This is a genomic window from Nocardioides sp. Root190 (genome assembly GCF_001428565.1).
In the GTDB taxonomy this organism is placed as follows: Bacteria; Actinomycetota; Actinomycetes; order Propionibacteriales; family Nocardioidaceae; genus Nocardioides.
In genome coordinates this window covers 167,731-397,224 of sequence record NZ_LMIA01000001.1, presented here as the reverse complement: position 1 = coordinate 397,224, position 229,494 = coordinate 167,731, and the positions used below count along the sequence as shown (strand labels likewise).

Below are 229,494 nucleotides of genomic sequence, written 5' to 3'. Positions count from 1 at the left end.
GCGACCTGCCGGGCGTGACTCTCGTCGGGCTCGCCGAGCTGGCCGAGGTGCTGCAGGACAGCGCCACCGGCCAGGAAGTGCTCGAGGTCCGCCGGATCCTCGGCGAGGAGGTCACCGCCTTCCTCGCTGCCCGTCGCCAGGCCAGTGTCACGCCGACCGTGGTCGCCCTGCGCTCGATGGCCACCGCCGTGGTGGACGCCGAGATGGAGCGTCTCGAGAGCCGCCTGCCCGACCTCGACGCCTTCAGCCGCGCCGAGATCCGTCACGCCGTGCGCCGCGTCGCCGACAAGCTGCTCCACGAGCCGACCGTCCGGGTCAAGGAGCTCGCCAACGAGCAGGGCGCCGTGTCCTACGCCGCTGCGCTCGCCGAGCTCTTCGCGCTCGACCCCGAGGCCGTGGACGCCGTCACGCGTCCGATCGGCGTCGAGGAGGCGGGAGCATGACCACCTCGCCCGCAGTCCGCCAGATCCGCGTCGGTACCCGTCGCAGCGCCCTGGCCACGACCCAGTCGGGTCACGTCGCCGATGCGCTGAGCGCGGCCACCGGCGTCAGCACCATGCTGGTCGAGATCACGACCGACGGCGACCGCAGCCAGGCCGCCGGCACCTCCCTCGTCGGGGCTCCGTCGACCGGTGTCTTCGTCAGCGCCCTGCGTGACGCGCTGGTCGCCGGCGAGGTCGACGTGGCCGTGCACTCGCTCAAGGACCTCCCGACCTACCCGACCCCGGGGATCACCCTCGCCGCCGTACCCCTGCGTGAGGACCCGCGCGACGTGGTCGTGGCACGCGACGGTCTCACCCTCGGCGAGCTGCCGCCGGGCAGCCGGCTCGGCACCGGCTCCCCCCGTCGCGTCGCGCAGATCGAGGCGCTCGGTCTCGGCGTCGAGGTCAGCGGGGTCCGCGGCAACGTCGACACCCGCATCGGCAAGGTCCGCGACGGGGAGTACGACGCCGTCGTCCTCGCCCGCGCCGGACTGGCCCGCCTCGGTCGACTGGACGAGGTCACCGAGGTGCTCGACCCGCTCCAGATGCTGCCGGCCCCCGGCCAGGGCGCACTGGCGGTGGAGTGCCGCAGCGACGACACCGAGATGCTCACCCTGCTGGCCAGCCTGGACGACGCCGGCACCCGTGCCGCCGTGGTCGCCGAGCGCACCGCGATGGCCGTGCTCGAGGGCGGCTGCGCGGCTCCGGTCGGTGCGCTGGCCGAGCTCGCGGAGGGCGAGGACGGCCCCGAGATCTGGCTGCGCGCGGTGGTCCTGTCCACCGACGGAGTGCTGTCGGTGCGCCGGTCCGCCTCCGCCCCACTGGGCGAGGACCCGGCCACCTGGCCCGCCGCGGCCGAGTCACTGGGAGGCGCCCTCGCCGCCGAGATGCTCGATGACGGCGCTGCCGACCTGATGCGAGAACCACCTGTTTCCCCGTCGTCCCCGCCACCAGCTCCCGGCGGTACGACCTCCCACCCATCCGCACGATCTGCAGAGGTGCACAACGCATGACGCGAGCCACGACGGTCAAGAAGACCGCACCGACTCCCGCCACCCCGGCCGCCACGCATGGCGGTGGTGTCGCCTTCGTCGGCACCGGGCCCGGTGACCCCGACCTCCTGACAGTTCGCGCCGTGAGACTGATCGAGGACGCCGACGTCGTGATCACCGAGGACCCCGGTCACGCCGACCTGGTCCTGGCGGTCCGCTCCCGCGCAGTCGTCACCGGCGAGGAGACCTCCGCCGAGGTGGAGTTCATCGACGGCGGCTTCGGCGAGGACGGCCAGCCGCTGACCCACGCCGCCCGCGCGAAGGTCGTCGTCAAGCAGGCCAAGCGCGGCCTGCGGATCGTTCGGCTGCTCGGCGGGGACCCGTTCCTCTACGCCTCCGGACCCGAGGAGGCCCAGGCGGTCGCCAAGGCCGGTCTGGCCTTCGAGGTCGTCCCCGGCGTCTCCTCCGTGGGCGCGGTCCCGGCGTACGCCGGCATCCCGCTGACCACCAAGGACCACCGTGAGGTGGCCGTGGTGACCTGCGGCGAGAAGGTCGACTGGACCCGTTACCGCGACACCCCGACCCTGGTGCTGCTCTCGGCCGTCGGCCAGATCGGCGAGGTCGCCAAGCAGCTCATCGCACTCGGCCGCTCGCCGCAGACCCCGGTCGCGATGACCCGGGTCGGCACGACGACCGAGCAGCAGACGATCACCTCCACGCTCGAGCGGATCGCCGCCGACGCCCGGGCCGCGCGGATGTCTCCGCCGGCCATCACGGTCATCGGTGCCGTCGTCGACCTGCGCGAGAAGCTGTCGTGGTTCGAGACCAAGCCGCTGTTCGGCTGGCGCGTGCTGGTGCCCCGCACCAAGGAGCAGTCGGCGTCGCTGTCCAACCGCCTGCGCGAGTTCGGAGGCGTGCCCGAGGAGGTCCCGACCATCTCGGTCGAGCCGCCGCGCAACCCGCAGCAGATGGACAAGGCCGTCCGCGGTCTCGTCGAGGGTCGCTACGAGTGGATCGCGTTCACCTCGGTCAACGCCGTCAAGGCAGTGCGCGAGAAGTTCGAGGAGTACGGCCTCGACGCCCGTGCCTTCTCCGGTCTCAAGATCGCTGCGGTCGGCGACAAGACCGCTCAGGCGATCGGCGCCTGGGGCCTGCGCGCCGACCTGGTGCCCTCCGGCGAGCAGTCCGCTGCCGGTCTCCTGGCCGACTGGCCCGAGTACGACGAGCAGCTCGACCCGATCAACCGGGTCTTCCTGCCGCGTGCCGACATCGCGACCGAGAACCTCGTCGCGGGCCTGATCGACCTCGGCTGGGAGTGCGACGACGTCACGGCGTACCGCACCGTCCGGGCCGCCCCGCCGCCGGCGCCGACCCGCGACGCGATCAAGACGGGCAAGTTCGACGCGGTGGTCTTCACCTCGTCCTCGACCGTGCGCAACCTGGTCGGCATCGCCGGCAAGCCGCACCCGTCGACGATCATCGCGGTGATCGGTCCCGCCACGGCCAAGACCGCCGAGGAGCACGGGCTGCGCGTCGACGTGCTCGCGCCGCAGCCCGATGTGGACCTGCTGGTCGAGGCGCTCGCCGGCTTCGGTGCCGCCCGACGTGCCGAGATGCTCGAGAACGGCGACCCGGTCACCAAGCCGAGCGACCGCAAGCCCTCCGCGAGGCGCCGCAAGGCCTGAGCCGCACCTGCTCGTGGTCGTGTGCCTGAGACCCCCGTGTCACGGGGTGTCAGGCACACGACTGTTTTTCCAGGAGTCCATCGTGCAACCTGTTGGTGTGGTCGATGCGTTCTCCGGGGCATGGAGCGAGTGAGCGATGCGTGACGAGGAGGAGTTCGTCGCGTTCGCGCAGGGTGCCCGTGCCCGGCTGCGTCGTACGGCCTATCTGATGTGCGGCGACTGGGAGCGGGCCTCGGACCACGTCCAGGAGGCGCTGATCCGGGTGTACGTCGCGTGGCCGCGCCTCGAGCGGGCCGGACGCGAGCATGCGTACGCCCGCCGGGCCGTGGTGAGCGTCGTGCTGGACCACGCCCGGCGCCGGTCGAGCAGCGAGGTGGTCCGTGAAGCGGACGCCGAGCGGCCCGCACCCGGTGACTTCGCCGAGCTGGTGACGGCCCGGGCGGCGCTGATGGAGGCGTTGGCCGACCTGCCGCCGAGGCAGCGTGCCTGCGTGGTGCTGAGGTACTTCGAGGACCTCAGCGTCGCCGACACGGCCGCGGCCCTCGGGTGCAGCCAGGGCACGGTCAAGAGCCAGACCGCGCGAGCCCTCGACACTCTCCGCTCCACATTCGACCACTCGCCGCTCGGCGAGCTGAGCCCCGGAGGCGGATCATGGTGAACGACGTACGCGAGCTGATGCACCAGGCGGTGGCCACACCGCCGGACGACCACACCGACCTCGGTGCCGTCCTGGCGGGAGGACGGCGAGCGGTGCGCCGCCGCCGACGCACGGTCGCTGTCGGGCTCGCCGCGGCGGTCGTCGTGACCGCGACCGCCGGCGCCCTCAGCCTGGGTGGGGGCGCCGATCCCGACCGCGTGGCGAGCACCGTCGTACCCCGCCCGGACGGACCCGTGGTGCGCCTGGGAGACGCCTCGACAGGAGTGGCCGGCACGGACTACGACGTCGTGTCGTCGTACGTCAACGAGGACCTCGACGCTGCCAACGGGCAGTACTACGACGGCGTCACCGAGGACGGCCTGATCCTGTTCCGCGACGGTCCCCAGGGGCCCGAGAACACCGTCCGCTACGCGCTGCTCGACCCCGAGACCGGGGACAAGGACTGGCTGCCCGCGATCGGCGCCACCGAGCAGGTCTGGCCGGTCGTCCTCGACGAGGACCGGCTGGCGCTGGCCTCCGTCGTGCCCGGCGCCAGCGCCGAGGACTTCGCCGGCCGGCTGCAGGTGCACGTCTTCGACCGCGCTGCCCGCACCTGGTCGACCCGCACCTGGTCGGCGCTGCCGGACGTCGACAACCCGTGGTCCGTGGAGCGGGGACCCGACGGTCGTCTGTACGTCGGCGTGCCCGGCACCCGCGGTGGCGCGGTCGCTGACGCCCGCCCGACCGGTCCCGACGGCGAGGTCGACGACGCCGGCGCCGAGGGGGACACCCACGACCTGTGGTCGGTCTCCCTGGACGACCCGTCCGACGTGCGCGACGAGCGGCTGCGCTTCGGCGAGGTGGCCTTCACCGACGACCTGATGGTCTGGAGCGCTGCCGCCAACGGCACCAACGAACGGATCCACGTCCGCGACCTCGCGACCGGCGCCGAGCGCGACTTCGACCCGCGCTCGGGGGAGCGGTGCAACCTGCTCGGCTTCGACGTGAGCGGTGAGCGGATCGTGCTGAGCCAGTACTGCGGCACCTACGACGACGGTCGTGACGACCGGATCCAGGTCCTCACCACCGACGGTGAGCCGGTCACCACGATCCAGGGTGACGGGATCGGTGGATCCGTCTCCGGCGACCTGGTGCAGGTCACGTCCTACGCCCGGGACCTGGCGGGCACCTTCGTCTACGAGCTCGGGACGGGTCGGTTCGTGCGGGTCACCGAGGCGACCTCCTCGTGGTCGCTCGGTGGACCGGTGCCGGACGGGATGCTGCTCTGGGACACCCCGGTCGGCACGGCGTCCGGACCCGAGGAGCCGATCCCGGGCGCGACCCAGTGGCTGGTGCGCTGGCGCTGAACCTGTGGTCTGACGGCGTGCGGGATGATGTCTCCATGAGCGAGATCCTCCGGCCCGTCGTCCGACCCCGTCGCCTGCGCACCAGTGCGGCGATACGGGACCTGGTCGCCGAGACGACGCTGCGGCCGCGCCAGCTGGTGCTCCCGGCGTTCGTGCGTGAGGGCGCCACCGAGCCCACCCCGATCAGCACCATGCCGGGCGTGGTCCAGCACAGCCGCGACTCCCTGCGCCGCGCCGCCACCGAGGCGGCCGAGGCCGGGGTGCGCGGGATCATGCTGTTCGGAGTGCCGGTGACCAAGGACCCGCTGGGCACCGGAGCCACCGACCCCGAGGGCATCTTGAACCTCGCGATCGCCGACGTGGTCGCCGAGGTCGGGGACGCGCTCGTGGTGATGGGCGACCTGTGCCTCGACGAGTTCACCGATCACGGGCACTGTGGCGTCCTGGACGAGCAGGGCCGGGTCGACAACGACGCCACCCTGCAGAGGTACGCCGACATGGCGGTCGTGCAGGCCGAGGCCGGCGTCCACCTGGTCGGCCCCAGCGGCATGATGGACGGCCAGGTCGCCGTCGTCCGGGACGCGCTCGACGAGGCCGGACACCTCGACGTCGGCATCCTTGCCTACTCCGCGAAGTACGCCTCGGCGTTCTACGGCCCGTTCCGCGAGGCCGTCGACTCCGCGCTCACCGGTGACCGCCGCACCTACCAGCAGGACGGGCGCAACGCGCGCGAGAGCGTGCGCGAGGTCCTGCTCGACATCGACGAGGGCGCCGACATCGTGATGGTGAAGCCCGCGCTCGCCTACCTCGACGTGCTGCGGCGCATCGCCGACGTCGCGGGCGAGGCTGGGGTCCCGGTCGCGGCGTACAACATCTCGGGGGAGTACGCCATGGTGGAGGCGGCGGCCGCCAACGGCTGGATCGACCGCGAGGCGGCGATCCTGGAGACCCTCACCTCCATCCACCGCGCCGGTGCCGACGTGATCCTGACCTACTGGGCCACCGAGGCCGCGGGGCTGCTGGACTGATCGGGCGCCGAGCCCGGCGCAGCCACGACCGCGGGGCGAAATGACGAGAGCCCCGGGGTCCTTGGGGGGAAGGATCCGGGGCTCTCGCGGTCGTGCTGGGTCACTTGTAGGAAGCGACGCACTCCTTGTTCGCGGTGAAGGCGTTGGGCTGGGTCAGCGACCACAGCGCGCACTTCAGCGTGACCTCGATCGGCTTGATCGCTCCGGCGAGGCCCTTGACGAGGGTGTCGACGGGGGCGATGCCGGTGATCGGCTCGTCGCTGTCCGGGTCGAGCGCGCCGCCGCCGGTCGTCAGACCACCGCCGGCCTTGCCCGGGGGCTTGGGCGTGGTGGGCGTGTCGCCACCACCGGTGCCGCCGTCGCCACCACCAGTGCCGCCGTCACCGCCACCGGTGCCGCCGCCGGTCGAGCCGCCGCCGTCGGTCGTGCCGCCGTCGGTGGAGCCACCGCCGCCGGAGCCGGGGCCCTTGGTGCCCTTCGGGCCCTTGACGTTGAAGCTCGGGGGCTCGGGAACGACGTAGCCCGCCGCGGTCGAGTTGTTCGGGACCGAGGTGAAGTCACCCTCGAGGTAGGCGTTCATGACCTTCAGGACCAGGTCGACGTAGGCGTCGCTGTGATTGTAGCGGAAGATCGCGCTGCGCTGGCCGGCCACCGCGGAGAGGTCGCCGTCGCCGGAGCAGAGGTAGACGGCCGCGGCGAGCGCGGCGTCGTCGATGTCCTGCGGGTTGCGGGCGGCGTCGTCGTCAGCGTCCACGCCGACGACCTGCCAGGTCGAGGGGATGAACTGCATCGGGCCGACCGCGCGGTCCCACTGGGTGTCGTTGTCGTAGACGCCGGCGTCGGTGTCGGAGATCGCCTTGGTGTTGTTGGTGCCGTCCAGCGCGATGCCGTAGATGCCGGGGGTCGCCACACCGTCGTCGTTGAGGACGTTGCCTCCGAAGCGACCGTGGTTGGACTCCACACGGCCGATCGCGGCGATGAGCTGCCAGGTGATGTTGCACGACTTGTCAGCGGAGTTGATGACCGTCTCGGCCCGCTGGTACGCCGCGAGGGCGGCCGCCGGGATCGCGTTGGTCGTGGCAGCGTTGACGATCGCCGCGTCGTTGCCGTCGGACAGGCCCTGCACGGTGGCGGGGTCCGACAGGCTGGCCGGGTCCTCGATGGACTCCTCGGGCACGCTCGTGCCGTCACTGACCTGCCCGGGGCCCTCGGCCGCGAGGACCGGAGCGGTGACGCCGCCGATGCCGGCGACCGATGCCGTCCAGGCAGCGGACAGCAGTGCGAGCGGAATGATGGTGGCGACGCGTTGCAGTCGCCCCAGACGCTTCCTCGACATGTCCTGTCTCTCTCCCCTGACCATCGCTGGCCGTATCACGTGGGCCGCTCCCTCTAAGCCCCCACAACCTGTTTGCCGAGCGCATTCGACCGACACAGGGAGTGCGGTCACTGAATGGCGCGACACCTGGTGAACGAATCGTGACACACCGACGTTACGGGTGTCACATGTTCCCGCTCACAATGCGGGCGCCGTGATATGTGCACTCGAGCCATTCCGCGGACCGGGCCGCACGCTCCGCGCCGGGGTCGACGGCCACCGCGATGCGGACCGCTCAGGGGGGATCGGTGACAATGGCGCGGTGCCTGAACTCGTGACCAATGGCCCGACCAGCGGATCCGACACGCTGTTCGCCCGGGCTCGTGCCGTGACGCCGGGCGGGGTCAACTCCCCGGTCCGGGCCTTCAACGCCGTCGGCGGGACGCCGCGGTTCATCCGCTCCGCCTCCGGGCCGTGGCTCACCGACGTCGACGGCAACTCCTACGTCGACCTGATCTGCTCCTGGGGCCCGATGCTGCTCGGCCACGGGCACCCGGCCGTGGTCGAGGCGATCACCGAGGCCGTGTCGCGCGGGACGTCGTACGGCACGCCCACGGAGGGGGAGGTCGCGCTCGTCGAGGCGATCGTGGCCCGCACGCCCGTCGAGCGCCTCCGCCTGGTCTCCTCGGGCACCGAGGCGACCATGTCGGCGATCCGGCTCGCGCGCGGCTTCACCGGCCGCGACGTGGTCGTGAAGTTCGCCGGGTGCTACCACGGCCACGTCGACTCGCTGCTCGCTGCGGCGGGCTCGGGGCTGACCACCTTCTCCATCCCGGGCACGCCGGGCGTCCCCGCCAGCTCGACCGAGCTCACGGTGGTCCTCCCCTACAACGACCGGGCCGCCGTCACCGCTGCCTTCGCCGAGTACGGCGACCGGATCGCCTGCCTGATCACGGAGGCTGCGCCCGGCAACATGGGCGTGGTCCCGCCGGCGCCGGGGTTCAACCAGTTCCTCTCCGAGACCTGCACCGCCAACGGCGCCCTGTTCATCAGTGACGAGGTGATGACCGGCTTCCGGGTCTCGGCCTCCGGCCAGTGGGGCACCGACGGCGCCGTCGAGGGCTGGGTGCCCGACCTGGTCACCTTCGGCAAGGTCATGGGCGGCGGCCTGCCCGCAGCCGCGTTCGGCGGTCGCGCCGACGTGATGGCCCACCTCGCTCCCGAGGGCCCCGTCTACCAGGCCGGCACCCTGTCGGGGAACCCGGTCGCGACGGCCGCCGGCCTCGCCACGCTCACCGCGGCGACCGACGAGGTCTACGCGCGCCTGGACGTCGTCGCCGACGCGCTGCGCGCCGGGGTGAACGAGACGTTCACCGCCGCGGGCGTCCCGTTCGTCATCCAGTCCACCGGCTCGATGTTCTCGGTGTTCCTCACCGAGGACCCCGTGAGCAACTACGCCGAGGCGCAGCGGACCGACGTGGCGGCGTACGCCGCGTTCTTCCACTCGATGCTCGACCAGGGCGTCCACCTGCCGCCGTCGGCGTACGAGTCGTGGTTCGTCTCGTCCTCGCACGACGACCGTGCGGTCCAGCACGTCCTCGACGCCCTTCCCGCCGCCGCGGCTGCCGCCGCGGCCGTCCCCGGAGCCACGTCATGACCACCCCTGACACGATCGTCCACCTGGTTCGCCACGGCGAGGTCCACAACCCCGGTGGTGTCCTCTACGGCCGCCGCGACGGCTTCCACCTCTCCGTGCGCGGTCGCGCGATGGCCGACCGCATCGGCGAGGCCCTCGGCGGCAACGACATCACCCTGATCCGCTCCTCGCCCCTCGAGCGCGCCCAGGAGACGGCGGCCCCGCTCGCCGCCGCGCTCGGCCTCGAGGTCGGCGTGGAGCCGCGGGTGCTCGAGTCGGAGAACCGGTTCGAGGGCTTCACCTTCGGCAAGGGCAACAACGCGCTGCGCAACCCGCTGCTGTGGCGCCACCTCTACAACCCCTTCCGGCCGTCCTGGGGTGAGCCGTACAAGGTGATCGTCGAGCGGATGATGGCGGCGGTGCACGACGCCCGTCGCGACGCCGCCGGCCACGAGGCGGTGCTGGTCTCCCACCAGCTGCCGATCTGGACCACGCGGCTGGCCGCGGAGAAGCGCTCGTTCCTCCACGACCCGCGCAAGCGCCAGTGCACGCTCTGCTCGATCACGTCGTTCGGCTTCTCCGGCGAGGACCTCGTCGAGATCTCCTACGCGGAGCCGGCGATCGACCTGATCCCGACCGGCGACATCGCCGCACCGTTCTCGGCGGGCGACGCCCCCGAGGAGAACAAGCCGGAGGGGACACCTCCGGCATGATCCGTGGTGCTCGCGCGGGCGCCGTGGCGCTCGTCCTCCTGCTGATGACGGCCTGCTCCGACATCGGCGGGACCGGAGACCTCGAGTACGTCTCCGGCGACGGCCAGGTCCTCGAGATCGCCCTCGACAAGCGCGAGTCGGCCGTCGACGTCAGCGGCGACACGGTGCAGGGCGAGCCGCTCGACGTCGCCGACCTGCGCGGCCAGGTCGTGGTGATCAACGTCTGGTGGTCCGGGTGCGGACCCTGTCGCACCGAGATGCCGATGCTGGTCGAGGCCGAGGCGTCGTACGACGGCCAGGACGTCGCCTTCGTCGGCATCAACATCCGCGACCTCGCCCCGGAGAACGCCGCCGCCTTCGAGAAGGACCGCGGCGTCGACTACCCCTCGCTCTACGACCCGGGCAGCGAGACGCTGCTCGGCATGGGCAGCTACGCGCCGTACTCCCCGCCCGCCACGCTGGTGCTCGACAGGAAGGGCCGGGTCGCTGCGCTGATCAACGGCCCGATCCCGTCGAAGAGCACGCTGACCACGCTCGTCGACGACACCCTGGCCGAGGACGGCTGATGGGCGAGTGGTTCCAGGAGCAGGCCGCGGCCGGCTCGCTCGGACTGGCAGTGCCCGTCGCGGCGATCGCCGGGCTGGTGTCCTTCTTCTCGCCGTGCGTGCTGCCGCTGCTGCCCGGCTACCTCTCCTACGCGACCGGGCTCTCCGGGGCCGACCTCGCGGCCGGTGAGGCGAGCAACCGCCGCGGCCGGATGCTGCTCGGCTCCGTGCTGTTCGTGCTCGGCTTCGCGGTGGTGTTCGTCTTCTACGGCACCGCCTTCGGCTCGATCGGGCAGCCGCTGCGCCGCTGGCAGGACGAGCTGCAGCTCGTCCTCGGCGGACTCCTCATCGTGCTCGGCCTGGTCTTCGCCGGCGTGCTGGGCCTGTTCCAGCGCGACCTGCGCATCCACAAGGTGCCCGCGGTGGGACTGGGGGCGGCGCCCTTCATCGGTGCGCTGTTCGCGATCGGCTGGACCCCGTGCGTCGGTCCGACCTTCGGCGTGATCCTCAATCTGACCTTCGCGGACGGCGCCACCGCGGCGCGGGGCGGCCTGCTCGCGCTCTGCTACGCCCTCGGGCTCGGCATCCCGTTCATCATCGTGGCGCTCGCCTACAACCGCCTGTCCCACGCGCTGGGCTGGGTACGCCGTCACCAGCTCGCCGTCATGCGGGTCGGGGGTGCCTTCATGGTCGTCCTCGGGGTGCTGATGTTCACCGGCTACTGGGACCACGTCGTGCAGTGGGCCCAGCTGCGCACCGCCGACTTCGGGGAGACGATCCTGTGAGCAGGCCCCGGGACCCCGACGATGCCGGTCGGGCACGCCGCTCCGGCGAGCTGAACGCCCGCGAGCTCGGCCGGTGGACCTGGCGCCAGATCACCTCGATGCGCACGGCCCTGATGCTGCTCCTCCTGCTGGCCCTCGCCGCGATCCCCGGCTCGGTCATCCCACAGGCCGACGTCGACTCCCTCGCCGTCACGCGGTGGAAGAACGAGCACCCCAAGCTGACGCCGTACTACGAGAAGCTCGACCTCTTCTCCGTCTACAGCTCGCCGTGGTTCTCCGCGATCTACCTGCTCCTGGTCATCTCGCTCGTCGGCTGCATCATCCCGCGCCTCTTCGTCTACTACCGCGCTCTGCGGGCACAACCGCCCGTGGCCCCGCGTCACCTCACGCGGATGCCCGTCCACGCGTCGTACGACAGCGACCTGGGCCAGCAGCAGCTGCTGGAGCACGCCCGCGCGGTGCTCGGCCGTCGGCACCGCCTGCGTCCGGCGGCGGAGGGCGACGACTTCGTCAGCGCCGAACGCGGCTACATCCGCGAGGCCGGCAACCTGGTGTTCCACCTGTCGGTGCTGATCGTGCTGGCCGGTTTCGCCGTCGGCGGGCTCTGGGGCTATCAGGGCGGCGTGATCCTGGTGGAGGGCTCGACCTTCAGCAACAACCTGACGCAGTACGACGACTTCAACCCGGGCGGCCTGTTCCGTCAGCAGCAGATGCAGGACTTCCGGTTCACGGTCAACGAGTTCGACGCGGAATGGCTCGACGAGGGCCCGCGCGCCGGCCAGGCACGCAAGTTCGAGGCGCAGCTGAGCTATCAGCAGGGCAAGGACGGGAAGCGCAAGGACTACGACCTGCGGGTCAACCACCCGCTCGAGATCGACGGGACCGACGTCTTCCTGATCGGGCACGGCTATGCCCCTGTCGTCACCGTGCGCGACGGCACCGGCGACATCGTCTACACGGGACCGACGGTCTTCCTGCCCCAGGACGCGAGCTTCCTGTCCTTCGGTGTGATCAAGGCGCCGACCGCGAAGCCCGGACAGATCGCCCTCGAGGGCCTGTTCTACCCGACCTTCGACTTCGTCGACGGCAACCCCGTGACCGTCTTCGGCGACGACCGGCTGCCGACGCTGTCGATGCTCGCCTGGACCGGTGACCTGGGGCTCGACACGGGCCGCTCGCAGTCGGTCTACGTGCTCGACAAGACCAACGCGGAGCCGATCGAGGACGAGGACGGCAAGCCGCAGCGCGTCGACCTCCAGCTCGGCGACAAGGTGGAGCTGGAGAACGGGCTGGGCTCGGTCACCTTCGACCGGGTCGACCCGTGGATCCGGGTCCAGATCAGCCAGACCCCGGGCAAGGAGGTGGCCCTGATCGGCGTGGTCCTCGCGTTGATCGGACTGTGCGCCTCCCTGTTCATCCGTCCCCGCCGGGTGTGGGTGCGCGTGGTGCCCGGCACAATGGACGACGGCGGTGGTGGCAGCCGGGTCGAGGTCGCGGTCCTCGACCGGTCCGGCAACGGCGAGACCGACGAGGTCCTCGCCACCCTGCTCGACAAGCTCAAGGAGACAGCACAGTGACCGACGCCAATTGGGAGAGCCTCAGCAACCAGACGGTTGCGGTCGCCGGGCTCGTCTACTTCCTCGCACTGCTCGTCCACCTGGCCGAGTGGGCGTCCCTGCGCCAGCCGAAGGTGGACCGGGAGCTGGTGGCTGCGGGAGCCGCGTCCGCCCAGGATCCGTCGGCCGAGGAGCGGGTCTCGGAGCGAGGGGCGGAGCGGATCGCCTTCCTGGGTCGCCTCGGCATCCTGCTCACGCTCATCGCCGGCGCTGCGCACTTCGTCTCGCTCGTCGGGCGCGGCATGGCCGCGGACCCCAACCGGGTGCCCTGGGGCAACATGTACGAGTTCACGCTCTCCGGCACCTTCGTGGTCACGCTGCTCTACGTCGCGCTGTACCGGAAGTTCAACCTCAGCTGGATGGGTCCGATCGTCGTCGGGTTCGTCGTCACCGTCCTGATGGTCGCCGTGATCTGGCTGCACGACGAGGTCGCCCCGCTCTCGGAGTCGCTGAACTCGCCGTGGCTGGTCATCCACGTGGTCTCCGCCGTGATCGCCACCGGCACCTTCACCCTCGGTGGCATCGCCTCGGTCATGTACCTCGTCCGCGAGCGCTCCGAGCGCCGTGCCGCCGCCGCTGACCGTGACCTGGGCGGCTGGATCGCCCGCGTCCCGTCCCTGCCCGCCCTGGACCGGCTGGCCTACCGGGTCCACGCCTTCGCCTTCCCCGTGTGGACCTTCGCGGTACTCATCACCGGTCCGATCTGGGCGCACGAGGCCTGGTCGCGCTACTGGAACTGGGACCCCAAGGAGGTGTGGGCGTTCATCACCTGGGTCGTCTATGCCTGCTACCTCCACGCCCGCGCCACGGCCGGCTGGAAGGGCCGCCGGGCCGCGATGCTCGCGCTGGTCGGTGTGGCCACGCTGTGGTTCAACTTCATCGGGATCAACTACTTCTCGACGTCGAGCCAGCACTCGTACGCCGTCGAGCGGGTCGTCGACGGAGCGGTCGTCCACATCCGGATCTGACGCCCGTCGTACGACGGGCGGAGCGTCAGGACTCGGAGGACTCGGTCGGCTCGGTGGGATCCGACGGCTCGGTCGGTTCCTTCGGCTCGCGCCGCTCGGACTGGCGCCGCTTCCACTCCAGGTCGCGCAGGAAGCCCTCGTCGTCGTCGGGGGCGACCGGCCGGCTCGGCGGCTTCGGTCGCGACGGGCGCCGCTGGGCAGGCGCGCCGCCGTTCCCGCGGTCCTGCATCCAGCGGATCGCCAGATAGGTCAGGGCCGCGAAGATGATCACGACGAGCAACAACTTCACGCCGCAAGCCTAGGTCCGGGGTGGTCACCGCCCCGACGGCGGTCCCCGATGGTCAGCCCGGGCCCGCTCCGGCCTAGGCTGGAGCGGTGAAGGAGTTCTGGATCTACACCGCCATGCGCCTGGGTCTCTTCGTGGGCGCGTTCCTGATCGTGTTCGGGGTGTGGTTCCTCATCGCCGACGACGTCAACGTCGTGATCGCGATCATCATCGCCTTCGTCGTGAGCGGCGCAGCGTCGTACGTCCTGCTCGAGCGCCAGCGCGCCGCCTTCGGCGTCAAGGTCGAGGGTCGTGCCGGCCGGATCACCGAGCGGTACGACGAGATGCGCGCCAAGGAAGACGACGACTGATCCTCGAACGGGGGTCAGGCCAGGACCAGGCCGAGGCCTGCGAGCACGGCCAGCACGAGCTCGGCGATGCCGGTCTGCTGGAGCACCGGGATCAGCGCGGGGCCGCGGGCGCCGCTGAGCACGACCCGGGTGGCGGCAGCGGCGGGGAGCAGGAAGCCCAGGCCCAGCAGCGCCCACGTCGACGTCAGGGCGGCGAGGACGAGGACGGCGCCGGCTGCGAGCGCCACGAGGGCGGCGTAGAAGAAGCGGGTACGGCGATCGCCGAGCCGCACTGCGAGGGTGATCTTGCCGGCGACCTCGTCGGTGGGGATGTCGCGCAGGTTGTTGGCGACCAGGATCGCGCAGGCGAGTGCGCCCACGCCGGTGCCGGCCGCGACGGAGGCCCAGCCCGGGTCGCCCCACTCCTGGGTCTGCACCCACGTGGTGCCGACGGTGGCGACCAGCCCGAAGAACACGAACACCATCACCTCGCCGAGCCCGAGGTAGCCGTAGGGCTTCGAGCCGCCGGTGTAGTACCAGGCGGCGAGCACGCTCACCGCGCCGACGAGGACGAGCCACGGTGACGTGGTCGCGGCGAGGACCAGGCCCGCGACGGCGGCAACGCCGAAGGCGGTGAAGGCGGCGCGCTTGACCGCGGCGGGCGTGGCCAGGCCCGAGCCGACCAGGCGCAGCGGGCCGACCCGCTCGTCGTCGGTGCCCCGGATCCCGTCGGAGTAGTCGTTGGCGTAGTTGACGCCGACCTGCAGGGCGAGGCTGACCACGAGGGCCAGCAGCGCCTTCCACAGGACCCCCTCGTCGGCGTGCACGGCGACAGCGGAGCCGATCAGGACCGGAGCGACGGCCGCGGGCAGCGTGCGCAGGCGTGCGCCGGCGATCCAGTGCTGCGCGGTCGCGGAGGTGGTGGCCATAGCCGTCGATTCAAGCAGGCCCGGAGCTGTCGATGCCCAGCCGGGTCAGGTGTCGCTCCGCGGCCCGCGCCGAGGGATGGATCAGGACGGCGGCTACCAGGACGATCGCCGCGATCACCAGCCAGCCCTGGGCGCCCCACTCCATGGCCAGGAAGGTGTACGCCGCCGGCGCCCACACCGTGCCGAGGGTGTAGCCGAGCTGGGAGACGCCCTGGTACTCGCCACGTCGGGCGGGGTCGGAGAGCTCGGCCTGCAACCCCCACTCGCCGGCGGACTGGAAGAGCTCGGCACCGGTCACCGTGACGTGTCCGACCCAGACCAGCACGATGGTGATCCAGCCGATCGTGTCGTGGGTGATCAGCACGATGCCGCAGGACGCCATGAAGAACACCGCGCCCCGGCGCTGTGCGCGCAGCGAGTCGGCGACCGTCGTGATGCCGCGGGCAGCGGCGACCTGGAGCAGCACCGCCATCAGGGTGTTGGTGCCGAAGAGCCAGGCGAGCAGGACCCGCGGCGCATCGGTCTCCTCGACCAACCAGAGCGGGATGACGACGTTGAGCAGCACCTGGTGGGTGCCGAGGATGCCACCGAAGACCGACATGGCGATGTAGCCGCGGTTGCGCAGGGCGGCGCGCCGATCGACCCCGGAGCCGTCGCCCGAGTCGAGCACCGTGTCCAGCACCGTGTCGAGCACCGCCTCCAGGGGCGCCTCCTCGGTGTGGTGGAGCACGGACGGCAACCGCGACACGAGGTGGGCGTTGAGCACGAGGAGGGCGGCGGTGATCAGCGGGACTGCCCGGATGACGTCGTCGTCGTTGGTGGCCAGGGCGATGCCTGCGAGCAGCGCGCCGAAGGTGTAGCCGACGTTGCGTGCGGCGCGGAAGTAGGCGTTGGAGGCGACCCGCTCCTCGCGGGGGAAGACGTCGAAGCGGTAGGCGTTGCGGGCGGCCCGGCTCGCGGTGGCGACCAGCTCGAGCACGATCAGCATCGCCACGAAGGTCCCGAAGCCGCCCACCGCCAGCCACGCGAGGTAGAGCAGTGCCTCGACGAGGGAGGCGAGCGCCCAGATCCGCTTCGCCCCGAACCGGTCGCTGAGCTTGCCCAGCGGCACGGCGAACACGAAGGTGACGGCGCCCGCGATGGACAGGCCGAGGCCGACCTGGGCGGCGGAGAGGTCGACGATCTGGGTGAAGAACACCGCACTACCGGTGAGGAAGACCCCGTCGCCGAAGGCCGAGAGCACCGACTGTGCCGACAGCCGGCGGACGAGGGGGGTGGGCCCCGCGAGCCGGGTGACGCGTTCCGAGAAGTGTCTTGACATCAAGACAATTCTACGCGCTCACCACGTCCCGTGTCGAACGATTTTCCGCCATCTGCGCGAGCCAGGTGAAGATCGCCGGACCGGTGGGGTCGTGGGGCCACGTGTTCCAGGCGAGCTCGGGGTGCCACTGGACGCCGAGTGCCACCCTGCCCGCATCCCGGGGCTCGATCGCCTCGACCACGCCGTCGGCTGCCCACGCGGTGGCGACCCATTCCGCTCCGGGATCGACCACGGCCTGCCGGTGCAGCGCGCTGGTCGTCGGTTCCGGTCCGAGCAGCCTGCGCACCAGTGAGCCCGGCGCGGTCGTGACCGGGTGCCCGTCGGCGGGATGGACGTGCCCGATGTCGCCACGCAGCCGTCCTCCGGCCGCCACGGCCAGGACCTGGAGGCCCCGGCACACGCCGAGCAGCGGGACGCCTGCGGCGAGGGCTGCGTGGACCAGCGCGATCTCGTCCGCGTCCCGCTGGGGTACGACGCCGCGCGCACCCGCCACGTCGGTCGCATCGCCGCCGTAGCGAGCCGGGTCCACGTCGCCGCCGCCGGTGAGGACGATCCCGTCCACCAGGTCGAGCAGGTCCGGTGCGGCCCCGGGCGGCAGGACCACCGGCCGGCCCCCGCTCGCGGCGACGGCGTCGACGTAGGACCGCGGCGTGCCGTGGACCGGCAGCGAGCCGAAGTCCCGCGCGACGTCGTACCCGTGCCCGGCGATGCCGATGACCGGCCGGGGGTCGGCGCTCACATCGCGACCAGGGCCGTCACGCCGAGTGCGGCGCCCGCGAGGTAGGTGAACATCGCGCCGGAGTCGCGGACCGGGCCGTGTGCCGCGAGTGTCGCCGAGGAGAGCATCCCGTAGGCGTGCGTCAGCCGGGCGGCCGCGGCGACGACCGCGAGGGCGTCGAGCCACCATCCGTCGGTGAGCGTCGAGCAGACGATCAGCAGGACGACGAGCGTCGGGACGTACTCCGCGGCGTTGCCGTGGGCGCGCTGGGCGATGAGCAGACGGTCCGCGGGATCGGTCGGCATCTGCGAACCCGTGTCGCCGCGGACGGCGCGGAGGCGGGTCACGTTGGCACCGAGGAGGAACAACATGATGCCCATCAGGGCGATGGAGGTGATGACGATCGTGCTCATGGCTGGGCCATCTCTTTCTGTTGGGAGGGGTGGTGCACAGCGACGCCGAGGAGGCGCCGCAGGTAGGTGCCGGACAGGTCGGTACCGAGCAGCGCATCGGTCTTGCTCATCCCGCCGGGACAGGTCAGGTTGACCTCGATCAGCCGGCCGCCGATCACGTCGAGTCCGGCCATCGCGATGCCGTGCCGGGCGAGCAGGGGAGCGAGCGCGGCAACGATCCTGCGGTCGTCCTCGTCGACCCGGGCGACCGCGCAGGGTGCCCCGATCCGGAAGTCGCGGTCGTCGGGTCGCCGCAGGACTGCGCCGATGACCTCGCCGTCGAGCAGGAAGAGGCGCTTGTTGCCGGCGGTGACGGCGGGGAGGTACTCCTGGGCGATCACGTGGCGGGCGCCTCCACCGGTGGCCGACGCCACGAGCGAGGTGGCGGCTTCGTCGTCGCGCAGGAGCCAGACGTCGAGGCCGCCGAACCCGTCGACCGGTTTGATGACTGCGGCGCCCGTCCTGGCGACGAAGCGCCGCACCTCGTCGGGGTCCGCGCTCACCAGGGTCTCCGGGCACAGGTCGGGGAACAGCAGTGCGGTGACCTTCTCGTGCAGCGCTCGCACGCCCTCGGGCCGGTTGACGACCCGGGTGCCCGCGGCCTCGACGAGGTCCAGCAGGTAGGTCGTGTGCAGGTAGCGGCCGTCCACCGGGGGATCGATCCGCAGCAGCACGAGGTCGGTGTCGGCGGCGACGTCGAGGCGGCGGGACGGGGAGGTCCGGAACCACGGCGTCCCGACGACCCACCGGTGGTCGTTCCCGCGAGCCCGCGGGCCGAGCTCGACCTGCGTGGCCCGGGCCCGGACCCGACCGCCCGTGACCGACAGGTCCGCGGGGGTGCAGAGGAGGACGGGCACGCCGAGGTCCTGGGCGGCCGCGACCAGGCCGACGGTGGCATCGATCCTCGGGTCCAGCCCGTCCCACGGGTCGGCGACGACCAGGATGCTCATGCCGCCACCGGCCGGGCGGCGGGCCACGCGCCCGGGCGGGTGCCGAGCAACGACCATCCGCGCTCCGCGTCGCCGATCCCGGCGGCGGCCGCCTCCCAGTGCTCGGCGAGCCGGTCCTGCTCGCCGGCGAGGGATGCCAGTGCGCGCCGGCGTCGCTCGTCGTCGTACAGGAGTCCGGCCAGGCCGTGCAGCAGGGCGCCCGCGCGCTCGGCCTGCTGGCAGTCCGGGAAGCGGACCTCGAGGTAGCGCCCGCGCGGCCGCACCGGCGGGAAGAGCGTGGAGAGGTGCCCCTCGATGCCGTCGACGAAGGCAGTGGCGCCTGCGGCGAAGGCGGCGTACGCCGTGACCGGGTCCGGTCCGCGCAGCAGCCGGTCGTCGAAGGCGGTGCGCTCCGGGTCGACGGCGAGCCAGGTGCTGAGCCGTCCCTGCGGTCCGGAGCTGCGGGCGGTGGCCGCCGCGATGAACGGGCCGGCCAGCAGCAGCAGGCGCCACTGCTCGATCCCGGCCCGGCCGGGCCACCAGTCCAGGCACACCTGGGTCGAGGCGGTGGCGCGCATCATCCGGCGTCCGGCGGGCCCGATCGTGTCGAAGTGGCGTTCCATGGCGTCGTACCGAGGTGTGCGCAGGTGGCGCGGGGTGTTCGGGTCGCAGGTGCGCACCGGGCGCGCATCGAGCACGATCCCGCAACGCAGCAGGTCCCGGGCGAGGTCGCGGGTGGCGCCGGCGAGCAGGTGCCAGGCGTCGGCGGCGGACGGCGAGCAGGGGAGGCTGAGCTCGACCTGGCCGCCCGGCTCGAAGGCGACCCACGGCTCGTGGGGCCGGCCGGCGATGGCGCGACGGACGCGGGCCGGGTCGACGCTGCTGCCGTTGAACAGGTCCATCGCGAAGAGCTCCTGCTCGACCGCCACGGCGGAGGTGCGTCCCGTGCCCGGGAGGCGGGGCCGGAACAGTCGGGCGACGGCGTTCTCGAGCGGTCCTCGGGAGTTCGGACGAGCGGTCATGGCATCTCCTGATAAAGTAAGGTTACCTGTCGAATATTGGAAGGTAACCTGTCAAATGTCAAGAGACCCGGTGCGCCCGGACTTCGAGCCGTTCATCGCCCTCGCCGAGAAGGCGGGCCGGGCGTTGCGGTCCGACATGCTCGACCACGCGCACCGCGCCGGCTTCACCGAGGTCGCGCCGTCCCACAACGCGGTGTTCGGGACCCTGCCGCCCGAGGGATCGCGGGCCGCGGACATGGCGATCCGCTCCGGGATCACCCGTCAGTCGATGGGCGAGGCGGTCCGCGACATGGTCGGCCTCGGGATCCTCGAGATGGTCCCGGACCCGACGGACCGCCGGGCGAAGATCGTGCGCTACACCGACTACGGCAAGCGGATCGCGCAGGTCGGCTTCGACCACATCGTCGCCGTCGAGGAGCTCCTCCGCGAGGAGTTCGGTGCCGAGGACCTCGCCACCACGCGCCGGGTGCTGGCCCGCGTGCGGGAGCTGCTCGCGGCAGGACCCGAGGGCCCGGTCCCCCTCGCGGTCAGCCCGGGAGGCCCGGACTGACCTCGGCCGCCTCCGGCTCGGCCGGGAAGTGGCGGTCCGCGAAGCCGTGGGCGAGCCGGACCGAGGGACCCATGCAGATCGTCGCCGCCACGATCACCCCCGCGATCACCAGCCAGCCCTCCGCGCCCCACTCCAGTGCGAGGAAGGTGTAGAGCGCCGGGGCCCAGCGGGACCCGAGGGCGCTGAACAGCTCCTGGACGCCCTGGTACTCACCCCGTCGGGCCGGGTCCATCAGCTCGGCCTGGAACGACCACGTGGCCCCGGAGACTGCCAGCTCGGCGCCGGTCACCGTCACGTGGCCGAGCCAGACCAGCAGCACCGTGATCAGCCCGACCGTGGAGTGCGTGATCATCGTGATGACGCACGAGACGACGAAGAACGCCGACGAGATCCAGACGTAGCGCAGGGCGTCGGTCAGGGTCCGCACCCCTCTCGAGGTGTACGCCGGCAGGAAGATGCACAGCACCGTGTTGGTGCCGAACAGCCAGGCCAGCAGCACGTGTGGCGCGTCGGTCGCCTCCACCAGCCACAGCGGGATCACGATGTTGAGCAGCACCTGGTTGGTCCACAGCGTGCCCATGAAGAAGGTCGTCAGCATCCACCCGGGGTTGCGCATCGGCCCGGGGCCGACCGGCTTGACCCTGCGTTCCCCGCTCGCGACGCGCAGGTCGTGCGGGGCAGCGGGCAGCCGCGTGATCCAGTAGGCGTTGGCGAGCAGCAGCGCCGCAGCAAACAGTGGCGTCCAGCGGATCACCGTCAGGCTGTCGAAGGCCAGCGCGATGCCGCCGATGATCGCGCCGAGGGTGAAGCCGACGTTGAGCGAGGAGTACATGTAGGCCTGCGTCTCGACCCGCTCCTTGGTCGGGAGCACGTCGAGGACGTAGGCGTGGTGGGCCGATCCGCCGGCGGAGTCGAAGGCCGCGAACACGACCGCCACGGCGACGTACTCCCAGAAGGAGCCGACGAACGGCAGCGCGCAGAAGCAGCCGACCCGGAACAGCGTGGACACCGCCCACACCCGCTTCGGGCCGAGCTTGTCGACGATCCGGCCGGCGGGGTAGGCGAAGAAGAACTCCGCGACCCCGGCGATGGTGATCGCCAGTCCGACCTTGCCGGCGGACATCCCGACCACCTGCGTCAGGAACACCGCGCTGCCGGTGGTGAAGGCGCCGTCGCCGGTCGAGAACAGCATCGACTGCACGGCGAGCTTGCGCGACAGGGGCGTGGGCGGGACCAGTCGTCGCAGCGTTCCGGACAGGCCCGAGCCGACCGGTGGGAGTGTGCTCATCGGCGCCATCCTCACCCCAACGGCTAGCGTCTGTCAGGTGGATTTCTGGACGGTGCGTGGTGAGGCCCCCGAGGTCGTCGACGGCGTGCGGGCCGTGCTCGCCGGTGCCGGGCCGGGCGGGCTCGTCGTGGAGACCTCCGGATCGACCGGCGCACCGAAGCGGGTGCTGCTCTCCCGCAACGCGCTCCTCGCATCGGTGCGGGCCTCGGCGGCCCGCCTCGGCGCCAGCGGGCCGTGGGTGCTGGCCCTCCCGCCGACGTACGTCGCGGGCGTCCAGGTCATCGCCCGCTCCCTCGTGGCCGGGCACGAGCCGGTCCTGCTCGAACGTGACGGATGGCCCGAGGGCGAGGGCTGGTTCACCTCGCTCGTGCCGACCCAGCTGACCCGGATGCTCGGCTCCGCCGACTCCGCCGACGACTCCGCCGACGACCTGGCGGCGCTGCAGCGGGCGCACACCGTGCTGCTCGGCGGCGGTCCGATCGGTCCGTCCCTGCGGACCCGCGCGGCCGATGCGGGGGTGCGGGTCGTGGCGACCTACGGTTCCGCCGAGACCGCTGGCGGGTGCGTGTACGACGGCGTCCCGCTCGACGGCGTGGCCGTGGCGCTCGGCGCAGGCGGCCGGATCCGGATCGGCGGGCCCACCCTCTTCGCCGGGTACGACGACCAGCCGGACCTGACCCGTGAGGTGCTCGCCGACGGCTGGTTCCTCACCTCGGACGCGGGGCGTCTCGACGAGGACGGTCACCTCGCGGTGATCGGCCGTCTCGACGACGTCATCGTCAGCGGCGGCCTGAACGTCCCCGGCCCCGCCGTGGCGGAGCGGCTGCGCGCACACCCGGGGATCGAGGCGGCTGAGGTCCTGGGGGTGCCGGACGCCGAGTGGGGCAACCGGGTGGTGGCCTTCGTCGCCGCTCCGGCGGGCGAGCTCGCGATCGAGGTCGAGGACCTGCGCGCCTGGGTGGCCGACGTGCACCCACGCACCTGGGCACCCCGCCAGGTCGTCGTCCTCGACCAGATCCCGCTCCTGGCCAACGGCAAGCCGGACCGCCAGGCGCTCCGCGCGCTCGCCGAGGAGGCGTCGTGAGGGTCGTGTCGATCCCGATGCGGACCCGCTTCCGCGGCATCACCGTGCGCGAGGTGGCGCTGCTGCAGGGCCCTGGCGGCTGGGGCGAGTGGAGCCCGTTCCTGGAGTACCCGCCCGAGGTCGCCGAGCCGTGGCTGCGGTGCGCCGAGGAGGCGATGGCCGGCGACTGGCCCGCTCCACTGCGCGACCATGTGCCCGTCAACGTGACCGTCCCCGCCGTCGGCCCCGACCGTGCGCGGGAGATCGTGCTCGCCGGCGGCTGTCGCACGGCCAAGGTCAAGGTCGCCGAGCCCGGGCAGGGGATCGGCGAGGACCTCGACCGGGTCGCTGCCGTGCGCGAGGCCCTCGGGCCTCACGGCCGGATCCGTGTCGACGCCAACGGTGGCTGGTCCGTCGAGGACGCCGTGGACGCGATCGCCCGGCTGGACCGCGCGGCCGGTGGTCTGGAGTACGCCGAGCAGCCCGTGGCCAGCGTCGAGGACCTCGCCCGGGTGCGGCGCCTGGTCGACGTCCCGATCGCGGCCGACGAGTCCATCCGGCGCGCCGAGGACCCCTACCGGGTGCGCGACCTCGAGGCGGCCGACATCGCCGTGCTCAAGGTCCAGCCCCTCGGCGGGGTCCGCGCCTGTCTCGAGATCGCCGAGCGGATCGGCCTGCCCGTGGTCGTGTCCTCGGCGCTGGAGACCTCGGTCGGCATCGCCGCCGGCGTCGCGCTCGCCGCCGCACTGCCCGAGCTGCCCCACGCCTGCGGGCTGGCCACCGTCCAGCTGCTCACCGCGGACGTCGCCGGGGAGCCGCTGCTCCCCGTCGGTGGAGCCCTGCCGGTACGACGGCCCGTCGTCGACGTACGACAGGTCGAGGAGCTCGCGGCCGCTCCCGACCGGATCGCGCACTGGGAGGCCCGGCTCGCGGCGGTCCGTGCGTTGCGGGAGGATCGTCGGTCATGACCACCAGTGCCGCCGAGCTCGGCGAGGCCCTCGTCGGCTGGCTGGCTCGCGCCGGCGTCACCGACGTCGTGGTCGCCCCCGGTTCACGCAACGCGCCGCTGTCGATGGCGCTCTGGTCCGCCGAGCAGGGCGGCGGGGCCCGCCTCCATGTCCGGATCGACGAGCGGAGCGCCGGGTTCCTCGCGCTGGGCCTGTCCAAGGCGCGGGGCAGGGGCTCGCGCGCGGCCGTCGTGACGACCTCCGGGACCGCCGTCGCCAATGTGCACCCGGCCGTCCTCGAAGCCGTGCACTCCGGGGTCGGACTGGTCGTCGTCTCCGCCGACCGCCCCGCCCGGCTCCGCGGCCGCACGACCAACCAGACCACCGACCAGGTGGGCATCTTCGGGGCCCTCGTGCCGTCGTACGACGTCGCCACGCTCGCCGACCTCGACGCGGTGCCGAGCGCCCCGGGCTCCGTCGTCCACCTCAACGTCCAGCTCGACGTCCCCCTGGTCCCCGACACCCCACTCGCGGTCCCGTCTGCGGTAGTCCCGGGTCAAAAGCACCCCGGCACGCCGTTCTCAGGTGCTTTTGACCCGGGACTACCGCGCACGGAGCTGGAGAAGGGGCCCCGGACGGTCGTCGTGGCCGGGGACGACGCGGGGCCGCAGGCGCGCCAGCTGGCCGAGGCCGCGGGCTGGCCGCTCCTCGCCGAGCCGACCAGCGGGTCACGCACCGGCGACCTCGCGCTGCGGACCTACCGCCTCCTGCTCGGCACCGACCTGGGTGCCCGGATCGAGCGGGTGGTCGTGTTCGGTCGGCCCACCATCTCCCGACCGGTCGCCTCGCTGCTCGAGAACCCCGACGTCGAGGTCCTCGTCGTCCCGGCAGCAGGCATCTGGCCGGTCCGCCCGCCCCACTCGAGCGTGGTCGAGGCGCCGTGGTGGGCAGGGGACCAGCCGGACGACCCCGCCTGGCTCGGCGCCTGGCGCGACGCCGACCAGGCCCTCGGCCGACGCATCGACCGACTCCTCTCGAACGAGCCCGTCCTCACGGCGTACGACGTCGCCGCGGTCGTCCACGCCGCGCTGCCTGCTGACGGGCTGCTGTTCGTGGGCGCCTCCAGCCCGGTGCGCGACCTCGACCTGATGGCCCGGCCGACGCCTGTGGGAAGCCATCGCAAGGTGATCGCCAACCGCGGGCTGGCCGGCATCGACGGCACCCTCAGCACCGCCATCGGTGCGGCGCTGGGACGTTCCCGGTCGGCGCGCAACCTCCTGCTCGTGGGCGACCTGACCTTCCTGCACGACCAGGGAGCCCTGGTCATCGGCCCCGACGAACCGCGCCCGGACCTGACGATCGTGGTCGCCAACGACGACGGCGGCGCCATCTTCGCGGGACTGGAGCAGGGCGCTCCGGCTCACGCGGCGTCCTTCGAGCGACTCTTCGGCACGCCCCACCGCACCGACCTCGCGAGCCTCTGCGCGGCGTCGCGGATCCCGCACCTCCGGGTCGGCTCCCGACCCGAGCTGGAGCAGGCGCTCGGCTCGCCCAACGGGGGGATCGAGGTCGTGGAGGCCACGATCAGCCGGGCGGGCCGCCGCGACCTGGACGCCCGGATCCGGGATCTCGCGACCGACCCGGGACAATGAACGGGTGGAGATCGCCCTCGCACTCGTCGCCATCGCGGTCGTGGTGCTCACCGTCACGGCTGTCTCGGAACGATTCGAGATCCCCGCACCGCTGACCCTCGTGGTCGTGGGTGTCGCGGCGTCGTACGTCCCGGGTGTCCCGGAACTCCGGCTCGAGCCCGAGGTGGTGCTGCTCGGCCTGCTCCCACCGCTGCTCTACTCCGCCGCGGTCAACACCTCGCTGGTCGACTTCAACGCCAACCGCAAACCGATCCTGCTGCTCTCGGTGGGCCTCGTGGCCTTCACGACGGTGGGTGTCGCGGTCGTGGTCCGCGCGATCATCCCCGAGATCGACTGGCCGCTGGCCCTCGCGATCGGCGCCGTCGTCGCTCCGCCCGACGCCGTGGCCGCCACCGCGATCGGGCGCCGGATCGGGCTGCCCCGCCGGGTCGTCACGATCCTCGAGGGCGAGTCGCTGCTCAACGACGCCACCGCGCTGGTCGCCCTGCGGATGGCCGTCGTCGCGATCGGCTCGACCGTCACGGCGTGGGAGGTCGCCCAGGACTTCCTGGTCGCTGCCGGTGGTGGCGTGGCGATCGGTGCCCTCGCGTTCGGGATCGTCGGCTTCCTGCGCAAGCGGGTGACCGACCCGCTGCTCGACACGGCGATCTCCCTGGTGATCCCGTTCGCGTCGTACATCCTCGCCGAGGAGATCCACGCCTCCGGCGTCGTCGCCGTCGTGGTCGCCGGACTCCTGCTCGGACACGTCGCCCCGATCCTGCAGTCGGCGCCGTCCCGGATCGCCGAGCGCACCAACTGGCGCACCATCGCCTTCGTCCTCGAGAACACCGTCTTCCTGCTGATCGGCCTGCAGGCCGACTGGTTGCTCGCCGAGGTCGGCGACAGCGAGTTCGGTGTCGGTAAGGTGGTCGCCGCCTCCGCCGCGGCCTTCGTCGCCGTCGTGGTGCTCCGCCTGGTGTGGGCCTTCGCCGCGCGCTACCTCCTGCTCAACTCCGGCCCCGACCCGGTGTCGGGGGAGCCGGCGGGCTGGCAGTACTCCTTCCTCATCGGCTGGGCCGGCATGCGGGGCGTCGTCACGCTCGCCGCCGCGTTCACCGTCCCGGAGGAGACCGAGCACCGCGAGGTGCTGCTGATCATCGCCTTCACCGTCGTGGCCGGCACGCTCCTCGGCCAGGGCATGACCCTGCCGGTGTTCGCCCGGTTGCTGCGGGTGCCCGGGCCGGATCCGCACGACGACGCCCTGGCCCGGGCGACGTTGCTCCAGCAGGCGGCGAAGGCCGGCATCCACCGCCTCGACGAACTCGCCGCCGACTGCAACGACCCCCACCAGGTGCGGGAGCTGATCGTCCAGCGCATCGAGCAGCGCAACTTCGCGGCCTGGGAGCGACTGGGTACGACGGAGGGCGAGACCAGTCCGAGCGACCTGTACGCGCAGTGGCGGGGCGAGATGATCGAGGCGGAGCGCAAGCGGGTGCTGGAGATCCGCTCCAGTGGTGCCGTCGCGTCCGAGATCGTGAGCGAGGTGCTCGCCATGCTCGACGTGGAGGAGTCCATGCTCGACGCCGCCGAGGCCGAGCGTGCCGAGCTGCGCAGCGCGCCACGTCCGACGAGCTCGGCCGGTTGCGAGCACCTCGTCTCCGCCCCGGTGCGCGACGCCCCGGACGAGCTCTTCTGCGCGGACTGCCTGACCGACGGCACCCGGTGGGTGGCCCTGCGGATGTGCGTGTCCTGTGGTGAGGTCGGCTGCTGTGACTCCTCGCCCGGACGTCACGCCACGGCACACTTCCGCGATTCCCAGCACCCGGTGATGCGCTCGGTGGAGCCCGGCGAGGAGTGGCGGTGGTGCTACGTGCACCACCAGACCGGCTGATCCGGGCGATCCGGCTGACCTGCTGGTCAGGTGCCCGGCTACCTTTTCCCCATGCGCCTGACGAAGTTCGGCCACGCCGCCGTCCGCATCGAGCACGAGGGCACCACCCTGGTGCTGGACCCCGGCATGTGGAGCCAGCGCGAGTGCGTGGATGGCGTCGACGCGATCCTGGTCACGCACGAGCACCCCGACCACTACGACGCCGAGCACCTGCGGGCCAGTGATGCCCCGATCTTCACGATCGCCGCGGTGGCCGCGCAGATCCGCGAGTCCGCCCCGGACGTGGCCGAGCGGGTCACCGTCGTCGCCCCCGACCACCAGTGGTCGATCGGCGGCATCGGTGTCCGCGCCATCGGCGAGCTGCACGCCGTGATCCACCCGGACCTGCCGCGCTTCCACAACTCGGGCTACGTGATGACGGTGGGCGACCGGTCGGTGTTCCACCCGGGGGACGCCCTGACCCTGCCGGGTGTCCCGGTCGACGTACTCCTCGCGCCGGTGTGCGCTCCCTGGATGCGGGCCAGCGAGGGCGTCGACTTCGCCCGCTCCGTGGGTGCCGCGCGCAACGTGGCGATCCACGACCGGGTCTACTCCGCCGAGGGACTCGGCATCGTCGACGGCCAGTTCGGCCGCCTCCTGGGGGCACGCGGGCAGGACTACGTCCGACTGCCCGACGGCTCCGACCTCTGAGCGTTCCACGCTGAGCTGCGGGCCCGTCTCGCCCCCGAGCCCCGCTCCGGAGGCTCTCAGGGTGAGGCGGCATGATGGTCCGATGCCGATCGCACGCTCCTCCCTGACCGGTGCCGCCGCCGGTGTCGTCCTGCTCGCCGGTGCCGTCGGGTTCGGTGTCGGCCTGCCGGAGATCGTCGAGGACTCCGACGCCAGTGCCAGCGCGGACCTGCCGACCCTGCCCGACAAGCTCGACGACCGCTTCGTCGCGTTGTCCGCGGTGACGCCCGAGCTCGGTGGCGCCAAGACGGCCGAGGAGATCTCGCAGATGGAGGCCTTCGCGGACCAGGCCACCAAGAGCGAGGCGGAGGCAACCGAGCGTCTCCGTGGCCTGTACGGCGACGTGGCGCTCCGCAGCTACCTCGACGTCCCCGCGACGACTGCCACCGACCAGCAGACCCGTCCGGCCCAGTTCGCGGTGACCGTCGTTGCCGGCGATGCCGGCCTGGTCATCCCGAGCGGTCCGTTCCAGATCGACCAGCAGGGCACCCACTACGAGCTCAAGGAGATCGGCGGCCACAACTGCTCGCTGATCTGGTCCGACCCGGTCGACCCGACCACCGGTGCCCCGACCGGAGCCGAGCCGACCGGCGCGAGCTACCAGGTCGAGTGCCGCGCCGAGCGCGACGGCCTGACCTACGACCTCTACAGCAGCGGGTTGACGCCGGACGAGGCGACGTACTACCTCGACCTCGTGCTCGATTCCACCGCTGGCTGAGCGCCCCGGTCAGCTCCAGTAGACGACCACCCGGTCGCCCACTGCGACCTGGTCGTAGAGCCACGCCACGGCCGCGCGGTCACGCACGTTCACGCACCCGTGCGAGGCGCCGTTGTAGCCGTTCGCCGCGAAGTCGGGGGAGTAGTGCACCGCCTGCCCGCCCGAGAAGAACATCGCGAACGGCATGGGCGTGTGATAGAGGCTCGACACGTGGTCGCGGTTCTTGCGCTCGATCGAGAAGACGCCTTCGCGGGTCGGCAGCTCGGCTGATCCGAAGCGGACGTCGACCGTCTTGCGCACCTTGCCGTCGACCACCCAGCGCAGGGTCCGGCTCGACTTGTCCACGCACAGCACGCGACCCGTGGTGCAGCGTGCGTCCAGCGGTCCGGCGGCGTTGCCACCAGCGCCCGGCGGGGGCTGGTTGGTGAGCTCGGCCCTGGTCGGCACGCGGGTCATCGCGTGCAACCGGTCGCGGGTACGGCGGTCCACCTCGCCGGTCGGCTCGAAGCCACGCTTGGTCTGGAAGCCGCGCACCGCCTCGGTGGTCAGCTCGCCGTAGGTGTCGGTGACGTCGCCGGTGAACCAGTCGATCTGCTTCAGCCGCGCCTGCAGGTCGCGGACCTCGGCACCGGTGTCGCCGGGGGAGAGGAGGGCCGGACCGGCGGGCGGCGGGCCCGGGTCCTCGGTGGGAGCCGGGTCCGCCGTCTCCGACGGCTCCTCGCTCGGCTGCTGGCTCGGCTGCTGGCTCGGCTCGTCGCTCGGCTCGGGGTCCTCGGCGGGAGCGGGGTCCGCCCCGCCCTGCGGCATCGCGTCCGACCCGTCGTCCAGGGGTGCACCCGCCGCTCGCGGTGAGTCCTCCCAGGGGAGGCTGTCGCCGCGAACGGCCCAGCCCACGCCGTACGACAGCACGGAGCAGACAGCGGCAACGACGGTGATGAGGGTGAGTCGACGGGCAACCCGAGCCTTGGTGTTCATACTCAGGTAGACGCCACAGGACGCCAGTTGGTTGCGAACGATTTTGCGCCGATAGGCTGCGACGGTGGCCCGCGCAGAGCTCGACAAGCAGCCCGCCGAGGTACGACGGATGTTCGACACCGTCGCCCGGCGGTACGACCTGACCAACGACATCCTCTCGTTCGGGCAGGACCGGCGCTGGCGCAAGGAGGTGCTGGACTCCGTCGACCCGTCGTACGGCGACATGGTGCTCGACCTCGCGGCCGGCACGGGCACCTCCAGCCAGCCGTTCCGCCACGCCGGGGCCACGGTCGTTCCGTGCGACTTCTCGATCGGGATGCTCCGCGTGGGCAAGCAGCAGCTGCCGCACCTGCCGTTCACCGCGGGCGACGGCACACAGCTTCCGTTCCGGGACGACACCTTCGACGCGGTGACGATCTCCTTCGGCCTGCGCAACATCGTCGACCCCGTGGCCGGGCTGGCCGAGATGCGCCGGGTCACCAAGCCCGGTGGTCGCCTGGTCGTGTGCGAGTTCAGCCACCCGACCTGGGCGCCGTGGCGCACCGTCTACCTCGAGTACCTCATGAAGGCCCTGCCGCCGGTCGCCACGGCCGTCTCCTCGGCTCCGGACGCCTACGTCTACCTCGCCGAGTCGATCCGCGCCTGGCCCGATCAGGCCGGTCTGGCCGCGATGATCGGCGACGCCGGCTGGACGGGCGCCGAGTGGCGCAACCTGTCCGGCGGGATCGTCGCGCTGCACCGCGCCACCGCCTGATCCCCGTGGCCTCGCCTCGGGCGGGGTGGCGGGCGGCAGTTTCACCGCCTAGGTGGTGAAACTGCCCCTGGGCGCATGAAACTCCGTGTGCCCAGGGGCAGTTTCGTGAGTTAGGCGGTGAAACTGCCAGCCCCGCGAACCCTGTCTGATCGTGGGCGTCGTCTCGTGGGTCACGGCCCGGCGCTCCGTGCGCCGGATGATCGGCGCGTCGTTTCCGGTTGACGGAACCGCCTCGGCCGAGGCGAGGCCAGAGATGTACGTCATGCGTACCGTTTCGGGCGCCATGGAGTTGCCTTGGGATCGAATCGGGCGCCATCACGTGGGGCCGGTGCTGCTGGTGGCGAAGGACCGCGTCAGCCGCCAGACGATGTTCTTCCCACGAGTGCTCGTCCCGGACGCCTGGTTGGCGCACCTCACCCGGGCGGCCTGACCACTTATTTTCGCAACCCTCTCATGCGCTAAATGCGCAGGTCAGGCGGGGTTTCACTGTTTTCCGGGTGTTTTGCCACCCCCCTGTCGGGGGGCCTCCTGGCGGTGGCAAGATGTGCTCCACGCCACTAGTGATTCTGTTCACAAGGTCACGAGAGGGAGGCTCGATGGAGCTCTACACGCCGGTCCTGGTGCTGGCCGCTCTCGCCGCGTTGTTCGCGGTCGGATCGGTCGCGATGAGCACGATGGTGGGGCCCAAGCGCTACAACCGCGCGAAGATGGACTCCTACGAGTGCGGCATCGAGCCCACTCCGCAGGCGCTCAGCGGTCGCTTCCCGGTGAAGTACTACATCACCGCGATGCTCTTCATCGTCTTCGACATCGAGATCATCTTCCTCTACCCGTGGGCCATGCAGCTGGACAACATGGCCTGGTTCGGGTTGATCGAGATGGTCCTGTTCATCGCCACTGTCTTCGTCGCCTACGCCTACGTCTGGCGCCGCGGCGGATTGGATTGGGACTGACCCATGGGTATCGAGGAAAAACTCCCTGAGGGAGTCCTGCTCAGCACCGTCGAGGGCCTGGCGGGCTACATGCGCAAGGCCAGCTTCTGGCCTGCGACCTTCGGCCTCGCCTGCTGCGCCATCGAGATGATGACCTCGGGCGGCCCGAAGTACGACCTCGCGCGCTTCGGCATGGAGGTCTTCCGGGCCAGCCCGCGCCAGGCGGACCTGATGATCGTCGCCGGCCGGGTCAGCCAGAAGATGGCTCCCGTCCTGCGCCAGATCTACGACCAGATGGCCGAGCCCAAGTGGGTGCTCGCCATGGGCGTGTGCGCCAGCAGCGGCGGCATGTTCAACAACTACGCGGTCGTCCAGGGTGTGGACCACGTCGTTCCCGTCGACATGTACCTCCCGGGCTGCCCCCCGCGGCCGGAGATGCTGATCGACGCGATCCTCAAGCTGCACGACAAGGTGCAGAACACCCCGCTCGGTGCCAACCGCCTCGCGCAGATCCGCGAGATGGAGGCCGAGGGTCTGGTCGCCCTGCCGACCGGTGACATGAAGGGGATGCTCCGGTGAGCGACGCGACGTCGGACAAGCCCGAGGGGCCCGCCAAGGCCGTCGAGCAGCCCGCGACCGAGAAGTCGCCCGAGAACGCCCCCGAGGCACTCGGCGAGCCCGCCCTCGAGCTGCGTGCCGTCGGCGAGCGCCGCGGCATGTTCGGTGTCGCGGGCAGTGGCGACACGAGCGGGTACGGCGGTCTCGTCGCCCCCGTCGTCCTGCCCGGCATCGCGCAGCGTCCCTACGGTGGCTGGTTCGACACGGTCGCCGACAAGCTGGACGCCCTCATCGAGCGCGTGGTCATCCACCGCGGTGAGATCACCTTCCACGTCCACCGCGACCACCTCCTCGCCGCGGCGTCGCTGCTGCGCGACGACCCGGCCCTGCGCTTCGAGTTCCTCTCCGGCGTCAACGGCGTGCACTACCCCGGCGACGCCGGTCGTGAGCTGCACGCGGTCTACCACCTGGCGTCGTACACGTGGAACCGCCGCATCCGGGTGGAGACCAGCGTCCCCGACGCCGACCCGCACCTGCCGTCCCTGGTGCGGACCTACCCCGCCGCCGACTGGCACGAGCGGGAGGCGTGGGACATGTTCGGGATCGTCTTCGACGGCCACCCCGCCCTCACCCGGATCCTGATGCCCGACGACTGGCCGGGACACCCACAGCGCAAGGACTACCCCCTCGGGGGCATCCCGGTGGAGTACAAGGGTGCCTCCGTCCCACCGCCCGACCAGCGGAGGAGCTACAACTGATGGCCACCGACTTCTACGCCGACCCGTCCGAGACCTCGGAGGGCAAGGTCTTCACCGTCTCGGGCCAGGACTGGAGCGAGATCGGCGCCGGCCTCGAGGGCGACGCCGCCGAGCGGGTCGTGGTCAACATGGGACCGCAGCACCCCTCGACGCACGGCGTGCTCCGCCTGATCCTCGAGATCGAGGGCGAGACGGTCACCGAGGCCCGCTGCGGCATCGGCTACCTCCACACCGGCATCGAGAAGAACATGGAGTACCGCTCCTGGGTTCAGGGCGTCACGTTCTGCACCCGGATGGACTACCTCTCGCCGTTCTACAACGAGATGACCTACGTCCTGGGCGTCGAGCGGCTCCTGGGCATCGAGGACGGCACCGACAACGCTGTCCCCGAGAAGGCCCAGGTCATGCGGGTCCTGCTGATGGAGCTCAACCGCATCTCCTCGCACCTGGTCTGCATCGCCACCGGTGGCATGGAGATCGGCGCCCTCACCGTGATGACCATCGGCTTCCGGGAGCGCGAGCTGGTCCTGGACCTGTTCGAGCTGATCACGGGCCTGCGGATGAACCACGCGTTCATCCGGCCCGGCGGCGTCGCCCAGGACCTGCCCCCGGGCGCCCTGGACGACATCCGCTCCTTCGTCGCGCTGATGAAGAAGCGGCTGCCGGAGTACGCCGCCCTCTGCAACGCCAACCCGATCTTCAAGGCCCGCCTGGAGAACGTCGGTCACCTCGACCTCGAGGGATGCATGGCGCTCGGCCTCACCGGCCCGGTCCTGCGCAGCACCGGCTACGGCTTCGACCTGCGCAAGGCCCAGCCCTACAGCGGCTACGAGACCTACGACTTCGACGTACAGACCTGGGACACCGCCGACTCCTACGGCCGCTTCCGGGTGCGCCTCAACGAGATGTGGGAATCGCTGCGCATCATCGAGCAGGCCGCCGACCGCCTGGCCAAGCTCGAGGGCGCGCCGGTCATGGTCGCCGACAAGAAGATCGCCTGGCCCAGCCAGCTCTCCATCGGCAGTGACGGCATGGGCAACAGCCTCGATCACATCCGCCACATCATGGGTGAGTCGATGGAAGCGCTGATCCACCACTTCAAGCTCGTCACCGAGGGTTTCCGGGTGCCGGCCGGCCAGGCCTACGTGCCGGTCGAGTCGCCGCGCGGCGAGCTGGGGGCGCACGTCGTCTCCGACGGCGGGACCCGGCCGTTCCGGGCGCACTTCCGCGATCCCTCGTTCAACAACCTCCAGGCCATGGCCGTGATGAGCGAGGGCGGCCAGATCGCCGACGTCATCGTGGCGATTGCCAGCATCGATCCCGTCATGGGAGGAGTCGACCGATGAACCACCCCACTCGATTCTCCGTTCCCCCGCTTCGCTCCTCCACGAACAACCGATCGGTGACCCCGGCATGAGCACCCCCCCGATCCTCGACAAGACACTCGACGAGCTGCGCGAGATCGCCGCCCGCTACCCCGAGCCCCGCTCGGGCCTGCTGCCGATGCTGCACCTCGTGCAGTCGGTCCAGGGCCGGATCACGCCGGAGGGGATCGAGGCCTGTGCCGCGATCCTCGACATCAGCCCGGCCGAGGTCAGCGGTGTCGCGACGTTCTACACGATGTACAAGCGCCACGGCGTCGGCGACTACCACGTCGGCGTGTGCACCAACACGCTGTGCGCCGTGATGGGTGGCGACGCCATCTTCGAGCGGCTCAAGGACCACCTCGACATCGGCAACGACGAGGTCGCGGTCCAGCGCCAGGGCGACTCGAAGACGGTCAGCCTCGAGCACATCGAGTGCAACGCGGCGTGCGACTTCGCCCCGGTGATGATGGTCAACTGGGAGTTCATGGACAACCAGACCCCGGACTCCGCCGTCCAGGTGGTCGAGGCGCTGCGCTCGGGTCACGAGGTCAGCTCGACCCGTGGCCCCAAGCTCTGCACCTGGCGCGAGGCCGAGCGTGTGCTCGCCGGCTTCCCCGACGGCCGCGCCGACGAGGGCCCGACGGCCGGCGAGGCAAGCCTGGCCGGCCTCCGGATCGCGCGCGAGCGCGGCTGGACTGCCCCCGATCCGTCCGAGGCTCCCGCGAAGGAGACTGGCCAGTGACCGATCAGCTGACTCCGGTCCTCACCGAGACCTGGGACGTCGAGCAGGGCTGGAAGCTCGCGCCCTACGCCGCCCTGGGCGGGTACGCCGCCCTCGACACCGCCTTCGCCATGAGCCCCGACGACGTCATCACCGCCGTCAAGGACAGTGGCCTGCGCGGACGCGGCGGCGCCGGGTTCCCGACCGGCATGAAGTGGTCCTTCATCCCGCAGGACAACCCCAAGCCGAAGTACCTCGTCGTCAACGCCGACGAGTCGGAGCCCGGGACCTGCAAGGACATCCCGCTGATGATGGGCAACCCGCACGTGCTCGTCGAGGGCGTGATCCTCAGCTCCTACGCCATCCGTGCCAACAAGGCGTTCATCTACATCCGCGGCGAGGTCGTCCACGTCATCCGCCGGGTGCAGGCAGCCGTCGAGGAGGCCTACGCCGCCGGTCACCTCGGCACCGACATCCACGGCTCTGGCTACGACCTCGACGTCGTCGTCCACGCCGGCGCCGGCGCCTACATCTGTGGTGAGGAGACGGCCCTCCTGGAGGGCCTCGAGGGCCGCCGCGGCCAGCCACGCCTGCGCCCGCCGTTCCCCGCCGTCGCCGGTCTCTACGCCAGCCCGACGGTCATCAACAACGTCGAGTCCATCGCCTCGGTGCCGGCCATCGTGCGCCACGGCGCGGCCTGGTTCGCGTCGATGGGCACCGAGAAGTCCAAGGGCCACGGGATCTTCTCGCTGTCCGGGCACGTCGTGACGCCCGGCCAGTACGAAGCACCGCTGGGCATCACCCTACGCGAGCTGCTCGAGCTCGCCGGCGGCATCCGCAAGGGTCACCAGCTGAAGTTCTGGACCCCCGGTGGCTCCAGCACGCCGCTGCTGACGGCCGAGCACCTCGACGTACCCCTCGACTTCGAGGGCGTCGGCGCCGTGGGCTCCATGCTCGGGACCCGCGCCCTGCAAATCTTCGACGAGACGGTCTGCGTCGTGCGTGCCGTCCTGCGCTGGACCGAGTTCTACAAGCACGAGTCCTGCGGCAAGTGCACGCCGTGCCGTGAGGGCACGTGGTGGCTGGTGCAGGCGCTGACCCGCCTCGAGAACGGCCAGGGCACCGAGGCCGACCTCGACCAGCTGCTCGACCAGTGCGACAACATCCTGGGCCGCTCCTTCTGCGCGCTCGGCGACGGTGCGACCAGCCCGATCTCCAGCTCGATCGCGCACTTCCGCGACGAGTACCTCGCCCACCTCAGCCATGGCGGGTGCCCCTTCGATGCCACCCGGTCGACCGCGTGGTCCGGACAGGAGGTCACGGCATGAGCGTGCAGCAGGCCAGCGCCGGTCAGGTCGAGAAGTCCGATCTCGTCACGGTCACCATCGACGGTGTCCAGGTCAGTGTCCCGAAGGACACCCTCGTGATCCGGGCCGCCGAGCAGATCGGCGTCCAGGTCCCACGCTTCTGCGACCACCCGCTGCTCGCACCTGTCGGTGCCTGCCGCCAGTGCCTGGTCGACGTCCCCGACGCCGGCAACGGCCGCGGCTTCCCGAAGCCGCAGGCGTCGTGCACGCTCCCGGTCGCCGAGGGCATGGTCGTCAGCACCCAGGTCACCAGCCAGGTCGCCGACAAGGCCCAGCAGGGCGTCATGGAGCTGCTGCTGATCAACCACCCGCTCGACTGCCCGGTCTGCGACAAGGGCGGCGAGTGCCCCCTGCAGAACCAGGCCATGTCGAACGGCCAGGGCGCCTCGCGCTTCTCCGACGACCGCAACCGCGGTGTGAAGCGCACCTTCCCCAAGCCGATCAACCTCTCGCCGACCGTCCTGCTGGACCGCGAGCGCTGCATCGTGTGCCAGCGCTGCACGCGGTTCGCCGACGAGATCGCCGGTGACCCGTTCATCGAGCTCCTCGAGCGTGGCGCGCACCAGCAGATCGGCATCGCCCAGGACGCGCCCTTCCTCTCCTACTTCTCCGGCAACGTCATCCAGATCTGCCCGGTGGGTGCGCTGACCTCCGAGCAGTACCGGTTCCGCTCCCGGCCCTTCGACCTCGTCTCCACGCCGGGTGTCGCCGAGCACGACGCCTGCGGTTCGGCCATCCGCGTCGACCACCGCCGCGGCGCGGTGATGCGTCGCCAGTCCGGCAACGACCCGCTGGTCAACGAGGAGTGGATCACCGACAAGGACCGGTTCGCCTTCTCCTACGCGCAGGGCGACGACCGGCTCACCTACCCGCAGGTCCGCGACGACGACGGCTCGCTCCGCCCGGCGTCGTGGCCCGAGGCCTTCACCGTCGCGGCCCGCGGCCTCGCGGCCGCCCGCGCCGCCGGTGGTGTCGGCGTCCTGACCGGTGGCCGGGTGAGCGTCGAGGACGCCTACGCCTACGCCAAGTTCGCCCGGGTCGCGCTCGGCACCAACGACATCGACTTCCGTGCCCGTCCCCTCTCGGAGGAGGAGACCGGCTTCCTCGGCGCCCACGTGGTCCTCACCGGACCCGAGGGCGGTGGCGTGACGTACGCCGACCTGGAGTCGGCGACGAAGGTCGTCCTCGTGGGCCTGGAGCCGGAGGACGAGGCGGGCGCCGTCTTCCTGCGCCTGCGCAAGTCGTTCCTCGCCGGTGGCACCGAGGTCATCGCCCTCGCGCCGTTCACCACACGGGGCCTGGCCAAGATGTCGGGGCGCCTGGTCCCGACGGCTCCGGGCGAGGAGCCGGCTGCCCTGGCTGCCCTGGCCGGCGAGCTCGATGCCACGAGCGTCCTGCTCGTCGGTGAGCGGCTCGCGACGGTGCCCGGTGCGCTGAGTGCCGCCGCAGCCGCGGCCTCCTCCTCGGGTGCCCGGCTCGCATGGATCCCGCGTCGCGCTGGCGACCGCGGAGCGCTCGAGGCCGGCTGCCTGCCGACCCTGCTCCCCGGCGGCCGTCCGGTCGCCGATGCCGGCGCCCGCGTCGACGTCGCCACGGCCTGGGGCGTCCCCGCGCTTCCCGAGACGCCCGGCCGTGACGCCGACGCGATCGTGGCCGCGCTGGGCGCCGGTGAGCTCGGTGGTCTGGTGGTCGGCGGGATCGACCCCGACGACACCTCCGACCCGGCAGCCACCCGTGCCGCCCTCGCCGCCGCGTCCTTCGTGGTGGCCTTCGACGTCCGCCGTACCGAGGTCACCGACCTCGCCGACGTCGTCTTCCCCGTCGCCCCGACCAGCGACAAGTCCGGCACCTTCGTCAACTGGGAGGGGCGGGTGCGGCCCTGGGAGGCCGCGCTGCGCAACCCCGCCTCGTTGCCCGAGCTGCGCGCTCTCTCCGGTATCGCCGCCGAGCTCGCCGGCCTCGGCCAGGGCAGCCCGCTCGGCTTCCGCACCGTCGAGGAGGCCCGCACCGAGATGGCGCAGCTGGGTCCGTGGGACGGCGCCCGGACCCCGCTGGTCGAGGTGCGAGCGCAAGTGGGCCCCGCGACCGAGGGGAGCGCGTTGCGACTGGCCACCTGGAAGCAGCTCCTCGACAACGGCTCGATGCAGGACGGCGACAAGTACCTCAAGGCCACCGCGCGTACGCCGGTCGCGCTCGTCACCCCCGCGCTGTACGACGCGCACGGCCCGACGATCACCCTCACCGGTGATCGCGGCTCGGTGACCCTGCCGGCCGAGATCGCCGACGACCTCGTCGAGGGCGTCGTGTGGGTCCCCTCGAACTCCGTGGGCAACGGCGTCCTGGCCGATCTCGCCTCGGCGGGGACAACGGTCACCATCAGCGGTGCGGAAGGGGTGCACGGATGATGCACCCCACTCGATTCCTCGCTCCCCCGCTTCGCTCCTCCGCGACCAATCGATCGGGGACCCCGCAGTGAACACCACACTTTCGGCGTTCGGGAACGACGTCTGGTGGATCGTCCTGGTGAAGACCCTGCTGGTCTTCCTGGTGCTGGTCCTGCTGACGTTGTTCAACATCTGGTTCGAGCGTCGCGTCGTCGCCCGGATGCAGCACCGCATCGGCCCCAACGTGAACGGCCCGTTTGGGCTCCTCCAGTCACTGGCCGACGGCGTCAAGCTGGCCTTCAAGGAGGACCTGATCCCGAAGGCCGCCGACAAGGTGGTCTTCGTCCTGGCGCCGGTCATCTGCGTGGTCCCGGCGTTCGTGACGTTCAGCGTCATCCCGTTCGGCCCCGAGGTCACCCTCTTCGGCGAGCGGACCCCGCTGCAGCTGACCGACATGCCCGTCGCGGTTCTCTTCGCGATGGCGATCGCCTCGATCGGGATCTACGGCATCGTCCTCGGTGGCTGGTCCAGCGGCTCGACGTACTCCCTGCTCGGCGGCCTGCGCTCGAGCGCGCAGATGATCTCCTACGAGGTCGCCATGGGCCTGGCCCTGGTGGCGGTCTTCATGTACGCCGGCTCGATGTCCACCAGCGAGATCGTCGCTGCACAGGACGACCTCTGGTTCGGCCTGATCCTCCTGCCGTCGTTCGTCATCTACGCGATCGCGATGGTCGGCGAGACCAACCGCGCCCCCTTCGACCTCCCCGAGGCCGAGGGTGAGCTGGTCGGCGGCTTCCACACGGAGTACTCCAGCCTCAAGTTCGCGCTGTTCTTCCTCGCCGAGTACATCAACATGGCGACCGTCTCGGCCCTGGCCACCACGCTCTTCCTCGGGGGCTGGCACGCACCCTTCTGGATCGACGAGGTCTGGGCGGGCGCCAACGAGGGCTACTGGCCGGTGCTGTGGTTCTTCGGCAAGGTCTTCTTCTTCATCTTCATCTTCATCTGGCTGCGTGGATCGCTGCCCCGCCTGCGCTACGACCAGTTCATGGCGTTCGGCTGGAAGCGGCTCATCCCGATCGCCCTGGTCTGGATCGTCGCGGTCGCCACGATGCGGGTCGCCCGCAACGAGGGTGCCTTCGACGACGGCTTCACCGGCAACCCGCAGTTCTGGATGATCGCGATCGGCGTCGTGCTGGTCGTGCTGCTGCTGACGTTCCTGGTGCCCGAGAAGCAGCAGGACGCTCCCGCAGTCGTCCACGCACCGCGGCCGGGTGGCTACCCGGTTCCACAGATGCCGACCGGGGGCGCGGTCCGCGGCGCAGCCGAGCCGCTGACCTTCCGCACCGATCACACCGCGGTCCCCACCGAACCGGTGGACGCCGTCCGCACCGACACAGGGGTGAGCAATGGCTGAACAGCCACGTGACGCGGGGGCCAAGGGCCCTTCGCTCAAGGAGCAGCTCTGGGACCCCGTCGCAGGGTTCGGAGTGACCTTCCGGACGATGTTCCGCAAGGTCGTCACTGAGCAGTACCCGAAGGAGAAGCTGCCGACCGCGCCCCGCTTCCATGGACGTCACCAGCTCAACCGCTGGCCCGACGGCCTGGAGAAGTGCGTCGGTTGCGAGCTGTGCGCCTGGGCCTGCCCGGCGGACGCGATCTACGTCGAGGGTTCGCAGAACGACGACACCGTCGGTCCTGACGGTCAGTCCGGCCGCTTCTCCGCGGGCGAGCGCTACGGCAGCGTCTACCAGATCAACTACCTGCGCTGCATCCTGTGCGGGCTCTGCATCGAGGCCTGCCCGACCCGGGCGCTGACGATGACCAACGAGTACGAGCTGGCCGACGACAACCGCGCCAGCCTGATCTACGAGAAGTCCGACCTGCTCGCTCCGCTGCTGCCCGGCATGGAGCAGCCGCCGCACGCGCAGCTGCTCGGCAGCGACGAGGACTACTACCGCGGAGAGTTCAAGGAGACGCAGTCGTGACCGCCTTCTGGGTCCTCGCGCCGATCATGGTGCTGGCCGCGCTGGGCATCCTGTTCGTCCGCAAGGCCGTCCACGCCGCGCTGCTGCTCGCCGTGGTCATGATCAGCCTCGCGGTCCTGTACGCCGTCCTCGAGGCGCCCTTCCTCTTCGTGGTCCAGATCATCGTCTACACCGGCGCGATCCTGATGTTGTTCCTCTTCGTGCTGATGCTCGTCGGCGTCGACGCCTCCGACTCGGTGGTCGAGACCATCAAGGGACAGCGTGCGCTGGCCTGGTTCACCGGCGTGGCCTTCGCGGTCGTGATCATCGTGGGCCTGACCCAGCTGAGCTTCGGCAGTGCCGTCGGTCTGGACGGTGACGGGGGAGCCAACCAGGGCGGCAACGTCCAGGCACTCGCCAACCTGCTCTTCTCCCGCTACGTCTTCATCTTCGAGGCCACCAGCGCCCTGCTGATCACCGCTGCGGTCGGCGCGATGGTGCTGGCCCACCGCGAGCGGCTCACTCCGCGCCAGACCCAGGCCGACCTCGCCGCCGAGCGGGTCCGCGCCTACGGCGAGACGGGCGCGCACCTCGGCCCGCTGCCCGCCCCCGGCGTCTACGCCCGGCACAACGCCGTGGACACCCCGGCGCTCCTGCCCGACGGCAGTCCGGCCCCTGCATCGGTCTCCCGCGTCCTCGCGGCCAGGGGCACCATGCGATCGACCGGCCTGAGCGACATCGACGCGATCACGGCCCAGCTCGGCGTCGAGCCGACCAGGCGCCCCGAGGTCGCCGGCACGTCCGACGCTGCGGCCTCGACCGAGTCGACCGACGCCGGCAGCTCGACCGACACCGACGTGGAGGCCACCGATGACTGAGTACGTCGTCCTGTCAGCCATCCTCTTCACGATCGGTTCGATCGGTGTGCTCACGCGGCGCAACGCGATCGTCGTGTTCATGTGCGTCGAGCTGATGCTCAACGCCTGCAACCTCGCCTTCGTGGCCTTCGCCCACCAGCACGGCAACCTCGACGGTCAGGTCGCCGCCTTCTTCGTGATGGTGGTGGCCGCGGCCGAGGTCGTGGTCGGACTCGCGATCATCATGACCATCTTCCGGACCCGTCGCTCGGCCTCGGTCGATGACGCCAGCCTGCTGAAGTTCTGAGGACGGCGATGAATCTTCTCTCCACGCTCGCGCTCTCGTCGAGCGAGACCCACATCCCCGTGGTCGCCCCGACCGAGGCCGACGGTGTCTTCAGCCTGCTCTGGCTGATCATCGCGCTGCCGCTGCTCGGTGCCGCCGTGCTCCTGCTCGTCGGCAACCGCCGCAGCCACGCCTGGGGCCACTGGCTCGGCCTGGCCACGATCACGGGCTCGTTCGTGCTCAGCCTGATCTCGTTCCTCACCCTGCTGGGGCGTGAGGAGGGCGAGCGCCAGGTCGCGCGGCACCTGTGGACCTGGATCGAGGCCGGTCGGCTCGACGTCGGGCTCGACCTGCTCTACGACCCGCTCTCGGCGCTCTTCCTGCTGCTGATCACCGGTGTCGGTGCGCTCATCCACCTGTACTCCGTGGGCTACATGGCCCACGACGTGCGCCGCTCGCGGTTCTTCGCCTACCTCAACCTGTTCGTCGCGGCGATGCTGATGCTGATCCTGTCCGAGAACTACGTCGGACTCTTCCTCGGCTGGGAGGGCGTCGGCCTCGCGTCGTACCTCCTCATCGGCTTCTGGCAGCACAAGCCGTCGGCCGCGGCCGCCGCCAAGAAGGCGTTCGTCATCAACCGGGTCGGCGACATGGGCCTGGGCCTGGCGATCTTCCTGCTCTTCGTCACCTTCGGTACGACCAGCTTCAGCGGCATCAGCGCCCTGAGCTCCGGCGCCTCGGAGACGACGCTCAACTGGATCGGTGTCCTCCTGCTGGTGGGCGCCTGCGGCAAGTCCGCCCAGGTGCCGCTGCAGGCCTGGCTGCTCGACGCCATGGAGGGGCCGACCCCCGTCTCCGCACTCATCCACGCCGCGACCATGGTCACGGCCGGCGTCTACCTCGTCGTGCGCTCCAACTTCATCTTCGAGCTCGCGCCGACCGCGCAGACCGCTGTGGTCATCGTGGCGACCGTGACGCTCCTGTGGGGCGCGATCATCGGTTGCGCCAAGGACGACATCAAGAAGGGCCTGGCCGGCTCGACGATGAGCCAGATCGGCTACATGATGCTCGGCGCCGGTCTCGGCGTCGCGGGCTACGCCTTCGCGATCTTCCACCTGCTGGCGCACGGCTTCTTCAAGGCCAACATGTTCCTCGGTGCCGGATCGGTCATGCACGCCATGGACGACGACGTCGACATGCGCCACTACGGCGCGCTCAACAAGGCGCTGCCCATCACCTTCCTGACCTTCGCGATCGGCTTCCTCGCGATCATCGGCTTCCCGCCGTTCTCGGGATTCTGGTCGAAGGACAAGATCATCGAGACCGCGCTGATCGAGAACCCCGTCGTCGGTGTCTGCGCACTGCTCGGTGCCGGCATCACGGGCTTCTACATGACGCGGATGATGCTGATGACCTGGTTCACCCAGAAGCGGTGGGCCAAGGACGTGCACCCGCACGAGAGCCCCAAGGTCATGACCATCCCGCTCATCGTGCTGGCCGCACTCTCCGCACTCGGTGGCCTGATGCTCGCCGGCGACTGGATCGTCGAGTGGCTCAGCCCGGTGGTCGGTCACGCCGAGCACCACGAGCCGCCCGTCCCGGTCATCGTGATCACCCTCATCACGATCGCGGTGGTCGCTGTCGGTGTCGCACTCGCCTGGTTCCTCGTGGGCAAGCAGGACGTGCCCCGTGAGGCGCCCTCCGACGTGAGCTTCGCGACGAAGGCGGCCCGTGCCGACCTGTACGGCGACACGATCAACGACACCCTCGTGGTCGCGCCGGGCAAGGCGACCGTGACGGCGCTGACCTCGGCCGACCGCACGCTCGTCGACGGACTGTTCACGGGTGGCTCGACGGTCGTCGCCGGCACCGGCGAGCTGCTGCGTCGCCTGCAGAACGGTTACGTCCGCTCCTACGCTCTCGGCATCCTCGGTGGCGCCGTGATCCTCGTCCTGACCCTGGTGGCGGTGAACCTGTGACTCTCTCAGTCCTGATCTGGCTCCCGATCGCCGGAGCCCTCGCGGTGGCCTTCCTGCCGCGCACGCTCAGCAAGAAGGTCGGTCTCGGTGTCGCGCTGGCGACCCTCGTCGTCGGCGTGGTCGCCGCGGCGTCGTACGACCTCGACGGTGGGCGCCAGCTCACCGAGGAGCACGTGTGGATCGAGGCGTTCGGGGTGCACTACGCCCTGGGCCTGGACGGTCTCGGCCTGCTGATGGTGCTGCTGACCGTGCTCCTGGTGCCGCTCGTGCTCGGAGCGGAGTGGTTCAAGTCCGACGACCCGGACGGCGCCGGCGCCAAGGCGTTCGTCGCCTGGACCCTGGCGCTGGAGGGCCTGTCGCTCGCGGTGTTCTGCGCGACCGACGTCTTCCTGTTCTACGTCGTCTTCGAGGCCACGCTGATCCCGGCCTACTTCCTCGTCGGTGGCTTCGGTCGGGAGGGCCGCAGCGCGGCTGCCCTGAAGTTCCTGATGTTCCAGCTCGCGGGCGGGTTGATCCTGCTCGCCTCCGTCATCGGTCTGTACGTCGTCTCGGCCCAGCAGGGTGCGCCGTCCTACCTCCTCTCGGACCTCGAGAAGCTCGACATCGGCACCGACGCCGGCCGCTGGCTGTTCGCCGGCTTCTTCATCGCGTTCGCGATCAAGGCGCCGCTGTTCCCCGTCCACACGTGGCTCGCGGACACCACCGAGAAGGCGACCCCGGGCACCGGGGTGCTGCTGGTCTGCATCCTCGACAAGATCGGCACGTTCGGGATGCTGCGGTTCTGCCTGGGCATCTTCCCCGAGGCCTCGCAGTGGGCGACCCCGCTGGTCGTCACCCTCGCGCTGATCTCGGTCGTCTACGGCGCGCTGATCGCGATCGGCCAGGACGACGTGTTCCGCCTGATCGGTCTGACCTCGCTCAGCCACTTCGGCCTGATCACGCTCGGCATCTTCACCATGAGCACCCAGGGCGCGACCGGCTCGATCCTCTACATGGTCAACCACGGACTCGGCACGGCGGCGTTGTTCCTCGTCGCCGGCTACCTCTACGACCGCCGCGGCACCTCGCTGATCAGCGAGATGGGCGGCGTCGAGAAGGTTGCACCTGTCCTGGCCGGGCTTTTCCTCGTTGCCGGACTCGCGACCCTCGGCCTGCCGGGACTCTCGCCCTTCGTGAGCGAGTTCCTCGTGCTGCTGGCTGCCTTCAACTACGCGTGGTACGTCGGAGCGATCGCGATCACCGCGGTGGTGCTGTCGGCGATCTACGTGCTGTGGATGTACCAGCGCACGATGACAGGACCGACGCCTCCCGAGGTCGAGTCGACCCCGGACCTGGGGCTGCGCGAGATCGCCGCCGTTGCTCCGCTCGTCGCGGCACTGGTGTTCTTCGGCTTCTACCCCGCCCCGCTGACCGATGTCAGCAACCCGATGGTCGGCGACCTGCTCGAGCAGGTCGGAGTCCAGGACGACGCGCCGACGGTCGACCCGGCTGACGTCGATCTGGAGCACGACGGAGAGGCGGCCCACTGATGAGCTTCATGAAGCCCGAGCTCGAGTACGTCGAGCTCCTGCCGCTCCTCATCGTCCTCGGCGGCGCCTGCCTCGGCGTCCTGGTCGAGGCCCTGCTCCCGCGCGGCCAGCGCCGCCTGCCGCAGATCGGCCTCTCCTTCGCCGTCCTGGTCGGCGCGCTCGTCTCGACCGTGGTCGTCGGCGTCAACCTCGACGAGCACGCCGGCGTCGCGGGATCCGACGGCCGCGGCCTGGTCGGCGCCGAGGGCAGCATCGTGGTGGACGGCCCGACGGTCTACCTCTGGGGCCTGGTGCTGGTCTTCGCCCTCGCCGGTGTCGCGCTCTTCGCCGAGCGCCAGCTGGAGGGAGGCGTGTCCGCGTTCACCGGACAGGCCGCCGCCCTGCCGGGCACCGACACCGAGCGTGATGCCTCGACCCGCGGTCTGGAGCACACCGAGGTCTACCCGCTGATGCTCTTCGCCGTCGGCGGCATGTTGATGTTCCCGGCCTCCGGCGACCTGCTCACCATGTTCGTCGCGCTCGAGGTGCTCTCGCTCCCGCTCTACCTGCTCTGCGGACTGGCGCGTCGTCGCCGCCTGCTCAGCCAGGAAGCGGCGATGAAGTACTTCCTGCTCGGGGCCTTCGCCTCCGGCTTCTTCCTGTACGGCGCCGCGCTGGTCTACGGCTACGCCGGCTCGGTCACCTTCGCGGGCATCAACGAGGCCGTGCGGGCCGGTGGCGCCAACCACGGCCTCCTCCTGGCCGGCATCGCGCTGCTCGCCGTCGGTCTGCTCTTCAAGGTCGGCGCCGCGCCCTTCCAGGCCTGGACGCCCGACGTCTACCAGGGTGCCCCCACCGCGGTCACTGCCTTCATGGCGGCCGGCACCAAGGTCGCCGCCTTCGGTGCACTGCTGCGCCTGCTCTACGTCGCCTTCGGCGGGGAGCGGTGGAGCTGGGTCCCGATGCTGTGGGTCGTCGCGATCGCGTCCATGGTGCTGGGTGCTGCGCTGGCCGTCGTACAGAGCGACGTCAAGCGGATGCTGGCCTACTCCTCGGTCGCCCACACCGGCTTCCTGCTGGTGGGCGTGCTGGGTGTGCAGGGTGCCGACGAACTGGCCTCGGGCCAGTACACCTCGCTCGAGGGCGTGCTGTTCTACCTGACGACCTACGGTTTCGCGATGATCGGAGCCTTCGCCATCGTCACGATGGTGCGCGACGGCGGAGGCGAGGCGACCAATTACGACCGCTGGGCCGGACTGGGTCGCCGCTCGCCGCTGGTCGCGGGAGCCTTTGCGTTCTTCCTGCTGTCGATGGCCGGCATCCCGCTGACCGCCGGGTTCATCGGCAAGTGGGCGGTGTTCACGTCTGCGATGTCGGCCGGTGCCTGGCCGATCGTGCTGGTCGCGATCGCCTGCAGCATCATCGCGATCACCTTCTACGTCCGCCACATCCGGTTGATGTTCTTCACCCCGGACCACGCGGACGGCTTCGCCTCGGTCACCAGGCCCTCGCTGCTCACCAGCGGCACGGTCGTCGTGTGCCTCGCCGCCACCCTGGTCCTGGGTGTCGTGCCGGGCCCGGTTCTCGATCTGGTGACCAGTACGGGAGACTTCATCAGGTGAGCCCAGCTGCAAGTCCGGCCGAACTGGCCCTCCCGATCCTCGACGAAGCCCTCGCGGAGCGTCTGCGCGCCCGGATGGCACTCGTGGAAGAGGCCCTGTTCACTCACGCATCCAGCCGGGCGCCGTACGTCACGGAGGCGGCGCGCCACCTGCTCGCCGCCGGTGGCAAGCGCTTCCGTCCGCTGCTCGTGCTGCTCGCCGCCGAGGCCGGTCCCCGTCCGGACGCCGACGAGGTGCTCACCGCGGCCAGCGTCGTGGAGATCACCCACGTGGGCTCGCTCTACCACGACGACGTCATGGACGAGGCCGCCCTGCGACGCGGCGAGGACTCCGCGAACGCGCGCTACGACAACCTGGTCGCGATCCTCACCGGCGACTGGCTCTTCGCGAAGTCCTCCGAGCTGACCTCGCAGCTGGGCCCGGACGCCGTACGCATCCAGGCGGAGACGTTCACCCGGCTCGTCGAGGGTCAGATCCTGGAGACCGTGACGCCTGGTCCCGGCGAGGACGCGCTGGCGCACCACCTCGAGGTCGTGGCCGGCAAGACGGGCTCGCTCATCGCGACCTCCGCCCGCTACGGCGCGCTGTTCTCCGGTGCCTCTGCGGAGATCGTCACCGCTCTGACCGAGTACGGCGAGCTCGTCGGCACGGCCTTCCAGCTCTCCGACGACATCCTCGACATCGCCTCCGAGAGCGACGAGTCCGGCAAGACCCCGGGCACCGACCTCAAGGAGGGCGTTCCGACGCTGCCGGTGCTCATCGCCCGGGCCTCCACTGACCCCGATGACGCCCGCCTGCAGGAGCTCCTGGACCCGGAGCGCTCCGACCTCGCGGGCGATGCCGAGCTGCACGCCGAGGCCCTCGACCTGCTGCGCAAGCACCCGGCGATGGGCGAGGCGAAGGCCTACGTCCTGGCGCGGGCGCAGGAGGCCAAGAAGCTCCTCGAGGTGCTGCCGCACAGCTCCGTGCGCACCGCCCTCGAGGCGTTCGCCGACATCGTCGCGGACCGCTCCACCTGAGGCAGAACGGCCCACGCCTCCTGTCCTGGGCTCGACCGGCCCGTCAGCACGTTGGTTGGCGGTGCCTTGCACGGGTTCGGCGGAACCGAGCCAGCCACCCCTCGTTTATGTCGACCAAGTCAGTTAACTTTGACGGCATGAGCACCATGACCACCAACCAGGACCTCGACCCTGTCGCGCTGCGACAGGCGTTCGGAGCGTTCCCGACCGGGGTGGTCGCGCTTGCCGCAGAGGTGGACGGCATCCAGGTCGGTCTGGCCGCCAGCTCGTTCACCTCGGTCAGCCTCGACCCGCCGCTCGTCTCCGTGTCCGTCGCGCACACCTCCAAGACCTGGCCGGACCTGCGCCGCGCCCGCCACTTCGGCGTGACGGTGCTGGCCGACCACCACGGCACGGTCTGTCGCCAGCTCTCCGGCCCGGTCGAGAGCCGCTTCGAGGGCGTCGAGGTGTCGGTCAGCGATGACGGCGCCGTCACCCTCGACGAGGGCCTGGTCCGCTTCGACTGCTCGCTCTACCGCGAGGTCGAGGCCGGCGACCACGTCATCGTGCTCCTGCAGGTCCACGCCGTCGAGCACGGCGCCGAGGAGGACGCCGGCAAGCCGCTGGTGTTCCACCGCAGCGTGTTCGGCCGGCTGGAACGCTCCGCCTGACCCGCGCCCCCACCCGCGGCCACCGTCGCGGCCCCCGTCGCCTCGTGCGGCAGCGACGAGCACCCCGTCGCTGCCGCGCGAGGCTCTGCCCGCCCGCGGCCGGGATGGCCCGCGAAGTGCGCCCCTTTCTCCGCCGAAGTGCGTGGTTTTCTCCTCCGAGGTGTCGAGGATGCTTCCCGCGGTGAGCTCGCGAGCGCCGTACGTCGTACGACGCCCGGCTGGCCATCGGGACTTTCCGCGCACCTCGGAGGAGAAAACCACGCACTTCGCGGGAGAGTACGACGCACTTCGTGGGTCACACGGCCGACGCCTCGGCCACCAGGGCGAGGCAGCGACGGCGGTGCCGGAGGGCCTCGAAGGTGAAGATCGCGAGCGCGAGCCAGACCAGCGTGAAGCCGACCCAGCGGCCGGGGGGCATGCTCTCGCCGAGCACGGTGATGCCGAGCAGGAACTGCAGGACGGGTGCGAGGTACTGGAGCAGTCCGAGGGTGGTCATCGAGACCCGCGTCGCCGCGGCCCCGAAGCACAGCAGGGGGATCGCGGTCACGATGCCGCTGGCCACGACCAGGGCGACGTGGCCGGTGCCCTCGGCGGTGAAGTGGCTGGTCTGGCTGACCAGGCCCAGCCAGACCAGGTAGCCCAGCGCCACTGGGGCGAGCACTGCGGTCTCGATGGTCAGGCTCTCGACGGCGCCGACGCCCGCGGACTTCTTCGCCAGGCCGTAGGTGCCGAAGGAGAACGCGAGGATGAGGGCGACCGCTGGCGGCCGGCCGTAGTCGATGCTGAGCACCACGACCGCCAGGAAGCCGATCGCCAGGGCCCACCACTGGGCCCGTCGCAGTCGCTCGCCGAGGACGAACACACCCATCAGCACCGTCACGAGCGGGTTGATGAAGTAGCCGAGAGAGGTCTCGACCACCCTGCCGTTGTTGACGCCGTAGATGTAGGCGCCCCAGTTGAAGGTGATCGTGACGGCCGCGACGACGAGGAGCATCGTGCGGCGACGGTCGGCCAGGACCTCGCGGATCGCGCCGAACCGGCGCAGCAGCACCACGAGAATGCCCATCACCACGACGGACCACACGATGCGGTGGGCCAGGATCTCGACCGGACCGCTGGGCTCGAGCAGCGGCCAGTAGAGCGGGAAGGCGCCCCACAGCGCGTAGGCAGTGACCCCCAGCAGGAAACCCCGTCGCGCCTCGGTCACGGCCCGACAGTAGTCGTCCGTGCCGAGGCGTCAGCAACCGCTGACGGGACGTCGCTTCAGTCGATGGTCCAGGTGTCGCCGGCGTTGATGAGGGCGGTGAGACGTTCGGTGGGGGTGCCGTTGGTGGACGCGGCCTCGACGGCGTGGTCGACCTGGTTGCGGGCGAGGTCGTCGTAGGTGGGTCGTTCGACCTGGCGGAAGATGCCGATGGGGCTGCGGGAGAGGTAGCCGAGGTCGGTGAGGCGGCTGATCGCGAAGGCGGTGGAGGCGTCGGGGTGGTGGGCGTCGTGGACGAGGACCTGCTCGATGTCGACGTCGGCGGTCGCGATGACCTCGACTCCGCCGCCGGTGGCGCGGACGATGGCCTTGTCTCCCAGTCCCGTCTCCTCGTCGCGGGGGCCGAAGGTGATGGGTTGGCCGTGGACCAGCGGGATGACGGCGTGTTCCTTGTTGCCCTTGTGCTCGCCCATGCCCTTGATGGCGTCGAAGGCGTTGTCGTTGAAGATCGGGCAGTTCTGGTAGATCTCGACGAAGGAGGTGCCGCGGTGGGCGGCGGCTGCGGCGAGGACCTCGGTGAGGTGCTTGCGGTCGGAGTCCACGGTGCGTGCCACGAAGCTGGCTTCGGCGCCGAGGGCGAGGGAGACCGGGTTGAAGGGGTGGTCCAGGGAGCCGAGGGGGCTGGTCTTGGTGACCTTGCCGACTTCGCTGGTGGGGGAGTACTGGCCCTTGGTGAGGCCGTAGATGCGGTTGTTGAAGAGCAGGATCGTCATGTTGACGTTGCGGCGCAGGGCGTGGATGAGGTGGTTGCCGCCGATGGAGAGTGCGTCGCCGTCGCCGGTGACGACCCAGACGGAGAGGTCTTCGCGGGCGGTGGCGATGCCGGTGGCGATGGAGGGCGCGCGTCCGTGGATGGAGTGCATGCCGTAGGTGTCGAGGTAGTACGGGAAGCGGCTGGAGCAGCCGATGCCGGAGACGAAGACGATGTTCTCGCGGCGCAGTCCGAGGTCGGGCAGGAAGGACTGGACGGCCTTGAGGACGGCGTAGTCGCCGCAGCCGGGGCACCAGCGGACCTCCTGGTCGGAGGTGAACTCCTTGGCGGTCTGGGTGGTGCCTTCGTCGATGGCGGGGACCAGTTCGGTTCCCGAGCGCATCGCGGGGGTGGTCAGGTCGATGGTGGTCACTTCGATGCCTCCACGGGGTTCTGTTCATGGTCGGCGGGGAGATTGAGTCCGTGCTCGCCGAGGTTGACCTCGCGGCCCTCGGTCTCGCCGACGAGCACGCCGATGGCTTCGGCGAGCTCGGCGGCCTTGAGGGGCAGGCCGTAGACGTGGTTGTAGCCCTGGGCGTCGACGAGGTACTCGGCGCGCAGCATCTTGGAGAGCTGGCCGAGGTTCATCTCGGGGACCAGGACCTTGTCGTAGCGGCGCAGGATGTCGCCGAGGTCCTTGGGGAACGGGTTGAGGTGGCGCAGGTGGACCTGCGCGACGTCGTACCCGGCGCGGCGTACGCGGCGGCACGCGGCACCGATCGGGCCGTAGGTCGAGCCCCAGCCGATGACCAGGACCTTCGCCGCCTCGGACGGGTCGTCGACCTGGAGCGGGGGCAGGGAGTCGGCGATCCGCTGGATCTTCTCGGCGCGGGTGCGGACCATCTTGTCGTGGTTGGCGGGCTCGTAGGAGATGTTGCCGTGGCCCTCGCCCTTCTCGAGCCCACCGATGCGGTGCTCGAGGCCTGCGGTGCCGGGGACGGCCCAGGGGCGGGCGAAGGTGTCGGCGTCGCGCAGGTAGGGCCAGTAGTCCTTGCCGGTGACCTCCCCGTCGGGGCCGACGAGCTCGTGGTTGGGCTCGGTGGCGAAGTTCGGGTCGATCAGGGGGAGGTCCTCGACGTCGGGGATCGCCCAGGGCTCGGAGCCGTTGGCGAGGTAGCCGTCGGAGAGCAGCATCACGGGGGTGCGGTAGGTGATCGCGATCCGCGCGGCTTCGACCGCCGCTGCGAAGCAGTCGCCGGGCGACTGGGGAGCGACGATCGGGACGGGTGCCTCGCCGTTGCGGCCGTACATCGCCTGGAGCAGGTCGGCCTGTTCGGTCTTGGTCGGCAGGCCCGTGGAGGGGCCGCCGCGCTGGACGTTGACGATCACGAGGGGGAGCTCGGTCATCACGGCCAGGCCGATGGACTCGGACTTCAGCGCGATGCCGGGCCCCGAGGTGGTGGTGATGCCGAGCGAGCCGGCGAACGCGGCGCCAATGGCGGCGCCGATGCCGGCGATCTCGTCCTCGGCCTGCAGCGTGGTGACACCGAATCCCTTGTGCTTGCTGAGCTCGTGGAGGATGTCGGTGGCCGGGGTGATCGGGTAGGACCCGAGGAAGACCGGCAGGCCGGAGCGTACGCCGGCGGCGACCAGGCCGTAGGACAGCGCGAGGTTGCCGGTGATGTTGCGGTAGGTGCCGGAGGCCATCTTGGCGGGCTTGATCTCGTACTGGACCACGAACGTCTCGGTGGTCTCGCCGTAGTTCCAGCCGGCCTTGAAGGCTGCGAGGTTGGCGCCGAGGATGTCGGGGACCTTCGCGAACTTCTTCGACAAGAACTCGACGGTGGGCTCGGTCGGGCGGCCGTACATCCACGACAGCAGGCCGAGGGCGAACATGTTCTTCGCGCGGGCGGCGTCCTTGCGGGACAGGCCGAACTCGGTGACGGCGGCGACGGTGATGCCGGTCAGGTCGACGGGCTGGACCTGGAAGCCGGCGAGGAGGTCGTCGACCTCGCCGAGCTTGTCGAGCGGGTTGGAGGAGTAGCCGGCCTTCTCGAGGTTGCGCTTGGAGAAGTCGTGGGTGTCCACGATGATCGTCGCGCCCTTGGGCAGGTCGCCCAGGTTGGCCTTCAACGCGGCCGGGTTCATCGCGACCAGCACGTCAGGGCGGTCGCCCGCGGTCAGGATGTCGTGGTCGGCGAAGTGGATCTGGAACGAGCTGACTCCCGGGATGGTGCCTTGAGGGGCACGGATCTCGGCGGGGAAGTTGGGCAGGGTCACCAGGTCGTTGCCGAAGACGGCGGACTCCTGGGTGAAGCGGTCACCTGTCAGCTGCATGCCGTCACCGGAGTCACCGGCGAACCGGATGATCACCCGGTCCAGCTGCTTGACCTGCTTGGTCTGGCTCACGTTCGGTCCACTTCTCTCATCGACAGGGGCGGCCGCAGTCGTGCGTCGTGGGAGCGGCAGGGTTGATTCTAGAGCCAAATCTAGAACGCGTTCCACTTTTGGTGGACACCTGTCCAGTTCTGCCGGTCCGAGTGCGCACAGGGCGACCTCTCCACGATAGACGCCCCTCTCGCGCGCACCCATCCGGTGCCGCCTGATGGGCGGGCTGGAGCGCTGTCGATGCCCTGTGACCTCGGTCTCGTTGCTCGTCGATTTGTCTCAATCCATTTCTAGTAACTCTCTAATGTGTATTATTCCAGTCGTATTAAGCCTCGGCGGGGTGCGCACGGGGTGGGACAGCAACGAAATGGGTGCATGACATGAAGCGTGTGATCAAGGCTGCCGCCCTGGCGATGACCGGAGCCCTGGCGTTGACCGCCTGCTCCAGCGCCGGCGGCAGTGACGACGACGGACAGACCATCGGGATCTACGGCTTCGCCGTTCCCGAGGCCGCCAACGACGCCATCGCGGCCGAGTTCGAGAAGACCGACGAGGGCAAGGACGTCAAGTTCTCCGGCTCGTACGGCGCCTCGGGCGAGCAGAGCCGCAAGGTCGCCGACACCAAGGGCAAGGACGTGGACTACGTCCACTTCTCCCTCGAGGGTGACGTGACCCGCCTGGTCGACGCCGGCCTGGTCGCCGAGGACTGGAACACCGGTCCCAACAAGGGCATCGTCTCCTCCTCGGTCGCCGTGATCGCAGTCGAGAAGGGCAACCCGCTCGGCATCAAGGGCTGGGAAGACCTGACCCGCGACGACGTCAAGGTCATCACCGCCGACCCCGCCAGCTCCGGCGCCGCGCGCTGGAACATCCTCGCGCTCTACACCCACGCCCTCTCGCTGGGTGACGACGACGCGAAGGCCGACGAGTACCTCAAGGACGTCTTCAGCAACGTGACCACGTGGGCCGCCAGCGGTCGCGAGGCGACGGAGTCGTTCAAGAAGGGCGTCGGCAACGTGCTCATCACCTACGAGAACGAGGCCATCCTGGCCAAGCAGAAGGGCGAGGAGCTCGACTACATCGTTCCCGACACCACGTTCCTGATCGAGAACCCCGGCGCCGTCCTGGAGGACGCCGACCCGGTCGCCTCCGACTGGCTGGAGTTCGTCCTCAGCGACAAGGGCCAGACCGAGTTCGTGGAGAAGGGCTTCCGTCCCGTGGGTGGCCTGGACATCTCGGGCATCGAGGTCGACGGGGCCAATGACCCCGCCGCGCCGTTCCCGGCGCCGTCGAAGAAGCTCTACACGATCGAGGAGCTGGGTGGCTGGAAGGCCGTCACCGCCGAGTGGTTCGGCAAGGACGGCGTCAAGCTCCGCTTCGACAACCTGTACGCCGAAGCAACCAAGCAGTGACACAGGCACTCGTCACACCCCCTGGGCCGGCTCGCACGACGAGTCGGCCCAGCGGGCTCTTCGGCCTCACCCCTGCCTCGCGCATCGGACTGGGACTGGCGCTGGTGTGGTTCAGCGTCCTGGTCCTGCTCCCGCTCGCGGCCGTGGTCGGGGCGGCAGCGGCCGGCGGATGGGGTGCCTTCTGGGGCACCCTGACCGACGCCCAGACCTTCGCAGCGCTTCGCCTGACCGTCATGGAGGCGGCCGGCGTGACGGTGATCAACGCGATCATCGGCACGATCGTGGCGTGGGTGCTGGTCCGCGACCAGTTCTTCGGCAAGCGGATCCTGGACGTCGTCATCGACATCCCGTTCGCACTGCCGACGATCGTCGCCGGCCTGGTGCTGCTCAGCCTGTACGGCCCCGAGAGCCCCGTGGGCATCAACATCGTCAACACGCGTCAGGGCATCTTCCTCGCGCTGTTGTTCGTGACCCTGCCGTTCGTGGTGCGGACCGTGCAGCCCGTGCTGCTCGAGCTGGATGCCGACGTGGAGGAGGCCGCCGCATCCCTGGGCGCCTCGCGGATGACGACCTTCCGACGGATCATCCTGCCGAGCCTCGTCCCGGCGATCGCGGCGGGTTCCTCCCTCGGCTTCGCCCGCGCGATCAGCGAGTTCGGCTCGCTGGTGCTGATCTCGGGCAACACGCCGTACCAGACCGAGGTCGCGTCGCTGAAGATCCTCAAGTTCATCGAGGGCGACAACCAGGCGGGCGCGGCTGCGGTCGCGGTCCTCCTGCTGCTCGTCGCGGTGTTCACCATCGTGCTGCTCGACCTGATCTCGCGAAGGGTGGCTCGCCGTGGCTGACACCCGACAGATCAGGGCCCGCAAGGGGCCGGTCACCTACGTCCTGCGGTTCTTCGTGATCACCTACCTCTCCGTGCTGGTCGTCTGGCCGTTGTGGGAGGTGACCTCGCGGACCTTCGCTCCCACCGAACGCGGTGCCGAGGGAGGCTTCAGCGCGTTCCTGGAGCGGCTGCAGGACCCGTCGGTGAGCTACGCCTTCGGGTTGACCTTCACCGTCGCCTTCTGGGCCGTCCTCATCAACACCGTCTTCGGTGTGGGCATCTCACTGCTGATCACCCGCTACCGCTTCCCCGGCCGCCGGATCCTCTCGGTGCTCATCGACCTCCCGATGTCGGTGTCGCCGGTCGTGGTCGGCCTTGCCCTCGTGCTGGCCTACAGCACCGGCCAGGGCTGGTTCGGTGGGGCGCTGGAGTCGGTGGGGATCTTCGTCATCGGTACGACGCCCGGCCTGATCATGGCCACGGCGTTCGTCAGCCTGCCGCTCGTGATCCGCGAGATCGCCCCCGTGCTGGAGGAGATCGGCATCGACGCCGAGATGGCCGCCAGCAGCCTCGGTGCCAGCGGCTGGCAGACCTTCCGCCGGATCACGCTGCCCAGCATCAAGTGGGCGGTCATCTACGGCGTCGTGCTCAGCATGGCGCGGTCGCTCGGTGAGTTCGGCGCGGTGAAGATCGTCAGCCCCGGCGCCGAGTTCCGTGGCGAGACCGCCACCATCCTCATCCAGAACCGGTACACCAACTACGAGGAGCCGACGGCGTACGCCGCCGCGTTCGTGCTCGTGCTCGCCTCTGTGCTCGCCCTCGTCGTCGTGTCCCTCATTCGCAAGGAAGAATCATGAGCATCGAAGTTCGTGGAGTCAGCAAGAGGTACGGCGACTTCGTGGCGCTGGACGACATCAACGTCTCGCTGCCCACCGGTCAGCTGACCGCCCTGCTCGGGCCCAGCGGCGGCGGCAAGTCCACGCTGCTGCGCATCATCGCCGGGCTGGAGTCCGCCGACGGTGGCTCGGTCGAGATCGAGGGAACGGACGCGACGAAGCTGCCGCCGCAGAAGCGCAACGTCGGGTTCGTGTTCCAGCACTATGCGGTGTTCAAGCACATGACGGTGGCCAAGAACGTCGCCTTCGGTCTCGAGATCCGCAAGCGGCCCAAGGCCGAGGTGAAGGCGAAGGTCGCCGAGCTGCTCGAGCTCGTGCACCTCTCGCAGTTCGCCCACCGGCTGCCCTCGCAGCTCTCCGGTGGCCAGCGACAGCGCCTCGCGCTGGCTCGTGCGCTGGCGGTGGAGCCGAAGGTGCTGCTGCTCGACGAGCCGTTCGGCGCGCTCGACGCGAAGGTCCGCAAGGAGCTGCGCGACTGGCTGCGCCGCCTGCACGACGAGGTCCACGTGACCACGGTCTTCGTGACCCACGACCAGGAGGAGGCCCTCGAGGTCGCCGACGAGATCGTGGTCATCAACGACGGCCGGATCGAGCAGATCGGCACGCCGGACCAGCTGTACGACGAGCCGGCCAACGACTTCGTCATGAGCTTCCTCGGCGACGTCACCCAGCTGGGCGGCATCCGTCTGCGGCCGCACGACATCGAGCTGTCGGTGACCCCCGGCGTGGCCGGCGCGCTCGCGGGCGTGGTCACGCGGGCGCTGCGGGTCGGCTTCGAGGTCCGGCTCACGGTGGACGTGGAGGGCCAGGAGGAGTCGTCGCTCGTCGTCGTGTCGCGCACCCACGCACGCTCGCTCGAGCTCGACGCTGGTACCCGCGTCTGGCTCACACCGGCGATCGGTGCCACCTCGGTGCCGCTGCTCGGGATGGCCTCGGCCTGATCGCCTCGCTCGTGACCCGGTGTTCGGCTCACCACCACGGTCTCCGGACCGGGGACAGCACGTGCCGGATGTCCGAGCGCCGGGTTGCAAGCAGGGGACCCGCCCGCGACTAGGGTGGGGACGTGAGCTTCCTCCGGGCAACGCGCTTCCTGTGCTGGCTGTTCGGCGCCGCGGTGCTGGTCTCGGTGGTCCACTACGTCGACAACTACGTCAACTACGACGACTACCCGGTCCCCGGACCCGATGCCACCGTCCCGGCGCCGTCGGCGGCCGTGGTGGGCCTCGCGTGGTTCGTGTTCACCGCGTTCGGTGCCGTCGGGATGCTGCTGTGGTTCCGCCGGCACATCACCTCGGCGGCGGTCGCGCTGACCGGCTACTCGCTCTCGGGCCTGATCGGGATCGCCCACTACACGGTGCCCGGTGCGGGTGACATGGTCTGGTGGCGCCAGGCCCACGTGATCACCGACATCGTCTGCGGCGCGGCGATCCTGGGGTTCGCCCTGTGGGCCGCGCGTCACTCCAGCGAGCTCATCCCTCCGGCAGCGAAGACGCCTCCGCCCGCCGCTTGAGGCCTTCCGCGTGGCGCCGGAAGCCGTCCGCCACCCGCCCCGGTCCGGCGAGCTTCACGAGCGGTCCGCGGAACTCCTCGACGGTCTCGTACGACGTCGGCCCGCCCGGCTGCTGCGTGAGGCGCTGGTGGCGCACCCCCCGCACCAGTCCGAGCTTCGCCGGCAACCCCTCGTAGACGTAGGACATCAACGCGGTCGTCGTACCCGTCGCGGGATCGGTCCGCGGACCGTCGAGCGCGGTGATCCGCTCGGGGGAGCGAGTCCTCGACCCGTTGGCCCACACGACGTGGAGCACGATCGGGTTGCCCACCTGTGCCGGCACTGCGGTCTCGGCCCGCTCGACGAACGGGTTCCACTCGGCGTACCTCTCCGTGTCGAGCATGATCGCCCAGACCTGCTCGAGGGGCGCGTCGATGTCGATGGCTGCCGATGGGTTCATGGCGTCATCGTGCCCGAGTCGTGGCCGGGCGGGGCTGTCACACGCTGTTCGCGTCGCTGGACGCGGTTGCCGTCTGCAACACGCTGTCCGCGTTGCTGGGCGGCGGTTGCCGTCTGCAACACGCCGTCCCAGCACGGGTCGCACGACGGCAGGTGTCAGGTAGTCGGGTGGACAGCGTGTTGCAGCGCAGTTGGGCCCGCCGACCAGCCAGCCGACGAGCCAGCCGACCAGCCGCCGCTCACCCCGCGCGCTGGGCGTAGGTGTTCGCCAGTGCAGCGATGTCCGCGACGTAGACGTCGGAGTGGTTGAAGCTGAAGATCGCTCGCCGCCATGTGTCGGGGACCCTGAGGTCTCCGCTGTGGCAGAGGTAGCGGCCGGCGGCGAGTGCCGCGTCGTCGATCTGGTTCGGGTCGGCGGCACCGTCGCCGTTGCCGTCGGCGGCCCACCGTTCCCAGGTGGACGGGATGAACTGGAGCGGCCCGACGGCGCGGTCCCAGGTGGTGTCGCCGTCGAGCGAGCCGCCGTCGGTGTCCCTGATCGCGCCGAACTTCCCGCCGTCCAGCGCCGGGCCGCGGATCGCGGGCTGCGGCCAGCCGTCCTCGCCCAGCACCGAGCCATGGATGGTCCCGTGGATCGACTCGACGCCACCGAGGGCCGCGATGGTGTTCCACGCGACCCTGCAGCCGGGCTGCTCGGCTGCGACCTGGAGGTGGGCGCGGGCGTAGGCCGCCAGCGCGCGCGCCGGGATCCCGGTCGCGGTGGCCGTGGTGCTGAGCCAGGCGGCGTCCGGGAGGTACGGGTCGGGAGTTGCGCGAGGGGCGGCGTCGGCATCAGCGCCGGCAGCGCCGTCAGCGGCGCCGACCGTGGCCGCCGTGGTCGGCACCACGTCCTGCGCGGGAGGTTGCTCGGCCCCGCCGGAGCGGTCCGCGCCGCCGTACGCCACCGTCACGGCGAGCCCGATCAGTCCCGCCGCGGTGAGGAGTACGACGACCACGGCCGTGCCGAGCGCACGGTCCAGCGTCATCACGGGGTCGGCGACGTCACGGTGGGTGGGGCGGAGGCGGTCAGCGGTAGTTCGTGAACTGGACCGCGAACTCGAACTCCTGCGACTTCACCAGCGCCTGCACGGCCTGGAGGTCGTCGCGCTTCTTGGAGGACACCCGCAGCTCGTCGCCCTGGATCTGCGCCTTCACGCCCTTGGGGCCCTCGTCGCGGATCAGCTTGGAGATCTTCTTGGCGTCCTCGGAGGTGATGCCCTCCTTGAGCGCGATGTCGATCTTGGACACCTGGCCGGACTGGCGCGGCTCGCCGGCGTCGAGGATCTTCAGCGACTGGTTGCGCTTGATCAGCTTCTCCTGGAAGACGCTGAGCACGGCGCTGGCGCGATCGTCGGCGGACGCGGTGATCTCGATCGCCTCGTCGCCCTTCCACTCGATGCTCGCGCCGGTGCCCTTGAAGTCGAACCGGTTGGAGATCTCGCGCGCCGTCTGCCCGAGGGCGTTGTCGACCTCCTGGCGGTCGAGCTTGCTGACGATGTCGAAGGAGGAATCGGCCATGGTGGTCACCTGCGCAGACTGTCGGGGAGGGTGGTGCTGGTTTCAGTGCAACGTACGTCTTGCGTTATTGTTTCGCCTCGTTGCTGACCGTCCAAGTCAGGGCCGTTCCGACAGGCGCGGAACGGGGTCGGTGACAACCTGGCACGTTGCCCGAGTGGCCAAAGGGAGCTGACTGTAAATCAGCCGGCAACGCCTACGTAGGTTCGAATCCTGCACGTGCCACAGGACAGAGAGTGTTCTGGTGCCGAACCCCCGCCGCAAGGTGGGGGTTCAGTGCGTTTTCTGCGCCGGACACGGGACCGAGCCCGCTCAGCGCAGGGCGTACGTCGCCAGCGACACCGCGACGTAGTGGGCGAGGAAGGCCACGATCGTGAAGGTGTGGAAGATCTCGTGGAAGCCGAACCACTCCGGCTTGGGGTTCGGCTTCTTCAGGCCGTAGATCACCGCGCCGGTCGTGTAGAGCACGCCACCCACGGCCACCAGGACGAGTGCGGCGATGGCGATCGGGGTGCCGAGCTTGTCGGAGCCTTCGATGAAGTCGGGGATGAAGAACACCGCGAACCAGCCGAGCCCGATGTAGATCGGCGTGTAGAGCCAGCGCGGTGCGCCGGTCCAGAAGACCCGGAACCCGACGCCGAGCAGTGCGCCGCCCCAGATCCCGCTGAGCAGCCAGGTGCGGGGGTTGCCGTCGAGCAGCAACAGGGCGAAGGCCGTGTAGGTGCCGGCGATGAGGACGAAGATGTTGGAGTGGTCGAGCCGTCGCAGGAGGGCCCAGATGGCCGGCTGCCAGGTGCCGCGGTGGTAGATCGCCGAGACGCCGAACAGCAGCAGCGCCGAGGCGATGAACACCGCCGAGCCGATCTTGGTGGTGGCGGTCGGGGACAGCACGATCAGGACGACACCGGCGGCGACCACGAACGGCAGGACGCCGGCATGCAGCCAGCCCCGCAGCCTGGGCTTGAGCTCGGCCATCTTGTCGGCCATCGTGACCAGGGCGGCTTCGTGATCGAGGAACTTCATCGTGGGCGCAGTCTTCCAGACTCCGGCGACTGCTCGGCGCGTCCGCTCAGGCGGGGAACGCCACGACCTCGCCGAGCACGGCGACCTGCACCCGGTCGCCCGGGAGGGGGACGCTGTCAGCGGGCGTGCGGGCAGCGACGTGCTCCCCGGTGTCCAGCCTGACCCGGATGGTGGCGTCGTGGCCGAAGAAGCTGACGTCGAGCACCTCGCCGGGCGTGCCCTCGCCCGCCCCGGGCCGGATCTGGAGCTGCTCGGAGCGCACCGCGAACTGGGCGGCCCCGGAGATCTTCACCCCGGACCGCACCTGCACCGCACCGAGCGCGCACTGGCCGCGACCGTCGGCGCCGACGCTCCCGGGCAGCATCGAGGCGTGGCCGATGAAGGCAGCGACGCGCGGGTCCGCGGGGCTGAGGTAGACCTCGGCCGGCGGCGCGACCTGGAGGAACTGTCCGGCGACCATGACGGCGACCTGGTCGGCGAGGGAGAGCGCTTCGCCCTGGTCGTGCGTCACGAGTACGGCGGCAGCGCCGGCCGCCTTCAGCGCCCGGACCACGGCGCGCCCGGTCTCCTCGCGGAGCCCGGCGTCGAGGGAGGAGAAGGGCTCGTCGAGCAGCACCAGGCTCGGTCGCGGTGCGAGGGCCCGGGCGAGTGCGACGCGTTGCTGCTGGCCGCCGGAGAGCTGGTGGGGGTGACGCTCGGCCACCGCGGCGTCGAGCTCGACCATCGCGAGCGCGTCCGCGACGACCTGCGAGGCCGTGCGGCGCTCGGAGCGGGGGAGACCGAAGGTGATGTTGCGGGCCACGGTGAGGTGCGGGAACAGTGCACCCTCCTGCGGCACGTAGCCGATGCCGCGCCGACGCGCGGGCACGGTGCGGCCCTCACCGACGACCTCGGTGCCGGCGACGGTGATGGATCCGCCGTCGGGCTCGACGAACCCGGCGACGGCGCGGAGCAGGGTGGTCTTGCCGCAGCCCGAGGAGCCGAGCACGGCGGTCACGCCGGACGGCACGGTCAGGTCCAGCCCGCGCAGCACGGGGGCCTTGCCGTAGCCGGCCTGCAGGTCGCGGATCTCCAGTGCAGCGGACACGTCAGCGGCTCCTGATGCTCAGACGGGCGAGGAGCCACGTGGACGGGACGGAGAGGAGGATCAGCGCGAGCGCGTAGGGCGCGGCGGCGCCGTAGGCGATCGAGGAGGCGTCGGACCAGAAGCGCGTCGCGAGGGTCTCGGTGCCGAGCGGCGCGAGGAGCAGGGTGGCGGTCAGCTCGGTCGACACGGCGAGCGCGACGAGTGCTGCGGCGGAGGCCAGGCCCGGCCCCACGAGCGGCAGGGTCACACGCCGGGCGACCTCGGTCCCGCTGCACCCCAGGCTCCGGGCCACGTCCTCGAGCCCGGGCGGGACGAGCTCGAAGGTGCCCCTCACGGCGACGACCGCACGCGGCAGGAAGAGGATGAGGTAGCCCGCGATCAGCAGGGCCAGGGTCTGGTAGAGGTCCGGTACCGCCCGGATCGAGACGGTCACCAGGGCCAGCGCGATCACGATGCCCGGCATGGCGCTGGCGGTGTAGACACTGCGCTCGATGGTGGTGGTCAGCAGGCCGCGGTGGCGCACGGCCAGCCACACGACGGGCACCGCCGCCGCGGTGGCGACGATCCCGCCGAGCACGGCGAGGGAGAGCGTCGTACCGACCGCGCCCATCAGCTCGCCGGTCTCCAGGCCGGCGGAGGTCCCGCGGATCAGCCAGCGGGTCAGGCTGGCGACCGGGACGCCGAGGGCCAGCACGGCGGTGGCGCCCAGTCCGAGGAGCACGACCGGACGACGTCGGGCCAGGGAGATCCGCACGACCTCGCGGCTCACCCCGGAGCCGACCCTCGAGCGGGGACGCCGTCCGCGCAGGAGCAGCTCTAGGCCCAGCAGGAGCAGGCAGAAGCTCACCAGCACGAGGGCGAGCAGGGTCGCCTCCGGGCCGTTGAAGACGGTGGCGTACTGCTGGAGGATCGCCGTGGTCAGGGTCGGGTAGTTGAGCAGCTGCAGGGCGCCGTACTCGGCGAGCAGGTGCAGGCCGACGAGCAGTGCCCCGCCCAGCACGGCCGGGCTGATCGCGGGGAGGGTCACCCGGAAGAACACCTGCCACGGACCCTTGCCCAGCGCGGTGGCGACCTCCTCCACCGCCGGGTCCAGCCGGCGGAGCGCGGCGACGGTCGGCAGGTAGACGAGCGGGTAGTACGACAGCGTCACCACCATCACCGCGCCGGCGTACGACTGCACGTCGTGGGTCAGCGAGACCCAGCCGAAGCCGTTGACGAAGGCGGGCACGGCGAGCGGTGCGCACATCAGTCCGTGCCACCAGCCGCGTCCGGGGACGTCGGTGCGCTCGACGACCCAGGCCGCTGCGACACCGAGCGCGGCACTCGTCAGTACGCCGAGCACCAGCAGCCGGACGGTGTTCCACAACAGCTCGCCGATCCGGGGTCGCCACAGGAAGTCGACGGCCTCGCCCCTGCCCAGCTCGGCGGTCGTCCAGAGGACGTAGCCGAGCGGGACCAGGGAGAGCGCGCCGATCGCCAGACCGACGGCCAGGAGGAGGGCGGGTGCTCGGTTGCGGAGGATCAGAGGAAGCCGACCTCGGTCATCAGGTCGACGACCTTCTCGGCGTCCAGGTCGGACACGTTGACGGCGGGCGGCTGCAGGTCGCTGAACGCCTTCGTGACGCCCTCGAGCTCGACCTCGGGGTTGAGGGGGTACTCCAGCGCATAGCTGTCGGCGAGGATCTGCTGGCCGGCCGTGTTCACCAGGAACTCGATGAACTGCTCGGCCTCGTCCTTCATGTCGCTCGACGCGAGCACGCCGGCGCCGGAGACGCTCACGAAGGCGCCCGGGTCCTGGTTGCCGAAGTAGTGCTGGGCGCTGTTGTCACTGACGTCGCCGTTCTCCTTGCGGTCGCGCTCCCAGTAGTAGTGGTAGACGATGCCGACCTCGATCTCGCCCGAGTCGACCGCCTCGAGGACGAGGTTGTTGCCGTCGTACACCTTGCCGTTGTCCTTGATGCCCTGGAGCCACGCCGTCGTGGCCTCCTCGCCCTCGAGTTCGAGGACGCCCGCCACGATGGCCTGGAAGTCGGCACCGGTGGGCGAGAACGACAGGCGGTCCTTCCACTCGGGCTCGGCCAGGTCGAGGATCGACGTCGGGAGCTCCGACTCCTCGATCGCGTCGGTGTTGTAGACGAGGACGGTCGAGCGGGCGACGAAGCCGGTCCACAGGCCACTGCGCGGGCGGTACTGCTCGGGGATCGGAGCGACCAGGTCGGAGGGGAGCTCCTGGAACAGGCCCGCGGCCTCGACCTGGGACATCGCGGGGGAGTTCTCGGTGAGGAAGACGTCGGCGGGCGAGGCGTCGCCCTCCTGCACGAGCTGGTTGGAGAGCTCGAGGTCCTTGCCGTTGCGGAGCTCGACCTCGATCCCCGTCTCCTTGGTGAACTCGGGGGCGAGCGCCTTCAACAGCGGCTCGTGCTGGGCGTTGTAGATGACCAGCTTCGGCTCGTCCTCGCCGCAGGCGGCGAGGAGCGGGGCGAGGAGCGTGATGGCGGCGAGCCCGAGGCCCGCGCGCAGGAGGTGCTTCTTCATCGAGTTTCCTTCTCGTGGAGTTGGTTCGGAGCGTAGTGAGGTCGCGGCCGGTCGAGGAGCCGGGCCCACGTCGGCATCCGGTTGACGAGGTACGACGTGAGGACGCCGAGCGCGAGGGAGGCGAGCAGGCCGCCGAGCGGCCAGCGGTTCTCCAGGTGCGGGTAGACCTGCCAGTGCGTCAGGTAGATGTGGAGCGACGCAGTGGCCAGGGTGCCGGTCAGCCCGACGAGGGCACGGGGCCACGGCACCGTCGGCAGCCACACGAGGACGACCACGCCGGCCACGATGACCAGGTCGCGGACCAGGTCGCCGGTCAGACCCCAGGCACCTGCGACGAGCAGGGCGGTCGCGACCAGCCGCTGCGCCGGGGTCCGGGCGACCGCGGCAGCCCACCCACCCAGGAACAGCCAGGCCACGAAGGTCGAGGAGTGGATCACGTCGCCGTCGTACGACGACAGGAGGGCCCAGGTCCGGGGGACCAGCGCTGCCGCGGTGAGTCCTGCGGCGAGGCGGAACTGGTGCCGCCGCTCGAGTGCCATCACCCAGGGCACGGAGGTGGCCAGCCCGACGCCGACCAGGAGCAGCAGCACGACCTCGATGAACCAGTAGTGCCAGGCGGGTTCGGACCACAGGTGGGACCCGAGCACGTCGTTGAGGAGCAGGACGCTGCGCCACGGGGGTCCGCCGGTGACGAGCGCGACCGCTCCGATCCACAGGATCGACGGGAGGGCGATCCGGAGCGCGGCGCGCCCGACCCGACGCAGTCGCTCGCGGGAGCCCTCGTCGGTGAGGTGGAAGCGCGCGAAGTTGGCGCCGGCGACGGCGAGCAGGACGTGGGCGCCGCCGTAGAGCACCCAGAGATTGGTGTGGGTGCCGACGATCGCCACGATGGCCGCGGCGCGCAGCGCGATCGTCGTGTCGATCCGTGCCCAGCGCGAGCTCGCGGCGCCGGTCCGGTCGATCCGGGCGAGGTCGTCGATGGTGCGCCGCGGCCAGTCCTCGGGGAGCCGGCCCAGGCGTCGCTCGAGCCGCAGCGAGAGCTCGACGTAGGACAGGGAGTCGCCGCCGAGGGTGACGAACGAGTCCTGCGGGCCGACGCCCTCGATGCCGAGCACGCGTGCGTAGAGCCGGGTCAGGGAGCGTGACGGGGAGCCCTCGTCCAGCACCTCGACGGGCGTCAGCCGGCTCACCGCCCGGTGGTCGACCTTGCCGTTGGGCAGGCGGGGGACCTCGTCCACGGGGACGACGCGGACGGCATGGGAGGGGAGTCCGGTGTCCGCGGCCGTGGCAGCCGCGATCTCGCCCAGGACGAGGGGGTCGGGGTTCCCGGGCACGGCCACCACGAGGTGGGCGCCGTCACCCGCCTCGGCGCACACGACGTCGTACCCGCCCAGCGCGAGCAGGGTCTGCACCCGGTCGAGGTCGATCCGCTGGCCGAACAGCTTGGCGAAGCGTGAGCGCCTCCCGACGATCTCGACGAGCTCGACGGCTCCGTGCCCGGTCAGTCGGGCCAGGTCGCCGGTGCGGAGCTCGACCACCTCGGCGCCGAGCGCGAGGTCGGCCGGTGACGTGGCGTAGCCGAGCATGACGTTGGGGCCGCTGTAGACGAGCTCGCCGACTCCCGGCCCGGCGTCGACGACGGGATCGAGCCGGAACGTGCCACCCGGGATCGCGATGCCCACGGCGGCGGGGTGGGTGAGGGCCAGGTCGGGCGGCAGGTAGGCCATCCGCGCGGTCGCCTCGGTCTGGCCGTACATCACCACGAGGTCCCAGCCCTCGGCCGCGCCCTGGGCCGCCAGCGTGCGCACCCGTTCCGGCGCCATCCGGCCTCCGGCCTGGGTGACCTGACGCAGGGTCGGCAGCTCCGGCCAGCCCGCGGACCCGAGCAGGTCGAAGGTGTGGGGCACCCCGGCGAAGGAGGTGACGCCGTGGTGGCGCGCATCGACCCACAGCCCCGGGTCCGTGACGGAGCGGTCGTCGAGCACCAGCGAGGCGCCGGCGGCCAGGTGGCTGTGCAGCACCGACAGGCCGTAGCAGTAGTCGAGGGGGAGGGTGGTCAGCGCGACGTCGTCCGGCGTGAGCCCGAGGTACGACGCGATGGCGGCCGCGTTCGAGGTGAGATTGGCCTCCGAGAGCCGCACCAGCTTGGGTGATCCGGTCGAGCCCGACGTGCTGAGCAGGAGCCTGAGGTCCGGGTGGAGCTCCGGGACCGGCGCGCCGGTCGGACGCCAGCCGTCGACGTCGTACTCGAGCGAGCTGCCGTAGGCGGCTGCGAGACCCGCGTCGTGGGTGAGCAGGGTGGCGTGCCCGCCGGACAGCGCTGCCAGCCAGGCCACGACGAACTCGACGCTCGACGCGGGGCGCAGCCGGACCAGCTGGCGGGCCCCGTCGGTGCAGTCGGCCAGGGCCGCCCGCGCGTCGGTCACGCGCCGGTCCAGCTCTGCGTGCGTGAGGACGCCGGCGGACGTGCGCAGTGCGGCGCGTCCGCCGTGGCGCACGAGGTCGAGGGTGAAGGTCCCCCCGACCTGTGGGTTTGCTGTGCCTACCCTCACCCGGACAGGCTAAAGCAAGGCTGGCCTCAGGCGGGTGTCAGCAGAAACACTGGGATGACGCGGTCGGTCCACTCGGTGTACTTCCGGTAGTTCGGCCACACCGTGACCATGTGCGCCCAGGCTGCGTCCTTCTCGGCGTCGGTGAGCTCGCGCCACCCACAGGTCTGCACCCGACGGCGGTAGCGCACCTCGACCGTGTCGGCCGCCCGGAGGTTGAACGTCCAGACCGGCGGCTTCGGCGCGCCGAAGTGGGAACCGGCGATCAGCCACCCTCCCTGCCACGGCACGCACAGCAGCGGAGTGCTCCGCGGTACGCCCGTCTTGCGGCCCTTCACGGTGAGCATCAGGCTCGGCAGCCCGGCGATGTCCAGCAGGCTCAGCCGCCCGCCCGTGACCTTCTGCAGGTGCGTGTCGGTCCAGGTGATCTGGGGGAGCAGTTTCGGCATCCACGGTCGGGATCCGATCTTCACGGCCAGAGGCGTCAGCAGACCCATGGACGAACCTTAGGACATCGCACCCGTGGCGTTGCCCGAGCGTTCAACCTGCCGATGCCCCCGGTCCCTACGGTCCGCTCGTGATCACACGCGGACTGGTGGGCGGGATGCTCGTCCTCCTGGGTGGCCTGCTCACGGCCACCCTGCCCCCGTCGACCCCTGTCCTGAAGCTCGCCGTCCTCGGTGCGGTGCGCGCCCACGAGGTCGGTCGGATGGCCGGACTGGTCGTCGTCCTGGTCGGTCTCGGCCTCCTCGCGAGCGCCTGGCTTCAGCTCTGCCGCACCGTCGCCGTCGGCGACCGCCAGACCGGGGACGCCGAGGAGGGTGTCGCGCTCGTCAGGTTCGCCGCGGCCGTGTGGTGCGCCCCGCTCGTGCTCGCCCCGCCGCTGTTCTCGCGGGACGGCTGGTCCTATGCCGCGCAGGGGATGCTCGCCCGGGTCGGCCTGTCGCCGTACGACTGGGGGCCGGGGGCACTCGCCCCCGACAACTTCCTCCCGCTGCCCACCTGGCTCACCGCACCGCCGATCGTGCAGGCGGTCGATCCCCTGTGGTGGGACACCGCGACGCCGTACGGCCCCGTCCCGGTCGCCTTCGGCGCGGTGGTCGCGGGGACGACGGGCAACCCGTGGCTCCTTGTGATCGCCCACCGGGGCTTCGCCCTGGTGGGTCTGGTGCTGCTCGCCTGGGCGGTGCCCCGCCTGGCCGCGTGGTCCGGTGCCAACCCGGCCGTCGCCTCAGCGATCGTCCTCGTCTCGCCGCTGATGATGGCCAACGGCGTCGCCGGCCTGCACAACGACCTGCTCATGGTCGGTCTGATGGCCGCCGCTCTCGTCGTCGCGGTCGAGCGAGGCTGGGTCTGGGGCGCGGCGCTGGCCGGCGTTGCCGCGGGGGTGAAGGTGCCGGGCGGACTGGTGTGCGTCGGCATCGCGCTGGTGGCCCTGCCCGTCGGTGCCACCGTGGCCGCCCGCCTGCGACGGTTGACCGCGGTGGGTGCTGTGTCCGTCGGCACCCTGCTCGGCCTCGGGGTCCTCACCGGCCTGGGCAACGGCTGGCTGAACGCGCTCACGGTCCCCGGCGAGGTCAACACCCCGCTCTCCGCGACGACCCTCGTCGGAGGCGTCCTCGACTTCTTCGCGCTCCACCTCGGCGTCGACACCGGCCCGGCCTTCTTCCGTGACGTGGTCCGCGCCCTCGGCCTGGTGGCGGCGCTGGGCACCGGCGCCTGGGTCGCCCTGCGCTGGCGCACCGGTTCACGTACGACGGCACTCGCCGGCGTCGCGGCCGCCACCGCCGCGTTCGTGCTGCTCTCGCCAGTGGTGCACCTGTGGTACTTCCTGATGCTGCCGCCCTTCGTCGCGACGCTCCGCCTGCGCCGCCATGCGATGGGCGCCCTGATCGGCCTGTCCCTGCTCCTGGGCCTGGTCGCGCCCCTCGACTCCTCGCTGCACGGCGCCTACTACGCGATCGTGCTCGGCTGCATGACCGTCGCACTGCTGCTGCCGGTGCTGCTGCTGACCCGGAGTGCACGCGAGAGCCTGGCCCGCATCGTGGCGCCGCTGGCCCCGCCCGCCGGCGCGCTCGAACGCTTGTAACTATGTGTTCATGCTCGAAAACCTGCGTCACAGCGCCCGGGTGGGTACCACAGCACCCGGGTAGGTGGCCGGCGCCCACCGTCCCGAGGCGACTGCTGACGACGGTTTTCCACAGGCCACGAGAGGCCATGGTTGGCGACCGTCGTACGGCGGCAGCGTCTTCACCATGCACCCTCGAGTCCTCGCCGCACTGGCGGCCAACGGCGGTTTGATCACCCGAGCCCAAGCACTCGATCTCGGCGTCGGGCCGGGCGAGATCCGCGCGTACCTCCATCGTCGGCGCGGCGAGGACGAACCCCGGTGGAGGGTCTTGCGCCGAGGCATCTACACGACGACGGAGATCTGGAACGCGCTCGACCAGCACGTCGGCAGACCGCTGCTTGTTGCCCGTGCCTGCGGCCTCGCCGCTCGTCGCGGGTGGGTGCTCAGCCACGACTCGTCCTGTCATCTCCAGAGGATCCCGGTCCTCCGTCCGGACGTGCCTCTCTCCCACCTGACCCGCCCCGGGTGGACGAACGCGTGGACGGAGTACGGGATCAAGCACCATCTCGCCCGTTTCGACCCGGACCAGGTGGTCGACGTGGAGGGCACGAAGGCCCTCGACCTCGCTCGTACGGCCGTCGACATGGGTCGGGAGCACGGCCTCAGGCACGGGCTGGTCGCCTGTGATGCGGTGATGCGGCGTGGTGTCAGCAGGCAGGAGCTCGAGGCGGCGCTGGAGGTCATGGTCTGCTGGCCCGGCCGACGAGCTGCCCAGCGTGCGGTGGCGGTCGCCGACCCCGGCGCGGAGAGCGTGCTCGAGTCGCTTGCCAGGGAGCTGGTGATCGAGGCTGGTGTCGGTGAGCCCGAGACCCAGTTCCCGATGCGGACGGAGCGGGGCATTGCGTGGTGCGACATCCGCGTCGGGAACCAGGTCATCGAATCTGACGGCGAGGTGAAGTACACCCCCGTCGATCGGGGCGGTCTCTCGGAAGATCCCCGGCGCACGGTCTTCGAGGAGAAGCTGCGGGAGCGGGCCGTCGCCGACCGGCGCTTCGTCGTGACCCGGTTGGTGTGGGAGGACCACTGGGGCCGACGTCGCGCAGAGGCGATCGCCCGGGTCCAGCGGGACCACGCCGAGGCGATCGCCCGGTTCGGTCCGATGCTGCCGGAGGAGATGGCTCGGGAGGCGGAACGGATCCGGCGGCAGTACGGCGACCGACGCAGCGCCTGAGGCCCGGTGGTCAACTACCCGGGTGCTCGGACACCTACCCGGGTGCTGTGACACAGGTTTCGCGACACGAACACGTAGTTACAAGTGCGCTCAGGCGGTGAGTACGCCGACCCGCCGACCCGCGTGCAGCGAGAGCATCCGCGCCACGGTCCGGTCCCAGGTGAACTGCTCCGCGCGGCGCCGCGCAGCCCCACGCACCGGAGCCGCAGGGCGGTCCGCGAGCCGGAGCACGGCGTCGGCGAGTGCTGTGGGCTCGGCCGGCGCCCATGCCCCGCAGGAGCGGTCGACGAGCTCGCGCGCGCCGCCTCGATCGGCGGTCACGACCGGAGTGCCGCACGCGAGCGCCTCCAGGACCGCCAGTCCGAACGTCTCCCCGGGGCAGACCGACAGCGAGATGTCGGCGGCGGCGAGTCGGTCCCGCAGCGCAGCACGGCCGTCGACGTACCCGTGGAAGTGGACGGGTGCGGTCCCGGCCAGGTCCTCGAGCTCGTCGCGGTGCGGGCCGTCGCCGTACACGTCGAGGCGGACCGGGACGCCGCGACGGTGCAGCTCGACGGCGGTCGCGACGGCGAGGTGGGGTGACTTCTCCCGGGACAGCCGACCGGCGTGGGCCAGTCGCAGCACGCCGTCGCCGGACGGGCGGTGGGCCAGCGGGCGGAAGGTCGCGAGGTCCACGCCCAGCGGCACCCGCTCGACGGGGCATCCGGCTGCTGCGGCCACGGACCGGAACTCGTCCTCGGCGTAGCGCGAGGTGACCACGACGGTGTCGAAGCTGCGCACCAGCAGACGGTTCAGCAGGCCGATCGACACCTTCGAGGTGGTGTCGAGGCCGGAGCGCATCGCGAACATGTCGCCCATCCGCTCGTGGGAGAGCAGGACGGACCGGACCCCGTTGCGCCGCGCCCACCAGGCCACGGGCAGCAGCGTGAGCTTGTCGTTCCACTCGACGCTGGTCGGCGCCCACCGTTCGAGGACGTCGGTGACCCGCCAGGGTTCGACGATCAGCCGGTAGCCGCCGCCGACCCGGGGTGCGCGGACCTGCACGACGTCACCGAGCGGGGTCGAGGTGACGGCGTCGACCGGACCGGGGATCACCAGCAGGCGCTCGGCGCCGGCGTCGACGTACCCGCGTCCGAGATGCTCGATCGCCGTCCGCATCCCGCCGGAGGTCGAGCCGACGAAGTTGGCAAGCTGGGCGATCCGCACGGGGCCACCGTGCCTGCACCGGGTGAACCCGACCCGACGGCACGGTTGACGGGCGCGGAAGGATGGGCCCATGAGCAACCCGGAACGTGACCCGGACCCGTTGGTGTGCGAGGGCCGGCCCGCGGCCGGTGTCGAGCTGATGACCCCGCGAGAGGTGCCGCTCGGTGGCCCCAGGGCGATGCCTGTACGTCGCACCCTGCCGCAGCGCGAGCGGTCCCTGATCGGCGCCTGGTGCTTCCTGGACCACTACGGACCGGACCTGGTCAGCGAGAGCGGCGGGATGGAGGTCGCCCCCCATCCGCACACCGGCCTGCAGACCGTGAGCTGGCTGTTCACCGGCGAGATCGAGCACCGCGACAGCGCGGGCAACGTGGCGATGGTCCGGCCCCAGGAGGTCAACCTGATGACCGCCGGCCGCGGCATCAGCCACAGCGAGGTGTCGACGCCGGGGACGAGCGTCCTGCACGGCGCGCAGCTGTGGGTCGCGCTGCCGGATGCCGACCGTGACACGGACCCCGGCTTCCAGCACTACGCCCCCGCGCAGATCGCGGGGGAGGGCTGGCGCGGGCACGTCTTCCTCGGCTCGCTGCTCGGCGACACCTCGCCGGTCACGACGTTCACGCCGCTCCTCGGGGCCGAGCTCGTGCTGGACCCCGGCCGGACCCTGACGGTTCCGGTCGACGAGACCCACGAGCACGGCGTCCTGGTCGACCTCGGCTCCGTGAGCCTCGGCGGTGTCGAGGCCCGGGTCGCCGATCTCGCCTACGCCCCGCCCGGTGCCGGCGAGATCACCCTCGTCGCGGGTGAGGAGGGCGCCCGGGTGCTGGTGCTCGGCGGGCCGCCGTTCGGTGAGTCGATCGTGATGTGGTGGAACTTCGTGGGCCGTACCCACGACGAGATCGTGGCCTACCGCGACGCGTGGCAGGAGCAGGTCACCGACGCTGCGGGCGAGGTCGTCGAGGACAGCCGCCTGGTCACCGACGGCCGCTTCGGTGTCGTCCCCGACCAGCCGTTGCGACCGATCCCCGCGCCGGTGCTGCCCAACGCGCGGCTCCGGGAACGCCGGTGATCGCAGGCCTGACCTGGCTGGTCGGGTTCCAGCTCGTGGGCGAGCTGATCGTGCAGGTCGCCGACCTGCCCGTGCCGGGTCCGGTGGTGGGGATGCTGCTGCTGTTCGTCCTCCTCCGGGTGCGCAGGTACGACGACGAGGGCTCGATCGTCCGTGCGGGCACGGCCCTGCTGCGCCACCTGCAGCTGTTCTTCATCCCCGCCGGCGTCGGCGTGGTGGCCTACCTCGGTGTCCTGGGGCGCGACGCCCTGCCGATCGGTGTCGCACTGATCGGGTCCTGGCTGCTCGGACTGGTCGCCGTCGGCTGGACCGCGGTCGGCCTGGAGCGGCTCTCCGGGCGCCCGCGCGACGACCTCCCCGCCGGAGGTACGACGTGAGCGACTCCGTCCTCGACGTGGCCCGGTCCCCGCTCGCCCTGCTCGCCGTCACCCTGGCGGGCTACCAGGCGGGCCGGTGGATCCAGCAGCGCACCGGCGGCCACGCGCTCGCCCAGCCAGTGCTGGTGGCGATCATCGTGACCGGCGCTGCGATCAGCGTGCTCGACGTCGACTACCCCGACTACCGCTCCGCGACCGAGCTGATCGCGTTCTGGCTCGGTCCGGCGACGGTCGCGCTCGCCGTACCTCTCCACCGTCAGGCCGACCGTCTCAAGGGGTTCGTGGTGCCGCTGCTGGTGGCCGTCGTGGTCGGTGCCGCCGTCTCGATCACCTCGGCCGTGCTGCTGGCCCGGGCGCTCGGGGCCGGCGAGACCCTGGAGCGCACCCTGTCGACGAAGGCCGCGACCACGCCCGTCGCGATCGCGCTCACCGAGCACCTCGGCGGCATCGCGCCGCTGGCCGCGGTGTTCGCCATCATCATCGGCATCTTCAGCGCGATCACCGCACCGGCCGTGCTCACCCTGCTCAGGATCCGGGACCGGCGTGCGCGGGGCCTCGCCGTCGGTGCCGTGTCGCACGGGATCGGCGCCTCCCGGATGCTGCGCGAGGACGAGACCGAGGGCGCCTTCGCCGGGCTCTCGATGGGCCTGTCCGCCCTTGCGATCAGCCTGCTCGTCCCGCTGCTCGCGCTCGTCCTCTGGTGAGCCGGGGTCGGCTGCGGATTTCCTCCCCAGGTCGGACGGCACGGGTGCCCGCGAGCGGCTAGGTTCCCTCCATGCAGCGCGTTCACGCCTTCTCCGACGATGCCCTGGGTGACCTCGACGCCGTGGGCCTGGCCGAGCACCTCGGTGCCGGCAAGGTCTCCGCCGAGGAGGTGGTCGAGGCCGCGATCGCCAGGGTCGAGCAGGTCGCCGGACCTCTCAACGCCATGGCCCACAAGGCCTACGAGCGGGCTCGGACCGAGGCCCGTTCGGCGGGCGGTTCCTTCTTCTCCGGTGTCCCGACCCTGGTCAAGGACAACGTCGACGTCGGCGGGATGCCGACCATGTCCGGCACCGACGCCTGGCAGCCGCGCCCGGCCAAGCGGGACGGCGACTTCGCCGCGATGTACCTCGGCACCGGCCTGGTGGCCCTGGGCAAGAGCCAGCTCTCCGAGTACGGCTTCAGCGCCTCGGCCGAGCACCCGCGCCTCGGGGCGGTCCGCACGCCGTGGAACACCGAGCACTCGGCCGGTGCGTCCAGCTCGGGCTCCGCGGCACTCGTCGCCGCGGGCGCGGTGCCGATCGCGCACGCCAACGACGGAGGCGGCTCGATCCGGATCCCTGCGGCGGTCAACGGCCTGGTCGGTCTCAAGCCGACCCGGGGTCGACTGGCCCAGGACAAGATGATGCGGGACATGCCGATCCGGATCATCTCCGACGGCGTCGTGACCCGCTCGGTCCGCGACACCGCTGCCTTCTTCCGCGAGGCCGAGCGTCTCCACCGGGCGCTCGAGCTGCCCCCGATCGGCGACCTGACCCGACCGATCAAGCGCCGGCTGCACATTGCGCTCAACACCTCGGGCGTCAGCCGCGGTGCCGACGCCGAGACGAAGGCGCTCACCGAGAAGACCGCCTCCCTGCTCGAGGACCTCGGGCACACGGTGACCGAGTCGGAGGTGCCGGTGGGCCCGAGCTTCGCCGACGACTTCCTGCTCTACTGGGCGCTGCTCGCCCAGGCGATGCTGACCACCGGGCGGCCCCTCCACGGTCGTACCTGGACGAAGTCGAACCACGACAACCTCACCCTGGGGCTGGCCCGCCACGCGCGCCGCAACCTGCACCGGGTGCCCGGCGCCATCACCCGGCTCAAGCGCGCCGCGGCCCAGGCGGAGGTCTACCACGAGCGTTTCGACGTCGCGCTGACGCCGACCCTGGCCTCCCCGACGCCCAAGGTCGGTCACCTCGACCCGACGCAGTCCTACGAGGTCGTCATGGACAAGCTCCTCGACTGGGTGGCCTTCACGCCGTGGCAGAACATCACCGGCGCCCCGGCCATCTCGTTGCCGCTCGCGACCACCGCCAGCGGCCTCCCGCAGGGGATGATGTTCGGCGCTGCGCCGGGCCAGGAGGCGCTGCTCATCGAGCTCGCCTACGAGCTCGAGCAGGCCCTCCCGTTTGCACGGATCGATGCCTGATGGCCCTATGATTGCGGAGTCATCGCGGCACCAACCGCCTCGATTTCGCACCGCACCACGCCGCGTGTATCGTTCTGCGGCGTTGCCCCTTTAGCTCAGTCGGCAGAGCGTCTCCATGGTAAGGAGAAGGTCTACGGTTCGATTCCGTAAAGGGGCTCTGGGACGAGGGTCCGTGGAACAAACCAGCGATGGGGAGTGAGACGGACGCCCTGACCCCCTGGCGGGGTAGCTCAGGTGGTTAGAGCACACGGCTCATAATCGTGGTGTCGCGGGTTCGAGTCCCGCCCCCGCTACGCCAGATGACGAAGCAGTTACCCAGCACCACCCACAGACGCAGCAGTAGAAGGACTTCCCGTGGCCAGCAAGAGCTCTGACGTTCGCCCCAAGATCACGCTCGCATGCGTGGACTGCAAGGAGCGCAACTACATCACGAAGAAGAACCGGCGCAACGACCCCGACCGCATCGAGCTGTCGAAGTTCTGCCCGCGTTGCCGCACGCACACTGCGCACCGCGAGACCCGCTGAGCTTCAGCGCCACCGCTCTTCCGACAGCCCGTCGCCCCCACAGGGGCGGCGGGCTGTCGACGTCTGACGACGGAATCGACCGCTTCCGGCGCACCACGACGGCAGCGACTCGCGAGTAGCCGGACCGGCGGACTAGGGTCGTGCCATGCCCATCGACGCCACCCTGGTGGGGCGTGCCTTCCCCCCGACCGCGCCGCGCGAGGTCACTGCGGAGGCCGTCGCGGCCTTCTCCGCAGCGGTCGGCGGCGGGTCCGGAGCGGTACCCCCGACCTTCCCCATCGTCGTGACCTTCGCCGCACTGCAGGACTTCCTCGCAGCCGTCGGGGTCGAGCTCTCCCGGATCGTCCACGGCGACCAGCGCTTCCGCTACGCGCGCCCCGTCGAGATCGGTGACGAGCTCACCGCGACGCTCACCGTCACCAGCGTCCGCTCGATCGGCGGCAACGACATCATCAGCACCTCCAGCGAGATCGTCGACGCCTCCGGCGCCGTCGTGTGTACGGCGACCGCGACCATCGTCCACCGTGGAGGTGCCTCATGAGCGGGCTCACAGCAGGTGCGGTGCTCGGGCCGGTCACCTACGACGTCACCCGGGCCGACCTGGTCGCCTACGCCCACGCGAGCGGCGACCACAACCCGATCCACCAGGACGAGGAGATCGCACTCGCGGTCGGCCTCCCCGGTGTGATCGCCCACGGGATGTACACCCTCGCGCTCGTCGGTCGCGCGATCGGCGAGTGGACCGGTGACGCCGAGGTGGTCGAGCTCGGTGCGAAGTTCGTCGCGCCCGTCGTCGTACCTGCCGAGGGCGCTGCGCAGATCACCGTCGAGGGGACCGTGGGCGAGACGAGCCAGGACGGACTCGTCGCGTTGACCCTGCTGATCACCGTCGGCGGCACCAAGGTCCTGGGAGCGCCCAAGGCCACGATCCGTGCCTGATCCCGCACTCGCGGACCTCACCACGCTGCGGATCGGCGGGCCGGCGTCCCGCTACGTGCCGGTCGCCGACGAGCAGGAGCTGGTCGCGGCCGTCGAGGCGGCCGACGCTGCCGGGCAGCCGGTGCTCGTCGTGGGCGGTGGCAGCAACCTCGTCGTGGCCGACGCGGGCTTCGAGGGCACCGTCGTGCACCTCGTCGGTGGCGGCGTCGAGGTCAGCGACGACGGCTGCGGTGTCGCGTCCGTGACGGTGGCCGCCGGCGAACCGTGGGACGCCTTCGTCGCGCGTGCCGTCGCCGAGGGGTGGGTCGGTGTCGAGGCGCTCTCCGGCATCCCCGGCACCGTCGGCGCGACCCCCATCCAGAACGTCGGCGCCTACGGCCAGGAGGTCTCGCAGACCATCGCCCGGGTCCGGGTCTGGGACCGCAAGCTCCGCGGCCAGCGCACCTTCGCCGCCGCCGAGTGCCTGTTCGGCTACCGCCACTCGCGGTTCAAGGCCGATCGGTACGACGCTGCCGGCGGCCGCCACCTCGTGCTCGAGGTGAGCTTCGACTTCCCGACCGGACAGCTCTCCACCCCGGTGGCCTACGCCGAGCTCGCCCGGACCCTCGGCGTCGAGCCGGGGGAGCGCGCACCGCTCGCCGACGTCCGTGCGGCGGTGCTCGGCCTGCGTCGCAGCAAGGGCATGGTGCTGGACGCGGAGGACCACGACACGTGGAGCGCCGGCTCGTTCTTCACCAACCCCGTCGTCGATCCGGCGCAGGTGCCCGATGGTGCGCCGTCGTACCCGCAACCGGACGGCACCGTGAAGACCAGCGCGGCCTGGCTCATCGAGCACGCCGGGTTCGGCAAGGGGTTCGGGCTGGACCGGCCCGCGGCGAGGACCTCGCTGTCCACCAAGCACACCCTCGCCCTCACCAACCGTGGCGGGGCGAGCGCGACCGAGCTGCTCGACCTCGCCCGCGAGGTGCGCGCCGGGGTCGAGGAACGCTTCGGGATCCGGCTCGTCAACGAGCCGGTGCTGGTCGGCGCCGAGCTCTAGGGCGCGTCTCTCAAGTCGTCGCCTACTGCGCGGAGTTTCCGACTCGATCTGGCGGCGTTGGCGCCGCTCGAAGGGCGATCCGGCACGACATCGCCTCGCCGCCTTGCCAGATCGGCCGCAAACACCGCTCGCAACGGCGCTGACTTGGGAGACACACCCTAGCTGCTGGAGAAGATCGCGGCGACGAAGGCAACGATGGCCAGGATCGCGAGCAGGGCCAGGATGCCGAGCACGACGCCGATGATCCCGGTGACGAAGCCGGCCATCGCGATGCCCTCACCGCCGTGGGCCCGTGGGTTCGTGCGGATCTCGCGGCGGGCGCGGGCGCCTAGCCAGATCGCGAAGGGCGAGCACACGGCGCCGATGAAGGTCACCAGCAGGAACGGCGTGAGGATCAACGAGACGATCCCTATCAGGCCCAGCACCAGCGACGTCGTCGCCAGCGGATGGGTGGGCGCCCCGAAGTGACCGAGGTACTGCGGTGCCATCTGGTAGGGCGAGCCCTGGGGTGAGACCGGGTACGGCGACCAGCCGGCCTGGCCACCCGGTCCGGCCTGGCCACCCGGTCCCGCCGGCGCGCCGGGGAAGCCCTGCGGCGGCGGAGGGGCGGCGTGGGGATCGGCTGCGGGGGCCGGCGACGGCGGCACCATCGGCGCCACCTGGGTCGCCGGCTGCCCGAACGGCTGCCCGAACGGCTGCGTGAACGGCTGCCGGGCCGACTCCGAGCGGTCCTTGGTGAGGTCGATCCCGCTCGACCCCGAGGACGAGCTGTCGCCGACGTGGGTCTGCTCGTCGTCCGGCTCCTCGCCGTAGGCCGGCGCGGCATAGGGCTCGAAGGCCGGGGAGGCGCCGGACGGGGGCGTCAGGGGCGGCTGCTCGCTCATGGCGTCATCCTCCCATCACGGGAGCCCGCCGAAACGCCTCAGGAGTCGGGAGCAGCCAGCCAGGCGTCGATGTCCGCGAGACCGCGGTCGAGCACGTCCTTCGGTGCGCGGCTGGCCCGCAGCGACATCCGGCCCAGCTCGGCGAGCTGGGCGTCGGAGAGGTCGTGGGCGGCGCGCATCGTGGCGTACTGGCCGGCGAGGCGCGAGCCGAAGAGCAGCGGGTCGTCGGCGCCGAGCGCGATCGTCGCCCCCGCTTCCATCAGGGCCGGGAGCGGGACCGAGGTGAGGTCGGAGTAGACGCCGAGCGCCACGTTGGACACCGGGCACACCTCGAGGGCCACGCCGGCGTCGACGATGCGGCTCAGCAGGTCGGGATCCTCCGCCGCGCGTACGCCGTGGCCGAGCCGGCCCGCGTGCAGGGAGTCGAGGCAGGTGCGGATGTGCTCGGGCCCGCGCAGCTCGCCGCCATGGGGCACCAGGAGGAGTCCTGCCCGCTCGGCGATCGCGAAGGCGCCCGCGAAGTCGGTGGTCCGGCCGCGTCGCTCGTCGTTCGACAGCCCGAAGCCAACCACGCCCCGGTCGACGTACTGACTGGCGAGCCGGGCCAGGGTCCGCGCGTCCAGCGGGTGGCGGGTGCGGTTCGCGGCGATCACCACGGCCATCCCGAGGCCGGTCGAGGCCGAGGCGTCGCGGACGGCGTCGAGGACCAGGTCCGTGAAGGCGGTGATGCCGCCGAACCGGGCGGCATAGCCGCTCGGGTCCACCTGGATCTCCAGCCACCGGCCCCCGTCGGCCACGTCGTCCTCCGCCGCCTCGCGCACCAGCCGGCGCACGTCGCCCTCGGTGCGCAGCACGGAGCGCGCGACGTCGTACAGGCGCTGGAAACGGAACCACCCCTTCTCGTCCGCCGCGGTCAGCTGGGGCGGCCACTCGGCGACGAGGGCGTCGGGGAGGTGGATCCCGTCGCGCTCGGCCAGCTCGAGCAGGGTGCCGTGCCGCATCGACCCGGTGAAGTGGAGGTGGAGGTGTGCCTTGGGCAACGCATGGAGGTCCCGCACCCGGCCATCGTAGGGGCGCGGATCCAGTGCCCGGTGCCCCGGCGCCCGGGTGGGCCGACTTTGGTTCGTCATGGGGGAGGTGCGTAGACTCATCCACTGGTGGTTCCTCCACATGGTGAGTCGCGCCCTGAGACGGGTCGCGGTGCATCGGGGACACCACGGAGGGCACTAGCTCAACTGGCAGAGCATCGGTCTCCAAAACCGAAGGTTGGGGGTTCAAGTCCCTCGTGCCCTGCAAGAGATGACAACGAGATGGAAGAGGGTGGGCAGAGTGTCGGATGCTTCCGCGGTCCGCAAGGACTCCTCGGGTGGCAAGCAGCCTGAGAAGCGCACCGGCCCGGTCACGTTCTACCGTCAGGTGGTCGCCGAGCTGCGCAAGGTGGTCTATCCCACCCGCGAGCAGCTGGTGACGTACTTCTTCGTCGTCCTCGCCTTCGTGCTCGTGATGATCGCCCTCGTGTCGCTGCTGGACCTCGGTCTCGGCAAGCTCGCGTTCGAGATCTTCACCGGCGCGGACGACATCTGAGGCCCACTGGCCCGGAGTCGTTGACCCCTACGAACAACTGATGGAGCAACACGTGTCGGAGCAGTACGACTCGGCCCCCGAGATCGACGAGGCGGCCGACCAGGTCCAGGACGTGGAGGCGGCTGAGGAGTTCGCCCTCGCAGCCGACGAGACCCTCGACGTCGACGACGAGACCACGGGCGCGGAGCCCGAGGACTCCGCCGACGAGTCGGACGACTCCGACGACGAGGACTCCGCCGAGGAGGACTCCATTGAGGAGGACTCCATTGAGGAGTCCGCCGACGCCGACGAGGAGCCCGCCGAGGCCGAGGACCCGCTCGAGGCGTTCCGCCGCGAGCTGTGGGCCAAGCCGGGTGACTGGTACGTCGTCCACACCTACTCCGGCATGGAGAACAGGGTGAAGCAGAACCTCGAGAACCGGATCCACTCCCTCAACATGGAGGACTACATCCACGAGATCGTGGTCCCCACCGAGGAAGTCGCCGAGATCAAGAACGGCCAGCGCAAGATGGTCAAGCGCACCGTTCTGCCCGGTTACGTGCTGGTCCGCCTGGACCTCACCGACGAGTCCTGGGCCGCAGTGCGGCACACCCCGTCGGTCACCGGCTTCGTCGGCCACAGCCACCAGCCGGTGCCGCTGAGCATGGACGAGGTCGAGAAGATGCTCGCGCCGGCCGTGCTCAACGCCGCCGCTGCCGAGGCCGAGGCCGCTGCCGCCGCGGGTGGCACGTCCACCGCCACGCAGTCCAAGAAGCCGATCGAGGTCGCCGACTTCGACGTCAACGACTCCGTGCTCATCGTCGACGGCGCCTTCGCGACGCTGCACGCGACGATCACCGAGATCAACGCCGAGGCCCAGCGGGTCAAGGCGCTCGTCGAGATCTTCGGCCGCGAGACCCCGGTCGAGCTGTCGTTCAGCCAGATCCAGCGCGTCTGAATTTCGCGTCCGCGCCCCGGCGCGGAAGAATGCATGGGTTCCCCCGGCTCCGCCCGGGCGAGTAGGTGGCAGAGACGTACGACGTACGCCTCGTCATGACCACGAGAAGAAAGAGATAGAGGAATGCCTCCCAAGAAGAAGATCGCCGCACTGGTCAAGGTGCAGCTGCAGGCTGGTTCGGCCACCCCGGCTCCGCCGGTCGGTACCGCGCTCGGCCCGCACGGCGTCAACATCATGGACTTCTGCAAGGCGTACAACGCCCAGACCGAGTCCATGCGTGGCAACGTCATCCCCGTCGAGATCACCATCTACGAGGACCGGTCCTTCGAGTTCATCACGAAGACCCCGCCGGCCGCAGAGCTGATCAAGAAGGCCGCTGGCCTCAAGAAGGGCTCGGGCGTCCCGCACAAGGAGAAGGTCGGCAAGCTGACCAAGGACCAGGTGCGCGAGATCGCCACGACGAAGCTCCCCGACCTCAACGCCAATGACATCGACGCCGCGATGAAGATCGTGGAGGGGACTGCCCGCTCCATGGGCGTCACCGTCGAGGCCTGACAAACCGTGGAAGGGCCGCGCTGGCCCGCTGACCACATCTCCTCTTCTACTTAAGGATCCACCATGCAGCGCAGCAAGACCTACCGCGCGGCGGCCGAGACGTTCGACAAGAACGAGCTCCACGCCCCGCTCGCCGCGATCAAGATCGCGAAGGCCGGCAGCAAGAAGAAGTTCGACGAGACCCTGGACGTCGTGTTCCGTCTCGGCGTCGACCCCCGCAAGGCAGACCAGATGGTGCGCGGCACCGTCAGCCTGCCCCACGGCACGGGCAAGACCGCTCGCGTCCTGGTGTTCGCCAACGGCGACAAGGCCGACGCCGCCCGTGAGGCCGGCGCCGACTTCGTCGGTGGCGACGAGCTCATCGACAAGGTCGCCGGCGGCTGGACCGACTTCGACGCCGTCGTCGCGACCCCGGACCTGATGGGCAAGGTCGGTCGTCTCGGTCGCGTGCTCGGTCCCCGTGGCCTCATGCCGAACCCCAAGGTCGGCACCGTCACCCCGGACCCGGCCAAGGCCGTGACCGACATCAAGGGCGGCAAGATCGAGTTCCGCGTCGACCGGCACTCGAACCTGCACTTCATCATCGGCAAGGCCTCCTTCTCCGAGCAGCAGCTCATCGAGAACTACGCCGCTGCTCTCGACGAGGTCCTTCGCCTCAAGCCCAACAGCTCCAAGGGCCGCTACCTCAAGAAGGCCACCGTCTCCACGACGATGGGCCCCGGTGTTCAGATCGACCCGAACCGCACCAAGAACGTTGCGGAGCCGGACGAGGCCTGACGCCACCAGTCGTACGACGACGCCCGCCGCCCCCTCGGGGACGGCGGGCGTCGTGCTTCCCGGGCCGGCCCTCGTCCTCGGTACGATCGCCGGCGTGAGTCGATCTCTCGGGTTCTCGGCACTGCTCCCTGCTGTCGTCCTCGTCCTGCCCCTCGCGGTGGCAGGGTGTTCCGGCGACCCGGAACCGGCGCCTGTGCCGCGTCCGGCGGCGTCGGGCCAGCCGGAGGACCCCACTGCCGCCGCCGGCCTCGACGAGGTCGCACCGGGCTTCGACGAGAGCCCCGACGGCGCTCCTCCTGTGTCGGACGCCGACCTGGACGACGCGGCGCTCACCGCCCTCCTGCGCACCCGTGCCTCAGCGGCCGGCGACGGCCACTGCACGCCCGACCAGGTGGTGGTGTCGCTGGAAGGCCTGGACTCCAGCCTGGGCCACCGGTACTCCCGGATCGTCGTGCACAACACGTCGGCGAAGGAGTGCGTCGTGGAGGGCGTGCCCGGCATCGGCCTCCGCGGCGGCTGGGGCTCGAGGTTCGTCCCCGAGGTCGCGCACAGCGACCGCGACCTCAACGGTGCTCCGGTCAGCTCCCGGCCCGTCCGGCTGGCACCGGGGGAGCGGGCAGCCAGCGACCTCGAGTGGACCGGCGAGCTCGCCGGCTCCGAGTCGGAGCCCGCCTCGCTGATGGTGGTCCAGCTGGCGGCCGGTCAGGTGCCGGCAGCGTTCCCCGCCAGGGTGGGGCCCGAGGTGATCGACATCGGGCAGTTCACGACGATCCGCCTGACGCCGTACGTCTCGATGCCCTGAGTCGGCTTCGACGCCGCACTTGTCAGGGGAATCCATGCACCTCAGCACGCCGGTCCCGACGCGAGCGTCACGACCTCCTTGGCCGAACCGCGGCGCGTGACTCAGTCGCGGGCGAGTGACTCCAGCGCCGCGAGCTCGACGCACACCGCGACGCCGGCCATGGCGGCCTCGACCTCGCTGAGGACCGGGAAGGTCGGCGCGAGCCGGATGTTGCGGTCACGGGGGTCGTTGCCGTGCGGGAAGGCCGAGCCGGCCGGGGTCAGCGCGATGCCGGCCTCCTTGGCCAGGGCGACCACGCGCGACGCGGTGCCGTCCAGGACGTCGAGGTTGACGAAGTAGCCGCCCGTGGGCACGGTCCACTCCGCGATGCCGAGCCCGCTCAGCCGCCCGGTCAGCGCGTCCTCGACCGCGGTGAACTTGGGGGCGATCAGGTCGCGGTGCTTGCGCATGTGGGACCGGACGCCGTCCGCGTCGCCGAAGAACTCGATGTGGCGCAGCTGGTTGACCTTGTCGGGGCCGATCGCGGCGAAGTTGAGCCGCTGCAGGAACCACGCTCGGTTCTCCGGGGAGGCCGCGAGGGCCGCGACGCCGGCACCCGCGAAGGTGATCTTCGAGGTCGAGGCGAACATGATCGGCCGGTTCGGGTGGCCCGAGGCGGCGGCCAGCCCGAGGGCGTCCGCGCTCTTGGTCTCCTCGTCGGTGAGGTGGTGGACGGCGTAGGCGTTGTCCCACAGGATGCGGAAGTCCGGTGCCGCGGTCGGCATCGCCATCAGCTCTGCCGCGACCTCCGCGGAGCACACGGATCCGGTCGGGTTGGCGTAGGTCGGCACGATCCACAGGCCCTTGATCGCGGGGTCCTCGGCGACGAGGGCGCGCACGGCCACCGGGTCGGGACCGTCGGCGTTCATGTCCACCGGCACCATCTCGATGCCGAGCTCGGCGAGCATCGTGAAGTGGCGGTCGTACCCGGGCACGGGGCAGATGAACTTCACCACCGGCTCCTGGGACCAGGGGCGCGGGGAGTCGGGTCCGCCCTTGAGCAGCAGCCACGTCAGGACCTGGTGCATCATCGTGAGGCTGGAGTTGCCGCCCGCCACGACACTGGACGCCTCGACGCCGAGCAGGTCCGCGAAGATCTCGCGCAGCTCGGGGAGCCCGTCCAGGCCGCCGTAGTTGCGCACGTCGGTGCCCGCGCGGTCCTTGTACGACGTCGGCAGGCCCAGCAGCTCGTTGGCCAGGTCGAGCTGGTCGGCGCCCGGCTTGCCGCGGGTGAGGTCGAGCTTGAGGCCGAGGCCCTGGAGGGCCTCGTAGTCGGCGCGGACCGTCGTCAGGCGCGCGGCGAGGTCGTCGGCGGACAGAGCAGTCAGGGGCGTCGAGTCGGTCACGGGTCCATCGTGCCGCATCGCTCGAAGCCGGGCGCCGCCGCTCCCCGCCCGGACCCCGCTCCGACGCGATTCGCCGGCCGGGGTGGCGAGCGGGGTGGCGAGCGGGGCGCCGAGCGGCCGGGGAGGGGGAGCGTGGATTTGGTCCCGCGCCCGGACCGCCGTACCGTTGCTCCTCGAAACCTTAAGACCGCCGGTTGTCCGGACTACCAGTCCGGATCGAAGGTTCCGCGAGAGCGGACGGCCTGCGCAGGGGAATCAGAGCACCACGATGCGGACCCAGTCCGCGGAGTCCACGCCCTGAGCGCCTGCGCTCAGGGCGTTCGTCATTCACGGACGAGTGCGACGGTCCCCATTGGAAGGAGACCCATGGCGCGGGCAGACAAGCAGGCCGCCGTCGCGGAGATCGCTGGAGCATTCAGCGAGTCCGCAGGCGCTGTGCTGACCGAGTACCGCGGTCTCACCGTCAAGGAGCTGCAGGACCTTCGCCGCTCCCTCGGTGCGAACGCAAACTACGCCGTGGTCAAGAACACGCTGGCCAAGCTGGCCGCCAACGAGGCGGGCATCGACGGCTTTGACGACCTGCTCACCGGCCCGACCGCGATCGCCTTCATCAAGGGCGACGTCGTCGAGGCGGCCAAGGGTCTGCGTGACTTTGCCAAGGCGAACCCCGCCCTTGTCATCAAGGGTGGCGTTCTGGACGGCAACTTCCTCGACGCGAAGGAGATCGGCAAGCTCGCCGACCTCGAGTCGCGCGAGGTCCTGCTGGGCAAGATGGCGGGCGCGATGCTCGCCTCCCTCAGCCAGGCCGTCTACCTCCTCAACGCCCCGCTCGCCCAGGTCGCCCGGCTCGCCGGCGCCCTGGAGGCGAAGGCGACGGAGGACCCCTCCATCCTCGCAGGTGGTGCCGGTACGCCGGCCGCTGCCGAGGAGACCCCGGCCGCTGAGGAAGCCGCCCCCGCCGAGGAGGTCGAGGCACCCGCTGCCGAGGCCACCGAGGTCGAGGCGACCGACGAGGCAGCCGACTCCACCGAAGCCTGATCGGGCCGACGTACACCACCTGAAACCCCGGCCTGCCGCACATCGCGGTCCGGCCACCTGAGAAAGGAACCGCCACCATGGCGAAGCTCACCACCGACGAGCTGCTTGACGCGTTCAAGGAGATGACCCTCATCGAGCTCTCCGAGTTCGTGAAGCAGTTCGAGGAGACCTTCGGCGTCACCGCTGCCGCTCCCGTCGCCGTTGCTGCTGCCCCCGCCGCCGGCGGCGCTGGCGCCGAGGAGGCCGCTGCTCAGGACGAGTTCGACGTCGTCCTCGAGGCCGCTGGCGACAAGAAGATCAACGTCATCAAGGAGGTCCGCGCGCTGACCTCCCTCGGTCTGAAGGAGGCCAAGGACCTCGTCGAGGCCGCCCCCAAGGCGATCCTCGAGGGCGTCGACAAGGCGTCCGCCGAGAAGGCCAAGGAGGCGCTCGAGGGCGCCGGGGCCACCGTCACCCTCAAGTGACCGTTCTCTGAACAGACGGACTGCCCCTTCCGGGGTGCTCCGGCACGAGGCCGGCAGAGCGATGCTCTGTCGGCCTCGTGCCTTTTTCCACTCCTCCCGGCGGTCGTGGCCGACCTGGCGGGGGAATTGCTACTCGCAAGTACGTTTTTGGTCTCGAAAGCCGGGTCCGCGTGACGCGCGCCACCCTGACCCCGTAACGTGCGCCACGCGGTTGCGTTGTTCCCACGCAGCCAGGCCGGCGATGTGAAGTAGGAAGAGGGCAGACATGGGCGTCGATGTAGCGGTGACGAACCTGACGAAGCAGTTCGGCAAGCAGCTGATCTGGAAGGGCGTCTCGCTGACCCTGCCGGCCGGGGAGATCTCGGTCATGCTCGGTCCGTCGGGCACCGGCAAGTCCGTGTTCCTCAAGGCCCTCATCGGCCTGATCAAGCCCGACGAGGGCTCGATCGTGATCGAGGGCACCGACATCGCCTCCTGCTCCGAGAAGGAGCTCTACGAGGTCCGCAAGCTGTTCGGAGTGCTGTTCCAGGACGGCGCGATGTTCGGCTCGATGAACCTCTACGACAACGTCGCCTTCCCGCTGCGCGAGCACACCCGCAAGAGCGAGTCCGACATCCGCGACATCGTCATGGAGAAGATGGACCTGGTCGGCCTCCTCGGCGCCGAGATGAAGCTCCCGGGCGAGATCTCCGGCGGCATGCGCAAGCGGGCCGGTCTGGCCCGTGCGCTGGTCCTGGACCCCGAGATCCTGCTGATCGACGAGCCCGACTCCGGCCTCGACCCGGTGCGCACCTCGTTCATCAACCAGCTCTTCGTCGACCTGAACGCCCAGATCGACGCGACCTTCCTGATCGTGACCCACGACGTGCACTCGGTGCGCGTCGTGCCCGACCAGATCGGCCTGCTCTACCACAAGCACCTCGCCATGTACGGCCCGCGCGAGATGCTGCTGTCCTCCGACGAGCCGGTCGTGCGCCAGTTCCTCAACGCACAGACGGTCGGCCCGATCGGGATGTCCGAGGAGAAGGACGCCGACCAGCTGGCCGCGGAGAAGGACATGGACCTTCCCCCGCTGCCGCCGATCCCGCTCCAGCTCGAGCCGTCCAACGGCATCCCGCGTCGCGCCCAGCGCGCGCCCGGTGCCTGGTGCAGGGACAACGGCATCACCCCGCCGCCGGGCTCCTTCACCAAGGAAGCCGAGCACGCCAGCGGCTCGTCCCAGCAGTAGACCTGACGGCCTCTCATGTCCTTGACGGTTGCCCGGGCGCTCCAGCCCGTTGGAACCGCCGGCAAGCTCTTCGCCTTCGCGCTCGACGTGGGGCGGGGCCTGTTCCGGCGCCCGTTCCAGACTCGTGAATTCCTCCAGCAAGCCTGGTTCATCGCCTCGGTGACGATCGTGCCGACGGCACTGGTCGCCATCCCCTTCGGCGCAGTCATCGCGCTGCAGGTCGGTGGTCTGATCAAGCAGTTCGGTGCGCAGTCCTTCACGGGCTCCGCCTCCGTGCTCGCGGTCATCCAGCAGGCCGGACCGATCGCGACCGCGTTGCTGATCGCCGGTGCCGGTGGATCGGCCATCGCGGCCGACCTCGGCGCTCGCAAGATCCGCGAAGAGCTCGACGCGATGATGGTGCTCGGCATCGACCCGATCCAGCGCCTCGTCGTGCCTCGGGTGCTGGCCTGCATGCTCGTCGCGGTCTTCCTCAACGGCATGGTGAGCGTCGTCGGTGTCGGCGGTGGCTACGTCTTCAACGTCATCCTCCAGGACGGCACACCAGGCGCCTACCTCGCCAGCTTCACGGCGTTGGCGCAGTTGCCCGACGTCTGGATCGGCATGCTCAAGGCGCTGATCTTCGGTCTGATCGCTGCCGTCGTGGCTGCCTACAAGGGCATGAACGCCGCCGGCGGCCCGAAGGGCGTGGGCGACGCGGTCAACGAGTCCGTCGTCATCACCTTCCTGCTCCTGTTCGTCGTCAACTTCACCCTGAGCACGATCTATCTCCAGGTCGTTCCACCGAAGACGGGTTGAGGCGGACGACATGGCGAACATCAAGGCGATCTACGACCGGCCCATGAAAGGCCTGGACAACCTCGGACACGAGCTCTCCTTCTACCTGAAGGTGCTGCTGGCGCTGCCGCGCTCCGTGGCGCGCTACCCCCGCGAGATCCTGCGGATCCTGGCCGAGGTCACCCTCGGTTCAGGTGCGCTCGCCGTCATCGGCGGCACGGTCGGCGTGATCATCGGCATGACCTTCTTCACCGGCGCCCAGGTCGGCCTGTCCGGCTACGCCGCGCTCAACCAGCTCGGCACGGCCGCCTTCGCCGGCTTCGTGTCCGCCTACTTCAACACCCGCGAGATCGCCCCGCTGGTCGCGGGCATCGCGCTGGCCGCGACCGTCGGCTGCGGCTTCACCGCGCAGCTCGGCGCCATGCGGATCTCCGAGGAGATCGACGCCGTCGAGGTCATGGCGATCCCGTCCATGCAGTTCCTCGTCACCACGCGCGTGGTCGGCGGCCTCATCGCGATCATCCCGTTGTACGTCGTCGGCCTGTTGTCGTCCTACGTCGCCAGCAGGCTCGTGGTGACGCAGTTCTACGGCCAGTCGGCCGGGACCTATGACCATTACTTCAACCAATTCCTGCCACCCGGGGACGTGCTGTGGTCGTTCGGCAAGGTCCTCGTGTTCGCGGTGGTCGTGATCCTGATCCACTGCTACCACGGCTACACCGCTTCGGGCGGTCCTGCCGGAGTGGGCGTTGCCGTGGGCAAGGCGGTGCGGACCAGCATCGTCGCGATCAACGTGATCGACCTCTTCCTGTCGATGGCCATCTGGGGCGCCTCGACGACCGTCAGGCTCGCGGGGTGATGGCGTCGTGAACAAGATCCTGGGAGCACACAAGGTGCTCGGCGTGGTCTTCGTCTGCCTGCTGCTGCTGGGCGTGTGGCTGACCTATGCCGTCTTCACCAAGAAGTTCACCGACTACGACCGGGTCACCCTGACGACCTCGAGCATCGGCCTGCAGCTGCCGATCCGCGCGGACGTCAAGGTGCGCGGCGTGCTCGTGGGCGAGGTCCTCGAGGCCCGCGCCGGCGACGAGAAGGGTGCGGTCCTGACGCTCGGGATCTATCCCGACAAGCGGGGCGTGATCCCCGCCGACGTGACCGGCTCGATCGTCCCGAAGACGCTGTTCGGCGAGAAGTACGTCTCGTTGGTCGTTCCGGACGACGGCGGCTCGGGCACCATCCAGGCCGGCGACGTCATCGACCGCACGGTGGTCGCCACCGAGCTCGAGTCGGTGCTCTCCGACATCTACCCGCTGTTGCGCACCGTCCAGCCGGCGGACCTCAACGCCACGCTGACGGCGCTGGCCACGGCCCTCGAGGGTCGCGGCGAGCAGCTCGGCCAGAACCTCGAGACGGTCGACTCCTACCTCAAGCGGATGAACCCGCAGATCCCTGCCCTGCTGGAGGACCTGCGCCTGGCGGCCGACGTCTCCGACACCTACGCCGACATCATTCCCGAGGTCGCAGAGATCCTCGACAACACCGTCAAGACCACGGGCACCATCGAGTCGAAGGAAGCCGCACTGACCGCCACACTGCGCGACATCCGGAGCTTCTCCGACACGGCGCGCTCGTTCCTCGACGCCAACGCGGAGAACCTCCGCGAGGTCGGTGAGCTCGGCACGCAGTCGCTGCGCGCCGTCGCCCGTTACTCCTCGACGATCCCCTGCATGTCCGCAGGCATCGTCAAGGCGCAGGGACGTCTGGCCGAGGCCTTCCGCGGCTTCGAGCTGCACATCGTCCTGGAGACCCTGCAGGACCAGCCGCGCAAGTACACCGCCAAGGACCGCCCGATCTTCGGCGACGACCGAGGCCCCGACTGCCTCGGCCTGCCGGACATCCCGTGGAGCCAGCAGAACCCGTACCCGCCCCTTCCGAGCCTCAACGACGGCATGAACGGAGACACCGGCAAGGGCAACCGACGCGTCGCCCCCGGTGCCGACGGCCTCGGCTACCGCGGGACGCCGGACGACGTGACGGCCCTCCGTGGTGCGCTCGACAGCGAGTACGACGGCTCCGGCACCGACCTCAACGTCCTGCTCGCCGGACCGCTCGCGGTCGAGGGGGGTGCGCGCTGATGCCCACACGCGGCCTCGACAGGAAGACAGCCGGCGACCTGGTCCGCCTGGTCATCTTCATGGTGACCACGGCGCTGGCCACCGGTGTCCTCATCATCACGATCGGCAACCTCTCCTTCGGGAGCACCAAGGAGTACGGCGCGGAGTTCGTCGACGCGACGGGTGTCTCCAAGGGCGACGACGTCCGGATCGCCGGCGTCAAGATCGGCACCGTGCAGGGCGTAGAGGTCCTCGAGGCCAACCGTGCACTGGTGAAGTTCAACGTCGACTCCGACACGGTCGTCGACGAGGCGACCCACGCGACGATCCGCTACCGCAACCTGCTGGGCCAGCGCTACATCTCGTTGACGCAGACGGGGGAGAGCGACACCAAGCTCGACGAGGGCGACCCGATCCCGGTCGGTCGCACCACGCCGGCCCTGGACCTCACCGTGCTGTTCAACGGCTTCAAGCCCCTCTTCGAGGCACTGTCGCCCGACGACATCAACAAGCTGTCCTTCGAGATCGTCCAGGTGTTCCAGGGCGAGGGCGGCACCGTCGAGAGCCTGCTCTCGAGCACGGCGTCGATCACTCAGACGCTGGCGGACCGCGACGACGTCATCGGCGACCTGATCGAGAACCTCGACTACGTCCTGGACCACGTCGCTGACCGCGACACGCAGCTGACCCAGCTGATCGACAGCTTCCGCAACCTGATCGGCGGGCTCAACGACGACCGCGAGGCGATCCTGTCCTCGCTCGACTCGATCTCCGAGCTGTCGGTCCAGACGGCCGCGCTGGTCACCGACATCAAGGACCCCTTCGTCAAGGACATCAAGGAGCTGCGCCGGGTCACCGAGACCCTGGACCGCAACCGCAAGGAGATCGACCGGGCCCTGCAGGTGCTGCCGATCAAGCTGACCAAGATCGGTCGTACGGCGACGTACGGCTCCTGGTTCAACTTCTACCTGTGTCACTTCAAGGCGACGATCAAGGTGCCCGGGCTCGCGACTCCGCTGGGGGCCAACATCGCCATCGGTGCTGACCGCTGTTCCCTGGAGAGCGAGGTGGCGGGTCGATGATTCCCTTCCGCGAACGCAACCCCGTGATCGTGGGCGCCGTCAGCATCGCGACGCTCGTCCTCCTGCTCGTGGCCGCCCTGCGTGCCCAGGACCTGCCGCTGATCGGCGGCGGCGACACCTACTACGCCTCCTTCGAGGAGGCGGGTGGGCTGAAGGTCAAGGACGAGGTCCGCATCGCCGGCGTCCGCGTCGGCCAGGTCACCTCGATGGAGCTCGACGGCAACTCGGTCAAGGTCGGCTTCCAGATCAAGAGCGAGGCCGCGTTCGGCGACGAGACCCGGGCCGACATCAAGGTCAAGACGATCCTCGGGTCGATGTTCCTGGCGCTCTCGCCCGCCGGTGCGGGCCAGCTCGCCGAGGGCGCGACCATCCCGACGGACCGCACGACCTCGCCGTTCGACGTGGTCGAGGCCTTCACCGGTCTCGCCGAGACGTCGGCAGACATCGACACCGACCAGCTCGCCGCCTCACTCACGACGCTGGCCGACCTGACCCGCAACACCCCGGAGGAGTTCCGTGCGGCACTCGCCGGTGTCTCGGCACTCTCGGAGACGGTCGCCTCGCGCGATGACGAGATCAACTCGCTGCTCAAGAACCTCAACCGGGTCTCGACGGTCCTCGACTCGCGCGACGAGGACATCGTCGCCCTGATGGCCGACGCGGACACCCTGTTCACCGCGCTGGTGCAGCGCAAGGCGCAGATCCACCGCCTGTTGCTCTCGACGACCACGCTGAGCAAGGAGCTGACCGGATTGATCCGGGAGAGCCGTGCCGACCTCAAGCCGGCGCTCGACAGCCTCGACTCCGTGCTCAAGGTGATCACCAAGAACGAGGACAACCTGGAGGACGCCGTCAAGACGATGGCCCCGTTCTACCGCGTCTTCGCGAGCACGCTCGGCAACGGGCCGTGGTTCGACACCTACCTCTTCAACCTGCCGCCCGTGCCCGGACCGGGGGTGGGGATCGGATGAGCGCCCAGATGAAGAACTCGGCCGTGACCGGCGCGAGCGCCGTACGCCGCTGGCTCCCGCTGGTCGTCATCGGCCTGCTGATCGTCACTGCTCTCGTGTGGATGTTCGGCTCGGGGGGCGGCACCAAGACGGTGACCGCGTTCTTCCCGCGTGCCGTGTCGATCTACGAGGGCAGCGACGTGCGCATCCTCGGTGTCGCGATCGGCCAGGTCGACGAGGTCGTGCCCGAGGGCACCCAGGTCAAGGTCGTGATGTCCTACGACGAGGACGTCGACGTCCCGCAGGACGCGCAGGCCGTCATCGTGTCCCCGTCCGTGGTCGGTGACCGCTACATCCAGCTGACGCCCGCCTACGAGGCCGGTGCCGTGATGGCCGACAACACGATCATCAAGGGCGACAAGACCGCGATCCCGCTCGAGCTCGACGAGATCTACTCCAGCATCGACAAGCTCACCGTGGCGATCGGCCCCAACGGCGCCAACCGCGACGGCGCGCTGACCGACCTGCTCGAGCAGACCGCCAAGAACTTCGGCGGGCAGGGCGCGGAGTTCAACAAGACGATCAAGCAGTTCGGTCGTCTCAGCGAGACCCTGGACAACAACAAGGACGAGCTCTTCGAGTCGACCGAGCAGCTGGGGTCCTTCATCAAGACCCTGGCCGACAACGACGACACGGTGCGGGGCTTCAACCAGTCCCTGGGCGACGTCTCGACGCTGCTCAACGACGAGCGCCAGGAGCTCACCAGCGCGCTGTCCAACCTCGGCGTCGCGCTCGACGAGGTCGCCACCTTCGTCAAGACCAACCGCGCCGTCCTGGGCCGCAACATCAAGGACGTCAACCGGGTCGCGAAGGTGCTGGTGCGCCAGCGTGCCGCCCTCGACGAGATCCTGCAGGCCGGTCCGCTGGCGGTGACGAACCTGTTCCACACCTACAACCCCAAGGACGGGACGCTCGACACCAACGCCAACATCGGCAACCTGGTGCACGAGCTCACGTCCAACCCCAAGGCCGTGCTCTGCACGCTGGTCTCGGCCGCCGACTCCAGCGGTGACCTGTGCGACCTGATCGGCACGCTGCTGCCGCGCGGAGCGCCGTTCGGCACCGGTTCCTGGTACGGCGAGAAGTACGACCCGACGCTCAACGGACTCGTGGAGGTGGACCGATGAGGACCCTCCGCACCCGCGCCCGCGCTGCTGTGGCCCTCGTGGCCGGCATGGTCGTGCTCACCGGCTGTGACTTCGACGTCTACCAGCTGCCTCTCCCCGGAGGCGCCGACACCGGCAAGGACCCGATCTCGATCACGGTGAAGTTCGACGACGTCCTCGACCTGGTGCCGAAGTCGTCGGTCAAGGTCAACGACGTCACCGTCGGTCAGGTGACCGACGTCGAGCTCGACGGCTACAAGGCCGTGGTCGAGCTCGAGCTGCGCAACGACGTGGACCTGCCGGACAACCCGGTCGCCTCGATCCGCCAGACCAGCCTGCTCGGCGAGAAGTTCGTGTCCCTCGCCTCGCCCGCCAAGGGTGGCAAGGGTGAGCTGTCCGACGGCGACGTGATCGAGAACGGCGGCCGCAACCCCGAGGTCGAGGAGGTCCTGGGCGCACTCAGCCTGGTTCTCAACGGTGGCGGCGTGGCCCAGCTGAAGACCATCGCCTCGGAGCTGAACCTCGCACTCGAGGGCCGTGAGGACTCCGCCAAGTCGGTGCTGACCCAGGTCGAGTCGCTGGTCAGCCAGCTCGACAACCGCAAGACCGACATCGTCGACGCCATCGAGTCGATCAACCGGCTGGCGCTCAGCGCCCGCACGCACCAGGACAGCATCGACCTCGCCCTCGAGGAGCTGCCCAGCGCGCTGGACTCGCTGGACCGCCAGCGCGAGGACCTCGTCTCCATGCTGGAGGGCCTCACCGACCTCAGCGACGTGGGCGTGCGGGTCATCGAGACCACGCAGGCCTCGACGGTGAACTCGCTCAAGGCGCTCGACCCGATCCTGACCCAGCTGGCCAACGCCGGTGACGACTTCGCCAAGGGCTTCAGCACCTTCCTGACCTATCCCTTCATCGACGAGGCCGTCGGCCGCGACCCCAACGTCGCGCGCAACCTGCACATGGGTGACTACGTCAACCTGTCGATCGACCTGCAGCTCGACCTCGGCAACCTCCGGTTGCCCGACGTCGCGTGCATCCTGACCAACGAGCTGCCCGACAGCCCGCTGGACCAGCTGATCGACCTGCCCAAGCTGTGCGAGAGCGCGACCGAGACCCTGCAGGGCTGCCTGAAGACGCCGCCCGACCCGAAGGCGTGTGCGTTGCTGCCCGGCTACCTGCTCGACGACATCTGCCAGGCGGTCAAGCTCCTGTGCGGCGCTGCACGGGGCTCGGCGTCGGCGAGCGGTGACCCGATCACCGGCCTGCTCGGCACCGTCCTGAAGGGCGCCGGCCTCAACCGGCCCCAGCCCGGCACCACCGACCAGGTCAACACGCTCTGGCGTGACTTCGACGAGGCGTACGACGCCGACATGGTCGACCTCTATGCGGCGCCGTTGCTCGCGTCGGACTCCGGAAGGAGCGCCCGGTGATCACCCGTCGCACCCGGATCCAGCTGGTCATCTTCGCGATCATCACGCTGGTCGGCGTCTCGTTCGTCGGCGCCCGTTACGCCCAGCTCGACCGGGTCATCATCGACAGTGACTACACCGTCGTGGCCCACTACCCCGAGTCCGGTGGCATCTTCACCGGCGCCGAGGTGACCTACCGCGGGGTGGGCATCGGCAAGGTCGGCGACCTGACGCTCACCGAGGACGGCGTCGACGTCGACCTCGACATCGACAACAAGTGGGACAAGATCCCGCGCGACACCATCGCGCTGGTCGGCAACCGCTCCGCCGTCGGTGAGCAGTACGTCGAGCTCCAGCCGCAGACCGACGACGGTCCCTATCTCGTCGACGGCTCCGAGATCGATGACGTCGCGACGCCCATCGCCACCGAGAAGCTGCTCGGCGACCTGTCGGCCACCGTGGCGAGCGTCGACCGCGACGCCCTGCGCACCACGGTGTCCGAGCTCGGCGAGGCCTTCGCCGGGACCGGTCCCGACCTGCAGAAGATCATCGACACGGGCGACTCGTTCATCGAGACGGCCAACGACAACTTCGACATCACCACCGCGTTGATCCGCGACAGCAACACGGTCCTCAAGGGCCAGCTGGCCACCGAGACCTCGCTGCGGGCGTTCGCCACCCAGCTGTCGTCGTTCTCCTCGGCGCTCGCCGGTGCCGATGGCGACCTGCGCAAGGTGATCGACTCGGGTTCGGTCGCGGCCACCCAGCTGCGGACCTTCCTCGAGCAGAACGGCGTCGAGCTCAGCGAGCTCCTGGCCAACCTGGTCACCACCGGGCGCGTCGTGGTCAAGCACCTGCCTGCGATCAAGCAGCTCCTCGTGGTCTACCCGTACGCCGTGGCGGCCGGGCAGGTCGTGGTCGGCAAGCGCTCGGTCCAGCAGGGTGGTTCCGGCTTCTGGGACGCCCACTTCGGTCTGATCCTCGCCCCCACCGTGACGCCGTGCTACGCCGGCTACACCAAGGACCGCCAGAACCCCGAGTCCGGTCGCTTCGGCAACCCGGCGATGCCTTCCGACGTCGGCTGCACCGAGCCGATCAACAAGAGCAACCCCCGCGGTCCGCAGAACCTCCAGCGGATCGCACCGGGCAGCACCAGCTACGAGGTCCTCGCCGATGTCGACGAGGCCACGGGCGAGGTGAGCTGGGACGTCGCGAAGGGCGCTTCGAGCGACCGGGGTAACGTGACCCCCTCGTCGCTCGGAGAGGACTCCTGGAAGTGGCTGTACCTGCAACCGATGCTCGATCACACGCGTTGAGCCGGACCAAGTGACCGCACCCGACACCGGGGCTGCCCACGGGCGCCTCGGCAACCCCACGCTGCGCTGGAGCGTCCTCGGACTGCTGCTCGGCCTCGTCGTGGCCTGCCTGGCCTGGTCGGCCTGGACCGTCCTCGACCAGGGCGCCGGGGCGAACCCGGTCAAGAAGATCGACTCGCTGATCGACCCCGGCTCCGACCCGGTGGCGGATCGCGAGAAGGTGCTGGCGGCCGGCCGTACCTTCGTCCAGCGCTTCAACACCTACGGTCCCGACCAGCTCGGCCAGGACGGCAAGATGGCCGAGTACGCCGCCGTGGGCGACCTGATGACCGCGAAGTTCGCCAAGATCTTCGAGGGCAACGTCGGCTACGCCGAGCAGACCGTCACCGAGACCGGCATCGACCGCGTCGGCACCGTGTACGCCGTGGGCGTGGCCTCGATCGACAACGACTCCGCCGAGCTGCTGGTCGCTGGCATCGTCGGCTTCTCCTACCCCGACCCCGAGGACGCCACCAAGCGGATCGACTTCGAGCCGCTGCGCTTCCGCTACCAGGTCTCGATGGTCAAGCTCGGCGGCGCCTGGCAGGTCGACGACCTCGACGACCTCGACGACGACCTCCCGTCGTTCGCCGAGGCCTCCACCCCGGGCGGCGCGAACCCCGCGCCCCAGCCCTCGGGCACCCCGTCCGGCACGCCCTCGGGCAGCCCGTCGGGCACGCCCAGCCCCTCCGACTCGGGAACGGGGGAGTGACCGTGAGCGCCAACCTCTACGACCTGCTCAACGTCGACGAGTCCGCGAGCACGGACGAGATCCGTGCGGCGTGGAAGAGCGCCATCGCCGACCTTGACCCGACCGAGCGTCGGTTCCGCGCCTTCAACGATGCTGCTGGCGTCCTGCTGGACACCGACAAGCGGGCGGCCTACGACGCAGGGCTCGTCGAGGCCCGCGACAAGGAGCTCGCGGCCGAGCAGGCAGCCGAGGCCGCAGCCGCGGCCTCCGCCGCTGCTGACGAGCCGGACGCAGTGACCCCTGCGGTCCCGGTCGACCTCGCGAAGGCCCCGGCGACCAGCGCCGCCGCCGATGCCCCGACCGATGACCCGGCCGACGATCCCACCGACCCCACGCCGGCCGCGCCCTCCACAGGCCCCTCCTCGACCCTGCTCATCGCGGCGGCGATCGCTGCGGTCCTGGCGATCGCCGTGACGATCTGGCTGATCACCCTGGACGGCGTGCGCGCGGAGGAGTCCCCGAAGGACGTCGCCGAGCGGGCGGCCACCCAGGACCGCGCGACGCTCGAGGTCGAGACCGCCGCCGAGCAGCTGGTCACCCCGGTGCTGTCCTACAACCACCAGACGATGGCCGCCGACCTCGAACGGCTGCGCGAGTACCTCACGCCCGACATGGCGGCGAAGCAGGCCAAGGCGTGGCCCGACCTGACGGCCGAGGCCGTGGCCCAGGAGATCGTGGTCGAGGCCAGCGCCACCGCCACTGCGTTGAGCCGCATCGACCCCGACGGCAAGCGGGCGACCGTCGTGGTCTTCATCGACCAGCGCGTGACCAAGAAGGCCGCCGAGCCCTTCGTGCTGCGGATGTGGGCCACGATGTCGTTGGTCGAGTCCGACGGTGCGTGGTTGCTCGACGACCTCTGCACCGACGCGAGCTGCGGCTGAGGCCAGCCCCGGCTCGCCGCCGTTCCACTTGACCTCGCGGCACGCGGCGAGCATGATCGGCGCATCGGTTGGACGGTGGCTCCCCGGAGGCACTGACGGGCCGCTCCACGGCTGTGAGGAACCTGCGCAGCCGGCATTGTCGAGCGCGCGTCTTTCGTGTATCGTGGCTCCTTGCGCCTGCCCTCAGATGCGCTCTGGCCTACCCGGTGGCCCTAGACGTGGGGGGATGGCGCTCTCGAAGAGTCGAACCCGTCGAAGGACAACTCTTGGCAACGCGCACCACCCCCGGTAAGTCCCGCGTTTCTTTCGCGAAGATCCAGGAGCCGTTGGCACTGCCGCAGCTCCTGTCCCTCCAGACCGACAGCTTTGACTGGCTGATCGGCAACGAGGCGCACAAGTCGCGGATCGAGGCCCGGATCGCCTCCGGCGTCGACGCCACCTTCAAGTCCGGACTCGAGGAGATCTTCGAGGAGATCTCCCCGATCGAGGACTTCTCCGAGACGATGTCGCTGTCGTTCGAGAACCCGGTCTTCTACGACCCCAAGTACACCGTGGACGAGTGCAAGGAGAAGGACCTCACCTACTCCGCCCCGCTCTACGTCTCCGCGGAGTTCACCAACAACGAGACCGGTGAGATCAAGGGCCAGACGGTCTTCATGGGCGACTTCCCGCTCATGACGCCCAAGGGCACCTTCGTGATCAACGGCACCGAGCGTGTCGTGGTCTCCCAGCTGGTCCGCTCGCCCGGCGTCTACTTCGAGCGGGTCCCGGACAAGACGTCCGACAAGGACATCTACACCGCCAAGCTCATCCCGAGCCGTGGCGCATGGCTCGAGTTCGAGATCGACAAGCGCGACATGGTCGGCGTCCGCCTCGACCGCAAGCGCAAGCAGAACGTCACCGTGCTGCTCAAGGCCCTCCAGGCCGTCGCCGAGGACACCGGCGAGGAGTACGACTACGAGGCCGTCATGGCCGACCTGCGCCAGTTCGAGTCGATCCAGCTGACCGAGGAGAAGGACAACACCTCCGGTCCCGACGACGCGCTGCTCGACATCTACCGCAAGCTCCGCCCGGGCGAGCCGCCCACGCGTGAGGCCGCGCTGACGCTGTTGAAGAACTACTACTTCAACACCAAGCGCTACGACCTCGCCAAGGTCGGTCGCTACAAGATCAACAAGAAGCTCGGCCAGGACCAGGCGTTCGACCAGCAGACCATGACCATCTCGGACATGGTGGCCACGATCCGCTACATCGTCGCGCTCCACGACGGTCGCCCGGACCTGTCCTCGGCCCAGGGCGACATCGAGATCAGCCCGGACGACATCGACCACTTCGGCAACCGTCGCATGCGCACGGTCGGCGAGCTCATCCAGAACCAGCTCCGCACGGGTCTGGCCCGCATGGAGCGTGTGGTCCGCGAGCGGATGACGACCCAGGACGTCGAGGCCATCACCCCGCAGTCCCTGATCAACATCCGTCCCGTGGTCGCGGCGCTGAAGGAGTTCTTCGGAACCTCGCAGCTCTCGCAGTTCATGGACCAGACCAACCCGATCGCCGGACTGACGCACAAGCGTCGCCTCTCGGCGCTCGGCCCGGGTGGTCTGTCCCGTGACCGCGCCGGCATGGAGGTCCGTGACGTCCACCCGTCGCACTACGGCCGCATGTGCCCGATCGAGACCCCGGAAGGCCCGAACATCGGCCTGATCGGCTCGCTCGCCTCCTACGGTCGGATCAACCCGTTCGGGTTCGTCGAGACGCCGTACCGCCGCGTCGTCGACGGCACGGTCACCGACCAGATCGACTACCTCACCGCTGACGACGAGGACCGTTACGTCATCGCGCAGGCCAACGCCGTGCTCGATGGCAACAACAAGTTCGCCGAGGAGCGGGTGCTCGTTCGCCTGCGCCAGGGCGAGGTCTCCGAGATCCCCGGCGACGACGTCGACTACATGGACGTCTCGCCGCGCCAGATGGTGTCGGTCGCGACCGCGCTGATCCCGTTCCTCGAGCACGACGACGCCAACCGTGCGCTCATGGGCGCCAACATGCAGCGTCAGGCCGTTCCGCTGATCCGCAGCGACAGCCCGATCGTCGGCACCGGCATCGAGTTCCGTGCCGCCGTCGACGCCGGTGACGTCGTTGTCGCCACCGCTGCCGGTGTCGTGAAGTCGGTCTCGGCCGACCTCATCGAGGCCATGAACGACGACGGCTCGTACTCCTCGTACCGCCTCGCGAAGTTCAAGCGCTCCAACCAGGGCACCTGCATCAACCAGCGCCCGATCGTCGAGGTGGGCGACCGCCTCGAGGTCGGCTCGCCGATCGCTGACGGTCCCTGCACGGACAACGCGGAGATGGCACTCGGCACCAACCTGCTCGTGGCATTCATGCCGTGGGAAGGCCACAACTACGAGGACGCGATCATCCTCAGCCAGCGCCTGGTGCAGGAGGACGTCCTCACCTCGATCCACATCGAGGAGCACGAGGTCGACGCCCGCGACACCAAGCTGGGGCCGGAGGAGATCACCCGCGACATCCCGAACATCAGCGAGGAGATGCTCGCCGACCTCGACGAGCGCGGCATCATCCGCATCGGTGCCGAGGTCCGCGACGGTGACCTGCTGGTCGGCAAGGTCACGCCCAAGGGCGAGACCGAGCTGACCCCGGAGGAGCGTCTGCTCCGCGCGATCTTCGGTGAGAAGGCGCGCGAGGTCCGCGACACCTCGATGAAGGTTCCGCACGGCGAGACCGGCACGGTCATCGGCGTCCGGGTCTTCGACCGCGAGGAGGGCGACGAGCTGCCGCCGGGCGTCAACCAGCTGGTGCGCGTCTACGTCGCGCAGAAGCGGAAGATCTCCGTCGGTGACAAGCTCGCCGGCCGTCACGGCAACAAGGGCGTCATCGCGAAGATCCTGCCGGTCGAGGACATGCCGTTCATGGAGGACGGCACCCCGGTCGACGTGGTCCTCAACCCGCTGGGTGTCCCGCGACGGATGAACATCGGTCAGATCCTCGAGCTCCACCTCGGCTGGCTCGGCAAGCAGGGCTGGGACATCAACCTGTCCGGTGACCCCGAGAACGCCGACTGGAAGCAGCGGCTCATCAAGATCGGCGTCGACAAGACCCCGGCCAACACGAAGGTCGCCACGCCGGTCTTCGACGGTGCTCGTGAGGACGAGATCATCGGTCTGCTGGGTGCCACGACGCTGAACCGTGACGGCAACCGCCTGATCGACGAGTCGGGCAAGGCCAACCTGTTCGACGGCCGCTCCGGTGAGCCGTTCAAGGAAGCCGTCTCGGTGGGCTACATGTACATCCTCAAGCTCCACCACCTGGTCGACGACAAGATCCACGCTCGTTCGACCGGCCCCTACTCGATGATCACGCAGCAGCCCCTGGGCGGTAAGGCCCAGTTCGGTGGCCAGCGGTTCGGCGAGATGGAGGTCTGGGCGATGGAGGCGTACGGCGCCGCCTACGCCCTGCAGGAGCTGTTGACGATCAAGTCCGACGACGTGCCCGGTCGCGTCAAGGTCTACGAGGCCATCGTGAAGGGCGAGAACATCCCCGACTCCGGTATCCCCGAGTCGTTCAAGGTTCTCGTCAAGGAGATGCAGTCGCTCTGCCTCAACGTGGAGGTCCTGTCCCAGGACGGCACCCCCATCGAGATGCGCGACGCGGAGGAAGACGTCTTCCGTGCCGCCGAGGAGCTCGGCATCGACCTGTCGCGTCGCGAGCCCTCCAGCGTCGAAGAAGTCTGAGTGTGACGGCTCCTGCGGCGCCCAGTGCGCCGTAGGAGCCTCCCTCAGTCCCCAGCCTCACCTTTCACAGAACTAACGAAGGACAGCAGCCATCGTGCTCGACGTTAACTTCTTCGACCAGCTTCAGATCGGCCTGGCCACCGCGGACGACATCCGTACGTGGAGCCACGGCGAGGTCAAGAAGCCGGAGACCATCAACTACCGCACGCTCAAGCCCGAGCGTGACGGCCTCTTCTGCGAGAAGATCTTCGGTCCCACCCGGGACTGGGAGTGCTACTGCGGCAAGTACAAGCGCGTGCGCTTCAAGGGCATCATCTGCGAGCGCTGCGGCGTCGAGGTGACCCGCTCCAAGGTCCGCCGCGAGCGGATGGGCCACATCGAGCTCGCCGCCCCGGTCACGCACATCTGGTACTTCAAGGGTGTTCCGAGCCGCCTCGGCTACCTGCTCGACCTGGCGCCGAAGGACCTCGAGAAGGTCATCTACTTCGCCGCCTACATGATCACCGCCGTGGACGACGACGCGCGTCACCGCGACCTCGCCGACCTCGAGGGCAAGATCGGCCTGCAGCGCCAGTCCATCGAGAAGCGCCGCGACTCGGGCCTCGAGGACCGCACCAAGAAGCTCGAGGAAGACCTCGCCGCTCTCGAGGCCGAGGGTGCCAAGGCCGACCAGCGCCGCAAGGTGCGCGACGGTGCGGAGCGCGAGCTCAAGCAGCTGCGCGACCGCTCGCAGCGCGAGCTGGACCGCCTCGAGGAGGTCTGGGCCACGTTCAAGACCCTCAAGGTGCAGGACCTCATGGGTGACGAGGTCCTCTACCGCGAGATGAAGAACTGGTTCGGCAAGTACTTCGAGGGCCACATGGGCGCCACGGCGATCCAGAAGCGCCTGCAGAGCTTCGACCTCGAGGCCGAGGTCGAGAGCCTGCGCGAGACCATCGCCACTGGCAAGGGTCAGCGCAAGGTCCGTGCGCTCAAGCGGCTCAAGGTCGTCGAGGCGTTCCGCAAGACCGGCAACAAGCCCGAGGGCATGGTCCTCGACGCCGTTCCGGTCATCCCGCCGGACCTGCGCCCGATGGTGCAGCTCGACGGTGGCCGTTTCGCGACGTCCGACCTGAACGACCTGTACCGCCGCGTCATCAACCGGAACAACCGCCTCAAGCGGCTGCTCGACCTCGGTGCGCCGGAGATCATCGTCAACAACGAGAAGCGGATGCTCCAGGAGGCCGTCGACTCGCTGTTCGACAACGGTCGTCGTGGTCGCCCCGTGACCGGCCCGGGCAACCGGCCGCTCAAGTCGCTGTCCGACATGCTCAAGGGCAAGCAGGGTCGTTTCCGCCAGAACCTGCTCGGCAAGCGCGTCGACTACTCGGGTCGTTCGGTCATCGTCTCCGGCCCGCAGCTCAAGCTGCACCAGTGCGGTCTGCCCAAGCAGATGGCGCTCGAGCTGTTCAAGCCGTTCGTGATGAAGCGCCTCGTGGACCTGTCCCACGCGCAGAACATCAAGTCGGCCAAGCGGATGGTCGAGCGCGGCCGTCCGGTCGTGTGGGATGTCCTCGAAGAGGTCATCACCGAGCACCCCGTGCTGCTCAACCGTGCGCCCACGCTGCACCGCCTCGGCATCCAGGCCTTCGAGCCCCAGCTGATCGAGGGCAAGGCCATCCAGATCCACCCGCTCGTCTGCACCGCGTTCAACGCGGACTTCGACGGTGACCAGATGGCCGTGCACCTGCCGCTCTCCGCCGAGGCCCAGGCCGAGGCGCGGATCCTGATGCTGTCGACCAACAACATCCTGAAGCCGTCGGACGGCCGTCCGGTCACCATGCCCACCCAGGACATGATCATCGGCCTGTTCTTCATGACGACCCAGCGCGATGGCGCGATCGGTGAGGGTCGGGTCTTCTCGACCCAGGCCGAGGCGATCATGGCCTACGACCGCAACGAGATCAGCCTGCAGAGCAAGGTCCGGATCCGTCTGTTCGACGTCGTCGTCGACGGTGTCGAGGGCACCGGTCCGGTCCTGGTCGAGACCACGCTGGGCCGCACGCTCTTCAACGACACGCTTCCGGCGGACTACCCGTTCGTCAACGAAGAGGTCCACAAGAAGCGCCTCGGCTCGATCGTCAACGACCTCGCCGAGCGCTACGGCAAGGTCGAGGTCGCTGCCTCGCTGGACGCGTTGAAGGACACCGGCTTCCACTGGGCGACCCGCTCGGGCGTGACGGTCTCGATCGACGACGTCGTCGTGGCCGAGGACAAGGCCGAGATCCTGTCGGTGTTCGAGGCCAAGGCCGCGAAGATCCAGACCCAGTTCGAGCGTGGTCTGGTCACCGACGACGAGCGTCGTCAGGAGCTCATCGAGATCTGGACCGAGGCCGGCAAAAAGGTCGGAGACGCCATGGAGGAGGCCTTCCGGGCCCAGCCGGCGAACCCGATCTACATGCAGGTCTACTCGGGTGCCTCGGGTAACTTCAACCAGATCCGCCAGGTCGGCGCCATGCGTGGTCTGGTGGCCAACCCGAAGGGCGAGATCATCCCGCGCCCGATCAAGGCGAACTTCCGTGAGGGCCTCTCGGTCCTGGAGTACTTCATCTCCACCCACGGTGCTCGCAAGGGTCTGGCCGACACCGCGCTGCGGACCGCCGACTCGGGTTACCTGACCCGTCGTCTGGTCGACGTGTCGCAGGACGTCATCATCCGTGAGGACGACTGTGGCACCGAGCGTGGCCTGCCGAAGGTCATCGGCGTGCGCAACGAGGCCGGTGTGGTCGTCAAGGACGACAACGCCGAGACCGCGGCCTACGCCCGCAGTGCGGCCAAGGACATCGCCCACCCGAGCACCGGCGCGACTCTCGCGGCGGCCGGCGAGGACCTGGGTGACGTCAAGATCGCCGAGCTGATCGCTGCCGGCATCGAGGAGGTCACGGTTCGCTCCGTGCTCACCTGTGACGCCAAGACCGGTACCTGCGCGAAGTGCTACGGCCGTTCGCTGGCCACCGGCAAGCTCGTCGACATCGGTGAGGCCGTCGGCATCATCGCGGCCCAGTCGATCGGTGAGCCCGGCACGCAGCTGACCATGCGTACCTTCCACACCGGTGGTGTGGCCTCCGCGAGCGACATCACGCAGGGTCTGCCCCGCGTGGTCGAGCTCTTCGAGGCCCGGACCCCCAAGGGTGTCTCCCCGATCTCCGAGGCCGCTGGCCGCGTGGAGATCGAGGAGACCGACAAGGCCCGCAAGGTCCTCGTCACGCCCGACGACGGTTCCGAGGTCATCGAGTACGTCGTCAGCCGTCGTTCGCGACTGCTGGTCGGCGACGGCGACCACATCGAGGTCGGCCAGATGCTCACCCAGGGCACGCCCGACCCGAAGGAGGTGCTGCGCATCCTCGGTGTCCGCAAGACCCAGCAGCACCTGGTGGACGAGGTCCAGGAGGTCTACCGCAGCCAGGGTGTGTCGATCCACGACAAGCACATCGAGATCATCGTGCGGCAGATGCTGCGCCGGATCACGGTGCTCGAGTCGGGCGAGACCAACCTGCTCCCCTCCGACCTGGTCGACCGTGCTCGCTTCGAGACGGAGAACCGTCGCGTCGTGTCCGAGGGCGGCAAGCCGGCCTCGGGTCGTCCCGAGCTCATGGGCATCACCAAGGCCTCGCTCGCGACCGAGTCGTGGCTCTCGGCGGCCTCCTTCCAGGAGACCACCCGGGTGCTCACGGACGCCGCGATCAACGGTCGCTCCGACAGCCTGCGTGGCCTGAAGGAGAACGTGATCATCGGAAAGCTCATCCCGGCCGGTACCGGTCTGGAGCGCTACCGCAACATCCGTGTGGAGCCGACCGAGGAGGCGCGCGCCGCGGCGTACGCCGTCACGGGCTACGAGTCCTACGACTACGAGTTCGGCAACGCCACGGGTCAGGCAGTGGCTCTCGACGACTTCGACTTCGGTTCCTACCAGAACTGATCCGTCGTCACCGCAGGCCCTTCCGAGCATCTGCTCGGGAGGGCCTGTGTGCTTTGTGGTGAGCGTTTGTCGAGAACCGTTCCGGGGGAGGAGGGTCAGGACCACTTCACGAACGGAAGGCACTGCGATGGGCCACAACGTGCCGGGCCTGGCCGCCGCGATCAAGCGCGTCATCGAGGCGGCGATCGAGGCCGAGATGTCGGACTTCAACTACTACGGGAACTGTCGCGACGGTTTCGAGGGCTACTCGCGTCCCACCGAGGAGCTCCCGGTCTCCGATCCGATCCGGATCAGCTACCCGGACGGCAAGGTCTTCCTCTACGGCAACATCGAGGTCGACCACGTCCAGGCGAACTTCGTCGGGCAGTACACCGACGCGACCCAGCTCTACGAGAAGTGGGACGAGGAGATCCGGCAGAACTTCGAGCGGTTCGAGGACGCGCCCCAGCCGGTCACCTTCGACTTCCCGGTCCAGCGGCTCGGTGAGCTCGCGACGGCCCTCGATGCGGGTGGCGCCTACCTCGACGGCGAGGGCAGCAGCTCCTCGAGTGGTCACGGCAACCTCGACCTGGCCGTCCTCCTCTCGGAGATCATGACCGAGATCGGTCCTCGCCAGGGTGCGGCGATGGAAGCGCTGCGCCGCTCGTACCTGGGTCGGCTGGGCAATGTGATCGCGGGCCAGCAGGTCCTGGTCGCCGGCCTCGGCGTGGTCGTGGAGGGTGAGCGACAGGTCTGGGTCGACAACACCGAGGACCTGCTCGACATCGCGGACAAGGCGGAGGCGGCCTTCCGGAGGTACGCCTCCGGTGGTGGCGGCGACACCAGCCTGATCAAGACCGGGTTCGCGGTGATCTCAGGCCTGGCCACCATCGCGAGCGGATTCATAGCGGGACCCGGGGTCCTGGTGGTCGCCGGACTCAGCGCGACCCTCTCCGCGGCCATCCCCGACGTCGAGCAGCCGCCGGAGCTGGAGTTCGAGGCCAGCAGCGTCTCGGGTGTCCACGGCAACCTGCTCCTGGCGCTGAGCGCCCACTGCCGAGCGGTCAGCGAGACCGAGCGCGCCTATGCCGACTGTGCGGACACCTTGGTCGCCCGCGCGGTGGCCAACCCGGACTACTACGACCTCACGGCGCCCGGCACCTCGGTGCCCTTCGTCGACGGCGGGCCGGGGGAGGAGTACTTCGGACCCGGCGAGACGATCGACGTCCACGGGCCGGAGCTGCTGGAGGCCGCGGGTCTGGTCGAGGTGGTCGCGCGCACGCTGGATCTCGTGTCCGGTGACCTCCCCGCCCTGAACGGTTGGCCGTGGGAACGGTACTTCCTGGTCGGCTACGGCCGCCGCGGCCATCACACGGAGACCACCCACCTCCGTGAGCAGGCGACGAGCGTGCTCTCGCGGACCGCGACCACGCTGCACGAGGTGGCCCAGAAGATGGTGCTCGTCGCCAACGACTTCTCGCGCTCCGACGACGACGTCCGGACTGATCTCGACGTGCTCGTGCGTGCGGTGGACGACCCGACGCCGGGTCAGGACGTCGCCTACGGCTACGACGAGGTCGTCGTCGAGGCCAGCTGATCGCAGCTCGACCCGGTGCCAGCGCCGGGCAGGATGCGGGTCGTGTGGGCCGGGCTGAGACAATGCCCCCATGAGTGACACGTCCACCCTGAGCACCGACGTCCTCGTCGTCGGCGCCGGTCCCGCTGGAGCGGCGGCAGCTGCCTGGGCGGCGCGCTCGGGTGCCGACGTGGTCCTCGCCGACGCAGCGGTCTTCCCGCGCGACAAGACCTGCGGCGACGGCCTGACGCCCCGCGCCATCGGCGAGCTCGATCGGCTGGGGCTGCGCGACTGGGTGCGTGCGCACACGGTCAACCAGGGCCTGCGGGCCCACGGGTTCGGCCAGACCCTGCACCTGCCCTGGCCCGGCGGCACGTTGCCGGACTGGGGGAGTGCGGTCGCCCGGACCGAGCTCGACGACCACCTGCGCACGAATGCCCTGAAGGCCGGAGCCACCGGGCTCGACGGCGCCCGGGCCGTCGACGTACGCATGGACGGCGACCGCGTCGCAGCCGTGGTGTTCAAGGACGGCCGTGAGGTCGCCTGCCGGCGGCTCGTCGTCGCCGACGGCGTGCGCTCCCCGCTTGGCAAGGTGCTGGGCCGTGAGTGGCACCGCGACACCGTCTACGGCGTCGCCGGGCGCTCGTACGTCACCTCCACCCGCGCCGACGACCCGTGGATCAGCTCGCACCTGGAGCTGCGCGGGGAGCAGGACGAGATCCTGTCCGGCTACGGCTGGATCTTCCCGCTGGGCGCGGACAGCGGCGAGGTCAACCTCGGTGCCGGCACGCTCGCCACGGCGAAGCGACCCACCGATGTGGCGATCAAGCCGTTGATGAGGCTCTACGCCTCGCGTCTGCGTGAGGAGTTCGGCCTCGGTGACGAGCTGCGCATGGAGACGTCCGCGCTGCTCCCGATGGGTGGCGCCGTGTCCCACGTCGCCGGCCGCAACTGGGCCCTGATCGGGGACGCCGCCGCCTGCGTGAACCCGCTCAACGGCGAAGGCATCGACTACGGCCTGGAGACCGGTCGGATGCTGGCCGAGCTGCTCGCCGAGACGCCCGACGTCGACCTGTCCGTGGTGTGGCCGCAGATCCTGCGCGAGCACTACGGCGAGTCGTTCTCGATCGCGCGCCGGCTCGCCGGACTGGTCACCGTGCCGCGCCTGCTGCCGGCCCTGGGGCCGGTCGGGATGCGCTCGGACCTGCTGATGACCCTCGCGCTGCGCTGGATGGGCAACCTGGTCACCGACGAGGACCGCGACCGTGCCGCCCGGGTGTGGCGCTGGGCCGGTCGCCGCTCGCTCGCCCGCGATGCACGTCCACCCTTCAGTTGACCCGGTCGAGCAGGTGACCCGGCCGAAGGTGAACGACGGAGGAGAGGAGACAGCGATGGGGCAGCGCGTGCAGCGGCTCGCGGCGTACGCCGTGATCGTGCGTGGTGAGCAGATCCTGCTCTCCCGACTCTCCGAGCGGGTGACCAAGAAGGAGCTGTGGTCGCTGCCCGGCGGCGGCGTCGACCACGGCGAGGACCCGCAGGACGCAGTCGTCCGCGAGGTCTACGAGGAGACCGGGCTGCACGCCGAGGTCGACTCGACCGCGAACGTCCACTCCCTGCACGTCGAGGACTCCTGGCGCCGCGGGCGTCGCGTCGACGCCCACTCGGTCCGGATCGTCTACGAGGGCTGGGTGGCGCCCGACTCGCCGGAGCCGCACGTCACCGAGGTGGACGGCAGCACGGCCGAGGCGGCCTGGAAGCCGATCGCCGACGTGCTGGACGGCACGGTCCCGACGGTCAGCCTCGTGACCGACGCGCTGGCGTCGTACCGCATCCGGCAGCGGCAGCGCACGGCTGCCTACGCCTGTGTGATCCGTGACGGCGCGATCCTGCTGACCCGGACCTCGGACCTCGCTCCGGACCCGGGCACCTGGCACCTGCCGGGCGGCGGCATCGACCACGGGGAGACACCGACCGACACGATCCGGCGCGAGCTGTGGGAGGAGTGCGGACTGGAGGGTGAGGCCACCGAGCTGCTCACCGTGCTGGACCACCACTTCACCGGCACGGCGCCCAACGGTCGTGCCGAGGACTTCCACGCGATCGGCGTGATCTACCGCGCCACGGTCGGCGAGGGCGAGCCGCGGGTCGTGGAGGAGGGCGGCACGACCGACCAGGTCGCCTGGGTGCCGCTCACCGAGGTCGCGAGCGGCGCGCTGAAGGTCTACGGCTCCGTGCGCGCTGCCATCGAGGTGGCCGGGGATACGCTCGCCGGGTGAGCGAGACCGTCTTCACCTATGCAGCGCCCGCACTGAAGTTCGGCCGCGGAGCGTCCCGCGAGATCGGCTACGACGTCCGGGGCTGGGGTGCCAGACGCGTGCTGCTCGTGACGGATGCGGGCGTCGCGGCCGCCGGGCACGCCGGCACGGTGGCCGAGTCCCTGCGCGGGCACGGTCTCGAGGTCGTGGTCTACGACGGTGCCCGGGTCGAGCCGACCGACGTGTCGCTCGAGCACGCCGTCGCGTTCGCGCGCGGAGAGGGTCCCTTCGACGCTGTCGTGGCCGTGGGTGGCGGCTCCGCGATCGACACGGGCAAGGCGGTCGCGCTGCTCGTGACCAATCCCGGTGAGCTGATGGACTACGTCAACGCACCGGTCGGCAAGGCCCGCGCTCCCGAGCAGCCGGTGTTGCCCCTGGTGGCGGTCCCGACGACGACCGGCACCGGCAGCGAGTCGACGACCATCTGCGTGATGGACGTGCTCGCGCTGAAGGTCAAGACCGGCATCAGCCACGCGGCCCTGCGGCCGCGGCTGGCCGTCGTCGACCCCGCCCTGTCCGCAACCCAGCCAGCAGGGGTGACCGCGGCGGCCGGGATGGACATCCTCTGCCACGCGCTGGAGAGCTACACCGCCCGTTGGTACGCCGACTTCGACGCCAAGACGCCGGAGCAGCGGGTGCCCTACTGCGGCTCCAACCCGATCGCGGACCTGTGGTCCGAGCGTGCCCTGGACCTGCTGTCGACGGCCTTCCGGGACGCCGTACGTCGCGAACCCGGCGATCCGGGTGGGGACGCGGCGGCGGACCAGATGGCCCTGGCCGCCACCTTCGCCGGGCTCGGGTTCGGCAACGCCGGCGTCCACATCCCGCACGCGAATGCCTACCCGATCGCCGGTCGGGTCCGTGACTTCACGCCCGTGGGCTACCCGCAGGACGAGCCGATGGTGCCGCACGGCATGGCGGTGTCGTTGACCGCGCCGGAGGCGTTCCGGTTCACCTTCGACGCCTCCCCGGAGCGCCACCTCCGGGCCGCGCGCCTGCTCGATCCGACCGCCTCGGGGCAGGGGCCCGACGTCCTTCCCGACGTGGTGGCGCGGCTGATGCAGGACATTGGGATCCCCAACGGCCTCGGTGCCGTCGGCTACGGCGAGCAGGACGTCGACGACCTCGTCACCGGCGCCCTCCAGCAGCAGCGACTCCTGGCCACGGCGCCCAAACAGGTCACCGGGGACGACCTCGCCTCGATCATCACGGCGTCGCTCGAGCACTGGTGAGGCTGGCCGGCAGCCTGAGCTCGACGAGCTCGTCGACGATCCGTCCGACGTAGTAGGCGACCCCGGCGACGGTGAGGTGCACGCCGTCGGTCCCGACGTACACGTCCTGGTTGCCGTCGCCGGTCGGCGCCACGATCGAGCCGGTTCCGGTGAGCCAGCGATCGGTGTAGGGGTCGATGAAGCCGATGACGTTGTCGTGGCGACCGACCATGGACGCGAGGGTCGCGTTCATCGCCCGTGCCCGGTCGTCCCAGTAGCGCGTCTGGTAGCGCCCGATCGGCTCGACGCCGACGAGCACCACGGGGAGCCCTGGGCGGAGTCGTGCGACGTCGGTGAGGTACTTCTCGACAGCAGCGCGGTGGGACTCCGCCGAGTAGGACGCCACCGTCGCGTCGTTGAAGGACCCGTTGACCAGGAGCAGGTCGATCGGCGCCCGCGCCATGGCGTCGAGTCGTCGGGGGGAACCGAACGGGCTGGGCTGGTAGGCACCGAATCCCGGTGCGCTGGAGGAGGAGAGGTAGCCGGTGCCGCCCTCGGCGAGGTTCCACACCCGCCAACCGGTCAGGCTGCTCAGTGTCGGGACGGCGGCGCGACTCATGCACCTCGCCTCGGCACACACGTCGAAGAGCGAGTCCGACACGACCCCGACGGTGAGGCGCTCCGGGCTGGCGGTGATCACGGCGTTCTCGTCGCCGGGGACGTCGACGCCGGTGAAGCTCAGCGGGCCGGTGAAGCGCACCTCGGTCGTCCGCCGTTCGGGCAGCTCGATCACGATCCAGTTCGCGGCGTAGGCGGTGTCCCCGGGGCTACTGGTCACCAGTGGCGTCGCCGACACGGGTCGACCGTCCAGCCAGACCATCGCGTCGTGGGTCCGGGTGCCGCGATAGGCGATCGCGAAGCGGCGCGCGGTGATGGTGAAGGAGACGTCGATGTTCTTCATCGAGACGTTCGTGCCGGCGTACTCGGCCCCGTTGACCTCGCGCGCCCAGTCCTGGCCGTACATCGTGCTGGCGAGGGTCAGGAACGGTACGGGCACCTGCGAGTGGGTCAGCAACGGGGAGGTCCACCAGGTGCGGTGGATCGTCGGCCACGCCGGCAGCGCCGTCCCCGAGCGGACCGAGACCTCCGCTGCGGGGAGCGGGGTGCCGTCATCGGGGCGCAGGTGATCGGCGAGCAGGGGACCGGGCGGGCCGACGTCGGCCGGGACGGTGAACGCCGCGCTGGTCCGCTCCGCCGGCTCGATGCCGTCGGCCTCGGCGCGCACGGTGACCGTGAGGACCGAGCCTGCGTCGGCCTGCGCGACGGTGTGGGTCGCCGCGGTGGCGCCCTCGACGGGTACGCCGTCGCGCGACCACTGGTGGGTGAGGGTGCGCGGCGAGGGGTGGACGGTGCCCAGGTCGACCCGGAGCTCCTCGCCGAGCACGGCGCGCCCCAGGATGCGCGGCTCGGAGATGGTGAACGTTCCCCGGACGACCGGGCCCGCGGGCCTGCTGTCGCGGATCGTGAAGATGTCGGCGGTTCCCTTGTGCGGGAAGGCCACGGCGGAGACGGTGATCCGGTGGCCGAGGTCGGCGGCACTCAGCGTGTACGTCGCGGCGATCGGACCGATCTTGACCCCGTCGCGGTTCCACTGCAGGCCGATCGCGGCGGGCGTGGGCGTCCAGGTGCCTGCGGTGGCACGCAGTGTCGAGCCGACCGCGTGCGTGCCGGTGACCGTGGGCAGGGGTGTCGTGGTGAACGGGGGAGTGGCATTGCCGAAGACGAGCAGTCCGAGCTTGTCCGAGACGAGGGCTCCCTCACCGGGACCGACGACGCGGACCCAGGTGGTGCCGCCCGCGGCCATCGGTCCGGAGGTGAGGGGGACGGTCAGCGCGCCGGCGTCGCTGCTCGAGGCGAACGCCTCGACCTGCGTCCAGCCCGATCCGGCCACCCACTTCTCGACGGTGAGCGGTCCGGGCAGGTCGCCCGTGTCGCCCGTGCTGCCAGTGCCGCCCGTGCCATCGAGGGAGGCGACCAGCGTGAGCTCACCGCCGACCTGGGGGAAGAGCGTGATGCTGCGCACCGTCAGGATCGGTGCGGCGACGCTCGGCGCGGCAGGCAGGCCGACGAGGGCCAGGCACCCGAGAGCGACGACCAGGATCCGGGTGATGACCCGCACGGCTCGAGCTCCAGTCCCCCTCCCCCAAGAGCAGACTTGTGTTCGGGACTCTACCGATGAATCGCGGAGGTCCGGCGGTGCAGAAGGCAAAGAATCAGGGCCGTAGGATCAGGACGTGAACCCGCGCCATCGCCGTCTGATCATCCCGGCCGCGCTGGTCATCCTCCTGCTCATCGTGGTCGTCGCGGCCCTCTCGAAGTGACCGGACGATGAGCAGCCGGACCGAGACCCTGCCCGTCGGCCTGGCCCTGACCCGTGAGCGGCTGCTGGCCGAAGGCGAGCTGGTGCGGGCGATCGGGTCCGGTCGACGCCGCGCCGAGGCACCCGTGTGGCGTCGCGTCGAGCTGCGGTGGGTCGACCTGAAGGCCGGGCGCCACCTCCAGGTGACGAGGTACGACGCCACCCAGGCCCATGCCGCCAACCACCTGCAGGGGGAGGCGGCCGAGGCGGTCGTGGACGAGCTGCTGGCGGCACCCTTCGGCAACTGGACGGTCGAGACCAGCGCCGAGCTGCTGTCGCTGCGCGTGACCAAGAAGGGCGAGGCCGCGATCCACACCTCGCGACGCACGGCGGCGAGCTCTGCCCCCGAGCCCGCTCGTGGACACGACCGGGCCAAGGAGCGGTTGCTGCCGGAGGGCGACCCGGTCTTCGCCGAGCTCGGGATGACCGACGCACAGGGCCGGATGAAGCCCAGCCGGATGGCGAAGTACCGCCAGATCGAGGACTTCCTGCGGATCCTGGACCGGTCCGTGGCCGACGCCGTCGCGAAGGGGCACCTGCGCACACCGAGCGCCGAGGACCCGCTGCGCATCGTCGACCTCGGTTGCGGCAACGGCTACCTCACCTTCGCCGCCCACCGCTTCCTCACCGAGCGCCGTGACATCCCGGTGCGGCTGACCGGTGTCGACGTGAAGGAGCAGTCCCGTGACCACAACGCGGCCGTGGCGCAGCGCCTGGGCATCGACGCACTCTTCGTCGCCGGCACCATCGGGGACGCGGTCCTGCCGGAGCCGCCGGACGTGGTGCTCGCACTTCATGCGTGCGACACCGCCACCGACGACGCCCTCGCCCGGGCTGTCGAGTGGGAGGCGCCGCTCGTGCTGGCCGCACCCTGCTGCCACCACGACATCGCGGCCCAGCTCCGTCGCAGTCCCACCCCGTCGCCGTACTCCTCGCTGGTGCGCGACGGCATCCTGCGCGAGCGGTTCGCGGACACGCTGACCGACGCCCTGCGCGCCCTGCTGCTGCGGGGTCGTGGCTACAAGGTCGACGTGATGGAGTTCGTCGACAGCGCGCACACTCCACGCAACACGCTGCTGCGTGCGGTGCGGGTCGGGGGAGCCGGCGGGTCGGTCGGTTCGGGCGGGTCGGCCGGTCCGGCCGACGAGTACGACGCCCTCGTCGCCACCTGGGCCATCGCCCCGCGCCTCGGGGACCTCCTCGCGGCCCCGGGCGGGAACGGCGCTTGAGCCGCGTGGAGAAGCTGCTGTTCCTCCTGCTGCCCCTGCCCTTCGGGATCGGGCTCGCCGCGTCGGGCCCCTCAACCGAGCCGGTCGAGTCCGAGGTGGTCTTCCACTTCACCGATCCCGACATCCTCGAGTCCAGCGGGCTGGTCGCGCGCGACGGGCTCGTCGTGACGGTCAACGACTCCGGGGACGGCAACCGGATCTTCACGGTCGACCCGGCCACCGGGGACACCGTCGGCGTCACCAGCTGGCAGGGGGAGGCGCGCGACATCGAGGCCCTCGCGCCCGCCGGGGACGGCCATGTCTACGTCGGGGACATCGGTGACAACACCGCCTCCCGCGACAGCATCGAGGTCGCTCGGGTGCCGTTCGGGCGCGGCGAGCGTGAGGTCCGGGCGACGACGTACGAGCTGGTCTATCCGGACGGTGCGCACGATGCGGAGTCCCTCCTCGTCGATCCCGCAACCGGGCGCCTGTACGTCGTGGCCAAGGAGTTCATCGGCCGGTTGTACCTCGCCCCGGCAACCCTCGACCCCGACGGCCCGAACCAGCTGGAGGCCGTCGACGAGGTGCTCGGGATCGCCACCGACGGGGCCTTCCTGCCCGACGGGAAGCATCTCGTGCTCCGCAACTACACCCAGGCCGCCGTCTACGCGTGGCCCGAGCTCGACCGGGTCGCGATCCTCGACCTGCCCGCCCAGCAGCAGGGCGAGGGGATCGCGGTCAGCGAGGACGGCGAGGTGCTGGTGAGCTCGGAGGGCAAGGACGCCGACGTGCTGCGGGTCGACCTGCCGATCTCGGAGGAGCCGCAGGGCGATCCCACGGACGGGTCGTCCACCCCCGCGAGTCCCGGGACGGCGGGGGAGTCCGCGCCCGTCGAGGTCGTCGCAGAACGGTCGTGGTGGCCGTGGGCGCTGGGTGGTGTCGTCGGTGCCGTCGTGATCGGGGTGCTCGTGCGTTCGCTGCGGCCGCGCTGAGCCTGCTCCCTGAGCCTGCCCCCTGAGCCTGCGCCCTGTGCGGGAGGGATGATTCGGCCGCGTCGGGTTACCGTCCAGCCGTGCCCCGTCTGCGTCGTACCTCGCCGGAGGACCCGGGCTGGGGCCGACGCCGTGCCGGACGCGGCTTCGTCCATCTCGACGAGGCAGGCAAGCCGCTGCCGCCCGTGGATGCGGAGCGGTGCAAGGCCCTGGTCATCCCGCCCGCCTGGACCGAGGTGTGGATCTGTCCTCGCCCCAACGGTCATCTCCAGGCCGTCGGGACCGACGACGCCGGGCGCCGGCAGTACCTCTACCACCCGGCGTGGGTCGAGCAGCGCGCTGCGGCCAAGCACGAACGGGTCGTCGGCATGGGCCGGCGGCTGCCCGGCATCCGGGAGAACGTGCTGGCCGACCTCGCCGCCGACGACCTCGGCGAGCGGGCGACCTGTGCGCTCGCGGTGCGACTCATCGACCTGGGTTGCTTCCGCATCGGTGACGACGTGTACGTCGAGCAGTACGGCTCGTTCGGCCTGACCACGCTCGAGCGACAGCACGTGCGGCGTTCGGGGGAGATGCTGGTGTTCGAGTTCGTCGGGAAGTCCGGGGTGGAGCACCACGTCGAGATCGACGACCCGGTGGCCGTCACCGCACTCGATCGTCGTCGCCGCCGACGCCGAGCGGACCGCCGACTGCTGGACCTCGATGCGGGGGCGGTCAACGACTACCTGCGCGAGGTGAGCGGGCTCGAGGTGACGGCCAAGGACTTCCGGACCTGGCACGGGACGGTGCTGGCCGCAGCGGCGCTGGCCGAGGCGCCCGGGCCGGAGGCCTCGGTGACCGCCCGCAAGCGCGCCGTCGCCGGCGCGATGAAGGAGGTGGCGGAGTTCCTCGGCAACACCCCCGCCCTCGCCCGGTCGGCCTACGTCGACCCGCGGGTCGTCGACGCCTACCAGGAGGGACGGACCATCGCTGCCGCCGTACGGCGTCGCCACCCGGACCCCGACGCCCGGCAACTGGCACTGGAGCGGGCCACCCTGCGTCTCGTCGGTGGTCGCTGACAGGATCGATCGGGTGAGCGAGCAGGAGTTCGTGGCCGAGCTGTGGCGCTGGTCGGCGCGCGAGGAGGCCAACGGTGCGTGGTTCTTCGTCAGCCTGCCCTTCGGGCTCTCCGACGAGATCGAGGCGGAAGCCGTGCCCGGCAAGGGCTTCGGCAGCGTGCGCGTCGAGGTCACGATCGGGACGAGCACCTGGCAGACCTCGGTGTTCCCGAGCGCCGAGGAGAAGACCTACGTGCTGCCGGTGAAGAAGGCGGTGCGCGTCGCGCAGGGCCTGACCGAGGGCGGCCCCTGCGTCGTGCGGCTGCGAACCGTCTGAGGGTCGTGGCACGCTCGATCCATGGAGATCGAGGTCGTCGAGGGAGACATCACCGCCCAGCAGGTCGATGTGGTGGTGAACGCCGCCAACCGGGCGATGCGCGGCGGTGGCGGCGTGGACGGTGCGATCCACCGGGCCGGCGGACCCGCGGTGCTGGACGACTGTCGCCGACGCTTTCCGGAAGGCCTCGCGACGGGTGACGCCGGGTGGACGACGGCGGGCGAGATGCCAGCGCAGTGGGTGATCCACGTCGTGGGGCCCAACCACCGCGCCGGGGAGACCGACCGGGCACAGCTCACCTCCTGCTACCGACGGGCGCTGGAGGTGGCCGACGAGCTCGGAGCGCGATCGATCGCGTTCCCTCTGGTGAGCGCAGGGGTCTACGGCTGGCCACGGGAGGACGCGGTCGACGCCGCGATCGAGACGTTGCGCAGCACGCCGACCTCGGTGGAGCTGGCGCGGATCGTGGCCTTCGGTCGTGCGTCGTACGACCTGGTGGCGCAACGCCTCTGAACAGGGACTTCGTCCCGATTTGATCGACCGATCGTCACCCCTGTCGAGCGCACGTCGTTGGTCCGGTCACCAACGCAAGCGAACGAACGAGGGAGACGACGATGCCGATCGAGCTGACCACTGCGGTCCTGCTGGCTGCTGTCGCCCTGCTCTGCGGGGCCTGGATCGCCCGCACCCACGACACGCTGGACTCGATGCCGGTGGTGGGGCCGGACATGGGGCCGGCCATCGAGGAGTGGCGTGCTGCCGCCCTTCACCACTTCCACGAGCACAAGGGCCTGCAGACCTCCGTCGTCGAAGCCCTCGCCACCCCCGGTGCGATCACCGGCGCCGCCCGGCGTGAGCTGATGATGGCGCTCGGTGCGCCGCGGGTGGACCAGTACGCCTGAGGTGGGTGGTGGTGCTGGCCGGTGGTGCGGGCGGGTGGGTGCTCGGTGGCAGTTTCACCGCCTAACCCACGAAACTGCCTCTGAGCACACGGAATTTCATGCGCCCAGGGGCAGTTTCACCGCCTAAGCGGTGAAACTGCCACCCGCCAGAATCCCGATCAGCTCCCCAGCGCCTCGACCACGAAGTCGATCGACCGGGTGAGGGCCTCGATGTCGCTCGGGTCGATCGCGGGGTACATCGCGATCCGCAGCTGGTTGCGGCCGAGCTTGCGGTAGGGCTCGGTGTCGACGATGCCGTTGGCGCGCAGCACCTTCGCGATCTCGGCGGCGTCGATGCTGTCGTCGAAGTCGATGGTGCCGATCACCAGCGAGCGGTGGCTCGGGTCGGCGACGTACGGCGTCGTGTACGACGTGCGCTCGGCCCAGCCGTACAGCGCATCGGACGACGCCGTGGTGCGCTCGACCATGCCCTTGAGGCCGCCCTGGGCGTTCATCCAGTCCAGCTGCTCGGCCATCAGGAAGAGCGTGGCGACCGACGGGGTGTTGTAGGTCTGGTTGAGGCGGCTGTTGTCGATGGCTGTCTTGAGGTTGAAGAACGGCGGGATGTAGCGGTCCGAGGCGGCGATCCGCTCGGCGCGCTCGATCGCGGCCGGGCTGAAGACGGCGAACCACAGGCCGCCGTCCGAGGCGAAGCTCTTCTGCGGGGCGAAGTAGTAGACGTCGCTCTCGGTCAGGTCGACGGGGAGGCCGCCCGCACCCGAGGTGGCGTCGATCAGCACGAGGGCGCCCTCGTCGATGCCCTCGGGCCGCACAACCGGCGCCATCACGGCGGTCGAGGTCTCGTTGTGGGCCCAGCCGTAGGCGTCGACGCCGGCCTCCGCGACCGCGACCGGGCGCGATCCCGGGTCGGCCTTGATGACCGACGGCTCGTCGAGCCACGGCGCTGCCGTGACCGACGAGGCGAACTTGCTCGAGAACTCCCCGAACGTCAGGTGCTGCGACTTCTTCTCGATCAGGCCGAACGCCGCGATGTCCCAGAACGCCGTCGCGCCGCCGTTGCCGAGCACGACCTCGTAGCCCTCGGGAAGGCTGAACAGGTCGGAGAGGCCTGCGATCACACGACCGACGGTGTTTCGTACCGGCGCCTGCCGGTGCGAGGTGCCCAGCAGGGTGTCGCCCGTGGCGGAAAGCGCGTCGAGGTGACCGGTCTGGATCTTCGAGGGACCGGCGCCGAAGCGGCCGTCGACTGGCTTGAGATCAGCGGGGATCTGGATGTCGGGCACGTGGTCATCCTTCTCGTCGAGGGTGAGCGCGGGGAGGCTGACGACGTTGTCAGAGATGGCTCCAGTGTGACAGGCAGGTGACGCCGGTGCTAAACCGGTTTCGCGATGCAAGCGAACCTCGAACTCCGCCCCGTCGGCTACCTCCACCCCGATGCCGCCGCCCTCGTCGCGCGCGTCCAGGAGGAGTACGCCGAGCGCTACGGCTCGCCCGACGAGAGCCCCGTCGACCCGACCGTGTTCGACCCGCCGGAGGGCCTGTTCCTCGTGGGGTACGACGACGGCGTACCCGTGGCGACGGGTGCGTGGCGACGCTCGCCGGTGCAGGCGCTCGGTGGCAACAGTGCAGTCGAGCTGAAGCGGATGTTCGTGGTCGCGGAGCACCGGGGCCGGGGCCTGGCCCGCGCCGTGCTGGCCGAGCTGGAGCGGAGTGCGTTCGCGGCCGGCCACGATCTCGCCGTGCTCGAGACCGGCTTGAAGCAGCCCGAGGCGATTGCCTTGTACGCCAGTGAGGGGTACGTCGCGATCCCCGGGTTCGGGTTCTATGCGCACGCTGCCCTGGCGCGGTCCTTCGGGAAGGTGCTCGGTCCAGCCTCGAGTTCGGCTTGATCGCCAGCGCCGATGCAACACGCTGTCCACCCGGCTACCCGACGGTTCTCGTGTCCAGCACGCCGCCACAGCACCGGTTTCGTGACGGGAACAACGTGTTACAGCGCTGCTGAGCCCGCTGCTGAGACCGCCGCGGCGGAGGCGACGGAGGCGACGGCGAGCGGGACGTCCAGACCGCGGTGGTTGTCGGCGGCGGGGACGGGGGCGTCGAACACGCGTCGGACCGGGACGTGACCTCCCCACACGCCGTCCTCGACGTCGGAGGGTTCGTCGACGGGGTCGCCGGCCCGTTCCTTCATCGACGCCTCGATGAGCGGGACGGCCAGGACGGCGGTCGCGGCGAGCTCCTTGCGGGTGCTCGGGCGCAGGGTGGTGGTGCGGCCGGGGATCATGTGGTCGACGATCAGGTCGAGCGCGTGCTGGCGTTCCTCGGGATCCTCGACGAGGCGGGCCGGGCCGATGACCACGGCGGAGCGGTAGTTCATCGAGTGGTGGAACGCCGAGCGGCCGGCGACCAGGCCGTCGAGCTCGGTGACCGTCACGCAGACCGTGGCGCCGATCGATCCGCGCAACCAGCGCGCGGCCACCGAGCCGTGCAGGTAGAGCGTCCCGCACTCGTCCGGGCCGTCAGGGTCGACGGCGAAGGCGGTCGGGAGGACCAGCGGGTGCTCGCCGACCTGGATCCCGAGGTGGGCGATGAGGGCGTCGTCGAGCAGCGCGAACAGGGCGGACCGGTCGGTGACGGCGCGGTTGCGGCCGCGAGTGACCCGGGTGCGGTCGGTGGGCTCCAGCGGCGGCAGGATCGAGGTGCTCATGGCATCATCGTGCTCGACAGGTGGCCTGGAGGCACGGGCCAGATCGACCGGAGATCGGCAGGCCACTTAGAGATGTTGCCCGTCCGGATCGACCGTGCCGACCTCCGACCGCTCGGCACCCAGCTCGCCGACCAGGTACGCGACCTCGTTGTCCGCGGTGTGCTCGCCCAGGGCGACCGGATGCCGGCGTCGCGCCCGCTCGCCGTCGACCTCGGGGTGTCCCGGGCCGTCGTCGAGCAGGCCTTCGACCAGCTCCTGGCCGAGGGCTGGCTCGAGGCCCGTCGCGGGTCGGGGACGTGGGTCGCGGGTGGTCCGGCCGCTGCATCCGCCCGCCCGGCCCGGCGTCGTACGCCGCCAGTGGAGCAGACGTTGGTCATGCTCGATGCGGGTACGCCGTGGATCGATCCCCGGCACGCCGCGGTCTGGCGTCGGGCCTGGCGTGAGGTGTCGGTCGCGACCCCGCCGCGGGGGTACGACGACGCCCGGGGCCTGCCCGAGCTGCGGGCCCTCGTGGCCGAGCGACTCGGCCGGACCCGCGGGCTCGCGGTGGATGCGGCCACCGTGCGGATCACGGGCGGCACCGCCGCCGGTCTGCGCCACCTGCTGGCGGTGCTGCCGCGGGAGCCGGTCGCGATGGAGGACCCGGGCTACCGGGCGGCCGTCGCGACGGTCCGGGAGTCCGGGCGTGAGGTGCGGGACCTGCCCGCTGCTGATCCGGTCGTCGACCTCGCGGGTTGCTCGGCGGCGTACGTCACGCCCGCCCATCAGCACCCGCTCGGCCGGGTGATGCCGGCGGTGGACCGGCTCACGCTGCTCGCCACTGCGGCGCGGGACGGCGCGCTGGTGGTGGAGGACGACTACGACTCCGAGTTCCGCTACGACGTCGCACCGGTGCCGGCGCTGGCCTCGCTGGACCGCGACCGCGTCGCCTACCTCGGCACCGCATCCAAGTCGATCCTGCCGTCGCTGCGGCTCGGCTGGATGGTGGTGCCGGACCGGCTGCTCGACCCTCTCGACGTCCACCGTGACCTCACCCACGATGCGCCGCCGTGGCCGGTCCAGCGGGCGATGGTGACCCTGGTGCGCGACGGGTACGTCGACGCGGTGGTGCGCTCGGCGCGCCGGGTCTACGCGGAGCGGGCGCCCCGGGTGGTGGCCGCACTGTCGCCGTACGCCGAGCTCGCCGGTCCGGTCGCCGGGATGTACTCCACCTGGCTGCTCCCGCACGCGCGGGCGGTCCGGGTGCGCGCCGCTGCGGAGGACGCGGGCTTCCGGATCAACCTGCTGCGCGACTACTGCCGCAGCGCGCGGCTGAGCGGACTGGTGGTCGGCTTCGGTGGTCCGACCGACGACGAGCTGGACCGCGCACTGGCGGTGCTGGTCGGCGCGTTGGCCGCCTGAGGGTGCCCGGTCGGGTCGACCCCAGCTCGCTTGTAACTAAGTGTTCGTGTCGGTTTCGATCGATCCAACGACCGGTTTCGGAACATGAACACGTAGTTACAAGCGATCTGTGGCCCGGGCTTCGACCTGGACCGGGCGCCCGGCGAAGTAGCCCGCGGTGATCTGGACCGCGCCGAGACCGACCAGGAGTGCGCAGGGGATCGACCAGCCACCGGTCGCGTGGTGGAGCGTGCCGACGAGGAACGGACCGCCGGCCGCGAGCAGGTAGCCGACGCTCTGCGCCATCGTGGAGAGCGCGGCGGTGTCCACCGCCGAGGTGGTGCGCAGCGCGAAGCAGAGCAGGACCACGGGGAAAACTGCGCCGCCGGCTCCGAGCAGCGCGGCCCACAGCCACGCGCCGCCCTGGGGGGCGATCCACAGCCCCGCCCAGCCGAGGATGCTCAGCGAGGTGAGGGCGGCGATCACGTGGCCCTGGTGGCGCATCCGGGCTGCCCGGCTCGGCACGATGAAGAAGAACGGGACGCCGATCACGATGCTCGCAGCGAGGAGCAGGCCGGCCGCCTCGTCGCTGAAGCCGGCGTCGACGTACACGCTCGGGAGCCAGCTCATCATCACGTAGGCGAACAGGGACTGCGTGCCGAAGAGGATGGTGACGGCCCAGGCAGTCGGGTTGCGCCACAGGTTGGTGCCCGGCGCGGTGGCGTCGGGGCGGCGACCGCCGCGGGCGTACGGCAGCCAGGCGACGAAGGCCGCGATGGCGACGACGGCCCAGAGGCCCAGGCCCAGGCGCCAGGTGCCGGTCGCGTTGGTGAGGGGGACCGCGAGTGCCGCGCCGGCGGCAGAGCCCAGGGAGAGCACGGCGGTGTAGGCGCCGGTGAGGGTGCCGATCCGCTCGGGGAAGTGCTCCTTGACGATCGCGGGGACCAGGACGTTGGCGAGCGCGATGCCGGCGCAGGCGACGAGGGTGCCGGCGAGCAGGGCGGGGGTGCCGTCGAGGACGCGCAGCACGAGGCCGGCGGTGAGGACCAGGAGCGCGAGGCCGAGCCCCCGGTCGACGCCGACGCGGCGGGTGAGCGCCATCGCGGTCGCGCCGACGGCAGCGAAGCACAGCACCGGAAGGGAGGTCAGCACCCCCTGGGTGGTGGGTGACACGCCCTGGGTGCCGAGGTGGTCGAGCAGTGCGCCGAGGCTGGTGACGGCGATCCGGAGGTTGAACGCCACCAGGAGGACGGCGACGACCAGCCCGGCGCCCGCTCGGCGGCGTGCCGACGCGGCGGCGCGCGGTTGGACGACGGCGGACATGACGACTAGAGTACACAGACATCGGATGATTGGACGAAAGAGGATCTGCATGCCACTCGCCCCGGCCGCCCCGGCCTCCCTGGTCGACCAGGCGATCGACGGCATGCGGGCCCTCCTCGCGAGCGGCGAGTGGGACCTCGGACACCGGATCCCGCCCGAACCCGTCCTCGCGTCCTCGCTCGGCGTCAGCCGCAACACCGTGCGTGAAGCGGTCAAGGCCCTCGCCCACGTCGGCGTGCTGGAGGTACGTCGCGGCGACGGCACCTACGTCGCGGCCACGACCGAGGTGCAGGCGTTGATGCGCCGTCAGTGCGACCGTGTCGACCTCACCCACCTGCTCGAGGTGCGCCACGCGATCGAGGTACGCGCGGCATCCCTGGCCGCCGAGCGTCGTACCGACGCAGACCTGGCCGAGCTGGACGCCATCGCGCTCCGCCGTGAGGAGGCGATCGAGCGCCGGGACCGCACCGCCTTCGTCGACGCCGACGTCGACCTGCACGTCGCGGTCGTCGCGGCAGCGCACAACCCGCTGCTGCTCGAGATCTACGGTGGTCTGGTCGAGACCCTGCGTGCCAGCATCGACCAGCCGGAGGGCGACGACGTCTTCGCCGAGGTCTTCGCGGCCGAGCACGACGCCGTCCGTACGGCGATCCGCGGCGGTGACCCGGTTGCTGCGGCTGCGGCCAGTGCTGAGCTGCTGGATCACGTCGCTGGGTGAGGCTCACGGGGCGTGCAGGGATCCGCTCCTACGTGGGGATCCTTGCGCTTGCTGGTCGTTGCAAGGGCCGTGCAGCCGTGAGCTGCCCGCCCAGGATCGCGGCGAGGGCGAGGGCGAAGCCGGCGAGCTGGACCGGTCCGAGGGACTGGCCGAGGGCGAGCCACCCGAGCACTGCCGCGGTGACGGGGGAGAGCAGTCCCAGCAGTGCCGTCGAGGTGACCGGCAGCAGGCCGACCCCGCGGAACCACACGAGGTAGGCGGCCAGTCCGCCGAGCCCGCCGAGCCACAGGTAGCCCGCGGCGGCGGCACCGTCGATCGCCGGCGGCGCGCCCTCCAGCAGGAAGGCCGTCGGCAGCAGGACGAGGCCGCCCGCCGTCAGCAGCCAGCTCACCAGCACCGGTGAGCTGACGCCCGCCGGGCGTCCCCAGCGCCGGGTGAGCACCAGTCCCAGCGCCATCGACAGTGCCGCTCCGGCACCGGCGACGACTCCGGTGGCGTCGAGGCGGGCGTCGGAGCTGAGGACGACGAGTGCGACGCCCAGTGCGCCGGCAAGTGCCCAGCCGACACGGGCGACTCCCGGACGTTCGCCGAGCACGGGCAGTGCCAGGGCCACGACCAGCAGGGGCTGGATGGCGCCCACCGTCGCCGCCACTCCGCCGGGCAGGCGCTCGGCGGCGACGAAGAGGAGGGGGAAGAAGATCCCGATGTTGAGGGCGCCCAGGGCCAGGACCCGCCACCACCACACGCCTCGGGGCAATTGGCGCAGCACGGCGAAGAGGATCAGTCCGGCGGGCAGCGAGCGGAGCAGGCCCGCGAACACCGGGTGGTCCGCGGGGAGCAGCTCGGTCGTGACGAGGTACGTCGATCCCCACACGATCGGGGCGAGCGCGGTCACTGTGGTCACCCCTGCCGTGCCCGAGGTGCCGGGAGTGCCGGAGGTGCCGGGCGCCGGTGCAGGGAGAGCGGTCGTGGTCATGGCTCCAGACTGCGCTCGATCGATCGATGAGTCCAACACATGCTTGTCATCTGATTGATCGTGGATCACGATGGTTGTGTGGAGCTCCAGCAGATGAGGTATGTCGTCGCCGTCGCCGAGCTCGGCAGCTTCACCAGGGCCGCCGAACGCTGTTTCGTCGTGCAGTCGGCACTCAGCCATCAGGTCGCCCGGCTCGAGCAGGAGCTCGGCGTACGGCTCTTCCACCGCACCAGTCGCCAGGTGCGGCTCAGCGTGGCCGGTGAGGCGTTCCTTCTCGTGGCCCGCCAGTGCCTCGACGCTGCCGACCGGGCGGTCGCCGAGGTCGCTGCGACGACGGGCGTCGTCCGCGGCGTCCTCGCGGTGGGCGTGATCCCGACCGTCGCTGCCGTCGACGTCCCCGCGGCCCTGCGGTCCTTCCGGGAGGACCACCCCCAGGTACAGGTCCGACTGGCCGGGGTGAACAGCGAGGAATCGGTGCGCCAGGTCGTCGCGGGCACCCTCGACCTCGCGTTCCTCGGGCTTCCGGAGGACACCGAGCCGGTCGGTGTCGAGAGCCGCGAGCTCGCCCGCGACCGCCACCGCGCAGTGCTCGCCCCCGATCACCCCCTCGCCGGTCGCCGTCGCCTGCGGCTCGCCCAGCTCGCCGACCAGCCCTTCGTCGACTTCCCGGCCGGATCCCCGGGGCGTCGCCAGAGCGACCTCGCCTTTGCCGCGGCCGGACTCACGCGGGAGGTCGCCTTCGAGGTCACCGACCTGCTCCTGATGTCGCGGATCCTTCGCTCCGGCCTGGCTGTGGCGCTGCTGCCGTCGATGGTCCTGACCCAGGTGCCGGACCTCGTCGGGATCGCTGTCACCGGCGCGCCTGCACGCACCGAGCACGTGGTCTGGAGCCGGTTCGGTCCCTCACCCGCGGCTGCTGCCTTCCTGGACCGGATCGGCATCGAGGCCTGACACCGGACGCGACCGTTCCTCCCTCCCGCTCGGAGCAGGAAGGAGGAACGGTGCCGAGCGGGCCGGTCAGCGCCAGCCGTACGGCGGCTGCTGCTCCTGCACCGTCGGGCCGCTCGGGGTGAACCCGACCGGCTGGGCAATCGGCTGGGCAACCGGCGGGCCCTGCTGCGGCGCCCACTGCTGCGCCGGGCCGGTCGCCCACGCCTGGGTGGGGGCCGGCGAGGTCGGCGGCCACACGGCTGTGCCCTGGTGGCGGAGGGCGGCGCGGGACCGGCGCCGGGCCACCGCGACCGCGGTCGCGATGATCAGCCCGAGCAGGACCGCCGTACCCCCGGCGATGGCGGCCACGGTCCAGTTGATCGCGGAGTCGGCGGAGGACTCCTCGCCCGAGCTCTCCTCGACCGGCAGCGCCTCGGCCCGCTCGAGCTGGTCGGCGGCGGACTGGTTGCGCGGCTGCTCCGCGATGACCTTCTCCAGCTGGCTGATCGCCTCGGCGCGTTCGCCGTCGCCCAGGGCCATCACCCCGTCGCGGAACGCCGTCGCCGTCTCGGACAGCTCGGGGTCCACCCCTGCTGCGGACAGCAGCTCGACGATCCGGCCGATCGGTGAGGCGTAGGAGACATCGGTGGTGTCGAAGCCGGCGCTGATCACGCCGATCACCTCGCCGTCGGAGTTGACCGTCGGTCCGCCACTCATGCCGCCCTGCAGGTCCTGGCTGAGCTGGTAGACCGGGAGCAGTCCGGACCCCACGGTCTTGGAGGAGCTGATCGTGCCCGGCTGGAAGGTCGGGACGAGGTCGTGGTCGGTGTAGCCCTCGATGATCGCGGGGTAGCCCACGCTCGTGATGTCGGCACCGATCTCCGGGTCGTCCTCGGCCAGCGGAAGCCCGTTGAGCCCCTCGGCCTCGACCTTGAGCAGCGCCGCGTCGCCCTCGTCGAAGGTCGTCGCGTCGATCACCCGTGCGGGCAGCTCCTTCTCGAGCTCGTCGCCCGTGACGGCGGCGGGCAGCGTCACGAAGACCTCACGCTGGACCTCCTCGTCGATGTAGAGGTCGTCGAGGGCCTCCTCGGCGGTGACGCCCTCGCTGTAGTAGTTCTCCAGCGCCCAGGCGACCGCCGTGTCGTACAGCGCGGCGACGACCTCCTCCTGCTCGGTGTCGACGCAGTGGCCGGCGGTCGCGATCCAGCCGTCCGGGTTCACCACGAAGCCGGTGCAGGTGAACGGCACGGTGATCGGCTCGTCGCTGATGAACTCCTGGTTGTAGTCGCTCCAGACCCGGGTCGTGAACTCGATCGTCTCGTAGACCACGCCCGGCTGGGTGAGCGCGACGACCCGGGACGTGTCGTCCGAGCCGGTCGGCGTCTCGTCAGCAAGGGCGGGCGAGGCGAAGGAGGTGAGCGCCACCGTGGCGCCCAGGGCGGCGAGTGCGCCGCGGATGCTGACCAACATGATTGCTCCTCGGGTCCGGCAGACGCTGTGCTGCGCTGCGTTGTCGAGGAGTCTCGTGTCCGGCGAGCGAGGGGTACGTCGGACGACGAACGCCCGCAGTGTCGGGGTGCTGACACTGCGGGCGTTGCGACGATGCTCTGTTCCGGTGCCACGCTCACGCGGTGCGGGCGCGGCCGGGCCTCACTTGGCCCAGTCGTCGCTCCAGCCTTCGATGTCGCTGGCGGGGCGGGTGGCCGGTCCGGTGTAGACGGCGGAGGGGCGGATCAGGCGACCGGTCGTCTTCTGCTCGAGGATGTGGGCCGACCAGCCACCGGTGCGGGCACAGGTGAACATCGAGGTGAACATGTGCGCGGGGACCTCGGCGAAGTCCAGGACGATCGCTGCCCAGAACTCGACGTTCGTCTCGAGCACGCGGTCGGGGCGCCGCTCGCGCAGCTCGGCCAGCGCGGCCTGCTCGAGGGCCTCGGCGACCTCGTAGCGCGGGGCCGCGAGCTCCTTGGCGGTGCGGCGCAGTACGCGGGCCCGGGGGTCCTCGGCGCGGTAGACGCGGTGGCCGAAGCCCATCAGGCGCTCGCCGTTGTCGAGGAGGTTCTTGACGTAGGCGCGGGCGTCGCCGGACTTCTCGACGTCCTCGATCATGCCGAGGACACGGGACGGCGCGCCGCCGTGCAGCGGACCGCTCATCGCGCCGATGGCGCCGGAGAAGGCCGCGGCCACGTCAGCGCCGGTGGAGGTGATGACGCGGGCGGTGAAGGTGGAGGCGTTCATGCCGTGCTCGGCCGCGGAGGACCAGTAGGCGTCGATCGCGTGGGCGTGCTTCGGGTCGGCCTCTCCGCGCCAGCGGATGAGGAACTTCTCCGCCAGCGTCCTGCCCTCGTCGACCAGGCGCTGCGGGATGACCGGCTTGTGCAGGCCGCGGGCCGACTGGCCGGCGTACGACAGCACCATCACCGCGACGCGGGCGAGGTCCTCGCGGGCCTGCTCGTCGGTGATGTCGTAGGTCTGGCCGAAGCCGAAGGCCGGTGCGAGCATCGCGATCGCGGCCTGGACGTCGACCCGCACGTCACCGGTGTGCACGGGCAGGTTGTAGGCCTCGGCAGGCGGCAGGCCCGGGGCGAAGGAGCCGTCGATGAGCAGGCCCCAGACGTTCTCGAAGGGCACCCGGCCGGCCAGGTCCTCGATGTCGACACCGCGGTAGCGCAGCGCCGAGCCCTCCTTGTCCGGCTCCGCGATCTGCGTCTCGAAGGCGACGACGCCTTCCAGTCCGTGGTGTACCTCAGGCATCGGGAGACTCCTTCGTTGCGTCGGGCGGGTCGGCCGGCGCACCGACGACCCACAGGCCACTGGCATTGTGCCCCACGCCGTGTCGGTGGCCCGGACCGAGGCTAGGTTGGGGTCATGTCAGACGACCTGGCCGCGCTGAGGGCGGAGTACGGCGACACGGGGCTCGACGAGGCCGATGCGGCCACCGATCCGTGGATCCAGTGGCGCCGGTGGTTCGAGGACGCCGTGGCCGCCGGGCTCCACGAGCCCAACGCGATGATCGTCGCGACCGTCGATGCCGACGGACTGCCGTCGGCGCGCACCGTCCTGCTCAAGGGCGTCACCGCGGACGGCTTCCGCTTCTTCACCAACACCGAGTCACGCAAGGGCGAGGCGCTCGCTGCCCGACCCGCCTGCGCACTGCTCTTCCCCTGGCACCCGCTCGAGCGCCAGGTCCGGGTCGAGGGTGTCGCCGAACGCCTTTCCCAGGCCGACGTCGAGGCCTACTTCGCCTCGCGTCCGCGCGGCTCGCAGCTCGGTGCCTGGGCCTCTCGCCAGTCGCGGGTGGTCGCCGGGCGTGACGAGCTCGCGGTGGCCTACCGCGAGGTCGAGGAACGCTTCGAGGGCCGTGACGTCCCGGTGCCGACGGACTGGGGCGGGTACGTCGTACGACCGCGGTCCTTCGAGTTCTGGCAGGGCAGGCGCGGGCGCCTGCACGACCGGCTGCGCTACGCGGAGGCGGACTCCGGCTGGACGATCGAGCGGCTGGCTCCCTGAGGGGTGCCGGACCCATCGGTGTCGCTGGTGTCGTCGGAGCTGCGTGAGGCGGCATAGACCACGCCCAGCACGATCAGCACCAGGATCAACGCGACCAGCAGCATCGTCTGGTGCCGGTCGTCGGCCGAGGCGTCGTTGGCCACGGTGTGCCGCTCGCGGGGCGCCTTGGCCTCCTTCGCCGCCTTGGGCTCCTTGGCGGGCTTGGGCTCCTTGGTCGGCTTGGGCTGCTTGGCCGCTCTCGGTTCCTTGGTCCGCTTCGGCTCCCGGTCGGAGCGGGCCTCCCGGTCGTCCTCGGGGGCCCGGCCCTCGAGGGTCTCGAAGCGCGGGACGTCGTGGCCGGGGGAGGCGAAGTTGCGGAACTCGTCATGCATCCCGCGCGGAGCCTGTTCGACCGGCGCCTCCTCGGGCTCAGCCTCGGGCTCAGCCTCGGCCTCAACTTCCGGCTCAACTTCTGCCTCGGGCTCGGCCGGCACGGACTGCTGCGTGACGGGGGGCAGCTCGATCGCGGTGGTGGCAACCGGTTCCTCGACGACCGGTTCCTCGACGACCGGTTCCTCGGCGACGGGCTCGTCCACCACGGTCTCTTCGGCGTCAGCTTCGTCGGCGACGGGCTCCTCGATCGGCGCGGGAGCCGACGAGGGACTGATCCGGGCGAGGTTGAGCGGCTCGAGGACCAGGTCGTCCTCGGCGTCGGGCACCCAGGGGTCGGTGAGCGGGTCGCTCAGCGGGTCGAAGCGGGGGATGGTCCGGGACGGGGTGAGCAGGCTGCGGAACTCGTCATTCATCGCTGCCCGGGAGCTCGCGGTCGACTTCGTCGGGGGTGTCGGTGTCGCCGGCTCCGGCTCGGCGAGGGGCTCGGGGGTCGGCTCCTCGACCTCCGGGTCGGGCACGACCTCGGGCTCGACCTCGGACGCGACGGGCTCGACCTCCGAGACGGCAGGCCCCACGACAGGCTCGGTCTCGACCGGCGCGACGACCGGCTCGGCGAGCGGCGCCTGACGGGCGGTGGGCCACGACGCGGCGGGCACGGTGTCGAGCACGATGATCAGCGCCTGCGAGGTCGGACGACGGTGGTCCGGACCGCAGATGGCCCGCATCAGCACCTCGGCCGCGAACGGCGGGAACCCGGGGGCGACCGCAGCGGGTGCCTCGGGCTCGCCGTCGCCGGGAGCCACCCCGGTCAGGGCGTGGTAGGCGAGACGCCCCAGCACGGCCGCATCCGGCTCACCCAGTGCCTTGAGCAGGTCAAGCGCCTGCCGCGCGGGGACCGGGTCCGGCGCGGCTGCCGCGATGAGCGCATCCAAAGTGGCGCGCTCGTTCGTCGGAAGCCCCATGTCCATGCGCGCATCTTCTCCTGTGGTGAGGTCTTCCGTGGCCGAATCCCACAACCTGGGGTCGGTCACGGTGCGGGGAACAGGCGTGCTCGTACCTCGTCCGCGATCGTCTCCACGGCCGGGCGGCGGGCGATGTCGGCGGCGACCCGGCGGGCTGCGGCGGCGTACGACGGCTCGTCCAGCACCTGCCTGATCCGGGCGGCCAGGTCACCCGGCCGTCGGAGGGGTACGGCGACGCCCGCATCGACCAGGCGGACCGCGTGGTCGAACTGGTCGTAGTCGACCGGCCACACCACGGCCGGCAGGCCCGCCGCGAGGGTGTGGCCGAGCACTCCGGCGCCGCCGTGGTGGACGACCGCGTCGAAGCGGGGCAGGTCGCGCTCGTAGTCGATGAAGTCGTGCACGACGACGCCGGGGGGAAGCTCGCCGACCCCACGCTCGAGTGATGGGTGGGCGCCACCGAGGCTGACGTGGAGGGTCACACCGGGCAGGTCGGCAGAGGCCTTCGTGACGCACTCGACGAGCGCGGCCTTGTGCCAGGGCAGGTGGGTCCCCGCCGTCACCAGGACGTGGCGCCGCTCCGGATCGAGGTCGGGGGAGGGGGCATCGCCGGGTGGGGTGAGGAGCACGGGGCCGACGTACCGGACGCCGGCCGGTAGGTCGCGGTCGTACTCGACGGCCTCGGGGGTCAGGGCGAAGGTCCGGTCGGCGGAGTAGATCTCCTCGGAACCGTCGGGGCGGTGGATCCGGTCGATCCCGACGTCGGCCAGACGCACGCCCGCGAGGCGGGGCGCGAATCCCTTGAAGGTGCGCACGACCCGACGTCCGGCCCGGTCCCGGGCGCGCCCCAGGGGTGTGGTTCCCGGACGCCAGCCACCGAGATAGGCGGGCGGGCCGCTGCGTCCCTCGATCGCGCACGGCGAAGGGTGGGAGGTCCACCAGGGCGCCCCGATCGCGACGGCGGCGGGACCGACGGCCGCCATCGTGAAGTCCGCGATCACCAGGTCCGGCGGCTGCGTCCGCCAGAGGTCGAGCAGCTCGGCCTGGAAGTCCTGCTGCAGGCCGATGGCTGCGCGGAACTGCCGGAACAGCTTCCGGGGGTTGCTGCCGATCCGGTACGGCGGGTTGACCACCGTCTCGATGGTCTCGTCGGCGCCGTCCAGCAGGGCCACGCCCGTCAGCCCGCAGGCGCGGGTCGCGGCCAGGGCGCCGGAAGTGCTGATCACCCGGACCTCGAGGTCGGGCTCAACGGCGAGCCGCCGGGCGATGCCGAGCACGGGATGCAGGTGCCCGGCCATGGGAGGCGTGACGAGGTCGACCCGCTTCATCGGGCGCCCTGGAGGTCCGCCAGCAGGGCGCGGCACAGCCCGGCGAGCTCGGGGGACGCGAGGTAGTCGAGGTGGGTGGCGGAGACCTCCACGTCGTGGCGCCACCATCGGGCGAGGTGGTCGTTGCGGCTCGCGACGCGGACCGTGCGGCAGTGCGGCGCACGGGCGGCCACGGCGCCGTACGCGACGACGGTCAGCCGATCGAGGAGGTCGCTCGGCAGGTCGAGGCGACCGAGCAGGTCGAGCCCGATGCTGCCCGCCAGGACCAGGGTCCGGTCCGCTGCCCGCAGCTGCACCTCGACCGCGGGTCGGTGGCGCCGTGCCCAGGGCCGCCGCAGCAGCCGGACCCGGAGGAAGAGCAGGGCGTGGCGGAGGCTGGCCAGCCAGAGCGGGGTGTGGCGGTACGGCGCGGAAGTGGCGTCGTACGGGAAGTTCAGCCGGACCTTCGCGTTCTCCGGGACGGGCAGGTCGTCGAGGAAGGCGTGCTGGACCGGGGAGAGGGCACACCTGCGCGGATCGCTCTGGCCGGTCAGGTGCAGGACCTGGAGCGCCGTCATCGCACCAGCGAGAAGTCGTCGTCGGAGCGGACCCGGTAGGTGCGGGTGCGCCAGCGGATCGTGCGCTGGACGGCACCGTGGCCGAGGTGGACGGGCTGCACCAGCTCGGAGACCAGCGACAGGGCGGGCCGATGCAGCGTGCGTCCGTGGATGCGTCGCTGCAGGTGGCGCAGCAGCAGTGCCCGACCGGTCAGGACGGCGAGCAGTGGCGCCGTACGGCGCTCGCGGATCGAGCCGAGGACGACGGCCCACAACAGGTTCGGGTGGGTGCCGTGCAGGACGCTGATCTGGGCGACGCTCGTGATCGGCTGGCGCCGGAGCAGCAGGTTGGCGAACAGCATCCATCGGTGCATCAGCCGGACGTAGTGGCCTGCATCCTCCACCGACGTGGTGATCCACTGCGGTGACGCGGTCTGGCAGATCGTGCCGCCGCTGCCCAGCACCGCACCGGCGACGGCGAGGTCGTCGGTGAGATTGCGGAGGATCGGCGTGAAGCCGCCGATCGCGCGGAGGTCGGCGACCCGCATCGCCCAGGTCATCCCGTTGATCGTCACCGGTGCCATCGGCAGGTAGGTCATCGCGGCGTTGTTGTCGACGAACTGCTCGACGAGGCGTGCCCAGACCGTGCGACCGGGCAGATAGCCGGGCAGGCCAGTGACGAGCGTGGCCCGGTCGAGACCGCCGAGCAGTGCGCCCAGGCTGGTGCGGGGCAACCGGGTGTCGTCGTCGAGGACGAGGAAGACCTCGTCGTCGCCGGCAGCATCCAGCGCAGGCTGCAGCTTGGCGAGCTTGGGGTTCACCCCGTCGGGCGCCGGCGCGCAGACCACCACGTCGAGGCGGGTGCCGGTGTCGCCGGACCGGGCCAGCTGCTCGGCCAGCAGGCCGACCACCCGCTGCGCCTCCGGGTCGTCCTCGTCGACCAGCCAGCAGAACCGGGCACCGGCGAGCGCCAGCAGGTTGTCGCGCAGGGCCTCCTCGAGGCCGGGGTCGCCCGACAGGATCGGCTGCACGACCACGACGTCGGCGATCGCAGCCCCGGACGGCTCGACGGCGGCCGGCGCACGCGAGGCCGCCCTCAGCGTCGCGACGGCCTTGCCCGACTGGAGGGCGAGGTAGCCGACCGCTGCTGCGTTGGTGAGTCGCCGGCTCACAGGCGTGGCTTCTGCCAGGCCACGAACGCCTCGACGCCCTCGGCGACGCTGACCTTCGGCGTGCCGAGGTCGCGCAGCATCCGGTCCGGCACGAACGTCTTCGACCAGCTGAGCACGCCGACGCCGTACGGCGTGATGGGCGGTTCGCCCGGCAGGTGAAGGATCCGCCAGACCCGCTCCAGCACGGTCGCTGCGCGCATCGCGGTGGTGAGGCTGACGTCCCGGCTCGGTGGTTCGAGGCCGAGGCGGTCGATGACCTCCAGCAGCAGCGCCTGGATCTCGACGGGCTCGGCGTTGGTCAGGTGGTAGACGCCGCCGAGCTCCGGCCGGGCGGCCAGGTCCAGCAGGTAGTGGGCGAGGTTGTCGACGTAGATCAGGTCGCCGACGGCGGGCTCGGTGCGGCCGGTGAGGCGCGGCACCCGACCGGCCTCGGCGGCCGCGATGATCCGCGGGAACAGCACCGTGTCGCCGGGCCCGAACACGGCCCGGGGGCGGGCGATGGTCCAGCTGCCGGCGTACTCCCGCACGAGGTCCTCGGACGCGGCCTTGGTGCGGGCGTAGTCGTTGGCGAAGGCCGGTCCGACGGGCGAGTCCTCGGTGAGGTCGAACTGGTCGCCGTCGCGGTAGAGCACCGAGCTGGAGGACACGTGCACCAGCCGCGGCGAGCCGAGCGCGGCACACCACGCGAGCACGGTCGCGGTCGCGGCGACGTTGTCCCTCTCGTAGGCCTTGCGAGGGGCGTACGGCGTCGCGCGGGCTGCGCAGTGGATGACGGCGTCGGGCTGCCAGGGAAGCGTGGGCAGGTCAGCCGGGTCGACCCGGCCGAGGTCGACGCTGGCGTAGTCGCTGGCGTGGTCGGTGGCGGCGAAGGGGGTCTGTGCGACTGGTCGCCGCCCCAGACCGAACACCTCGTGGCCGGCCTCCCGCGCGAGCTCGACCAACCGGCCTCCGACGAAGCCGGATGCCCCGGTCACCAGGATCTTCTGGCGTTCGGTCACGACACTCTCCTGATCCTGCGGCGCTTGGCGTCCGGGGCCTCGGTCGGCCACGGCATGGGGACGACGACCGGCGGCAGCGCACGCAGCCGCTCGGCGAGCCGGGCGGTCTCGACACTGACCCGGGCGAGTGCGGTCACCGGCGTCGCGCTGGTGACGGCGAGGTGCCACTCCTCGCCGTGCTGCTCGATCCGGTAGTCGCCGAGGTCGCCCGCCAGGGCCACGGTGTGGCGCAGCACGTCCGGGTAGACGGGGACGAGGTCATCGCTCCCGCTGCTCGCGGATGCGCGCAGGTGCAGGACGTCGTCGGCACGGCCGAGCACGGCGGCGATGCTGCGGCCGGGGCGCGCGCACGGGCACGGTCCGGGGGCGGCGAGGAGGACGTCGTCGAGACGGTGCCGCACGACGAACTGCGTGGTGCGGTTGACGTCGGTGACGATCGGGTGGAAGCGGCGGTGGTCGATCCACTCGGGCTCGACGTGGACGTGTCCCTCGTTGAGGTGCAGCCGCCCGGCCGGGCAGCTCACGGCGAGCAGGCCCTCGGTGGCCTGGTAGATCTGCTCCACCCGACGGCCGAAGGCCGCGGCGATCACGGTCTCGTCCTCGGGGTCGAGGGTCTCCGCGACGGAGATGACCTGCAGCGGCCTGATCGCGCGACGCTCGCGCTCGTCGAGGTCGGCGATCCTTCGCAGGACGCTCGCGGGGGCGACGAGGACGTCGGTCCCGGCCAGCGCGGCGAGGTGGTCACCGACCGGCTGGGTGAGGTCGTGCCAGCTGAAGGCGACCCGGTTGCTGTCGAGGGTCTCGTAGAGGTTGCTGTTGGCGCGCAGGAAGAGGGCAACCCGCAGCGGTCGCCGCGCCATCACCCGCAGGGAGACGGGGGAGACGAGCTGGCCGAGCAGGATGCCTGCCCACAGCCGGCTCTCCGACTCGGAGACGAGGAAGACACCGCGGGTGCCGGTCGTGCCCGACGACAGCCCGACGGTGACGCCGCCCGGCAGCTGGTCGGTGAAGTCGCGGGAGCGCTCGGCCGCCTCCGCCACCTCGAGGGCTGCCTCCAGGGTGATGCCGAACCGGTTGAACGACGCGAAGTCGGCGAGCACGGTGCGCTTGTCGACGATCGGCAGCTCGTGCAGCGGTCGGCCGGCGAAGGGTGCGTAGAAGGCCGCGTGGGGGAGCTCTTCGCGCAGGAAGCGATCGAGCGCCCTGGCTCGCAGGGCGTCGTACCGACGGGGGAGGAGCCAGCGCTCGCGAGCGAAGGACGCGGCGACGGCCGCCTGCGATCCGGGCACCCTCAGGCCCCGGCCGTCCAGGCGGCGTGACCCTCGGGGCAGTGTGCGGGCAGGATCAGCAGGTCGTCGTGGTCGGCGTCCAGGCCGTGCAGGGTGGCGAGCGTCGACAGGGTCGTCGGCCAGTCGTGCATGATCCCCTTCGCCAGGCGGGACGGGGGTGCGACGTCCTTGAAGGACCGCGTCGTCCACGCGGCATCGCCCACCAGCAGCACCTGACGTCCGCCCGAGGTGAACAGCAGGCCGAGGTGCCCGGGCATGTGGCCGGGCAGGTCGACGGCGAGCAGGCTGCGGTCCCCGAGCAGGTCCCAGGTGTCGAGCCCGTCGACCTGCACGCGGGGGAACTGCTCGACCGGGTCGAAGCGGTCGCGCAGGTCGTCGGGCAACAGGGCGGGCAGGATCGCGTGCCGGACCGCGCTGATCCCCTTGAGGGACAGTGCGTGCTCGGCACCAGCGGAGCCGGCGATGATCCGTGCCCGCGGGTGGTCGAGCAGGCCGCCGACGTGGTCGCCGTGGAAGTGCGACACCACGATCCGGCGTACGTCGCCGGGGTCGATGTCGAGGGACTCGAGCTGCCGCGGCAGGTGCTCGTGGTCGGGAAGGGTCACCGGCAGGGTGCTGCGGTAGAGCAGCTCCGGCAGGCGCCGGGTCGCCTCGAAGAAGTGGGCGGAGTAGCCGGTGTCGAAGAGCGTCCAGCCGTGCTGCGGATGGTGCAGCGCGCCGACGTACGACGGGAACTCGATCAACCGCAGGCGCCCACCCTGGCGCGCCATCGCCTCGGGCCCCTTGCAGTGACCGACCCGCAGCCAGTGGAAGGTGACCTCGGGCTGGGACGTCAGAAGCACAGGACCATCCCGCCCAGGCTGATCCCGGCGCCGGTGCCCAGCAGGAGCGCATGGTCGCCGCGCTGGAGGCGGCCGCTCTCGATCGCAGCGTGCAGTGCGGACGGCAGCGAGGCGCCGACCTGGTTGCCGGACTCGGCATAGATGTCGATGAGGCGGTCGGCGACGCCGAACTGCTGGCGGACCCACTCCAGGCCGTGGTGGCTGGCCTGGTGGGGGACGACGACCGACATCTCGTCCATGCCCATCGACGCCTCGGTGAGCAGGCCGTCGACGAAGGCCGGCAGGTGCCGGAAGGCCAGGCGGAACACGGCGCCGCCGTCCATCCGGAACTTGCCCCAGTCGGCGTAGTCGCCCTCGACACGGTCCGGGGCGTGGCGCGAACCGCCGCCGCGGATCTCGCAGGAGTGGGCGCCCTCACTGAAGGTCTGGAAGCCCGCCGACAGGACGCCGGCGCCGGTGTCGCCCGCATGTCCGACGACGGCGGCCGCGGCACCGTCGCCGAAGATGCCGGACGCACCGAGGTCGTCCCAGTCCAGTCCGACGGAGGCGAGGTCGGAGGACACGATCAGGATCGTGCGGTGCCGACCGGCGTCGATCAGGGTCGCCGCCAGGTCGAGTGCGACGAGGAAGCTCATGCAGCTCGCGTTGACGTCCCACGCCGCGATCGGGCGGCCGGGGGCCAGCTGCTCGTGCAGGAGGGCGGCGTTGCAGGGGAGCGGCTGGTCGGGGGTGGCGCTGGCGCCGATGATCACGTCGACGTCGTCGAGGTCGACCCCCGCAGCCGCCAGGGCCTTGCGTGCCGCCCGGGCGCCCAGCTCGGCGGCGGAGCCGCGCTCGACGTACCTCACCCGCACGCCGGTGCGCTCCTCGACGGTGCCGTCGGGCAGGCCGAGGCGGGTGTCCAGCTCGGCGCTGGTCAGTGCCTCGTCCGGCAGCTCGGCGCCGGTGCCGAGAATGCGGAGCGCGCGCTTCCCGAGAACTGGCACGGGACCCCCTTCGTCGTGGTGAGTTGGAGGATAGTCGGCGGGCTCAGCGCTCGGCGTCGTCCAGGGCGACCTTGGTGAGCTGGCGGCCCAGCTCGATCAGCTCCTCGGCCCGGTGGAAGTCCAGTGTCCGGGCTGCCGCGAGGGGTACGGTCACGAGCACGTCGGGCGGCAGGGCGGCGAGCCGGTAGCGCGTGATGAGGCTCTGCATCGCGTCGAAGGCCAGTGACACGACCTCGGAGGTACGGACGTCGGGGCGTACGTCGACACCGTCGGTCGGGGCCTCGGCGGGGCCGTCGGTGGGCTGCAGGGGGACGACGTCGGCGAGGTCGTCGAGCGTGGTGTCGGCGCGCCGGAAGCGGCGCCGGAGGTCCGCGGCCCACTCGGCGCGGCGCACCGAGAACCCGCGCGCCGGCGACGTCGGCTCGTGCGGCTCACGCGGCCCCTGCAGGGAGACCGCGAGGGTGAAGTCGGCCACGGCGGCAGCCGTCGGGTCGAGGGGGAGCGGGTTGAGCAGGCCACCGTCGACGAGGATCCGGCCGTCGACGACCGCTGGCGTGAACAGGCCCGGGATCGCGATGGACGCGCGGATCGCCGGCAGCAGCGGGCCACGCTGGAACCACACCTCGCGCCGGGCCGCGAGGTCGGTGGCCACGGCGGTGTAGGGGATGGGCAGGTCCTCGATCATCACCTCGCCCACGAGCTCGTCCAGGGTCGACATCAGCCGCTCCGCGGTCACTGCTCCGCCGGCCGACCAGGTCGGGTCGGCCAGCCGGAGCACCCGGCGGCCGGTCAGGGTCGAGGCCCACTCGGCGAACTCTGCGTCCTTGCCGGTCGCGACCAGGCCACCCACCAGGGCGCCCATCGACGTACCCGACACCGCGACGATCTCGTGGCCACGGGAGCGCAGCTCCTCGACGGCCCCGAGGTGCGCGTACCCCCGCGCTCCTCCGGAACCCAGGACCAGTGCGACGCGTGCCATGCCGCCATTGTCCCTCCCCCTCCCAGCCGTCCGCCGAGTTGTTGCTTTCCGCCCCTCGACGTGTGGGTTGGTGACGCCAGCGGGGGCCAGAACTGACGACTCGAGGGGGCAGAACCCACAACTCGGCGAAAAACGTTTGATGAGTGAGTGCTCACTCATTCATACTCGGGTTCATGCCACCCCGCGCTGCCCCGCTCTCCCCGGACGACCGTCGTGAGGCGTTGATCCGGGCGACCCGACCGCTGCTCTACGAGCACGGCCGGGGTGTCACGACCAGGCTGATCGCCGAGGCGGCCGGTGTGGCCGAGGGCACCATCTTCCGGGTGTTCGACTCCAAGGACGCGTTGGTCGACGCCACGGTCGCGCGCGCCTTCGAGCCGGGCGACGTGCTGCAGCGCCTCGACGAGATCGACGTCGACCTGCCGCTGCGGGAGCGGATGCTGGCCATGACGGCGATCCTGCAGCAGCGCTTCCTGGCGATCTTCCAGCTGATGCGGGCGCTCGGCGCGGTCGGCCCTCCGCAGCACCTGCACGACCGACCCGAGATCGCCCAGGGCCTGGAGGAGGTACGACGCCGGCTGCTCGCGCTGATCGAGCCCGACGCCGCCCACCTGGCCCTCCCGCCCGAGCGGGTGCTGCACGTGTGGCGCCTGCTGACCTTCGCCGGCTCCCACCGCGAGATCGCCGACAACGACATGCTGACGCCCGCCGAGATCGTGGACACCGTGCTCCACGGTGTCCACGTGGGCGCCGAGAGGACCGACCACTGATGCTCATCTCACTGCTGCGCACCCACCTGGCGCCGTACCGACGCTGGTTGGTCGCCATCGTCGTCCTGCAGTTCACCGCGACCGCGGCGATGCTCTACCTGCCCAGCCTCAACGCCGACATCATCGACAAGGGCATCGCCCGCGGCGACACCGACTACGTGCTGAGGATCGGCGCGATCATGCTCGGCGTCTCACTCGTCCAGGCGATGTGCTCGATGACGGCGGCGTGGTTCGGCGGCCAGGCGGCGATGGCCTTCGGCCGCGACGTCCGCAAGGTCGTGTTCGCGAGGATCGGGAGCTTCTCGGCCCGCGAGGTGTCGACCTTCGGGGCGCCGTCGTTGATCACCCGCGCCACCAACGACGTCCAGCAGGTGCAGATGCTGGCGATGATGACCTGCCTGATGGCGGTGACCATCCCGATCATGATGGTCGGCGGCGTCGTGATGGCGATGCGCGAGGACTTCGGTCTCTCCTGGCTGGTCGTGGCCGTGGTGCCCGTCCTGTTCCTCTGCATCGGCCTGGTCGTGTCGCGGATGGTGCCGGCGTTCCGCACCGTGCAGGAGCGCCTCGACGACGTGAACCGCGTGCTGCGCGAGCAGATCACCGGCATCCGCGTGGTCCGCGCCTTCGTCCGCGAGCCGCAGGAGACCGCGCGGTTCTCGCGCTCCAACGATGACCTCACCGAGGTGTCACTGCGTGCGGGTCGGTGGATGGCGTTGATGTTCCCGCTCGTGATGGCGGTGTCCAACACGGCCAGCGTCGGCGTGATCTGGTTCGGCGGCCACCGGGTCGACAGCGGGCAGATGGAGGTCGGTGCCCTGACGGCGTTCCTGTCCTACCTGATGCAGATCCTGATGTCGGTGATGATGGGGACCTTCATGCTGATGATGGTTCCGCGCGCGGCTGTCAGCGCCGACCGGATCAGTGAGGTCCTCGCGACCGACAGCAGCGTCGTACCTCCCGCCAGTCCCGTGACCGAGGTCCACGTCTCCGGGCACCTCGACCTCGAGGGCGTCGGGCTCACCTACCCCGGTGCCGAGGCGCCGGTCCTGCGCGACGTCACCTTCTCGGGTCGGCCCGGACAGACCATCGCGCTGATCGGGTCGACCGGCGCCGGCAAGACCACGCTGGTCAACCTGGTGCCGCGACTGCTCGACACGACCGAGGGAGTGGTGCGCGTCGACGGGGTCGACGTCCGTGACCTTGATCCCGAGCTGCTCTGGTCGAGGATCGGACTCGTCCCGCAGCGTGCGTTCCTGTTCTCCGGGACCATCGCCTCCAACCTCCGCTACGGCCGCCCCGACGCGACCGACGACGAGCTGTGGGCAGCCCTCGAGATCGCCCAGGGGGCTGACTTCGTGCGGGAGATGCCCGAGGGCCTCGACACCGCGGTCGCCCAGGGCGGCACCACGGTCTCCGGCGGGCAGCGACAACGCCTCGCGATCGCGCGGGCGCTGGTACGCCGTCCCGAGATCTACCTGTTCGACGACGCCTTCTCGGCGCTGGACGTCGCCACCGACGCCCGGTTGCGAGCGGCGCTGAAGCCGGTGACCCGCGAGGCGACGGTGCTCATCGTCGCGCAGCGCATCGCCACCATCCGTGACGCCGACCTGATCCTCGTCCTCGAGGACGGGGAGGTGGTCGGTCAGGGCACCCATGAGGAGCTGATGGCCGGCAACGAGACCTATCGCGAGATCGCCGCCTCACAGGGCGTCGGCGTGGGAGAGGCAGCCTGATGTCCGACAGGACCGGTGCGCAGACGAGCACCACGATGAAGGCGACCGAACGGATCGTCCAGCAGGGCGGACCGGGTCGCGGCCCGATGGGCGGCATGGTCGGCCAGAAGGCCGACGACTTCGGCAGCTCTGCCCGGCGGCTGCTGTCGCTGCTCCGGCCCGCGCGCGGTCGCGCGGTCGCCGTACTCCTCCTCGGGATCGGCTCGGTCGCCTCCGTGGCGGTCGGTCCGTGGCTGATGGGCAAGGCGACCGACGTCGTCTTCAACGGGTTCATCGGCGGTCGGCTGCCGGAGGGGACGACGAAGGCGGACGCCGTCGCCGACGCCGAGGCCCGCGGTGACAGCGGCCTGGCCGACTTCCTGAGCGGCCTGGACATCGTCCCCGGCCGGGGCGTCGACTTCGACAGGGTCGGCCACCTGCTGCTGATCACGCTCCTGATCTACCTGGGCGGTCAGGTGCTGGGGTGGCTGCAGGGCTACCTCGTCAACGACATCGTCCAGGCGACGGTGCGTCAGATGCGCTCCGACGTCGAGGACAAGGTCCACCGGTTGCCGCTGTCGTACTTCGACCGGCAGCCGCGGGGCGAGCTCCTCAGCCGGGTCACCAACGACATCGACAACGTCGCGCAGAACCTGCAGCAGACGATGAGCCAGCTGCTGACCTCACTGCTCATGGTCGTCGGCGTGCTCGGGATGATGTTCTGGGTCTCGCCGCTGCTCGCGCTGATCGCGCTGGTGTCGGTGCCGATCGCGATGTTCGCGACCGGACGGATCATGAAGCGCTCGCAGAGCCAGTTCATCAACCAGTGGCGCCAGACCGGCCGGCTCAACGCGCAGGTCGAGGAGTCGATCTCCGGGCACGCCCTGGTGACGGTCTTCGGTCGTCGCGGCGCGGTGGAGGCGGAGTTCGACCAGGCCAACGGCGAGCTCTACGAGTCGTCCTACCGTGCGCAGTTCATCAGCGGTCTGGTGATGCCGATGATGATGCTGATCGGCAACCTCAACTACGTCGTGATCGCCGTCGTCGGTGGCCTCCGGGTCGCGTCGGGATCGCTGTCGCTGGGTGAGGTGCAGGCGTTCATCCAGTACACGCGGATGTTCACCCAGCCGATCACCCAGATCGCGTCGATGGCCAACCTGCTGCAGTCCGGTGTGGCATCGGCGGAGCGGGTCTTCGAGCTGATCGACGCCGACGAGGAGGTCGACGCGTGGGTCCCCGAGAAGTCGCGGCCCGAGGCCGGCGCCCCTCGCGCCTCGACCAGCGAGGTGACCCGGACCAGGGGAGAGGTGGCGTTCGAGGACGTGTCCTTCTCCTACGACGACTCCCCTCTCATCGAGGACCTCTCACTCGTCGCGCACCCCGGTCAGATGGTCGCGATCGTCGGCCCCACGGGTGCCGGCAAGACGACGCTCGTCAACCTGATCATGAGGTTCTACGAGCTGCGGCAGGGGCGGATCACCCTCGACGGCGCCGACATCACCTCGATGTCGCGCGCCGAGTTGCGCTCGCGGATCGGCATGGTGCTCCAGGACACCTGGCTGTTCGAGGGCACCATCCGCGACAACATCGCCTACGGTCGGCCGGACGCGACTGACGAGGAGATCCGGGAGGCTGCCCGGGCGACGTACGTCGACCGGTTCGTGCACTCGCTGCCCGACGGCTACGAGACACGCGTCGACGACGAGGGGTCGAACCTGTCGGCCGGTGAGCGCCAGCTGATCACCATCGCCCGGGCGTTCCTCGCCCAGCCGGCGCTGCTGATCCTGGACGAGGCGACGTCCTCGGTCGACACCCGGACCGAGCTGTTGCTGCAGCAGGCGATGGCGGCGTTGCGGACCGACCGCACCTCGTTCGTGATCGCGCACCGGCTCTCCACGATCCGCGACGCGGACCTGATCCTCGTCATGGAGCACGGGCGCATCGTCGAGCAGGGATCGCACGCCGAGCTGCTCGAGGCGGAGGGGCCGTTCGCACGGCTGCACGCGGCGCAGTTCGCGGCAGCGACGGGCTGACCACCGCGTCGTACCTGATGAAACCGTGGTCCGCCCCGGACCCGGGCGGGTGGATTCGTCAGGTACGACGGGGGATCAGCGGCGCAGCACCTTGCGGGCGAGCTGGTTGCCGGCGACCTGGATCACCATCACCATCGCGACGAGCACGAGGATCGCGGCCCACGTGACGACCTGGTCGAACTGGCGGAAGCCGAAGACCTGCGCGAACGAGCCCAGACCACCGCCGGCGACCACGCCGGCAATGGCGGTCATGTCGACGATCGCGACGAAGGCGAACGTGTAGCCGAGGATCAGCGGCCCGAGGGCCTCGGGAACCAGCACGGTGAAGGTGATCCGGGAACGGCTCGCCCCCATCGCGCGGGCGGCCTCGATGACGCCGGGGCTCACCGTGACGAGGTTCTGCTCGACGATCCGGCTGATCCCGAAGGTCGCGGCGATCGTGATGCCGAAGGTCGCCGCCCAGATGCCGATCCCGGTGCCCACGACGTGGCGGGCCAGTGGTTGCAGGGCTGCGACGAAGATGACGAACGGGATGGGCCGGAAGAAGTTCACCAGCACGTTGAGGACCACGAAGACCGGCCGGTTGGCGAAGAGTCCGCCCCGGCGGGTCAGGTAGAGACTCAGGCCCACGGCCAGGCCGAGCACGCCAGCCAGGACCAGCGCGATGGAGGCCATCACGAGGGTCTCGCCGGCCGCCTTCCAGAACTGCGACTGCAGGTCGCCGAGGCGGGTGTCGATCGCGAGCAGGTCCATCAGTCCACCTCCGTCCAGGCCACGGTCGGCTCGATCTCGGCCAGCGCGGCGTCGATCGCCGCGTCCTCACCGGTGAGGGCGAGGGTCAGGTTGCCGAAGCTGCTGCCCTGGATCTCCTCGATGCCGCCGTAGACCAGCTCGAAGCCGACGTCGCGCCGCAGGAACGCGGCGAACGCCTCGGACTGGCGGATCGAGGTGGTGCGGAACGCGAGGCGCACCAACCGGCCCGGGTGGTGCTCGCGCAGCGCGGCCGTCACCGTGGCGTCGGGGAGGTCGTCGATCACCGTGCCGACGAAGCGGCGCGTGACGGCGTGCTCGGGGTCGGCGAAGACGTCGAGGACCGGACCGGTCTCCACGATCCTGCCCTTCTCCATCACCGCGACGCGGTGGGCGATCCGTCGTACGGCGTCCATCTCGTGGGTGATCAGCACGATGGTGATGCCGAGCTCGCGGTTGACCTTCGCGAGCAGGTCGAGCACGTCGCGGGTGGTCTCCGGGTCCAGGGCGCTGGTGGCCTCGTCGGCCAGCAGGACGTGCGGGTTGGTGGCCAGGGCGCGCGCGATCCCGACCCTCTGCTTCTGGCCGCCGGAGAGGTCCGTGACATGGGCGTGCGCCTTGTCGGCGAGGCCCACGAAGTGCAGCAGCTCGGAGATCCGCTGCTGCTGCTCGGCCCGGCCGACGCCGGCCACGGTCAGCGGGAAGGCGAGGTTGCCCCACACGGTGCGGGACTCCATCAGGTTGAACTGCTGGAACACCATCCCGATGCCGAGCCGCAGCTCGCGCAGCGCCCGCTCGGAGAGGGTGGTGACGTCGACACCGTCGATCACCACGCTCCCCGAGGTCACGGGCTCGAGGGCGTTGACGAGGCGGACGAGCGTGGACTTCCCGGCGCCGGAGTAGCCGATGATCGCGAAGATCTCGCCCTTCTCCACACTCAGGTCCACCCCGTCCACCGCGCGGTGGACGGGGTCGCCGCGACGTGCGCCGGGGAACTCCTTGACCACCCCGCGCAGCTCGACCAGTGCCGTCACTTCTGGACCGTCACTTCTGGTCGCGGATCTGCGCCTCGACGTCGCGCAGGCTGGCCTCGAGGTCGGCCTGGCTGATCGTGACGAACTCCGCCGTGTCGCCGGACGCCTCGTCGACGCCGTCGAGGACGGCCTGGGTCTGCTGGTAGACCTCGACGAGCCGGGTCAGGACGGCGTTGTCCTTGTCCTCGGCGCGGACGGCGAAGATGTTGACGTACGGGATCGCCTTCGGGTCGCTCGGGTCGTCGACCGCGATCGCGTCGGCGAAGGTGAGACCGGCGTCCTCGACGAAGTCGTTGTTGACGATCGCCGCGGCCACGTCGGGCAGCGAGGTGGCGGTCAGGTCGGCCTGCAGGGCCTTGACCTTCACCCGCGACGTCGCGGTGTCCACGTCGGCGACGGTCGAGAAGATCGAGCCGCCGTCCTTCAGCTCGATCAGGCCGGCCGACTGGAGCACGAGCAGGCCCCGGGCCTGGTTGGAGTCGTCGTCGGGCACGATCACGGTCTCGCCGTCGGGGATGTCGGCCACGTCGTCGTACTCCTGGGAGTAGAGGCCGAGCGGGTAGATCGCCGTCGAGCCGAGCGGGACGAGATCGTCGTCGTTGGCGACGTTGTACTCGGCGAGGTAGACGATGTGCTGGAACTGGTTGGCGTCGAGCTCGTCGGCCGCCAGCGCCGGGTTCGGCAGCGGGTACGACGCGAAGTCCTTGATCTCCAGCTCGATGCCGGCGTCCTTCGCGCTCTGCTTGAACGTCTCCCAGTAGGGGTCGCTGGCGCCGACCGTGCCGAGCACGACCTTCACCGGGTCGTCCGCGGACAGCTCCGTGCTGGCGTCCTTGCCGGTCGCGCGCGGGGCGTCGTCGCCGCCGCGGGCGATGAAGAAGATCGCCACGCCGATCAGCGCGAGGACGACCACGCCGATCGTTGCGAGCAGGGGGAGGCGGGACTTCGGCGCCTCGATGAGTGGGGTCTGGTCCGACATCGGCTTCCTGTCTTCCTTGTCTGGAGGGCGCGACGGTCGGTCGCGCGCGGTGGGGGCCGCGAAGGTCGTCCGCGGAGTTGTCGACCTTAAGGCCACTGGTTCGCTAGACATTCCCGGACGGAAGGGTCGGGTTGGTCACAGCGGGCAGTCGGACCTTTCCGAACCTCCGCTGGAAGGTTCCCGGGAAAAAGCCGTTGTGCGCCGGTCGAGGCCGATCTACCGTTGTCCCACACGGGAAAGGAGGTGGTCCGAAGAATGATTTCTCATCGGATGCGTGAGGTGGCTGCTCGCTAGCAGCCCGCAGTAGGAACTCCGGCTGCGACGCGAATCCAACAGCAGCCACCCGACCCGCAGGTGAGTCCGGACCATCCACCGGACGGGGCTCGTCCGAGCCACTCCTGCGGGTCGCTGCTTTTTCGTGCGCCGTTCCTCATGTTGCGCAGTCGAGGAGGTCGTCCGCCTCGGTGAGCAGGCTCCACTGAGCGGGCCATCGCCGGACGGAGGTGAGCGCGCCCATGCGGAACTCCCGAGCCCGGTGCAGATCCGTCGAGTCAACAACTCCCCTCGCCGCCACCACGCTGAGCATGTCGGCGTACTGATGGGTGGCCTCGGTCAGGGCGAGCCAGTCCTCCCGGTCTGCTTCGCTGGTGTCGTCGGGCAGCTGTCTGGTGGCACTGATCTCCTCCAGCAGGGCCAGGGCTCTGTGCCGCAGGCGCTCGTTGATCAGACGGACGCGCGCGACGGGCCGGGCCTCCTCGGGGCCGAGGGGCAGGAGGTGGCGCAGAGCCGGGATGGCCCGGGACAACTTGCGCGCTCCCCACTTGAGTTCGCGCAGGTCCCACATGCGGGCCCCGGCCCACCCGCGGACGGCTGCGGTGAGCGTGGCGTCCTTGGGGTACTGGTCGATGTCGAGGCTCGCACCTGCCCGCGCCAGCCAAGCAATGGCGAACTCGTCGATGTGGATGCCGTCGGTCGCGGGATCCTCTGCGTCGAGGTGCTGCTCGACGGAGACAGAGACATGGCATCCACGCTCCGACAGCTCGTGCGCACGATCGGCGAGGTCGTAGCCCAGGTCGCGCAGTGCCATCGAGAGACCATGGCAGCCGCGGTGGACGACGCGGTCGAATTCCAGCTCGAGCCTCCACGCCGCGGAGCTACGGGGTGGGGCGCCCGGCTGGAGCAGCGGGTCACCGACATCGCGCGAGCGTTCCCGGTCGGGCTCGCGCCCCAGCGCGTGAGTGATCTCGGCGAGACGGAGGTCCCGGCTGAACACCTCGAGCGCTGCGCGGAAGTCGGGATGCTCGTCCGAAGGGTCGCTCACCACGCCATGGTTGCGGGGTGCTGCCTTGGGTGCACCTCATTTGCGCAAGTGTCTCCCGCGTCACAACAAGTTGCCCACGTCAACCATTCAGCATATGGTTGACGCATGGCAACCATTCCTCCGGCAACAGCCGAACCGGGTCAGATGACCCACCGCGAGATCATGGAGGCCCTGACCGGGCTGCTCCTGGCGATGTTCGTGGCCATGCTCTCCAGCACCGTGGTCAGCAACGCCCTTCCCGCGATCGTGACCGACCTGAACGGAAGCCAGACCGGCTACACCTGGGTCGTCGTCGCCACCCTGCTCACGATGACCGCGACCACCCCGATCTGGGGCAAGCTCGCTGACCTGTTCAGCAAGAAGCTGCTCGTCCAGGCGGCCCTCATCATCTTCTCCATCGGCTCCGTGATCGCCGCCGTGGCGCCCAGCATGAGCGTGCTCATCGGTGCCCGCGCGATCCAGGGCCTCGGTGTCGGCGGCCTGACCGCCCTCGTCCAGGTCGTCATCGCCTCGATGGTCTCCCCGCGTGAGCGCGGTCGCTACAGCGGCTACATCGGCGCGGTCTTCGCGACCGCCACCGTGAGCGGCCCGCTGCTCGGCGGCCTGGTCGTCGACAGCCCGCTCGGCTGGCGCGGCTGCTTCATCATGGTCCTGCCGGTCGCGGCGATCGCCTTCGTCGTCCTGCAGAAGACGCTGCACCTGCCGGTGGTCAAGCGCCAGGTCAAGATCGACTACGTCGGCGCGACCCTGATCATGGCGGGCATCAGCCTGATCCTGGTCTGGGTGAGCCTGGCCGGCACCAACTTCGACTGGATCTCCGCCACGTCCTTCGCCCTCGTCGGCGGCAGCATCGTCCTGATCGGCGCGGCCCTGTGGGTCGAGGCCCGGGTCGCCACTGAGCCGGTCATCCCGCTGCGCCTGTTCCGTGACCGTACGACGGCGCTCGCGACTGCGGCGTCGGTGATGATCGGTGTGGCCATGTTCGGCGCGACGGTCTACCTCAGCCAGTACTTCCAGCTCGCTCGCGGCATGAGCCCCACCGAGGCCGGCCTCATGTCGATCTCCATGGTCGGCGGCCTGCTGGTCTCCAGCATCGTCAGCGGCCGGATGATCAGCACGACCGGTCTGTGGAAGCGCTGGCTCGTCGGCGGCATGGCCCTGGTCATCGTCGGCATCACCCTGCTGGGCACCATCGACGCGCACACCAACCTGTGGGTCGTCGGGCTCTTCATGGCGATCGTCGGGGTCGGCCTCGGCGCGACCATGCAGAACCTCGTCCTGTCGGTGCAGAACAACACCGCGCCCGAGGACCTCGGCGCCGCCAGCTCGGTCGTCGCGATGTTCCGTTCGATCGGTGGCTCCGCCGGTGTCGCCGCACTCGGTGCGGTGCTCGCCCACCAGGTCACGGGCAGCGTGAAGGACGGTGTCATGAGCCTGGTGAAGGCCGGGAAGGTCACCCCCGAGCAGCTCGCCGACATGCAGCACTCGACCGGCGACATCCCTGACCTCGCCAGCCTGCCGCTGCCGATCAGGTCGCTCTACGAGAACTCGTTCGGTGACGCCGTCGGACACCTGTTCGCCGTGTCGGTCCCGTTCACGATCGTCGCCTTCCTCTGCATCCTGTTCATCAAGGAGGTCCCGCTGCGCACCAGCAACGGCCCGGCCGTCCAGCCGTCGACGGAGGACGAGCTGGAGTCGGCCCGATGAACGCCGACACCGTCCTGTCCCGTGCCGACGGCCTGCGCGAGCTGGAGGGCGAGATGGCGGTCCTGCTCCGGCGGGTGCGGAGGGTGCTCGGTGAGCGGGCCCGGGCCGTCCATGCCGACCTGCTCCCGGCGTCGTACCTGATGCTGGGCTACGTCCGCGACCACGGACCGGTGCGGGCCTCGGTGGTGGGCACCGTGTTCGACATCGACAAGGGCGCGATCAGCCGTCAGGTCCAGCACCTGATCGACCTCGGCCTGCTCGACCGCTCGCCGGACCCGGCCGACGGCCGGGCCACCTTGCTCACGGTCAGCGCGGAGGCGCTTCGCCGGCTCGAGGAGGTCGCCGACCAGCGCCGCCTCCAGCTGGCCGAGCGACTGGGGGACTGGTCCGCGGACGACCTCGCCGGCTTCGCCGCCTCCCTGCGCCGCTACAACGACGCGCTGGGGACTGAGTCGGACCGCTGACGCGACCCACTCGCGATGCATCGGCTGCGGTAGTCCCGGGTCAAAAGCACCGTCCGCACGGCGTGTCGGGGTGCTTTTGGTCAGGGACTACCGTCGCTCAGCGGATCCAGGCGGCCGTGTCCGGCGGGAGTACGTCGCCGGGCAGCGGTCCGCTGCTGATCAGGACCTCGCCCTCGGGCAACGCCGCGGGATAGGTCCCTGCGTTGAGGACGACGGTGATGCCGGCGCGGCGTACGACGAGCACGTCGCCGTCGGACTCGGCCACCGTGGTGTCGTCGGCGCCGCGGAAGACCTCGCGACGGGTGGCCAGGGCGCGGCGGTAGAACGCCAGCGTCGAGTCCGGGTCAGCCGCCTGGGCCTCGACCGTCAGGTCGCCCCAGCCCTCGGGCTGCGGGATCCACGGCTGGGTGCCGTCCGCTCCGCCGAAGCCGTACGGCGGCGCGGTGCCCGACCACGGCAGCGGAACCCGGCAGCCGTCGCGACCCGGCTCGCCGGTCCGGAACCATGACGGGTCCTGGCGTGCCTCGGGTGGCACCTCGACCTGCTCCAGGCCGAGCTCCTCGCCCTGGTAGAGGTAGGCGGAGCCGGGGAGCGCGAGCATGGCGAGGGTCGCCGCACGGGCGCGGGCGAGGCCGGACGGTCCGCCGCCGTACCGCGTGGGGTGGCGCACGACGTCGTGGTTGGAGAGCACCCAGGTCGGGGCCGCGGCGGCCGCGGAGACCGCGGCGATCGAGCCGGTGATCACCTCGGCGAAGTCCGCTGCCGACCACGGGGTGCTCAGCCAGCCGAAGTTGAAGGCCTGGTGCAGCTCGTCGGGGCGGATGAACTCCGCCATCGACTCCGCCGTCTGGGTCCACGCCTCGGCGACCGCCATCCGGTCGCCGTCGTAGGAGTCGAGCACGCGGCGCCAGCGCCGGTAGACGTCGTGGACCTCCGGCTGCTCCCACATCGGCTCGTCGCGCACGACCCGCTCGACCATCGACTCGGCCTGCTTGCCCGCGGACTTCTCCGGGAGCACCTGGTCGCGCAGCGACTCCTCCTTGTACAACCCGTGCGCCACGTCGACCCGGAAGCCGTCGACGCCGCGGTCCAGCCAGGAGCGCAGGACGCCCTCGAACATGTCGCCGACCTCCGGGTTGCGCCAGTCGAGGTCGGGCTGGGTGCTGTCGAAGAGGTGGAGGTACCAGGAGCCGTCGGGCAGCCGGGTCCACGCGGGGCCGCCGAAGATCGACATCCAGTTGTTGGGCGGCTCGCTGCCGTCGGCGCCGCGGCCCTCGCGGAAGAGGTAGCGCGCCCGCTCCGGCGAGCCGGGGGCGGCCGCGAGGGCGGCCCGGAACCAGGCGTGCTGGTCCGAGGTGTGGTTCGGCACCAGGTCGACGATCACCCGCAGGTCCAGCGAGTGGGCCGTCACCAGCAGGGTGTCGAAGTCGGCGAGCTGGCCGAACAACGGGTCCACGTCGGAGTAGTCCGCGACGTCGTACCCGTGGTCCTTCTGGGGCGAGGTGTAGAACGGCGTGATCCACAGCGCGTCCACCCCGAGCTCACGGAGGTGGGGCAGGCGCGAGGTGATGCCGGGCAGGTCCCCGATGCCGTCGCCCGGGGAGGGCAGGCCGTCGGCGAAGCTGCGGACGTAGACCTGGTAGACGACGGCGTCGTACCACCAGGGGGTGGGCGAGGTGGTCATCGGAACTCCTCCGGGTCGATGGCGATCCACACGTGCTCGGCCGTGGCGACCACCTCGTCGCGCGGTCCGTACAGCGTGGCAGCCGTGAAGGTCTTGCGTCCATCGATGCGACGCTCCTCACCCACGACGACGTAGCGCTCGGACGTGCGCGGCAGGGTGTGCACCTGGAGGGTGATCCGGCCCAGCACCGAGGGCCGTCCCTCGAGGTCGCTGGACCAGCCACCGCTGCAGTCGAGCGCGGCCCAGACGAGGGGGACGGTGCTCTCGTACGGCGTCCAGGTGGCCGCGACCCGGCGATCGGCCGCGGGACCCACCGGGCCGGCGAAGATCCGCAGGCCGTCGCCAGGCCTCCGGTCGGTGCCGCAGACGAAGCAGCCGGGGAACGGATGGGCGCGGTGGCCGGCGTACGACGCCTCCGCCAGGGCGGCCTCGGCGACCGGCACGGGGGCGACGGGGGTGAGGGCCTTCTCGGCGTGGACCGCGTCCGCGACCGTGCGACCGTCGTGGCTCAGCGTCGCGCCGCCGGCGGTCTCGGTGACCGGCATCGGCACCTCCAGGGGAGGCGGCATCCGGAGCGTGACGGTGACCGCACGCCCGATCGCCTGGTTCGGCAACCGGGCGGCGAGGGCGCCGGAGACCCACCCGCCGTTGCCGGAGCGGGGTGGGCCGTTGAATCGGCGGGGCACGGTCAAGGAGGTCACCCGGCCAGCCTGCCAGCCCGCTCCAGCGTCCGGCGCGCGCTCCGGGCGTGCCGTGGCTACGGCCGATGGGACACAATGGGTCCGTGAGCGATCTCATCGACACCACAGAGATGTACCTCCGCACGATCTACGAGTTGATCGAGGAGGGCATCGTCCCGCTGCGGGCCCGCATCGCCGAGCGCCTGCACCAGAGTGGACCGACGGTGTCGCAGACCGTGGCCCGGATGGAGCGCGACGGCCTCCTGACCGTCGAGGGCGACCGCCACCTCGAGCTGACCGACGACGGCCACCGCCTCGCGACCCGCGTGATGCGCAAGCACCGCCTCGCCGAGCGCCTCCTGACCGACGTGATCGGTCTGGACTGGGAGCTCGTCCACGAGGAGGCGTGCCGCTGGGAGCACGTCATGTCGGAGACGGTCGAGCGCCGCCTGCTGGAGCTGCTGGACCACCCCACCGAGTCGCCCTACGGCAACCCGATCCCCGGTCTGGAGGAACTCGGCGAGGAGAAGATCGGCGAGAACTTCATGACCGACGTCGAGCCCCTCTCCAAGGCGGCCACGACCGACAGCACCCGCGCCCTGGTCCGCCGCATCTCCGAGGAGATGCAGAAGGACGAGGCGCTGATGAGCGCCATGCGTCGGGTCGGCGCGCTGCCGGACAAGACCATCACCATCCAGGCGACTGCGGACGGCGTGCTCGTCGGGTCCGGTGGCGAGACGGCCGAGATCTTCCCCGAGGCGGCTGATCACATCTTCGTGAAGAGGCTCTGAGTTCTCGGCAAGACCTCACCAAGACTTCTGCGGTTTGGGACCAAACCGCAACAATTCGGGCCTCGGACCTGCAGTTCCTGCCCAATCGGTGAGGTCAGCTGGCGGCGTGGGCGGCCCGGTGTCGGGCGTCCCGCAGCGCCGTCAGCCACTCGCTCGTGCCGGCCTCGACCTTGTACGACGCGAGGTCGTCGCCCCGCGTGATGCCCCGGTTGACGATCACGACCGGCGTGCCCTGCTTGGCGGCGCGGCGCACGAAGCGCAGCCCGCTCATCACCGTCAGGCTCGACCCGGCGACCAGCAGCGTGCCGCCGGTGTCGGGGAGCGCCTCGACGGCCGCGTAGCAGCGCTCGACCCGCGGCTTGGGAACGCTCTCCCCGAAGAACACCACGTCCGGCTTGAGCGGTCCGGCGCAGTCGGAGCAGGACGGAACGACGAAGTCGGCGGTGTCCTCGAGGTCGACATCGCCGTCGGGACGCGCCTCGACGTGGACGTGGCGCCGGGCCCAGCCGGGGTTGGCCGCTTCGAGTCGCTCCTGCAACGCGGCCCGGGATGTCGTACGACGGCAGGTCAGGCACACGACGTCGGCGATGCGTCCGTGCAGGGCCAGGAGGTGGGGAGTGCGGACGGCTTCGTGGAGTCCGTCGACGTTCTGGGTGATGACCAGTCCCGCGCCGAGCGCCGCGACGGCGAGGTGGCCGGCGTTGGGGTCGGCGCGGCGCATCCGGGACCAGCCGAGATGGCTGCGGGCCCAGTACCGCTGCTGCGCGCCCGGACCCGAGACGAACTCCTGGAAGGTCATCGGCATCCGCACCGGTGCTCCGGGGCCGCGGTAGTCCGGGATGCCGGAATCCGTCGACAGTCCCGCGCCGGTGAGCACGACGAGCGGGCCGGTGGCGCACTGGTCGAGTGCGGCCTCCTCGGCCCCGACGGGTCTCACGTGACCAGCGTACGGCGGGGCAGGTGCGCGCCCGGTGTCGTCGCCTGTCGCCTCAGCAGTCACAGCGGTCAGGGAGTTCCTGCGCTTGTCAGGCGTCGCACACCCTGACAAGCGCAGGAATCCCGGGATGTCCGGGGATCCATGCCACGGCTCACCCGTACCTGACCTTCGCCCGCTCCCGCGCCTTCTCCGCCTCGACCTCACGGTTCTTCGGCGGAGCGGTGGTCACCAGGTCGTCGAGCAGGTGCCGGGTGATGTGGGCGATCTCGGCCACGGCCTTGTCGAAGACGTCCTGGTTGGCCAGGCTCGGCTTCGTCGCGCCGGCGACCTTGCGGACGAACTGCAGGGCGGCTGCCGTCACCTCGTCGTTGGTCGCGGGCGGCTCGAAGTTGTTCAGCGGTCGGATGTTGCGACACATGCGATCACCGTACGCCGCACCGCCGACCACTCGCCTCCGTCGCCCGCAGCCGCCCTCCGTCAGTCCCGCAGCCGCCGGTCTCACAGCTCGAAGAACTGATTGCCTATCTGATCGGGGACGCTCGATTCTCGTTGATTGGGCCTCTGACCTGCGAAAACTCATCGCGATGAGGGTCGTCGTCTGGCGACGCTCGTCGCCCCTCTGTGGCCCAGATGTGTCCCAGGGGTGACCTCAGGAGGCAGGATCAGATGGACCAATACACAGCACGACGTGAGTTCGCCGCTCGCAGGAGCGTCGACACGATGAGGGCGCTCGTGCGTCGAACATCCACCTCGTGGTTGTCAACCCGCCAGTTGGCTGGAGAAGTCGCGATCGATCGGCTGAACCGGCCGGTCCGAGTCGAGCGGGTCGTCTTGGCAGGAACACCGTCGTGACGAGAGATCATTCCGAAGCCACGGGACCGGACTTTGAGAAGACGAACGCGCACGCTGACATCGAACCCCTGATGCTGGTTGAGGAGGCCGCAGCCATTCTGCGCGTGGCCCCTGACTGGTTGTATCGCGCCGCTCGCGCGGACCGTATTCCGTCAGTCCGAATGGGACGCAATGTCCGGTTCCGACCTGAGGACATCCGTGAACTGCGTGATCACGGCCTGGCGTTCGATGAGTAGCCGACACGGAATCGCAGTCCGTCCAGCTGCGGCCTTGGCGCGCGAAAGGACGACATCGTGGCGGTTCTCCGAGGATGTGGCGTGGATGCGTGACGGGGCGTGTGTGGGTGCAGAGACAGCGCGGTTCTTCGGTTCCGGGTCGGGCGGGCGTCTCTCGATGAAGGGACTACCTTGCCTGGAATGCCCGGTAGCGCCGGAATGTGAGCGCTACGCCTCCAAGGAGGGCCTGAGTGGAATCTGGGGAGGGCGCTACTTCTCACTCTGACGTGGTGCGAACCTCGCTGAACGTCGCCCACCTGTCGCGAACGCCGCTCAACCCACCATTCGGCTTCACGAACTCCATGCGAGCTCGCGATGCGTAGGTCCGGAGCCTTGCTGCTTCGACCACGCGGTGCTTGGTTGGTGCTTGCCTCAACGCCCGTTAGTGCGACGACCAACGCGTGGTTCCGGGTGCAGCGCGAGGCGCGAGGGGGCCGGTAGGAGCAGTTACGACGTGCTTCCGATCAGAGTCAGATACAACTGGGTCCGGGGTGGATGATTGGCCTTTCGGCCCTGAGGTCGACGGGACCGGCAGTGTTCGGTCGGCTCGGCGCCGCAGGTAGGGCACGAGACAATGCGGACGAGCCCGCGGAGGGCTTCACGTTCCTCCGGGGCCTTGCTCGGCTGCCGCCCCTCTCTGAGTGCCCGTTCACGGTTGAACACCCTCCGCCTGGACTCGTGCATCGCTGCTCTTCCCCGGCCATCGCGCTCGGTGCACCGCGACTTGGGCGGAGCGCCGCAGGTGGGACAGGTCAAGGCGTGAGGTTCGGGGGTCAGTGTGACCTTCATCAGGAGTCCTCGTATCGGTGGAAGCGACGTGGGCCAACCGGTCGCCGGCCCTTTTTCTAATCCTGAGTCGCAGGTCAAGGGCGTTGCTACCTGCGCGTGTGGAACGAGCGAAAGTGATGCGATACGCGTCGCTGCCTGTTGAATCGACCTCCTAAACAGAGGAGGATTTTCTACGTGCCATAGCGGCACGGGCTCCCTCCGGGAGTGGCGGGGATCGCAAGACCCGCTGGCCTAAGAACACCGGAGACCTCGTACTCACTCCCGGTCAGATCCGGACGGCTCCCGAACCCCCGCGCGATGCGTGACCGTGGGGGTAGGGGGCCGTTTCCAAGCCGTTTCCTGGATCTAGCTCTGGTCAGGATGGGCACCGAAGTATCGCTCGACGCGAGAGAAGATCCGCACGCGCGAGGATCGAAGTCGCCGATCTACCCGTTGCCCACAGCGCGATTGTGGGCGCCTACGCTTGTCAACGCCCGTTACAACGAGGCCCACGAAGGCGCGGCGCCGTAGCGCCCTCTTGGCGCTCGATGGAATCTCTCGCACTCAGGCCCCGGTGTGAATCCGGGCCACTGTTTGCTCTCGGCCAAGGGCCGGGCCCCGGTGTGGTTGACGCTCGCGTGAGGCTCGACAGGCAGTCGCTCATCTCAACCGTCGCAGCTCGGCGGCCTCACGATCAAGGGCCGAGTCGAGGTGCTCCTCGGGGGCCCAACCGGCATCGCCGGCATGATTGGTCGACTAGGTGCCGCACGAAGATTTCTGGAAGTGCCACTGGTGTGGGGTCATGTTCTTCGTACCGAGCCTGGCTCGGGATCACGAGGAAGATTGTTTCTGCGCTGAGCCGGAACGCTCTTGAAGTCGCGATTAGCATCAAAACGACGCACGAAGTAAGCCTCTCTGGCGTAGCGAAGCGATGAAGAGCCACCGGAGGTCTTCTTCTCCTTTTTTAGTTACTCCAGTAGTAGTAACTAAAACGCGCGTGCGTGCGCGCGAGGTGTGTACAGCCGAAGTACCGGGACATGATCGTCCCCTACTTCGCAGCTCACCTGGACATCACGCCAGTCGCCAAGGAGCGACCTCGTGTGAACCGCAGGTCGGGGACGATCTACACCCCGCAGAAGACCCGCGACTACGAGAAGGCGATCGCTGAGTTCGTCGCAGCTGCAGCGCAGGACCTCCCGGCCGTCAACGAGGACGACGACCTGTGGATCGACAGCCACTTCCACCTCCCCGGCCGCGCCAGGAAGGACCTGGACAGCCTCGTGAAGGCCCTGTGGGACGGGATCACGATGTCCAAGGCCGTCTGGGCCGACGACAAGCAGGTCGTCTCGGCGTCCAGCTCGGCCACGTACGGGTGCGAGCAGCCGCACATCGTGGTCCAGGTGGGCGTCCAGCAGGTCGGCGGTGCGATCGCTCCTCCCAGTAACGCCCGTTCCAAGAGGAAGGCCGCGGCCCCGCCGGCCAGGACCCGCCATCCGGCTACGACCAGTGCACCTGTGGCGGTGCGAAGCAGATCACAGCAGGAACCTGCCGAAACTGCGGAGAAAGTGTCACCAGCCAGGTGACACCGAATAGGCTTTTCTCACCGGCCCAGATCGTGCAGAACCCGCGTGTCTGATGAAGTTCCCGTCCCTCCGACCACCCCGGTCAAGATCGAGGTCACCTCGGTCACGGGACAGAAGATCCAGTTCCTCCACAAGTCCGAGAAGGACTACTACGAGCAGGCGAAGCAGAAGTACCTCGACGAGTGCTCGTTCACGCACGCCAACGACCTGCGCACCGTCGACCGCCTCCTCAACCTGGAGGTCCAGTGCCAGCGCTACCAGTGGTACACCCTCGCCGGCATCCACTACGACGCCACCCTGATCGAGCCCAAGGCTGAGGTCGAGTACCGCCGAGCCATTAAGGACATGCAGACCCAGATCGCTGAGCTGCAGAAGTCCCTCGGCGTCACCAAGGCCGAGCGCGAGGCCTCCACCCAGCGGGCCGACTCGGTGGGCGCCTACATCACCGAGCTCGTGCAGCGGGCCAAGGACTTCGGGGTCATGCGCGAGACCGACAAGGCCATGGAGCTCGCCAACCAGTTGTTCGCGATGGCCGGCGCCTACAAGCGCTCGAACGAGAACGAGCGCCGCAAGATCGGCCTGGAGAACCCCGAGACGATCGTCGACTGGATTACCGACGTGATGCAGCCCGAGTACGAAGAGATCGACCACCACTTTAAGAAAAACGAGGACGGCCAGAAGTACTGGATTCGCCGGCTGTGAGCGCCGAGTGGACCGCCGCCCTGCGCCGCTGGCCGGACGCTGAGCGCCTCGGGGAGGCCGAGTACTGGGACGAGCTCCTTGCCGACCGACCCGACGTCATGCACCGCCTTCTGGCCGACATCTACCGCGCCACCTACGCCTGGGACACATCCTCGACGCCGTAGCCCGCGGCGAGGTCCATAAGGACGAGTGGAGGAATCACCGGTGAGCGCACGTACCTTGTCCGAGGAGGAGTGTTACCTCGCAGCCCTCCTGATGGACGATTCCGGCATCGACCTGGCTGAGTTCAGGACACCGCGCCGGCACAACGCAGCTGGCGGGGTCCGCTGCTGGGCAGACAGGGCAAGATTTTCTACATCTTGAGCTCGGATCGAGTCCCTTGAGGAGCGGCGGCCGCCCTCCCCCCGGTTTCTCCGCGGCAGGCGAAAAGGTGGGGCGGTTGTCACGGCCACCCCTCTCTCGCGATAATCCCCGATTCTGAAAATCAGTAGGGCGATTAACGGGCGTTGAAACTCTGAGTGAGAGCGTGGCGACTAAGCTCGGCGGAGCGGAGGCACGAGGCGCCGCCGGCCAATCCTTCGCTGAGGCCGAGCATCTGCGGCCCTGGACGGACCGGTCCAGGCAAGTGTGGCGGCAGCGAGGCTTCGACCCGCCGCTGATCGTTTGCAGGTCAGGCGTCTCGAACGACCGCTGTCAGACCATTGGCCATGCGGATCTGGGTCGCCAGATCCAGTACGACGCTCAACAACGAGCCACTGATGTCTTCCAAGGCCAACGCCGCCGCGACGTCCTTGGCAATGGTGACTTTGGAGTAGGTTCCCTTCTTCATGCCCTCGAAGGGCTCGTCGAACGGGCCGAACACGGCTGGAGTCCTCAATCGCTTGCCGGCGGTCCGATGGCGAGCAACGACGGCCTCGCGGAAGGTCCCACGCGGCACTAGGTTCTCGACGGTGCGCACCCAGTCGCAGACGATGACCTGTCCGCTGCCTGGCCTCGCCGATTCTTCCTGGAGTCTCACGAGCGTTGGCCGCAAGGCCCCATCCGGTGCGGACTTGTCACTGTCTGCGATGACGACGCAGCGTCGACCAAGGCGCAGCAACTGAACCAGGTCCTCGGTCGCGGGATCGGGTTCGTCCAACAGGTGCACGCCGTCGATGAGGTATCCGCCATAGCTCATGATCGTGAAGTGCACACCCTCGATCAGGTCAGGTGCGGCCAGGGCGAGCCACCTTGACCAGTAGATCCGATCGGATGGCCCTTCGACCCAGATGGTGTAGTTCGACTGAAGCAGGTCCGACGCCATGTACCCAAGGTCAAGGCACACCTGCTGCACCTCAGAGGCTCGGACGGCCGGGGCTATTTGAGTGGATTGGCCATCGTGCGTGACGTGGAAGATGCGCGCGCCGGGCAGATCGAGGACATGGGCGGAATGGGTAGCGATCAGGTACTGGCTGGACGTGTTCGTGGCCAGGAAACGCATGAGCTTTCGTTGCAGGCCCGCATGAAGGTGAGTTTCGGGCTCTTCGAGCAGAACTAGATGGTCGTCGTAGTAGATGCATGCCGCGGCGATCATCAAGACCTGCTTGATGCCGTCGCCCAGGTTGTCGATGTGCAGCATTGCCCCGGCTTGGGCGAGCTTGACGTGGAGGTCCGTTGCGTCGGCGACCTCGAGTTGGGCGGTCGGGTCCTCCAACACGTCCCTCACAAAAGCTTGCAGCTTGGACCAGCGGTCCTTGGCCAAGCTGTAAGCCGGCGTATCGGGCTCCCGGGGCCTCTCCCAGGTGCTCAGCTCGGCGACCAAACCCTCGCCACTGGCGAGATCGGCCTTCTGGCCTTCCGGGGCGTCGCGCATCTGACGAAAGGCCGGGATCAGGACGGAACGAGCTGCGACGTGCGGCGGCACAGGGGCGTTATAGCTGACCGAGTACGAACTCAGGCCAAGGCGTTCCTTGAGAGCGGCGCCTAGCGCGCGTTGATCGAACGCCCCGGTCGTGTTGCTGGCCCGAGGGCGCTCGATCCAAACGCCAAGGCGTCCGTCGTCCATCTGAACGAAGCTGGTCAGGCGCCGACCAGCTTCAGGCTCCCTGATGCTGCATCGACGAAGTATCTCGATGAGTTGGTCGCGGGGGACCGGAACGAGAGTCTCGCGTCGCTCGGTAGGCGTAGTGGTGGTCCGTTCGACTGTCCACGCGGCGGCCGAGCGAAGAATGGTGGATTTGCCGTGGTTGTTTCTGCCAACGAGGAAGTTGACCTTCCCGAGCGGGCCGACCCGAACCTCAGCATCGTTGACGATCCCTCCGACCCCGGCGATTGAATAGCCATGCAGCCAAGAGTCGTTCGCGTCGTTCGGGCGCACGTGTCGTCCTTTCTTGTCCGGGTCTGCTCCGCAAAGTCTCGCCGAAGGTGCGACAGTGCGGGAACACAGGGATCGCGACGTCAGGCGCAGCAAACATCTTAGATAGAAGTTATTGACTGCTAAGCAAGTATCGGCTTGACTGTGGTGACCCCGGTCACAGCGCTCACCGCGCGAGTGACGGTCGGGTCCATCCCTTGGCACGCATCTCCGCCCTCCGGCGGTGCCACGACATGCCGTGCTGCCCATTGATAGGAGTTCCAAGATGGCTACCAAGTTCTTCTCGCAGGAGTGGTGCGACGGCGCCATGGACGCCGCCAACGCCAGTGAGCCGATGTACAAGGGCTTCAAGAAGGCGTCGACCTTCACCAACAAGATGGCCTTCGGCGTCCTCGGTCGGGACGACCTCGTGTCCCACTTGGAGTGGAAGGAAGGTCGGATCGTCTCCTGGACCTCCGGTCGCCAGTACGACCAGGACGAGCTGTGGCTCGACATCAAGGCCGACATGGAGACGTGGAAGGACTTGGCGGAGGGGCGCGCCGAGGCCGGCAAGATGCTGGTGATGGGCAAGGTGAAGTTCGAGAAGGGCCCGATGTCGGCGGCCATCGAGAACGCCGTCGCGCTCCACCACTTCCTCCAGTCGTGGGGTCGTGCGGCCGACGAGATCGACTACGACGTCTGACATGGCCGTTGCAGAGACGGCCGGCTACCCGGTCAAGCTCCAGTCCGGCGACTCCGCCAACGGCGTCGCAACCATCGTCGGTACGCTCCTCGGGCAGAACTTCGAGAACTTCCCTGAGCGGATCGCGCTCGCCAAGCGCACGAAGCGCCCGGTCGCGGTCGTCAGCACTGACACCGACCAGGCTTGCACGATCATGTTCCGTGACCACGGCGCCGTCGTCCACGACGGCATCGTGGGCAAGCCGATCGTGACCGTGCGTGCGAGCGTCGACCAGATCCTGGACGTGTCGCAGCTCAAGATGAAGGCGGGCGGCCTCTGGCCGGTCGGGTTCTTCACGAAGCGCGGCATGGGTGTCCTCGGTCAGATCCTGCGCCACAAGCTGGTGGTGAAGGGCCTGCTGACGCACACGGTGACCTCACTCCGGACCATTGCCCTGGTGTCGGTGGTCTGAGACGTCGTCCCGGCGAGACGGGTCAAGAAGAGCCGCGGACCTTCGGTCCGCGGCTCTTCTGTTGCTCTGCTCGAGATGACGCCCGTCGGCGGGCGCGGGTCTCAGATCGTCCAGGCGGCCTCGTCTGCGATCGCCGGAAGGGGCGACTCGGCCATGGGCAGCATCGTCCCTGCTGCCGGACCGGCAAGGGTGATCGGAAGGGGGAGCCACAAGTGGTCACCGGGTGCGATCCCCCTGTCGGTGTAAGCCTCCAGGAAGTCTCGGACGAGGTCGACGTGGCCGGGGTCGGCGACGCGCTCGACGTTCGCGGAGACGACACTGGAGACCACCCTGGCAGCGGCGCGAAGCCGCCGGTTGGCCAGTCCGTCGCGAGCGGCTGCGACCCAGAGGTCGTCGGTCGCGGGCACTCGGTCGAGGACGTCGTCTCGTACCCCTGCGGCCGCTGCGGTCGCCACGACCAGTGCGGCCGCTGCTCGCAGGCTGGGGGGCAGGGCATCGAGGATGCGGAGCTCCACCCAGCCGCGGGGTCGCACGGGCGGGAAGAGGGTGGTGAGGTGGTAGCGGAAGTCGTCCAGGGTCGGCCAGCCGAGGAGGTGACCCTTGTGGAACCAGTCCGCGAACGTCATGTCCGTGCCCACGGCCACGCCGCACGGGCTGGTCGGGCCCTGGGTCTGGATGAAGAACACCTTGGCGCGCATTGCGTAGTCGAGCCAGTCCGCGGCGGGGTCCTGGCCGACCGCCACGGGCGCTGTCCGAGTGGGATCGATGTTGAGCCAGATTCCCTGTCGCGACGAGGCCCACCTGGTGCCGCCCGCGTCGATCGCGCCGGAGTTGGCGAACATGGCGAGCAGGACGGGAGCGATGTGGTTCAGCACCCGCCACCGGCCGCAGGCGTCCGTCGGGTCGTTGCTGATGTTGACCTGCACCGATGCGGTGTTGCACATCATCCAGCGGCCTGCCGCGCCAGCGCGGTCGAAGTGGGCCTCCATCGCCTTGTAGCGCGGACGGTTCAGGATGCGGTGCGGGGAGCGAATGGCGTCGACGGCTGCCGCTTCGGGCTCGAGCCCGGCTCGGCGCAGCCGTGCGTGGAGCACGGTGGCATCGGCGTCGACGGCGCGGATGGCGTCGCCGACGGAGTGCTCGGGGGCGGAGGACAGTTCGATCTGTCCTCCCGGCTCGACCGTGACCATGCCGGCGGATGGAAGGGGCGCGTCTGCCATGCGCTGGAGCACGTGGAGATCAGGGCGCGCGAGCGGGTCGTCGGATCGACGGACCGGCCACTCGCACTCGAGGCCGACAAGATCCTCGTTCGTGGGCGCGAACATCTGTCGGCTGACGGCCGCCAGGTCGTCGACGGAGATCCCTAGCGTGGCACTGGGCATGTTGCCCCCTCAGGTACGACGGTCGCGAAACTGTTGACCGCTAAGAAAGTTAGTCCTATGGTGATCCACCATACAACAGAGTGACGCCCGTCACGCAAGGCCCGACTTCTCGGGCCCGGAACCTAGGAGATGCGTTGGACCTGCTCCCGTCCCCTGCCAACCCGCTCGACGTGTTGGTCGTCGCCGATCCCGTGCCCGGTCTGAACCCCGCGCATGACTCGACGGTGGCCATCATCGAGGCGGCTCAGCACGAGGGGCACCGGGTGTGGGTCACGACCGCTTCCGAGCTGTCCGTCGACAACGGTCGGCCAATGGCGCAGTGTCGGTCCTTGCGAGTGCTGCCCTGCCGGCTCGACCAGGGGAGGTGGATCGCGCCGCAGGACTGGTTCCACCTCGGAGATCGGGAGTCTCGTCCTGTCGATGACTTCCGGGTCGTCATGATGCGGACCGACCCTCCGGTTGACCAGGTGTACCTCCGTGCCACCTACGTCCTCGACCTGGCCGACCCGACCCGGACCCTGGTGATGAACGAGCCTGCCGGGCTCAGAAACGTCAACGAGAAGTTCTTCGCCCTCCAGGTGCCAGAGCTCGGCCCGGAGACCTTGGTGACCGCCGACATAGCCGAGGTTCTCGAGCGTGTGGAGGCTTGGGGCAAGGCCGTGCTCAAGCCGACCGACGCGATGGCCGGTCGCGGCATACTGGTGCTCGCCCACGGAGATCCCAACCTCGTGTCGATCCTCGAGCAGGCCACGGCGAGGGGCCGGGACCTCGTGGTGGTGCAGCGATGGATCGACGGAGTCGTCGACGGTGATCGCCGCATCATCGTGCTGGACGGACGTCCGCTCGGATCGGTGCGGCGGGTCGCCTGCGACACCGACTTCCGCTGCAACATGGCAACGGGTGCGGTCACGGTTGCCGATGAGGTGACCGAGGATGACCGACGGATCTGTGCTGAGCTGGCTCCGCTCCTACGCCGTCACGGCATCGTCTTCGCCGGCATCGACGTCATCGGTGGGCTGCTCACCGAGGTCAACGTGACCAGCCCGACGGGTGTTCGCGAGATCGATGCGCTCAGCGGGACGAGGCTGGGCGCTGAGGTCGTGACATGGATGGAGGGCGCCGTACGCCGGCGGTTGGCCTCGGGGGCCGACCGATGAGCGCCGAGCGAATCCTGGTCCTGGGTGCTGACGCAGCGGGGATGAGTGCTGCACACCAGGCGCTGCGCACGGCCAAGCAGGTCGGACGCGCCGTCGAGGTGATCGCCCTCGAGAAGACCGACCACACCTCCTACTCCGCGTGCGGGATTCCCTACTGGGTCTCGGGCGAGGTCGAGTCGTCGGACGAGCTGATCGCCCGTGGTCCGTCGAGGCACCGGGAGATGGGTGTCGACCTCATCACCGGAGCGCGGGCCATCGGCATCGACGCGGCGAAGGGCCTGGTGACCTACGAGCACGCCGGCACCGAGAAGCAGTTGGGGTACGACCAGCTCGTGATCGCCACCGGCGCGTCGCCAATCATCCCGGCGTGGGCGAGGCGCGCGGACGGCAGCCTGGTCGGGGGAGTGGCGCCGTGCAAGACGCTCATCGACGGCCAGCAGTGGATCGATCTGCTGCTCGCTGCCGCCGGCGACGGGCCGTCGACGCCTCGCGTGGTGGTGGCGGGTGGAGGGTACATCGGCGTCGAGATGGCCGAGGCTGCACGGATGCGGGGGCTCGAGGTCACGCTGCTCACCCGCTCGGCGGTGATGAGCAGCCTCGACCCCGACATGAGCGCTCGTGTGGAGAAGCAGCTCGCCGAGGCCGGTGTTCAGGTCGCCGGAGCGGCGGAGGTCGTCGGGCTCGAGACCGACGACCGTGGCTGGGTCACCAGCGTCGCGTCGGCCGATGGCAACATTCACCGCTGCGACCTGCTGGTGCTGGCGACCGGAGTGCGGCCGGTCAGTGACTTCGGGACCGCATCCGGTCTCGCCACCGGCGACTGGGGAGGTTTCCGGGCGGAGCCGGACGGCTCCGTCGCTCCCGGTATCTGGGCTGCAGGTGACTGTTGCGAGGTGCGTCACCGTCTCACTGGTGATTGGACCTTCAGCCCGCTCGGCACCCACGCGAACAAGCAGGGCCGCATCGTCGGCACCAATCTGGTGACACCCGGAGTGCGCTCCTTCAATGGCGTGCTGGGCACCGCCATCACCCGTTACGTCCATGGCGACACGCACGTCGAGATCTCGCGGACCGGCCTCAGCACCCGGGAAGCCGAGGCGGCCGGCTTCCAGATTTCCTCGATGGTGACCGAGGGTCGTACGGCCAGCGGATACATGACGGAGGCTGCGCCGGCGGCTGTTAAGGTCCTCGCCGATCCCGGCTCTCGTGCCCTCCTCGGCGCTCAGATTGTTGGCGGGCGCGCGGCGGCCAAGCGCATCGACACCGTGGCGGCCGCGCTCTGGGTCGGCGCGAGCGTCGACGACCTCGCTGAGGCGGATCTCGCCTACGCGCCGCCCTTCGCCACTGTCTGGGAGATCGTCCAGCTGGCTGCGCGACGCCTCGCCGACGCGCTCTGACGCCCCTATTCCTAGAGCGCGGGTGACGACCGCCACAAAAAAGCGTGACAAAGAAGTTACTTAGCACTATCTTAGTTCTTACCAATCGTGAGACCCAGAACACATCAGGAGTGAGGATGTCCAAGAAGATCGGAATCGTGGGGGCCGGTACGGGTGGTCTTCACCTGGCGCTCCACCTGCAGCAGGCTGGCGTCGACGTCACCCTCTACAGCGACAAGCGTGTCGAGGACTACCGCGACATGCGCCTGCCCAACACCGTCGCCCACTTCTCCGTCACGATCGACAAGGAGAAGGCACTCGGCGTCAACCACTGGCAGGCAGGCGAGGTGGGCTACTTCGGCCACCACTACTACATCGGGCTCCCCGAGCCGATGCGCTTCTACGGCGACCTGCGCTCCCCGAGCCGCGCCGTCGACTACCGCATCTACCTCCCGGCACTGCTCCAGGACTTCATCGACCGGGGCGGCAACGTCGAGTACCGCGCCATCCAGGGAGACGACTACAAGGGCCTGGCCGAGGAGTTCGACCTCGTGGTCGTCTCGACCGGCAAGGGCACCGGCGACATGTTCCCGAAGATCCCCGAGCTCTCGCCCCACACCACGCCCCAGCGCCAGCTGTGTGTCGGCATCTTCAAGGGCATCGCGCAGCTCCCGTCGCGCTCGGTGACGATGTACTTCTCGCCCGGCGCCGGCGAGATGATCGAGATCCCGACCCTCACCTTCAACGGACTCCAGAACGCTCTCGTGATGGAGAACCTGCCCGGCGGCGAGCTCGAGATCCTGGCCAAGACCAAGTACGACGACGACCCCGAGGCCTTCAAGACCCTGCTCCTCGAGAAGCTCGCGAAGCACTACCCGACCTGCTTCGAGCGGATCGACCAGGCGGAGTTCGATCTGGCCAACAGCAGCCTGGACATCCTTCAGGGCGGCGTCGTCCCGGCCGTCCGGCAGACCTCCGCGGTCCTCGAGGGCGGCACCATCGCCCTCGCGCTCGGCGACGTCCACAACACCGTCGACCCGATGCTCGGCCAGGGTGCGAACGCGGCGGCCCAGGCGGCCTGGATCGTCGCGGAGGAGATCATCGCCAACGAGATCTTCGACGCCCGCTTCGTGCAGAAGGTCGACAACCGTCGCAACGACCGTGTCCACGCCGCCACGCAGTGGACGAACGCGATGATGGCGAACCTCGAGAGCTTCCCGCCCGAGTTCGGCATGTTCGTCGGCGCCGTCGCCCAGGACCGGACCCTGGCCGACACGTTCACCGACAACTTCAACCACCCGCAGAACCAGTGGGACATCTTCTCGTCCCCTGAGCGGGTTGCCTCGTTCTGCCAGTCGGCGAGCGAGTGATGACCGGCCACGCCACCCAGACCCAGGAGCGCGACCTCGTGAGGGAGCAGACGGTCGATGCGGCCGATTTTCGGCGGCACGTTTCCCGGTTCGCCACCGGCGTGGCCGTCATCAGCTGCGAGGACCAGGACGGTGGATTCCATGGCGCCACGGTGAACAGCTTCGTGTCGCTGAGCCTGGAGCCGGCCACCGTCATGGTGTCGCTCCGGCCCGGTCGTGCGCACGAGATCGTGCGCACGACCGGGCGCTACGGAGCGAGCATCCTGCTGGAGGACCAGCACGGTGCGTCGAACCACTTCGCCCGTGCCCGCGACGGTTCGGTCGCGCCCGAGTTCCTCAAGCGCGCCGCGGTGCCCACGCTCAAGGACTGCCTCGCCTGGTTCGAGTGCGAGGTGTTCGAGGAGGTGCCCGTGCACGACCACATGCTCTTCCTTGCCCGTGTCACTGCCTGCGGCAGTGGTGAGGGCGTGCCCCTCCTCTTCTACGCCAGCCAGTACCACTCCCGGCCCTCGCCCGTCGACCTGACCGCGAAGGAGCGAGACTGACATGACTGCCAGCGATGGGGCGCAGGCAGTCACGGAAGAGACTGCGAACAACAAGCCTGCTCCACGGTCCCGTGCCGACCGGACCAAGGCGCCCAAGCCCATGTTCGGCGAGCGGACGCTCCTTCCCATGGGCGAGATGGCGATCCTCCTCGGACAGGTCCTCTGGAGTGCCGTCCGGCACCCGCGTGGCTACTGGGGGTCGGTCCGCGACGTCATGTTCGACGCGCTCAAGCTGTGCTGGATCCCGCTGACCATCTCCACGGTGGCCTTCGGATTCGGCGCACCGGGCCTCCAGGGCGGAAACATCTACCTGCTCTTCGGCATTCCGGAGCGACTCGGATCGTTCTTCGTGATGGCCAGCGTCCGCGAGTTCGCACCGTGGATCAACGCCATGATCGTCGCCGGCGTCGTCGGTGCGGCCATGACGGCCGACCTCGGGGCCCGTCGCGTCCGCGAGGAGATCGACGCGATGGAGGTGCTCGGTGTCGATCCGATCCGGGACCTCATCGTTCCCCGCGTCATCGGCGTCACGCTGATCACCGGGCTTCTCGACCTCGTCGCACTCACCTTCGGCGTCATCGGCGGCTACCTGGCCAGTGTGCCGGTGCTCGGAGCGAGCACGGGCGCCTTCCTCGCCAACTTCTATGCCAACGCGACACTTCCGGACCTGTGGGGAAGCGTCCTGAAGACCACCATGTTCGGTCTGATCATCGGCGTCGTTTGCTGCTACAAGGGACTACACGCCAAGGGCGGCCCCATCGGTGTCGGCAAGGCCGTAAACCAGGCCGTGGTCATCTCGTTCGCGATGATCTACATCACGAACTTCCTCTTCACCGCGATCCTGCTCGGGCTCAACCCCGACATGCAGGTCTACAAGTAGGCGGGCTCGTCATGACTCAGGTACTCGAACCGCGCCCGGACGAAACGGTCGATCTGACGCCTCCCAAGCCGGAGGACAAGGAGATCACCCTCGAGTCCTCCTGGAACTCGTGGAAAGCCTCGCTGGCCACCGCCGGCGACATCACGAAGTTCTCCGCCGAGACCGTCCGCGAGCTTCCGACGCTTCGCCTCTACTTCACCGAGATCCTCCGGCAGTGCGGCATCCTGATCATCGCCAGCGGAGCGATCATCTGGTCGATGCAGTTCGTCATCGGCACGATGTGCGGGACCGAGGCAAGCTACACCCTCAAGGCCATCGGCGCCCCGCTCTACACCGGCGTCTTCACCGTCTACTGCGGACTGCGCGAGATGTGTCCCTACATGTTCGCCTACATCGTGGCGGCCAAGGTCGGGTGCGGACTGGTGGCAGAGATCGGCTCCATGCGGATCGCGGAGGAGATCGATGCCATGGAGGTCATGGGCATCCGGTCCCGCAGTTACCTCGTCGGAACCCGCCTGGTCGCGGCCTGGATCGCCATGCCGTTCCTGTACAGCGTCGGCCTGGCCGCCATGTACGTCGCCGAGTGGCTGGTCTGCGTCGTCCAGTACGGCACCGTCTCCCCAGGCGGCTACTCGCTGATCTTCTGGATGTTCCAGAACCCGCTCGACTACGGCTACTCGATGGCCAAGGCGATGATCATGGGCACCACCATCGTCCTGGTGGGCTGCTACTACGGGTTCACTGCCAAGGGCGGCCCGGTCGGCGTCGGTGTGAACACCGCCAAGTCGATGATGGTCAACATGGTCCTGATCCACGTGATCGGACTCCTCACCACCCAGCTCTTCTGGGGCATGGCGCCCAACGCGCCCATCGCGAACTAGCTCCATCCGGCTGCTGAGAGCCGGTCCGAAGGCCTTTGCCTGCCCACAACGAGAACCAGGAGTCAGCATGACTGCCGTCCTCACCGCTGCATCTGAAAGCCCCACTGTCGTCCGCGAGGCGTCGCCGACGCACAGCATGCAGGTGCGCAACCTGCACAAGAAGTTCGGCTCGTTCGAAGTGCTCCAAGGGCTGAACATCGACTTCGTCGATGACGCCATCACCACGGTTCTCGGCCCGTCCGGCACCGGCAAGAGCGTGCTGCTCAAGCACTTGGTCGGCCTCCTGGAGCCCGACCAAGGGGAGGTTCGCGTCTTCGGACAGGACATCTGGGCGATGAGCGAGCACGAGCGCTACGAGCTCCGCAAGCGGTTCGGCGTCCTGTTCCAGGACGGCGCCCTGTTCGGCTCGATGAACATCTTCGACAACGTCGCGTTCCCGCTGCGCAAGCACACGGACATGGCGGAGTCGGAGATCGGCGACTTCGTCATGGCCCGCATGCAGGAGGTGGGCCTCGAGCGTTCCGCCCACAAGTACCCCAGCGAGGTGTCCGGCGGAATGCGCAAGCGCGCCGGCTTCGCCCGCGGGCTGATCCTGAATCCCGACATCGTGCTCTTCGACGAGCCGGACTCGGGACTGGACCCGGTGCGCACCAGCCTGCTGTGCGACCTGATCAAGCAGATGCACGAGGAGCACGGCGGGACCTACCTGCTCGTGACCCACAACATCTCTGCCGCTCGCGCGTGCAGCGACTACGTGGGGATGATCTGGAAGGGCAAGCTCGTGCATTACGGCGACTGCGAAGAGGCCTTCGCGAGCGACGATCCCTTCGTGCGGCAGTTCCTCGCCGGCGAGTCCGCCGGCCCTCTCGGAATGGACTGAGGCGTGCGCAAGAAGCTCATCGCCGGTGGAGCGGCGGCCGCACTGGCCGTCGCGATCGCCGGTACCGCAAAGGCGAACGACGACTACACCGTCGACGTCGTCCTGCCGTCCGCCACGAACCTGGTGCCGGGCTCACCCGTCAAGATCGACGGCTTCGACGCTGGCAAGGTGAGCGAGCTCAAGGTCCGTGACGGCAAGGCCGTCGTCACGGTCACGGTCTCGGACGACTTTGCTCCGTTGCACGACGGCACGTCTGCCAAGATATCCTGGAAGGCGCTGCTCGGCGAGCGCATCCTCGACCTCTCCCCGGGCGACGACAAGGCTGCCGAGCTCCCTGACGGCGCGGTGATCAAGGGAGCGACCGATCGCGTCGAGCTCGACCAGGTCCTCGCGGCTCTCGACGCGGACACACGCAAGCAGCTCAACGGACTCATCGTCCGCCTCGACGCCAGCTTCGAAGGTAGCGAGAGCGACCTGCAGCAGACGCTGGCTGCGGCCGGTCCGTCGCTCGAGGCACTGGGACAGGTCCTCAGCGCCGTCGGTGACGACGGCGCCGCGATCCGCAAGCTGGTCACGCGGACCGCCGACATGGCTGAGATCGTCGCGCAGCGCGACGAGGACGTCCGCGGGGCGATCGACGGCTTCAGCGCTGGCGTGGAAGCGGTCTCGACCCGACAGGAGGAGCTGGGTCGCGCCCTGGTCGAGCTCCCGTCGACCCTGAGTCAGGCGCGGAAGACGCTGGACAGCGTCCCCGGAACCGTCGACGTCGCCCAGCCGCTGCTGGACGACCTGAAGCCCGCTGCGTCCCGTCTCCCGGGCGTCGCCCGCGAGCTGGCGCCGGTTCTCACCGACCTCCGACCGGTCGCTGCTCAGCTGCGACCGACCCTCGAGTCGCTCGCACCGCTGCTCCGCATCACTCCTGGACTGCTCGACAGCACTCACTCCGTGCTGCCGCAGGCCGAGGACGCGCTCGTCTCGCTCGCGCCCGCTCTCGACTTCGTGAGGCCCTACACGCCGGAGCTCGTCGGATGGCTCTCCAACTGGGGCAGCGCTGCTGGCAACTACGACAGCAACGGTCACTACCTCCGTGCGTTCATCCAGTTCGGCGCGACCAGCCTGAACATCAACCCGGGCATCATGCCGCCCGGAGTGACCAACCAACACCACCGACTGCCGGGACAGAACGAGAAGCAGCCGTGGACTGATGCAAACGGGAGCGCGCTGCGATGACCTCACCGATCCGCAAGCCGCAACGCCTGTTGCTCGTCGGAGCCGCGGTGATGCTGGTTGCCACCAGCATCACCGGATACCGAGCGATGACCGGCGACGAGGAGCCTGACGTGTGGGCGACGTTCGCCAGCGCCAGCCCCCTCATCGAGGGCAACGACGTCAAGGTCTCCGGCGTGACCGTGGGCAAGGTCGAGTCGATCGAGGTCCGCGACGGCAAGGCCCTCGTCGGCATGAGCCTCGACGACTCCGCACTCCCGCTGCACGACGATGCACAGGCCACCATCCGCCCTCTCAGCCTGCTGGGTGAGCGGTTCGTGGAGCTTGACCGAGGCACGCCCGACGCCCCGGTCCTGGCATCTGGCGGAAGCATCCCGGTCGAGAACACGTCGAGCGCCGTGGACATCGACCAGGTCCTCAATGCCCTCGACGAGCCGACCGGGCAGGCTCTGGCGGCACTCCTGACGAGTGTCGGGAACGGCATGTCCGGGCGAGGCGACAAGGTCGACGGCGCCATCAAGGCTCTCAAGCCCGCCCTCCAGGACACCGACAAGCTGGTCAAGGTGCTCGACGGGCAGCGCAAGGTCCTCGCCGAGATGGTCACCGAGCTCCAGCCCGTCGTCTCCGCCGTCGGGACCGAGAACGGCAAGAAGCTCGACCGGCTCCTCGACGCGACCGACGGTCTCCTGAGCAGCACCGCTGCCAAGCAGGCCGAGCTGGACGCGACCCTCGTGGCACTCCCCGGCACGCTCAGCTCAGGACAGAGCACCCTCAAGGCCTTGCGGGGAGCTGCGGCGGCGACCACTCCGACGTTGGCGAACCTGCGGCCCACCACCGACGTGCTCATCGAGCTGTCCAAGGAGCTCTCCGCCTTCGCCGCAGTCGGCGAGCCAGCCATGGCCGACCTCGAGCCGGTGTTGCAGCGGGCCAGGACATTGCTGAAGGCGGCTGGTCCGCTGGCGCAGTCGCTCAACAAGTCGTCGCCGGACGTGCTCGGCGCTGCCCGGGGTCTCGAGCCGTTGGGCACCAAGCTCATCTCGAACCTGAGGAACGTTCTCGACTTCGCGAAGTTCTGGGCGCTCACCACCAACAACAAGGACGGGCTCTCCAACTACTTCCGCTCCCTCGAGATCGTCAACACCGATCCGATCACGGGCCTGCTTCCCAAGCCCAAGGCGACGACGCCGACGAAGCAGGGCCGGACCCCCAAGTCGACCAACCCCCTCGACGGCCTGCTCAACGGCGGTCTGCTCGGGAACCTGTCGGGCATCGGTGACCTCACTGATGGCCTCGTCAGCGGCCTGAGCGGCCTCCTCGGCGGCGGCAAGTCCGGACGGAGCGCCGCAGGCGTGGCCGACCCCGTCAACGTCACCGGTCTCACGGCTCGCCAGGAGCAGGACATGGTCACCTACCTCGTCGGAGGCGCTCGATGAACGCCCGCACCAAGCCCCTGTTCGCAGCTGTGGCCGTGATCGTCCTGCTGGTCGTGTCGCTCTACGCAGCGATCTTCGCCAGCTCGGGACTGCCGGGCTCGAGCCGTGAGTACGTCACGGCCCGCTTCGACGACGTCGGTGGCCTGCGCGAGGGCGACGACGTTCGTGAAGCCAGCATCCGCGTGGGTCGGGTCGACTCGATCGAGCTCGAAGGCGAGCAGGCTGTCGTCCGGCTGCAGCTCACCGGTGACTCGGAGGTGTACGCCGACGCGAGTGCGGCGGTCTGGGCCCGGTCCGGTCTCGGACAGAACTTCGTCGAGCTGAACCGTGGACACGGGGACGCGGGTGAGCTGAAGGGTGGTGAGCTCACCCAGGCCCAGACCGTTCCCGCCTCGCAGCTCGACGAACTGCTGTCGGTGCTGGACAAGCCGACCCGCGACGGCCTCGCCAGCACCCTGCGTGAGGTGGGCGGCGGCGTCGAGGGCAAGAGCGACGACCTCGCAGCCTTCCTCGCCCATGCGCCGGAGATCCTGGGTGACCTGGGATCTATCTCGGAGGCGACGGCGAGCCAGCGTGCCGACCTCGCCGGGCTCCTGCAGTCCACCTCCGCTCTCGCGTCCCGGTTCCGCGGCCGCGAGGACCAGATCGACTCGCTGCTGGGCAAGATGGGGACGACCCTCGACGCTGTGAACACCGACGACGGTCGTGTCATCAGCGAGACTCTCGACAAGGCTCCGGATGCGCTGAAGGCTGCGGATGAGGGACTCGCCGCGCTCGAGCAGCCGCTTGTGGACCTCGAGGCCGCAGCCCGGTCGCTCGAGCCCGGCACGGCTGCGCTGGGCAAGGCGACGCCGGCATTGCGGGCGGTGCTGCGGGACGGCAAGGCGCCGCTGGCCAAGGTCCCTGACGTCGCGGATCTCGCCGAGCCTGCCCTGGCGGACCTCTCGTCGGCGGCCGGAGACGCATCTCCGCTCGCCCAGCGACTGGAGTCCACCTTCGACTATGCGGAGATCCTCGCCGGGTACATGGGCCCCTACGCGGCGGACATCTCCCAGTTCTTCGACTACTGGCACTCGGCGAACGGCAACAGCGACAAGTTCGGGCACTACCTCCGCCTGGGCTTCGTGATCCGCCCGGAGTCGGTCACCGGCATTCTGCCGATCCGTGATCCGTTCACCCACCGCAACCCCTATCCCGCCCCGGGGCAGGCGCAGAACGACAGCGCCCCCGGCATCCTCGGAGGTAACTGATCATGGTGACTCGTGTCCTCGCCCGGCTGGAGCGGGCAGATCCGGTGCGCATCGGGGCGGTGTCGATCGTCCTGGTGCTCCTGGTCGGCATCGCCCTGTTCCAGAAGCAGAAGATCGCGACGTACCTGACGCCCGGGACGGAGCTGGTCAGCGCCGAGTTCTCCGCTGACTACCGACTGCGCCCGTTCGTCACGAAGGTCAAGGTCTCAGGCGTCGCCGTCGGCGTCGTCACCAGCGTCGAGCCGACCGCTGACGACATGGCGATCGTGGAGATGAGGCTCGACGGCGGGACTGCAGCGAAGTTGCGCAGCGACCCCTCCGCGGCCATCCGCCCGGCGACGCTGCTGGGTGGCAACTACTACGTCGAGCTCAAGCCGGGCGGTGACCCCGAGAAGTTCTCGGGCACCATCCCGCTGGCTCGGACGTCGATCCCGGTGGAGCTGGACCGCGTCCTCGAGGCGCTGCAGCCGGACGTGCGGACCAGCATGCGAGGCACGATCTCCAACTCCCGCGCGACGCTCGACGAGCCGACACGCAAGGAGCTGAAGGAACTTCTCGGCGATGCTCCGGAATCGCTGGAGGGCACCACCGGTGTGCTCAAGGCACTCCGGGGCGAGAACCCGGATCGTGACCTGGCCGTCCTCGTCTCCGGTCTCGAGTCCACCGCGCGGGCGATGACCAAGAATGACGGCACGCTGGACCGCGCCCTGGCGGGACTCGGCGACACCGGGACAGTGATCGGCCGCAACGGACCTGCGCTCCGCGACGCCGTCGCGGACCTTCCCGACACTCTCCGTACCGCGAGGGAGGGGCTCGATGCCCTCGACACCTCGCTCGCCAGGGTGCGCGAGGTGTCGGAGACCGCGCGCCCCGTGGTGAAGGAGCTCGACGGGGCACTGGCAGAGCTCGAGCCTGCGCTGCGGTCCGCGCGACCCCTGATGCGTGAGCTGGTGCCGACGCTGCAGGACCTGCGCCCGGTCGTCCAGGGGCTCGTGCCGATGTCGGCCAAGGCCAACGCTGTGCTCGACGACCTCGACGGACGTCCGCTCGAACGGCTCAACGGCACCATCACCGACATGGTCCTGTCGCCCTGGAAGGGGCGTGAGGGAACCCTCTACGAGGGCAACGGCAACGACACGCCCTTCTACAAGGAGCTCGGCTACATGGCAGCCGGTGGCAGCGCGTCGGGCAACATGACCGACCGCAACGGTTCGACCCTGCACTTCCAGCCCGGGGCGGGCCCCGGCACGGTCACCGGCCTGCCGATCAGCTTCGTCGACCTCTTCGACCTGCTTCTTCGTCCTGTTGGGAGTCGCTGATGATCAGCAAGCACAAGATCCAGCGTGCCTGGGAGCGCACCAGGACCGTTCCCGGACTCGGTCGCGACGTGACGGCACTGGTCGCCCTCTTCGCGCTGGGTACCTTCACCACCAGCGTCGTGCTCATCAACCAGCGCTACGACTGGCCCTGGCAGGAGAAGTTCGAGTTTCAGGCTGACTTCGCCGAGACGCCCGGCATCAGTCCGAGCAACGGTCAGGAGGTCCGGATCGCGGGCGTGACCGTGGGGTCGATCACTGAGGCAGAGGTCACGGACAACGGCCTCGCCCGCCTGACGCTCTCCCTCGAGCCGGGGCACACCGTCTACAAGGACACCCAGCTCGTGCTGCGGGCCAAGACACCCCTCAACGACATGTACGTCGAGATGAGCCAGGGCTCGCAGGACGCGGGGAAGCTCGAAGAGGGCGACGTCATCGCGCTCGAGCAGACCGCGAGCCCGGTCCAGGTCGACCGCGTGGTGCAGAACCTCGACGAGGACGCCCGGTCCGGACTGGCATCGATCCTGCAGGAGACCGACGTTGCCCTCGCCAACGCACCCAAGCACCTCGGCCCGGGGCTGGACGCGACCGACGACGTCCTGGCGGACCTCCAGCCCGTCGTGGACGCCCTCGACGGGCGCCGCAAGCAGATCCGGCTCCTGGTCTCGGCACTGTCCAAGGTCGCCGGCGCCACCGGTGGGGACGAGGCGCGCCTGGCGCGCATCACCACCTCGCTCGCCGATACGCTCAGCGTGATCAGCGCCCGGGACGACGAGCTCACCCGGTCGCTTGCGACCCTCCCCGGGTTCGTCTCCGAGCTCAAGGGGGCAACCGGGAACGTCACCCGGTTGAGCCAGCAGCTGGACCCGACGCTCGAGGCGGTCAAGGGCGCGTCGGAGACGCTCCCGACGGCACTGGCTCGACTCGCCAAGCTCGCCGAGACCCTCGACGAGACCGCCCAGGTGGCGACCCCGGTCGCCCGGGAGGCACGGCCCGTCCTGGCCGACCTGCGGCCCGTGATCCCGCGGTACGACGCTGCGCTCGAAGAGGCAGCTGTGGTCACCCCGCGTCTGGACTACCTGACGAAGATGGTCGCCGACTACCGGCAGGACATCTCCGCCTTCGTCTACAACACCACCTCCATCTTCAGCCTCGGTGACGCCAACGGCGGCATCCTTCGTGGTCAGGCCTCGGTGAGCGCCGAGTCCCTGCCGTTCGTGGTCGGAAAGGTCGACTGATGAGAATCCCTCATGCCCTCGAGCCGCGCCTTCGTCTCGGCGTCCTGGTCGGATTCGTCGCCGGATGTGCACTGATCTTCGGCTACCTCTGGGTGAACATGGGTGGCTCGATCCCGGCCGTCACCAGCGAGGGCTACCGGATCGTCGTACCCATCGCCGATGGTGACAACGTCGTGTTCGACTCCGATGTCCGCGTCGCCGGCGTCCCGGTCGGCAAGGTCCGCGGGATCGAGGTCGAGGACAACGCAGCGATGGTCACCCTCCAGTTCGACGAGGACGAGGTGATCCCGCTGCACGAGGGCGCGACCGTCCATCTCCGCGCGAAGTCGATGGTCGAGGAGACTTACATCGAGATCGTCGACGGTGACGGCGCCGAGATCCGTGACGGGGGCAGCCTGTCCGCCAAGGCGGTGGCCGAGCCGGTGCAGCTGCACGACGTGCTCACCAGTCTCGACGAGCCGACCCGTGCCTCGCTGGGCCGCACCCTGCGATCGCTCGGCGAGGGAACCGAGGGGAGTCGCGCCGACGTCGCGGCCCTCATGGACGGACTCGGCGACCTCGGTGATGAGGGGTACGACGTGCTCGACGCGCTGGCGGCGCAGTCGAAAGATCTCGACGACATGACCCGGTCGCTCGGCGTCGTCGTCCGCAGCCTCGACCACCGGCAGGGAGAGGTGGTCGACCTGGTGACGGCTGCCGACAAGCTGACGACCGCCACCGCGGGGAACCACAAGAATCTTGCGGCGACGATCAAGGCGCTGCCGGGTGTGCTGGACTCGGCGCGCGCTGCATCGGGAGACCTCGAGACCCTGTCGACCTCCCTTGCGCCGATCGCCAAGGACCTCCGCGCAGCGGGTCCCGGTCTGTCGGCCGCGCTGAAGAACCTTCCCTCGGTCACCAAGGACGTCAAGGGCCTGCTGCCCTCACTGGACGTCGCGCTCGACCGTGCACCGGCGACCCTCAGCCGCGTCGACGAGGTCGCCTCCGACATCTCGGACGTCGTTCCTGACGCCCGTGTCGCGCTGGCCGATGTCAACCCGATGCTGGGTTACATGGCGCCGTACAACCGCGACCTGACCGCCTTCTTCACGAACTGGGCGGCGATGATGGCGAGCAAGGACGCCAACGGTCGCTACCTCCGGGTCTTCCTCGTCTTCAACGAAACCTCACTGAAGAACCTGCCGTTCGACACGCACGTCGGGTTCCTCGACAAGCGGAACTCCTACCCCGCCCCCGGTGGCGCGCTGAACCCGGGGCCCTACAACGGCACCTATCCGCGCGTGGAGGAGGCGCCGAAGTGACGTCGGCGCGCAGGACCTGGCTTGTCCGTGTCGCCATCCTGGCGATGGGGGCGGGGCTGGTCGCGCTCACCGCGGTCGGCGTCAGCCGACTGACGGTCAGTACCGACTACGCCGCCTTCCTCCCGGATGACGGGCGGAGCGCCCAGGACCTGCGTGATGTCGCCGACAGTTTCGGGGGCGATCCCGTGGTCGTGCTGCTCGAGTCGGCTGAGGCGAACGGACTGCTGTCCGGTGAGCGACTTGCGGCACTCCTGGCACTGGAGGGTCGGCTCTCGTCCCTCCGCGATGTTGCGGTCGTGTACGGGCCTGCGACGACCCTGAACCAGACTGCGATCCAGGTGCAGGGCATCCTCGCCAGCGTCAGCGGTCGACGGGACGGGCTCAAGGCTGCCGGTCGGGACGAGGAGCTCGCGCGCTTCGAGCGGCGATACGGCGCACTACTTGTCCAGGGCATGCCGGCCGGCCTGCCCACGCTCCGCAACGACGGTTTCGTGCGAAGCGTCGTCTACGGCCCCGACGGCTCCCCCCGCTCGCAGTGGCGTCAGTTCGTGCCCGACGCGCATGCCGTTGCCATTCTGGTGCGGCCGCGCGACGGACTCTCCCAGGACGCTGCCCACGCACTCGTGGACGAGGTCGATCGCGTCGTCGCCGAGGCGGAGGGGCTCGAGGTCGAGGCGGCGACAGTCACCGGCGTCCCGGTCCTCAGCACCACTCTCGCCGACCAGGTCAGGTCGGAGCTTCCTCGGGTTGGTGTCGGAGCCATCGTGCTCGTCGGTGGCGCCCTGGTCCTGTCGCGGTGGCGCCGAAGCGTGGTCCAGCGGTTGTTGCCACTCATGCCGATGACCGCCGCGGTCGCTCTGACCCTCGGTTGGTTCGGTTGGCGAGGGGATCCGCTCTCGCTCGGCGCTGTGCTGTTCCTGCCACTCGTGCTGGGAATCGGCAGCTACTACCCGGTCTACCTCGCGCAGCGGGGGCACCGCCGCACCGTCGTCGCTGTCGCTGCGGCTGCGGCTGCGGCCTTCGCCTGCCTGATGGCGTCTCCTGTCCAGTTCGTCCAGGACCTCGGCCTGGCCATGGTCATCGGGATCGCGGGAACGACCGGACTCGCCCTGTTGATGTACCGCTCGGGTGCCGGTGGTCGAGCCGGAGACAGTTCCGCGCTTCCGGCGACGTCCGACGATGGCGGGAGCAGCCGGATGGAGGGCCTGGTGACCCCGACCCGGATCGCGCTCGGTCTCCTCGCTGCGGCTCCCGCGCTGCTCGGGTGGCTGGCACTCTCCTCGATCGAGCTGGAGACGTCCCCGACGACGCTGCTCAGCGGAGTCGACGGGTACGGCGACGCGGTGGCGGTCCAGGAGCGGTTGGGCTTCGCGGGTGAGCTCGACATCGTTCTGGACGGTGACGACGTGCTGACTCCAGAAGCGCTCGCCTGGCTGCGCAGCACCGAGCAGGAGGTCCTGCGCGAGCACGGCGACCGTCTGCAGCCGGTGGTCAGCCCGGCTGGCCTGCTCCGCTTCCTCGGCCCCAATCCTTCGGCGTCACAGATCGATGCAGCGATGAGGGTCCTTCCGCCGTACATCACGGGTGCGGCCGTCACCGTGGGGCAGGACCGGGCTCTCATCGCCTTCGGGTCCGACCTCGACGATCTGGGCGACCAGCAGTCGACGGTGGCCTCCATCCGCGAAGCGGTCGCCGACCCTCCCGACGGTTACACCGCTCGGGTCACCGGGATTCCCGTGCTGGCCGCCGACGGCTACGAGATCCTGGTGGCCGACCGCCACTGGGCAAATCTCGCCGGAGTCGCTGCTGCGGGGCTGGTGCTGGCCCTCGGGTTGCGTCGCAGGGGTGACGCCGCCCGCGCGGTCGCTGCTGCATTGCTCGCCACCGGATGGGGATTCCTCCTCGTCGCGATGTTCGGCGTCGCGCTGAATCCGATCACGGTGGCTCTCGGCTCACTCACGGCCGCCGTGGGTTGCGAGTTCGCGGTGATGCTGACGCAAGCGCGTCGCACTGCCGACCCCCGATTGGGGCGCTCCGTCCTCATTGCAGCGGGAGTCTCGGCCGCTGGCTACTCGGCCCTGTCGCTGTCAGGACTCGATCTACTCCGCCAGTTCAGCGTCACGCTGGTCGTGGCTGTGGGCCTTGCGCTGGCCGCAGGACACCTGGTGTCGCTGACCGTCCCTCGTCTCGTCCGCTCGACCGGCCTGCCGGTGGAGGAACCCCAACTGGCAGGAGTCCGGTGATGTCCAAGAGCCTGAGCGACGGGACCAGCGTCGATGACGTCGATCGCCTCGCCGATCCCGACGCGTCGACGGATGCGAAGACCGCGAGCGACGAGACGAGCCGACAGGTTCCGTCGTCGCGCCGGGGAGCCGTGCGTACCTGGGTCGGGGAGCACCCCCGTGCGGCGTTGGCAGGGGCTGTCGCGTTCGCGTTGCTCCTCGCCGTCGGTACGGCCTACCTGGCACGTGAGCCGCAGGTTCCGGACGGGACCGTCGCGGTGGTGGGGGAGCAGGAGATATCGACGACGCAACTCGATCGCCGGGTCGAGGCCCTCAAGGCGCTCTACGGTCTCGAAGAGCCCAGCGGTACCGAGGCCCAGGACGGATTCCGGAGGGACGCGGCGAAGTCCGCAGTGGTCGCGGTGCTGATCGAGCAGGCTGCCGACGAGCGAGGGATCGAGGTCACCGACAAGGAGGTCGACACGATCCTGGCCAAGCTGATCAGAGAGCGCTACCCCGATGGTGGCCAGGCGGCCTTCGTCGAGGCCTTGGGCATCATGGGCGCCAACGAGGACCAGGTCCGCGACGAGCTGCGCCAGCAGGCGGTGGTCGCCGCCCTGTTCGATGACGTGACGTCCGGGGTCGAGGTCACCGATGACCAGGTGCGTGAGACGTACGACGACCGGCGCACCGAGCTGGCGACGCCTGAACGCCGAGAGCTCCTCAACATCGTGGTGGAGACGAAGGCGGAGGCTGACACGGTGCTCGGCCTCCTGCGTCGAGGTCGGCCCTTCGCCCAGGTCGCGCAGACCTACAGCATCGACAGCGCCACCCGCTCCGAGGGCGGCCTGCTTGGCATGGCTTCCCGCAAGGACCTCGAGGGTGCGTACGGCGATGCTGCCTTCGGTGCTGAGAAGGGCGGCCTCTTCGGCCCCGTGAAGACCGATACGGGATGGCACGTCGGCCAGGTCCAGAAGATCGTGCCGGCGACTCCGGTCACCTTCGCCGAGGTGGAGGCCACTCTCAGGTCGACGCTGGAGACGGAGGACGCCTTGTCGAAGTGGCGTTCCTTCCTCGAGGACCTGCTCGCCGATGCGGATGTCCGCTACCACGCCGACTACCTGCCCGATGATCCCGAATCGCTGCCCGCAGACGTGGAGGAGAACACTCCGTGACCTACTTCTCGACATGTCACCAGAAATCTCCCACGGTGTGAGATTCTTAGTGCTATGAACAATCGGACTTCCTCGCCCACGCGAGTTGCTCAGGACGGTGTCGACGCAGTGCAGGCTGACTGGAGGCGGGAGCGGCCCGACATCGACGTCAAGTCGATCGGGATCGTCACGAGGATCTGGCGGGTGGGTCGGTACCTCGACCGCCTACGCAACGACCGACTCGCTGTGTGGGAGACCGATCGGGCGACCATCGACATCCTCGGCATGCTCCGGCGCTCCGGCGCGCCGTACCGACAGTCGGCCGGCCAGCTGACCAAGCACGCGCTCATCACCTCGGGCGGTGTCTCTCAGCGCCTCGACAAGCTGGAGCGAGCCGGGCTCATCACGCGCCACCTCGACGTGAACGACCGCCGCCGGGTCGACGTCGAGCTGACCGCGGACGGCATGAAGTTGATCGATTCGGTGCTGGCCGACGCCCTGCACGCGGACAACGACATTCTCGACGAAGTCTTCACCGAGGAAGAGCTCGAGGCGTTCTGCGCCCTCCTGCGCAAGTTCATGCTCCACTTCGAGCCCTCGGCCACGGTCCGGACCGACTGAGCGCAATCTTTTTCCAGAAAGTATTTGACTCCTAAGAAGTTATCTCGCTAAGGTGATCTTGTAATCGACGTCACACTTCAAGCGAGGTAAACATGCCCGGTCCACTGACTGGCGTTCGCGTCCTGGATCTCTCCGCGATGCTCTCCGGCCCTTGGGCGGCGTCCATCCTCGGGGACCAGGGTGCAGAGGTCATCAAGGTCGAACCGCCCAAGAGCGGCGACCACGTGCGCTCCCTTCCGAACCGCTCGGGCGGGCTCGCCTCGATGTTCCTCAACGTGAACCGCTCGAAGCGTTCGCTGACCTTGGACCTCAAGTCCGAGAACGGCAAGGCGGTCCTGCGTGAGCTGGTCCAGAAGTCGGACGTGCTCGTCCAGAACTTCCGCCCCGGCGTTGTCGAGAGGCTCGGGATCTCCTACGAGGAGCTGAGCGCCATCAACCCCGGCCTGGTCTACCTCTCCATCAGCGGTTTCGGTGAGGAAGGCCCGTACGCCGACCGACGCGCCTACGACCCGATCGTCCAGGCCGTCTCTGGCCTCACCACGATCCAGGCCGGCTCCGATCAGGATCGGCCTCGCCTGATCCGAACGGTCTTGCCGGACAAGCTCACCGCCATCACCGGCGCCCAGGCGGTCTGCGCGGCGCTCGTGGCACGCGCGTCGACGGGAGAGGGTCAGCATGTCCGGCTGTCCATGCTCGACAGCGTCCTCGCGTTCATGTGGGCGAGCGACATGAACGCCTACACCTTCGTCGACAAGCCGGTCGAGCCGGAGAAGGCAGCCAGCTTCATCGATCTGATCTATGAGACCGCTGACGGGTTCATCACGGTGTCGACGATGAGCAACAAGGAGTGGACGGCCTTCTGCAATGCGGCCGAGCGCCCCGACCTGCTCGACGACGAGCGGTTCAACACCCCCGCCAAGCGCGACGCCAACGTCAACGACCGGCTCACGGAGATCCAGAAGGTGCTGATGGAGCGCCCGGGCCACGAGTGGCTGGCGCTCCTCACTGATCACGACGTTCCCTGCGCTCCTGCCCTCCGTCGCTTCGAGGTCATCGAGGACCCGCAGGTCATCGCCTCGGGCACCATCATCGAGAGTGACCACCCCATCGCCGGACGGCTGCGTCAGGCGCGGCCCGCGGCACGCTTCTCCCGCACTACCGTCGAGGTCCCCCTGGGAGCGCCCGGGCTCGGCGAGCACAGTATCGAGGTTCTGGTCCAGGCCGGCTTCGAGCAGAGCACCATCGACCGCCTCCTCGCAGAGGGTGTGGTCGGCAACGAGACCGGCGAGGTGCCGGCTTCGGACGACGAGACCCACGTGATCACCCAAGGAGCCTGAAGAATGTCCACTCGAGTCATCATCGGAGCCGACCGCGGCATCGCGCGCTCCATCGCCGAGCAGCTGCACGAGGCCGGACACGACGTCCTGGCCGTGACCATGGGTGACGGCAAGGAGCTCGCCGAGCAGGGGATCGCTGTCGAGTCTGGCGTCAACGTGACCTCCGACGAGGCGGTCGACGCCCTGGCGAAGCGACTTGCGAACGACAATGTCCAGGTCGAGTGGCTCGTCCACGTCGCTGGCGTGATGTACCTCGACAACATCGAGACGGTCGACTACGACGACGTACGCAAGCAGTTCGAGATCAACACCATGGGTCCGCTCCGGGTGGTGCGCGCCCTCCGTGGCTTCCTCGTCGAGGGCGGCAAGGTCGGCATCCTGACGAGCCGTGTCGGGTCGATGAACGACAACACCAGCGGTGGCGACTACGCCTATCGCATCTCGAAGGCGGCGGCCAACATGGTCGCACTCAACCTTCACCACGACCTGTCCAAGGGTGGTGTCGCCGTCCAGGCGCTGCACCCGGGCATGGTGAACACCGGTCTCCTCGACGCCATGACCGACGAGGACCGCGAGAGGGCCGCCAGCATCCTGGTCACCCCTCAGCAGTCGGCATCGAACCTGATCTCGGTGCTTGACTCCCTGACCGTCGAAACCGGCGGCAAGTTCCAGCACGCCAACGGCGACATCCTGCCCTGGTGAGCACGGACCACCTCTTCCACCTCTTCGCTTCCAAGGAGTACGAACGATGACGATCACCCTCTACGGATACGGCCCGGCGTGGGGCCTGGCCTGTGTCAGCCCCTTCGTCACGAAGGTCACCAACTACCTGACGATGGCGGAGATCCCGTTCACCTTCGTCCAGCAGGACCCGACCACGCTGCAGAAGGACTCGCCGACCGCGAAGCTGCCGCGGATCGTCGACGAGGACGGCACCCAGGTCCACGACTCGACCCGCATCATCCAGTACCTCAAGGACAAGTACGGCGACAAGCTCGACGCCTCGTTGAGCCCAGCCGAGCACGCGCAGGGCTTGGCCTTCCAGCGGATGGTCGAGGAGTACACCTACTGGACCGGCATCATCCAGCCGCGTTGGCGCTACCCGGCCGAGTTCGAGAAGTACATCCCGTTCATGGTCGGAACCGACGACCCGCCCGCGCCGGTGCGTGAGTTCCTGTACGCCCTGCGCGACCGGATCGCCGACCAGCAGGACAAGCAGGGCACCGGCAAGCGCCCCGACGAGGACGTGCTCGCCGCGCTCAAGGAGGACCTGGACGCGATCGAGGCCTTCATCGGCGACAAGCAGTTCCTGCTCGGCGACGAGCCGACGTCCTACGACGCGACCGTGTACTCGACGCTGCGCCAGATCACCGACCCGACCCCGTGGGACTGGGCCGGCCGCGACTACGCCCGCAGCAAGACTGGCCTCGTCGCGTACGAGAACCGCATGCGTGACCGCTTCGGAATCTGAGGACTTACCGTGATCGACCTCTACTACGACCTGACGCCCAACGGGCGGAAGATCCACATGGCTCTCGAGGAGCTCGGGCTGCCCTACGAGGTGCACTGGGTCGCGGTCAAGGAGGGGGAGCAGTTCACGGCGGAGTTCCAGCGGATCAACCCGAACGCGAAGATTCCGGCCATCGTCGACCATGACGGTCCCGATGGTCGACCGGTGCGGATCTTTGAGTCGGGAGCGATCCTGCAGTACCTCGCGAGCAAGACCGGCCGTCTGCTGCCCGAGGACGAGAACGACCGCTGGGAGGCCACCTGCTGGGTGTACTGGCAGGTGGCCAACCAGGGGCCGGCCGCGGGCAACGCCGCGCACTTCACGACCTACGCCCCCGATGCGGGCGTCGTGGACGAGTACAGCACCGCCCGGTTCGTCAACGAGACCAAGCGGACCTGCGACGTCTTGGAGAGCCAGCTCGCCGACGGCCGCGAGTTCCTTGTCGGCGGCGACCTCTCGATCGCCGACCTGGCCTGCTTCCCCTGGACCCGGGTACTCAAGGCCTATGGCGTCGCGCTGGCGGACTACCCCGCACTGGCAGCGTGGTCACAGCGCATCTCCGACAGGCCGTCCGCGAAGGCCCGAGTGGCCGAGCGGCCGGCGGGCTCCGGTGCGCCGACCGGTCTGTCCAGCGACCAGTACCAGCGGCTCTTCGGTGTCGCTCCGACTCCCACTCCGGCGCCAGCGCCGGCGCCGGCCTGAACCGAACGGTCCGGTGAACCCATGACCACTCTGCACTGTGAAAGGCGTTCCATGACCTCCGCACCCGCAACGGGCTACAAGGTTCCCCAGCTCACCATCAACGGCACCGCGGTGTCGTCCGTCGACACCATCGCGGTCATCGACCCGTCCACCGGCGAGCCCTTCATCGAGGTTCCCGCCGCCACTGTCGAGCAGTTGGACGAGGCCGTCGCCGCAGCCCGCTCGGCCCTTGCGACGTGGCGTGCGCTGCCCGTGCCCGAGCGCCAGAACGCTATCCGTCGCGTCGGAGCGGTGGTGAACGACAACATCGACGAGCTCGCCGAGCTGGTCATGCGAGAGCAGGGCAAGCCGCTGGGCAATGCCAAGGGCGAGATCATGGCCTCCCTGCGCCAGGTCGAGTACTTCGGCACCATCGAGCTCGAGCCGGAGGTCATCAAGGACGACGAGACCGGGCGGGTCGAGGTCCGCCACGAGCCGATCGGCGTCGTGGGTGCCATCACCGCGTGGAACTACCCGGTGCTCGCGGCGATGTTCAAGCTCGTGCCTGCGCTGGTTGCCGGCAACGTGATGATCCTCAAGCCGTCGCCGTACACCCCCGTCGCGACGCTGCGCCTCGGCGAGCTGCTCCAGGAGGCGCTGCCCGCCGGCGTCCTCCAGGTTCTGGCGGGCGGCGACGAGCTCGGCCGCGCATTCACCACTCACGAGGGCATCGACAAGATCGCCTTCACCGGCTCGGTCCCCACCGGCAAGGCCATCATGAAGGCCGCCGCTGACACGCTGAAGCGCGTCACCCTCGAGGCCGGTGGGAACGACGCGGGCATCGTGCTCGAGGACGCCGACCCGCAGGTCATCGGCAAGGACCTGTTCTGGGCAGCCTTCTCCAACACTGGACAGGTGTGCGCGGCCCTCAAGCGCCTCTACGTGCCGGAGTCGAAGCTCGAGGAGTACAGCCAGGTGCTGGCTGCCGAGGCCGCCAAGGTCGTCGTCGGTCCCGGCACCCAGGAGGGCGTTGTTGCCGGCCCGGTCCAGAACGCCGCCCAGCTGGCTCACGTCAAGCGGCTCGCCGAGGATGCACGCGCCAACGGTGCCGATGTCTTCTTCGAGGGAGAGGTCCCGGAGGGACCCGGCTACTGGTTCCCCTTCACGCTGGTGCGCAACGTGTCCGAGGGCGTGGCCCTGGTCGACGAGGAGCCCTTCGGGCCGATCCTCCCGATCATGACCTACACCGACCTCGAGGACGCGATCGAGCGTGCCAACAGCACGTCCTTCGGTCTCGGTGCATCGGTGTGGACCTCGGACCCCGACGGCGCTGCGGCGGTCGCCGAGCGTCTGGAGGCCGGTTCTGTCTGGATCAACCAGCATCCGGTCGTCACTGCGTCGGTGCCCTTCGGCGGCATCAAGCAGTCCGGCGTCGGCGTCGAAGGTTCGAGGCACGGCCTCCTCGCCTACACCAACATCAAGGTGGTCAGCGTCAAGCGCTGACGACCACGATCGGATGCGCGCCCGGTCTTCTGTCCTTGGCCGGACCGGATCGGTGCCGGGCGCGCATCGTCCTCGACCTGACCGGCACTGGTGCCCGGTGAGGCAGCTGACATCACGGACAGGAGGCAGACATGACCTCGAGAAGCAACGACCTCGCCGTGTCGAGGAGCGCCGGAGTCGTCACGGTGGTGATGAACTGGTCCGGGCAACGTGGGGTGCTCGGACCGGAGCTCGCCGTCGAGCTGTCCGGCGTGCTGCTCGAGGTCGCGGCCGATTCTGCTGCCAGGGCCGTGGTGCTGAGCGGCGTTGACGACTTGTTCGCAGCCGGGCGCGACGACCTTCCCGAGATCGAGCTCCTCGTCGATGTGATCACGCGACACCCGGTACCCGTCATCGCGGCAGTCCAGCGTGCCTGCATCGGTGCCGGGTTGGCTCTAGCACTGGCTTGTCCTCGCCGCTACGTCGCGCACGACGCGATCCTGTGCCCGACGCCCGGAGCATCGGACCGCGGTGCGGCACGTCAGCTGCTGTTCGAGGAAGTCGGTCCCGAGGTGGGCCGGCGACTGCTGTCGTCCGGCGTTATCGACCCGGCGAGCCTGGCGGAGTGGGGCGTCGACGTGCGGGTGGTGCCAGCAGGCGACGTGCTCGCCCTGGCCCAGGAGGATGCATACGCCGTCAGCGCGCGCCCGGTGATCGCCCTCTCGCGTCCGCTGCCTCGCCGCCGCCGGTCGACCCGGACGATGTGGGCAGCTCCCGATGCGCGGACCGTGGGGGAGGCTGCGCGATGACGGCGTCGATCCGGATGGCGGTGCGACGGGGAATCGCCACCATTGACATCGATGCCTCCGAAGGACGGCCCTCACTGGATTCCGCGGCGCGAGCCCAGCTCCTGCTCTCGCTTCGCCAGGTCGGTGACGATCCTGCGATCTCGGCGGTCGTCCTGCGGGGGAGCGGGCAGGACTTCTGTGAGGGCCGCGACCTCGACGAGGGCGCGGCGAGGCTGTCGCGTGATCCGGTGATCGGTGTGCGTGAGCTGGAGCTGCAGACGGCGCAGGTCGTCCACATGCTCGCCACCGTGCACAAGCCCGTCATCGCGGCGGTGCGTGGTCGCTGCACGGGGGAGGGTCTCGCTCTTGCTCTCGCCTGCGACCTTCGAGTCCTGGCTGACGATGCCGTGCTCAGCACCACGTCCTGCGAGCTGGGCGAGCACCCCGACCGCAACTTGCGTGCGGCTCTGACCCGGTGGGTCGGCGTTGATCGCGCCCGTGAGCTGACCCTGGGCGGCCGCAGGTTCACGGCGCGGGAGGCCCTCGAGTGGGGTCTGGTCGCCGACGTGGTCCCGTCGAGCCACGTCGTCGACGTCGCTCTGGGCCAGGCTGCCATGCTCGCTCGGCTTCCCGCGGATCAGCTCGATGCCGCCAAGATCATGTTGGCAGGTGCCGCCGCGCTCGAGCTCGAGCAAGCGCTGTGCGCTGCGTCCGCCACCTCCTGACCACCTCCCGCTACTCGAAAGCTCATCAGTGACCGACACCGCCAACCGGACCGACGAGACCCTCGCGAACCTGCTCAAGGAGGACCGTCGGTTCGAGCCGCCGGCCGAGCTGGCCGCTTCGGCCAACCTCACGGCCGGCGCCTACGACACTGCGAAGGCCGACCGTGAGGGCTTCTGGGCCACCCAGGCCGAGCGTCTTTCCTGGGCCACGAAGTGGGACCAGGTCCTGGACTGGTCGAACCCGCCGTTCGCGAAGTGGTTCGTCGGCGGCACCCTCAACGCGGCCTACAACTGCGTGGACCGCCACGTCGAGGCCGGCCGCGGCGACAAGGTCGCGATCCACTGGGTCGGCGAACCGATCGACGACAAGCGCGACATCACCTACTCCGAGCTCAAGGACGAGGTNCGTCGAGGCCGGCCGCGGCGACAAGGTCGCGATCCACTGGGTCGGCGAACCGATCGACGACAAGCGCGACATCACCTACTCCGAGCTCAAGGACGAGGTCTCCCGCGCCGCGAACGCGCTGACCGACCTCGGTGTGCGCTCCGGCGACCGGGTCGCGATCTACATGCCGATGATCCCCGAGGCGATCGTCGCGATGCTGGCCTGCGCCCGGCTCGGCGCCCCGCACACCGTGGTGTTCGGTGGCTTCTCCTCCGAGGCCCTCGCCTCCCGCATCGACGACTGCGGGGCCAAGGTCGTCATTACCGCCGACGGCGGCTACCGCCGCGGCGCCCCCGCGGCACTGAAGCCCGCTGTCGACGAGGCCCGCACCAAGACCGACAAGGTGGAGAAGGTCCTGGTCGTACGTCGTACCGGCCAGGACCTCGGCGAGAACGGATGGGACGACGACGTCGACGTGTGGTGGCACGACGTGGTCGACACCGCCTCGGCCGAGCACACCCCCGAGGCGTTCGACGCCGAGCACCCGCTCTACGTCATGTACACCTCCGGCACGACCGGCAAGCCCAAGGGCATCCTGCACACCACCGGCGGCTACCTCACCGGCGCGGCCTACACCCACCACGCGATCTTCGACCTCAAGGCCGACACCGACGTCTACTGGTGCACCGCCGACATCGGCTGGGTCACCGGACACTCCTACATCGTCTACGGACCTCTGGCCAACGGCGCCACCCAGGTCGTCTACGAAGGCACACCCGACTCCCCCGAGCCCGGCCGCTGGTGGCAGATCATCGCCGACTACAAGGTCTCGCTGTTCTACACCGCACCCACCGCGATCCGCTCCTTCATGAAGCAGGGCAGCGAGGTCCCCGACTCCTTCGACATGTCCTCTCTGCGGATCCTCGGCTCGGTCGGCGAACCGATCAACCCCGAGGCCTACGTCTGGTACCGCCACGTGATCGGTGGGGACCGTACGCCGGTCGTGGACACCTGGTGGCAGACCGAGACCGGCTCGGTCCTCATCAACCCCGAGGCCTACGTCTGGTACCGCCACGTGATCGGTGGGGACCGTACGCCGGTCGTGGACACCTGGTGGCAGACCGAGACCGGCTCGGTCCTGATCTCCCCCCTGCCCGGAGTCACCGCGGGCAAGCCCGGCTCGGCGATGACCGCGATCCCCGGCATCGAGGCCGAGGTCGTCGACGACGAGGGCAAGCCCGTCCCCAACGGATCCGGTGGCTACCTCGTGATCACCTCGCCGTGGCCCTCCATGCTGCGCACCATCTGGGGCGACGACGAACGCTACGTCGACACCTACTGGTCCCGCTTCAAGGCAAATGACCAGAGGGGGGCCTACTACTTCGCCGGCGACGGCGCGAAGAAGGACACCGACGGCGACATCTGGGTCCTGGGCCGCGTCGACGACGTCATGAACGTCTCCGGCCACCGCCTCTCCACCACCGAGATCGAGTCCGCACTGGTCTCGCACCCCAAGGTCGCCGAGTCCGCCGTCGTGGGCGCCACCGACCCCGACACCGGNGACGACGAACGCTACGTCGACACCTACTGGTCCCGCTTCAAGGCAAATGATCAGAGGGGGGCCTACTACTTCGCCGGCGACGGCGCGAAGAAGGACACCGACGGCGACATCTGGGTCCTGGGGCGCGTCGACGACGTCATGAACGTCTCCGGCCACCGCCTCTCCACCACCGAGATCGAGTCCGCACTGGTCTCGCACCCCAAGGTCGCCGAGTCCGCCGTCGTGGGCGCCACCGACCCCGACACCGGCCAGGCCGTCGTCGCCTACGTCATCCTGCGCAACGAGTTCGAGGCAGCAGCGGCACAGGACAACGCAGGCATCGTCAAGGAGCTCTCCGACCACGTCCGCAAGGAGATCGGCCCGATCGCCAAGCCCCGCCAGATCATGATCGTCCCCGAGCTCCCCAAGACCCGCTCGGGCAAGATCATGCGCCGCCTGCTCCGCGACGTCGCCGAAGGCCGCACCGTCGGCGACACCCAGACCCTCGCCGATGCCTCGATCATGGACCTGATCTCCGGCGCCCAGGCCACCACCACCGAGGACTGAGCATGCGCCGCTTGGCCGAACGATCCAGGGAGAAACGATGACGACCAACGAGCCCCGCGTCTCGGCGATTGCCTCTGCGCTGTTCGGCATGGAGTCCGACGCGATCATCGCCACGGACAAGGCTGGTGCCATCACCTTGTGGAATCCGGGCGCTCAGCGCATCTTCGGATTCGCGGCGACCGAGGTCCTCGGTCAGTCGCTGGACGTCATCATTCCCGAGAAGCTCCGGGACGCCCACTGGAACGGGTATGTGAAGGTGATGACGACGGGCCAGAGCCGCTACGAGGCCGACCAGATGTTGAAGGTGCCCGCGCTGACGGCCGACGGTCGACGAATCTCGGTCGAGTTCACCCTCGCCGTCGTGCTTGACGAGAAGGGTGAGGTCGACGGGACCGTTGCGGTGCTGCGGGACGTGACAGCGGCGTTCGAGGAGATGCGGGAGCTGCGGCGAGCCGCTCGTTGACCGGTGACACCGCGAGGGTGCCGGAAGCCCTGCTTGGTCAGCGGGTGAACCATGTGACCGTGATTCCTGCCGCGCACCGCTGACAACGTGCGACGGTGCCTCCGCGGTGCCGGATCTCGACCATCAGTTTGGCCAGCTGGTCGCGGGTGGTCGTCGAGGTGTGCCACGTCATGGCTCAGCCCGCCATCTGCCGGGGGTAGCCCTGCAACGGCCCGGAATCCATCGCCTGCAACCGGTAGGCCGTCGATCGCAGTGACCGTGCGGCCTCCCGGTGGGCGTGGACGCTGGGCGGGCACGCGGCCCAATACGGGACACGGGCGGCTTCCAGTGCTGCGGCCTCGTCCTCGGCTCGGGCCAGGGCGTGGAGCTGTTGGCACAGCTGGGCGTTGGCAATGGTGGTCGGTGTGGTGTCCATGGCTGCCTCCGGCGATGGATCTGGTGTGAGCGATGACACAATCATTTTCCGACTAAGTATCTTAGAAGTCAATAGTTACGCGGTCCCATCATCGGGTCGCCGGTGGTCAAGGCGCGTGCGGGAGCGGGCAACTTCGCAAGGGGTAGTCGAGACATCGTCGTCCTCTACGCCAACCTCTGAAGGAGACCTGCCATGACGTTGACCGTTGAGCCCGCCACCGGGTTCACGACCGGCCTGTACATCGATGGAGCCTGGTCGAAGGCCGAAGAGTCCTTCGATGACACCAATCCCGCCACAGGTGAACTCCTGGTGAAGGTCGCCAGCGCCTCGGTCAGCGACGTCGATCGAGCCGTTGTCGCCGCGCGTCGAGCGCTGGAGGGCGCATGGGCGCAGACTCCCGGTGCGGCCCGAGGTGCGCTCCTGAACAGGCTCGCTGATCTGGTCGAACGTGACGCCGCCGAGCTCGCCCGCCTCGAGGCGCTCGATGTCGGGAAGCCGGTGGGTCAGCCCGGGATGCTCGACATCCCCAATGCCGTCGCGACGTTCCGCCACTTCGCTGGCTGGGCCGACAAGATCCAGGGGACGACGATCCCCACGGCCGGCTACCTCGGCATGGCCCCCACTCACTCCTACACAGTCCGGGAGCCGGTCGGCGTCATCGGGGCGATCGTCCCGTGGAACACCCCGCTGATGATCGCGGCGTGGAAGCTCGGCCCGGCGCTCGCCGCAGGCAACACCATCGTGGTCAAGCCCCCGGAGGACGCCCCGCTCTCGATCCTCCACCTGGGCGCGCTGATCGACGAGGCGGGCTTCCCCGCGGGGGTCGTCAACATCGTGCCCGGACTCGGGGAGATCGCTGGAGCCGCCCTGGTTGCGCACGCTGGAGTCGACAAGATCAGCTTCACGGGATCGCCGGAGGTCGGGCGTCAGATCCAGAAGTCGGCGGCCGACACCTTCAAGCGCGTCACCCTCGAGCTCGGTGGCAAGACGCCGCAGATTGTCTGCGAGGACGCAGACGTCGAGGCCGCCATCAATGGCATCGCCATGGGTCTGTTCTTCAACCAGGGCGAGGTCTGTGCCGCCGGTACCCGCATCTTGGTTCACCGATCGCACTACGACACGGTCGTCGAGGCGCTGGCGCAGGCCGCCGACGCACAGGTGCTGGGTGATCCGTTCGACGAGTCCACCACGATGGGCGCGTTGATCAACGCCGAGCAGCTCCAGCGGGTGCTGGGCTATATCGAGAAGGGCACGGCGGAGGGGGCTCGTCTGGTCGCCGGAGGCACCAGTCCCGACATCCCGGGATTCTTCGTGCGTCCGACGATCTTCGCCGACGTCGACAACGCATCGACCATCGCTCAGGAGGAGATCTTCGGTCCCGTCGGTGCCGTCATCCCGTTCGACACCGTCGAGGAGGCCATCGAGATCGCCAATGCCACTGAGTACGGCCTGGCGGCGACGATCTGGACGCAGAACGTGTCTCTCGCGCACACCCTTGCCAGCAAGGTCCGCGCGGGCGCGGTGTGGGTCAACGGCTGGGCGGCGATCGATCCCGCTCTCCCGTGGGGCGGGATGAAGTCCAGTGGCATCGGGCGTGAGCTCGGCTGGGCCGGCATCGTCGCCAACACGGAGGAGAAGGTCGTCACGATCGTTCTCTGACGCGAGCACCAAGGGCGGGCATCCGGGGGTGATGTCCGCCCCTGGTGCATTCGTGCGCCGGGTCTGGGTTCAGAGGGCGAACGATGCCTTGCGGAATTCGCGCGGGGACACCCCGTAGGTCGATCGGAAGAGGCGGGAGAAGTGCGCGGCGTCGGGGAAGCCCCACCGGCAGCCGATCTGCGCGATGGAGAGGTGCTCGCAGGTGCGGTCGACCAGGTCGCGTCGGCATCGCTCGAGCCGTCGGGTCCGGATGAGGGTGGACACGGACATGCCCTCGGTGGCGAAGACCTTCTGCAGGTAGCGCACGGAGACGAAATGTGCGTCTGCGACGGACTTCGAGGTGAGGCTCGGGTCGGGGAGACGCTCGTCGACGAAGGTGCGGACCTTCGCCACCAATGCCCGGTGTGACGCGGGGGAGTCTGGCTCGAGGGGCCGGTCGAGCTGCTGGGCGAAGGCCGCGGTGACCAGGTCGACCACGGCGTCGCCAAGATGGGTGGCGATGACGGGACGGCTGGCATTCAGCTCGGCGCCGATGCCCTTCATCAAGGGCGCGATGAGTGCGCCCAGGCCGTTGTCGCCCGCCAGCCGCACGGCCGTCATCGCCGCCATCTGCTGGGCGGGCAGGCGTACGAGTGCTCGAGGGAACATGGCGACGGTCATCCGGAAGTCGTCGCTGAAGGTGATCCGATACGGCCGGGAGGTGTCGTAGATCGCAAGGTCGCCGGGACGGAGCCGTGCCTGGCGATCGTCCTGCTCGATGAGGGACGTGCCGCTCACCTGCAGGCCGAACTTGTAGAGCTCCGGGTCGTCGGATCGAATCAGTCGAGGGGTCCTCTCGACCAGGGCGTGGGAGGCCGACACCTCGGCGAGCATGACCGAGCCCAACATGGCCGAGTCGACCTCGCCGCTGAAGCCGGTGGCGTCGTCGGCGCACCGAGCGCGAAGCGGCACGAAGGTGTGGCAGATCTGGTCCTCCCACGCCTCGAAGCCGTGCTCGGTCCGGCCTGTCTCCACCGCCGTCGGCGTCATGCTGAACCTCCTGTGGGTGACTCGCGTCACACCGTACCCACCGAATGTTCGGTCGGTCAAGTTCCGTGCGGCAGCGGTCAACTTTCGAACCGCGGGCAGAGGCACGCTGGCCCGGCAGCGAGACCGACAGCCAGGAATGAGTGGTGACCATGGACGACCTCCGCCCCCGACCGGACGAGCTCGAGCCGATCGAGACGGCCTCGATGGACGAGCTGCGAGGCCTCCAGCTCGATCGATTGCGCACCTCAGTCCAGCACGCCTACGACAACGTCGCGCACTACAGGGACTCGTTCGATGCTGCCGGAGTCCACCCCGATGACGTGAAGTCGCTGGACGACCTGTCCAAGCTCCCGTTCACCGTGAAGTCGGACCTGCGCGACAACTACCCCTTCGGGATGTTCGCGGTCCCCCGTGTGGAGGTCAGCCGCATCCACGCCTCCTCGGGGACGACGGGGCGACCCACTGTCGTGGGGTACACCCGCGACGACCTGGAGACCTGGGCGACGGTGATGGCGCGCAGTATCCGTGCGGCGGGTGGCCGGCGCGGGCACATCTTGCACAACGCCTACGGGTACGGACTCTTCACCGGCGGCCTCGGTGCGCATGCCGGAGCCGAACGGCTCGGCTGCACGGTGGTCCCGGTCTCGGGTGGCATGACCGAGCGGCAGGTTCAGCTGATCCAGGACTTCCGGCCGGACATCATCATGGTCACGCCGTCGTACATGCTCTCCGTCATCGACGAGATGGAGCGTCAGGGCATCGACCCGCGCTCGACCTCCCTCAAGGTCGGCATCTTCGGGGCGGAGCCGTGGACCAACGACATGCGCCATGAGATGGAGGAGCGGCTGGACATGCACGCAGTGGACATCTACGGACTGTCCGAGATCATCGGCCCCGGTGTGGCCAGCGAGTGTGTCGAGACCAAGGACGGACTGACCGTCTGGGAGGACCACTTCTTCCCCGAGGTCGTCGACTCGGTCACCCTGCAGCCCGTCGCCGACGGAGAGGAGGGCGAGCTCGTCTTCACGTCCCTGACCAAGCAGGCGATGCCGATCATCCGCTACCGCACCCGTGACCTCACGCGACTGCTCCCCGGGACAGCCCGCACGATGAGGCGAATCGAGAAGATCACCGGTCGTACCGACGACATGATGATCCTGCGGGGCGTCAACCTCTTTCCAACCCAGATCGAGGAGCTCATCCTCCAGGTTCGAGAGTTGTCTCCTCACTTCCAGTGCGTGCTCTCACGGTCGGGAAACCTCGACGAGCTGACAGTGCTGGTCGAGCACCGCGAGGGGGTGGAAGGCGCCGGAGCTGTGGGCGGAGCGGAGCTCCAGCGGTTGGTGAAGAACAGGATCGGCGTCACGGTTGGAGTAGACGTCGTCACGCCCGGCGGCATCGAGCGCTCGGTCGGGAAGATGCGGCGCATCGTGGACAACCGACCCCAGCGCTGACGGCATCACCATCATGACCTCGACGGACTCCGGTCTGCCGGGGTCGTGGTGCTGTCTGATCACGGCCGATCGAGCTGCGCCGTGCGTGCGTACGAGGGCAAGTGCTGTTCGTCCGACGCCAACTTCGGGCGTGACGCCCGCCACAGACTGGCGGGGACACGAAACCGAGCCAGCAAGGAACCGCTCATGAACCAGCACGCCGCAGAACCAATGACCGAGTACCTCATCGTCGGAGCCGGCTCCTCGGGGAGCGCCCTCGCCCGGCGACTTCTCGACGCAGGCCGCACCGTCCACGTCCTAGAGGCAGGCCCCGTCGACACGGCCGACGAGATCCACTCGCCCCAAGGGTGGCCGATGCTTCTCGCGGGCGAGCAGGACTGGGCAGTCATGACCGTCCCCCAGGAGCACGCCGACAACCGGCAACTCTTCTGGCCCCGGGGAAAGGTCCTCGGCGGCAGCAGCTCCCTCAACGGCATGATCTACATGCGCGGGCACAGCTCCGACTACGACGGCTGGGCGGCGCAGGGCTGCACCGGCTGGGCCTGGGACGACGTACGACCGCTCTTCCTGCGCTCGGAGGACCATCTGGCGGGATCGGGCGAGCACCACGCCACCGGCGGCCCGCTCCCGGTCAGCCCGATCACCAAGCCCCACCCGACGGCGCAGGCCTTCGTCGAGGCCGGTGTGGCCGCCGGGCACAAGCGCAATGACGACTTCAACGGAGTCGACATGCGGGGAATCGGCTTCAACGAGATGACCGTGCGCGACGGACGCCGGATGAGTGCCTGGCAGAGCTTCGTCGCGCCGGTGCTGGACAACCCCCGTCTCCGTGTCACGACGAGCGCCATCATCGACCGGGTCATCGTGGAGGAGGGCCGGGCGGTGGGCGTCGAGTACCTAGTCGACGGCGAGCGCCGCGTGGCACGAGCGGCGATGGAGGTCGTCCTGTCGGCCGGGACGATCGGTTCACCTGCGATCCTGCTTCGCAGCGGCATCGGCCCCTCGAGCCACCTCGCCGAGGTCGGCATCGCCCCCGTGGTCGACCTGCCGGGAGTCGGGGAGAACTTGCATGACCACCCACTGATCTCCGTGGTCTACGAGTCGACCAACCCGCTCCCTGCGGGCGAGAACAACTTGCTGGAGGCGCAGTTCTACGCCGACAGCACAGGCTGGACTGGGGAGGCTCCCGATCTGCAGCCGCTGTTCCTGCATCTGGTTTATCCCGCCGACGGTTACGAGATGCCGGAGCACGGCTACACGATCGCCGCGGGGATCGTCGCACCGAGGTCGCGTGGCACGCTCCGTCTCGCGTCGTCCGACCCGTTGGTCCAGCCCCTGGTCGATCCGAACATCCTCGCTGACCCCTACGACCTCGAAGCACTCTGTGACGCCATCGAGATGAGCAGGGAGATCGGTCGACAGGCAGCGCTGGACGACTGGTGTGAGCGCGAGGTCGCGCCCGGTCCGGAGGCGACGACGCGGGAGGACATCAGGGCCTTCGCGCGCCGGTCGGTCGGCACGTATCACCACCAGGTGGGCACCTGCCGGATGGGCGTCGACGACCTGGCCGTGGTGGACCCACAGTTGCGGGTGCGGGGCGTGGAGGGCCTTCGTGTGGTGGACGCATCGATCATGCCCGTCGTGCCGTCGTGCAACACCAATGCACCGGCGATCATGGTCGGGGAGAAGGCGGCGGACTTGATGCTTCGTTGAGATCGCTAGTTGAGCGGGTCCGACAACCTTGGGCCTGCTCAACGCTCAGCAGGAGGCAAGGAATCGAACGGGCAAGACCCGAGATTCGGGCCAGATCGACGCTTCTTGGAAGGGCTATCGGACTTTGAGTCAGCGATTCGCAAGGGGTCCGAAGACGCCGCTGGGCTGAGGATCTTCAGTCGGAGGGGACTCCTGTCGGAGGTACGCTTCAAGCACGACCCTGCCGTTGGACGAGATGAACTGCTGCCGTTCAGCTTCGTTCTCGATTTGTTGCGCGTAGGAGAACATCATCTTCAGGGCAACGGCGAGATCGGTGTTTCGTTGCCTGTTTCGATCCCTGACCCGGGATCTCCTGAGAAGTACGCCAGCAAGGGTGCCCAGTGCCAGGGCGGCGGTGACGTGGATGCTGACGAGTTGGAGCTCTGTGAAACTGGGCCCACGCGAAGTCGCCAGTCGAACGTAGTGTGCGATGAGTGGAAGCAGAGAAATGGCCGCTGCCCCAATCACAACGCCCACGCCGATCTTCCAAGTCTGATTGGCTTCTGTCTGGCTGGCTGCCGCCTCCGACTCGAAGTGACTCGATGCCTGCGCGTTCGTCGTCTGGGTCATGAAGGATCGCAGCTGGGTCGACTGAGCCTTGATTCTTGCCTCGATCTCGTCCCATTCGGTCTGTAACTCCTCCCCGCGAGCTTGGGTGCGGAGGGCGAGATCTGCGATGACTCTTGCGTCCTGTTGTGCCGAACTGACCAGTCGAGCCCAACCTTCCGGGGCAATCGGCCCGGGCCAAGGAAGAGGAGAGGAAAACAGGTTGGTAAGACCGACCACATCATTGGCCTGCGCGAACTGCAGAAGCTGGCTCATCGGATCGATGACTTGAACTCCTTGGACGGCGGCGAGTTGGGCGATCTCGATCGCGTCAGTCCGTAGAGCGGGGTCGTTCATCATATTGGGGACCACATAGCCCGCGGCTTGAGGAAGCCCAGCCTGAACGGCACCGCGGGCATACGGCACTGCAGCTCGCCAACCTGGCTCACCCTGCTGATGGAGGAACCAGGCCATCAGCATCTGAGCCAACGGGTCCCCCGCATCTGCAGAGGGCTGAATGGTTTGTTTCGCCGGCTCCTGTTGTCCGCCATTCCATTGTTGGACTGCGGACACGGCAGTTTGTGGGCTCAGCGAGAAGCCGGGCGTCTGGGGAGGGATGGAGTCATCCTGCACTGGTCGATTATCGTCAATGCCGAAGCTGCAGGTGCTGAATTGCTGCGAACAGTTAGTGCGAGGTCTGCGATCTGCGGTTCAGGCCGCAGCGCCCCAGTCCAGATTGTCGGACGCTCATTCTTCAGCGGGTTCGAATGCCGTCTAGCACGATCGAGCACACCTGGTCGGCCAGTTCGGCCGGCTTGGTGTGCCGCTCGGGTCGGTACCACTCACGCACGGAGTTGCTCATCCCGAACAGGAGCCGAGCCGTCGTACGCGCGTCGATGTCGGCGCGGACCGTGCCCTCGGCGATGGCGTCCTCGACGACGCCGGCGACGAACTTGTCGTAGGCGCGTCGCTGCTCGAGCGCCCAGCGCTCGGTCTCGGTGTTGCCGTGGACGTTGAGGAGGAGCTTCACGTAGGGAAGCCGCTCGGCCATGATCTCGAGGTTGCGGCGCACCAGGTGGGTCAACCGGTCGATGGCCGGGCCGGTCAGCGCAGCGTCGTCCGCAGTGCTGGCCATCAGCGGGTCGAGTGCGCGGTCGAGCCCGAGGCGGAGCAGCTGCTCCTTGCTGTCGATGTGGTGGAAGATCGACGACTTCGACAGGCCGGACGCCTCGGAGAGGTGGGCGAAACTCGTGCCGTCGTACCCGCGCTCGGTGAAGACGCGCACGGCGACATCGAGGAGGCGGTCGAGGTTGTAGATCGGTCGGGCCTCGCCGGACGGCAGGGTGCGTCCGCTCCTTGCCACTCGCTCGCTCATTCCTTCATCGTCCCACGACCGGGACGGACGACATGACTGGAAACCCCGCCCGAGCGCCCAGGCAGGTAGGCGCCCGGGCGGGGAGATGAGGTGTTCAGCTGTCGCTGAGCTCGCCGATGAACATCACCCGGCCGGCAGGCAGGGTGTCGGCGTCCTTGGCGACAGCCCCCATCTCGGGCGATCCCATGGCGGCCTTGAAAGCCGCCTCGTCCTCGAAGTCGAGCTCGGCGACGAGGTAGGGAGCAGTGCCCGGGCCGGCGACCTTCGGCTTGGAGAAAGTGGTCGCCTGCAGGCCGGGGATGCCGGAGCACAGTGGGACGTGCTGGCCGAAGTACTGCTCGTCGAAGGCGGCGGGGTCGGCAGGGGTCTCGTACTGGACGGTGAGTCGGAACATGGGGATCTTCCTTCAGCTCTCGGTGGTGGGCCAGGTCTTGGCGACGAGCGTCAGCACGTCGTAGGTGGCGACGGGTGCGTCGTCCTGGTTGGTGACGACGGCATCCCAACGGACCTCGCCGTAGTCGGCGGAGGTGCGCGGGGTGATCTGCTTGACGGTCAGCGTGACCTGGATCGAGTCCTCGGCCTTGACGGGGGTGAGGAAGCGCAGGTTGTCGACGCCGAAGTTGGCGAGGACCGGGCCCGGGTTGGGCTCGACGAAGAGGCCGGCCGCCAGGGACACGACGAGGTAGCCGTGAGCGACGATCCCGCCGAAGAGCGGGCTCGCGGCCGCCGCCTCTGGGTCGGTGTGGGCGTAGAAGGTGTCGCCGGTGAACTCCGCGAAGTGGTCGATGTCGGCCAGGCTCACCGTGCGCCGCTCCGAGACGATGCTGTCCCCGATCCCGAGCTCGGCGAGGCTCTTGCGGAACGGGTGGATCGCGTCGTCGTTGCGACGCGCTCCTGCCGTCCACCGGCCGGTGATGGCGGTGAGCATGTCAGGGGACGCCTGGATCGCCGTGCGCTGCATGTGGTGCAGGACGCCTCGGATTCCTCCTAGCTCCTCGCCGCCGCCGGCGCGGCCGGGGCCGCCGTGGACGAGGACCGGAAGCGGGCTGCCGTGACCGGTGGACTCGGCGGCGTCGTCGCGGTCAAGGACCAGGACGCGACCGTGCCACGGGGCGAGGCCCAGTGTGACCTGGCGGGCGATGTCGGGGTCGTGGGTGACGAGGGAGGCCGCGAGGCTCCCCTTGCCGCGGGCCGCGAGCTCGATGGCCTCGGCAGTGGTGCTGTAGGTGAGCACGGTGCTGACCGGTCCGAACGGCTCGACGTCGTGCGGCTCCGTCGCGCCGGGCCTGGCGCGCAGCAGGACGGGGGAGAGGAATGCGCCGGACTCGGCGTCCGCGCCGACCACGTCGACCGAGTCGGGGTCGCCGTACACGACCTCGGCGCTGGAGCGTAGTGCCTCGATCGCCTTGCGAACCTCGTCACGCTGGGCGACGCTCGCCAGGGCGCCCATCCGGACCGATTCGTCGGCCGGGTTGCCGACGACGATCTTGGCGAGTCTGGCGCTGATGGCCTCCACGACCGCGTCGGCGATGCCCTCGGGGACGATGGCGCGGCGGATGGCGGTGCACTTCTGACCCGCCTTGACCGTCATCTCGGAGACCACACCCTTGACGAACAAGTCGAACTCGGGGGCGTCCGTGGTCACGTCGGTGCCGAGGATCGAGCAGTTCAGCGAGTCCGCCTCGACGCCCAGGTGAACGCCACGACGAAGCACGGAGGGGTGGTTGCGAAGGATTTCGGCGGTGTGCGCCGACCCTGTGAAGGCCACGGAGTCCTGCTCGCTGAGCTCGTCGAGCAGAGTCCCGGCGCTGCCGCTGATGAGTTGGAGCGTGCCCTCCGGGAGGATGCCGGACTCGACGATGCGGCGAACGACGGCCTCGGTGAGGTAGGCGGTCTGGCTCGCCGGCTTCACGATGCTCGGCAATCCGGCCAGGAAGGCGGGAGCGAACTTCTCGAGCATCCCCCACACCGGGAAGTTGAAGGCGTTGATCTGGACGGCGGCGCCGGTGCGCGAGGTGTAGACGTGCTGCCCCACGAAGGTGCCGCCCTTGCTCAGCTGCTCCAGGTTGCCGTCGAGCACGACCGTGTCGTTGGGCAGCTCACGCGAGCCCTTGCTGGCGTAGGAGAACATCGTTCCGATGCCACCGTCGATGTCGACCATCGAGTCGCGCCGGGTCGCGCCCGTGCGGGCGGACAGGGCGTAGAACTCGTCCTTGAACTTGCCGAGGTGCTTGGCCAGCGCCTTCAGCAGGCTGGCACGCTCGTGGAAGGTCAGCTCGCGGAGGGCGGGACCACCCACCTGGTGGGCGTGGGCCACCATCGCGGCGAAGTCCAGCCCGCGGCTGGAGATCCGGGTGACCTCCTCGCCGGTGACGGCGTCGAGGACGGTCTCGCCCTCGTCCGGTGCGGCGTACCAGTTGCCCGCCACATAGCTCTCGAGCAGTGCACTCACGTGAGGCCCCTTTCGACGTGTCGGTGCGCATTGGCTCCGAGAGCCGCACGACCGAACATTCGGTTTGTCATTCGGATGATGAGGTGTAATGTACCGACCGAATATTCGGTTTGTCGACCCCGTCCCTGGAGGCGCCATGACATCGGCAGTTGCTGGACCCGAGCTCGAAGCCCATTTCACCGCGACGATCGAGCACGCGGACCGGATCGAGCCCCGGGACTGGATGCCCGATGGCTATCGCAGGACGTTGGTGCGACAGGTGGCCCAGCACGCGCACTCCGAGATCATCGGCATGCAGCCGGAGGGTGCCTGGATCGGCCGGGCGCCGTCGCTGCGGCGCAAGGCGATCCTCCTGGCCAAGGTCCAGGACGAGGCTGGGCACGGCCTGTACCTGTACTCCGCCGCGGAGACGCTGGGGGTGAGTCGGAACGAGCTGACCGAGATGCTGATCTCGGGCAAGCAGAAGTACTCCTCGATCTTCAACTACCCCACGCTGTCGTACACCGACGTCGGCACCATCGGCTGGTTGGTCGACGGTGCGGCGATCTGCAACCAGGTCCCGCTCTGCCGGACCTCGTTCGGTCCCTACGGCCGGGCCATGATCCGCATCTGCAAGGAGGAGTCGTTCCACCAGCGTCAGGGCTTCGAGCTGCTCATGACGATGATGCGCGGCACCGACGAGCAGCGGGCGATGGTGCAGGAGTCGGTCGACCGGTTCTGGTGGCCGGCGCTGATGATGTTCGGCCCCCCGGACGAGGACTCGACCAACACCGAGCAATCGATGGAGTGGGGGATCAAGACCCACACCAACGACGAGCTGCGGCAGCGCTTCGTCGACATGTCCGTCCCCCAGGCCAAGGCGCTCGGGGTCACGCTGCCCGACCCGGACCTGGTCTGGAACGAAGAGCGCGGTCAGCACGACTTCGGACAGCCTGACTGGGACGAGTTCTGGTCCGTGGTCAAGGGTGACGGCCCCTGCAACGCCCAGCGCATCGCCCACCGCAAGCAGGCCTGGGACGAGGGTGCCTGGGTCCGAGAGGCCGCGACAGCCTTCGCCGCGGCCGCAGACGAGGAGAAGACCGCATGAGCAACAACATCCGAGGTGAGTGGCCCCTCTACGAGGTCTTCGTTCGCGGTAAGCGGGGCCTGAACCACGTCCACGTCGGCTCGCTCCACGCCTCCGACGACCAACTCGCCCTGCGCCACGCCCGCGACGTCTACACGCGCCGCAACGAGGGAGTCAGCATCTGGGTCGTCCGGTCGACCGACGTCACGGCGTCGAGCCCGGACGAGAAGGACCCGCTGTTCGCGCCGAGCGGCGACAAGGTCTACCGGCACCCGACTTTCTACGACATTCCCGACAACGTTCCTCACATGTGAAGGGAGGCGAACAGCGATGGCCGAAGTGCACACTCATGAAGCCGACGACCACGAGAGCGCCTACGCGGGTCTCCTGGTCAACGACGCCCACTGGGCGTTCGGCACTGACTTCGAGGACCCGCTGGCGGGGGTCGACACCACGGTGCCCGAGGGCATCGAGCCGGCGACGCTCGCGGCGTACTGCCTGATGCTGGGGGACGACGCGCTCGTCCTGTCCCAGCGCCTGTCCGAGTGGTGCAGTCGTGCACCCGACCTCGAGGAGGACATCGCGCTGGCCAACATCGCGCTCGACCTCCTCGGCCAGGCTCGACTCCTCCTTGCCCGGGCCGCCAAGGCTGACCCGTCGATCGTGCCAGCGTTGCCGGACGGCTCGCCGGTTCCTGACGAGGACCGACTGGCGTTCTTCCGCGACGACCTGCAGTTCCGCAACGTGCGGCTGGCCGAGGTGCCCAACGGTGACTTCGCCCAGACCATCGTGCGCGTCTTGCTGTTCTCCAGTTGGCGCCTCGCGGTCTTCGAGCGCCTGGTCCGCAGCCGCGACTCCGTCCTGGCAGCGGTCGCCGCAAAGGGAATCAAGGAGATGGCCTACCACCGCGACTTCGCGGCGCGCTGGTTCCTGACCTTGGCGCGAGGGACCGAGGAGTCGCGCCGTCGGCTCGTCGCGGGCCTCGATCAGCTCTGGCCGCTGTGGCCCGAGCTCTTCGAGACCCACGCCCTGGAGCGCGAGGCTGCCGAGGCCGGCGTGGCTGTCGAACCCTTCGAGGTCTCCGCGGAGGTGCAGGTCGTTCTCGCGCAGGTCTTCGCCGCGAGCGGCATCGACCGTCCCGAGCGTGGTGCCCTTGCCGGCATTCAGGGCAAGAAGGGGCGGGACGGACGGCACACCGAGGCCTTCAGCCTGCTGGTGGCTGAGCTGCAGGTCGTGGCACGCGCGCACCCTCGGGGCCAGTGGTGATCGCCGTGCTGCACCGCGAGGAGGTGCTGCAACGGGCATGGTCTGCGGCATCATCCGTCGTGGACCCCGAGCTGCCGATGCTGACCCTCCTCGACCTCGGCGTCCTGCGCGATGTCGAGGTCGCCGAGGACGGCGCCGTGGTCGCCGCCATCACACCGACGTACTCGGGATGCCCGGCCATGGCGACCATGAGGGATGACCTCCTCCGCAGCCTCCAGGCTGCGGGCTTCTCGGACGCCCGGGTGCGCGTCGCCCTGGAGCCGGCCTGGACCACGGACTGGATCACGCCAACCGGACGGTCCGCCCTGGCCGCCGCCGGAATCTCGCCTCCCGGCGCGGCACCTCGTCGGAGCGGGCCGGTGGCACTCAGTCTCGCTCCGATCCGACGAGCGATCCGTTGCCCCCAGTGCGCGTCCGAGGACGTGGCGCTGACCTCGGAGTTCGGATCGACCGCCTGCAAGGCCCACTACCGCTGCCTGGCCTGCCTCGAGCCGTTCGACCACGTGAAGGAGATCTGACGTGACCGCCACACTGACTGCGGACCCGGCTGCCCGGACTGCGTTCCATGCCCTGACCGTGACCCGCGTCGACGAGCTGACCGACGACTCCGCCGCCGTCACCTTCGACATCCCGACCGAGCTCCGCGATCTCTTCGACTTCGCTGCCGGACAGGCGCTGACGCTGCGCCGCGTCATCGACGGGGTCGAGCACCGTCGCTCCTACTCCATCTGCTCGCCGGCTGGCACCGCACCTCGCATCGGTGTCCGTGAGATCCCGGAGGGCCTGTTCTCGAGCTGGCTCGTTCGCGAGGTCCGCCCGGGCGACCGGATCGAGGTGCAGCCCCCGAGTGGGAGCTTCCGCGCCAACCCGGCGGAGGGCGGGCGGCATCTGTGCATCGCCGCAGGGTCGGGCATCACCCCGATGCTCTCGATCGCCTCGACGGTTCTCAGCCATCCCGAGTCCCACGTGACGCTCCTCTACGGCAACCGGACCACCAACTCGGTGATGTTCGCCGAAGAGCTGGCTGACCTGAAGGACGGGCACCACCACCAGCTCGACCTCGTCCACGTGCTGTCGCGGGAGCCGCGTGACGTCGAGTTGTTTACCGGCCGGCTCGACCGCGATCGCCTCCGGGACCTGCTGACGCTTCTCGTGCCGGCCGGGGACATGGACCACGTGTGGCTGTGCGGGCCCTTCGGCATGCTGACCGAGGCCCGCGAGGTGCTCGCCGAGATCGGGGTCCCGGCCGAACGGGTGCACTTCGAGCTCTTCTACGTCGACGAGCCGCCGCCGGAGTTGCGTCACGCGGATCGCGTGGTCGACGGAGTCACCTCCGAGGTCACTGTTGTCCTCGATGGACGTTCCACGACGACTGCCATGGAGCGGGACAAGACCATTCTCGACTCCGCGCAGGAGAGTAGGAGCGACCTCCCGTTCGCTTGCAAGGGAGGAGTCTGTGGCACCTGCCGCGCCAAGGTGTGCGACGGCGAGGTGGACATGGTCCGCAACTACGCACTCGAGCCCAACGAGGTCGCGCAGAACTTCATCCTCACCTGCCAGACCTTCCCCGTGAGCGACCAGGTCACCGTCGACTTCGACGCCTGACGGCTACCCGGCACCCGCGCCGGCAGCCGACCGAACAAGGAGATCCCATGCCTGAAGCCTTCATCCTCGACGGTGTGCGCACGCCGATCGGACGCTACGGCGGTGCCCTCGCGCAGACCCGGCCTGACGACCTCGCTGCCCTGGTGGTGCGGACCGCTGTCGAGCGCAGTGGCATCGACCCGGCCGACATCGAGGAGGTCGTGTTCGGCGCCGCCAATCAGGCTGGCGAGGACAACCGCAACGTCGCTCGGATGGCGACCCTGCTCGCCGGACTGCCGGACACGATTCCCGGGTTCACCGTGAACCGGCTCTGCGCCTCGGGGCTCACCGCGATCGCCACGGCCCGGCAGATGATCGCCGCCGGTGACGCGGACGTCGTCGTCGCCGGGGGAGTGGAGTCCATGACCCGCGCTCCATGGGTCTCCGAGAAGCCTGGCCGCGCGTGGGCCAAGCCGGGCCAGAGCTTCGACACCTCGATCGGTTGGCGATTCACCAACCCCGCGTTCGACGCCGACACGACGCTGACCATGCCCCGGACCGCGGAGCGAGTGGCTGAGAAGTGGAAGCTCACCCGTGAGGAGCTCGACGCCTTCGCGCTGCGTTCGCACGAGCGCGCGCTGGACGCCCAGAAGAACGGCCGTTTCGATGCCGAGATCGTCGCGGTGGGTGAGATGGCCAAGGACGAGGGTCCCCGTGCCGACACCACGGCCGACAAGCTTGCCGGACTTCGGCCGATCCACGGACCCGGAGGGGTGATCACCGCCGGCAACTCCAGCTCGCTCAATGATGGCGCCGCGGCCGTCGTACTCGTGAGCGAGCGGTACGCCGCCGCGAAGGGCCTGCGCCCACGAGCCCGGGTCGTCGCCGGAGCCAATGCAGGGGTCTCGCCCGAGATCATGGGAATCGGCCCGGTGCCCGCCACTCGACGAGTCCTCGAACGCGCAGGGTGGGCCGTCGGAGTCCTCGACGCTGTCGAGCTCAACGAGGCCTTCGCCTCCCAGGCGCTCGCCTGCATCCGCGAGCTCGGCCTCGACGACGAGATCGTGAACGCTGACGGCGGCGCCATCGCGCTCGGTCACCCGTTGGGTTGCTCCGGCACCAGGATCACCCTCACCCTGCTGAACCGTCTCGAGCGCACCGGTGGCCAGCGAGGTCTCGCGACGATGTGCGTGGGAGTCGGCCAGGGTTCCGCTCTCCTGCTGGAGTTGGTGTGAACGCCCCGCTCGTCGTCGAGGAGTACGGCGACAGAATCGTTCTCAGGCTCAACCGGCCCGAGGTCCGCAACGCCATCGACCTCGCCACCGTCGAGGCCCTGCACGATGCGTGCAGCGGACTCGAGCAGAAGCCCCGAGTGGCGATCATCATCGGCTCCGGCGGCACGTTCGCAGCGGGAGCGGACATCGTCCAGCTCCGCGAACGACGCCGTGCCGATGCCCTGGCGGGGATCAACTCCGGCATCTTCGACCGCATCCACAAGCTCCCGATGCCCGTCATCGCGCTCATCGACGGCTACGCCCTCGGGGGCGGCGCGGAGCTCGCCTACGCCTGCGACTTTCGGATCGGCACGCCCTCGACCAAGATCGGCAATCCTGAGCCCGGGCTGGGGATTCTCGCCGCCGCTGGCGCGTCGTGGCGGCTGAGGGAGCTGGTCGGCGAGCCCCTCGCCAAGGAGGTGCTGCTCGCCGGGAAGGTGCTCTCGGCCGACGAAGCCCACCAGGTGCGACTCCTCAACGACGTCGTCGAGCCCGACCAGCTCGAGATCGCGGGTCACCAGCTCGCGGACAAGATCGCGGCGCAGGCGCCCCTCGCCGTCCGGCTCACCAAGTCGGTGTTCCACAGCCCTCGCGAGGCCCATCCCCTGATCGACGACGTCGCGCAGGCGGTGCTCTTCGAGACCCAGGACAAGTACGACCGGATGACCTCGTTCCTCGACCGACGACGCGACAAGACCCAGGAGAAGCGATGACCACCTCGTCCAGCAAGACGCTCGTCCCCGGAACCGTCGGTGTGTACGGCGGTGGTCGGATGGGCGGTGGCATCGCCCACGCCTTCGCTGCCGTCGGTGCCGAGGTGATTGTCATCGAGAACGATGACCAGTCCGCGGAAGCAGCGCGGGACCGCATCAAGGCCAGCCTCGCCAAGGCCGCCGACAAAGGGGCCGACATCACGGGGACGGTTGAGGTCGTGACCGACGCTGCGGCGCTGGCTGCGTGTCCGCTGGTCGTCGAGGCGGTGCCGGAACTGATCGACCTCAAGCTCCAGGTGCTCTCCCGGATCGCGGAGGCTGCGCCCGACGCGGTCATCGGCAGCAACACCAGCTCCCTGTCGATCGACCTCCTCGCCCAGGGTGTGCCCGACCCGACTCGACTCATCGGCCTCCACTTCTTCAACCCGGTTCCGGTCAGCGATCTCGTCGAGATCGTCGTCGGCGCCCGGACGGACGCCGCGCTGGTCGGCGACGCGCAGCTGTGGGTCGCCGGCCTCGGCAAGACCGCCATCACCGTGAAGGACTCCCCGGGCTTCGCCAGCAGCCGGCTCGGTGTGGCCATTGCGATCGAAGCCATGCGGATGCTCGACGAGGGCGTCGCGTCGGCGGCCGACATCGACACCGCAATGACGCTCGGCTACCGCCACCCGGTCGGCCCGCTCAAGACGACCGACATCGTGGGCCTGGACGTCCGGCTCAACATCGCCGAGCACCTCGAGCGAGAGCTCGGACCCCGCTTCGCCCCGCCGCAGGTGCTGCGTGACAAGGTCGCCGCGGGCGAGCTGGGCCGCAAGGCCGGTCAGGGCTTCTACTCGTGGTGAGTGACACTCTCGACCCCGACAAGCTGGCGCGGGCCTGCGCCGAGCAGATGTGGTCCGAGGACCACGCCAGCCAAGTGCTGGGCATGAAGCTCGACACCGTTGGCCCGGGCACCGCGCGGATCACGATGACGATCTGTCGCGAGATGGTCAACGGCCACGGCGTCTGCCATGGGGGTTTCATCTCGACCCTGGCAGACAGTGCGTTCGCGTTCGCGTGCAACAGCCGCGGCACGGTGACCGTGGCCTCCGGGTTCGACATCACGTTCCTGGAGTCGGCCGAGCTCGGCGACGTACTGGTCGCCGACGCCCGCGAAGTCGCCCTGCGCGGCCGCTCGGGCATCTACGACGTCACCGTCCGTTGTGGTGACACCACGATCGCGGAGTTCCGCGGTCGCAGCCGGTCGCTCGGGCGACCCATCCTGGAGGAGGCACGATGACAACGCAGTCCGTCCTCGTCGACCGCACCGCAGCGGTCGCGACCATCACCATGAGCGCACCGGCGCTCACCCTCGAGTCGAAGGTGGCCCTGCGAGACGCCCTCGCCGAGGTCGCCAAGGACCCGGAGATCCGAGCGGTTGTCCTCGCAGGCGGAGGGAAGGCCTTCTGTGTCGGCCAAGACCTCGGCGAGCACAGCACCGGTCTCGACGACGGCGCCGAGGCAGCCTTCGCGACGGTCCGCGAGCACTACTCGCCCATCGTCCGCGACCTGTTGACGATGCCGAAGCCCGTCATCGCAGCGGTCAGCGGCGCCTGCGTCGGAGCGGGCCTCGGCTTCGCACTAGCCTGCGACTACCGGGTGTTCGCCTCGGACGCCAAGCTTGGCACGGCATTCACCGGGATCGGCCTCACCTTCGACTCCGGCCTGTCCTTCACACTTCCCCGCGCGGTCGGAGACGCCCGGGCCAAGGAGTTGATCCTGCTCGGGCAGATGTTCAGCGCCGAGGACGGCATCGCTTGGGGAATCGCCGGCGAGACCGTCGATCGCGACGAAGTCCTCGACCGTGCGATCGCACTTGCCCGCCAACTCGCCCAAGGTCCGACGTTGGCGTTTGCTGAGAGCAAGCGCCTCATCCTCGAGGGATCAGGTCTCGGACTCGACGACGCTCTCGAGGCCGAGGCGCTTGCCCAGACGCGGTGTGGCGAGACCGCAGACCACGTGGATGCAGTCCGTGCGTTCCTGGGACGGGAGAAGCCGAGCTTCTCGGGTCGCTAAGGCCTTGATCAATGGTCAGATGCCGCGGTAACGGGCGTTACCGTAAGGAGTGGTTGCGATCGTGACGCCATCCGGCGACAGTGCCGCCTGAAGCCAGTTCGTGCACGCGCGACGTGTCCCATGCCGTCTGACCTTTGCCGACGACCCTTGCTCTGTGCTGGCGTCCCAACGAATTCTCGGCTGCAGAGCGAAGACGAGGTCGCACATCGGGCTGTCTACGAGGTGCATGGGTTCGACCCCAAATGGCGCGTGTTGTTCCGACAACCTCGGACACGGTTTGGGAGAAGCCGCCTCAGGAGGCTAGCTGGCTGGTGCCGCTCGTCGTCACCCGTCGACTACACGAGCCGTCAGGACTGGCCCCGTGATCCGAAAGTTCTGGTGAGTGCCATCTGCGTAGAAGAAGGCGGCCTCGCGTGCTGCGCTGCCGTCTCGTCGCTGTGTCAGCGGCTGCCGCATGGCTATCAGTTCCTTACTGCTGGTGATGTGTTCGGGGAGCGGCCCGTCAACCAACAGGCCCGGGTATGCGGCAGCGGAAGGTGCCTCGCTACGGACCCCGTCGCCTAGGTCATGACAGTCGTCTTGGTGGCTGTCGCGAGTGTTGAAATGGGTGTTGGCTGCGACGCAGAACATCGCGGCGTAGGTATGTGCGATGAGGGCTGCCTGGGCGAGGAGGACGTTGGGGCTTATTCGGAGGGTGGTGCTCTCCAGCGGGGGCCCTTGCTTGCGCGGGCCGGGGGAGGCGAGGAACTGAAGGACGATGCGGTCGAAGACGTTGACCGCACCGGCTCCGGTGAGTGCAGACTTCGCGACACGGCCGTGCTCGTCGGGACCGTCGGTCGCGAAGTTGACGAGGTAGTCATCGCGGACCCGCACTCCCAGGCCGTGCTTGAACTTGTTGTGTGCCGCGGACACGTCAAGCGGACCCCTTGCGAAGAGTTCTAGCGAGAAGTTGAACCATTCCGCGAATGTCGTGACTCCGGAGATCACATGAGGGTCGTCTTTGTCGGCTGCATCCGGCGGGTACACGAGGTCCCGGAAGAGGCTCCACCTGTCATCTTTGGAGAAGCATTCCTGAATGCCGTCCAAAACGTCGGCCATTCCGGTGGGTGTGGCTTCGACGTCGGCCCACACACTGGGGCTTCCGCGCCCACAACGCCGTCGGAGAACGACGTATGTCAGCCGCAGGAGCGTCTCGGCTGCGTGCTGGCGAACTGCGAAGGCGTCGATCCCCGTCTGCAGTTTTCGCGCCTGCGGGGTGGGGTTGCGGTAAGTCTTGGCGACCTCGCCGAGGAGCCGCTCGAACTGCGAAGGCTCTGGAGCAGAAGACGTTTCGTCTCTGGCCCCTTCGGGGACTCGCTCGGCGAGGAGGCTGGAGATGCGAGCTGTGAAGTATCCGAGAGGATCGGAGGCAAAGTAGATGTCGTCGAGCCCTCGTGCTAGATCTGCGGCGAGCTCCGGTCCAGTCGGCGGCGGGAACATGTCGAGAAGGGTAGATCGCTCCGCGGACACGGAGCCGCGAAACGCAACTAGCGGCCCTGTGGCTCCGGTGGGCCCACGTCGTCCGACTACAGACAGACAGGTGAGTGCTCGCCGGTCGGCCGGGAGGCACGTGCGCGTGTGGGTAGGTCAAGCAAGCGCCGATTGGCGGCGGAACAACGCGGCTCGTGTGTCGACAGTTCGGGGTTCTGCACTCTACAGAATCCCAAGAGGTGGCGCGCCTAGAAAATGCCGCAGCGCTTCCCGGCCCGCGAAGACGCCCACTCGTTCTTCACGCCACGCGTACCAGATCAGTTGTGGACGCTTAGGGCCCACTGTTTGACTTGGCGCATCATGCCTTCGGGGTCCGGAGCTGTCGAGTAGACGACGAGTTCGACATACAGGGGGTTGTCGATGCCCAGGGTCAGGAGCGGGTGTTCGCGGAGCCGGACGACCGCCCAGCCTGCGGCGAGTAGGTCCACGGACTTCGCTGTGTCGATGGACGCTTTGTCGGCGTGCCAGTAGGCGCCGTCGTACTCGATCGCGATCTTGAGGCCCGTGGTGGTGACCGTCGTGATGTCTACAAGCCAGCGGGCGCCGTGGGTGAACGACTCGTCGGCAACGGCGTGCCCAGAGGACGCGGTGCCGAAAACGCGGACTGCAGACTCGTGGTGGGCGAGCTCGACCTTTGACTTGCCGACTTCGCGGCACTCGGGGCACCCCGAGCCGGTCGTTCGACTGGACAGGGTCGCGGTCCAGGTGTGGTCGCGCTTGTTGGCGCAGACCCACATGGGCGTGAACGCCGTTGAGCCGCTGGGGCGGACCTGCCACGCGGTGAGCAGGTTGTCCGGCGACCACTCATCGGCTAGCTCCGGGAAGTGGTAAGCTAGGGAGTCGAGGATGGTCCGGCACTCAGGGCACCGCAGCCGCTGCCCCTTCTCTCGTTCCGCGGGGCTGGCCTGCCACTCATGGCCACACTCCCAACTGTTCCACCACACGACCCGGCGCGAGCCCGGCGAGATGGTCTCGAGCTTCAGGGAGCCGTTCTTCGAGAAATGCCACTGGGATGCGATCTCGCGGTTCATGGCGTGCAGGGTTGGGTCCGCTGCGACGGCTGCGAGGCGGGCGGTGCGCGTTTCGTTCCCTCGACACGACGGGCACCCGCTGCGCAGGAAGCTGAGCGGAGTGATACGCGGGTAGTGGCCGGAAGGGCACCGGAACCGTCGCAACGTCATGCCGCCGCCGGCGACGGTGACCAGGCTCGGGTCGGCTTCATCAGCCCACGCTGTAGCGAGCTCGGGCACGTCCGCGACGGGCGTGATCGTCAGACGTGCGTACTCGGCCTTCCTCTCGGCCTTCCTTCTGACCGAACAGGTCGGGCAGCTGGGGTGGCCAGCCATGTCGAGGATGCGGGCAGTGAACCGAAGGTCGCATTCCGGGCACTTCCATCCGACCTCTCTGCGTGTCTTTGCCGTCACCGTGCTCCAGACAGCGTCGTCGTTGACCTCGTGGTCCCACCACGCCAGGACCGGCAGCTTCGAGTCCTTGAGGAGGTCCTTGGTGAGGTTCGTGCCGGGCTTCCGCTTGCCGGACACATTCGATGTCTGTGCTGCCCGCCTAGGGTTCGTCTGGCACTGGCAGCCCCAGCCGATGTCACCGAGCCGCTGCGCTGCGATGCGTCCGCAGGACAAGCAACGGGTCCGGTGTGGGTCATCACGCAGCGACGGGTCTGTCAGTGGACCCAGGTACTCGAAACCATGCTGCTCAGCGAACCCTTTCGCTACCGCGACCGACGGTGGCGTCAGGTCTGCGAACTCCTCCAATAGCCCGCGCTGGCCGGCTGCCCATTTTCGCCAGAAGCAGGCCCTGCACGTTGCGATGCCGATGCTGTTCTGGCCGAGCACGTACTCGAACCGGTAATGCGCCTCGCACCCACACGCCAGACATCGAGTCAGACGCCACTTCTTCGGTCCCGCGAACGGCTTTAGTGGCTCAAGGCCACCGGTTCGGAGGATGGCGGTGATGTGCCCATCGCACCACGTCGGGTTGGTGCGCGTGCTGAACGCAGCCGGGCGCTCACACCCGGTCTCCGAACACTCCTGCGCATCTCTAGCCACGCCCCGGATGCTGCCACGCCGCGGCGACGTGAGCAGCCGCACGGCCCGGCTCGGTGATACGTAAGCGGCGATAGGACGCATCTCTGCGTGTCGCAGCGCAGCGGCAGATCCGGTTACCCGGGAAACGCCGACGCAATCGGTGGCTTGGCTCAGATGAACTCGAAGCCTCGCCGAGCCGCCCAGTCTCTGGTTTCGGCCAGCCGCCTCGACAGCACGCCCATGCGATCGATCGCGCCGTTCTCCGTGAGGAGGCGGCCTGTGGTGACGCCATCTTCGGCGAGAGTGTCGAGGAGTAGGCGCCGCACGGCTAAAACTAGTTCGCGGGGAGTGTCGGCAATGTCTAGCAGCGGTGCTGTCACTTGACCTGGCTCGCCGTCGATTCGGCGTGCGTGCGCGTACTCGTCGTCCGAGGGCGTTGGGACCTGGTTGATGAGCAGTGGGATGCCAATGCGGGTTGGCTGGCCGGTGCGGGTGTAGTCGGGTGTGGTCACGACCTCGTTCAGTGAGTCGCCGTCCCAAGCCGGGAGGAGTTGTGCGGTTAGGACAATGTCGCCACTGGCGCCAGCGCGTACCGCGTGCTTGACGAGGAGGTCGGTGAGGCGGAGCACGTAGAACTCGATGTCGGAGTGGTTGACTCCGCTCCACGGGCGGGCGGCGTCGTTGATGCCGTGAGCGATGGCGGCCGAGGCGAAGCCGCTGCCGTCGAGCCACAGTTCGTGATGTTGGTATTGAGAGACGACGCGCCTCCAGTCGGAGCTTAGGACGATGCGCTTGCGTCTGACTCTGGAGTTCAGATTGCTGGTGAAGTCCTGCTGCAGCGGCATCTCGTGCTGCCAATAGTTTGTGAGACGCTCTGCCGTCTGTTCTTCATCCTCGCTCAGGGTGAGGTTGCCGCGCAGGCTTGGTACGAGAGCGACGGTCACCCAGACGGCGGAAGCGCGGTCCAGGGCGGGCCTAGCAGCGTCGTGGACCTCCTCGGCACGGTCGTGGTCCGAGCGGGCCATGTCGAAACGGCTCCGGTACCGGTCGGCGACCTCCGACTCGGACAGCCAATCGGTCGTGCTGGAGCGGCGAACTGGGTAACCGAACCGTTCCCGCCCATACACGACCGCGTGTGGCGCCTGGGGGCTGCGCGACACGGCGACTATGGCGACGCCGGTGTCATCGTTCTCTGGGTTGGGCACCCAGCGCGTGCGGACTACGGGTAGCTTCGGAGCAGTGCTCGAGGCTGTGGCCTGTTGGACGCGCTCGTCGAAACTTTGAGGCTTCTCGAAGGCGGCCCAACCGGCCGCGACGTCACGCCCACCGTCGTCGATACCGATGATGATGACGCCACCACCGGCATTCGCGACCGCTGCGCAGTCCTTCGCGATCTCCTCGGAACGGCTCCACCACTCACGCTTGAAGTCCAAGTCGTCGGCTTCAGGGACCTCAGCGTCAATGGCTGTCGCGAATGCGCGCCAGAGCTCTTCGTCTGGGGAGTCGAACAGACCGGTGGCGAGCGTGAGCACTTGCTCGACTCTCAAGAACCGCATGGACATGGTTGAGAAGTTAGTACGGCCCTTCGTGTGCCACATCGGATCTCGGCAGGTGCTTGCACCCGGCACGCCCGCAGCCGGCGGATCGATGCGGTTGACGGCTCAGGTCGTCGGCGCAACTGCTCCGAGAATCAAGGTGACGCGTGGAAGTTCTGAGTTCGGCTCGCCGAGTCCGTCACCGGCCGCACCCGTTGCCTGGCCCATCGGAATCGTCACGTCAATCCGCGGACCTCCAGCGGGCTTGATAACCATTCGAGGTGTGGTGCCGACTGTGATGCCTCGCTGGACAGCCTCGAGGGCGCGGCGCTGTCCGCGAGTCGTTGGACTGCTTTCGGCCCGACGTAGGCCCTGGCGAATCCGTGCCCATTCTTGGGGCATCACGTTGCCGACTGCGTCCGATGCGTATGCCCAAGAAGGGTCGTCGATCAACGATCCCAGGACTCCGAGCACCTGCGATGGGATTCGGCTGGTCGGTCTCGGAACACGCCTCCCTTCTTGGCCACCTCGACGCAACTGGTCTTCGCGATCGTTGAAGTACAAGTTGATCTCCTCGGACGAGAAGGCAAGCTGGAAGCTGTGGCCCTCTCGAGCGGGCCAAGCTCCCTCACGCGCCCGCAGCCAAGCTCCGAGAGCATCAGTTTCCGTATGGATGATCGGCGATCCGGTTGCGGTCTGCGCAGCCCGCTTGCCGTGATAGGCCCAGAGTTCGGAAGGTGTTCGAAGGACATGAGCAACGACGAGTAGATCGGCCAGGCACACGATCCATGCGTCGGTTCGGAGGTCCGCGGCCGGATCGGCTTTTTCAGACATGAGGTCCGCCGCGTTGGTGACGAAAGGATCGACGCGGTCGAGGTTGACGATGACGCGCCTCACGACAGTTGGATGCAAGAACATTGAATCGCGGCGCTGTGCGCGAAGCTCGCAGCCACGAAGGAAGGCACGCTTCGCGCGAGCCGTTTGGGACAGCGGGCGAACAAGGAACTGGTCAACCTTCGTGCGGACCCGCCCTACCGCGCCGCTTCTTCCCTGTGGGGTGATGCGTTGGCTCTTGGCTTCGACGACGATCGCAACTCTGCCGAGATCGACGACGGAATCCGTCTCAACCCAGTTGCCTTCGGAATCGCGGTACTCCGCGTTACAGATCACCCGATCCTCGCCGTACACGTCCGCGAACGCCTGAGCCGTCAAGCGCTCGGTGGTCGAGGCCCTCGCGCGCGACAAGCGCGCCCTCGCGGAGTTGTGGTGGAGGTCGGCGAAGAAGAGTTCTGCCCACTCCAAGACGTCGTGAAGGTGATCGTGTGGACTGGGCCAGACGTACGTACCGTCCAGGAGTTTGACTACAGGGAAATGCCGAAGGCGGTTGGTTCGCGTGAGACTGGTGATGTTCTGCGTCCCGATCGGTGTTGCGAGCGCATCAATCAGATGCCTCGCGACGTCATGATCGATGTTCAGACCTCGTGCCACTGCGGTCACCGGATCGTGTCCGCTGATCGAGGCAATACGCTGTAGCGACTCGAACAACCTGCCCTGTGAGCCGTGCGTCGGCCGTAGCCCTTCGTGCGCGGTCCTCAGGCGAAGAAGTTGGTCCTCAAGGTGCCGGTCTGCGGCCCGAAGGACGTCCGAGGGTCGAAAACCGATCCCGGCAGCGAGGTCATCGAGTTGCGTCAAAACATCCGATGAGATCTGGCGCAGGAACTCGGGGTAACCAGCCGTTCGGTCGAGCTGCTCCTCCGCAGCGAGGACGATGCGCGTATCGATGGCCCTCTCGTCGAGGTCCGTCAAGTAGTCGCCAACGCGGGCTTGCGCCGCATGGGCTGCCAGCTGGCGGACAAGCAACTCCATCGCCGTGAAATCGTCTTCGCTGATGGCGATGTTGCGTCTGGACATGACGATCTTTGGGTCGATCGACGTCAGAAGGCCTCCAACCAGTTCCTGGAGGACGTCATACCCATGCGCGCTTGTGCCCTGACGGCGCATCAGGCGCTGGAGAGCATCGATCAGCAAGAAGAACTGCAGCGGATTCGACTCGACCATCCGCTGCCGGAGCTCCTTGAAAGTGTCGTCGGCGCCGAGCTTGGCGAAGTGCGACATTGAGATGGCCGTCAGGCGCGCGTCTTCGAAGGAGACGTTGGGATCGCGGTATGACACCGAGGTGCCATCGCCCCACGCGTGCTGGAGGAGGCCGGGTGCACGGACATCCAGCCAGTGATGCGATCCAACGCCTTCCGAGGAGGAGCCTGGCCGTGGTCGTTTCGGTCTGGAGTCGGTCGGGTCGCTCACTGGGCCAAACTAGGACCAGCCTCCGACACTTACACCGACGACACCAAACGCGGCTTCTAGACACTCGACTGCAGGATCGGTGTCTGGCCAGACTCGGTCCAGGTGATCGGCGGGCAGCTCTCAATGCGGCTGCCCACCGGCTGAACGGGTGTGGCTCACTATCGGTCTGCGGCCCGCCGGTCACCGTGACGAGGCGTGGCTCAAGAAGGGACTGCCCTGCTCGTAGTAGCAATGCCCACCTCGCCGTCCGACTGGATCGAGCACAGGCGGGAGCAGCACATGGATCAGCAGGCAGAACAGGTGATCATCGGGGTCGATCCCCACAAGCTGTCGGCCACCATCGAGGTCGTCGACCAGCACGAACGACTGCTCGGCGCTGGCCGGTTCACCACCGACCGCGCCGGCTACGCAGCGATGCGGACCTATGCGAGGACGTGGCCGGTCGGGTCTGGGCCGTCGAGGGAAGCAACGGGGCTGGGCGCCCACTCGCGCAGCGACTGCTCGAGGACGGCGAACGAGTCGTTGACGTCCCCGCGAAGCTCGCTGCCCGGGTCCGCCTCTTCGACACCGGCCACAACCGCAAGAACGACGCCCATGACGCCCGCGCAGTGGCGGCGGTCGCGGTCCGTACATCGAACCTGCGGGTGCTGCAGTTCGACGGCGAGCTCGAGGCGCTGCGGATGCTCACCGACCGACGAGAAGCACTGACCCGTCGCCGGGTCCAGACTGTCGATCGGCTTCAAGCCCTGCTCGCAGAACTCCTACCTGGCCAGGCGCAGCGTGACATCACCACCGGCCAAGCCAAGGCCATGCTGGCCTCCGTCCGGCCCCGCGACATCGCAGGCAAGACCCGACGACGCATCGCTGCCGAGGAGCTCGCCGAGCTGATCGCAGTCGAGGCCAAGATCAAGAAGGCCACTGCAGAGTTGAAGGAGATCGTGCTTGCCCGCGGCTCACGGCTGATGGATCTGCACGGCGTCGGCCCCGTCGTGGCCGCGCGGATACTGGCCGACGTCGGCGACGTCGCACGGTTCGCTGACCGCAACAAGTTCGCTTCCTGGACCGGGACCGCGCCTCTTGACGCGTTTTCCGGCGAGCAGAACCGGCACCGCCACTCGCGCGCGGGAAACCGGCGTGCCAACCACATGATCCACATCGCCGCGATCAGCCAGATCCGCCTCGATACCGACGGCCGCGAGTACTACCGCCGCAAGCGAGCCGAAGGTAAGAAGTCGCTTGAGGCCATCCGGTGCCTCAAGCGAAGGATCTCTGACGCGATCTACCGCCAGCTCGTCGAGGATGCTCAGCGAGCGGCTGGCACGGGTCCGGGAGGGCACTGCGGGGCGTCTCAACAATCCAGCGCGGTCGACCTGCCCCCGCACATCGACACTTCGGATCAGCCACTTCCCGGACCCGCGACCCCGACGCTACGCCCAGCAGCCACCGCCCGGAAGAGGTCACTCGCAGCAACCGGTTGACAACAGAAGGGAGCCGGAATGACGCGCATTCCCTGATGCGCTGACAGCGACAGATCCGAACTCCGCATGCTGCACCTATGGGGATCTAAGGAAGCGTCTGGCAGTGCGCCTGAGCCGACGCGAAATCCGAGTGGTTCGACGTGCGGTCCACAAACTCGAGGACGAGCTCGCCCTTGGTCAGACGATCGGTGAAGTAGTAGCCCTGCAGTCGCGTGGGCTCGCCTCGAGGAGTGGAGATTTCGCATGCGCCAACGTGGCGTGGGCTGCGGACCCTGTGCTCGATTCGCGGCTCGTTGTCATACAAGAAGGACAGGCTCCGTTGGCTGGACTCGCCGTGCTTGATGAAGGTCGAGGTCCGTGAGTACGACTTGCTCTCGACGGTGAACAGGGCGACCGAGACCGACCAGAACGTCTGCTCGACCACTACGAACGCGTCGATCGGACCGCGGTTCCCCCCTTCGGGGATGTGGCTGTCTTGGTGGGGTGTCAAGGTGGCCTTCCAGAGGCCACCAAGGTGTGGAGTTTGGTGCAGCTGCAAGGCCGGGCCCAGCTTCCATAGCCATCTGTCGTAGGCGACGACTGCGAACGCTGCGATGGTGGGCAGCGCCGCGATTATTCGCTTCGCCCAGGTGTCGAGCTCGACTTCGCTGAGGAAGAGCACGCCGGTGTAGATGGCGCTGATGGCCAGAGCAGTGATGCGAACCGAGTTCTTGATCGTCGTCATCGTGATGCCTACTTCCCAAGCTCGAGGTAGTTCCATGCGGCTTTGGTGAAGTCCCGCCCGTCTTTGCGCGACCAGGGCTGCTGGTTCGTGAACAAGTACTTCCATTCGCTCACTTCGTGCCAGCGCCTAGCGGCGTCTTCTGGTTCGTCCCCGTCGAGGTTGCTCCAAAGGTGGTTCAGCACGCCTCGGATCGTTGACTCCCAAGTAGAGCGCTTGAGAACGTCGTCAGGAACGTTGTAAACGAGGCACTCGATGAAGTACGACGGCACTTCGCGATGCTTGCCGGCGACCACCATGTTGTTTTCCACCCGCTTGAGGATGCGCACCGCTTGCTTGAAGGCCATGTTGGTCACCACGTTCTTCGCCCGGCCCTTCTTGAGCTGCTCCTCAGCGTAGTTGTGAACCCGAGTGCCGTCCTTCTTGATGATCATGGCGCCTGGGCGGAAGTTGGACGGCGAGAAGTAGTAGCGAAAGTTGAAGCACGGGACGACGTCGGCGTCAACGCGCGCCGAGTTCGCATCGATCCTGATTGCCGTGGAGCCGGAAGTGTCGACCTGCCCCGGAAACTTGGCCTCCATCGCGGCAGCGAGCTCCTTGCGGAACTTGGCTGGCGTCCACGGCCCCTCGTAGTCTGCGCCGCCCTTCGGGCCGACACCAGATTCGTGCTCGCGCGAGTAGGTCGCCTCGGTGCACTGGACGGCGATGTCGACGTCGCTGTCAGAGCGGACGTTGGTGTTGTTGGCGTAGGAGCCCTTTGCGTAGACGCGAAAGGCGTAGCCGTCGAACGCAGGATGAGACGTGACCGCTTGCCGCACCATGCGCTCGGCGCGTTCCTGCTTCTCCTGCTCGGTTGTGCTTGAGGGCCCGGTCCAGCCCTGGAGTTTCGCCTCAAGACTCATGTGCCGATCCTAGGGTTCGGTCAAACTCTTCCCAGCGGAAGATCAGGCGGAGCACTAGGGGTAGTCAAGAAAATCCCAGAGCCGGGAAGCAAGTTCGCGTGCATCGTCGACGCTCCACCTTTGCGCCGGCGAGAAGAGCCACTTGAGCTCGTTGGGCTCAACCCAGTCGTCGTGTGCATACTCCTGCTGGCGCAGGCGGTTGAACAACGTTGCCAGTGCATGCTGAAACCATGACGAGTGGGTGAACCCCGGCGTCAGGTCCGCATCGGGAATGTTGTAAGCCAGGCACTCCATCAAGTACGACGGCTTCGCACCCATCAGGCCAGCTTCGACCAGTGCGTTCTCGCCGTTCTTCAGGGCACGAGCGAACTCCTTGTACTTCCCGCCCGTTCGCCGGTCCTTGGCGTTGCCGTTCTCAAGCTGTTGGAACGGGTAGTTGATGATCGCTCCGCCTGACTTCTTGAAAACCTTGCTGCCGTGGTGAGTCGCCCGACGGTCAGCGCTATCGAACCGGCGGTACTCGAAGGCCGGGACGACGTCGGACGACGGACGACTCCCTGGGACCGCGGCGATGGTGACCGCAACGTCACCGGTTGTGTCCACATCGCGCAGGCCGAAGTAACTCCTGAGGGCGTTCTCGACCTCATCCCGCCATGTCTCTGGTATCCAAACGCCGGTGTAGTCGGTCGCGTAGGGGTCGAGAACTGCTGCGTGCGCCGTCTTGGTGTCGATGTAGTCGGAGTAGTATAGGCGCCGGTTTTCGACGACGATGTCGACGTCGCTGTCTCGACGCACGTTCGTCCGATTTGCGTAGGACCCCTTCGCGTAGACATGAAGACTCCCGCGGTCCTCCTGTAACGGCGGGTGCTGGTCGATCGCCTCGCGAATCATCCGCTCAGCCCGCACCATCGTGTTTTGCTCAGAGGGGCTGGACTTGAGCGTCCAGCGTTCGACCAACGCGTTTCGGTCGGCGTCGCTCATCGTCATGCTGCGTTCCCTTCGTGTCCCGAAGGTCGAATCTATCGACGCCCTCCGACACTTCCTGGGTGTCGACGGCGGCGACGGAAGAGCCGCTGATCGGCTTGCAGTCACGCGCAGTAACCTCGTCGCTGCAGCGTCGAGCCAACATGCAAGGGAATCGCTGGTTAGTAAGTGCCGTCTTCTGCGTCGGCTTCCCGGGCAGCTTGCTGCAGCTTGTGGAGGAGCTTCTTGAACGAGTGACGTGTCAGGAGCTCGATGTCCTCAGCCGCTGGCGCGCCGGGTGCGCCATCGACGTACTCCTTGGCCCTGCGCAGTATGAGCTCGAGGTCCTGCGTCATGTCGGCACCGTGGAGGCCGCGGTCGTCTAGGCCGTCGCGCGTGGCGACGATCAGTGGCTCAAGCTGGTCGATAGCTGCACCCGCCATAACGCGATCGCTCGGACCTCCACGAGTCAACCCTGAGAGCTTCTCGATTGCATAGTCGAGGCCCTTGAAGGTGGTGAACGCCTCTTCCAGAGGACGCGCCGAGTGGCCCTTGTGCGCTCGCCGGCTTCGTCGCTCGAGACCGGCGCCTACCCGGTCCAGTGCGGAGCTGACGTCGGCGTCGGTCGCATTACTCGGGAGGCGGCTCTCGCCTGCAACTTCCGCGAGCACGTTTGTGGCGTCGACCCGGTCCGGTAGGTAGCCGCTGTCGCTGAGGACGTCCATAGCAGTGCACACCCGGTCCCAGAGCGGCAGGTCGACGAGGAGCTCTCCTCGTATCGCGGGTTCATTGATGAGGGTTCGGATGGAGTCGATCGTGTGCGCCATGCGGTTCTCGCTACTCGGGTCGATGTCTCCGGACCATTCTGCCCCTGTCGGCAAGATTCAACGCGCCGGCGTGCCGCAGCTGGGTAGATGCGACGGCCGGGAGTACGGGCACATGCGAAAGCATCCGCCTACGTCCTCGCCCGTGCGTCCGAAAGCCGGTCCGCCTGCTGGGGGGCGACGAGTACAAACCTGCTCTCTGCAACTCCGGATGTGGGCCTCGGCGCAGCGGATTGACGTGACCCGTAGGTCGTCTGGTTATCTCACGCCACACCGATCATTCGCGGCTGGATGCTGCGATTGCGTCGCCGATGCCGTAAGCGCCCATCTCAAGTAGTTTGTCGAGCACATCGAGCAGCGCCGTTCGCTCGGTTGGGGACTTTGACTGAGCCAGACCGCGTACGACCAAGTCGCTGACATACATGGTGTCGCCCGCGGCTGAAGTGCTTATGTCGCTGGCTTCCGTGCCGAAGGCGTGGACGAACCGTTGAGCTGCCTTGAGGGCGAGGTCGTCGACCTGGTCCGGGGCGTCTTGGAGGGTGATGAACAGTTGCGGTGTCGACTCGCCGTATGCAGGCGAGTCGATGAGGTCGCTCAGTAGCGTCGCGAAAGGTCGCAGTTCCTTATCCCTGAGGCGGCCGGCGACCTTGGCTACCGCCTTGAGCACCGTGGGGTCGGGGTCTGTCATCAGTTCTTGGAGCGTCTCGATGGCCAGCGCGGGGTTGGAGGTCGTGTCGATGTTGTTCGCGCACACCGAGGCGACTCCGCTTCGCACCTCGGAATCGACATTCAGCGCGTTGGTGAGCAGGTCAGGGAGGGCCCATTCGAGTGCGGCATAACCGGCGAGCTCTCCGCCGACGCTCCTGACATCCGCCTCCTCCGAGCCGAGCATTCGGATGATGACTGGCTCGATGATCTCGGGGTTGATGGTGCCGATGGCCTGCATCACCCTCGCTACGTGGGGAGCGGCCAGAAGCGCGTCGTGTGCTTTAACAAGGATGTTGAACGCTGCGATGGCATCAGGCCGGGCGTTTCGCAGCGACGCGCCGATGGTGTGGGCGACGCACGCGCGGACCGACATGACCGGGTCGGCTGCTAGATCTGCGAGGTGTGGGCGGACGAGCTCGGTTCGTTCGCCGGCAGCCTCGCGAATGATGAGGTCGCCGATCTTCTCAGCGAGGGCGCCTCGGGTTGTGTTGATGCCGTTCTCGTGAAGGTGTGCGACCTGGTTGCCGTCTTCGTCTTGGCCGGTGATGCGGGGATCGTCGTCTTGCGGGTCGGCCGAGAGCAGTGCCCGATCCAGGATGAGTTGGACGAGGTCAAGGGGAACGGCGCGCTGGTGCCGTTGTAGGGCCCACCCGAGCCAGCGGTCGGTCTCAGGTTGCTCGAACGCGCCGAGGTGGCGCACCGCGTCGAACAACACCTCCAGGTCCGACGGTGCAAACTCGGACTCTCCGAGTCCCATCAGCATGGCGCTGGAGTAGGCGTCATCGAGATCCGGGGTCATCGAGAGCGCCAGGCGGCCGAAGCGGACCGGATCGGCGGCGATGCGTTCGCGAAACACTGACGAAAGCTCGCGGGAGCCGCCGACGCCAGTTTCCCAGTTTGTCACGTCCTCGTTGTGCTTCGCCATCGCCCGGAGCCACTGGTCGTCGGTCATCCGTTCAGCCGCTTTCGAGCTGATGGGAGAGGCGACGCCGCCGCCGGTCATGCCGGTCGGGGCGGGCGGTTCGTTCTCCTCAAACTTGCGCCTGTACTCATTGAGCCGTCGGGTGCCGTCGGATGTGAGTCGGGCCTCGTCAAGCGCAGAGAGGAACATGAACGCGGTGCTCCCGCGTGTCCGGGACGTCTCGTACGGGTTTGTCAGGTCTCGAAATACGTCCTCGAGCTGCCGGTGCTTGTCGTCATCGACATGTGGGGCGATAGCGCAGAGCAGTTGACGCGCCACCCACCTGCGCCCGCTGAACGAGTATCCGCACTTGTGCCGGGCCCCGCCTTGTAGGAGAAGGTCGGCGGCCCAGTCAGCGAACGTGGCCGACCCGGCCGTTAGCGCACGGTACAGAAGGTACTGCGACGACTCGTGTGGGTCCGCCTCAAGTATCTCCAGCCACGGTCGGACGGCCTCCGGTTCGTTCGCGGCGAGATGTTCGAGCGCCATCGCGGTGGCCTCCGCGAGCGCGTCGTCGAACTCGCGGTCGAACATCGAGGCGCCAATCATGCGATGCGAGAAGTGCTCATCACGGATGATGCCGTCATCGGCCGGTGGCCGGGCCGTAGCAGCCATCACCTTCCGCATGTACGACAACGCCATCTCGACGAACGCGAGCGGCTCAGCGGCTGCGCAGTCGCGCACAATCTTGGAGACGTAGTGGTCGCGCTCCTGAAGCGCAGCCACGTGGCCGGACTCGTCGAGGGCCAGGGCGTCCGGGCGGTCGACCAAGTACGCGTTCAGAAGCTCGATGGCCCACAGCGGCTGTTTCTCCCCGAGCTGGTGGACGCTGATCCACAACTCGCGGTCGGGGCCGTCGTACATCCTGGCCCTGACCCCACCGAGCAGGAGATCGAACATGTCGCGGCTGGACTCGACTTCGCAGAAACGGACTGTCCATCTCAGCCAACCGGGGTAGTCGGCGGCACCCTGTCGACTCTTCAACAGCGCGGCGACCGACGCCGGGTCGTCACGTACCTGGGAACCCATGAACAGCGCACCCAAGTCTCTGTTCTTGACGTCAGGTCCATCGAGCCACCCGTCGAGGATGCCGTCATCGTTGAATCGAGTGAACCACTGTGGGCGGCGAAACTGCTGCCAGAGCCGCTCGATATACGAAGGCCCGGTGGCGGCAACCCGCAGGACCATCGCGGCCTCTTCGGTGCTCGGAGCGGGCAGGTTCACGATGACAGCGATCACGGTGTCCTTGATGTGGAACCGGACATTCTCGCTGACCAAGAGCGCCTCGCACTCGGCAAGGAACCGGTCGTGGCCACGTTCATGCAGGTATTGCAAGATCTGACGCACCTGAGCGCGCCGGAACAGCTCCTGCTCCTGACGGCACAAGAACTCCACGAGGGACTCCGACCCCAAGACCCACTGCCGGGCGAACGCATAGTCGAAAAACGCCTCGTGAAAGAACGCCACACGGCTGCCGTCCTCGGCGAGCACATGCTCAGAGATGAGGATGTGTGCGTCCTTGGTGAGCTCACCCGCGTCGAGGATCTCGATGGGCACCGACAGTGTTTGCCGATCGCTCGCTGCGGTGGCGACCCGCTCGACCACCTCATTGAACCGCACGTTCCGTTCCTGAAGCGTCTGCCGTTTCCTGTTCCAGTACGCCTCGAATAGTGACCCGCGGGACCGGAATGCCAACGCATCAGGCTCGGACGCGATCCCTGAGAGCAGAACGAGGTGTAGCGGGCTGCGAAGCAGACGACGCTGACCGGGGGTCAGCACGCCAGGGTCGAGTCCCATCTGCGAAACGGCCGCCTCCACGGCCTCAACGGGGAGTTCGCCAACCTCCACCCGGGTCACGTGCTGCCGCGACGTAAGCGACGCGATGCGGTGGTCGTTGTCCAAATCGAACCCGCGACACGCGAGGACCACCGACACGTTGGGAACAAGCAGGGCCTCCTCGACCAGGTCGGCAACCGCGTCGAAGTTCTCGGGCATTCGCCCCGAAGCCAGACTGACCGCATCCAGCTGATCGACCAGCAAATACCCGTGCCCACTGCCCGCCACGAGCGACAGCGCAGCGACGGGAGACATGTCCAATCTGAGCTCCTCACCGAGCTCTGCGGTCGTACCGAACGCGCCGAGGCGGTCCAGCCGGAACGCCAAGACGGTGCCGCCAGCATCCTCGAGCGCGGATGCTGTCTGCTCGAGAACTGCCGATTTTCCGTCGCCGGCGGTCCCGATGAGGAGGCTGAACCTGCCGTTGCTCATCGAGTCGGCGAGCTCGGTTGCCTCGCCACGAAGAATCGGCGGGTTCAGCAGCTCACGTCGAACAGTTCGCCGCCAACGAGCGGTGACGTCGGCTACCTGCGTCTGGACGGCCCCCCGCGAACCCACAGGCCGACGACTGATGCCGTGTGGCGCGAGCGCCGTCAGAAGGTCCTCGCCGTTCACAGGATGACCCATGTTCGAGTCAAGGACGTCGCCCAAAGCCAATGTCATCAGGTGGCCAGTCGCCCCGGTGAGCATCAACTCAGCGATGAGCGCGTTGTCCTTGCGGGTGATGCGCTCCTGATGCACCTCGAAGAACATGCCCCGCAACGTCTCGTACGCATTCTTCTCGCTCCCCAGAACCGTTGCAGCGGCCAGGTCGCCGAACGCTTTTCGCAGGTCCTTGCTCGTCGCCAACGCCTGATTGAACGCGGCAAGGTCCGAGGCACTCCGCGCCCGGTCGCTCAACTCCACAAGCGGACCGCACGAGGTCATCGAGATGAAATAGAAGCCTCGACCTGCAGCAACATGGTCCGCAGCCGCCTTGAACACACCCCGGCTCGCAAGCACCGGGATGGTCCACTCCGGGTTCGTGCTGTACTGACGCTTCACCTGGTGCACCTGAACCGCCGCACCCTCAACGAACGTGAACTCCGACCCCTTCGCGAGTTCAGGGTCGAGTTCCTCCAAGGTCAGTGCGCGAGTGTCGCTCTGTAGGCAGTACAGGGCATGCCGCACCGCCCAGATCCCCTCGTAGCGGTTCCCCATCTTGTCCGCTGCGCCGCCCGGCATCGGTGCCAACTGCCCGTCTCCTTCTCGCGCCGGCCCGCACGGCCGACCTCGATCTGCAACCCGAATCCTTTCAGAAAACCCAGGCGAGAATGAGAAAGGGGATTGCGTCAATCTGGGCGAAGTGAGGCGCCGGTGGCGTTCAGCCGCACGCCCGCCGCCTCACGAAGATCGTGACTCCGTCCCGACCCTCCGGCTCCGGTCACTTGCCGATGATGCGACTCCTCGGACGTTCCGGACCGCTTGCAGCAAAGGTGGCACCTTTGAAGTGCCAGCCGCATTCAGGCGACTCGGTTCGAGATCGCTCCCTTTGGCCCCGGTCCGGAGCGGTCTCTGAGAGGAGATCCGGCTGCCGGAACCTCTTGCATCTCCTCTGATCATCATCCGAACGACGTGGACGGCGCTCATGCGTCGCCCGCGAGTGCTCTTCGCCAGGTCGAAGTACCGGCCAAGAGCAGGTTCCACGACGAGAGGGTGCTGGAGATGACTGGGCTGATGGACAGCAAGGAGCTGGCGATGTACTTGGGCGTTCCGCTGCAGACGATCTACAAGTGGCGGACCACGGGGGGAGGGCCGCGCGCGATCAGGTTGGGGCGGGCACTGCACTGGCGCGCCGCCGAGGTGGAGCGGTGGTTGGACGAGAACACCGAGTCCGATTCCCGGCTCGGATTGGGGCAGTAGACATGGCGAGCATCAACAAGCGTCTCTCTGGCGGCACGACGACCTACCGGGTCCGGTGGCGCGATCCCTCCGGACGGCAGATCTCCCGTCAGTTCCCCACCCTCGCTCTGGCTCGGGCTCACCAGGCAACTGTCGAAGCCGACATGCTTCGGGGGAACTACATCGACCCGAGCCGCGGCCAGATCAAGCTTCGGGAGTATGCGTCCGAGTGGCTCGCTCTCCAGACCTTCGGGGCGACCACCCGGGAGGGGAGGGAGTCGATCATCCGGCGGCACATCGTGCCTCATCTCGGTGACCATCGTTTGGCCAGTCTCCGTCCCTCAGTGATCCAGTTCTGGATTCGCCGGCTGTCTGAGAACCTGGCCCCGAAGACCGTTCGGGAGGTGTCTAAGGTGCTCCGGTCGATTCTTGACTCGGCAGTCGAGGACGACCGCCTGACCAAGAATCCCTGTCGTTCGTCGGCGGTCCGCCTGCCTCAGCCGGCTGAGCGACGAATCGTCCCTTGGACCCCGGAACAGATCTCGGCGCTGCGAAGTGCGCTGCCTGAGCGCTACCGCCCTCTGCTGGTGTGTGCGACGGGCCTCGGGATGCGGCAGGGCGAGATCTTCGGGCTCGCCGTTTCGGACATCGACTTCCTCCGGGGAGAGGTGATCGTTCGACGTCAGGTGGCCATTCTGAAGGGCAAGGTCATGTTCTCCTTGCCCAAGGGAGGGAAGACCCGGGCCGTCCCTCTCCCGAGACGCGTGGCGGAAGAACTCTCGTCGTATCTGCAGCAGTTCCCCGCGCGATCGGTCACGCTTCCGCGCATCTCCGCCGATGAGGTGATCGAGACGGCGGAGCTGCTTGTGACCAACAGCCGCGGCAACGCCATCAACCGCAACCACATGAACGGCCAGATCTGGAAGCCCGCATTGGAGCGGGCCGGGCTGCCTCGGACGAGAGACTTCATGATGCACGGCGGACGTCACTTCTACGCGAGTCTCCAGCTTGAGCACGGCACCAGTCCGCGGGCTCTCGCCGACTACCTTGGCCACTCCGATCCGGGTTTCATGCTGCGTGTGTACGCGCACCTCATGCCCGAGGCCGCTCCCAAGGCGCAGGCTGCAGTCGACGCCCTCTTCGACCAGCTGAGCTCCGGTCAGACCTCAGTCGCCGAACTCGGCTGACTCACGGAGTGCCGCGCACATTGTTCGGCGCGGCACTCCGTCGATCGATCGGCCTTGAGGGCTTCCTGCGGGTCGTGGCGAGGTCCTAACGCGAGAAACACCGATCACAACGCGCGTTGCCGGAAAAACGTGGAGTTGGGTCCCTTGTGTCCCAGGCGCGTCCCGGACTAGCGTTGAACACGCAAAGCCGCAGGTCAGAGGCCCTTCCTGTTCACAGCTCGAAGAACTGCGCCTTGTCGCCGGTCACCAGCACCACCCGGCCGTCGGGCATCGGGACCGCCCGGACCAGGTCGACGTCGTCGCCGTACTCCACCTGCACCAGCCGCTCCTGCAGCGCTCCGTCGACGACCTTGATGACCGACACGTAGCCGCTGCGGCGATTCGTCCAGCGTTCCAGCACCGTGATGATGGTCCGCTCGTCCGGCAGCCACGTGAACGCGCGCGGGTCCGCGCCGGCCAGCGCGGCGAAGTCCCTGCCGTAGCTGTGCACGTCCAGGCGCTTCACCTTCGTCACGTCGCGGACGTCGAACAGCCCGATCTGCGCGCCCCAGCCGCCCTTGCCGTCGGGACCCTCCCCGACGCCGATCATCCGCCAGCTGCCCAGCGGGTGCAGGTAGGAGGAGAACCCGGGGATCTTGAGCTTGCCGAGGAGCTCCGGGGCCGCGGTGTCGGTCAGGTCGATCGCGTACAGCGGGTCCACCTGCCGGAAGGTCACCAGGATCGCGAGGTCGTCGAACCAGCGCACGGACTTGATCTCCTCGTTGGGCCCGAGCTGGTCGAGGCGGCCCTTCTCGACGAGCTGCTTGCCCCGGCGCTCGAGGGTGACGATCGAGTTGAAGTTGCCCGTCTCCGTGCTCGGACCGACGGCGAGCCGGATGACGCCGTCCGCCTCGTCGACCGACCACCGGTCGCGGACCGAGCCCTCGACCTCGCCGGAGGCGACATGGGTCGCCTGCGGACCGTCGAGGGCGAAGTCGAAGAGGTGCGCCGTGCCGCCGGTACCGCCGGCCCCGGTCGTCGTGCGCGAGCTGCACACCCGGCAGTCACCGACGAAGCCCCCACCGGCCTCGGTCGCGAGGAACAGGTGATCCGCGGACTCGTAGGCGATGCCGGTGTGCCCGGCCAGGCCGATCGCGTCGAGCTTGCCGGGCTCGGCGGCGTCGAATCCGACGATGCTCGTGGTGTCGATCGCCAGGTCGTCGGAGGGGATCGCGACGTCAGTGCAGTCGAGCAGCTGGCGCGACTTCCCGCCGGCGGTGGTGGACGGCAGCCAGTCCTCGATCGTCGACTCCTCGACGAGGGTACGGTTCTGCCGCTCGGCCTCGCTGCGGCTGATCTCGCCGCCCTTCGGCTCGACGAAGGCCAGGTCGGGCAGGCCGGACGTCAGGACCAGCCGGACGGTGGAGCCGTGCTGGCGCGCGGAGAGCAGCCCGGCGTCGTACGTCACGTCCTCGGCCACCTCGGGCTCGGCCGGGTCGGCGAGAGAGACCGTGAGCACGCGGGTGCCGCCGGGGTCGGCGTAGCCGTCGCCGTGGAGGTCGCTCGGTCGGGCGGCCGCCTCGTCGTCGGCGCCGATCGCGACCACCGTGTCGCCGGACAGCAGGATCTCGGCGTCCTCGATGCCGGGCAGCGCGATCGAGGACAGCTGCTCGGTCGAGGAGCCGGTGACGTCGTAGGTGACCAGGTCGTCGTCGCGCACGGTGATCAGGAGCTTGCCGTCGGTCTTGACGGTGTCCGGCTCGTCGACGGCGGCTTCCTGCACGTTCGTACCGGTCTCGCTGTTGACCTGACGGTCGGTACGGGGGAGCGACTTGGTGGC

The 229,494-nt window shown here is 69.3% G+C and carries 211 protein-coding genes, 4 tRNA genes and 2 pseudogenes (2 of these 217 cut by a window edge); 148 read left to right on the top strand and 69 right to left on the bottom strand.

What is annotated here, in order from left to right; translation table 11 throughout:
* The 6 genes from ASE01_RS01885 to hemB all read left to right on the top strand — a co-directional run.
* On the top strand, window positions 1-443 hold the 3' end of the coding sequence (locus ASE01_RS01885) for a glutamyl-tRNA reductase (protein ID WP_056748232.1). Its footprint begins 868 nt before the window's first position; only the last 443 of its 1,311 coding nucleotides appear in the window; its start codon lies beyond the left edge, outside the window; it ends in the stop codon at window positions 441-443.
* Window positions 440-1,495, top strand: a complete 1,056-nt coding sequence (gene hemC, locus ASE01_RS01880) for a hydroxymethylbilane synthase (RefSeq protein ID WP_056748229.1) — start codon at window positions 440-442, stop codon at window positions 1,493-1,495. The genes ASE01_RS01885 and hemC overlap by 4 nt, the downstream gene beginning before the upstream one ends.
* Entirely contained in the window at window positions 1,492-3,159 is a 1,668-nt protein-coding gene (locus ASE01_RS01875; protein WP_056748226.1) for a uroporphyrinogen-III synthase, read from the top strand. Before hemC ends, ASE01_RS01875 begins: the two co-directional genes overlap by 4 nt.
* A gap of 136 nt (window positions 3,160-3,295) precedes the next feature.
* On the top strand, window positions 3,296-3,817 hold the full coding sequence (locus tag ASE01_RS01870) for a SigE family RNA polymerase sigma factor (RefSeq protein ID WP_056748225.1): 522 nt from the start codon (window positions 3,296-3,298) through the stop codon (window positions 3,815-3,817).
* On the top strand, window positions 3,811-5,163 hold the full coding sequence (locus tag ASE01_RS01865) for a hypothetical protein (RefSeq protein ID WP_056748223.1): 1,353 nt from the start codon (window positions 3,811-3,813) through the stop codon (window positions 5,161-5,163). The genes ASE01_RS01870 and ASE01_RS01865 overlap by 7 nt, the downstream gene beginning before the upstream one ends.
* A 35-nt stretch (window positions 5,164-5,198) precedes the next feature.
* Window positions 5,199-6,191, top strand: coding sequence for a porphobilinogen synthase (gene hemB, locus ASE01_RS01860; protein ID WP_056748574.1), 993 nt, complete (start codon window positions 5,199-5,201; stop codon window positions 6,189-6,191).
* Window positions 6,192-6,291: 100 nt separating this feature from the next.
* On the opposite strand, the gene ASE01_RS01855 is transcribed toward hemB, so the two are convergent.
* A complete protein-coding gene (locus ASE01_RS01855) occupies window positions 6,292-7,527 on the bottom strand; it encodes a lytic transglycosylase domain-containing protein (protein WP_056748221.1) in 1,236 nt (411 codons plus the stop codon).
* 301 nt (window positions 7,528-7,828) lie between these two features.
* On the opposite strand from ASE01_RS01855, the gene hemL reads away from it, so the two are divergent.
* The 6 genes from hemL to ccsB are packed head-to-tail and all read left to right on the top strand — an operon-like array spanning window position 7,829 to window position 13,769.
* Complete coding sequence (hemL, locus tag ASE01_RS01850) at window positions 7,829-9,163, top strand: glutamate-1-semialdehyde 2,1-aminomutase (RefSeq protein ID WP_235535826.1); 1,335 nt, start codon at window positions 7,829-7,831, stop codon at window positions 9,161-9,163.
* Window positions 9,160-9,855, top strand: coding sequence for a histidine phosphatase family protein (locus ASE01_RS01845; RefSeq protein WP_056748218.1), 696 nt, complete (start codon window positions 9,160-9,162; stop codon window positions 9,853-9,855). The genes hemL and ASE01_RS01845 overlap by 4 nt, the downstream gene beginning before the upstream one ends.
* Window positions 9,852-10,421, top strand: a complete 570-nt coding sequence (locus ASE01_RS01840) for a TlpA disulfide reductase family protein (protein ID WP_056748215.1) — start codon at window positions 9,852-9,854, stop codon at window positions 10,419-10,421. Before ASE01_RS01845 ends, ASE01_RS01840 begins: the two co-directional genes overlap by 4 nt.
* The gene (locus ASE01_RS01835) at window positions 10,421-11,185 is read left to right on the top strand and encodes a cytochrome c biogenesis CcdA family protein (protein WP_056748213.1); all 765 of its coding nucleotides are present in this window, start codon (window positions 10,421-10,423) and stop codon (window positions 11,183-11,185) included. The genes ASE01_RS01840 and ASE01_RS01835 overlap by 1 nt, the downstream gene beginning before the upstream one ends.
* Window positions 11,182-12,762: a cytochrome c biogenesis protein ResB gene (locus ASE01_RS01830; protein ID WP_056748211.1), complete on the top strand. Its 1,581-nt coding sequence runs from the start codon at window positions 11,182-11,184 to the stop codon at window positions 12,760-12,762. The genes ASE01_RS01835 and ASE01_RS01830 overlap by 4 nt, the downstream gene beginning before the upstream one ends.
* Window positions 12,759-13,769: a c-type cytochrome biogenesis protein CcsB gene (gene ccsB, locus ASE01_RS01825; protein ID WP_056748209.1), complete on the top strand. Its 1,011-nt coding sequence runs from the start codon at window positions 12,759-12,761 to the stop codon at window positions 13,767-13,769. The genes ASE01_RS01830 and ccsB overlap by 4 nt, the downstream gene beginning before the upstream one ends.
* Window positions 13,770-13,794: 25 nt before the next feature.
* Here ccsB and ASE01_RS01820 read toward each other — a convergent pair whose 3' ends face one another.
* Window positions 13,795-14,058 (bottom strand): hypothetical protein, encoded by a 264-nt coding sequence (locus ASE01_RS01820; RefSeq protein WP_056748207.1) that lies wholly within the window; start codon window positions 14,056-14,058, stop codon window positions 13,795-13,797.
* Between the two features lie 86 nt (window positions 14,059-14,144).
* Between ASE01_RS01820 and ASE01_RS01815 the strand changes: the two genes are divergently transcribed.
* Window positions 14,145-14,405, top strand: a complete 261-nt coding sequence (locus ASE01_RS01815; RefSeq protein WP_056748205.1) for a DUF4229 domain-containing protein — start codon at window positions 14,145-14,147, stop codon at window positions 14,403-14,405.
* 14 nt (window positions 14,406-14,419) lie between these two features.
* On the opposite strand, the gene ASE01_RS01810 is transcribed toward ASE01_RS01815, so the two are convergent.
* From ASE01_RS01810 to ASE01_RS01785, 6 genes are read right to left on the bottom strand one after another with little or no spacing between them, the layout of a single operon-like run.
* The gene (locus ASE01_RS01810; RefSeq protein ID WP_056748203.1) at window positions 14,420-15,313 is read right to left on the bottom strand and encodes a 1,4-dihydroxy-2-naphthoate polyprenyltransferase; all 894 of its coding nucleotides are present in this window, start codon (window positions 15,311-15,313) and stop codon (window positions 14,420-14,422) included.
* A gap of 10 nt (window positions 15,314-15,323) precedes the next feature.
* Window positions 15,324-16,634: an MFS transporter gene (locus tag ASE01_RS01805; protein ID WP_056748201.1), complete on the bottom strand. Its 1,311-nt coding sequence runs from the start codon at window positions 16,632-16,634 to the stop codon at window positions 15,324-15,326.
* Window positions 16,635-16,644: 10 nt separating this feature from the next.
* Window positions 16,645-17,373, bottom strand: coding sequence for a gamma-glutamyl-gamma-aminobutyrate hydrolase family protein (locus tag ASE01_RS01800; RefSeq protein WP_056748199.1), 729 nt, complete (start codon window positions 17,371-17,373; stop codon window positions 16,645-16,647).
* On the bottom strand, window positions 17,370-17,765 hold the full coding sequence (locus ASE01_RS01795; RefSeq protein WP_056748196.1) for an MAPEG family protein: 396 nt from the start codon (window positions 17,763-17,765) through the stop codon (window positions 17,370-17,372). Before ASE01_RS01795 ends, ASE01_RS01800 begins: the two co-directional genes overlap by 4 nt.
* Window positions 17,762-18,754: a glutathione synthase gene (locus tag ASE01_RS01790; protein WP_162260260.1), complete on the bottom strand. Its 993-nt coding sequence runs from the start codon at window positions 18,752-18,754 to the stop codon at window positions 17,762-17,764. Before ASE01_RS01790 ends, ASE01_RS01795 begins: the two co-directional genes overlap by 4 nt.
* Complete coding sequence (locus tag ASE01_RS01785; protein WP_056748192.1) at window positions 18,751-19,755, bottom strand: glutamate-cysteine ligase family protein; 1,005 nt, start codon at window positions 19,753-19,755, stop codon at window positions 18,751-18,753. Before ASE01_RS01785 ends, ASE01_RS01790 begins: the two co-directional genes overlap by 4 nt.
* Before the next feature lie 55 nt (window positions 19,756-19,810).
* Here ASE01_RS01785 and ASE01_RS01780 point away from each other — a divergent pair, with 55 nt between their 5' ends.
* Entirely contained in the window at window positions 19,811-20,305 is a 495-nt protein-coding gene (locus tag ASE01_RS01780; protein WP_162260259.1) for a MarR family winged helix-turn-helix transcriptional regulator, read from the top strand.
* On the opposite strand, the gene ASE01_RS01775 is transcribed toward ASE01_RS01780, so the two are convergent.
* Window positions 20,283-21,593 (bottom strand): MFS transporter, encoded by a 1,311-nt coding sequence (locus tag ASE01_RS01775; protein WP_056748189.1) that lies wholly within the window; start codon window positions 21,591-21,593, stop codon window positions 20,283-20,285. The two genes, ASE01_RS01780 and ASE01_RS01775, sit on opposite strands and share 23 nt — an antisense overlap.
* A 37-nt stretch (window positions 21,594-21,630) precedes the next feature.
* Here ASE01_RS01775 and ASE01_RS01770 point away from each other — a divergent pair, with 37 nt between their 5' ends.
* The 6 genes from ASE01_RS01770 (at window position 21,631) to ASE01_RS01745 (ending at window position 28,572) form a co-directional block, all read left to right on the top strand.
* Window positions 21,631-22,677, top strand: a complete 1,047-nt coding sequence (locus ASE01_RS01770; RefSeq protein WP_056748187.1) for an AMP-binding protein — start codon at window positions 21,631-21,633, stop codon at window positions 22,675-22,677.
* On the top strand, window positions 22,674-23,624 hold the full coding sequence (locus tag ASE01_RS01765) for an o-succinylbenzoate synthase (RefSeq protein ID WP_157537037.1): 951 nt from the start codon (window positions 22,674-22,676) through the stop codon (window positions 23,622-23,624). The genes ASE01_RS01770 and ASE01_RS01765 overlap by 4 nt, the downstream gene beginning before the upstream one ends.
* Entirely contained in the window at window positions 23,621-25,255 is a 1,635-nt protein-coding gene (menD, locus tag ASE01_RS01760) for a 2-succinyl-5-enolpyruvyl-6-hydroxy-3-cyclohexene-1-carboxylic-acid synthase (RefSeq protein ID WP_056748185.1), read from the top strand. Before ASE01_RS01765 ends, menD begins: the two co-directional genes overlap by 4 nt.
* Before the next feature lie 4 nt (window positions 25,256-25,259).
* On the top strand, window positions 25,260-27,125 hold the full coding sequence (locus ASE01_RS01755) for a Na+/H+ antiporter (protein ID WP_056748183.1): 1,866 nt from the start codon (window positions 25,260-25,262) through the stop codon (window positions 27,123-27,125).
* A gap of 51 nt (window positions 27,126-27,176) precedes the next feature.
* Complete coding sequence (locus ASE01_RS01750) at window positions 27,177-27,815, top strand: MBL fold metallo-hydrolase (protein ID WP_056748181.1); 639 nt, start codon at window positions 27,177-27,179, stop codon at window positions 27,813-27,815.
* An 82-nt stretch (window positions 27,816-27,897) separates the two neighbouring features.
* Window positions 27,898-28,572, top strand: coding sequence for a hypothetical protein (locus tag ASE01_RS01745; RefSeq protein WP_056748180.1), 675 nt, complete (start codon window positions 27,898-27,900; stop codon window positions 28,570-28,572).
* Between the two features lie 9 nt (window positions 28,573-28,581).
* Here the strand turns inward: ASE01_RS01745 and ASE01_RS01740 are convergent, their stop codons facing one another.
* Complete coding sequence (locus ASE01_RS01740) at window positions 28,582-29,547, bottom strand: L,D-transpeptidase family protein (RefSeq protein WP_056748177.1); 966 nt, start codon at window positions 29,545-29,547, stop codon at window positions 28,582-28,584.
* Window positions 29,548-29,611: 64 nt separating this feature from the next.
* On the opposite strand from ASE01_RS01740, the gene ASE01_RS01735 reads away from it, so the two are divergent.
* The 18 genes from ASE01_RS01735 to ASE01_RS01650 all read left to right on the top strand — a co-directional run bounded on the left by ASE01_RS01735 (window position 29,612) and on the right by ASE01_RS01650 (window position 48,276).
* Entirely contained in the window at window positions 29,612-30,301 is a 690-nt protein-coding gene (locus tag ASE01_RS01735) for a demethylmenaquinone methyltransferase (protein ID WP_056748175.1), read from the top strand.
* A 151-nt stretch (window positions 30,302-30,452) separates the two neighbouring features.
* Window positions 30,453-30,731, top strand: coding sequence for a hypothetical protein (locus ASE01_RS01730; RefSeq protein ID WP_056748174.1), 279 nt, complete (start codon window positions 30,453-30,455; stop codon window positions 30,729-30,731).
* A 166-nt stretch (window positions 30,732-30,897) separates the two neighbouring features.
* On the top strand, window positions 30,898-31,254 hold the full coding sequence (locus tag ASE01_RS01725) for an NADH-quinone oxidoreductase subunit A (RefSeq protein ID WP_056748172.1): 357 nt from the start codon (window positions 30,898-30,900) through the stop codon (window positions 31,252-31,254).
* A 3-nt stretch (window positions 31,255-31,257) separates the two neighbouring features.
* Window positions 31,258-31,812 (top strand): NuoB/complex I 20 kDa subunit family protein, encoded by a 555-nt coding sequence (locus ASE01_RS01720; protein ID WP_056748170.1) that lies wholly within the window; start codon window positions 31,258-31,260, stop codon window positions 31,810-31,812.
* On the top strand, window positions 31,809-32,549 hold the full coding sequence (locus tag ASE01_RS01715; protein WP_056748167.1) for an NADH-quinone oxidoreductase subunit C: 741 nt from the start codon (window positions 31,809-31,811) through the stop codon (window positions 32,547-32,549). Before ASE01_RS01720 ends, ASE01_RS01715 begins: the two co-directional genes overlap by 4 nt.
* The gene (locus tag ASE01_RS01710) at window positions 32,549-33,895 is read left to right on the top strand and encodes an NADH-quinone oxidoreductase subunit D (RefSeq protein ID WP_056748165.1); all 1,347 of its coding nucleotides are present in this window, start codon (window positions 32,549-32,551) and stop codon (window positions 33,893-33,895) included. Before ASE01_RS01715 ends, ASE01_RS01710 begins: the two co-directional genes overlap by 1 nt.
* Window positions 33,896-33,962: 67 nt before the next feature.
* On the top strand, window positions 33,963-34,658 hold the full coding sequence (gene nuoE, locus ASE01_RS01705) for an NADH-quinone oxidoreductase subunit NuoE (RefSeq protein WP_056748164.1): 696 nt from the start codon (window positions 33,963-33,965) through the stop codon (window positions 34,656-34,658).
* The gene (gene nuoF / locus ASE01_RS01700) at window positions 34,655-35,965 is read left to right on the top strand and encodes an NADH-quinone oxidoreductase subunit NuoF (RefSeq protein WP_056748154.1); all 1,311 of its coding nucleotides are present in this window, start codon (window positions 34,655-34,657) and stop codon (window positions 35,963-35,965) included. Before nuoE ends, nuoF begins: the two co-directional genes overlap by 4 nt.
* A complete protein-coding gene (locus tag ASE01_RS01695; RefSeq protein WP_056748152.1) occupies window positions 35,962-38,409 on the top strand; it encodes an NADH-quinone oxidoreductase subunit G in 2,448 nt (815 codons plus the stop codon). The genes nuoF and ASE01_RS01695 overlap by 4 nt, the downstream gene beginning before the upstream one ends.
* A gap of 67 nt (window positions 38,410-38,476) precedes the next feature.
* Window positions 38,477-39,805, top strand: coding sequence for an NADH-quinone oxidoreductase subunit NuoH (nuoH, locus tag ASE01_RS01690; RefSeq protein WP_235535825.1), 1,329 nt, complete (start codon window positions 38,477-38,479; stop codon window positions 39,803-39,805).
* The gene (gene nuoI, locus ASE01_RS01685) at window positions 39,798-40,376 is read left to right on the top strand and encodes an NADH-quinone oxidoreductase subunit NuoI (RefSeq protein ID WP_056748149.1); all 579 of its coding nucleotides are present in this window, start codon (window positions 39,798-39,800) and stop codon (window positions 40,374-40,376) included. The genes nuoH and nuoI overlap by 8 nt, the downstream gene beginning before the upstream one ends.
* A complete protein-coding gene (locus ASE01_RS01680; protein ID WP_082605716.1) occupies window positions 40,373-41,233 on the top strand; it encodes an NADH-quinone oxidoreductase subunit J in 861 nt (286 codons plus the stop codon). The genes nuoI and ASE01_RS01680 overlap by 4 nt, the downstream gene beginning before the upstream one ends.
* Window positions 41,226-41,519 carry an NADH-quinone oxidoreductase subunit NuoK gene (nuoK, locus tag ASE01_RS01675; RefSeq protein ID WP_028657193.1) on the top strand — a complete coding sequence of 98 codons (294 nt, stop codon included), beginning with the start codon at window positions 41,226-41,228 and terminating at the stop codon, window positions 41,517-41,519. The genes ASE01_RS01680 and nuoK overlap by 8 nt, the downstream gene beginning before the upstream one ends.
* Before the next feature lie 8 nt (window positions 41,520-41,527).
* A complete protein-coding gene (gene nuoL / locus ASE01_RS01670) occupies window positions 41,528-43,477 on the top strand; it encodes an NADH-quinone oxidoreductase subunit L (protein ID WP_082605715.1) in 1,950 nt (649 codons plus the stop codon).
* On the top strand, window positions 43,474-45,006 hold the full coding sequence (locus ASE01_RS01665) for an NADH-quinone oxidoreductase subunit M (RefSeq protein WP_056748147.1): 1,533 nt from the start codon (window positions 43,474-43,476) through the stop codon (window positions 45,004-45,006). The genes nuoL and ASE01_RS01665 overlap by 4 nt, the downstream gene beginning before the upstream one ends.
* On the top strand, window positions 45,006-46,607 hold the full coding sequence (gene nuoN, locus ASE01_RS01660; protein ID WP_056748145.1) for an NADH-quinone oxidoreductase subunit NuoN: 1,602 nt from the start codon (window positions 45,006-45,008) through the stop codon (window positions 46,605-46,607). Before ASE01_RS01665 ends, nuoN begins: the two co-directional genes overlap by 1 nt.
* Window positions 46,604-47,626, top strand: a complete 1,023-nt coding sequence (locus tag ASE01_RS01655; protein ID WP_056748143.1) for a polyprenyl synthetase family protein — start codon at window positions 46,604-46,606, stop codon at window positions 47,624-47,626. Before nuoN ends, ASE01_RS01655 begins: the two co-directional genes overlap by 4 nt.
* Before the next feature lie 137 nt (window positions 47,627-47,763).
* A complete protein-coding gene (locus ASE01_RS01650; RefSeq protein ID WP_056748141.1) occupies window positions 47,764-48,276 on the top strand; it encodes a flavin reductase family protein in 513 nt (170 codons plus the stop codon).
* Between the two features lie 295 nt (window positions 48,277-48,571).
* On the opposite strand, the gene rarD is transcribed toward ASE01_RS01650, so the two are convergent.
* From rarD to ASE01_RS01635, 3 genes are read right to left on the bottom strand one after another with little or no spacing between them, the layout of a single operon-like run.
* Window positions 48,572-49,483, bottom strand: coding sequence for an EamA family transporter RarD (gene rarD / locus ASE01_RS01645; RefSeq protein ID WP_082605714.1), 912 nt, complete (start codon window positions 49,481-49,483; stop codon window positions 48,572-48,574).
* 56 nt (window positions 49,484-49,539) lie between these two features.
* Window positions 49,540-50,634 (bottom strand): 2-oxoacid:ferredoxin oxidoreductase subunit beta, encoded by a 1,095-nt coding sequence (locus ASE01_RS01640; protein WP_200958740.1) that lies wholly within the window; start codon window positions 50,632-50,634, stop codon window positions 49,540-49,542.
* A 26-nt stretch (window positions 50,635-50,660) separates the two neighbouring features.
* Complete coding sequence (locus ASE01_RS01635; RefSeq protein ID WP_056748136.1) at window positions 50,661-52,640, bottom strand: 2-oxoacid:acceptor oxidoreductase subunit alpha; 1,980 nt, start codon at window positions 52,638-52,640, stop codon at window positions 50,661-50,663.
* 359 nt (window positions 52,641-52,999) lie between these two features.
* On the opposite strand from ASE01_RS01635, the gene ASE01_RS01630 reads away from it, so the two are divergent.
* From ASE01_RS01630 to ASE01_RS01610, 5 genes are all read left to right on the top strand, one after another.
* Window positions 53,000-54,031 (top strand): extracellular solute-binding protein, encoded by a 1,032-nt coding sequence (locus ASE01_RS01630; RefSeq protein ID WP_056748134.1) that lies wholly within the window; start codon window positions 53,000-53,002, stop codon window positions 54,029-54,031.
* Window positions 54,028-54,876 carry a sulfate ABC transporter permease subunit CysT gene (gene cysT / locus ASE01_RS01625; RefSeq protein ID WP_082605712.1) on the top strand — a complete coding sequence of 283 codons (849 nt, stop codon included), beginning with the start codon at window positions 54,028-54,030 and terminating at the stop codon, window positions 54,874-54,876. Before ASE01_RS01630 ends, cysT begins: the two co-directional genes overlap by 4 nt.
* Window positions 54,869-55,714: a sulfate ABC transporter permease gene (locus ASE01_RS01620; RefSeq protein WP_056748132.1), complete on the top strand. Its 846-nt coding sequence runs from the start codon at window positions 54,869-54,871 to the stop codon at window positions 55,712-55,714. The genes cysT and ASE01_RS01620 overlap by 8 nt, the downstream gene beginning before the upstream one ends.
* A complete protein-coding gene (locus ASE01_RS01615; RefSeq protein WP_056748129.1) occupies window positions 55,711-56,694 on the top strand; it encodes a sulfate/molybdate ABC transporter ATP-binding protein in 984 nt (327 codons plus the stop codon). The genes ASE01_RS01620 and ASE01_RS01615 overlap by 4 nt, the downstream gene beginning before the upstream one ends.
* Before the next feature lie 122 nt (window positions 56,695-56,816).
* Window positions 56,817-57,263, top strand: a complete 447-nt coding sequence (locus ASE01_RS01610) for a hypothetical protein (protein ID WP_056748126.1) — start codon at window positions 56,817-56,819, stop codon at window positions 57,261-57,263.
* Here the strand turns inward: ASE01_RS01610 and ASE01_RS01605 are convergent.
* The 3 genes from ASE01_RS01605 to ASE01_RS01595 form a co-directional block, all read right to left on the bottom strand.
* Entirely contained in the window at window positions 57,223-57,702 is a 480-nt protein-coding gene (locus tag ASE01_RS01605) for an SRPBCC domain-containing protein (protein ID WP_056748125.1), read from the bottom strand. The genes ASE01_RS01610 and ASE01_RS01605 overlap by 41 nt on opposite strands.
* 238 nt (window positions 57,703-57,940) lie before the next feature.
* Window positions 57,941-58,726, bottom strand: coding sequence for a lytic transglycosylase domain-containing protein (locus tag ASE01_RS01600; protein WP_056748123.1), 786 nt, complete (start codon window positions 58,724-58,726; stop codon window positions 57,941-57,943).
* A 40-nt stretch (window positions 58,727-58,766) separates the two neighbouring features.
* The gene (locus tag ASE01_RS01595; RefSeq protein WP_056748122.1) at window positions 58,767-59,258 is read right to left on the bottom strand and encodes a YajQ family cyclic di-GMP-binding protein; all 492 of its coding nucleotides are present in this window, start codon (window positions 59,256-59,258) and stop codon (window positions 58,767-58,769) included.
* Window positions 59,259-59,398: 140 nt separating this feature from the next.
* On the opposite strand from ASE01_RS01595, the gene ASE01_RS01590 reads away from it, so the two are divergent.
* Window positions 59,399-59,480, top strand: a tRNA-Tyr gene (locus ASE01_RS01590).
* A gap of 87 nt (window positions 59,481-59,567) precedes the next feature.
* Here ASE01_RS01590 and trhA read toward each other — a convergent pair.
* The 6 genes from trhA to ASE01_RS01560 form a co-directional block, all read right to left on the bottom strand.
* Window positions 59,568-60,278, bottom strand: coding sequence for a PAQR family membrane homeostasis protein TrhA (trhA, locus tag ASE01_RS01585; protein ID WP_056748120.1), 711 nt, complete (start codon window positions 60,276-60,278; stop codon window positions 59,568-59,570).
* 46 nt (window positions 60,279-60,324) lie between these two features.
* Window positions 60,325-61,365, bottom strand: a complete 1,041-nt coding sequence (locus ASE01_RS01580; RefSeq protein WP_056748119.1) for an ABC transporter ATP-binding protein — start codon at window positions 61,363-61,365, stop codon at window positions 60,325-60,327.
* Window position 61,366: 1 nt separating this feature from the next.
* Window positions 61,367-62,731, bottom strand: a complete 1,365-nt coding sequence (locus tag ASE01_RS01575; RefSeq protein ID WP_235535824.1) for an ABC transporter permease — start codon at window positions 62,729-62,731, stop codon at window positions 61,367-61,369.
* 155 nt (window positions 62,732-62,886) lie between these two features.
* Window positions 62,887-63,900, bottom strand: a complete 1,014-nt coding sequence (locus ASE01_RS01570) for an iron ABC transporter substrate-binding protein (protein ID WP_056748115.1) — start codon at window positions 63,898-63,900, stop codon at window positions 62,887-62,889.
* Window positions 63,897-66,452: an AMP-binding protein gene (locus ASE01_RS01565; protein ID WP_082605711.1), complete on the bottom strand. Its 2,556-nt coding sequence runs from the start codon at window positions 66,450-66,452 to the stop codon at window positions 63,897-63,899. The genes ASE01_RS01570 and ASE01_RS01565 overlap by 4 nt, the downstream gene beginning before the upstream one ends.
* A 26-nt stretch (window positions 66,453-66,478) precedes the next feature.
* On the bottom strand, window positions 66,479-66,946 hold the full coding sequence (locus ASE01_RS01560) for a nitroreductase family deazaflavin-dependent oxidoreductase (RefSeq protein ID WP_056748109.1): 468 nt from the start codon (window positions 66,944-66,946) through the stop codon (window positions 66,479-66,481).
* 80 nt (window positions 66,947-67,026) lie between these two features.
* Between ASE01_RS01560 and mptB the strand changes: the two genes are divergently transcribed.
* Together mptB and ASE01_RS01550 are read left to right on the top strand one after the other, a co-directional pair.
* Window positions 67,027-68,538 carry a polyprenol phosphomannose-dependent alpha 1,6 mannosyltransferase MptB gene (mptB, locus tag ASE01_RS01555; RefSeq protein WP_157537035.1) on the top strand — a complete coding sequence of 504 codons (1,512 nt, stop codon included), beginning with the start codon at window positions 67,027-67,029 and terminating at the stop codon, window positions 68,536-68,538.
* Between the two features lie 166 nt (window positions 68,539-68,704).
* On the top strand, window positions 68,705-69,751 hold the full coding sequence (locus ASE01_RS01550) for a hypothetical protein (protein WP_056748106.1): 1,047 nt from the start codon (window positions 68,705-68,707) through the stop codon (window positions 69,749-69,751).
* Between the two features lie 90 nt (window positions 69,752-69,841).
* Here ASE01_RS01550 and ASE01_RS01545 read toward each other — a convergent pair whose 3' ends face one another.
* Window positions 69,842-70,957, bottom strand: a complete 1,116-nt coding sequence (locus tag ASE01_RS01545; protein ID WP_082605710.1) for a glycosyltransferase — start codon at window positions 70,955-70,957, stop codon at window positions 69,842-69,844.
* Window positions 70,958-71,027: 70 nt separating this feature from the next.
* On the opposite strand from ASE01_RS01545, the gene ASE01_RS01540 reads away from it, so the two are divergent.
* From ASE01_RS01540 to ASE01_RS01495, 10 genes are all read left to right on the top strand, one after another.
* On the top strand, window positions 71,028-72,026 hold the full coding sequence (locus ASE01_RS01540; RefSeq protein ID WP_056748104.1) for a pirin family protein: 999 nt from the start codon (window positions 71,028-71,030) through the stop codon (window positions 72,024-72,026).
* A complete protein-coding gene (locus tag ASE01_RS01535; RefSeq protein WP_056748102.1) occupies window positions 72,023-72,403 on the top strand; it encodes a CidA/LrgA family protein in 381 nt (126 codons plus the stop codon). The genes ASE01_RS01540 and ASE01_RS01535 overlap by 4 nt, the downstream gene beginning before the upstream one ends.
* Window positions 72,400-73,107 (top strand): LrgB family protein, encoded by a 708-nt coding sequence (locus ASE01_RS01530; protein WP_082605709.1) that lies wholly within the window; start codon window positions 72,400-72,402, stop codon window positions 73,105-73,107. Before ASE01_RS01535 ends, ASE01_RS01530 begins: the two co-directional genes overlap by 4 nt.
* Before the next feature lie 71 nt (window positions 73,108-73,178).
* The gene (locus tag ASE01_RS01525; protein WP_056748099.1) at window positions 73,179-74,579 is read left to right on the top strand and encodes an amidase; all 1,401 of its coding nucleotides are present in this window, start codon (window positions 73,179-73,181) and stop codon (window positions 74,577-74,579) included.
* Between the two features lie 84 nt (window positions 74,580-74,663).
* Window positions 74,664-74,736 (top strand) — tRNA-Thr (locus tag ASE01_RS01520).
* A 62-nt stretch (window positions 74,737-74,798) separates the two neighbouring features.
* A tRNA-Met gene (locus tag ASE01_RS01515) sits at window positions 74,799-74,872 on the top strand.
* Window positions 74,873-74,933: 61 nt separating this feature from the next.
* Window positions 74,934-75,104 carry a 50S ribosomal protein L33 gene (rpmG, locus tag ASE01_RS01510; RefSeq protein ID WP_036490026.1) on the top strand — a complete coding sequence of 57 codons (171 nt, stop codon included), beginning with the start codon at window positions 74,934-74,936 and terminating at the stop codon, window positions 75,102-75,104.
* Window positions 75,105-75,249: 145 nt separating this feature from the next.
* Window positions 75,250-75,645 (top strand): FAS1-like dehydratase domain-containing protein, encoded by a 396-nt coding sequence (locus ASE01_RS01505; RefSeq protein WP_056748097.1) that lies wholly within the window; start codon window positions 75,250-75,252, stop codon window positions 75,643-75,645.
* A complete protein-coding gene (locus tag ASE01_RS01500; protein WP_056748096.1) occupies window positions 75,642-76,043 on the top strand; it encodes a MaoC/PaaZ C-terminal domain-containing protein in 402 nt (133 codons plus the stop codon). The genes ASE01_RS01505 and ASE01_RS01500 overlap by 4 nt, the downstream gene beginning before the upstream one ends.
* Window positions 76,036-77,082 (top strand): UDP-N-acetylmuramate dehydrogenase, encoded by a 1,047-nt coding sequence (locus ASE01_RS01495; protein ID WP_056748094.1) that lies wholly within the window; start codon window positions 76,036-76,038, stop codon window positions 77,080-77,082. The genes ASE01_RS01500 and ASE01_RS01495 overlap by 8 nt, the downstream gene beginning before the upstream one ends.
* Before the next feature lie 158 nt (window positions 77,083-77,240).
* On the opposite strand, the gene ASE01_RS01490 is transcribed toward ASE01_RS01495, so the two are convergent.
* The gene (locus ASE01_RS01490; protein ID WP_056748092.1) at window positions 77,241-77,966 is read right to left on the bottom strand and encodes a DUF4190 domain-containing protein; all 726 of its coding nucleotides are present in this window, start codon (window positions 77,964-77,966) and stop codon (window positions 77,241-77,243) included.
* 38 nt (window positions 77,967-78,004) lie between these two features.
* The gene (locus ASE01_RS01485) at window positions 78,005-79,024 is read right to left on the bottom strand and encodes an adenosine deaminase (RefSeq protein ID WP_056748091.1); all 1,020 of its coding nucleotides are present in this window, start codon (window positions 79,022-79,024) and stop codon (window positions 78,005-78,007) included.
* A gap of 162 nt (window positions 79,025-79,186) precedes the next feature.
* Here ASE01_RS01485 and ASE01_RS01480 point away from each other — a divergent pair.
* The 6 genes from ASE01_RS01480 (at window position 79,187) to ASE01_RS01455 (ending at window position 82,621) form a co-directional block, all read left to right on the top strand.
* Window positions 79,187-79,259: transfer RNA gene (locus tag ASE01_RS01480), tRNA-Trp, on the top strand.
* Window positions 79,260-79,295: 36 nt separating this feature from the next.
* Entirely contained in the window at window positions 79,296-79,550 is a 255-nt protein-coding gene (gene secE / locus ASE01_RS01475) for a preprotein translocase subunit SecE (RefSeq protein ID WP_056748088.1), read from the top strand.
* A 40-nt stretch (window positions 79,551-79,590) separates the two neighbouring features.
* Window positions 79,591-80,487 carry a transcription termination/antitermination protein NusG gene (gene nusG, locus ASE01_RS01470; RefSeq protein ID WP_056748085.1) on the top strand — a complete coding sequence of 299 codons (897 nt, stop codon included), beginning with the start codon at window positions 79,591-79,593 and terminating at the stop codon, window positions 80,485-80,487.
* A 123-nt stretch (window positions 80,488-80,610) separates the two neighbouring features.
* Window positions 80,611-81,042, top strand: coding sequence for a 50S ribosomal protein L11 (rplK, locus tag ASE01_RS01465; protein WP_056748083.1), 432 nt, complete (start codon window positions 80,611-80,613; stop codon window positions 81,040-81,042).
* Between the two features lie 63 nt (window positions 81,043-81,105).
* Complete coding sequence (gene rplA / locus ASE01_RS01460; protein WP_056748081.1) at window positions 81,106-81,819, top strand: 50S ribosomal protein L1; 714 nt, start codon at window positions 81,106-81,108, stop codon at window positions 81,817-81,819.
* A gap of 94 nt (window positions 81,820-81,913) precedes the next feature.
* Window positions 81,914-82,621: a DUF4232 domain-containing protein gene (locus tag ASE01_RS01455; RefSeq protein ID WP_162260258.1), complete on the top strand. Its 708-nt coding sequence runs from the start codon at window positions 81,914-81,916 to the stop codon at window positions 82,619-82,621.
* Window positions 82,622-82,722: 101 nt separating this feature from the next.
* On the opposite strand, the gene ASE01_RS01450 is transcribed toward ASE01_RS01455, so the two are convergent.
* Window positions 82,723-84,006 (bottom strand): aminotransferase class I/II-fold pyridoxal phosphate-dependent enzyme, encoded by a 1,284-nt coding sequence (locus ASE01_RS01450; protein ID WP_235535823.1) that lies wholly within the window; start codon window positions 84,004-84,006, stop codon window positions 82,723-82,725.
* A gap of 366 nt (window positions 84,007-84,372) precedes the next feature.
* Here ASE01_RS01450 and rplJ point away from each other — a divergent pair, with 366 nt between their 5' ends.
* The 19 genes from rplJ to ASE01_RS01355 all read left to right on the top strand — a co-directional run bounded on the left by rplJ (window position 84,373) and on the right by ASE01_RS01355 (window position 110,039).
* Window positions 84,373-85,044: a 50S ribosomal protein L10 gene (gene rplJ / locus ASE01_RS01445; protein WP_056748077.1), complete on the top strand. Its 672-nt coding sequence runs from the start codon at window positions 84,373-84,375 to the stop codon at window positions 85,042-85,044.
* 77 nt (window positions 85,045-85,121) lie between these two features.
* The gene (gene rplL / locus ASE01_RS01440) at window positions 85,122-85,508 is read left to right on the top strand and encodes a 50S ribosomal protein L7/L12 (protein ID WP_056748074.1); all 387 of its coding nucleotides are present in this window, start codon (window positions 85,122-85,124) and stop codon (window positions 85,506-85,508) included.
* Between the two features lie 265 nt (window positions 85,509-85,773).
* Window positions 85,774-86,736, top strand: coding sequence for an ABC transporter ATP-binding protein (locus tag ASE01_RS01435; RefSeq protein WP_056748072.1), 963 nt, complete (start codon window positions 85,774-85,776; stop codon window positions 86,734-86,736).
* Between the two features lie 15 nt (window positions 86,737-86,751).
* Complete coding sequence (locus ASE01_RS01430) at window positions 86,752-87,534, top strand: MlaE family ABC transporter permease (protein WP_056748066.1); 783 nt, start codon at window positions 86,752-86,754, stop codon at window positions 87,532-87,534.
* 10 nt (window positions 87,535-87,544) lie between these two features.
* The gene (locus ASE01_RS01425) at window positions 87,545-88,372 is read left to right on the top strand and encodes an MlaE family ABC transporter permease (RefSeq protein ID WP_056748064.1); all 828 of its coding nucleotides are present in this window, start codon (window positions 87,545-87,547) and stop codon (window positions 88,370-88,372) included.
* Window positions 88,373-88,379: 7 nt separating this feature from the next.
* The gene (locus tag ASE01_RS01420) at window positions 88,380-89,648 is read left to right on the top strand and encodes an MCE family protein (protein WP_056748062.1); all 1,269 of its coding nucleotides are present in this window, start codon (window positions 88,380-88,382) and stop codon (window positions 89,646-89,648) included.
* Window positions 89,648-90,709, top strand: a complete 1,062-nt coding sequence (locus ASE01_RS01415) for an MCE family protein (protein ID WP_056748060.1) — start codon at window positions 89,648-89,650, stop codon at window positions 90,707-90,709. Before ASE01_RS01420 ends, ASE01_RS01415 begins: the two co-directional genes overlap by 1 nt.
* On the top strand, window positions 90,706-91,680 hold the full coding sequence (locus ASE01_RS01410; protein WP_056748058.1) for an MCE family protein: 975 nt from the start codon (window positions 90,706-90,708) through the stop codon (window positions 91,678-91,680). The genes ASE01_RS01415 and ASE01_RS01410 overlap by 4 nt, the downstream gene beginning before the upstream one ends.
* Entirely contained in the window at window positions 91,677-92,846 is a 1,170-nt protein-coding gene (locus tag ASE01_RS01405; protein WP_235535822.1) for an MCE family protein, read from the top strand. Before ASE01_RS01410 ends, ASE01_RS01405 begins: the two co-directional genes overlap by 4 nt.
* Window positions 92,843-94,258, top strand: a complete 1,416-nt coding sequence (locus ASE01_RS01400; protein WP_056748054.1) for an MCE family protein — start codon at window positions 92,843-92,845, stop codon at window positions 94,256-94,258. Before ASE01_RS01405 ends, ASE01_RS01400 begins: the two co-directional genes overlap by 4 nt.
* Complete coding sequence (locus tag ASE01_RS01395) at window positions 94,255-95,553, top strand: MCE family protein (protein ID WP_056748052.1); 1,299 nt, start codon at window positions 94,255-94,257, stop codon at window positions 95,551-95,553. Before ASE01_RS01400 ends, ASE01_RS01395 begins: the two co-directional genes overlap by 4 nt.
* A 10-nt stretch (window positions 95,554-95,563) precedes the next feature.
* A complete protein-coding gene (locus tag ASE01_RS24895; protein WP_056748050.1) occupies window positions 95,564-96,304 on the top strand; it encodes a hypothetical protein in 741 nt (246 codons plus the stop codon).
* 2 nt (window positions 96,305-96,306) lie between these two features.
* Entirely contained in the window at window positions 96,307-97,224 is a 918-nt protein-coding gene (locus ASE01_RS01385) for a J domain-containing protein (protein WP_157537034.1), read from the top strand.
* A gap of 266 nt (window positions 97,225-97,490) precedes the next feature.
* Window positions 97,491-100,979: a DNA-directed RNA polymerase subunit beta gene (gene rpoB, locus ASE01_RS01380; protein WP_056748046.1), complete on the top strand. Its 3,489-nt coding sequence runs from the start codon at window positions 97,491-97,493 to the stop codon at window positions 100,977-100,979.
* 94 nt (window positions 100,980-101,073) lie between these two features.
* Entirely contained in the window at window positions 101,074-104,937 is a 3,864-nt protein-coding gene (locus ASE01_RS01375) for a DNA-directed RNA polymerase subunit beta' (RefSeq protein ID WP_056748043.1), read from the top strand.
* 127 nt (window positions 104,938-105,064) lie between these two features.
* Complete coding sequence (locus tag ASE01_RS01370) at window positions 105,065-106,513, top strand: hypothetical protein (RefSeq protein WP_056748041.1); 1,449 nt, start codon at window positions 105,065-105,067, stop codon at window positions 106,511-106,513.
* Window positions 106,514-106,583: 70 nt separating this feature from the next.
* Complete coding sequence (locus ASE01_RS01365) at window positions 106,584-107,828, top strand: geranylgeranyl reductase family protein (RefSeq protein ID WP_056748038.1); 1,245 nt, start codon at window positions 106,584-106,586, stop codon at window positions 107,826-107,828.
* 55 nt (window positions 107,829-107,883) lie between these two features.
* The gene (locus ASE01_RS01360) at window positions 107,884-108,768 is read left to right on the top strand and encodes an NUDIX domain-containing protein (protein WP_056748036.1); all 885 of its coding nucleotides are present in this window, start codon (window positions 107,884-107,886) and stop codon (window positions 108,766-108,768) included.
* Entirely contained in the window at window positions 108,765-110,039 is a 1,275-nt protein-coding gene (locus ASE01_RS01355; protein ID WP_056748034.1) for a hydroxyacid-oxoacid transhydrogenase, read from the top strand. Before ASE01_RS01360 ends, ASE01_RS01355 begins: the two co-directional genes overlap by 4 nt.
* Here ASE01_RS01355 and ASE01_RS01350 read toward each other — a convergent pair.
* Entirely contained in the window at window positions 110,014-112,197 is a 2,184-nt protein-coding gene (locus ASE01_RS01350) for an SGNH/GDSL hydrolase family protein (protein ID WP_056748032.1), read from the bottom strand. The genes ASE01_RS01355 and ASE01_RS01350 overlap by 26 nt on opposite strands.
* A 209-nt stretch (window positions 112,198-112,406) precedes the next feature.
* On the opposite strand from ASE01_RS01350, the gene ASE01_RS01345 reads away from it, so the two are divergent.
* From ASE01_RS01345 to ASE01_RS01320, 6 genes are all read left to right on the top strand, one after another.
* The gene (locus ASE01_RS01345) at window positions 112,407-113,666 is read left to right on the top strand and encodes a class I SAM-dependent methyltransferase (RefSeq protein WP_056748030.1); all 1,260 of its coding nucleotides are present in this window, start codon (window positions 112,407-112,409) and stop codon (window positions 113,664-113,666) included.
* Window positions 113,663-114,640 carry a WD40 repeat domain-containing protein gene (locus ASE01_RS01340; protein ID WP_157537033.1) on the top strand — a complete coding sequence of 326 codons (978 nt, stop codon included), beginning with the start codon at window positions 113,663-113,665 and terminating at the stop codon, window positions 114,638-114,640. The genes ASE01_RS01345 and ASE01_RS01340 overlap by 4 nt, the downstream gene beginning before the upstream one ends.
* A gap of 80 nt (window positions 114,641-114,720) precedes the next feature.
* On the top strand, window positions 114,721-115,698 hold the full coding sequence (locus ASE01_RS01335) for a DNA topoisomerase IB (RefSeq protein ID WP_056748027.1): 978 nt from the start codon (window positions 114,721-114,723) through the stop codon (window positions 115,696-115,698).
* A 13-nt stretch (window positions 115,699-115,711) separates the two neighbouring features.
* Complete coding sequence (locus tag ASE01_RS01330; RefSeq protein WP_056748566.1) at window positions 115,712-116,014, top strand: DUF1905 domain-containing protein; 303 nt, start codon at window positions 115,712-115,714, stop codon at window positions 116,012-116,014.
* Window positions 116,015-116,035: 21 nt separating this feature from the next.
* The gene (locus ASE01_RS01325) at window positions 116,036-116,527 is read left to right on the top strand and encodes an O-acetyl-ADP-ribose deacetylase (protein ID WP_056748025.1); all 492 of its coding nucleotides are present in this window, start codon (window positions 116,036-116,038) and stop codon (window positions 116,525-116,527) included.
* 101 nt (window positions 116,528-116,628) lie between these two features.
* Window positions 116,629-116,916: a hypothetical protein gene (locus tag ASE01_RS01320; RefSeq protein WP_056748023.1), complete on the top strand. Its 288-nt coding sequence runs from the start codon at window positions 116,629-116,631 to the stop codon at window positions 116,914-116,916.
* 158 nt (window positions 116,917-117,074) lie between these two features.
* Here ASE01_RS01320 and serC read toward each other — a convergent pair whose 3' ends face one another.
* On the bottom strand, window positions 117,075-118,199 hold the full coding sequence (gene serC, locus ASE01_RS01315; protein WP_056748021.1) for a phosphoserine transaminase: 1,125 nt from the start codon (window positions 118,197-118,199) through the stop codon (window positions 117,075-117,077).
* Between the two features lie 105 nt (window positions 118,200-118,304).
* Here serC and ASE01_RS01310 point away from each other — a divergent pair, with 105 nt between their 5' ends.
* Window positions 118,305-118,805, top strand: a complete 501-nt coding sequence (locus ASE01_RS01310; RefSeq protein ID WP_056748019.1) for a GNAT family N-acetyltransferase — start codon at window positions 118,305-118,307, stop codon at window positions 118,803-118,805.
* A 98-nt stretch (window positions 118,806-118,903) separates the two neighbouring features.
* Here the strand turns inward: ASE01_RS01310 and ASE01_RS01305 are convergent, their stop codons facing one another.
* On the bottom strand, window positions 118,904-119,620 hold the full coding sequence (locus ASE01_RS01305) for a pyridoxamine 5'-phosphate oxidase family protein (RefSeq protein ID WP_056748018.1): 717 nt from the start codon (window positions 119,618-119,620) through the stop codon (window positions 118,904-118,906).
* 72 nt (window positions 119,621-119,692) lie between these two features.
* Between ASE01_RS01305 and ASE01_RS01300 the strand changes: the two genes are divergently transcribed.
* Window positions 119,693-121,021 carry a PLP-dependent aminotransferase family protein gene (locus tag ASE01_RS01300; RefSeq protein WP_056748016.1) on the top strand — a complete coding sequence of 443 codons (1,329 nt, stop codon included), beginning with the start codon at window positions 119,693-119,695 and terminating at the stop codon, window positions 121,019-121,021.
* Between the two features lie 96 nt (window positions 121,022-121,117).
* Here the strand turns inward: ASE01_RS01300 and ASE01_RS01295 are convergent, their stop codons facing one another.
* Window positions 121,118-122,323 (bottom strand): CynX/NimT family MFS transporter, encoded by a 1,206-nt coding sequence (locus tag ASE01_RS01295; RefSeq protein ID WP_056748014.1) that lies wholly within the window; start codon window positions 122,321-122,323, stop codon window positions 121,118-121,120.
* Between the two features lie 49 nt (window positions 122,324-122,372).
* Here ASE01_RS01295 and ASE01_RS01290 point away from each other — a divergent pair, with 49 nt between their 5' ends.
* A complete protein-coding gene (locus ASE01_RS01290) occupies window positions 122,373-123,041 on the top strand; it encodes a FadR/GntR family transcriptional regulator (RefSeq protein ID WP_056748011.1) in 669 nt (222 codons plus the stop codon).
* A 28-nt stretch (window positions 123,042-123,069) separates the two neighbouring features.
* On the opposite strand, the gene ASE01_RS01285 is transcribed toward ASE01_RS01290, so the two are convergent.
* On the bottom strand, window positions 123,070-124,017 hold the full coding sequence (locus ASE01_RS01285) for an EamA family transporter (protein ID WP_082605705.1): 948 nt from the start codon (window positions 124,015-124,017) through the stop codon (window positions 123,070-123,072).
* A gap of 78 nt (window positions 124,018-124,095) precedes the next feature.
* Here ASE01_RS01285 and ASE01_RS01280 point away from each other — a divergent pair, with 78 nt between their 5' ends.
* On the top strand, window positions 124,096-124,968 hold the full coding sequence (locus tag ASE01_RS01280) for a LysR family transcriptional regulator (protein WP_056748010.1): 873 nt from the start codon (window positions 124,096-124,098) through the stop codon (window positions 124,966-124,968).
* A 66-nt stretch (window positions 124,969-125,034) separates the two neighbouring features.
* Here the strand turns inward: ASE01_RS01280 and ASE01_RS01275 are convergent, their stop codons facing one another.
* Together ASE01_RS01275 and ASE01_RS01270 are read right to left on the bottom strand one after the other, a co-directional pair.
* Window positions 125,035-126,417, bottom strand: a complete 1,383-nt coding sequence (locus ASE01_RS01275; RefSeq protein ID WP_056748008.1) for a S1 family peptidase — start codon at window positions 126,415-126,417, stop codon at window positions 125,035-125,037.
* Between the two features lie 180 nt (window positions 126,418-126,597).
* Window positions 126,598-127,701, bottom strand: coding sequence for a citrate synthase 2 (locus tag ASE01_RS01270; protein ID WP_056748007.1), 1,104 nt, complete (start codon window positions 127,699-127,701; stop codon window positions 126,598-126,600).
* 114 nt (window positions 127,702-127,815) lie between these two features.
* On the opposite strand from ASE01_RS01270, the gene pdxH reads away from it, so the two are divergent.
* Window positions 127,816-128,457, top strand: a complete 642-nt coding sequence (gene pdxH / locus ASE01_RS01265; protein WP_082605704.1) for a pyridoxamine 5'-phosphate oxidase — start codon at window positions 127,816-127,818, stop codon at window positions 128,455-128,457.
* Here the strand turns inward: pdxH and ASE01_RS01260 are convergent.
* The 9 genes from ASE01_RS01260 to ASE01_RS01220 all read right to left on the bottom strand — a co-directional run bounded on the left by ASE01_RS01260 (window position 128,409) and on the right by ASE01_RS01220 (window position 137,921).
* Window positions 128,409-129,791, bottom strand: coding sequence for a hypothetical protein (locus ASE01_RS01260; protein WP_235535821.1), 1,383 nt, complete (start codon window positions 129,789-129,791; stop codon window positions 128,409-128,411). The two genes, pdxH and ASE01_RS01260, sit on opposite strands and share 49 nt — an antisense overlap.
* A 65-nt stretch (window positions 129,792-129,856) precedes the next feature.
* Window positions 129,857-131,119 carry a nucleotide disphospho-sugar-binding domain-containing protein gene (locus tag ASE01_RS01255; protein WP_056748002.1) on the bottom strand — a complete coding sequence of 421 codons (1,263 nt, stop codon included), beginning with the start codon at window positions 131,117-131,119 and terminating at the stop codon, window positions 129,857-129,859.
* Window positions 131,116-131,676: a hypothetical protein gene (locus tag ASE01_RS01250; protein ID WP_056748000.1), complete on the bottom strand. Its 561-nt coding sequence runs from the start codon at window positions 131,674-131,676 to the stop codon at window positions 131,116-131,118. Before ASE01_RS01250 ends, ASE01_RS01255 begins: the two co-directional genes overlap by 4 nt.
* The gene (locus tag ASE01_RS24740) at window positions 131,673-132,827 is read right to left on the bottom strand and encodes a glycosyltransferase (protein WP_056747997.1); all 1,155 of its coding nucleotides are present in this window, start codon (window positions 132,825-132,827) and stop codon (window positions 131,673-131,675) included. The genes ASE01_RS01250 and ASE01_RS24740 overlap by 4 nt, the downstream gene beginning before the upstream one ends.
* Window positions 132,824-133,825 carry an NAD-dependent epimerase/dehydratase family protein gene (locus ASE01_RS01240; RefSeq protein WP_056747995.1) on the bottom strand — a complete coding sequence of 334 codons (1,002 nt, stop codon included), beginning with the start codon at window positions 133,823-133,825 and terminating at the stop codon, window positions 132,824-132,826. The genes ASE01_RS24740 and ASE01_RS01240 overlap by 4 nt, the downstream gene beginning before the upstream one ends.
* The gene (locus tag ASE01_RS01235) at window positions 133,822-135,114 is read right to left on the bottom strand and encodes a F390 synthetase-related protein (RefSeq protein WP_162260257.1); all 1,293 of its coding nucleotides are present in this window, start codon (window positions 135,112-135,114) and stop codon (window positions 133,822-133,824) included. Before ASE01_RS01235 ends, ASE01_RS01240 begins: the two co-directional genes overlap by 4 nt.
* A gap of 2 nt (window positions 135,115-135,116) precedes the next feature.
* Window positions 135,117-135,956, bottom strand: coding sequence for an MBL fold metallo-hydrolase (locus ASE01_RS01230; RefSeq protein ID WP_056747993.1), 840 nt, complete (start codon window positions 135,954-135,956; stop codon window positions 135,117-135,119).
* Entirely contained in the window at window positions 135,947-136,942 is a 996-nt protein-coding gene (locus ASE01_RS01225; protein ID WP_056747991.1) for a 3-oxoacyl-[acyl-carrier-protein] synthase III C-terminal domain-containing protein, read from the bottom strand. The genes ASE01_RS01230 and ASE01_RS01225 overlap by 10 nt, the downstream gene beginning before the upstream one ends.
* 43 nt (window positions 136,943-136,985) lie before the next feature.
* Window positions 136,986-137,921 (bottom strand): patatin-like phospholipase family protein, encoded by a 936-nt coding sequence (locus ASE01_RS01220; protein ID WP_056747987.1) that lies wholly within the window; start codon window positions 137,919-137,921, stop codon window positions 136,986-136,988.
* 173 nt (window positions 137,922-138,094) lie between these two features.
* Between ASE01_RS01220 and ASE01_RS01215 the strand changes: the two genes are divergently transcribed.
* Genes ASE01_RS01215 through ASE01_RS01205 form a run of 3 tightly spaced genes read left to right on the top strand, consistent with a single transcriptional unit; the run spans window position 138,095 to window position 142,439 of the window.
* Complete coding sequence (locus ASE01_RS01215; protein WP_056747985.1) at window positions 138,095-138,691, top strand: TetR/AcrR family transcriptional regulator; 597 nt, start codon at window positions 138,095-138,097, stop codon at window positions 138,689-138,691.
* On the top strand, window positions 138,691-140,427 hold the full coding sequence (locus tag ASE01_RS01210) for an ABC transporter ATP-binding protein (protein WP_056747983.1): 1,737 nt from the start codon (window positions 138,691-138,693) through the stop codon (window positions 140,425-140,427). The genes ASE01_RS01215 and ASE01_RS01210 overlap by 1 nt, the downstream gene beginning before the upstream one ends.
* On the top strand, window positions 140,427-142,439 hold the full coding sequence (locus ASE01_RS01205; RefSeq protein WP_056747981.1) for an ABC transporter ATP-binding protein: 2,013 nt from the start codon (window positions 140,427-140,429) through the stop codon (window positions 142,437-142,439). Before ASE01_RS01210 ends, ASE01_RS01205 begins: the two co-directional genes overlap by 1 nt.
* Before the next feature lie 75 nt (window positions 142,440-142,514).
* On the opposite strand, the gene ASE01_RS01200 is transcribed toward ASE01_RS01205, so the two are convergent.
* The 4 genes from ASE01_RS01200 to ASE01_RS01185 all read right to left on the bottom strand — a co-directional run bounded on the left by ASE01_RS01200 (window position 142,515) and on the right by ASE01_RS01185 (window position 146,523).
* Entirely contained in the window at window positions 142,515-143,192 is a 678-nt protein-coding gene (locus ASE01_RS01200; protein WP_056747979.1) for a methionine ABC transporter permease, read from the bottom strand.
* Complete coding sequence (locus ASE01_RS01195; protein ID WP_056747977.1) at window positions 143,192-144,223, bottom strand: methionine ABC transporter ATP-binding protein; 1,032 nt, start codon at window positions 144,221-144,223, stop codon at window positions 143,192-143,194. Before ASE01_RS01195 ends, ASE01_RS01200 begins: the two co-directional genes overlap by 1 nt.
* Window positions 144,224-144,233: 10 nt before the next feature.
* On the bottom strand, window positions 144,234-145,202 hold the full coding sequence (locus tag ASE01_RS01190) for a MetQ/NlpA family ABC transporter substrate-binding protein (RefSeq protein ID WP_056747975.1): 969 nt from the start codon (window positions 145,200-145,202) through the stop codon (window positions 144,234-144,236).
* Window positions 145,203-145,632: 430 nt separating this feature from the next.
* A complete protein-coding gene (locus ASE01_RS01185; RefSeq protein WP_157537031.1) occupies window positions 145,633-146,523 on the bottom strand; it encodes a hypothetical protein in 891 nt (296 codons plus the stop codon).
* Window positions 146,524-146,628: 105 nt separating this feature from the next.
* On the opposite strand from ASE01_RS01185, the gene ASE01_RS01180 reads away from it, so the two are divergent.
* Both ASE01_RS01180 and ASE01_RS01175 read left to right on the top strand, forming a co-directional pair.
* Window positions 146,629-148,230 carry an MDR family MFS transporter gene (locus tag ASE01_RS01180; RefSeq protein ID WP_235535820.1) on the top strand — a complete coding sequence of 534 codons (1,602 nt, stop codon included), beginning with the start codon at window positions 146,629-146,631 and terminating at the stop codon, window positions 148,228-148,230.
* The gene (locus tag ASE01_RS01175) at window positions 148,227-148,694 is read left to right on the top strand and encodes a MarR family winged helix-turn-helix transcriptional regulator (RefSeq protein WP_056747969.1); all 468 of its coding nucleotides are present in this window, start codon (window positions 148,227-148,229) and stop codon (window positions 148,692-148,694) included. Before ASE01_RS01180 ends, ASE01_RS01175 begins: the two co-directional genes overlap by 4 nt.
* Window positions 148,695-148,791: 97 nt before the next feature.
* Here the strand turns inward: ASE01_RS01175 and ASE01_RS01170 are convergent, their stop codons facing one another.
* Entirely contained in the window at window positions 148,792-150,378 is a 1,587-nt protein-coding gene (locus tag ASE01_RS01170) for a glycoside hydrolase family 13 protein (RefSeq protein ID WP_056747968.1), read from the bottom strand.
* Window positions 150,375-151,079: a hypothetical protein gene (locus ASE01_RS01165; protein WP_056747966.1), complete on the bottom strand. Its 705-nt coding sequence runs from the start codon at window positions 151,077-151,079 to the stop codon at window positions 150,375-150,377. The genes ASE01_RS01170 and ASE01_RS01165 overlap by 4 nt, the downstream gene beginning before the upstream one ends.
* Window positions 151,080-151,162: 83 nt before the next feature.
* Between ASE01_RS01165 and ASE01_RS01160 the strand changes: the two genes are divergently transcribed.
* Entirely contained in the window at window positions 151,163-151,849 is a 687-nt protein-coding gene (locus ASE01_RS01160) for a metal-dependent transcriptional regulator (protein WP_056747963.1), read from the top strand.
* Window positions 151,850-151,943: 94 nt separating this feature from the next.
* Here the strand turns inward: ASE01_RS01160 and ASE01_RS01155 are convergent, their stop codons facing one another.
* Together ASE01_RS01155 and ASE01_RS01150 are read right to left on the bottom strand one after the other, a co-directional pair.
* Window positions 151,944-152,786 (bottom strand): Sir2 family NAD-dependent protein deacetylase, encoded by an 843-nt coding sequence (locus tag ASE01_RS01155; protein ID WP_056747960.1) that lies wholly within the window; start codon window positions 152,784-152,786, stop codon window positions 151,944-151,946.
* Between the two features lie 151 nt (window positions 152,787-152,937).
* Complete coding sequence (locus ASE01_RS01150; RefSeq protein WP_056748562.1) at window positions 152,938-153,204, bottom strand: DUF2277 domain-containing protein; 267 nt, start codon at window positions 153,202-153,204, stop codon at window positions 152,938-152,940.
* Between the two features lie 505 nt (window positions 153,205-153,709).
* Between ASE01_RS01150 and ASE01_RS25530 the strand changes: the two genes are divergently transcribed.
* From ASE01_RS25530 to ASE01_RS24210, 5 genes are all read left to right on the top strand, one after another.
* Window positions 153,710-153,874, top strand: coding sequence for a helix-turn-helix domain-containing protein (locus tag ASE01_RS25530; protein ID WP_082587109.1), 165 nt, complete (start codon window positions 153,710-153,712; stop codon window positions 153,872-153,874).
* The gene (locus ASE01_RS25525) at window positions 153,810-154,139 is read left to right on the top strand and encodes a WhiB family transcriptional regulator (RefSeq protein ID WP_157537029.1); all 330 of its coding nucleotides are present in this window, start codon (window positions 153,810-153,812) and stop codon (window positions 154,137-154,139) included. Before ASE01_RS25530 ends, ASE01_RS25525 begins: the two co-directional genes overlap by 65 nt.
* Window positions 154,140-155,718: 1,579 nt before the next feature.
* The gene (locus ASE01_RS01145; RefSeq protein WP_056747958.1) at window positions 155,719-156,264 is read left to right on the top strand and encodes a RusA family crossover junction endodeoxyribonuclease; all 546 of its coding nucleotides are present in this window, start codon (window positions 155,719-155,721) and stop codon (window positions 156,262-156,264) included.
* A 45-nt stretch (window positions 156,265-156,309) separates the two neighbouring features.
* Window positions 156,310-156,966 (top strand): hypothetical protein, encoded by a 657-nt coding sequence (locus ASE01_RS01140; protein ID WP_056747956.1) that lies wholly within the window; start codon window positions 156,310-156,312, stop codon window positions 156,964-156,966.
* A complete protein-coding gene (locus ASE01_RS24210; RefSeq protein ID WP_157537028.1) occupies window positions 156,963-157,130 on the top strand; it encodes a hypothetical protein in 168 nt (55 codons plus the stop codon). Before ASE01_RS01140 ends, ASE01_RS24210 begins: the two co-directional genes overlap by 4 nt.
* A gap of 506 nt (window positions 157,131-157,636) precedes the next feature.
* Here ASE01_RS24210 and ASE01_RS01135 read toward each other — a convergent pair.
* The gene (locus ASE01_RS01135) at window positions 157,637-159,322 is read right to left on the bottom strand and encodes an AAA family ATPase (RefSeq protein WP_162260254.1); all 1,686 of its coding nucleotides are present in this window, start codon (window positions 159,320-159,322) and stop codon (window positions 157,637-157,639) included.
* 262 nt (window positions 159,323-159,584) lie between these two features.
* Here ASE01_RS01135 and ASE01_RS01130 point away from each other — a divergent pair, with 262 nt between their 5' ends.
* On the top strand, window positions 159,585-160,001 hold the full coding sequence (locus ASE01_RS01130) for an SCP2 sterol-binding domain-containing protein (RefSeq protein ID WP_056747951.1): 417 nt from the start codon (window positions 159,585-159,587) through the stop codon (window positions 159,999-160,001).
* A 1-nt stretch (window position 160,002) separates the two neighbouring features.
* The gene (locus tag ASE01_RS01125; protein ID WP_056747950.1) at window positions 160,003-160,452 is read left to right on the top strand and encodes a hypothetical protein; all 450 of its coding nucleotides are present in this window, start codon (window positions 160,003-160,005) and stop codon (window positions 160,450-160,452) included.
* A 101-nt stretch (window positions 160,453-160,553) separates the two neighbouring features.
* Here ASE01_RS01125 and ASE01_RS01120 read toward each other — a convergent pair whose 3' ends face one another.
* Window positions 160,554-161,834: a glutamate-cysteine ligase family protein gene (locus tag ASE01_RS01120; protein WP_082605700.1), complete on the bottom strand. Its 1,281-nt coding sequence runs from the start codon at window positions 161,832-161,834 to the stop codon at window positions 160,554-160,556.
* A 134-nt stretch (window positions 161,835-161,968) separates the two neighbouring features.
* Here ASE01_RS01120 and gshB point away from each other — a divergent pair, with 134 nt between their 5' ends.
* The 27 genes and pseudogenes from gshB to ASE01_RS00995 all read left to right on the top strand — a co-directional run bounded on the left by gshB (window position 161,969) and on the right by ASE01_RS00995 (window position 190,163).
* Window positions 161,969-162,991: a glutathione synthase gene (gene gshB, locus ASE01_RS01115; protein WP_200958713.1), complete on the top strand. Its 1,023-nt coding sequence runs from the start codon at window positions 161,969-161,971 to the stop codon at window positions 162,989-162,991.
* Window positions 162,988-164,388 (top strand): FAD-dependent oxidoreductase, encoded by a 1,401-nt coding sequence (locus ASE01_RS01110; protein ID WP_056747946.1) that lies wholly within the window; start codon window positions 162,988-162,990, stop codon window positions 164,386-164,388. Before gshB ends, ASE01_RS01110 begins: the two co-directional genes overlap by 4 nt.
* 116 nt (window positions 164,389-164,504) lie before the next feature.
* Window positions 164,505-165,737, top strand: coding sequence for a styrene monooxygenase subunit StyA (gene styA, locus ASE01_RS01105; protein ID WP_056747944.1), 1,233 nt, complete (start codon window positions 164,505-164,507; stop codon window positions 165,735-165,737).
* Window positions 165,737-166,282, top strand: coding sequence for a styrene monooxygenase NADH-dependent flavin reductase subunit StyB (styB, locus tag ASE01_RS01100; protein WP_056747942.1), 546 nt, complete (start codon window positions 165,737-165,739; stop codon window positions 166,280-166,282). The genes styA and styB overlap by 1 nt, the downstream gene beginning before the upstream one ends.
* A gap of 1 nt (window position 166,283) precedes the next feature.
* Window positions 166,284-167,162, top strand: a complete 879-nt coding sequence (locus tag ASE01_RS01095; RefSeq protein ID WP_200958712.1) for an MlaE family ABC transporter permease — start codon at window positions 166,284-166,286, stop codon at window positions 167,160-167,162.
* Between the two features lie 11 nt (window positions 167,163-167,173).
* Window positions 167,174-168,043: an ABC transporter permease gene (locus tag ASE01_RS01090; protein WP_056747940.1), complete on the top strand. Its 870-nt coding sequence runs from the start codon at window positions 167,174-167,176 to the stop codon at window positions 168,041-168,043.
* 67 nt (window positions 168,044-168,110) lie between these two features.
* Window positions 168,111-168,923 carry an ABC transporter ATP-binding protein gene (locus ASE01_RS01085; protein WP_056747937.1) on the top strand — a complete coding sequence of 271 codons (813 nt, stop codon included), beginning with the start codon at window positions 168,111-168,113 and terminating at the stop codon, window positions 168,921-168,923.
* 3 nt (window positions 168,924-168,926) lie between these two features.
* Window positions 168,927-170,153 (top strand): MlaD family protein, encoded by a 1,227-nt coding sequence (locus tag ASE01_RS01080; RefSeq protein WP_082605699.1) that lies wholly within the window; start codon window positions 168,927-168,929, stop codon window positions 170,151-170,153.
* Window positions 170,150-171,583, top strand: a complete 1,434-nt coding sequence (locus ASE01_RS01075) for an MlaD family protein (protein ID WP_056747934.1) — start codon at window positions 170,150-170,152, stop codon at window positions 171,581-171,583. The genes ASE01_RS01080 and ASE01_RS01075 overlap by 4 nt, the downstream gene beginning before the upstream one ends.
* Window positions 171,580-172,833, top strand: coding sequence for an MlaD family protein (locus tag ASE01_RS01070; protein ID WP_056747932.1), 1,254 nt, complete (start codon window positions 171,580-171,582; stop codon window positions 172,831-172,833). Before ASE01_RS01075 ends, ASE01_RS01070 begins: the two co-directional genes overlap by 4 nt.
* Window positions 172,834-172,835: 2 nt before the next feature.
* Window positions 172,836-174,152 (top strand): MlaD family protein, encoded by a 1,317-nt coding sequence (locus tag ASE01_RS01065; protein ID WP_056747929.1) that lies wholly within the window; start codon window positions 172,836-172,838, stop codon window positions 174,150-174,152.
* Window positions 174,152-175,387, top strand: coding sequence for an MlaD family protein (locus tag ASE01_RS01060; protein WP_082605698.1), 1,236 nt, complete (start codon window positions 174,152-174,154; stop codon window positions 175,385-175,387). Before ASE01_RS01065 ends, ASE01_RS01060 begins: the two co-directional genes overlap by 1 nt.
* Window positions 175,387-176,688 (top strand): MlaD family protein, encoded by a 1,302-nt coding sequence (locus ASE01_RS01055; RefSeq protein ID WP_056747927.1) that lies wholly within the window; start codon window positions 175,387-175,389, stop codon window positions 176,686-176,688. Before ASE01_RS01060 ends, ASE01_RS01055 begins: the two co-directional genes overlap by 1 nt.
* The gene (locus tag ASE01_RS24205) at window positions 176,685-178,931 is read left to right on the top strand and encodes an MMPL family transporter (RefSeq protein ID WP_056747926.1); all 2,247 of its coding nucleotides are present in this window, start codon (window positions 176,685-176,687) and stop codon (window positions 178,929-178,931) included. The genes ASE01_RS01055 and ASE01_RS24205 overlap by 4 nt, the downstream gene beginning before the upstream one ends.
* Window positions 178,931-180,085 (top strand): peptidyl-prolyl cis-trans isomerase, encoded by a 1,155-nt coding sequence (locus ASE01_RS01045; RefSeq protein ID WP_056747924.1) that lies wholly within the window; start codon window positions 178,931-178,933, stop codon window positions 180,083-180,085. The genes ASE01_RS24205 and ASE01_RS01045 overlap by 1 nt, the downstream gene beginning before the upstream one ends.
* Window positions 180,086-180,139: 54 nt before the next feature.
* Window positions 180,140-180,685 carry a MarR family winged helix-turn-helix transcriptional regulator gene (locus ASE01_RS01040; protein ID WP_056747921.1) on the top strand — a complete coding sequence of 182 codons (546 nt, stop codon included), beginning with the start codon at window positions 180,140-180,142 and terminating at the stop codon, window positions 180,683-180,685.
* A 92-nt stretch (window positions 180,686-180,777) separates the two neighbouring features.
* Entirely contained in the window at window positions 180,778-182,022 is a 1,245-nt protein-coding gene (locus ASE01_RS01035) for a CaiB/BaiF CoA transferase family protein (RefSeq protein ID WP_056747919.1), read from the top strand.
* A 3-nt stretch (window positions 182,023-182,025) separates the two neighbouring features.
* Window positions 182,026-182,724, top strand: a complete 699-nt coding sequence (locus ASE01_RS01030) for an SDR family oxidoreductase (RefSeq protein ID WP_056747918.1) — start codon at window positions 182,026-182,028, stop codon at window positions 182,722-182,724.
* A gap of 46 nt (window positions 182,725-182,770) precedes the next feature.
* Window positions 182,771-183,493 (top strand): glutathione S-transferase family protein, encoded by a 723-nt coding sequence (locus tag ASE01_RS01025; RefSeq protein ID WP_056747916.1) that lies wholly within the window; start codon window positions 182,771-182,773, stop codon window positions 183,491-183,493.
* A 9-nt stretch (window positions 183,494-183,502) separates the two neighbouring features.
* On the top strand, window positions 183,503-184,234 hold the full coding sequence (locus tag ASE01_RS01020; protein ID WP_056747914.1) for a glutathione S-transferase family protein: 732 nt from the start codon (window positions 183,503-183,505) through the stop codon (window positions 184,232-184,234).
* Window positions 184,235-184,285: 51 nt separating this feature from the next.
* Window positions 184,286-185,716 carry an aldehyde dehydrogenase family protein gene (locus ASE01_RS01015; RefSeq protein ID WP_056747912.1) on the top strand — a complete coding sequence of 477 codons (1,431 nt, stop codon included), beginning with the start codon at window positions 184,286-184,288 and terminating at the stop codon, window positions 185,714-185,716.
* A 131-nt stretch (window positions 185,717-185,847) separates the two neighbouring features.
* Window positions 185,848-186,504 (top strand): enoyl-CoA hydratase/isomerase family protein, encoded by a 657-nt coding sequence (locus ASE01_RS01010; protein ID WP_056747910.1) that lies wholly within the window; start codon window positions 185,848-185,850, stop codon window positions 186,502-186,504.
* Window positions 186,501-187,208 (top strand): enoyl-CoA hydratase/isomerase family protein, encoded by a 708-nt coding sequence (locus tag ASE01_RS01005; protein ID WP_056747907.1) that lies wholly within the window; start codon window positions 186,501-186,503, stop codon window positions 187,206-187,208. The genes ASE01_RS01010 and ASE01_RS01005 overlap by 4 nt, the downstream gene beginning before the upstream one ends.
* A pseudogene (locus ASE01_RS25520) lies at window positions 187,129-187,613 on the top strand (acetyl-coenzyme A synthetase N-terminal domain-containing protein); the annotation flags it as partial. The gene ASE01_RS01005 and the pseudogene ASE01_RS25520, both read left to right, overlap by 80 nt.
* Window position 187,614: 1 nt before the next feature.
* Window positions 187,615-189,153: pseudogene (locus ASE01_RS01000) on the top strand (AMP-binding protein); the annotation flags it as partial.
* A gap of 1 nt (window position 189,154) precedes the next feature.
* The coding region (locus ASE01_RS25140; protein ID WP_414858522.1) for an AMP-binding enzyme at window positions 189,155-189,700 on the top strand (546 nt) is incomplete at its 5' end.
* A gap of 37 nt (window positions 189,701-189,737) precedes the next feature.
* The gene (locus ASE01_RS00995) at window positions 189,738-190,163 is read left to right on the top strand and encodes a PAS domain S-box protein (protein WP_056747904.1); all 426 of its coding nucleotides are present in this window, start codon (window positions 189,738-189,740) and stop codon (window positions 190,161-190,163) included.
* A gap of 175 nt (window positions 190,164-190,338) precedes the next feature.
* On the opposite strand, the gene ASE01_RS00990 is transcribed toward ASE01_RS00995, so the two are convergent.
* The gene (locus tag ASE01_RS00990; RefSeq protein ID WP_056747902.1) at window positions 190,339-190,578 is read right to left on the bottom strand and encodes a hypothetical protein; all 240 of its coding nucleotides are present in this window, start codon (window positions 190,576-190,578) and stop codon (window positions 190,339-190,341) included.
* A 192-nt stretch (window positions 190,579-190,770) separates the two neighbouring features.
* Between ASE01_RS00990 and styD the strand changes: the two genes are divergently transcribed.
* A complete protein-coding gene (styD, locus tag ASE01_RS00985) occupies window positions 190,771-192,237 on the top strand; it encodes a phenylacetaldehyde dehydrogenase StyD (protein WP_056747900.1) in 1,467 nt (488 codons plus the stop codon).
* A 69-nt stretch (window positions 192,238-192,306) separates the two neighbouring features.
* On the opposite strand, the gene ASE01_RS00980 is transcribed toward styD, so the two are convergent.
* Entirely contained in the window at window positions 192,307-193,266 is a 960-nt protein-coding gene (locus ASE01_RS00980) for a helix-turn-helix domain-containing protein (protein WP_056747898.1), read from the bottom strand.
* Between the two features lie 149 nt (window positions 193,267-193,415).
* Between ASE01_RS00980 and paaK the strand changes: the two genes are divergently transcribed.
* Entirely contained in the window at window positions 193,416-194,720 is a 1,305-nt protein-coding gene (gene paaK, locus ASE01_RS00975; protein WP_056747896.1) for a phenylacetate--CoA ligase PaaK, read from the top strand.
* A gap of 186 nt (window positions 194,721-194,906) precedes the next feature.
* Window positions 194,907-196,433: a GMC family oxidoreductase gene (locus ASE01_RS00970; RefSeq protein ID WP_056747894.1), complete on the top strand. Its 1,527-nt coding sequence runs from the start codon at window positions 194,907-194,909 to the stop codon at window positions 196,431-196,433.
* Between the two features lie 129 nt (window positions 196,434-196,562).
* On the opposite strand, the gene ASE01_RS00965 is transcribed toward ASE01_RS00970, so the two are convergent.
* From ASE01_RS00965 to paaZ, 4 genes are all read right to left on the bottom strand, one after another.
* Window positions 196,563-197,651 (bottom strand): hypothetical protein, encoded by a 1,089-nt coding sequence (locus ASE01_RS00965; protein WP_157537027.1) that lies wholly within the window; start codon window positions 197,649-197,651, stop codon window positions 196,563-196,565.
* Between the two features lie 121 nt (window positions 197,652-197,772).
* Entirely contained in the window at window positions 197,773-198,393 is a 621-nt protein-coding gene (locus tag ASE01_RS00960) for a TetR/AcrR family transcriptional regulator (protein WP_056747890.1), read from the bottom strand.
* Window positions 198,394-198,487: 94 nt separating this feature from the next.
* Window positions 198,488-198,787, bottom strand: coding sequence for an EthD family reductase (locus ASE01_RS00955; protein WP_056747888.1), 300 nt, complete (start codon window positions 198,785-198,787; stop codon window positions 198,488-198,490).
* A gap of 12 nt (window positions 198,788-198,799) precedes the next feature.
* A complete protein-coding gene (gene paaZ, locus ASE01_RS00950; RefSeq protein WP_056747887.1) occupies window positions 198,800-200,845 on the bottom strand; it encodes a phenylacetic acid degradation bifunctional protein PaaZ in 2,046 nt (681 codons plus the stop codon).
* 136 nt (window positions 200,846-200,981) lie between these two features.
* Here paaZ and paaA point away from each other — a divergent pair, with 136 nt between their 5' ends.
* From paaA to ASE01_RS00900, 10 genes are read left to right on the top strand one after another with little or no spacing between them, the layout of a single operon-like run.
* Window positions 200,982-201,932, top strand: coding sequence for a 1,2-phenylacetyl-CoA epoxidase subunit PaaA (gene paaA / locus ASE01_RS00945; protein ID WP_056747885.1), 951 nt, complete (start codon window positions 200,982-200,984; stop codon window positions 201,930-201,932).
* Window positions 201,929-202,225, top strand: coding sequence for a 1,2-phenylacetyl-CoA epoxidase subunit PaaB (paaB, locus tag ASE01_RS00940; protein WP_056747883.1), 297 nt, complete (start codon window positions 201,929-201,931; stop codon window positions 202,223-202,225). The genes paaA and paaB overlap by 4 nt, the downstream gene beginning before the upstream one ends.
* 16 nt (window positions 202,226-202,241) lie before the next feature.
* Complete coding sequence (gene paaC / locus ASE01_RS00935) at window positions 202,242-203,177, top strand: 1,2-phenylacetyl-CoA epoxidase subunit PaaC (RefSeq protein ID WP_056747881.1); 936 nt, start codon at window positions 202,242-202,244, stop codon at window positions 203,175-203,177.
* Window positions 203,171-203,695, top strand: a complete 525-nt coding sequence (paaD, locus tag ASE01_RS00930; RefSeq protein WP_235535819.1) for a 1,2-phenylacetyl-CoA epoxidase subunit PaaD — start codon at window positions 203,171-203,173, stop codon at window positions 203,693-203,695. The genes paaC and paaD overlap by 7 nt, the downstream gene beginning before the upstream one ends.
* Window position 203,696: 1 nt before the next feature.
* On the top strand, window positions 203,697-204,782 hold the full coding sequence (paaE, locus tag ASE01_RS00925; RefSeq protein WP_056747878.1) for a 1,2-phenylacetyl-CoA epoxidase subunit PaaE: 1,086 nt from the start codon (window positions 203,697-203,699) through the stop codon (window positions 204,780-204,782).
* Window positions 204,783-204,829: 47 nt separating this feature from the next.
* Complete coding sequence (locus ASE01_RS00920) at window positions 204,830-205,996, top strand: thiolase family protein (RefSeq protein ID WP_056747876.1); 1,167 nt, start codon at window positions 204,830-204,832, stop codon at window positions 205,994-205,996.
* Window positions 205,993-206,748 carry an enoyl-CoA hydratase/isomerase family protein gene (locus tag ASE01_RS00915; RefSeq protein WP_200958710.1) on the top strand — a complete coding sequence of 252 codons (756 nt, stop codon included), beginning with the start codon at window positions 205,993-205,995 and terminating at the stop codon, window positions 206,746-206,748. Before ASE01_RS00920 ends, ASE01_RS00915 begins: the two co-directional genes overlap by 4 nt.
* Window positions 206,745-207,590: a 3-hydroxyacyl-CoA dehydrogenase family protein gene (locus tag ASE01_RS00910; protein ID WP_056747871.1), complete on the top strand. Its 846-nt coding sequence runs from the start codon at window positions 206,745-206,747 to the stop codon at window positions 207,588-207,590. The genes ASE01_RS00915 and ASE01_RS00910 overlap by 4 nt, the downstream gene beginning before the upstream one ends.
* The gene (gene paaI, locus ASE01_RS00905) at window positions 207,587-208,027 is read left to right on the top strand and encodes a hydroxyphenylacetyl-CoA thioesterase PaaI (RefSeq protein ID WP_056748556.1); all 441 of its coding nucleotides are present in this window, start codon (window positions 207,587-207,589) and stop codon (window positions 208,025-208,027) included. Before ASE01_RS00910 ends, paaI begins: the two co-directional genes overlap by 4 nt.
* Window positions 208,024-208,803 carry an enoyl-CoA hydratase/isomerase family protein gene (locus ASE01_RS00900; protein WP_056747868.1) on the top strand — a complete coding sequence of 260 codons (780 nt, stop codon included), beginning with the start codon at window positions 208,024-208,026 and terminating at the stop codon, window positions 208,801-208,803. The genes paaI and ASE01_RS00900 overlap by 4 nt, the downstream gene beginning before the upstream one ends.
* A 324-nt stretch (window positions 208,804-209,127) precedes the next feature.
* On the opposite strand, the gene ASE01_RS00895 is transcribed toward ASE01_RS00900, so the two are convergent.
* From ASE01_RS00895 to ASE01_RS25135, 5 genes are all read right to left on the bottom strand, one after another.
* A complete protein-coding gene (locus ASE01_RS00895) occupies window positions 209,128-210,282 on the bottom strand; it encodes a hypothetical protein (RefSeq protein ID WP_157537026.1) in 1,155 nt (384 codons plus the stop codon).
* A gap of 308 nt (window positions 210,283-210,590) precedes the next feature.
* The gene (locus tag ASE01_RS00890; protein WP_200958709.1) at window positions 210,591-211,874 is read right to left on the bottom strand and encodes a zinc-ribbon domain-containing protein; all 1,284 of its coding nucleotides are present in this window, start codon (window positions 211,872-211,874) and stop codon (window positions 210,591-210,593) included.
* A 671-nt stretch (window positions 211,875-212,545) separates the two neighbouring features.
* Window positions 212,546-213,937: an RNA-binding domain-containing protein gene (locus ASE01_RS00885; RefSeq protein ID WP_056747863.1), complete on the bottom strand. Its 1,392-nt coding sequence runs from the start codon at window positions 213,935-213,937 to the stop codon at window positions 212,546-212,548.
* Between the two features lie 99 nt (window positions 213,938-214,036).
* Window positions 214,037-216,214 (bottom strand): hypothetical protein, encoded by a 2,178-nt coding sequence (locus ASE01_RS00880; RefSeq protein WP_157537025.1) that lies wholly within the window; start codon window positions 216,212-216,214, stop codon window positions 214,037-214,039.
* A gap of 180 nt (window positions 216,215-216,394) precedes the next feature.
* Window positions 216,395-216,574, bottom strand: a complete 180-nt coding sequence (locus ASE01_RS25135; protein WP_162260251.1) for a hypothetical protein — start codon at window positions 216,572-216,574, stop codon at window positions 216,395-216,397.
* Between the two features lie 74 nt (window positions 216,575-216,648).
* Here ASE01_RS25135 and ASE01_RS00875 point away from each other — a divergent pair, with 74 nt between their 5' ends.
* On the top strand, window positions 216,649-217,692 hold the full coding sequence (locus tag ASE01_RS00875) for an IS110 family transposase (protein WP_235535818.1): 1,044 nt from the start codon (window positions 216,649-216,651) through the stop codon (window positions 217,690-217,692).
* An 85-nt stretch (window positions 217,693-217,777) separates the two neighbouring features.
* Here the strand turns inward: ASE01_RS00875 and ASE01_RS00870 are convergent, their stop codons facing one another.
* The 5 genes from ASE01_RS00870 to ASE01_RS00850 form a co-directional block, all read right to left on the bottom strand.
* Complete coding sequence (locus tag ASE01_RS00870; RefSeq protein WP_056747858.1) at window positions 217,778-218,416, bottom strand: hypothetical protein; 639 nt, start codon at window positions 218,414-218,416, stop codon at window positions 217,778-217,780.
* Between the two features lie 8 nt (window positions 218,417-218,424).
* A complete protein-coding gene (locus ASE01_RS00865) occupies window positions 218,425-219,315 on the bottom strand; it encodes a nucleotidyltransferase (RefSeq protein ID WP_056747855.1) in 891 nt (296 codons plus the stop codon).
* A 54-nt stretch (window positions 219,316-219,369) separates the two neighbouring features.
* Entirely contained in the window at window positions 219,370-220,302 is a 933-nt protein-coding gene (locus tag ASE01_RS00860) for a nucleotidyltransferase (RefSeq protein ID WP_056747853.1), read from the bottom strand.
* A gap of 158 nt (window positions 220,303-220,460) precedes the next feature.
* Window positions 220,461-221,105 (bottom strand): hypothetical protein, encoded by a 645-nt coding sequence (locus ASE01_RS00855; protein ID WP_056747852.1) that lies wholly within the window; start codon window positions 221,103-221,105, stop codon window positions 220,461-220,463.
* 274 nt (window positions 221,106-221,379) lie between these two features.
* Window positions 221,380-225,840, bottom strand: coding sequence for a hypothetical protein (locus tag ASE01_RS00850; RefSeq protein WP_056747850.1), 4,461 nt, complete (start codon window positions 225,838-225,840; stop codon window positions 221,380-221,382).
* A 471-nt stretch (window positions 225,841-226,311) separates the two neighbouring features.
* On the opposite strand from ASE01_RS00850, the gene ASE01_RS00845 reads away from it, so the two are divergent.
* The gene (locus tag ASE01_RS00845) at window positions 226,312-226,509 is read left to right on the top strand and encodes a helix-turn-helix transcriptional regulator (protein WP_056748554.1); all 198 of its coding nucleotides are present in this window, start codon (window positions 226,312-226,314) and stop codon (window positions 226,507-226,509) included.
* A 2-nt stretch (window positions 226,510-226,511) separates the two neighbouring features.
* Complete coding sequence (locus ASE01_RS00840) at window positions 226,512-227,675, top strand: tyrosine-type recombinase/integrase (protein ID WP_056747848.1); 1,164 nt, start codon at window positions 226,512-226,514, stop codon at window positions 227,673-227,675.
* Between the two features lie 211 nt (window positions 227,676-227,886).
* Here the strand turns inward: ASE01_RS00840 and ASE01_RS00835 are convergent, their stop codons facing one another.
* On the bottom strand, window positions 227,887-229,494 hold the 3' portion of the coding sequence (locus tag ASE01_RS00835; RefSeq protein ID WP_056747845.1) for a beta-propeller domain-containing protein. 435 nt of this gene lie beyond the right edge of the window; only the last 1,608 of its 2,043 coding nucleotides appear in the window; its start codon lies beyond the right edge, outside the window; it ends in the stop codon at window positions 227,887-227,889.

Coding starts and splice junctions, on each gene's coding strand:
- hemC (WP_056748229.1), top strand. CDS start 440: ATGACCACCTCGCCCGCAGTCCGCCAGATCCGCGTCGGTACCCGTCGC.
- ASE01_RS01875 (WP_056748226.1), top strand. CDS start 1,492: ATGACGCGAGCCACGACGGTCAAGAAGACCGCACCGACTCCCGCCACC.
- ASE01_RS01870 (WP_056748225.1), top strand. CDS start 3,296: ATGCGTGACGAGGAGGAGTTCGTCGCGTTCGCGCAGGGTGCCCGTGCC.
- ASE01_RS01865 (WP_056748223.1), top strand. CDS start 3,811: ATGGTGAACGACGTACGCGAGCTGATGCACCAGGCGGTGGCCACACCG.
- hemB (WP_056748574.1), top strand. CDS start 5,199: ATGAGCGAGATCCTCCGGCCCGTCGTCCGACCCCGTCGCCTGCGCACC.
- ASE01_RS01855 (WP_056748221.1), bottom strand. CDS start 7,527: ATGTCGAGGAAGCGTCTGGGGCGACTGCAACGCGTCGCCACCATCATT.
- ASE01_RS01845 (WP_056748218.1), top strand. CDS start 9,160: ATGACCACCCCTGACACGATCGTCCACCTGGTTCGCCACGGCGAGGTC.
- ASE01_RS01840 (WP_056748215.1), top strand. CDS start 9,852: ATGATCCGTGGTGCTCGCGCGGGCGCCGTGGCGCTCGTCCTCCTGCTG.
- ASE01_RS01835 (WP_056748213.1), top strand. CDS start 10,421: ATGGGCGAGTGGTTCCAGGAGCAGGCCGCGGCCGGCTCGCTCGGACTG.
- ASE01_RS01810 (WP_056748203.1), bottom strand. CDS start 15,313: ATGGCCACCACCTCCGCGACCGCGCAGCACTGGATCGCCGGCGCACGC.
- ASE01_RS01805 (WP_056748201.1), bottom strand. CDS start 16,634: ATGTCAAGACACTTCTCGGAACGCGTCACCCGGCTCGCGGGGCCCACC.
- ASE01_RS01795 (WP_056748196.1), bottom strand. CDS start 17,765: ATGAGCACGATCGTCATCACCTCCATCGCCCTGATGGGCATCATGTTG.
- ASE01_RS01790 (WP_162260260.1), bottom strand. CDS start 18,754: ATGAGCATCCTGGTCGTCGCCGACCCGTGGGACGGGCTGGACCCGAGG.
- ASE01_RS01785 (WP_056748192.1), bottom strand. CDS start 19,755: ATGACCGCTCGTCCGAACTCCCGAGGACCGCTCGAGAACGCCGTCGCC.
- ASE01_RS01780 (WP_162260259.1), top strand. CDS start 19,811: ATGTCAAGAGACCCGGTGCGCCCGGACTTCGAGCCGTTCATCGCCCTC.
- ASE01_RS01775 (WP_056748189.1), bottom strand. CDS start 21,593: ATGAGCACACTCCCACCGGTCGGCTCGGGCCTGTCCGGAACGCTGCGA.
- menD (WP_056748185.1), top strand. CDS start 23,621: ATGACCACCAGTGCCGCCGAGCTCGGCGAGGCCCTCGTCGGCTGGCTG.
- ASE01_RS01750 (WP_056748181.1), top strand. CDS start 27,177: ATGCGCCTGACGAAGTTCGGCCACGCCGCCGTCCGCATCGAGCACGAG.
- ASE01_RS01745 (WP_056748180.1), top strand. CDS start 27,898: ATGCCGATCGCACGCTCCTCCCTGACCGGTGCCGCCGCCGGTGTCGTC.
- ASE01_RS01740 (WP_056748177.1), bottom strand. CDS start 29,547: ATGAACACCAAGGCTCGGGTTGCCCGTCGACTCACCCTCATCACCGTC.
- ASE01_RS01725 (WP_056748172.1), top strand. CDS start 30,898: ATGGAGCTCTACACGCCGGTCCTGGTGCTGGCCGCTCTCGCCGCGTTG.
- ASE01_RS01720 (WP_056748170.1), top strand. CDS start 31,258: ATGGGTATCGAGGAAAAACTCCCTGAGGGAGTCCTGCTCAGCACCGTC.
- ASE01_RS01710 (WP_056748165.1), top strand. CDS start 32,549: ATGGCCACCGACTTCTACGCCGACCCGTCCGAGACCTCGGAGGGCAAG.
- nuoE (WP_056748164.1), top strand. CDS start 33,963: ATGAGCACCCCCCCGATCCTCGACAAGACACTCGACGAGCTGCGCGAG.
- ASE01_RS01695 (WP_056748152.1), top strand. CDS start 35,962: ATGAGCGTGCAGCAGGCCAGCGCCGGTCAGGTCGAGAAGTCCGATCTC.
- nuoI (WP_056748149.1), top strand. CDS start 39,798: ATGGCTGAACAGCCACGTGACGCGGGGGCCAAGGGCCCTTCGCTCAAG.
- nuoK (WP_028657193.1), top strand. CDS start 41,226: ATGACTGAGTACGTCGTCCTGTCAGCCATCCTCTTCACGATCGGTTCG.
- nuoL (WP_082605715.1), top strand. CDS start 41,528: ATGAATCTTCTCTCCACGCTCGCGCTCTCGTCGAGCGAGACCCACATC.
- nuoN (WP_056748145.1), top strand. CDS start 45,006: ATGAGCTTCATGAAGCCCGAGCTCGAGTACGTCGAGCTCCTGCCGCTC.
- ASE01_RS01650 (WP_056748141.1), top strand. CDS start 47,764: ATGAGCACCATGACCACCAACCAGGACCTCGACCCTGTCGCGCTGCGA.
- ASE01_RS01640 (WP_200958740.1), bottom strand. CDS start 50,634: ATGCGCTCGGGAACCGAACTGGTCCCCGCCATCGACGAAGGCACCACC.
- ASE01_RS01630 (WP_056748134.1), top strand. CDS start 53,000: ATGAAGCGTGTGATCAAGGCTGCCGCCCTGGCGATGACCGGAGCCCTG.
- ASE01_RS01615 (WP_056748129.1), top strand. CDS start 55,711: ATGAGCATCGAAGTTCGTGGAGTCAGCAAGAGGTACGGCGACTTCGTG.
- ASE01_RS01605 (WP_056748125.1), bottom strand. CDS start 57,702: ATGAACCCATCGGCAGCCATCGACATCGACGCGCCCCTCGAGCAGGTC.
- ASE01_RS01600 (WP_056748123.1), bottom strand. CDS start 58,726: ATGACGCTGGACCGTGCGCTCGGCACGGCCGTGGTCGTCGTACTCCTC.
- ASE01_RS01595 (WP_056748122.1), bottom strand. CDS start 59,258: ATGGCCGATTCCTCCTTCGACATCGTCAGCAAGCTCGACCGCCAGGAG.
- trhA (WP_056748120.1), bottom strand. CDS start 60,278: ATGAAGTTCCTCGATCACGAAGCCGCCCTGGTCACGATGGCCGACAAG.
- ASE01_RS01570 (WP_056748115.1), bottom strand. CDS start 63,900: ATGAAGAAGCACCTCCTGCGCGCGGGCCTCGGGCTCGCCGCCATCACG.
- ASE01_RS01560 (WP_056748109.1), bottom strand. CDS start 66,946: ATGGGTCTGCTGACGCCTCTGGCCGTGAAGATCGGATCCCGACCGTGG.
- ASE01_RS01550 (WP_056748106.1), top strand. CDS start 68,705: ATGCACCCTCGAGTCCTCGCCGCACTGGCGGCCAACGGCGGTTTGATC.
- ASE01_RS01540 (WP_056748104.1), top strand. CDS start 71,028: ATGAGCAACCCGGAACGTGACCCGGACCCGTTGGTGTGCGAGGGCCGG.
- ASE01_RS01525 (WP_056748099.1), top strand. CDS start 73,179: ATGCAGCGCGTTCACGCCTTCTCCGACGATGCCCTGGGTGACCTCGAC.
- ASE01_RS01505 (WP_056748097.1), top strand. CDS start 75,250: ATGCCCATCGACGCCACCCTGGTGGGGCGTGCCTTCCCCCCGACCGCG.
- ASE01_RS01500 (WP_056748096.1), top strand. CDS start 75,642: ATGAGCGGGCTCACAGCAGGTGCGGTGCTCGGGCCGGTCACCTACGAC.
- ASE01_RS01490 (WP_056748092.1), bottom strand. CDS start 77,966: ATGAGCGAGCAGCCGCCCCTGACGCCCCCGTCCGGCGCCTCCCCGGCC.
- nusG (WP_056748085.1), top strand. CDS start 79,591: ATGGAGCAACACGTGTCGGAGCAGTACGACTCGGCCCCCGAGATCGAC.
- rplK (WP_056748083.1), top strand. CDS start 80,611: ATGCCTCCCAAGAAGAAGATCGCCGCACTGGTCAAGGTGCAGCTGCAG.
- rplA (WP_056748081.1), top strand. CDS start 81,106: ATGCAGCGCAGCAAGACCTACCGCGCGGCGGCCGAGACGTTCGACAAG.
- rplJ (WP_056748077.1), top strand. CDS start 84,373: ATGGCGCGGGCAGACAAGCAGGCCGCCGTCGCGGAGATCGCTGGAGCA.
- rplL (WP_056748074.1), top strand. CDS start 85,122: ATGGCGAAGCTCACCACCGACGAGCTGCTTGACGCGTTCAAGGAGATG.
- ASE01_RS01435 (WP_056748072.1), top strand. CDS start 85,774: ATGGGCGTCGATGTAGCGGTGACGAACCTGACGAAGCAGTTCGGCAAG.
- ASE01_RS01430 (WP_056748066.1), top strand. CDS start 86,752: ATGTCCTTGACGGTTGCCCGGGCGCTCCAGCCCGTTGGAACCGCCGGC.
- ASE01_RS01425 (WP_056748064.1), top strand. CDS start 87,545: ATGGCGAACATCAAGGCGATCTACGACCGGCCCATGAAAGGCCTGGAC.
- ASE01_RS01415 (WP_056748060.1), top strand. CDS start 89,648: ATGCCCACACGCGGCCTCGACAGGAAGACAGCCGGCGACCTGGTCCGC.
- ASE01_RS01410 (WP_056748058.1), top strand. CDS start 90,706: ATGATTCCCTTCCGCGAACGCAACCCCGTGATCGTGGGCGCCGTCAGC.
- ASE01_RS01405 (WP_235535822.1), top strand. CDS start 91,677: ATGAGCGCCCAGATGAAGAACTCGGCCGTGACCGGCGCGAGCGCCGTA.
- ASE01_RS01400 (WP_056748054.1), top strand. CDS start 92,843: ATGAGGACCCTCCGCACCCGCGCCCGCGCTGCTGTGGCCCTCGTGGCC.
- ASE01_RS01370 (WP_056748041.1), top strand. CDS start 105,065: ATGGGCCACAACGTGCCGGGCCTGGCCGCCGCGATCAAGCGCGTCATC.
- ASE01_RS01365 (WP_056748038.1), top strand. CDS start 106,584: ATGAGTGACACGTCCACCCTGAGCACCGACGTCCTCGTCGTCGGCGCC.
- ASE01_RS01360 (WP_056748036.1), top strand. CDS start 107,884: ATGGGGCAGCGCGTGCAGCGGCTCGCGGCGTACGCCGTGATCGTGCGT.
- ASE01_RS01345 (WP_056748030.1), top strand. CDS start 112,407: ATGAGCAGCCGGACCGAGACCCTGCCCGTCGGCCTGGCCCTGACCCGT.
- ASE01_RS01325 (WP_056748025.1), top strand. CDS start 116,036: ATGGAGATCGAGGTCGTCGAGGGAGACATCACCGCCCAGCAGGTCGAT.
- ASE01_RS01320 (WP_056748023.1), top strand. CDS start 116,629: ATGCCGATCGAGCTGACCACTGCGGTCCTGCTGGCTGCTGTCGCCCTG.
- ASE01_RS01310 (WP_056748019.1), top strand. CDS start 118,305: ATGCAAGCGAACCTCGAACTCCGCCCCGTCGGCTACCTCCACCCCGAT.
- ASE01_RS01305 (WP_056748018.1), bottom strand. CDS start 119,620: ATGAGCACCTCGATCCTGCCGCCGCTGGAGCCCACCGACCGCACCCGG.
- ASE01_RS01300 (WP_056748016.1), top strand. CDS start 119,693: ATGTTGCCCGTCCGGATCGACCGTGCCGACCTCCGACCGCTCGGCACC.
- ASE01_RS01295 (WP_056748014.1), bottom strand. CDS start 122,323: ATGTCCGCCGTCGTCCAACCGCGCGCCGCCGCGTCGGCACGCCGCCGA.
- ASE01_RS01290 (WP_056748011.1), top strand. CDS start 122,373: ATGCCACTCGCCCCGGCCGCCCCGGCCTCCCTGGTCGACCAGGCGATC.
- ASE01_RS01285 (WP_082605705.1), bottom strand. CDS start 124,017: ATGACCACGACCGCTCTCCCTGCACCGGCGCCCGGCACCTCCGGCACT.
- ASE01_RS01275 (WP_056748008.1), bottom strand. CDS start 126,417: ATGTTGGTCAGCATCCGCGGCGCACTCGCCGCCCTGGGCGCCACGGTG.
- ASE01_RS01270 (WP_056748007.1), bottom strand. CDS start 127,701: ATGCCTGAGGTACACCACGGACTGGAAGGCGTCGTCGCCTTCGAGACG.
- pdxH (WP_082605704.1), top strand. CDS start 127,816: ATGTCAGACGACCTGGCCGCGCTGAGGGCGGAGTACGGCGACACGGGG.
- ASE01_RS01260 (WP_235535821.1), bottom strand. CDS start 129,791: ATGGGGCTTCCGACGAACGAGCGCGCCACTTTGGATGCGCTCATCGCG.
- ASE01_RS01255 (WP_056748002.1), bottom strand. CDS start 131,119: ATGAAGCGGGTCGACCTCGTCACGCCTCCCATGGCCGGGCACCTGCAT.
- ASE01_RS01250 (WP_056748000.1), bottom strand. CDS start 131,676: ATGACGGCGCTCCAGGTCCTGCACCTGACCGGCCAGAGCGATCCGCGC.
- ASE01_RS01220 (WP_056747987.1), bottom strand. CDS start 137,921: ATGGCACGCGTCGCACTGGTCCTGGGTTCCGGAGGAGCGCGGGGGTAC.
- ASE01_RS01215 (WP_056747985.1), top strand. CDS start 138,095: ATGCCACCCCGCGCTGCCCCGCTCTCCCCGGACGACCGTCGTGAGGCG.
- ASE01_RS01210 (WP_056747983.1), top strand. CDS start 138,691: ATGCTCATCTCACTGCTGCGCACCCACCTGGCGCCGTACCGACGCTGG.
- ASE01_RS01205 (WP_056747981.1), top strand. CDS start 140,427: ATGTCCGACAGGACCGGTGCGCAGACGAGCACCACGATGAAGGCGACC.
- ASE01_RS01200 (WP_056747979.1), bottom strand. CDS start 143,192: ATGGACCTGCTCGCGATCGACACCCGCCTCGGCGACCTGCAGTCGCAG.
- ASE01_RS01190 (WP_056747975.1), bottom strand. CDS start 145,202: ATGTCGGACCAGACCCCACTCATCGAGGCGCCGAAGTCCCGCCTCCCC.
- ASE01_RS01180 (WP_235535820.1), top strand. CDS start 146,629: ATGGCAACCATTCCTCCGGCAACAGCCGAACCGGGTCAGATGACCCAC.
- ASE01_RS01175 (WP_056747969.1), top strand. CDS start 148,227: ATGAACGCCGACACCGTCCTGTCCCGTGCCGACGGCCTGCGCGAGCTG.
- ASE01_RS01170 (WP_056747968.1), bottom strand. CDS start 150,378: ATGACCACCTCGCCCACCCCCTGGTGGTACGACGCCGTCGTCTACCAG.
- ASE01_RS01150 (WP_056748562.1), bottom strand. CDS start 153,204: ATGTGTCGCAACATCCGACCGCTGAACAACTTCGAGCCGCCCGCGACC.
- ASE01_RS25530 (WP_082587109.1), top strand. CDS start 153,710: ATGCTGGTTGAGGAGGCCGCAGCCATTCTGCGCGTGGCCCCTGACTGG.
- ASE01_RS25525 (WP_157537029.1), top strand. CDS start 153,810: ATGTCCGGTTCCGACCTGAGGACATCCGTGAACTGCGTGATCACGGCC.
- ASE01_RS01145 (WP_056747958.1), top strand. CDS start 155,719: ATGATCGTCCCCTACTTCGCAGCTCACCTGGACATCACGCCAGTCGCC.
- ASE01_RS01130 (WP_056747951.1), top strand. CDS start 159,585: ATGGCTACCAAGTTCTTCTCGCAGGAGTGGTGCGACGGCGCCATGGAC.
- ASE01_RS01125 (WP_056747950.1), top strand. CDS start 160,003: ATGGCCGTTGCAGAGACGGCCGGCTACCCGGTCAAGCTCCAGTCCGGC.
- ASE01_RS01120 (WP_082605700.1), bottom strand. CDS start 161,834: ATGCCCAGTGCCACGCTAGGGATCTCCGTCGACGACCTGGCGGCCGTC.
- ASE01_RS01110 (WP_056747946.1), top strand. CDS start 162,988: ATGAGCGCCGAGCGAATCCTGGTCCTGGGTGCTGACGCAGCGGGGATG.
- styA (WP_056747944.1), top strand. CDS start 164,505: ATGTCCAAGAAGATCGGAATCGTGGGGGCCGGTACGGGTGGTCTTCAC.
- styB (WP_056747942.1), top strand. CDS start 165,737: ATGACCGGCCACGCCACCCAGACCCAGGAGCGCGACCTCGTGAGGGAG.
- ASE01_RS01095 (WP_200958712.1), top strand. CDS start 166,284: ATGACTGCCAGCGATGGGGCGCAGGCAGTCACGGAAGAGACTGCGAAC.
- ASE01_RS01090 (WP_056747940.1), top strand. CDS start 167,174: ATGACTCAGGTACTCGAACCGCGCCCGGACGAAACGGTCGATCTGACG.
- ASE01_RS01085 (WP_056747937.1), top strand. CDS start 168,111: ATGACTGCCGTCCTCACCGCTGCATCTGAAAGCCCCACTGTCGTCCGC.
- ASE01_RS01075 (WP_056747934.1), top strand. CDS start 170,150: ATGACCTCACCGATCCGCAAGCCGCAACGCCTGTTGCTCGTCGGAGCC.
- ASE01_RS01070 (WP_056747932.1), top strand. CDS start 171,580: ATGAACGCCCGCACCAAGCCCCTGTTCGCAGCTGTGGCCGTGATCGTC.
- ASE01_RS01065 (WP_056747929.1), top strand. CDS start 172,836: ATGGTGACTCGTGTCCTCGCCCGGCTGGAGCGGGCAGATCCGGTGCGC.
- ASE01_RS01060 (WP_082605698.1), top strand. CDS start 174,152: ATGATCAGCAAGCACAAGATCCAGCGTGCCTGGGAGCGCACCAGGACC.
- ASE01_RS01055 (WP_056747927.1), top strand. CDS start 175,387: ATGAGAATCCCTCATGCCCTCGAGCCGCGCCTTCGTCTCGGCGTCCTG.
- ASE01_RS01045 (WP_056747924.1), top strand. CDS start 178,931: ATGTCCAAGAGCCTGAGCGACGGGACCAGCGTCGATGACGTCGATCGC.
- ASE01_RS01040 (WP_056747921.1), top strand. CDS start 180,140: ATGAACAATCGGACTTCCTCGCCCACGCGAGTTGCTCAGGACGGTGTC.
- ASE01_RS01035 (WP_056747919.1), top strand. CDS start 180,778: ATGCCCGGTCCACTGACTGGCGTTCGCGTCCTGGATCTCTCCGCGATG.
- ASE01_RS01030 (WP_056747918.1), top strand. CDS start 182,026: ATGTCCACTCGAGTCATCATCGGAGCCGACCGCGGCATCGCGCGCTCC.
- ASE01_RS01025 (WP_056747916.1), top strand. CDS start 182,771: ATGACGATCACCCTCTACGGATACGGCCCGGCGTGGGGCCTGGCCTGT.
- ASE01_RS01015 (WP_056747912.1), top strand. CDS start 184,286: ATGACCTCCGCACCCGCAACGGGCTACAAGGTTCCCCAGCTCACCATC.
- ASE01_RS01010 (WP_056747910.1), top strand. CDS start 185,848: ATGACCTCGAGAAGCAACGACCTCGCCGTGTCGAGGAGCGCCGGAGTC.
- ASE01_RS01005 (WP_056747907.1), top strand. CDS start 186,501: ATGACGGCGTCGATCCGGATGGCGGTGCGACGGGGAATCGCCACCATT.
- ASE01_RS00995 (WP_056747904.1), top strand. CDS start 189,738: ATGACGACCAACGAGCCCCGCGTCTCGGCGATTGCCTCTGCGCTGTTC.
- ASE01_RS00990 (WP_056747902.1), bottom strand. CDS start 190,578: ATGGACACCACACCGACCACCATTGCCAACGCCCAGCTGTGCCAACAG.
- styD (WP_056747900.1), top strand. CDS start 190,771: ATGACGTTGACCGTTGAGCCCGCCACCGGGTTCACGACCGGCCTGTAC.
- ASE01_RS00980 (WP_056747898.1), bottom strand. CDS start 193,266: ATGACGCCGACGGCGGTGGAGACAGGCCGGACCGAGCACGGCTTCGAG.
- paaK (WP_056747896.1), top strand. CDS start 193,416: ATGGACGACCTCCGCCCCCGACCGGACGAGCTCGAGCCGATCGAGACG.
- ASE01_RS00970 (WP_056747894.1), top strand. CDS start 194,907: ATGAACCAGCACGCCGCAGAACCAATGACCGAGTACCTCATCGTCGGA.
- ASE01_RS00960 (WP_056747890.1), bottom strand. CDS start 198,393: ATGAGCGAGCGAGTGGCAAGGAGCGGACGCACCCTGCCGTCCGGCGAG.
- ASE01_RS00955 (WP_056747888.1), bottom strand. CDS start 198,787: ATGTTCCGACTCACCGTCCAGTACGAGACCCCTGCCGACCCCGCCGCC.
- paaA (WP_056747885.1), top strand. CDS start 200,982: ATGACATCGGCAGTTGCTGGACCCGAGCTCGAAGCCCATTTCACCGCG.
- paaB (WP_056747883.1), top strand. CDS start 201,929: ATGAGCAACAACATCCGAGGTGAGTGGCCCCTCTACGAGGTCTTCGTT.
- paaC (WP_056747881.1), top strand. CDS start 202,242: ATGGCCGAAGTGCACACTCATGAAGCCGACGACCACGAGAGCGCCTAC.
- ASE01_RS00920 (WP_056747876.1), top strand. CDS start 204,830: ATGCCTGAAGCCTTCATCCTCGACGGTGTGCGCACGCCGATCGGACGC.
- ASE01_RS00910 (WP_056747871.1), top strand. CDS start 206,745: ATGACCACCTCGTCCAGCAAGACGCTCGTCCCCGGAACCGTCGGTGTG.
- ASE01_RS00900 (WP_056747868.1), top strand. CDS start 208,024: ATGACAACGCAGTCCGTCCTCGTCGACCGCACCGCAGCGGTCGCGACC.
- ASE01_RS00895 (WP_157537026.1), bottom strand. CDS start 210,282: ATGTTCCCGCCGCCGACTGGACCGGAGCTCGCCGCAGATCTAGCACGA.
- ASE01_RS00885 (WP_056747863.1), bottom strand. CDS start 213,937: ATGTCCATGCGGTTCTTGAGAGTCGAGCAAGTGCTCACGCTCGCCACC.
- ASE01_RS00870 (WP_056747858.1), bottom strand. CDS start 218,416: ATGACGACGATCAAGAACTCGGTTCGCATCACTGCTCTGGCCATCAGC.
- ASE01_RS00865 (WP_056747855.1), bottom strand. CDS start 219,315: ATGAGTCTTGAGGCGAAACTCCAGGGCTGGACCGGGCCCTCAAGCACA.
- ASE01_RS00860 (WP_056747853.1), bottom strand. CDS start 220,302: ATGACGATGAGCGACGCCGACCGAAACGCGTTGGTCGAACGCTGGACG.
- ASE01_RS00855 (WP_056747852.1), bottom strand. CDS start 221,105: ATGGCGCACACGATCGACTCCATCCGAACCCTCATCAATGAACCCGCG.
- ASE01_RS00845 (WP_056748554.1), top strand. CDS start 226,312: ATGACTGGGCTGATGGACAGCAAGGAGCTGGCGATGTACTTGGGCGTT.
- ASE01_RS00840 (WP_056747848.1), top strand. CDS start 226,512: ATGGCGAGCATCAACAAGCGTCTCTCTGGCGGCACGACGACCTACCGG.